Below are 168,292 nucleotides of genomic sequence, written 5' to 3' on the forward strand. Positions count from 1 at the left end.
TGAAATAGCGAATATTCAACATCACAAAAATTACGAGGCTTTCTTAGAAGTTGTAAAAGGTAAACGTATTTTTGCCTGTACTACTAAAACAACTACTTTTCATAGTAATGCTAATTTTGAAAGTAACGATGTTTTATTATTTGGACCTGAAACGCGCGGATTACCGAGTGAAATTTTAGAGGCACTGCCTTTAGAACAAAAATTACGTATTCCAATGCAACCTGAAAGTCGCTCTATGAACCTTTCTAATGCAGTATCAGTATTCGTGTATGAAGCATGGCGTCAACTTGACTACAGCGGTGCAGTATAATACCAAAGGAACTAATAAAGTGGTCATTCTTGCTGGTTAAAATTATCCCTAACTGCGTTGTGAGTTTTGAAGTGAGAACAACTATCTCCTGCAACTCACGCCTTATTAGTAATAATTTTTCCTACGAAAACTCTGATCACCTATTAAATTCCATTGGTATAAACGTTCATTGTTAAGCTCAATAAAGAGTTCATCTACTCTTTATTGAGCTCAGATAGCCTAATTATTTAGGGCACTGCAATGATGCCTCTAAGCGCCCTAGACAGCTATCCCAAGACTCAATCGCCTTATATTCAACAACACCTAGACACGCCGTTTTTTTACCAACATTTAGAAAGATCGCCTGAGATATTTCCTGCCTTAAGTTTTCTGCTAAACGATGTGCTTTTGTTAAATCTGCATCGGGACAAATAACAATAAACACCCTATCGCCCCATCGACCAAGCATATCTTGGTGACGAATATTATCTTTAATTAAGAGAGAAAAGTGTTGCAGCAGTTTATCGCCTATCTGATAACCATACTTATTGTTAATCTTCTTAAAGGCATCAATATCAACCATAATTAAACTAAAGGTACTATTCTCATGCTGGCTTTTTACAACCTGCTCTGAAAGTAGTTGGCCCAAGTAAAGGCGATTATAAGTATTGGTTAACTTATCTCTTTGAGAAAGCTTGGTTAATAACTTAGTTTGTTTTTTTAACAAATAATTACGATATAAAATAAAAGCGATTAAAAACAGTGTCGCCATTATAAATAGGCGTACCATCTCCGATGAGTAACGATCAACATATTTATATTTAACCCAGCGAGAAAGGATCTCATGACGTTCTTGCTTACTCTCATGACGTTTTATTTTATCAATAATACTCCACAATACCGGCTCATTACGATTTACAAATAGAGTTAACTCCATATCTAACTCGGTGATACCGGCAATGCGTAACTCATATAATCCAAGCTCAGCCATTTGATAACTTGCCACCGTCATACTCATTAGCGCCACATCAAACTGTGCTTCAGCAACACCAACTAGCGCTTCGCTAATCTCTTCAATTTCAATAAAATCAACCTCTGGAAAAGCTTGCTTAATTTTATTGCTATAACCCGCAGTACCGATAAGCGCAACGCGTAGATCCTTGACCGTTGTGAGATCGGGTATATATTGCATCGTTTCACGTGCAATGATCACGATAGGGCTTTTTATGGTGCTATAGGTTTCTCGGTAATTTTTTTCAAGAATCGGATTAGACGCACTGGCAGAGATAATATCAACTTGCTGATCCTCTGAAAATTGTACTGAATGCAACCATGAAGCTGTTTTACTCACCTCAAAATTCAGCCCAGATTTTTCTGTTATGAGATTTAAAATTTCAGCAACAATACCTAGGTATTTACCATTTTCATCAAAGCCTTCAAAGGGAAACCAAGACGCATCACCAATCATAGTGACAGATCTGTTTTCCTGTATCCAAGCAAGTTCTTGCTCGGTTAGCTGCAACGCACTTTGCTCACTATTTATTTCTAGTGTCGCAGGTGATTGTTCAGCGAAAAGCGAGGATGTAAATAATAAAAAAAACACCATAATGGTAGTGTAAACGTAATGCATCAAAAATCCTTGTTTGGCACCTGTAATAACTCAATTAATAGCTGTACTGTTCGATTACCTCGAAACTCATTAACATCCAGACGATACGCACAAAACACCTCTTTTACCATAGGGTTAGGCCATGTTTTTAGGTCGATATTAAAGGCAATGGCATCGATTGCTTTTCCTTCAACTTCTAATACCATTTTAAGGTGTTTTTCACCGACTAATCGTTGTTGTAGTAGTTTGAAGTTACCATCAAATAACGGCGCAGGGAATGCTTGCCCCCAAGGGCCAGCTTCACGTAGCTCTTGCGCTTGCTCGATATTGATTTGCGCCCCATTTAACTGCCCATCGGAAAGTAATACATTGGTTAAAATGGCTTCATCAACTTGCTCATCTAGGGTTTCATTAAGTGTATCAGTGAAGCACCTAAAATCACTCTCTTTGATAGATAAACCAGCCGCCATTGCATGACCACCAAATTTTAAAATAACACCGGGGATTTTCTTATCAACAAGATCCAACATATCACGGATATGGATCCCTGGAATTGACCTTGCTGAAGCTTTAATTTCGCCTTCATTTCCTTTTGCAAAGACAAATGTCGGACGGTAATAGCGTTCCTTAATACGTGAAGCTACCAGACCAATTACGCCTTGATGCCATTCAGGATCAAACAGGCAGATCGCGTGTGGCATATTACTTTCATCAAGCTTAAGCGTTGTTAGCGTTTTTAACGCTTCTTCTTGCATCCCTTGCTCAATTTCTCGGCGAGACTGGTTCAACGCATCCAACTCATTAGCCATAATATTAGCTTGCATCGGATCATCACATAATAACAAGTCAACGCCATAGCTCATCTCATCAAGGCGCCCTGCTGCATTTAACCTTGGCCCTAATGAAAAACCTAAATCACTGGCAACTAGCTGTGCTTGATTACGTTTAGCCACGCTGATTAGCGCACTAATGCCTGGGCGACAAATACCAGCACGAATACGTGCAAGCCCCTGCTGTACGAGGGTGCGATTATTGGCATCTAATTGCACTACATCTGCAACAGTCCCCAATGCAACAATATCTAATAAGCTTGCAAGATTTGGTGCAGTACGTTGTGCGAAATAACCTTTCTCAGCAAGGAAAGCCCGCAATGCAAGCATCAGGTAGAAAGCGACGCCAACACCAGCCAAGTTTTTACTTGGGAAATCACAGCCAACTTGATTGGGATTCACAATAGCGTCAGCATCAGGTAACAGCTCAGCTGGAAGATGATGATCAGTCACGAGAACTTGTAAGCCTAATTTTTTAGCATGAGCGACACCACTCAAGCTAGAGATACCATTATCAACGGTCATGATTATCTCAGCCCCCTTCGCGATCGCTAAATCAACGGTTTCAGGCGTTAGTCCATAACCATAATCAAAACGATTCGGTACAAGGTAATCTATCTGTGTAAAACCAAGACTTCGAAAGGCGAGCATACTCAGCGCAGTACTCGTTGCACCATCAGCATCAAAATCACCGACTACAACAACTTTTTTAGCTGATAAAAGCGCTTGATATAGCAACTCACAGGCGCTATCAATGCCCTTTAATTGTTTGGCATGCAATAAGGTTTTAGTGCTGTTATCAAGTTCATGTTCACTAACCACACCACGATTTGCGTAAAGCTGCTTAAGTAAAGGAGAGCAAGGAAGGTTTAAAAAACTCGCATCGCTATGCGGTCTATTTTTTACTTGAATAGAGGCCATAAAAAACTGCACTGATAATTAAAATATGCGTGCAGTTTATATGAAAAAAAATTAAATTTCTTTAACCTTTAGAGCGTTCTAGCAGATCGAATAAACGCGGAGCAGGTAAGTAACCAGGTTGTAAAGTCCCATCTTCTAATACTAATGCAGGTGTGCCAGTAACACCAAAGAACTGACCTAATTCATACTGTGCTTGTATACTGTGATCACAGCTTTTTGGTTCAATCTGTTTACGCGCTTTAGCATTGTCCATTGCAAGTTTTGGATCATCAGAACACCAGATAGAAGCCATGGTGTTATATGCATTTGAGTTTATGCCGCCGCGTGGAAATGCTAGATAACGCACAGTAATACCTAATTGATTATAATCCGCCATCTCTGCATGTAACTTCTGGCAATAACCACAGCTAGTATCAGTAAACACAGTAACGACATGCTTCTCGTTTTGCGCTTTATATACAATCATCTCTTTTTCAAATGCTTTTAGTTTTTCTAAACGCAGCGTGGTTAGGCTTTTTTCAGTAATATTTTCCATTTTATTATCAAGGTCATAAATATTACCGTGTACTAAAAACTGCCCGTTTTGACTAACATAAAATACACCTCGGTTGGTCAATACTTCATATAAACTATCTACAGCTGAAGGCGTAATGGTGGTCACAGACATGTCTAGCATTGTCATTTTATTAGTAATTTTTTCAACAACGGCTTTATCGACGCTAGCTGCCATAGAAAAAGAGCTAAAAACAACCAGAGATAAGGCACCAATAAGGCGTTTTTTAAGAGGAGACAAGTGCATTTAAAAACCTATTTTCAAAGAGTAAAGTACCTTGATTATGCCTTATCTTTCAATAGATACAAAATTTTGCTGTGATTAATTCAATGACAACGAATAGAGCCAACAGCAAAAAGGTATTACTGTTAGTGTTCTAGTTCTTGGCTTCTGTATTAGCGATACCAAAATGTTCTAGTACCTTTAACATCACAACAATATAGGCGATTGCACCAGAAATAAGGAAAATGCGATTAAACAGAATTGCATTAAAGTCAGCCCCCGCAGAGACACTACTATTAAAGACCACTAACATCGCGATTAATGCCGAGCTGTAATACTTAGCTGTACTTTTTGTTGAAAAAATATTACGCGCAAAAAATAGCGTCGTCATCAGCAACAGTATCAAGTAAAAGTGATACTCAGGAACTGCAACCATCAACCAATAAAAGATCCACGCATAAGCCCCTCCCAGTAAGGTTGAAATCATCGAGTTCTTACCCGCATCAATCCCTGCGCTTAACTCTGGTTTCAAGATAAACATCGCTGCAAATACCATCACCAATAAATAATCGGTTAATACAAAGCTAATGCAGAGTGCGGCGATTGGAAATGTCACTAGCGCACTTTTCAACGCAAATTGAGCCGCAACCTTAGAGTATTTTTTTTGAAAGCCAGGTGGAGTAGGAAAAGCAGTAAACTGAGGATCAGGAAAAATAAAGTGCATCAACCAAATGATGGCAATCGTTAACCAACTTGAGTACACAAACCCTGCAGAAAAACCGATCGCGAGGCCTTCATTAGAGTTCGCGATCATCGGTAAAATCAAAATCGCAATGAGGCTCATCAGCGTTAACCAAAACGAACCACCGCGATTAAGATAATAATAGATATGAAATAGGGCTAACCCAAGCATTAAAATATAAGCGATCGGATACTGCAAAAAGAACAGTGAAAAAAGCAGTCCTAGTGCAAAAGCCTTTAAGGTATTAAACATATTATTCAAACTAACTTGTAGGCTTGGTTTAGGCAGGGGTAACGCTAATAACATACAACTGAAAATGGGTAATAAAAATGCCAATGGCCAATTGATACCATAAGCAAGTCCTGATGCGAACGTCACGCCAAAGGCAAAACGCAACTGGCGCATCCATGTCACATCTTGCTTAATTGCTTGCCAAAAACCAATTTTTTTCACCTCAATAGACATAAGACAACCAACTGAGGGCCCTTATCCATAACCAGCACATACTATTCACAAACCAGTTTTTTCCTGTATACACCTGTACATCGGCCTGCCCCCCTAACCTTAATGAACCTTTGGGCATGCTACCGACATCATCAAAGGTAATCATAACAGGGAAACGTTGCGCATCACGTAACCACCCTGTTGTCCCTTCGACACTGCTTAATCCGCCAATGGCATCGGGTGTGGTGCTATTTACCGCAAAACCAATACTACTAATTTTCCCGCTATAAATAACGCCGGGCTGAACATCCAGCGAAACTTCAACGGGGTTGCCGATTTGTAAGTTTGCTAAGTTATTCTCACGTAGGTTTACCTGCAGCCAAATATTATTAAACTCGACAAAGGTCATCACCGCTTGCCCTGCATTAGCATAAAAACCACTATCAACCTGCAAGTTGGTGATTCCACCATATGAAGGAGCAAAAACCAACGTACGACTTAAATTTAGTTGTGCCTGTTTAAGGTTGGCTATTGCACTGCGAATCCGTGGATTTTTATCACCTTCTGCACCAAGTGCTTGCTTGGCTTTATCTAATCCAGCCTCTGCGCTGCGCACCTGCGCTTTACCCTGCTTAATCGCTGCACGTGCTTTATCCCCTTCTGAAACAGAAAATACTTTCTGCTTTTCAAGCTCAAAAACGCGCGCACTTTGTGCTTGAATATGCTCTAAGTTTGTCTCTGCAACAACAAGTTGTGCCTGAGCGGTAACGACTGTCGCAACACCTGCACCGATCTCTTGTCCTGCAAGCTCTAACGAAGACTCTGCCGTTTCCACAGCAAGCTCATAGTCCGTGGGGTCAATCTGAAATAATCTTTCTCCCGCTTCAACAACTTGATCTTTTTCAACATAAACATCAGTGATACGACCAGAAACCTGAGGAACAACTGGCGTGATGTACGTTTGTACTCGTCCTTGATCAGACCATGGAGCATGTCGGTCTGCAATCACATACCAAACAAACACAAAAGCCACAACAACGAGCACTATTTTAGTAATTTTTCGCACCGGATCTTTACTCGCAATAACAGCTTTTTCTTTTGTTGGCTCTGCGCTTTTTTGTTCCTCTACCTTAGTATCATCTTCAGCCATTATTTTTCTCTTCTGTTTGATCTTCTAAGGCTTGCGCTGAAACATCACTATTTAACCACTTCATAAACAACTCATAGCCAAGCGCTAATACAATCGCACCAACAAATAATCCAATAATACCAGACATCATCATGCCACCAATCGCCCCGAGTAAGATGACCAACATAGGTGTTTCCATTCCTCGCCCTAAAAACATAGGTTTAAGGAAACCATCGCTGGCACTAACAATAATCGCATAGATCATAAAAATAACAGCCGGTGTCGTTTCTGCAACGGAGAAAACATAGGAGATAACAAAACCTAAAACCAAAATAGGTGGAAGTTGGGCAATCGCAAATACCAAAATGACTAATGACCATAATCCCCACGCAGGCACATCCATCACATACATCCCAAGTGCAGCGAGTAATGCTTGGATGATCGCAACGCCTAATACCCCCTGTGCCACGCTTCTAATCGTATCGCGCGCAAGGTCGGTATACTCTTTCCCCGTTTTAGCATCCGTTAATCGAGAGAAAATATTAATGATCACTCGGTAAGCGCTCTCAGCACTGGCAACAAAAACAGCTGAAATAATAATAGAAAGGACAAATTGCAGCACCGTTCCGCCAATACCCGCTATAGCGGAAAAAGCACTGGTAGCAATACTTTTAAGCTGAGGCAGATGGGTATTTAATGTATTCTCTAAATTCTTTGAGGCTCCATTCCAAAATGTATAGGTTTTCTCGCCAATTAAAGGCCACTCAGCAACACTTTTACTGGGTGCAGGAATGGTTAGTGCACCACTTTGGTATTGCTCATTAATGGTAACAGAAGTATCAATCAGTGAGTTTGATATCATCACCGTAGGGGTTATCAGGGCGGAGATTGCAATGACCGCATAAAGTGATGCTGCTAATTTACTCTTCCCACCAAGCAAATTTTTAAAACGTGTAAATAGCGGGTAAATTGCAACGGCAATGATAGCCCCCCATAAAACAGCCATCGCAAAGGGTTGTAAGATTTTCGCGCAAAAGTAGATGACAACAGCAACTAAGCTAACGCGTATAGCCGCTTCAATTACATTTTTTGTAAATAGAGTGTGTTCCATAGTTATATCCGTATAAATATATGATTGCCCTAATATTAGTCGCTAACACTCTGAATTGAAAACGATGAATCCACTTTTATTGATGTTTTTATATCAACGATGAGAGGTAACGGTGACAATAATCAATACGCTAACTATGATTGAGTCGCTGCGTTATTAGTTTCTTTCTTGAATAGAGTTTATTTCATGAAACAAATAATTTTAACTACGTTAAATTAGGCGCTTCATTTACAATTTAAAAACAGCTACCTAAATAATGTAAAAACAGTAAACTATCGTTAATATCACTTAAGCGAGACAAAAGATGCACGCCTTACTTCCTAGGAAACATATTACTGAAAAAGACAATTTTTCTTACCTGCTATTTAGCCTGTTTTTTATGTTACTTTCGAGCGCAGTCGTGGATCAATTTTTTGAACGCTCACTCCTAGGACAATCATTAGTTATTGCATTCACCGTTATTAGCATGGCTATTGGTGTATGGAGCCTACGTTCAAGTCGTTACGCTTTCAATAAAGTGATTGGCCTTATTGCCACAGCCTCCATTATCAGTACACTTGTTATTGCATTAGATAAAGCAGAGTTATCCTTTATCCACCTTTTCATCATGCTCTATTTTTTCATTATCACCCTCAAGCTTGCAGCCCAACAGGTACTTTTTTCCGGTCAAATCACCACCAATAATATTGTCGGCTCGATCTGTATTTTTCTCCTATTAGGTCTCATTTGGGTAGTCTTATACCTTTTACTTGCCGAGTTTATTCCAGGTGCATTTAGCGGCCTTGAATCTAAAACCTGGCAAGAAAACTTTCCCGACTTTATCTATTTTAGCTTTGTCACTTTAACCACTCTCGGCTTTGGAGATCTACTCCCAATTAACCCAATTGCTCGCTTTCTTGTTTATACAGAAGCGATTGTCGGAGTTTTTTATATGGCAATTGTCGTGTCGAGCTTAGTGAGTGCAGGCATTTCTGATATTCAAGCAAGAAAGAAATAATTAGCCATGTTTTACGAAGGCAGCGAAAAACGGTTAGAGATAACCACGACAATAAATTTATTAGCACTCGAGAACCAATTTTGGCAGGAGATGGTGAAGCAGGCAGGCGCTTATATTATCTCCTCTATCGAAAGTCCTCAGCTGAAAGCATTTTTATTATCAGAATCGAGTCTATTTGTTTGGCAAGATCGCTTACTACTGATCACCTGTGGTGAAACACATCTCATAAAGGCGTCGCTATTTTTCCAACAGAAGGTCGCACGTAAAGAGATTAGTTCGTTGCTTTTTCAGCGCCATCAAGCGTACTTTCCCGAGCGCCAAAAAAGCAGCTTCCAGCAAGATAGCCTTTTACTACAAAAGAAACTCAAAGGTGATAGCCATCATTGGAATGAAGATTATTGTGGGGATATTTTTCTTTTTGGTAATAATCAACAGCCCAAAGCAACTAAAAACATATTGATGTTACATGGCCTTAGCGGCCCTTTTTTCGAACAACTACAACTAGGTCAGGTACAGGCAGGGCAAGTTGCCTTACAACTGCAACTTGCGAAACACTTTAATGATTTTCAAATTGATCATTATAGCTTTGAACCAAAAGGTTATTCAATGAACGCGATTAATGGTGAGTACTACTTTACCGTACACATCACTCCTGAAAAATTAACCAGTTACCTTAGTTTTGAATCTAACTTAGCCACCGCTGAGATTGAACCCTTCAAGCAAAAACTGCTCTCGTTACTGCAACCTCAGCGTAGTTATCTAATGACCTTTTCCCCCTCAAAAGAACGATTAGAGATAGGTACTGAAGTGTTAATACCAATTACAGTAAATAGCTGATCTATTTTGCTGGTTAAAACAACTTACTTCTGCGTTGTAAGTTTCGCAAAGGGAACAACCATTTGCGTCAACTTACGCCTTGAATTAAGCTGTTTTTCCTGCGCAAAATTTAGATCACATAATTAATGTAATCGGTATAATGAACAGCCCTCTCATTCAGTGATCTGTTGATGACATTAAGGCTTAAGTAAAAACACACTTTCCACGCGATCATTTAAGGTGATATTTTTAGGTTTAATGGCGACCGCATCACTCTCCATCGCCATTGCACGCATTAATACTGGCTGAGGATGGTTACTCTGATAATTAACCGAATAAATCTTACCTAATTTAGCATCATATAATTGCGCTAAATCACCCGCTTTTTGCTTACTATCTAACACAGCAGCCTTACGCACTAATGCTTGCCATTGTTGCGTATCTTGTAAGCCATATCGCAATGGAGAGATAGCTTCAACCTGCGCATTCAGTAATGCATCTAAAAATTTATTGGTTTGATCAATTTCTGTTAAACGATAACGTAGCTGATGCGTCACTTTTACACCCAGTAATACGCGTTTATTTTTTTGATATTCATATTCAGGACGTGTGGATTGACTGATACTTTCGACTAAATTGATATCAAAACCTGCCTGCTTAAGATTAGTTAATGCGACGGCAATTTTTTGATCAACTTGCTGTTTGGCTAGTTCACCACTTTTATTAACAGCGCTCGGTTGGAACTCAATAATAACTTGATCCGCTTTAACCTCGAGTGATGCATTACCCGTCACAACGACATATGGGTCATCAGGAAAAGCATTAGCAAGTGTGGAAAATGAAAATAGTGACAGGGTAAATAATAATAGATAGCGCATAGGATTTCCTCAATAAGCATCTGTATCGACGCTTAACTCTGACACCTATATTAGGGATTAATTCAAAATTTAGGCAAAAAAAAGCCAGCAATTAAGCTGGCTTTATCTATTTATCTAACATCAACGCAATGCGTTAAATTATAGAACATCAACTGCGTTAAGGTCTGAGAATGCTTTCTCTAGACGTGTAACCATTGATGATTGACCTGCGCGTAACCAAACACGTGGATCGTAGTATTTCTTGTTAGGTGCATCTTCACCCGTTGGGTTACCGATTTGACCTTGTAAGAAATCACGGTTAGCAGCTTCGTAAACACGAACGCCATCCCAAGATGCCCACTGTGTATCAGTATCGATGTTCATTTTGATAACACCGTAACCAATAGACTCTTGAATTTCTGCTTCAGTAGAACCAGAACCGCCGTGGAATACGAAGTTTAATGCGTCAGCAGCAATACCGTGTTTTTCAGAAACGAATTTTTGAGAATCACGTAAAATTGTTGGAGTTAGTTTAACGTTACCTGGCTTGTATACACCGTGTACGTTACCAAAAGAAGCAGCGATAGTGAAACGTGGGCTGATTTTTGATAATTCAACGTATGCGTAATCAACTTCAGATGGTTGAGTGTAAAGTAAAGACTCATCCATATCAGAGTTATCAACACCGTCTTCTTCACCACCAGTACAACCTAGTTCGATTTCTAGCGTCATGCCCATTTTAGACATACGCTCTAAGTATTTAGCACAAGTTGCGATATTTTCTTCTAATGGCTCTTCAGAAAGATCGATCATGTGAGAAGAGAATAATGGAGCACCCGTTTCTTTAAAGTGTGCTTCAGACGCGTCTAGTAGTCCGTCAATCCAAGGAAGAAGTTTCTTAGCAGCGTGGTCAGTATGAAGAATTACTGGAACACCGTAAGCAGCAGCCATTGCGTGAACGTGCTTAGCACCAGAAACAGCACCTAGAATCGCAGCTTCATGACCTTCAAGTTTAAGACCTTTACCAGCGTTAAATACAGCACCGCCGTTAGAGAATTGAATTACAACTGGTGCTTTAACTTTAGCAGCAGCTTCAAGTACAGCATTGATTGAATCAGAACCAACAACGTTTACAGCAGGAAGTGCAAATTTGTTTTCTTTTGCAACAGCAAATACTTTTTGAAGATCATCACCAGTGATAACACCAGCTTTTACAACGTCTAAAATCTTAGTCATGAGATATATCCTATCTATTTATTTGAATTAAATTTGGTTTAATTTCGTGCGCTATTTTACACAAGTACAGTGTAAAAAAAACATTTAAAAAAAAGCGGGATTATATCCCGCTTTTTCTCAAATCATTTAGTCGTTTGCGCGTGCTTGAAGCATTGTTACAGCAGGTAACTCTTTACCTTCAACAAACTCAAGGAAAGCACCGCCACCTGTTGAGATGTAAGAAACATCTGCAGCAATATTGAACTTATCAATAGCAGCTAATGTATCACCACCGCCTGCAACAGAGAAGCCAGCTGATTCTGCAATCGCTTTAGAGATACCTTCAGTACCTGCTTCAAAGTTTTTGAATTCGAATACGCCAACAGGGCCATTCCAAAGAATTGTTTTTGCATCTTTAATGATGTCAGCAAGTACTTTAGTTGAATCAGGACCTAAATCGAAGATCATGTCGTCATCTTGAACGTCTGCAACGTTTTTGATTTCCGCTTCTGCATTTTCATCAAACGCTTTAGCACATGCAACATCAGTTGCTACTGGAATTGCACAATCTGTCATTAATTTCTGAGCAGTTTCAACTAAATCTGCTTCGTATAATGATTTACCAACGTTATGGCCTTGTGCCGCGATGAATGTGTTTGCAATACCACCACCAACAACAAGTTGGTCAGCAATTTTAGAAAGAGACTCAAGTACTGTTAATTTAGTAGAAACTTTAGAACCACCAACGATTGCCACTAATGGGCGAGCTGGGTTATCCATTGCTTTACCTAACGCTTCAAGTTCAGCAGCTAGTAAAGGACCAGCACATGCAACAGGAGCATAAACGCCAGCACCGTTAGTAGATGATTGCGCACGGTGAGCCGTACCAAATGCATCCATTACGTAAACATCACATAAAGCAGCTAGTTGCTTAGATAATGTTTCTTCATTTTTCTTTTCGCCTTTATTAAAACGAACGTTTTCAAGTACAACAACTTCACCTTCGTTAACTTCAAGACCGTTTAAGTAATCAGTCGCTAAACGAACAGGTACGTCTAATGCTTCATTTAAGTAATCAACAACAGGTTGTAGAGAGAATGCTGCATTTTCTTCAGCAGAAGCACCTTCAGTTGGACGACCTAAGTGAGAAGTGATCATTAATTTAGCGCCTTTTTCTAGGGCTAATTTAATTGTAGGAATAGAAGCACGGATACGCGCATCAGAAGTTACTTTACCATCTTTGATTGGCACGTTTAAATCTTGACGGATAAATACGCGTTTGCCTGCTAAATCTAGATCAACCATTTTCTTTACTGACATGATGTGTCCTTATTTAAATTTAAAACTATAAAATTCTGATTTACGCCCGGTCTATTTATAGGGCCTTAATGAACGCTTTTTATGTGCAATATTTGTGCATTGCATTATTGTTTCAGCGCGCATTATAAACGAAACTTTTTGTTACATCGATCACAATGGGCGTTAATTTACCTTTTTAATAGGGGGGAGCAGTTTGATTTACATCATTTTCTCTAACATTTTTTTAAAATAGGTTTATAAAATTAATTTTCACTGATCTTCACTTTAATCAAAGTGTGCTATAAATGTTTTATTTTTCAGATACATCGCACAATTGTATGATTTTTATTAACTTACTATTGTTAATTAACAGCAAACAATCACAATCAAACAAATCACATTAATTTTATATAAAAAACAACAACTATTTATTTATCTTTCTCTTAGCGAACGACTCGACTTAATGAATCAATTACTAAAAAAAACATGGCTGCTATTTTATACTATTGCTTTCGGCGGTCTCTTAATTCTCGCCATGTCGCTTTTTTCCAAGCAAGCAGAGCTTGAACACGATATAAAAGCGGAGCAGCGTTACGTCACAAAACTGTTTGATTCTCATGTTTCGTCTGCTTTCTCTCAGTTCGAATCTATGCTTGAATTGATTAGTTATGAGTCAATAGCACATCAAAATTTAAACCAGGAAATTATTAGTAATGTGCTATCAAAAAGCTCACTATTGATTGGATTTGCTTTATTTACCACCGATGGCAATGTTCAATCTGTGAGTGGTAATTTACAAACAGCTCATTTCTCTAATCTATTAACCAATGAAGAAACAAAGCAATCATTTAAACAAACGTTATCACAAGATGAAATGACGATTGGACGCCCCTATTACTTTAATGGCGTGAGAAAATGGATCATCCCGATTCGTAAGCGTATTGTAAATAATCAAGGTGAACTTATTGGCGTGATCGCATCTGCAATAGAGCTACAAACACTCGCTAAGCAATGGAATGATATCAGTACCGGAAAACGTATTATGCAAGCAACGCTCGATCATAGCTTTTATCGAATATTGCAGAGCAACCTCGCAGTTAATAAATACCGCCAAGTATTTGGCCTTCCCGTTCCAGAAAAGTATATTACCGCAGTAAAAGCGCAAATTGAACAACAAGGCCTGAGCCTTAATGATATCCGAAAATCTGGTGACGTTGTACAACTAAAGGTACAGTTTTCAGAAATGAGCAATGTAAACCTTTTGTATAATAAAGACTTAAATATTTGGTTCACCCTCATAGAGTCCAATAACTCATTACAGAAAATATTACTTCAACATCTCACTATTTATGGTGCGTTGTATCTATTTGTCATCGTTATTATCTTTTTTCTTTTTAAGTGGGTCAGTCGCATTGAAAGGCATAAGATAGCAGAACTGACTTACCGTGCAGAACATGACCTGCTAACGGGTTTATATAACCGTAGTATATTGGCCAATAGAGAAAGCAAATATCACCGAAAGAATCAGCCTTTCTCATTGCTCTATATCGACCTTGACCATTTCAAAAGTATTAATGATAGTTATGGTTATAGCTATGGTGATTTGATTTTAATAGAAGTAAGTAAACGGATAAGCAAAGCACTCAACAAGATCGATGATACCGCTATTCGCGTTAGTGCAGATGAATTTATACTCTTAATTGACTGTACTGATAAAGAAAAATTAAAGCAATACTGTCAAAACTTATTAGCAGAAATAAACCTTCCCTATATTGTTAATAATACTGATTTCAAAATTAGCGCATCAATAGGTATTGCACAAAGCCCCCTTAATGCGACATCGATTGAAACACTAATTAGCTATGCAAATAACAGTATGCTGATTGCCAAAAAATCGAAGAATTGTTATGTTTTCTTTTCTAAAAGAATTCACTTACAACTAATTAAAAAGATTGAAATAGAACAGGCATTACAAAATGCACTTGTTAAAAATGAGATCACACTGGTCTACCAACCACAGCTCAATGCTCAACATGAACTGTATGGTGTAGAAGCATTAGTGCGTTGGAATAATGAAAAACTAGGTATTATCTCACCAGAGATTTTCATCCCTATTGCTGAAAAAACAGGTCTCATGCCGGCGATTGGGGCTTATATTATGAACAAAGCAATGGCTGATATATCAACATTGCAATATAAGATGAAAAAGTCATTTAAACTATCAATTAATGTATCAGCTCGGCAATTTGTACAACTTAATTTTTTTGAAGCACTTTGTGATTGCTTGAATTGTTATAAATCGCCTTACATGGACATTACGATTGAAATAACAGAAAGTCTATTTATTGAAAATGTACAACGTTTACGCCCTATTTTTAAAAAAATGAAAGAGCAAAATGTTTCCCTTTCATTAGATGACTTTGGTACTGGCTACTCTTCTCTCAGCATGCTAAAAAATGTGCCGATTGATGAATTAAAAATAGACAAAAGCTTTATTGATTTCATCACTGATAATAAAAATGATCGTGCAATGGTTGAAAGCATTATAACCATGGGTAAAAATTTAGGGATGACGGTACTCGCAGAAGGCGTTGAAACAGAGAAACAAGTAACTATCCTAAAAAATAAAGGATGCGACCTTTATCAGGGCTATTATTTTTCAAAGCCACTAACACTAGATGCGTTAGAGGTTTTTATAGGCAACCCACGCTAGTATTGTCATCACTTTATTACGCCCTGTTGGCCTAGCGCGATAAAGTGACGTAGGTAATGAAGTGTCTTGTCTTGTTTTTTCACGGTGGCATAAAGTGTTTTAAATAGCCCTTTTTCACCTAAACGCAGTTTACTAACGCAATACTGTTGTGCATAACTATCAGCAAGCCACTCAGGTAAGACACAAACTCCTCGTTGATGTGAAACCATCTGCAATATAATTGCAACGGATTCGAGCTGTTTATGTGCCTTAGGCTCGATATTATTGGGCCATAAGAATTGATTAAAAATATCTAAACGTTGTTTTTCAATTGGGAAAGTAAACAAGGTTTGATCCTGAAGTTGCTGCGCAGATACATGCAGTTGATTTGCTAATGCATGATTGTTTGCCACCAGCAGTACTTGCTCATATTCAAATAAAGGAACATTCGATAGATTCTCATTTTCACTAATATCAGGTGTGATAAGAAGATCAACATGATGATGTAGTAACCCCTCTAACCCCGAAAACTGGAACTGCCTAATAATATCGACATCTATATTTGGCTTATCTGTTAAAAAATTTGCAACCACTTTAGTTAACCATTCATGGCAAGGAAAACACTCCACGCCAATTCTTAACACCCCCTGTTGCCCTTCCCCTATCGCTTTCAATGAACTTTCTGTTTGTAATAATGCAGGCATTACCTGATGTGCCGTCTTTAATAATAACTCTCCTGCCGGCGTTAACCGTAATCGCCGCCCACAACGCTGCCATAACTTTACATTCAATTTTTTTTCAAGATGCCTGATCTGATGCGATAGCGCAGATTGGGTTAAAAAAAGCGCATCAGCGGCTTGTGTCAGCGTGCCTTTTTCATCCAGTGCAATCATTATTCTTAAATGTAATGGCTCGATCATTATGAACATATCTCATGTGTTTAAGGTTATTTATCATTATTACTCATGTTTAATTGTTAATACAATCATTATTCACTTCAACTAACAGATGAGATAAACAGATGGCAAAATTACATCACCTAGGATTTCCCCGCATTGGTCATAAACGACAACTGAAGTTTTCTTTGGAAAAATTTTGGCGCGGAGAAATTTCAGAAACACAGTTGCAACAATCAGCTAGCGAATTACGCGCAGAGAACTGGCATTCACAACAAACATTAGCCTTTGATTTTCATACCGTCGGTGACTTTTCACTTTACGACCAAGTGCTTGATATGAGTTTATTACTGGGTAACTTGCCTAAACGGGCCATACAGGGTGAAAATCAACTTGATAATTATTTTCGTGTGGCACGTGGTAGATCACAACAAAAGCAATGTTGCTCTACACCCCATGCAGGTGAATCTGACGCAGGCGAGATGACAAAATGGTTTAATACTAATTATCATTACATCGTCCCAGAGTTCGATCAACAAACTAGTTTTGAACTTAATGCAGATAATTTGTTACTGCAAATTAAAGAGCTTCAGCGCATCAATAAAAATGCTAAACCCGTGATCATTGGTCCTGTCACTTACCTCTGGCTAGGTAAAGAAAAAGATCAAAGCAATAAGCTAACTCTTTTACCCGCGCTATTAAAAACCTACCAGCAATTACTGCAAAAACTACAAGAAAACAACATTCAGTGGCTACAAATAGATGAGCCAATTCTCGCTTTAGAGTTGAACAATGAGTGGCAAACTGCTTTACAAAGCGCTTATCACACGCTCAAGCAGTCACCTGTTAAATTATTACTAACAACCTATTTTGGTGAGTTAAAAGATAACCTTTTATTAGCATCTCAATTACCCGTTGCAGGCTTGCACATCGATGCGATCAATGGCCAACATGAAGTATCACAGGTCGCTGCATTATTAGCCCCTGAGCAAGTGTTATCGCTTGGTGTCATTAATGGCTGTAACATTTGGAAAACCGATCTTAATGACACATTAAGCTGGCTTGCACCTTTACATGAACAATTGCAAGATCGTTTATGGATAGCACCAAACAGCTCTCTTTTACATGTTCCTGTCGATTTAGAAAGTGAAATAAAACTAGATAGTGAAATAAAAAATTGGTTAGCTTTTGCAACGCAAAAACTGCAGGAACTCAGTTTATTAGGCAGTGCCTTAAACGAGGGGCTAGACACAGTTTTTGAGCAATTTTCAGAAAATAAATTAGCCATCACGTCACGTAAAAACAGTACTCGTATCCACAATCCCGATGTACAAAAATCAGTGGCAAGTATAAACGCTCAGTTAGGTGATCGTCAGCAAGGGTTTGCGCTACGTAGCGCCATTCAAAAAAAGAGCCTCAACCTACCTAAGTACCCAACAACAACAATTGGGTCTTTTCCGCAAACAAAAGAGATTCGCGCAACTCGAAAAGCAAAAAGATCGGGTGAAATCGATGCTGATGAGTACCAGCAACAGATACAGCAATCGATACAGTTTTGTATTGAGCAACAGCATAAAATTGGTTTAGACGTTTTAGTGCATGGTGAAGCTGAACGTAATGATATGGTGGAATATTTTGGAGAGTTATTAGCGGGTTTTGTATTTACTCAATTTGCATGGGTACAATCCTATGGATCGCGCTGTGTTAAACCACCTATTTTATTTGGTGATGTTTCACGTCCTCAACCAATGACTGTCAAGTGGACTAAATATGCACAATCATTAACCTCTAAAAAAGTGAAAGGGATGCTAACTGGACCCGTTACTATTCTAAATTGGTCCTTTGTGCGAGATGATCAACCCATCAAAATAACATGTCAGCAAATTGCGTTAGCAATCCGTGAAGAGGTGTTAGACCTTGAGAGAGCAGGCATTGAAATCATTCAAATTGATGAAGCCGCATTACGAGAGAAACTGCCTTTACAACGCTCTCAGTGGTCAAACTATTTAAATTGGGCAATTGAAGCCTTCCGCATTACTGCTAATGGTGTTGCTGATAAAACACAAATACATACACATATGTGTTATTCGGAGTTTAATGACATTATTCAACCGATCGCGGAAATGGATGCAGATGTTATCACCATTGAAACATCACGCTCTGATATGCAGTTATTAAATGTTTTCGAAGCCTTCAATTACCCCAATGCGATTGGCCCAGGCGTTTATGACATTCATTCTCCCAATACACCTAATGTTGAGAAGATGGTTTCATTAATGCAAAAAGCAGCACAACGTATTCCAGTGGAGCAGCTTTGGGTCAACCCTGATTGCGGCCTCAAAACAAGACAATGGCATGAAGTAGAGCCTGCTCTTATTAACATGGTTGAAGCCGCTAAAAAACTACGTGCAAGTTGCAAAAGCTAATTCAATAACGAATCAGTATGCACAACGTTTGAACTGTTAATATTAAGCACTTAGCGCAATACCAGCAGCATTAGGCTGCTGGTATTGCGCGCAATTCGCGGCATCTACTTGTGCATTAGCAATATACACCGAGTTACCCTTTTGTTTTTTAGCCATAGATTTCGCATCCGTAGCTAATACTGCAACATCATGATAACTTGTACAAAAAGGGCTAGGGAATTCCACACAACCAATAGATAAGGTCAACATTGGATAAAACTGATCTTTACCAAAACGATCTTTCGCCGAGATCCCCCCCATCACTTGATCTTCAGGCAAATAACGATGCCTTACCCATTCACTAAACTTAGTTAATATCGCCTCACATATACTTTTCATCAGTTCATTTGAAGTGATAATAATAAAGTCATCCCCCCCTATATGACCAATAAAATCGTGAGGTTCAGTGACGACTTCGCGCAAAATATTTGCAACACCTGTAATTATTTGATCTCCTTTTTCATAACCATAATAATCGTTATAGGGTTTAAAATTATCAAGGTCAATATAAGCGATAACAAAAGGATATTCAGCACATATATATTGCTCTAGCTTCTTATTAATGGGCACATTACCCGGCAATAAGGTTAGTGGATTTGCATAGCGAGCATTGGTTATTTGTAGATTAGAGATCATTTTTACCAACGCTATAATTGAACCAACTCCTTCATAATTTCCCTGCTTAGTAATGATAAACTCCAATGCTTTTTGCGCTTCTGATTGTTGATTGATAGCCTGGCTTACTTGCTCAATAGCGAGGTATTTTTCCAACATCATCACGTTTGTATCCACTAATGACTGAATACTCTTTTTACCCGACAACTCTCTTCCAAACTTTAAAAATAGCAATTTAGTTAAACAACTACGCCTGATTAAACCAAGCGGCTTTTGTTGGCCAGAAGCAGTCCAGCGAACAACAGGGATACTTTCCCAACTTCGGTTTAGTTTAAATAAATTAGCACACTGCTCGACGGTATCATGTTCACTAACAGCAGGGATATGTTGCAGTAATTCAGCAACAATAGGTGTACTTGGATCTAGCAGTGTAATACCTGCATTAGCGTCGGAGAAAAACAGTTTTTTAGGTATTTTTCTCACGGGTAAAGCGGCAGGCTTGGCAAAGTAATACCCCTGAGAAAAGGGTAATCCCATTTTTTCTATGAACCTAAATTCATCCTCAGTTTCAATGCCCTCTGCAATCACCTTACAATTCAGTTCATCGGCAATATTTTTTATAGAAAGAACAAATTGCTGCCTCACTTTATCAACACCAATATTCGACACAAAGTAACGATCTATTTTGACATAATCGGGTCTTAGTTCATCCCACATACGCAACCCTGAATAACCAGAGCCTAAATCATCCATCGCAATTTCAAAGCCCATGTTTTTATAATGCTTGATCGCTTCACGCACCATTTGATAGTTATCAAGTGGGCTATGCTCTGTTAATTCAATAACAACTCGACTGGCTGACAAGTTTGCTTTCTCAAGCATTCTTAACGTTTCCCCACCACGAAAACCTGGCTGAAAAAGCGTATCAGGACTGGCATTTAAGAACAGTTTACCGTCAAGTTTAAGGCTTTGAAATTGCTGAATAGATAACGAGCGGCACAATAGTTCTAACTCAACTAAACGGCCCTGCTTGGTTGCTTCTTCAAAAAGAGCAAGAGGCGAATGAAATGGTGTATCGATTGGCCCTCGAATCAGAGCTTCATACGCAAAAATATCGGTGGACTTATTAGCAACAATAGGTTGAAAATAAACCGTTAATTTTTTTTCTTTAATAATGGTATCAAGACTGATTCGAGTCGATGTCGTCATAGTAATTTCTTATTGTTATTTATAATTAAATAACAATAAGAAAATTAGATGACCGTTTTATGACAAGTAGAGGAAGTTAACTATTAGATTTGCGCGTATCGACATGCACCAGTAATTTTTGTCCTGGCTGAATATACTTCTTATTTTGCAGTTGATTCCAGCGAACTAAATCAGCTGTTTTAACATTAAATTTTTGAGCTATGACACCAAGAGAATCACCAGAGCGTACTTGATAAGTCACTTTTTGTATTGCCGGTTGTTTTGCTGCCTTCCAAATCGTTAGTTGCTGCCCTAAGCGTAACGTATTCTTAGTGCTCATTTTATTCCACTTCGCGATATCTTTTGAGGTCACTTTATACAAACGACTAATATCCCAGAGCGTATCCCCTTCAACGATGGTATGAGTTACTTTACGTTTGTTAGTACTTTGTTGAGACTCAAAGCTTTTAGCTTGTGCATAGAGTTTCTCTTGTTGTGACTTACTTGCAACAGGAATCAATAGAGGTTGTCCAATCTTAATAAAAGAACCATTGATATCATTTATCTGCTTCAGCACGTTTGTTGTGGTGCCATTTTTTTGCGCAATCACGCTCAGGCTATCACCAGATCGTACTTTGTAGCGCGCCCAACGGACACGATCACCTTTATCTGTTTCAGCTAATTTTCGGGTAAATTTTTCAGCAACCAGTGTAGGTATAAGTAGTTTATGCGGGCCTTCTGGAGATGTTGCCCAATGATTGAATGCGGGGTTCAATAATTGAATTTCTGCCACGGTTAAGTCTGCAAGTTGTGCAGCATAAGCTAGATCAAGTTGTGAGCCAGTGTCAACATAAGTCAACACTTGTTCGTTAGCGATATGAGGTAATTCAACACCATATTTTTCATGATTTCGTAAAATATCAACTAATGCTAATAACTTAGGCACATAATCTTGCGTTTCTCTTGGTAGAGAGAGGCTCCAGTAATCTACCGCTTTGTTTTCTCTTTCATTTTTTTGGACCGCACGTTGCACACGCCCTTCACCAGAGTTGTACGCTGCAAAAGCATATAACCAGTCATCTCCTAAATAACCATGTAAAACTTCCATATAACGCAATGCAGCCGTTGTTGATGCGTAAACATCACGGCGTCCGTCATACCACCAGTCTTGCTTTAGACCAAAACGTTCACCACTCGGACGCATAAACTGCCACAGTCCTGAAGCGCCCGCATGAGAGTAAGCAAAGGGATTGAAGGTGCTTTCGACAACGGGTAATAAAGCTAATTCGAGAGGTAATTGTTTAGCCTCTATCTGCTCAACAATAAGGAATAAAAAAGGTTCGGCGCGCTTAGACACCTGTTTTAAGTAGGTCGGATGACTGAGATAATAATCACGCTGCTTAGCAATACGGCTATTTTCAGGCACTTCAAATTCAAAACCATCCGCTAATTTTAGCCAAATGTTTTCATAGTTAATTTCAGCATCTACCTGAGTTTCTTCCTCGCTAGGCGATTTCTCTTTTACAAGGTGGGATAAGCCCTCTTCATCAGCTTCTATGACCGATGGCGTCATTACCTCTACGCTTACTTCCTCCTCCTGGATTGGGGCAAGAGGCGCTGTTGTTTGACATGCAGCAACAAAAAACAGCAATAAAAATGAGAATAATAACTTCATGAAATCCACTCTAGAGAAAATAAGTGGCGTATTCTATCAAAAATAAAAAATAATTTCTGTTTAAAAATTGTCTTTATAGGTTCGTAACGCGCTGAATGTCTCTATACCCGCCAAAAGAGGCCTAGCAAGTTGATTTTGAAGATGATTAACCAAATCCTGTTGTTCACAACGTAAAAAAGGATTAATACTTTTTTCAATACCTATACAAGTTGGGATTGTAGAAAGTCCCTGTTGGCGCTTTTTAGCAACCGTTTGCATATAGGTAAGTAGCGCACTATTTTTAGGCTCAATAGCATAAGCAAAAGTTAAATTGCTGGTTGTATATTCATGTGCACAATAAATTTTAGTATCATCGGGTAACATCGCTAAACGAGAAAGTGCATTAAACATCTGTTCATGGCTACCTTCGAAGACTCTTCCGCAGCCACCGGAGAAAAGTGTATCACCAGAAAACAACAGTTGTTGGTTATAAAAGACGATGTGATCCAATGTATGCCCAGGCACTTCCATGACTTCCAGCACTAAACGACTTTCAAAACAGTGGATGCTTTGTCCCTCAACAACTAATGTTGATTCAGGAAATAACTTATCTTTACTAAAGACATTAATATCGTCCCCTAATACCGATAATAGTTGCCTAACACCGCCAATATGGTCATCGTGTTTGTGAGTCAGCAAAATGGCATCTAAAATTAAGGCTTGTGATTCAATCATCTCAAGTACAGGTGTTGCATCGCCCGGATCGACAACTACACAATGCTGGCTTTGACTATCTTTAATAAGCCAAATATAGTTGTCATTAAAAGCTAGGATCGTTAATACATTAACCATAATAATTCTCTCATTAAATAAGTTACCGATGATACCTCGAAGACAAGGTAAGCAAAAATATGAAGATAGCTAAAACATCGCGAATATTAACGTCCATTGAATCATGGTCGCAACTTCCAGATGGCGAGTGTTTACTAAAACAGACGCAATATCGACTAGATCATACCCTGCCGCGCTGTTTTGGCTACCATCTGTTAAAACTTGGACAACTAAGTAGCCAGCTAAGCACTGCTAAGTCACCAATTATCCACCAGATAAACTGCGCGCCAAGTGGAGAAGATATTGGCCTATTTGCAGATTTGCACCTATTACCAGTGCAAGACTCTTCTATCGACCTTTGTCTTTTGGCCCATGAATTAGATTTCTCTAGCGACCCTCATCAACTGCTGCGTGAAATAGATCGTGTTTTAACACTCGATGGTACGCTAATTATTAGCGGTTACAATCCTATTAGCCTATTTGGGTTACGCTCTGTATTAACACCCAAACGCCCACATACCGCACGTTTATTTTTACTCAATCGTATTTTAGATTGGCTACACCTGCTTGGGTTTGAAGTGCAGCAAAAGCAACAGTTTGATTTTCTTTCCTGCAATACAAGTAACCGACTTGTAAATTGTATTGAAAATATTGGTGAACGCCTATTCCCCTTCTTTTGTAGCAACTATTTTATTGTCGCTAAAAAGCAGAGCATTCCGATGACACGCATCAAATCACCTTTTAAATTTGCGAAACCGATTATGAGTAAACAACCGATTGCGACACGCAACAATCGTGATTTACGTTAATCGGCGTTACTAATCGTTAACCATCATAACCTGTATCTTCTTGGGTAGGTTTAGACTCCGCAGCTTCTCTAGCAAGATCATCACAACGTTCATTTTCTGGATGGCCAGAATGACCTTTTACCCAATGCCAAGTAACTTCGTGTTTCTCTTGAGCGGCATCTAACGCTTTCCACAAATCCACATTTTTGACTGGAGCTTTAGCAGCCGTTTTCCAACCTCGCTTCTTCCAATTATGGATCCACTGGGTAATACCTTGACGCACATATTGACTATCGGTCGTTAAATCCACTGTGCAAGGTTCACTTAATTGTTGCAGACCTTTAATACAAGCGAGCATCTCCATACGATTATTGGTTGTGCGCTTATAACCTTCAGCTAACTCTTTACGGTGTTTATTGAAAATCAGTACAGCGCCGTAACCACCTGGCCCAGGATTACCTAAACATGAACCATCTGTATAAATTTCTATTTTTTTCATTGTAGCCTCATAACCTTGCGCACATTTTGCTAAACTTAGCTTTCGTAAACTATAAATAGAGAAACTCATGAACACAAGCAAAGAGATAAGACAGGTCGTTTTAGATACTGAAACAACAGGTATGAATAAAGATGGCACTGTTTACCTTGGCCACCGTATTATCGAAATCGGTTGTGTTGAAGTGATTAATCGCCGTTTGACCGGTCGCCATTTCCACGTTTATATCAATCCAGGTCAACTAGTCGACCCAGAAGCCGTAACTGTCCATGGTATTACTGATGAGTTTCTTCAGGATAAACCAGCTTTTGACCAAGTAGCCGATGAGTTTATCGAGTTTATCCGCGGTGCAGATCTAGTTATTCATAATGCGCCCTTCGATGTCGGGTTTATGGACCAAGAGTTCCGTTTTTTAAATAAAAAGACCCAACCGACTGAAGATATCTCGACAGTGACCGATACCTTAGTGATGGCTAAAAAGATGTTTCCAGGAAAAAGAAACAATCTTGATGCTTTGTCGGATCGTTTTGGCATCAATACTAAACACCGTGTATTACATGGCGCACTACTCGATGCAGAGATTTTAGCCGATGTTTACCTGCTAATGAGTGGTGGGCAAGCAAAGCTTAATTTATCAAATAATGAAAGTGGTGAAGTACCAACGTGCAGACAACCAAGAACATCTTCTGCAGCACTCACCATTATTCGAGCAACAGAAGCAGAAGAAGCAGCGCATACTGAGCGCTTAAAAATAATAAAGGACAACCTGTGGCAATCTTCATAAGATATCTATTCATTTCATTTTTTTTGTTCTTTTCGGTCTCATCAATAGGTCATGCCATTTTTGCTCCCAATGATATTCCTTTATTAGACAACCGCTTTCGAATCGATCCTGAAACGGAGCAAATCACCTTTATTTTTAATCACAGTAAAGGACATCAACGGGTAGTCCTCGTACAACCTGATGGCAGTAAGTTATATCAAAAAAGGCACCCTGAAAATATTGCTTGGGTAAGTAGTAAGGTACAGGACATTGTAACAGTACAGAATCCGATGGCAGGTCCTTGGCAAGCAATCGCAGAGTTAGATGGTGACAATCGAATAAAGCTAATCAGTAAAGTTCAGCTTAAAGTTAACCGTTTACCTTTAAAGCTATACACAAAAGAATATATTACTACCGAAGCAAGCCTCTTTGATGGCAATAAAGTAATTAGCAACCCCGCTTACCTAGCTGATGCGATGTTATCGATATCATTAACCGGCTCAGCGAACAAAAAAATGGCGCTATACCTCGATGATGGTAAACATTACGATCAACTTGCATTCGATGGCAACTTAACTGCTCATCTTTATGTCGATCTACAACCGGGGCGCTACCTGATGAGTATCAGCACCCAAAATGATGTTTTTATTCGTAATGTAAATAAAGATATCGTCGTGTTTCCTTCCCCCATTAACTATGAAATAGAATTTCAAGAAGCACAGAGCGATATAGCAACGCTCTCCTTCAGTATTGATAGCGATGAAATTATCCCCGAATCAGTGACTATTAACGGGGCGTTTAAAGATGCAAATAATAAAATTACCAGTCAAGTGATGATACACAATATCGATAACCCTGAAGGTTCAGTACAGTTCTCCTCGCAATACAAGCTTCCCTACAAAATGTATACTTTTTCAGGTAAAGCTTATGCTACAACGCATGATGGTCGAGAAATAGAGTTACAACTACCGGATCGGATATTTAAGTTAACCCCTCCCTTTAAACTTGCTGAAAATATTGCAAGTGATGGGGTAGCTACGCAATTGCATTCCACAAAAGCACAATCGTTAAGTAATCCCCCCCCTTCACTATTAAGTCAGTGGTGGTTAATTATCACAATTTCGTTAACACTCCTCTTTATGATTGCAGTAATCGCATTTTTCTTATGGAAACAGAAAAACAAAAAACTAAAAAAGGAAGGGATAGTACTTGATGAGCTGAACTTAGATGAGTTGCAACCGATGCCAATCGATGTATCGGATGGTAAATAAACAGGAGTTGCGTGCAAAACAAGCAAGCGATAGAAATAAACGAAAATAATGCATTTTTTTTGTTTATGAGTGTTGACTCCATAGGGGCAACTCCGTATTATCAGCGCCACAACGAAGACACGCAGTCAGTGACTTGTTGATTTAACTGAACACTGTTAATTTAAACCTCGGTTTAAGATAATTGGAGTGGTAGTTCAGTTGGTTAGAATACCGGCCTGTCACGCCGGGGGTCGCGGGTTCGAGTCCCGTCCACTCCGCCACTATCTTTTAAAGATATTTGGCGAGTAGATTCTGTTAAATCAATTGTTGTAATATTTATATACCCAAGCTGGAGTGGTAGTTCAGTTGGTTAGAATACCGGCCTGTCACGCCGGGGGTCGCGGGTTCGAGTCCCGTCCACTCCGCCAACGTATATAAATAAATTTCTGAATACAGTACTTCGTTATGGAGTGGTAGTTCAGTTGGTTAGAATACCGGCCTGTCACGCCGGGGGTCGCGGGTTCGAGTCCCGTCCACTCCGCCAACGTACTGTGGATGAAAATATGGCTTATCACACCATTTAAAGTGATTAAACTGTTACACACTCGGAGGAGTGGTAGTTCAGTTGGTTAGAATACCGGCCTGTCACGCCGGGGGTCGCGGGTTCGAGTCCCGTCCACTCCGCCAACAGTGTGCTTAATAGTTACATAAAGAAAATAACCACTTAATTGTGGTTTTTCTGTTTTTATACCCCAGTAAATTTTATTTGTCGTAAACCTACCTTCAGTAATTCAAACTCATAAACTTAAACTACATATTTAAAATCCAGCCTACTCCATTAAAATAAAAGACTTCCAGTTCCTAAAAAATAAAACTATCAAAAAGCACGAAGCTATTACACCTCGTGGCTTAATTATTATTAATGTCAGTTTTTAACTAATCACCGAATTATCTAATGTGAATAATAGTTATTAAGAAAAATCTAAATCATCAAAGTTCATTTTGGGCTCAAGAGTTAACCCTCCCCCCTCTTTTTTATCCCTTGCTTCAACTTGCTCTGCAATCCCACCTTTGTGCAATTTGAATTTTAAAGCGATATTCGTCGGAGAGTCTGAGTTTTTAGTCGCCTCTTCCTCACTAATTCGCCCCTCTACAGCTAAATCAAACAGTGCTGCATCAAAGGTTTGCATACCCAAAGATTTCGATTTTTCCATCACGTCCTTAAGTAGGTCAAACTCCCCTTTTTTGATCATGTCGCGTATCGTTAATGTTCCCATCATCACCTCTATTGCTGCGCACCTTTTGCCATCAACAGTGGGGACTAGACGCTGTGAAATAAATGATTTAAGGTTATTACCAAGATCATTTAGCAATTGAGGACGACGCTCTTCTGGGAAAAAATTAATGATACGATCCAGTGCTTGGTTAGCATTATTAGCATGTAGTGTAGAAATAGCCAGATGGCCGGTTTCTGCAAAGGCAAGCGCATGCTCCATAGTTTCACGATCACGGATTTCACCAATTAAAATAACATCAGGGGCTTGGCGTAATGTATTTTTTAATGCTGCGTGAAAGCTGCGAGTATCAACACCCACTTCACGTTGGTTGATAATACTTTTTTTATGCTTATGAACAAACTCGACAGGATCTTCAATAGTGATGATATGCCCCGATGAATTTTCATTGCGGTGATCAATTAAAGCCGCTAACGACGTTGATTTCCCCGAACCAGTCGCACCAATAAAAAGAACTAATCCACGCTTAGTCATGATCACTTCTTTTAAAATTTCAGGTAAGCGCAAGTCTGCAAACTTAGGGATATCGACCTTAATATTACGTGCAACGATAGAGACTTCATTACGCTGTTTAAAAATATTGACACGAAAGCGACCAACAGTAGAAATAGAGATAGCAAGGTTCATCTCTAACTCTTGTTCAAAGGTCGCTTTTTGCTCACTGTCCATGATTGAATCTGCAATAAGTGCAACTTGACCGGGTTTAAATGTCTCGTTATTTAAGACACGTAAACTACCTTGAAACTTGGCTGAAGGGGGCGCACCCGTAGCTAAATAAAGATCCGATCCATCTTCACTAGATAGTATGTTCAGCATCTGTTCAAATTCCATGACTCATTCCTTAAATTAAAATTCCATTAAATCATGACATTAACGACTTCCAGTAACATCATGATTTTTAATACTTAACAACAGATGATAGCACTGTTTTGTAGGCTTAAATATGAGAATTATGAAGTCTTGCATAACTATCAGTTCCCTTTAATTAAAGTATAAATATTCGCACAAAAAGCATATTTAGACGATCAAATAGCTCGATTTTAATACTGTATTTTTACCTTTTTTTACAAGTACAGTTTTCAAAATTAAAATAAAAGTAAAGGTTACCCCCATCACAAAACGCGTTAACAGGTAAATATTCTCGACATTCATCACAAAAAATTATCACCAAAACATGATCAAAGCCTCGCTAAGCGACTAACAATTAATCAATATTAACATATCCTTAACAAGTCTTTCAGGTGTGGACAAAATATAGACAATTCACACGACACATAACTGAGTAAGAGGGAGCTAAAATGAGTTTTGAAGATAAAGGTAAGGCTAAAGAATATTGGGACGAGAATATAAAGCTCGTCTTAACATTATTGAGTGTTTGGGCATTCGTTTCATTTGGGTGTGGCATCTTATTCGTCCCATTTTTAAACGAAATAACGTTTATGGGTTTTAAACTAGGATTCTGGTTTGCTCAACAAGGTGCGATGTACGTATTTTTAATACTTATTGCAGTATACGTAAAAAAAGCAAATACGCTTGATAAAAAATACGGTGTTGACGAATAACAGGGAGTAATAAAAGATGGATGTTCAAACTTTAACTTATGTAATTGTTGGTATTACCTTTGCCCTCTACATAGGCATTGCAATCAAATCTCGAGCAGGATCAACGAAAGAGTTTTACGTAGCAGGCGGTGGTGTTCCACCAGTATTGAATGGCATGGCAACAGCCGCTGACTGGATGTCGGCAGCTTCATTTATTTCACTTGCAGGTATCGTTTCGTTTGTGGGTTATGACGGAAGCGTGTACCTCATGGGCTGGACGGGTGGGTACGTACTGCTTGCGCTACTGATGGTTCCTTACTTACGTAAATTTGGTAAATTCACCGTACCCGATTTCATTGGTGATCGTTATTACTCACAGGGTGCGCGAACAGTAGCGGTAATTTGTGCCATCTTTATCTGTTTTACTTATATCGCAGGTCAAATGCGTGGTGTAGGTGTTGTATTTTCTCGCTTCCTTGAAGTTGAAGTAGATACGGGTGTTTATATTGGTATGTGTGTTGTATTTTTCTACGCTGTTTTAGGTGGTATGAAAGGGATTACTTATACACAAGTAGCACAATACTGCGTCATGATTTTTGCTTTCATGGTACCCGCGATATTCCTTTCAGTGATGATGACAGGCCATATCTTTCCTCAACTTGGTTTTGGTGCTGAATTATTAGATGCAAGTGGCAACGCTTCTGGTGTTTACTTACTCGATAAGCTTGACGGACTCTCAGCAGAACTTGGCTTTGCACAATATACCGAAGGTTCAAAGAGCATGATTGATGTGTTCTTTATCTGTGGCGCATTAATGTTTGGTACTGCCGGTTTACCGCATGTAATTGTACGTTTCTTTACTGTACCAACGGTTAAAGCTTCACGTAGCTCTGCAGGTTGGACATTACTATTTATCGCAATTATGTATACAACAATTCCAGCGCTTGCTGCTTTCTCTCGTGTAAATATGATTGAATCAGTGAATGGACCTGACGGTAAAGGTATCCCTCATGAACAAGCACCTAGTTGGGTAAATAGCTGGGAAAAAACAGGCTTAATCAAGTGGACGGATAAAAATAATGATGGCCTAATGCAATACTCTAAAGGCGATGCAAATGAGATGAAAATTGACCGCGATATCATCGTATTAGCAACACCAGAGATGGCAAACTTGCCAGCATGGGTTATTGCATTAATTGCTGCCGGTGGTTTAGCTGCTGCATTGTCAACATCAGCAGGTTTGTTATTAGTTATCTCAACCTCGATTTCTCATGACTTATTGAAAAAGAACTTAATGCCCAATATCTCCGATAAAAAGGAGCTTATATTTGCACGTTTAGCCGCTGCTGCCGGTATTGTCATGGCAGGTTACTTTGGTATCAATCCACCTGGTTTTGTGGCCGCCGTTGTTGCAATCGCCTTTGGTTTAGCTGCATCGTCACTGTTCCCTGCAATAACAATGGGTATCTTTTCAACAAGAATGAACAAAGAAGGTGCAATCGCAGGTATGTTAGCAGGCTTAGGTTTTACCACTGTTTACATTATCTACTTCAAGTTTGTTAACCCTGCTGGCAATATACCTGACAATTGGTTATTTGGTATTTCGCCTGAAGGTATTGGTATGCTTGGTATGATAATTAACTTTGTCGTTGCCGCACTTGTTTGTAAAGTGACCGCAGCAACACCGCAGTCTGTCGTAGACATGGTTGAATCTATCCGCTTCCCTAAAGGAGCAGGAGAAGCACAAGACCACTAAGATAAAATAACTATCATAACGACTAAAACTAAAGCTAACACTTGCCTCGACTCTGTCGAAAAAAGTGTTAGCTTTTAACCTTTAAGGGAACCCCTCTCATGGATAGTACTGAACTCCAACCGATCAGCAACTTCATCAAAACCCTTCCTCCATTCGATCAATTATCGGAGCAACTTATTGAACAATGTTGCCAAGCATTGACTGTTGTCTATTACAGCAAAGAGGAGCGTTTAGTGCATGTTGATACAAATGAACCACAACTATACATCGTACGTAGTGGTGCATTTGAAGTAACAACGGAAAAAGGAGAGCTCATTGATCGAATTGGTGATGGCCAATACTTTGGTTTCAGTGGCATGTTATCGGGTGAAAAAATAGTTAACAAAGTACACATATTAGATGATGGGTTAATTTATCAACTGCCATTAGAGAGTTTTAATAAATTACGCGCAGCAAGCCGCACTTTTGATCGTTTTTTTAATCAAGCCTTTGCAAAACGCTTGCGCCATCAAGGAGAGCTTAAAAGCAACAACATAAGTACGAGTCGGATTAGCTCCTTGATTAGTGAAAATATGATCAGTTTAAGTCGCGATGCAACCATCCAACAAGCAGCAATATTGATGTCTGAAAAGCGTGTGTCCTCTTTAATCATTATCGATAATGAACAACTCGCCGGCATTTTAACCGATAGAGATCTACGCAATCGCGTACTTGCAAAAGGATTAGATGGAAAAACACTCATCGAAGAAGTGATGACTAAGTCTCCTACAACAGCCCCTAAAGATGCCCTTATCTTTGAAGCGATGTTGTTAATGAGTGAAAAAAATATTCATCATCTGCCGATTATTGAGAATAATAAGCCCGTTTCAATGCTCACTAGCACCGATATAATGCGCAGTCAAAGCTCGCAGCCTCTATTATTAATCGGTCAAATAGACAGACAAACGAGTGTCGAAGACCTCATCAAGGTTAGTAACCAACTGCCCTCTTTATTACAAAACCTCATCAGTAGCGAAGCAAAAGCGCAGGAAATAGGTAGGATATTAACCCTAGTAACCGATGCCTTAACCAGACGCTTAATTTTTATTGCGCAGCAACAACTCGGTGAAGCACCGATGAAATTTTGTTGGCTCGCTTTTGGCTCACAAGCACGACAAGATCAAGCAGCAGGCGCGGACCAAGATAATGCACTACTTCTTGAAAAAGAGGGGGATAGCGAAAGTGAACATTATTTTAAACAGCTCGCAGAGCTAGTTTGTTCAGGGCTAGACCAATGTGGCTTCCCCTATTGCCCTGGCAATATTATGGCGCAAAACCCTAAGTTGTGTTGCTCGCTCAAACAATGGCAACAACAATTCACTGATTGGATAAATGCCCCTCAGCCAGCAGCGCTACTCAATGCAACCATCTTCTTTGATATGCGATCTATTTATGGTGAAAATAACCTTTTCGAAAAGCTCCAAAACAGCGTATTAAAGCAAACCAAAAACAACGATATATTTCTTGCTGCATTAACTCAAAATGCAACGCAACAAGTTGCACCGTTAGGTTTCTTTAAAAACTTTGTAGTTGAACGCGATGGCAGTGAAGTAAAAGGGATAGATCTAAAACATAAAGGATTAGCATTGATCAACGATATAGCCCGTATTTACGCGTTAGCTAATGGCATTAAAACAGTGAATACTCGGCAGCGCTTAAGTGCGCTTATCGGTCATCAAGGTATCAACCCTGAAGATATTAATAACCTGCTCGATGCAGCTGAATTTATCGCTCATAAACGTTTGGTTAATCAAGGAGAGCAATATGAACAAGGTATCCCATTATCTAATTACCTGAAACCCAGTAACCTCACCTCCTTAGCACAGCATCACCTTAAAGATGCCTTTAAAGTGCTGCACGATAGCCAAACAGGTATCAAACTTAAATTCTTAAGGCACTTTTAATGTTGTCACGTTGGTTTATTAAAACGCACCTGCAATACCAGTCTCGGCAGTGTAAAGATGAACAGATACGCAAGTATCAGCAAGCCCAGCTTCCGTTACTTAATCTACCGATTAAAGAGGCACCACTGCTTGCTTTAGATTTAGAGATGACGGGACTTGACCCTAAATCAGATCAAATAATTAGTATCGGTTTAATACCTATTATTAATGGCCAAATAAAACTTAACCAAGGCAGGCACAAACTGATAAAAATTGCAGGTAGTGTCGGCCAAAGCGCAACGATACACGGCCTAGTAGATGCTGATTTGCAGCTGGCATTGTCACTTGATGAAGCGTTACAGTGGTTATTGAAAGAGGCAACAGGTCGTGTATTAGTAGCACATCATGCCCCGCTAGATATGAGCTTTATAGAACAAGCACTATTACAACAAAGTGAGCATGCTAATAGTAAGAAGTGCCGTTTATATGCGATTGATACACTTAAGATTGAACACCAACGCTTGTTACGTAAACAGCCAATGATAAAAGAGGGGGAGCTCAGGTTAAACAGCTGTAGATCTAGATATAACCTACCCAGTTACGATGCACATAACGCATTAGTAGACGCACTATCCTGCGCAGAGCTATTAATGGCACAAGTGAGTAAGATGGGCGGAGGAGATAAAATAAAGGTGTCAGAGTTGCTCAGTTAAAGAGATAAGGATGCCTAGCGATCAGTATTTAAGCTCGGCATCATTCACCTCTTTTGCAACTAATTATTACGCTTCTTTGCTTTCCATACAAGATCACCAATGTCATCGGTTGGATTAAACCCTGCAGGTACTGATAAGAGAATTTCTCGAATCAACTCATGATCAAAGTTTTCACAAGCATGATCTAAGCGCTCTAATGTTTGTTTGTACTCTGAATAAGGAACAAAGCTTTCATTGGCACGCATAATTCGCTCATGCTCGCTGCCCATTACATTGTCACCAATTAACAACTCTTCGAACAGCTTTTCACCAGGTCGTAATCCGGTGTACTTTATTTCAATGTCACCGAAAGGGTTTTCAGCAGACTTAACCTCTAACCCCGATAACTTAATAAGGTTAGTTGCAAGGTCAACAATGCGAACGGGTTCGCCCATATCCAGTACAAATACATCCCCCCCTTTCCCCATTGCACCAGCTTGAATCACTAAACCAGCGGCTTCAGGAATAGTCATAAAATAACGAATAATATCAGGGTGGGTAATCGTAACATGATCCCCCTCTGCTATTTGACGCTTAAACAGCGGAATCACAGAGCCTGATGAGCCTAATACGTTACCAAAGCGCACCATACAAAAACGCGTATCATGCTGCTCAGCCGCTAAGGATTGCAAAGAAAGCTCAGCCATACGTTTAGTCGTGCCCATCACATTAGTCGGTCGTACCGCTTTATCGGTAGAGATCAAGACAAATGACTCTACTTTTGCCTCAATCGCAGCTAACGCAGTAAAATAAGTACCAAAGACGTTGTTACGTACTCCTTCAACGACATTATATTCAACTAGCGGCACATGCTTATAAGCAGCGGCATGATATAGAGTTTGTACTTTGAAACTTTTTAAAATAGTCAAAAGACGATTTTGTCGCTGAACAGAACCCAATAAAGGAATAATCTCTACCTTCAATTGTTGGGCTGCAGCCATCTCAGTTAGCTCTTTATCTATCTGGTACAAAGCAAACTCTGAAAGCTCAAACAAAATAAGTGACTTAGGTTGTTGGAATAAAATTTGGCGACAAAGCTCAGATCCGATTGATCCACCCGCACCAGTAACCATAACAATCTTATCTTTGATGTTTGCGCCTAATAATTCCGGTTTGGCAGGAACACAGTCTCGCCCCAATAGGTCTTCAATAGGCACATCACGTAATTGATCAACCGTTGCAGAGCCATTCAATAGTTCTTCAAAATGAGGTATCGACAAGACTTCAACCGGAAGCTCAACCAGTGAGTCGATAATTTTCTTGCGCTCATGCCGATGTGCACTTGGCATAGCCAGTAATATTTTTTCAACGCCTTTACGTTTAATCAAGAAACCTAGGTTATTACTGCCATAAACAGTTAACCCATTAACAACCGTCTTTAAAAGTTTTTTTTCATCGTCAACAAAGGCGACAGGGTGAAACTCATCGCCTTGACGAAGTAAGTTAAGTAGTTGTCGCCCCGACTCTCCTGCACCATAAATAATTACATTTTCTTTGTTCCAACTTTTTTGTTTAGAAACAGAAACTCTCACCAATAAGCGACTCCCGCCACATAGTAATAATAGAAAAGCACCGTAAATAATAGGGATAGAACGCGGGATAAAGAGGTCTGTAAAATAACCCAATATGACTAAGAAAACAGAAGAAGCAAGGCAAGTTAATACTATTATAAGTAGCGCATGTACACTGAGATAGCGCAATACAGCTCGGTATAAACCAGTACGTATAAAGAGAATTACCGTGCTCACTGACAACAACAGCAAGACATATACATACTCTGTATCTTTGAAAAGAGTTAAGTTACCTAATCTAACATGAAACGCCCCAACAAAAGCGATAGCAATAAATAAAAAGTCGGCAACAATACTAATTAGTCGTTTATAAAAACGAGGGATAGAAAAAAAAGATTTCATTTAATATAGAGTCCGTAAAGCGTAAAAATATAAGTCTTGTATGTTAGCAAGCCTTTAAATAATATCAGAAAAAATCAGTAAAATCTGTGAATTAACTAATACGATCGCGAGAGCCACTGCCTATTGCAGTTTGAATAATATAATTAAAATAGTGTTTAATACCAATTTCGATAAATATGTCTGAGAGACGATAAATTAGAGCAAAACTATGTGGGTATCGTTGCCCTCGCATTCACGACTATGAGCTACCAATACATTGTTGAATGATTATTAAGTACCAAAGATCAACACGACATAGCAATAAATTTTACCTAAAGATCATTTGATGATTTTGTATATTGTTTGAAATATTATAATGATATCACCCCAAAAACTTTGATTATCGACATATTCCACATAAAACTTAGCCTTTTCAGGCATCACTTCATTAATATATGCACTTCTAGGGTCCATGGCTTTCGCTAATATTTCAGCTTCATTTGTATACTCGATTGATGCCTTATCTGTGATACCAGGAGTTACTGAAAGAATTTTAGCTCGTATATCAACAGGGTATTCATTCATATACTCTGGCACTTCAGGCCTAGGGCCAACAACGCTCATTTGCCCTAAAAATACGTTTAACAGTTGAGGTAGTTCATCAAGCTTAGAGCTCCTAAGAAAACGGCCACTTGCGGTAATTCGAGGATCTGCTCCGACTGTCACACTTAGACCTTTTGCCTCTGCGTCAACAATCATTGTTCTAAACTTCAATATATTGAAATTCTTACCATTAAGACCAACACGAACCTGCTTAAAAAAAACAGGACCAGATCCATCGAATTTTATCCAAGTTGCAATTAAGATAAATATGGGGCTGAGTATGATCAGCCCTATCCCCGAGCTGAATATATCAAAGATTCGTTTCATGCTTTTTGGTACTTATTCAAAATGATTGAAACGACCTCAATAACACGCTCAACTTCTTCATCTGTCATAGAAGCAAAATTTGGCAAGCTTACTATTCGATCTGAAATAAAAGATGATTTTGGAAACATTTCATTGTTTAAATGATAGTTATCACGCCAGTAAGGCATGCGATGCAATGGAATATAATGTACGGATGTACCAACCCCAAAATCAGACATTTTTTCAATAAATTCATCTCTTGAAATGCTAATTTCATCTAACTTCAATTGAATAACATATATATGCCATGCATGCGTATCAGATGGGTTTGAGATCTGAGGAGTTGTAACTGGTAAAGTAACAAATGCGTCACTGTATCTGGTTGCAATCGATTCTCGTATTTCTTGGAATCGGTTCGCTTTTCTTAATTGATGTATACCTAATGCACCACACATGTCCATCATGTTATATTTAAAACCAGGAGCCACTACTTCATAGTACCAATTTGGCTTTTTACTCGTAAAACGGTCAAATACATCGCGATTAATACCATGCAGACGCATAACTTTAACTCGCTCAGCAAGCTCTTTATTATTCGTAACAACCATACCACCTTCACCAGTGGTAATGGTTTTATTTGCATAGAAACTATATACAGTAATATCTCCGATAGTACCAACCATCTGCCCATTATGCGTAGATGGTAAAGCATGTGCAGCATCTTCAACTATTTTTACGTCATATTGCTTTGCTAACTCAATCAAGCGTGTCATGTTTGCTGCTTGCCCTGCATAATGCACTGGCATAATAGCCTTTACATTTGCGTTATTTTTCAATAACTCGGCGACTATCTCAGGGTCGATGTTGTAACTATCCCCCTCAATATCTGCAAATAACGGCTCAGCCCCTAAATAACGGATTACTTCGGCAGTCGCAGTAAAGGTGTGTACCGTGGTGATTACTTTATCACCTTGCCCGACTCCTAATGCTTCTAGAGCTAAATGCAGACCAGATGTTGCAGAGTTGACCGCTAAAGCATAGTCGGAACCAACAAAGCTTTTAAAATCAGCTTCAAATTGCGCAACCTTAGGTCCCGTTGTTAACCAACCTGACTTAAGTGTTTCAACAACTTCTTGTATCTCTTCGTCTTCTAATACAGGTTTGGAATATGGGATAAAATTCATAATAATTATTCGACCTTAGATAAATTGACTCTTTCCATATAATACAGGCCACTTGTATATGCCTGTATTTTATACTCATTTTTTAAATAAAAATTCACAGCATAAGCGCTGTCAGCTCTAACATACAAGCCGACTTCATTGAGGTTTTTTTTTGTATTATATTCACTTACAAAAGATAATAACTTAGAGCCAGTTCCTTTTCCTTTACCATTCACTGCAATTGATAGAATCAGAGACTTTGTTTCATCAAATGAATCATTTTTTGATAAAAAGCGATAATACACATTCGACAGCACTTTAGAAATTGATGCTGCGGGATTTAATACTGCAGTCTTAATAATTTCAGTTTTGTACTGCGATTTGAATTCCTTGATGGTATTCCCTAAGTTCTCACCAAATACTACAAACCCCAGAATCTCACCTTCATCATTTTTTTGTAACCAAGTTTCCGAATCGCCTTCTAAAAAAAACTCATAATATTTCTCTAATAATGAGAGAGAGAAAAATGATGTGAAGTGTGATTTCGAAAATGCATTTTTATGGATAGTTGCAATCTCATCAATATTATCAATAGTTGCTTTTATAAATTCAGGCAAAATATTTTTCCATAATATATTCTATTTAACAGGGCTACTGACGCTTTAAGATAATGTCATAAGCATAATGGATTAATATCGAAGACAACCAGATATATGGTGGTACTAAATTAAAATTCTTAGATAATATTAATGCTTTTTGCCTAAATATTTCTTTACGCCCTCTTGTTTTCATTATGTTGGTAGCATGAGAACGATAGTAAAAAAGGGGTTCTTTGACAGATGAAAATGATGTTTTGGCTGCACAACGAATGACAAAATCCCAATCTTCCTCTTTTAAGGTCTCATCAAAGCCACCAAGCTCATCATATAAAGGCCTAGAAAACATCATTGAACCAGCAGGCACATGCTGTCGAATAAAGACTTTATTTATCACATTACCTGACAATGTTTTTTTAGGAAAAATATTGCTGTAATCTGGCTTATCATCATCGAACTCTTTGGCCTGAGTAAAACAAAATTCAGAGCCTGCACTTTCGTTTAGCAATTTAACTTGCTTCTCAATTTTATCAAGAGCCCAATAGTCATCGGATGCTAGAAGTGCAATGTATTCACCTTTACTAAGAGAAATTGCTTTATTGAGAGTACGACAAACACCCATGTTACTTTGTGTCTGATATTCAAAATCATACTTTTGTTTGAATTGCTTAATAACATCGAGTGTATTATCTGCCGAGCCATCATCAATAACAATAACTTCTATATTTTTATATGTCTGATTAAAAACACTTTCTAAGCTCTTAGCTATATAATCCTGGTGGTTGTAACTGGGTATTACAACACTCACTAAAGGTTCTTTATTAATCATTTAACATCTCATTATAAAAACTGACTAACTTAGCTTCCTCTACAGACCAATTATAAATATCATTAATTGCTTTTATACCATTTTCGCCCATTTTCTTAGCTTCATCAGGGTTATCAAATATGAATTTAATAGCCTTTGCAATTTCATCAGGGTTAGCTGGATCAACACATATACCACAATAATTATCTTCCACTATTTGTTTCCATAATGGGAAATGAGAAGCAACAACAGGCAAACCAACCGACATATATTCAAATAACTTATTAGGCTGTGCATCGATATGATTAGGAGCGGGTAAATAAGTCACTAGACCAACTTTACACTTACCTAAAATTTCAGCCACTTCATTTCTTGGTATTATTCCAAGATCAGTAACTCTATTCCAACCTTCTGCATTAGATAATTCTGTTTTAAAGCTCTCATTAACAACGGGACCTGCTAAATATAACTTCCCATCTAACTTATCAATAGCATTGACTAGCTCTTTTACACCCCTTATAGGTGTTTGTGCACCAACAAAACACGCACTATTTTCTTTTTCTGTCGGAGGGATAGATAATTCATCAATAATAGGATAGTTATTAATAACGACTGTCTTACAGCCTCTGGCATTATAAAGTTCTGCAATTGCTGGAGTAGCAGTAATAATACTGTCAAATTTTTTACATGCATATGAATCAAAAACCTTAAAACTAGTCGACATAGCCATTCGTAAAAATCGAGGGATATATGTTTTAGTTAACAGGTCACTTGCGAAATCTTCATGCGAATCAAAAACAACTTTTTTGCCTGCTTTTTTTAACTTCAAGCCTGTACTAATTAACTCAGGATCATGAAAGTGATAGATGTCGGCATCTAAAGACATTGCTTTACTAAAAACCTTTTTTGTAGTGTTCAATATTCTATCAAAACGATGCTTAGCAGTTCCAATATCAATTATTTTTACATTATTTACAATATCATCACCAAAACCATCGGCAACTATTAAACTGACATCAAAACCAGCTTTTGCTAATGAACTTGTCTCTTTCAATAAAATACGAATATCTTTTCTTGCATGAACTGACGTTAAATGGACTACTTTTTTCATTATTATCACTCTAAATGCTGATTAATTTATCTACGATTCTTTTACTCGCACTGCCTGCGCCATACAAATCACGATCATAATCTTGATTAAAATCGAAACGGGTAAACACATCTAAAATTTTATTTTTATCCGCACCAACTAAGACATTATATTGATTTTCGATGAGTTCAACCCATTCTGTTTCGTCTCTTAGCGTTATGCATGGCTTTTTAAAGAAAAATGCTTCTTTTTGTAATCCGCCACTATCTGTCATAATTAAATCAGAGTTCATTATTAGATAGACCATTTCTAGATAACCAACAGGCGTTATCATTGTAATATTTGGACTAACGTCATAATTTTTTTCAAGAATAGCTTTTGTCCTTGGGTGCAGAGGAAGGACAACTTGCTTGGTCTTAGCAATTTCGTTTAACGCATCAAATATCCCACTGAGTCGTTCCTTATTATCGGTATTCTCGGCACGATGTACTGTCGCTAATATATAATTATTTGCAAGTTCAACATCAGGTTTAGTCGCAAAATCCTTATAATAGATAGCGCTATCTTGCATAACATCTCCAACATTTACGATGGATTGATTACAGCCACGCGAGCTAATATTTGGATACCCTTCTTGTTTTAAATTATTTAATGCTGAAGATGTTGGACAAAATAATACATCACTTACTCTATCTGTTAAAATTCGATTAATTTCTTCAGGCATTTTCATATTAAATGATCTTAATCCAGCTTCAACATGGGCAACTTTAATATGTAATTTTGACGCAGCAATGGAGCCTGCCAGTGTAGAATTTGTATCACCATAAACCAGAACCCAATCAGGCTTTTCTAATTGTAAAATCTCTTCTATCTTTTCTATCATTTGACCGGTCATTGCACCATGAGACAAGCCATTAATATTAAGATTATATTTAGGAACGGGAATATGCATCTCATCAAAAAATATTTTTGACATATTTGAGTCGAAGTGTTGACCCGTGTGTACAATAACCTCAGAAATGTTCTCTGCATTATTGATAGCTCGACTTACTGAACTCGCTTTTACAAATTGTGGTCGAGCTCCAAGGATAGTTAAAATTTTCATATTAAACCTATATAAAATATATGGACTAGTTTGCTTTGTATTTGAATCTAAGTTCAATTAGATCCGAGTAGAAAAGACTAATACAAGGGTAGAACATCTAAAAAATGCAATAATAATCAATCTATTATCATATTTAAAACCAAGTCACATTACCCTTTTCATGACCCCATATTTAAACATCGAGCTTACTATATCTTATATAAAATATATGGACATAATAGACATAGTGCAACAAATACGAGATCTAAGCAGTATGAGGCTGTGTATCCCCTAAAACTATGTTCAATCAGTAATGGGAAATTTAAATACTAAATTTGTTAATTACTTTTATGATATTCGATACATCATTATCACTAAGAGTAGGGTCAACGGGTAAAGATAATACCTGTGAATGCATTTTTTCAGTGATAGGTAAGTTCAAGTTGCTCATCTCACTATATGCTAATTGCTGATGTGGTGGTATTGGATAATGTATAAGGGATTGAATCCCTGCTTTTGTTAAGTACTCCTGCAATTTTTCACGATTGCCAGATTGAATCACAAATAAGTGCCAAACATGCGATTCTTGACTTTGAATAGTAGGTAAAATAATATCAGAATTGTTTATTTCAGATAAGTAACGATTAGTAATACGTCGACGATGAGTAATTTCCTCATTTAAATATTTTAACTTAACACTCAACATAGCCGCTTGAATTTCATCTAAGCGACTATTAATACCCTGATATATATTTTCATATCGCTTATGAGAACCGTAGTTACTAAGTGCTCTTATGGTTTTAGCCAATTCTTGATCGTTAGTTGTCACGGCACCAGCATCACCTAAAGCACCTAAATTTTTGCCAGGATAAAAACTAAAGCCTGCAGCATCGCCTAATGATCCTACTTTTTTGCATTTATTCTCTTTATCTCTATATATCGCACCATGTGCTTGAGCACAGTCTTCAATCACTTTTAAATTATATTTATTAGCTACGAAATTAATTTCATCCATGGCAGTAACCTGACCATAGAGATGAACAGTTAAAATCGCTTTGGTCTTTTCGTTAACAGCTTTTTCTATTAACTTAGGGTCTAAATTAAAGGTATTAACATCTGGCTCGACTAATACTGGCACTAACCCATTTTCAGAAATGGCCAAAATTGATGCTATATAAGTATTTGATGGAACAATTACCTCATCACCTTTTTGCATCACTCCTAGTTCAATATAAGCACGTAATATTAGAATTAATGCATCTAAGCCATTAGCTACACCTAAGCAATGTTCAGTTTCACAATAGGTAGCGAATTCTTTTTCAAATTCAGCGACTTCATTACCTAAAACATACCAGCCAGAATCAATCACGCGTGCACATGCTTCTTTTAATTCAGCTTGATATTGTGCATTAATTTTTTTTAAATCTAGGAATGGGATCATTTAATTATCTCTCTAGCAGGGTTACCAAGAACAGTGGAATGGGCCTTAACATCTTTTGTAACAACAGCACCCGCACCAATCATTGCAAATTCGCCAATGGTTATCCCAGGCAGAATAGTTGCATTACCTCCAATCGAAGCATTGTTTTTAATGATTGTTTTTGGGAATTCGTCTGGGTATTGTTTCGAACGGGGTGATTTATCATTCGTAAAAGTCACATTCGGTCCAATAAACACATTGTCTTCAATGGTTATACCATCCCAAATTTGCACTCCGCTTTTAATCGTCACGTTGTCACCAATCAACACATCATTTTCTATGAAACAATGAGAACAAATATTGCAGTTATTACCAATAATTGCATTAGCCAACACCACACAAAATTGCCAAATATTTGTACTTTCGCCAATATTTTGTGACTGTATATCTGCTAAATTATGAATCATGGCTAACCATTTCAGTAAACTCTTGATAATCGCGAATATAATCGCCTTCATCATAAAATGAATCAGCGAGTACCAACAAAACGCAATCATCTGAAAAGTCGAACATTTCTCGCCATACAAATGATTCGATAAACAAACCCTGCTCAGGGTTATCCAATAAAAGCTCTATTTTTTCTTTACCATCATCTAACATAAACCGGCATGAGCCTTTTAATACCACAGCTAGCTGTTTCAGTTTTTTATGTGCATGAAAGCCACGGCGCACTTTATCTGCAGTGTTAAACATGTAATAAACACGTTTGATCGTAAACGGGATATTTTTATGATCCTCCAATGCCACCAAAGAACCACGATCATCACCATGACTTTGAAACTGTATGAATTTAATATCCATTATTTTTCTCTTCTACTAAATCAGATAAATACTTGCCATAGCTATTTTTCATTAACGGTTTAGCAATCACTTTAATCTGTTCAGTGGTTAACCACCCCTGATTAAATGCAATTTCTTCAAGACAAGCTATTTTAAAGCCCTGGCGTTTTTCGATAGTCTGCACGTATTGTCCCGCATCCATCAAGCTATCGTAAGTTCCGGTATCTAACCAAGCAAAGCCACGACCTAGCAATTCTACATTTAACTTACCGCGCTTTAGGTACTCATTATTAACACAGGTAATTTCTAATTCACCACGCGCTGAGGGTTTAATGTTTTTGGCGATTTCCACAACATCGTTATCGTAAAAATACAGCCCAGTAACAGCAAAGTTAGATTTCGCCTTTTCAGGTTTTTCTTCAATCGAAATCGCTTTATAGTTTTCATTAAACTCGACCACACCAAAACGTTCCGGATCTTTGACCTGATAACCAAATACGGTAGCACCGGTTTCCTGCTTTGCAACGTTTAATAGCTTTGGGGTAAAGCCTTGACCAAAATAGATATTATCACCTAATACCAAGCATACATTATCTTCGCCAATAAAACTTTCGCCAATAATAAATGCTTGTGCTAAGCCATCAGGACTTGGTTGTACTTCATAACAGATTTCAATACCAAAATGACTACCATCCCCCAACAAACGAATAAAGCCAGCCTGGTCATCAGGAGTTGTAATTATTAACACCTCACGGATACCAGCTAGCATTAGCACCGATAATGGATAATAAATCATCGGTTTATCATATACTGGCAATAATTGCTTAGATACACCTTTCGTAATCGGGTATAAACGAGAGCCTGAGCCCCCTGCTAAAATAATACCTTTCATATTAAACCCCTAGACGTTCACGTTGATAAGAGCCATCTTGAACTCGTTTACACCATTCTTTATTGGATAAATACCATTCGACTGTTTTTCTTAAGCCAGTTTCAAATGTTTCAGAGGGTGTCCAATCAAGCTCTTTTTCTATTTTACTTGCATCAATTGCGTAACGCAGATCATGTCCAGGTCTATCTGTAACAAAGGTAATTTGTTCTTTGTAATCAGATTGCTTAGGAACTAATTCATTTAAAATATTACAAAGTGTTTCCACAACTTCAATATTTTGTTTCTCATTATGCCCACCAATATTGTAGGTTTCACCGACCACACCTTCAGTAACTACTTTATATAGAGCACGAGCATGATCTTCAACGTATAACCAATCACGAATTTGATCTCCCTTACCATATATTGGCAAAGGCTTTCCTTCTAAAGCGTTTAAAATAACCAGTGGAATCAACTTTTCAGGAAAATGATATGGTCCATAATTATTTGAACAGTTAGTTACGATTGTCGGGAACCCGTAAGTGCGCAACCATGCACGAACTAAGTGATCACTTGAAGCTTTTGAAGCTGAATATGGGCTGCTAGGATCATACGATGTACTTTCGGTGAATAGATCCGTTGTGCCTTCTAAATCGCCATACACCTCATCAGTAGATATATGATGAAAACGAAAGGCTGATTTTTTATCTGTTTCTAATCCAAGCCAATACTTGCGAGATGCCTCTAGTAAGGTATAAGTCCCGACGATATTGGTTTCAATGAATACGGCAGGACCATCAATAGACCGATCAACATGAGACTCAGCCGCTAGATGCATTATTACATCTGGTTGGTGAATCAATAATAAGCGATCTAATTCTATTTTGTCGCAGATATCTACTTGCTCAAAAATATAACGCTCTGATTCTGATACCAAGGATAATGACTCTAGATTACCAGCATATGTCAGTTTATCTACATTGATAACACTATCTTCAGTTTCTTGGATGATATAACGAATTACTGCTGATCCTATAAAGCCAGCCCCACCAGTTATTAAAACTTTCATAATTTTTTCACGACCTAAATTTTTTTAACCTAAAAATCCCTGATATAAAGACTAACAAGGCGTAAGTAATTAACACAGGAATAAAGAACCAAACACTCAAGTTATCAAATTCCCCTTTTGAATATATCATAATGAAACCAAGTGAAACATTTGTGTATACAAGTAAAAACCAATAATTATTATATTTTTTCAATAGGTTATGCATGAAAGCAACTATACTCCCAAAAAAGAACATACCAGTCACTCCCCCGATAAAGCCAAAACTAGCATACATTTCTCCCATACCCGTAGGAGGCAAAGAACCTCCAGGGATATATTCATACCAGTTATTTTTAATCAAAAAACTTATTTGGTATTCGTTCGGTCGTATTGATGAGGGTAATAATGAATATAATGGGGAAAAAAATGAAGAACCGTAGGTATAGCCGAACAGAGTCTGCCAACCATCTATAATTTTCATTAATACTGATACGTTAGGCAAATTTCCTTTTTCTGAAATATAATAATTAAACATTTCAAAATTAAAAAAACTAAGTAACGTTGAAGTAGCATCCCCAACGATCATATTATTAATGGATAGGCTAGATAGTAAGCGAATAAAATATAATACAATAGCGCTAAGTAAAAACATCGAACTTATCAAAATGTATCTTAAGTGTTTTTGAGATGACAATTTATAAGTAGAAAAATAATAAACTGAAAAATATGACAAAATATACACAACTGTTCCAATAATTCTCCCTGTAGAAGCCTTCATAACAATCGTTAAAAAAATAAAAAGCATAAATGCCAGTGACATTTTTTTGTTCAGTTTTAATATTTTATAAAGCCAAAGGTAACCAGCCATGTAACCAAACATATAAAAAATTGTTGAACCTTTTTCCGAAAACTCTAATTGACGGCTTGCTATATTCGCCATGTATAGGAAAAAATCACCACCCGCAAAAATCCAAATATTCCATAGAAAATTTATTATGGCAAAAAAAGAAAAGGAAATGATCAAGATGTTTACAGCTTTAATTGAGATATTGTCGTTAAACTCTATCTTAGGCTCATAATTTTTTCTAAAAAAAGAATAACCAGCATAAGATGAAACATAACATAGTATTAAATATATTACCGTCACATCAAAAAGATCATTTATATCACGTTCAAAGCTTTGTCCCTGTATATAAAAGGATGTCTCCACACCGGTAATAAACATCAAAAAACAAGATAGAAAAGCCAAATAAAAGTAAGCTGTATAAAGAGTAAACGAGCTAAATAAAATTAATTTTGAATTTCCCATAAAATAAAGAGATATACATGCAAAAAAAATAGCCAGTAGCCCTGATGTATATCCAAAACCAATTGAAATCAACAGTGAGGTTATAGTCATAAAAATAAAAGCAGCTATAAACCTTAACTTATTGAAGAAATATTTATTCATTTAACCAACTTTTTTCAAGAGCTTTTTTGATATAATCAGCTCCAAAATCAACGCCAGATTTATATATAATTTCACTGCTAAATAGACATTTATAACAAACCTGCACACCTTTATCCATATAGTGAGCTTTATAATTCAATCCTAAAAAATCGGATATTGTATTGACTATCTCATCAACTGAATAATATTCCGAATTGACAATATTTATTGTCTTACTAGATACCTCCATATTATTTATTGCATAGTCAACCATAAGAAAAACATCATCTATATGAACGAGATTTTTTGTAGCATTACACCATATATTAAATTGTTTTTTATTTAGGATTGAATCCTTAAAATAGTTCACTAATAAATGTGGGTTGTTAGATTTAGAAATTATTTGTGGTAAGCGAAAGATTGTAAAATTTCTGCAATTATCAGCAATTATTTTCTCCATTCTTTTCTTGTGGAAATAGTAAGGCTTTTTCATTTGCTCGCAATAAATCACATCACAACTGCTAAAGTATATAAAGTGCTTGTCTGACTCTGAATTTATAGTCTCGCGGAGAAGAGTTTCTTCTCGAAAAAAACATTTAGTATTTAATTCATTCGAATTAGAAACACCTGAAGCAAAAACTAAATAATTATCATTGTTGCTATATTTATTAAAATAGGAAGCCAAAAGCCCATTTCCAACAATCATTTACGCACCTCTGTATTAAAGGAGTTAGTCCACTCATTATTAAATACTACCTCCCAAGCTTTTTGTATTGTAACATTAGATATATCATTAAGAATATTAACTCGATTATTCAATAGATATTTATTATCAGTACGAATAAATTCTTCATAACTCATATCGACTATTTTTTCTGTCGCATCAATATTTATATCTATTGATTTAAAATAGTCAAATGGGGTTGTTACATTTGAAATATATAACTTCTTCATTAGCATAAGAAAAACTTTTTGATTCCCTAAACCTTGCTGTCTTTTATGATTCAAAACGCAAATATCAGATGCATTTATCATTTCCAAATATTCATCAAATGATTGATATTCTAAGATTGGTAAAAATTTTTCTTCGAACTTTTCCTTACCGTATTTAATCACTTGATTTTTATACTCGTCATTACCACCATATGACAATATGCATTTAATTAATATGCTTTCATTTTTATACTTGCTTAATATATCTATGCTTTCAAAATGTTCATTAGAAGGATCTGCAGAGTTACCAAGAACTATTATTTTTGTTTTTTTAAGGTCATCAACATCTTTAATACATGTTTTCTCTATCGCCGAAATATCTATTGGGCTTGGGTAGTCAGCTTTTAGATATTTAGCTCCGCTATTATACTGTTTTTGTATAACGTCGAAATCCCCTTTAACATAAGATATTATAAGTGGAATTCTTTTAATTACTTTTTCTCGTAAGAACTCTATTATTTTTGATTTAATTGTTTTGTTGTATTGAGCATAATAAACGTCTCCGCCCCATAAAACCCACGCAGTCTTTTTTAAAATCTTAGGGGCAAAAAACAAAAGTTCAAGCATAAATACAGGATGATTCAATTGATGAATAATTAGCATTTTTGATGCGTTTATTATCCCTCTGAATTGCCGAAATAGCATTTTGTTTTTTGTAAAAATAACATTCTTATATGGATAATCCTTATTGTTATTTCCCTCTTCCTTCTCACAATACACAATGAACTTGTGATCATTCTGACAAAAATATTTATTTACAAAAGATATATACCTTATTGTGTACGGGGAGTGGGTCATAATGTGTAAAGTTTGTCTCATCTGGCTATCCTTCGATATGCATTTTTAAAGATAATAACAAGCTGACAACGACAAATTTATTTCGTTTATAGCGCTCTAACTCATTGTGAAAATACTTTTTAACATCTTTATTTAAATCGGGGTATTCGTTTAATACATACAAGTTATCTTCAAACTGACGATCTAGATTTATTTCTATTGTTGGATTTTTCCTGAACCAAATATCAAATGGATTCATACCTGTATATTTTAATCCCAATCGCTTCCTAATCCCAACATTCACTCTATTTAGATATTTAAAAACTTTTATTTTTAGCAGATTCGATGGTCTGCAGTTGCATTTGTCCCATTTAAAATCCAATGTTTGCGGAACTGAATATTTTAACCATTTGAGATATATGTGTTCTTGTTGCCTTAATTCCCTAGGCACAGAAAGTGTAAACTCCAATAGTTTTTTACTAAAAAAAGGAGTTATAGTATCAAAGCGATACCTATTTACTATATCTCCATAAAGAGTTCCATTTGATTGTCTTCCATCATATACAAACCCCTCACAATTTTCTTTTGTATATGAAGCAATAACACTGTCTATAAAGCCAATTTTATTGTATATATATTCAGGAACCTCACCAACTAATGATTTACTGCATACATACTCTTTTAATTTCTTAGAGCCAATATCATGGGAGCCAAATATCACATCTCCAATCTGCCCAGTTAACAACAATCCATAATTATTTGGAGCAATTTTTTTTGTGGAATTTAAAGTGTGTAATAGAGAGTGAATCGATACTTGTCCGTTTGTTCTTCTAATGGCTTCTTCAAAATTATTTACTAAGCAATAACCATTGTCGAGAGAAATAAAGATGTGTTCCATTTTTAATGCTGAAGACACTTCCTCAGCTATTTTATGATCTAGGGATCCACTTTCTGAAAAAGTAAAAGTGGTCATGATTTTATTTGTCATTTGATGCATTAGTATGGCCATTGACTTAGAGTCTAAACCACCAGAAAGCCCAGCTAAAGGCCTATAGTCATAGAAATCGTTTAGTGCAATTATACGGCTCATCGCCTGTTTTATAATGTCATCATATTCCTTAACCACTTCCTCCTCTGTGAGGTTTTCATTAATATCGAATTTATGCTCGCGATATTTGACTTTATTCACGCTTCCTTGACCAATGTTATACGTAAGGTAATTACCGCTTTCAAGTTGATAGATATCATTAAAAAAGGTTCTCTCGTTAATCATTGAACCAAAGCCAAGGAAATAATATATATTATCGATATTTAATGTGAGCTTATTTTCTAATTTTACACCCCTTGTTACGTCAAATAAATCTGATGAGAATACAAAACCAAACTCTTCAGAGTTATGATAAAATATTTTTTGTGATGCTAAATGGTCCACTCCTAAGTGTATCTTATTTTGAATTCGATCAAACACGCATATTGAAAATGATCCATCACAGGACTTAATAAAATCATGAAAACCACACAAGGTAATCTCTGAAAGTACAAACTCCTTTTGTGTAGAATAATTCTTTATATCAAATAAGAAGCCTTCAAACACGACAACAACTTTCTCATCTTCATAAATAAACCTTTCATTAAAGAATTTATAATTATAGTCCCTACCAAGGGTCATCGCATCAGTCTTAAACACCTCAGTCATATTTCCTTTTGCACTCCAAAGTTCATGACTTTTTTTATGCACACTTCCAAATATAGAACTCATATATCACCAGTATTGTTTATTAATTGCTTATCATGAATTGACACTAGTAAATAGTACCAAACTAGACTAAAGAGGTTTGTAAGCGCTCCAATTGTCGCTAGCATATTAAGTGTTGTATATATTGAATAACCATTTCCAAAATAAACAAGAGCAGCTAACTTAAGAATAAATGATATGACTTCAATATATAAAGCAAATTTTTGTTTTCCAAAAACCTGCGGTATTGAAGAATAAGGAGAGCTTATGAACATCATCAGTATCCAAGGTATTAAATGCTGTATATAAAGCCCAGCTTCCAACCAAGCCAGACCAAATACTATAGAGAAAATAACATCAATATAAAGCCAAATAGGTGTCGTTATAATGCAACATACAATTAAAGTTTTTAAGCTCTTATTAAATATTTTTTTAAGTGATTTTTTTTGTGAATAGTTATCAGCAAAACTCTTGTTTAATACATTATATATAGATGCAGAAAACAACCCTAAGGGAGCCTGCACCATCCTTAATCCGAAAGCATATACACCAAGCACAGGAGAGCCGTAATATATAGGAATCAAGTAAACAGGCAAGTTGGATGATAAGGTATTTAGCAACCCATGTGGCAAAGAATAATATGGAAAATCGGAATATTTTTTAGCAACCGCAAAACATTTTAATGGATGGGCTTTTTCTTTAAGAAAGTCTTTACGTATATAATAAGCAAGTAAGACCGAAACTAAAAAAAGTGAAAAAGTGAATGAATAAATAAGGCCATTATTAAAGTCGAAAATGATAGCGATGCATATAGCTAAAGCCGATTCTATTCCTGCTTTAGCGACCCGTTGTGAGATCATTAACTTGTAGTTGCCATTTCTATTGTTATATTTATCTATTATATTTATCAACCCAATTGCAAAAACCGCCACAGGTAAAGAAAAAAATATAGAAGCAAGTTCTACGAACTGATTTAAAAAATATAAACCTACTGATATAAGAAAAACAGAAGAAAACAGCGTGATTATTGATAAAAATACGACCTGTTTTGCATGAAGCGCCTGCCTTGGTAATACGATGGCTAGCTCATACCTCCCACTAGATATAACTGAAAATAAGGCAGCAACGCTGACAAATGTTGCAAATACACCAAAATCTTCTGGACTATAGAGCCTTGATAAAATAGGGCTTACAACAAAGGGTATTAATTGTGCGAGGCCTGTACCACTAACCAATAAAATTATGCTTTTAAGTATTGGTACATCGTTTAATTTATATCGACTCATATGATTAGGTAAGGGTGCATTGGCAAACTAAACACTTGTTTAGCTAGTTTTTCTGCAACAGGAAAATCACCTTCACAATAACCTAAATATTTAAATGCCGTTTGCTGATGCATACAGGTTGCATAATAAACGACTGTTGGAATGCCTTGTTCTTTATATTCAGCCATTGCCGCATCGCGGTTTTCATCAACAAGTGTATATTGGGCCCAAGAGCTGACATACCCTTCAGGTACTTGAGGTGTTTTAAAATGAGTAGATAGTTCTTTTTCATAGTTCGTAGCAGCTTTGTTACGACTAATAAGCTCTTGAGGAAACTCTGCCAATTTTTCTAATAAAATAGCAGCCTGAATAGTATCTAACCGACTATTCATACCTATACGAATATTGTCATACTTATCATTGCCTTTACCGTGTACTCGAAAAGAACGCAGTAGTTCAGCATACCCATCATTATTAGTGAATACAGCACCACCATCACCATAACAACCGAGTGGTTTCGCCGGGAAGAAACTAGTAGTTGCAATATCACCAAAACTTCCTGTTTTTTTAGCATTAATAGAACCACCAAATCCTTGTGCGGCATCCTCTATAATTTTTAAATCATATTTTTTAGCAATACGCTCTAATTCGGGGTAATTAGCCGGCAATCCGAAAAGGTCAACGGCAATAATAGCCTTAGGCTTGAGTTTGCCTTCAGCAATTACATTTTTGATTCTTTTCTCTAAGTCAACTGGGCAAATATTAAATGTCTGTTCGTCTGAGTCGACAAAAACAGGCGTCGCTTTTGCAAAAGCAACCGCTTCTGCAGTAGCAAAAAAAGTAAAAGTTGGGCAAAAAACAGCATCCCCCTCTTTAATATCTAAGGCCATCATACAAAGCGTTAGCGCATCTGTGCCATTGGCACAGGTAACGGCATGCTTTACGCCGACGTACTCAGCAAGTTTATCTTCTAGCTCAGATACTTCTGGACCCATGATATATTTACCATGGTCTAGTACGGTTTGGATGCGCTTGTCTATTTTTTCTTTTAAATGCTGATATTGAGCGGCTAAATCTATAAATTGCATAATTAAATATTCACTGTTTAGTTACTAGACGAGTAAGGTTTTCACCTTCGAGAATATACGTTTCATTCGTGTAAGGGCATACTGTTGAAGCATTACCCGATAGAGGTAAATCTAAAGCTTCGCCATAAGCACTCATCCAACCAATTTGCTTAGCAGGAACGCCAACCATTAAGGCAAAAGCTTTCACATCTTTATTAACGACGGTGCCTGCGCCTATAAATGCATATTCTTCGATAGTGATACCGCAAACGACTGTGCAATTAGCGCCTAAGGTAGTGCCCTTTTTAACAAGCGTGTCACGGTATTCATCTTTACGCTCGATTAGAGAGCGGGGATTATAGACATTAGTAAACACCATGCTTGGACCACAAAATACACCTTCTTCAAGGTGTACATTATCGTAAACAGAAACATTGTTCTGAATTTTACACTTATCACCAATGGTGACTTTATTGCCGACAAATACATTTTGTCCTAATGAAACTTTCTTTCCAATAACAGCCCCACCACATACATGCGCCCAGTGCCATACTCTTGATTCATCACCAATAACTGCACCATCATCAACAATCGCTGTTTCATGCTTCATAAAATTCATAACTGTTTCCGCTTAAGCTAGGATTACAATAATTTTGACATTAACGGGTGGTAATGTTCAGGGTTAGCAACAATTTTTTGGTCTCGAATTTTTTCAACCGTCTCAATTGCAGTTCTATTCTCTTCTAGGCCATAACCATTACCAGCAAGTACATTTTCATAACTTTGAGTATGTAGGTCAGTGAAGCCACCAGAAAACTCTAGCTCTTCGTCACCAATCATTATGCTACGGTATGTTTTCTTTTCACCTTGCACTGCATTATCTGGCAAGTTATTGGCATCTATTGATAAGAACCATTTCACACGTGCACGCTCATACTCGAGGTAACCTGAAACAGTTTGCTCATCTTTATAATGAACTTCGTTTTCTTTGATATCACCAAAAATGAAATGTAACATATCGAAAAAATGTACACCGACATTAGTTGCCACACCACCTGATTTTTCATCGACGCCCTTCCACGACTTCAGGTACCATTTACCACGTGATGTCATATAAGTTAGCTCTACATCAAATACTTCATCTTTAGGTGCATTTTGGACTTTATCACGCAAAGCAATAATTGAAGGATGCAGACGAAGCTGTAATATACTGTTTACCTTCGCACCATATTTTTCTTCGTATAATTTAAGTGTGTCAATTTCAGGTGAGCTCAACACCAATGGTTTTTCACAAATAACATCAATGCCATTTTTAAGCGCAAACTTCATTTGTGGTGCATGTAGGTAATTTGGAGAGCAAATAGATATATAGTCTAATTTATTGCCTTTTAATGCGCCATCTTCAACATATGCAGCAAACTCTTCAAATTCTGTAAAAAATTCAGCGTCAGGGAAATGGCTGTCCATAATACCAACCGAATCATTTATATCCATTGCGACAATAAGCTCATTACCCGTATATTTAATCGCGTTCAAATGACGAGGTGCGATATAACCACCTGTTCCAATTAATGCAAATTTTTTCATTTTAATAATCCTTTACAGTCTAATATCTGATTCATTAGGTGCTAATACATGTTTTACATCGTATAAAATGTGTTCTTTTTTGCCAAGCAAGCGAAGCTTCGACTCACCCATTTTTTTAAATTCACTATGATCCACAGCTAATACAATGGCATCATATTTGCCTTCTTCTAAAGTATCAATTAAGTCAATGCCATATTCATGCTTAACTGCTTCACTTGAAGCCCAATCATCATGAATATCAACCGTCATATTAAAATCTTTAAGCTCTTTCACTATATCTATAATTTTAGTATTGCGCACATCAGGGCAATCGCCTTTAAAGGTAAAGCCTAGGATTAATACTTTCGCTTCATCAATGTGAATTTTTTGGCTTGCCAGTTTTTTAACTAGTTGAGTTGCAACATACTCGCCCATTCCGTCATTAATACGACGACCAGCTAGAATTACCTCTGGACGATATCCGACTTCTTGAGCCTTGTGAGTTAAGTAATAAGGGTCGACACTGATACAATGCCCACCAACCAAACCAGGCTTAAACGGTAAAAAATTCCATTTGGTACCCGCTGCTTTTAATACTTCTTCTGTATCAATATCAAGTTTATTAAAAATCTTCGCAAATTCATTAATGATAGCAATATTTAAATCTCGCTGAGTATTTTCAATGACCTTTGCAGCTTCAGCCACTTTAATTGAAGAAGCTTTATGGGTGCCCGCGGTGATAATTGATGAGTACAAGTCATTAACAAAATCCGCTATCTCGGGCGTTGAGCCTGAGGTGATTTTCATGATAGTAGGTAAGCGATTCACTTTATCGCCAGGATTAATTCGTTCAGGGCTATAACCTGCAAAAAAATCTTGGTTAAATTTTAACCCCGATATTTTTTCAATAATTGGTAAACAAACTTCTTCAGTTGCACCTGGGTAAACTGTTGACTCAAAAATAACGACATCATTTTTTTTAATGATCGTCCCTATAGTTGCAGATGCTTTTTCTAGAGGCGTTAAGTCGGGAGTATTATCATCTGTAATTGGTGTAGGCACTGTGACGATATAGATATTGCAATCAGCAATTTCTGATAATTGGCTGGAATAAGTTAAATTAGTTGCTTCCGCTAATTCTTCGGGAGAGCACTCAAGAGTGAAATCAGTACCAGATGAAAGCTCTTCAATACGTGACTTATTAATATCGAAACCAATTGTTTGATATTTTTTACCAAATTCAACAGCTAGGGGTAGACCTACATACCCTTGACCTATAATTGCAATCTTGCTACTCATTAAATTCATATTCAAAACCTTTCAAACTACCATAAATTATCGAAAAAACTTATCTAAAGGAGTAGCTATATTACGATAGTCCAGAGGAAGTTACTTAATAATATTAAAACGCGTAATGTAACGTATAATTCATCAATTTACTATCATCACTGTCAATATTTACTTACTCTTTCTTAGACTCGCCTTTGCTTTACAATTACTTAAAAAAGAAACTGTCCATAATTAAAATTTACGCGAAAACGCCTAGAGAGTTATTGATGTATACCGTAAAATGTAATACTTGATGAAGATAACAGTGAAGTGAGTTTATGAACAAACAATGGTTTATTGTGTATTGTAAAAGTCGTGAGGAAAATCGTGCTTCTCTGCATTTACAAAATCAAGAGATAACTTCTTTTTTTCCTAAGATCAAAAAAGAGAAAGTGATGCGCGGGAAGAAAACGATTGTTGAAGATCCTTTGTTTCCAAGTTACCTATTTATCAATATAGATCAGATGGATGGTAATTTTAGTCGGATTCGCTCAACACGTGGAATTAATGATTTTATTCGTTTTGGCGGACAGATAGCGACAGTGCCAGATAAGCTTATCGAACAACTTAAATCACTATGCCATGTATTGAATGATCTTGATGTCGATACCCAATCTCTTTTTAAAAATGGTGATGAGATTGAAATTACCAAGGGTGCATTTAAAGGTGCAACCGCTATCTTTGCATGTGAAGATGGATTAGAGCGTTCAATGTTACTGTTAAAAGTACTCAACCAAGAGAAAAGTATCTCTTTTCCTAATAAAGATATTAAACGAGCTTAGGAGGCACCATGATACTTCATCAGTTTAATAGTTTGCGCGCTGCACAGGCTTTCTCTGACTACTTAACACAATTAAAAATAAGTAACCGTATTGAACATGATAGTTTTTCATATCAGTTAATGCTTAATGACTTAGCTCAGCAGGAAAAAGCACAGGCAGAATTACTGCTTTTCCTAGAAAATCCTAATCAAGAAAAATACTTCTCTGCGAGTTGGTCATCAGGTAATACCGATACTCCACGCTCTGAATTAGCCTATGAAAAATCTCACTTGGTTGGCAACTTTATTCAGCACGCGGGTTGGTTGACCCATGCAGTGTTTGGCTTTTGTGTGCTGATTTATGCACTAAGTAGCTTAGGTTTATTTCAACCAATGCAATCTGCTCTGGCTTTTTTTACCCACCAGCCCTTTGATTTCACTCAAAGCTGGCGATTCATCACCCCAGCCTTCTTGCATTTCAGCGCATTGCATATCGTATTTAATCTGCTGTGGTGGTGGCAACTTGCAGGCATTGTTGAAAAACAACAGGGTAAACAACGTTTATTAGTCATTTTCCTATTTACAGCAATAGCTTCTAACTTAGCGCAATACTTTTTAGTCAGTCCTTACTTTGGTGGTTTGAGCGGTGTTGTCTATGGTTTAGTTGGCTATTGCTGGCTATTTGGAAAATTAAATAAAAGTAGTACGGTTAATTTACCTAATGCCTACTTTGGTTTTTTATTGGGTTGGTTAGTATTAGGCTTTATCGATGTTTTACCGATGAATGTTGCCAATTATGCACACTTGGTAGGATTATTAGCGGGTATGTTAGTTGCCGTTATCGTGACAAAATTAAAAATAACTCGTTGATATTAATGCCACGACCTAGGTCTTGCCTAGGTCGATATTAGAAACGGCATATAGGGCTAAACACTTACTGATATAGATATTTAGTAAACAGCAGATCTTCTAATGGTTTTTTACCCGTTTCTACGTAGAGTAGTTCATTTACTTCATCTAAACAGCGCTGACGAATCCCATCACGCTCTGTAACTGACTTGACAATTGCTTCTGTTTGTTGACCAAGAATGCTAATTATTTTGTCTCTGATAAGAGGTTCATGCTCATTAATGACTGCATAGTTACTTTTTGACTTTACCATTAACTCTACCGTTATTCTGACAAAGCCGATCCGCTTCCCAGGTTTTATATAGTTGGTGATAATGTCGGGTTCTAATTGAAAATACTGATAATCATTCTTTATTTTCTCCGTTCCCTGCCCCGATTCCTCTTCAGCCAGTAAAGGTGATGAAGCAAACGATAAATAAAGCACGCATAAAAGCGCTCTTTTCCACATAGTCTTTTCCTTTAACTAAATTTTTTAAAATTTGAATGATATAATCAGTTATTAATTACCTTTTCCTGTTTTCCAAGGGCACTTATGCACAACAACATCCTTCCTTTAGGTGCTTTAACAAGCTGGATTTCAGAAACTGAATCATTGCACTGCACGGAAAAAATCACCTCTTGGTTATGTGATCATAACTCACTTACTCAAAAGCTGGAATTACAATTCAACCACTTTTTTGTTGAAGTAAAACAACAAGTTTATATTAAACCAAATTGTACTCTTTCACCTATGTTTAAAAATGAAGATAAAATCTTAGTCAGAGAGGTGTTTTTGCATTGTGAAAATAAACCCGTTGTTTTTGCACAGACTGAAATTCCCTTTTCAACCCTGACAGAGCAACAAGCCGAACTCGCAGAAATCGGTAAGCAATCGCTGGGTAAAATTTTGTTTCAAGACCCCACCATGTTGCGTGGACAGATTGAAGTTACCGAATTTAAACAAGGTTCTCTATTCCACCAGCTTGCTACGGATTTCCAACAACCCGCTAATCACTCTTTATGGGCAAGGCGTTCTCTTTTTTACCTTAATAATAAACCACTATTAGTCAGTGAACTGTTTTTACCCGCCTCTGGAATTTATGACCAATGAGCCAACCTTTGATGAATAAACAGAAATTACAAGCCTATGCGCAACTGATGCGCATTGATAAACCAATTGGTTCGTTATTATTATTATGGCCAACACTCTGGGCACTTTGGATCGCTGCGCAAGGGTTTCCACAAATAAGTGTGTTAATGGTTTTTATCGCAGGTGTCTTTATCATGCGCAGCGCAGGCTGTGTCATAAATGACTTTGCTGATAGAAAAGTCGATGGTTTTGTCGAGCGTACCAAAAATCGTCCATTACCTTCTGGGCGCGTAACCAGTCGCGAAGCGATTATTCTATTTGTCGCCCTCTCTCTTTGTGCTTTTTTATTAGTGCTCAGCCAAAATCTACTAACAATACAACTCTCTTTTGTGGGCCTGCTATTAGCTTTTTCATACCCATTTATGAAACGCTTTACTAACTTACCACAACTCGTATTGGGGGTTGCATTTAGCTGGGCAATCCCGATGGCTTATGCTGCACAAAGTAACCAATTAAATCATGTTGTTTGGTTATTGTTTAGCGTCAATGTTCTATGGACGATTGCCTATGACACTATGTATGCGATGGTTGACCGAGATGATGATTTGAAAATTGGTATTAAATCTACCGCTATTTTATTTGGGAATTATGACAAATTAATCGTGGGTTTATTGCAGTTCACTAGTTTGTTATTACTACTTTGGTTAGGTTTTTCAGAACAATTAGGTGCGGTATATTACCTTGCACTACTGATCGTATTAATCCTGTTTATCAGGCAGCAGATAGCGATAAAATCGCGTGATAAAAAAGCCTGCTTTAAGGCTTTTTTAGATAATAACTGGGTAGGAATGGTTATCTTTGTAGCACTGTTTTTAAGTTATTTGTAAAAATAAATCATAGCTAAAACCTAGATTACTGTTCGATATAAATTCGGGCTCTATTATTTAATAATAGAACCCGAATTATATAGTTCAGGTATTTATGCGGATTAGTATCATTGCTTTACCGATAACATAATTAGCAACCAGGACCACACTCCATACATTCACTTATCATTGCACTACCCAATCTCAGCTTGGCATTTAGATCACGTAAAGCGGTACGTACCCCCTCTTCAATCACGGGATGATAAAATGGCATATCTAACATTTGTGAGATAGTCATTCTATTCTGATGTGCCCATGCTAATAGGTGTGCTAAATGTTCCGCTTGCGGGCCAATCATCTCAGCACCTAATAAACGTCCTGTACCTTGTTCTGCGTAAATATGTAAAAGGCCTTTATTTTTAAGCATCACACGACTTCGACCTTGGTCTTCAAATGAAACCGCCCCCGTTTCAAAACAACCACAACTACCTAACTTTTCCATTACCTGTTTACGGCTCAAACCAACCATTGCGATTTGTGGATCAGTAAATACAGCAGCAATTGAGCTACGACGTAGACCAACACGAATATTAGGATAGACACCAGCATTACTACCTGCGATTTTTCCTTGGTCTGCCGCTTCATGCAATAATGGTATTTGATTACTTGCATCACCGGCAATAAAGATTGTTGGTACTGAAGTTTGCATCGTAAACGGGTCTGCAATCGGCACACCACGAGAATCGTTTTCAATCGTAATATTATCCAGACCAAGATTATCAATATTCGGTCTTCTACCCGTCGCAGCTAACACATACTCCACGATTTTTACCTGTTCAATACCCTGTTTATCAATATAGGTGATCTGAACGTTACCCTCTTTTTGGATCATCTCTTTAACCGTGGAGTCTGCATCGAGATAAAACTCTTCTGAGAATATTTTCTGTGCATAAGCCATGACTTCAGGATCAGTAAAGGGACCAACTTGCCCGCCCATACCAAACATTAACACTTCCACACCTAAACGATGCAGTGATTGGCCCAATTCTAAACCAATCACACCAGGGCCAAATACTGCAATCGACTTTGGTAAATCAGTCCAATTAAAAACATCATCATTAATAATTAGATTGTCACCAAGATCATTCCACACAGCAGGATAAGCAGGACGAGAGCCCGTCGCAATGACAATACGTTTTGCGGTCAACAAAGTATGATCATCTATTTGTAACTCTGTTTCACTAATGAAAGTCGCTTTACCGATAAGTTTATCCTGATCAGGAATACCATCTACTGCATCAACAACAAAACCAACAAAACGATCACGTTCATCACGGATACGTTGCATCACTTTTTGACCATCAATACGGACATCACCGTCAACAAATACACCAAATGGTGCGGTATGCTGCGCATTATGGGCACTTTCAGCCGCTGCAATTAATAACTTGCTTGGCATACAACCGACGCGTGCACAGGTTGTTCCAAATTTTCCACCTTCAATCAACACCACTGAATCAGTATGCTCTTTAGCTGCTCGATATGATGCCAAACCAGCGGTTCCACCACCAATAACGGCTACATCTACATTTAATTTTTTCATGATAACTCTCCAATTAAGGTCAATTTTGATGCATATTTGTTCAAAAAGTTAACTAAATAGGCATCAATACTGATTTTCAGGTAAAAAAAAGCACAGCTTAAAACTGTGCTTCTATAAAACCAAATTAAGGTTTATTTATTTGCGTAAGCAATGGCAGCTTCGCTATCGCCAACGTGTTTACCATCAACAAATAGTTGAGGCACCGTTGTTTGACCAGAAATAGCACGTAAGCTAACAGTCGTCGCATCTGTTCCTAATACAATTTCTTCAAAAATGATGTTGCTTTCTTTTAGTGCTTTTTTCGCTTTTGCACAGAATGGGCAACCTGGTTTAGTAAACAATGCAACCGCTGCTGGTGCTTTAGCAGTTGGGTTAAGATAATTAAGCATTGTATCTGCATCAGATACTTCAAACGGGTCGCCAGGCTGGTTTGGCTCGATGAACATTTTTTCAATCACACCATCTTTAACAAGCATGCTGTAACGCCATGTACGCTTACCAAAACCAAGATCTGCTTTGTCGACTAACATACCCATGCCATCTGTAAATTCACCGTTACCATCTGGTACTACAGTAATATTTTCAGCTTCTTGATCCGCAAGCCATGCATTCATTACAAAAGTATCGTTCACAGCTAAACAAACAATTTCATCAACGCCATTCTCTTTTAATACACCAGCTAACTCGTTGTAGCGTGGTAAGTGAGTTGATGAACAAGTTGGTGTGAATGCACCTGGTAATGCAAATACAACAACCGTTTTTCCTTTGAATAATTCATCTGTTGTTACATTAACCCACTCATCACCTTGGCGAGTTGGAAAAGTAACCGTTGGTACATTTTGACCTTCAATATTATTTAACATGTAATGCTCCAGTATTTAAAAATAAAATAAGTTTAGTTAATTTTTGTAAAACAATCTCTGTTTCGATGAAGTAAGTATCAATCATTTAGTTTAATAGGTAAAGACGTTAATAACTAACAGTGCAATAGGTGGTAGCTATCATGATAATTTAGTCGAATAATGCTTTTAAGCTTGCCATTCCTTTATCAGCAACCGCCTTTTTTTGTTCTGCACTTTTTTTACGCGGGCCACTTTCCCAATCAAGGTCGTCCTGTGGTAATTCTAATAAGAAACGACTCGGTGTCGGATTAATGGTTTCACCATACTGATTGCGCTCTTTAGCAAGGATAAAGGTCAGCTCTTTTTGGGCACGTGTGATCCCCACATAAGCTAAACGTCGCTCCTCCTCTACATTGTCTTCATCAAGACTTACCTGATGCGGTAAAATCCCCTCCTCCATGCCCACTAAATAGACATAAGGAAATTCAAGCCCTTTCGATGCATGCAGTGTCATTAACTGTACTTGGTCTAACTCTTCATCTTCCTCATTACGCGACAACATATCACGCAAGGTTAAACGTGCGACGACTTGCTCAAGGGTCATCGGTTCATCTAATGAATCCCCTTTAAGCATCTCTGTTACCCATTTAAATAACATCGATACATTTTTCATCTGCATTTCAGCAGCTTTAGGGCTAGGACTATTCTCATATAACCAATCTTCATAACCGATATCACGAATCAGATCACGTACAACATCAATTGGCTCTTCGCGTTTTAAGCGATCATTAAGCTCCACTAACCAACGCGTAAAGGCTTGTAATGACAATAAACCTTTGCCATTTAGGGTCTGTTCTAACCCTAATTCAAAACTTGCTGAAAACATACTGATATGACGTAAATTTGCGTAGCTGCCCAACTTTTCACGGCTCACGGCACCAATGCCACGTGGTGGTTTATTTACCACACGAATAAAGGCATTTTCATCATCATGATTCACCAATAATTTTAGATAAGCCATGATATCTTTTACTTCTGCACGAGCAAAGAATGACGTTCCACCACTTATTTTATAAGGGATGCGGTTTTCCATCATCACTTTTTCAAGTAAACGGCTTTGATGATTACCACGATATAACACCGCATAATCCTTAAAGCTACTTCCATTCATAAACTTATGCCCAGAGATCTCCATCACGACACGTTCCGCTTCATGTTTCTCATTTTTAGCGGTTAAGACTTTAAGGGGCTCGCCATAGGCAAGTTCACTAAACAGGCGTTTTTCAAATTCATGAGGATTATTGGCAATCAATACATTGGCAGATTTTAAAATACGCTGACTAGAGCGGTAATTTTGCTCAAGCTTGATCACTTTTAATTGCGGGAAATCACTTTGCAACATGGTGAGATTTTCAGGACGCGCACCACGCCAAGAATAGATCGACTGATCATCATCTCCTACCACGGTAAAACGAGCACGTTCACCCACTAATGCTTTGATTAACTCATATTGACTGGTATTGGTATCTTGGTATTCATCCACCAAAAGGTAACGAATCTTCTTTTGCCAACGCAGACGAACTTCTTCTTTGTGAGAGAGTAACAAAGTAGGTAAAACAATAAGATCATCAAAATCGAGTGCGTTATAGGCTTTTAATTGGCGCTGATACAGATCATAACTTTGCGCAAAAATAATATCACGCTCACCCTTAGCCTGTTTTATTGCTTGAGGGGGTAAAATAAGTGCGTTTTTCCAGTTCGATATTTGCGTAACCAGTGCTTTAAGAAGATCGGTATCCTCCTTAAGCTGTTTTTCAGTTAGCTCTTTTAATAGCGCCATACTGTCTTGATCATCAAATAACGTAAACCCTGCTTTCATACCTAATGTTTTTACTTCACGCTTAATAATATCTAACCCTAAAGAGTGAAAGGTAGACACCATCAAACCGCGTGCTTCTTTTCGCCCTAGAGTTTGGCTAACACGCTCTTTCATTTCTCGTGCAGCTTTATTGGTAAAGGTAACTGCGGCTATATTTTTAGCTAAGTAATCACAATTTTGCACTAAGTGCGCGATTTTATTTGTAATTACACGTGTTTTACCACTGCCCGCGCCCGCTAAAACCAAGCAGGGACCCGATATCATTTTTACCGCAGCGTCTTGTCCAGGATTGAGTTTCATCGTTTATCCAATAGAGAAATATAAGAGGCTATTAAAACAAAAACGCGAGATAGACAAAAGCCATATCTCGCGTTTTTTATTTATTCACAAGATGTATAAATAACACCTTACGTTTATTAAGCCGTTTAACCAGTAAATAGGTCAGCATTAAGCCATAGGTGAGTCATAATACTCGCCGCATAACCGAGTGCAATCACCGGCATCCATTTAATATGTGCACCAAAAGTATAGATACCACGAGCTTGTCCCATTAATGCAACACCAGCAGCAGAACCGATAGAAAGCATACTACCACCCACACCTGCAGTTAATGTCACTAATAACCATTGACCTTGGCTCATCGTTGGTTCCATACTTAATACAGCGAACATCACCGGAATGTTATCGACAATCGCAGATAAGATACCGACTAATACATTTGCCCAAGTGATAAATGATGGGTCAGCATACATTGCGTGTGAAACCATGCCTAAATAACCAATAAATCCTAGACCACCTACACATACAACAACGCCGTAGAAGAATAACAAGGTATCCCACTCTGCTTTAGCAACTTTACCAAAGATATCAAATGGCGCGCCGTCACCTAGGGTACGTAAACGTTCATGTTCTTTTACATCTTTCGCTTTAGCAATCTCTTTATCGTAATGCTTTTTATGTGTTTTACGTAAGTAGAACGCAAAGAACTGCAATAAACCAAGACCTGTCATCATGCCTAGTACTGGCGGCATGCCTAAGAAAGAGTGGCCCATTACCGCAAAGGCGATAGTCACTAAAAATAGACCAACAATGCGCATTGCACCGGGTTTCATATAGACCACTTCGCCATCACCTTTAGCAACCTCATTAGAGATAGCAAAGCTCATAATAACCGCGGGTACTAGGAAATTAACTGCTGATGGGATAAATAACTGGAAGAAATCAGTAAAAGGTACCATGCCTTTCTGCCAAACCATTAGCGTTGTAATGTCGCCAAACGGGCTGAACGCGCCACCTGCATTTGCTGCAACGACGATGTTAATACAGGCAACAGCGATAAATTTATGGTTTGAACCACCCACTTTCATCACAATCGCACACATCAATAGTGCTGTTGTTAAGTTATCAGCAATGGGTGAGATAAAGAATGCTAAGACACCTGTTAACCAAAATATATTACGTAACGTAAAACCTTTATTAACCATCCAAGCACGCAATGCATCAAAAAGCTTACGCTCTTCCATGGCATTAATATACGTCATGGCAACTAGTAGGAAGAAGAACAGCTCTGCATACTCTAATAGATTATGACGAAAAGCCGCTTCTGCATCATGGCTCATACCATGCTGTGAATAATAGAAGCCGATCATCGCCCAGATAATACCGGCAGCCACTAATACAGGCTTAGACTTACGCAAATGGATCACATCTTCCAGCATCACTAAGCAATATGCGATACCAAATATAAGTAATGCCGCGTAACCGATACCATGAGAGGTCAAGTCTATTGCCTCACCACCACTTGCAAATAAAGCAGGCGGAAAGAGAACTGCAATAAGCGTTAATAAAACCCCTAACGTTTTATGTTTCTGTAACATTTCATTCTTCCTTAAAGAAATAAGTAAAATTAATAAAATTGACAACTGAATTTGCGCGATTTTAACACACAGATTTTATGAAAAACAGCAGTAAAAATAGGGGAATAGTGAAAATCAGAAAGCAAATAGAAGAGATATATCAGGGTGGCTTATTATGCCCAAATAACGGGTATAAAAAGGGACGAAAAACCGACAATTTAAAGCAGTTTAAAAATGAGTATATTGATCTTTATCGGTTTTAAACAGGAGAGATAAAGCCACTCTTTATATATAAAGGTGGCCATCTGTTTTAATCTTATAATCTAGTCTAACGGGGAAAATTAGTGAGCTAAAATCCAAGTTAATAGCTCGGCTCTTTGATCAAGATTTGCTTTTTCATACCAGTATTCAAGCATCGGTAAAATTTTACCTTCACCATTTAGTTCAGATTTAATCGATTTACGATTTTCAAATGCCCAATCAGTAAATTGCTCTTTTTCAGATTCAGAGGCTTTAATGAAAAGATCTTGGCTCATTTTAATCGGGGAGGCAGTTGTTACTTTAGCAACACTGACAGCGGCAGTATTAGCTGCTAGTTGTGAAATGTTATCAGCACCATTTTGTGCTTTTAATTCTGCAGCGTAATCACGAGAAATACCAACACCGCGTTCTAAAAGTTGTTGTTCAACATCTAAAGGTTGACCCTCTTGAGTGACAATGACCACTGGGTTTTTATCAAAGCCCTGTATCTCTTCAACTCGCATAAATGTTCTCGAAGGAGAGATCATTAAATTGGCATCATTAATATCAAAGTTAATAACAATCGGCTCTGATTTAAACTTTTCTTTTTCACCCTGTTTAATAACTAACTTTGAAACTCGTACAACAATCTGGTTTTTACCATTTTCGAGGGTGAACTTATTATTACCAAAGATGGTAAAACCAACATTTTTATTGTTTAAGACTAATACCTCTAAATCTTGGTGCATAGAAACGTTAATGGTTGCCTGTGCAGAAAACGCGCAAACAGCGAATAATGAAATAACTAATTTTTTAAACCAGGCCATAATTTCCTCTCAAAAAAAAAAGCACCTAAAATAGGTGCTTAATAAGTGTACCTACTCTACTTTGGGTTTAGAAGTAGTATTCAGCACCTAATAGGAAGTTAGTTGCTTTAGTTTCACCATCGTTCATGTTGTAGTTACGAACATCAAAGTATAGGTATGTGCTTGGTAGTAAGTAACCTAAACGACCCGTGATCGCTACGTCGCTGTTATCTTCAGTTGCATTGTCTGATTCAAATGCTTCAGCATAGCCAAGTTTAACTACGTAAGTGCTATCAAATACATATTGTGCCGTTGCCGATAGCGCGCCCTGTGAATCATCGCCTTTATCCATTTGCTTGTAAGCAAGAGTGGCAGTGAATGCATCGATGTATAAACCAGCACCAACGATTGCGTAGTTATTACCATCCATTTTTTCAACCGGTTGGTTAGCACCACCAAGGGCATTCCATGCTGTCCATAGAGGGTTTAGCTTGATTAAGCCAGTGTCTGCATCAATAACATACTTTTCTGGTTCTGCAACGGCTGTACCATCGTAGTCAGCTTGACCGTAATAACCTGCGTGTAGGTTTAACATTGGAATTGGCGTGTAAGAGATCGCTGCACTGTAAACCGTTTGGTCGAAGCTTTTTTCCATGTTACTAACAGTAGCAGAGAAGTTAAAGCCAGCCCAAGTCGCTGAATCGAAACGTAATGTATTATCAGCACGATCTTGGTAAGCAGCATCGATATCGTTATTCCAATCGAATACGTTACCTAGGCCAGGATTTGAATGTGGCCAATCCACTAGATTGTAAGCCGCAACTAATTGACGACCAAATTTAAGCGAACCAGCACCTTCAAAATCAAGACCAATGTAGGTATCACGTGCACCTAGTTGACCAGATTTAGCACCATTATCAGCGTTTCCGCCTTCAATTTGCCATACGAAATTTGGAGAAAAATTTTCAAACTCAACAACACCACGGAAACCGATACGAGATTCTAATACGAATGATAGATTGCTTTCGTCACCGTCAAAGTTTGTTTGATGTGCAAAACCAGCAGCTTGACCATAGATTTGAAATGCATCGCCTGCTAATTGAACTGCTGCACTTGCACTGAAAGTTGTTGCCGCTAACGCTGCTGCTACAAGAGTTTTCTTAAACATAATAATATTCCTTAGATAAACATAATTGTTTATTGGCTTCCGCAATCCATAAATCCATGTCCATGAAGCCAAACTTATTGTTATAACGTTTTTTTAACACTTAAAATCATCATTTATACATCAGATACAAATAACGACCGTTGATTAAAAAGCGAACCATTTCTTTTTAATTTGCACCGGACGAAGCATCTACATCGTCCGTTTGCTTGAACCAATACTACATTCGCAGTGCAAATTATCAACGACATTTAACTGATTAAACTTTAAACAAAGAGATTTATCACAATATTTTAACAATTAAAATCAGACTAAAATTATATGCAGGCAGTGCATAAAAAACACGATTAGCAACACTTTTCAAGACGCTCAAGATCAAATAAACAGGCTTTTTTGTGATGACGATCCACACAAGAAGAACATACTTAATTTGCGTCGCAAAATATATAAAAAGGGAGAAGTATGAAATGATCAGTTATAGATTTTAATTAATTTAAACAATGGGTTGAATGATATTTAAACATTTAAAATGTAGCAGCATATTCAACAATATATGAATTAAAAGCAGTCATTTACATGAAAACATAAAAACAAGAAAAAAATAAAATTAACCCATTTAATCAGTAAGTTAAATGGTTATACAAACAAATAACGCCGCTATATCTTAAAGTAAAGAACAACAGCATCTCAAATAGTCATCGACATGACATAATTTAACGACAATTTTAAGCTTATGTTCGGCTACATTTTGTTCCACTTTTTAAGCGCATAGCACCGTATTCCCTACAGTTGTACTCTTTCACAAGAGGTGAAACAGCCTCTAGTGAAAAAATTTCTTAGAATGCAATCAGATTTGAGTAAATAAAAATCAATTACGCCCTCACCTCCGTTGGATTGTTATACAAAATAGGAAAAAGCCGTGATATTCGTTTGCTCAGAGGAATTTTGAAGAGACTTTCCCACACTACTTTTAGCTCAGTCATCTTATCAATAGCAATATTACGTGACGAAAAAGCAGGTTAATGCCCGTGTAGAGCATATAAAGGGATCTAGATAATAAAGCAGTGGGTTAAATTAATGAATGCTGTATGGGAGAGTAAAGTATAACTTAACAAGAAAAGCCTAAAAAACCTTTCCTAGCAGTAGGTAACATATCTTTTCAGTCCAATATTCAGTTAAAGGTTGGAGCATGACCAAAACAACAACCTTTAACCACAGAGTAAAATATGTGTAAACCGGTATAACGACAATCCTATTTCATATTGCCTACAGCCCAAATACGTAATTTTTTTTGTTCTTCTGCTGTCGCTTTCTGATACCAATAACGCACCATTTGCAACGCTTTGCTACCGTCAGCAATACTAGACTGCTGCTTACTGTTTGTAATAGACCAAGTCGAAAAAGTAATTTGCTCTTCACTATCCAACTCATTAAACCAGTATTGGCTCATTTCAATTGCTTTGCTTTTCTGCGCACTGGTTTCAATGACTACAGGTGTAATATTTGCTGAGATCGATTTTTCTTTTTCATATCTTTTAAATAAACCATCGATATAGTTGCTCGGTAGCTTAAAGGTAAAATCGGTACTAGTAGCGGTATTATTAATAGAGAAAATCAAACCACTCTCTCGTGCCAGTTTAAGTTCATCCGTTTTAATATTTAAAATCATGTACTGAGTAACAGAGCACTGTTCATCACATTGCCTAACCGTTTCTTGTCTTTTAACCGCTTTCTGGCTGATATTATTGATCGATGCAAAAGCATAACGCTGCTGATTTTCAAGAAATTGCAGATTAAAGATCAGTGTTGACGTTTCCTGATCACCAATTTTTAATCGCAATGTCGCATCAGAGCTCAAAACCTGTAATCGGCTACGATGAGTTAAGTTAATCAGACGAATTTTTTCACCTATAACTTCTGTAACGTTATAACCCGTCGTCAACTTAGCGTTATTTGCAAACTGCTCACTGCTCATACCTTCTGGATTTGTTGCACAAGCTGACAAAAATAGCACTGAACTTAAAAAAAATATTTTTTTGAGCATTTTTATAACTTCCTTTTTAAACGAAAAACGCTAGCATAAGCTAGCGTTATATGGAGACTATTTTAATCACTTTACTTTTTAAAGTAACTTTAAATATTAATTAACTAATATTTAAAAACCGTATTCAAGACCAACACGTAACACAACATCAGTGTCCGCATTTGTTCCATTAACTGAAGTCAACGTACGACCAGCAACACGTGCATAAGGTACGAAACCGTTAATATTACCCATTACTTGCAATGATACGATGTTATCAGCATCATCTTGCGTTTCACCATTAATTTCAGAATCTAGCGTTGCTGCATAACCCGCTCGAAGTCCAAAAGGTCCATTCCAGTATTGTGCGATTAAAGAATAAGAGCCTTGGCTTGCGTCACCATCTTGGAACTCCCAATCTCCGTTTATGAAACGGTCTTTAGCATCTGCTTGCTTGAATGCACCAGCGATGCTGAAACCACCAGGAAGACCCGCTTCAAAACCCACGAAGTAAGTATTAACATCGCCGCCCTCTTTGTAGGTCGTTGTATCATCACTATTTTCTATGGTTTCTCCACCTTTGAAGTTTTTATTACTTTCAAAAGCAGCCATTAATGTCACCGTGCTTACAGTATACTTTATATTGGCGCCAACGAAGTTTGAACCTTCTTTGCTTGAATCACCACGACCAACAGATGCCGCAAAATTAAAACCAGACCATGTTGGCGAGTCGTAACGAACTTGGTCAGAATGGCGATCGTTATAACCTTTTACCGTACCACCCCAGTCAAATACAGCACCTAGACCAGGATTAGAAAATGGCCAATCGATTAGTTCATACATTGGTGTTAATACACGACCAAAACGCACTTTACCCCAATCGCCACCTAAGCCGATAAAGGTATCACGTACACCTAAAGATCCTGAAGCACCTGCACCACCATTACCAAAATTCCCCACATAGCCAGATTCAATTTGCAAAAAAACATGCAAATCATCGGTCATATTTTTACCTGCGCGAAAGCCTACACGAGACTCATTTTCAAGTTCATAACCAGTCTGAGCATTACGATTATCACTAATATTGTAATCCACTGCAGAGATAGCAGCGACACCATAAACAGTAACTGGAATTTCTTCATTTACGCCAATTTCATAAGCTGAAGCTGAAAATGCAAGCGTTGTTAACGCTGCTGCAACAAGTGTTTTTTTAAACATATTATATTCCTTAATAATTCGTTCGGAGGTCTTTGTCCTTCTACAATTCCCACGTAGAAACTCGTTTATTTCCATATAAAGCAAATGACTTAAAACCTAAATATTGATCATATTTGCTAACTTATGAGTATCACTCAAATCGTTATTTATAGAAGGTAATGCCCCTTCTTCGAGAAGGGATAATACGGATCAATGCAAGCAACTCAATAGCTTGCAAGCAGCAAAGTTTTGGTTTAGTGATAACTATCACAACGGGGATTTACAAACGGGATCCAGAACACTAAAAACCAGAAGAAATAAAAAATAATAATATAAATATCAACAAGTTAACCACCAACCTAGATTGATTTTTGATTGACAAAAACCTGCTTTAACTTGTTATTTTTCAAGGTGATTTGGGAGATACTGGCATAATCAACCGTAAGTTCGGTCACATTTTCCAGTGAAAGTTCGAGGTACCTAGACAGAGTGCTACAAATAACACCAGAATGTGCTACGAGTAATATATTGATGGGATTTTGGGTAAGGAAATTTGTTGTAATAAGTTCCGACCAGGCCTGTAAAACACGATCATGAAAGTGAGCTGGAGTTTCACCATTGGGGAATTCAAAATATAAGCGGTTTTCATTCCACTCATCTATTTTAATACGCGCGATATCATTCCATTTTTCCCCTTCCCAGTCGCCAAAATTAATCTCTTTAAAGCGTTTATCATAAATGACGGACTGTTTATGCGTTGATTGAACATAACTTGCTTGAGCGTGATTAGATTGTAGAAGAGTTGCCCCCTTATTAAGGTGCACTTTAGCAAGATCTTCAGCTAGTAGCGAACAGCGTTGCAACGGACTGCTATAAATAGCAGTTATCTTTTTATCCTTAAAACAACCACTAATTTTAGCTAATTGTTGTTCATAATCATCAGATACAGGACAATCAAGTTGCCCATAACAGGTACCTGTCGCTATCAACGGTTTAGTGTGACGAATTAGGTAGATATTTAATTGCGTATTCATGCCTGAAGTACCACGGTTAGAAGCAATAGAATAATCAATTCAATACACTGCTGAGCAAAACCTAAACAGTCTCCTGTGTAACCTTGTAGGCTTTTCAAAAATAATTGACGCAATATAAAAGTAGCTATTACGCTAATAGCTACAATACTTACTGCATTCGCGGGCGATAGCAGCAATAAGCTAGAAAGTGCGCACAGTGAAGCGAATATAAAGTAACCTTGAGGTAATTTAGTTGCTAACGACTGTACCTTACTCTGCTTGTCTAAGCGCACGTAAGGTAATGTTTGCATAATAAATAAGGCTGCATAACGACTTAACGTATGGGCAAGCAACAAAGCAATAAACAAAGATGAATAACTAATTGCAGTTAATTCGATTAGTACATTAAGTTTTAATATAAATAGAACAACTAAACCAATACCTGCATAACTGCCGATTTGGCTATCTTTCATTATCTTTAATCGCTGAGCCGCATTATAACCGCCACCAAAGCCATCACAGCAATCGGCAAAGCCATCTTCATGCAATGCGCCAGTTAATAATAGCCCTCCTATAAGCATTAGAATGAGACTAATAGGAATCGAAAAAATTAATTGGCTAACATAAAATATCCCGCCCATCACAAGTGCAACACCCAGTCCAATAAGAGGTAAATAAACATTGGCTTTATGAAATTGCTCATCATCAAAGTCAATGCAGCGAGGGATAGGTACACGTGTAAAATAAGAGAGCGCATAAAAGAACAAGATCAACTGCTGCCTTAAGTTTTGTAACACGATATTCATTACTGCATTTCCCCTTTATTCACAGGTTTAACCTTCACTATTTGAAACACCAGCATCTGCAAAGGAAGCCATTTCATTAAAGAAGCTAACCGCAGAGACAACTAGCGGATAAGCCACTGCAACCCCAGAGCCCTCGCCCAGTCGCATCCCTAAATTTAATAACGGCTGTACGTCCATCGCTGCTAATAATCGCTGATGCGCTTGTTCATTAGATTGATGACAAAATTGCGTATATTCAATGAAGTTTGCTTCCATTTTACTCGCAGCCAATGCTGCAACAGAGCAAATAAAACCATCTACTAGCACCAACATTGAAAGCTCAGCAGCCTTTAGCATCGCCCCCACCATCATCACAATTTCAAAACCACCAACTTTTTGTAATACCTGTGCGGGTGAAGCAGCTTTTAATTGATGTAATTCAATCGCTTGATCGATAACGTTAGCCTTATGTAATACCCCAGCCTCATCAACACCAGTTCCTTTACCAGCACAATTCGCCCCTGATAAATTTAATAGCGCAGACATAATCGCGGCTGCAGATGTCGTATTAGCGATACCCATTTCACCAAAGCCGATCACATTACAGCCTGCATTGTATTTACTTGATACGATATCTGCGCCTTGCTGTAATGCCTGCAAGTACTGTTTTTCGCTCATCGCTTCTGTGACTGAAAAGTTATTGGTGCCTTTAGCAATCGGCTTATTGATAAATCCAGAATGCTCAACACCAACAAAATCACAACTAACACCGGCATTAACAATCGTCAAATCAAGCCCATTCTGACGTGAAAAACAATTAATCGCAGCTCCACCAGATAAAAAATTCAATACCATCTGTTCCGTCACCGCTTTAGGAAACAAACTAACGCCTTCATCGGCAATACCATGATCTGCTGCAAAAATAAGTACACAAGGCGCATTCAATGAAGGTGATAAGCTATGTTGTATCTTGGCTATTTTGGCAGCAAGGGGCTCTAACAAACCAAGGCTACCCTGCGGCTTGGTTTTTAAGTCGATAGTTTGCTGCACTGCACTGATAAATGAGCTTGGAAGTTGCTGAACGAGAGAATTAATATTAAACACAATAGATCCTTTAAAATAATATACTGGCGAGGACAAGAAAAACGACTAAAATTCAACCTACTGTTAAACTAAGATGAAAGTAAGACGTGAAACTAGTCACAAACTACAATAAATTTACGTAAATATCACTATAACAAACTGAAAATACAATCATAATGATTTTCCAATTGCTAAAATGCAATGATATATTTTAGGCGGCTTTTTTAATCTACGCCTGCTTATATAGCCTTATACAACGTTTTTGAGATATATTTATGAATGATAGTGATCTTCTTTTTATAGAGGATGATATAACCGACGTTGACGACCCTATTTCATTACATCTCTCTCCTTGGAAGGTTTTGATTGTTGATGATGATAAAGAGGTACATGCAGTCACTAAACTCGTACTCTCAAATTTTGAGTGGGACGATACACCTTTACACTTCCTGAGTGCTTACTCCGCATATGAAGCTGAGCAGCTATTTTTAGAACATGATGACATTGCCGTTGCGTTAATAGACGTTGTCATGGAAACCGATGATGCCGGGCTAAAATTAATAGAAACTGTTCGTAATGAATTTCAGAATAAAAATACCCGTATTGTGCTCCGTACCGGACAACCTGGGCAAGCGCCAGAACGAACCATTATTCGTGAATACGATATTTCTGACTATAAAAATAAAACCGAATTAAGTGGTGTTAAGCTCGATACATTAATGTGTACCACATTACGCTCTTACCAAAATATTGTTAATTTAAACAAAAATAAAGAGGGCTTAGAGCTAGTTGTTGAATCTTCAAGTGTTTTATTTGATGCAACCACCTATGAATCCTTAGTTGATGAAACGATCAATTATTTAACCAAACTTCTGACAAAGTGCACTAATACTCCTGCACATAATTTGTCAGCTGTTGGCTTTTATTGCGATCTTGATGTGTTTCTTTTATTAGAAGCGCGTGGGGAATACTCACACTTCACTAGCCCTGATGATATCGAAAAACTGCCTAATCATATTTCCCTGCTTATTTCAGAAAGCATGGCAGAGCAAAAAAACATTTATAATCCGGACTGTTTTGTATTAAGTATGCAAAGTAGCTCTGAAAAAAATGTCATGTTTTATGTTGATGGATTTTCCCCTCTTTCAAAGCAAGATATTGCTCTGATCGAACTTTTTGCCAGCAACACCAAGATCTCCTTTGATAACGAGGAACTTCGTCATGAGATTGATGAAGGGCAGCGTGAGATTGTTTACCTACTGGGTGAGGCGATTGAGCATAAATCTAAAGAGACCGGAAATCATATTCGACGCGTTGCTGAGATCACCCGTATTTTAGCGCTTGAGTTAGGCTTTAGCGTCGCTGAATCAGAAAAGATAAAATCTGCTTCACCACTGCATGACTTAGGTAAAATCGGCATTCCTGATCATATTTTGCACAAACCGGGCTCATTTACGCCAGAAGAGTGGAAAATAATGCAGTCTCATGTAGAAATTGGCTATGAGTTAGTACGTTACTCTAACCAAGACATCTTAAAATATGCAGCATTAATCAGTTATCAACATCATGAGAAGTGGGATGGCAGCGGTTATCCTAATGGCCTTAAAGGCGAAGAGATCAGCTTAGTGGGACGAATAGCTTCATTAGCAGATGTATTTGATGCCCTTGCTCATGACCGTTGTTATAAAAAAGCATGGCCAATGAATGAAGTATTACAATTTATTGATGATCAAGAAGGATTGCACTTCGACCCACTGGTAGTCGAGGCCTTTAGGAAACATAAAAATCAAATAATAGAGGTCAATGAACGTTATAGCGATGTTTTTAAGTAACTTCACATTAAAAATCCCGATTCTATCGGGATTTGTTTTATAATAGCTCCTATTATTACTGAAACCCCCTTTATTATTGGAAAAACCCATGTCTTTTGATGCGCTTGAACTCGACCAACACCTTTTAAATGCTCTAGAAAAAATGGGCCATACACGCCCGACAAGCATTCAAACGCTCGCTATTCCCGTTGCTATGGATGAGCAAGATATTATGGCAAGTGCGCCTACAGGTACCGGCAAAACGTTAGCTTTTTTATTACCTGCTGTACAACGCTTAATTGACTTTCCTCGTCGTAAAGGTGGTTCAGCTCGTATTTTAATATTAACGCCAACTCGCGAACTTGCAGTGCAAATAAGCGAAGTAGCACAAAACTTAACTGAAGATACCGACTTGGTTGTTGGTAATATCATTGGTGGCATCTCTTACGAAGCACAAGAAGATGTGATCATGGAAAACGTTGATATCGTGATCGCAACACCAGGTCGCTTGATGGAATATATCGAAGCAGAAGCATTCGATTGCCGTGAAGTAGAAACATTAGTGCTTGATGAAGCAGACCGTATGTTAGATATGGGCTTTATCGATACTATGGACAGAATCGCAGGTGAAACACGCTGGCGCAAACATACCTCTCTATTTTCAGCGACATTAGAAGGTAAAGGCTTACGTGAGTTCTCTCGTGATATTTTGACTAACCCAGCGCAATTAACAGCTGAAGTTTCTCGTCGCGAAAGTGGCAAAATTAACCAGTGGATTCATCTTGCCGATAATGCTGAACATAAATTACAACTGTTAGCATTTATTCTTCAACAAGAGCCATTGCATGATCAACCACAAAAGATGATTGTGTTTGTTAAAACACGTGATCGCCTAACAGAATTGGTTGCTCAATTAGCTGAACTACAAATCCCATGTAACTACCTACGTGGTGAAATGGATCAAGAGAAACGTAACGAATCATTACGCCAATTTAAAGAAGGCAACGTTAATATCCTGATTGCAACAGATGTCGCTGCACGTGGTATCGATGTACCTGATATTACGCACGTCATTAACTACGATATGCCACGCAGTGCAGATATTTATGTTCACCGTATTGGGCGTACAGCACGTGGTGGTAAAAAAGGTAATGCAATTTCACTGATTGAAGCACATGACGTAGATATTTTAAGCAAGGTTGAACGTTACACCGACCAAGTGTTAAAACGTCGCGTAATCAAATCACTACGCCCAGTGAACAAAGAAGCGAAGGTAAGCTTACGTAAGTCTAAGAAACCAGTGACGAAAAAAGGTAAAGCACGCGAAAAAGAAGTGAAAGAGCTTCAAAAAGCAAAACGTCAGAAGAAAAAAGAGGAGATGGGTAAGCAACGTCACCGTACTAAAAAATCTAAAGGTAAACCTGATTTCGCCGCTAAAGCCGCTAAGAAAGCAGCAACTAGCGAAGAGTAAAGAACTGATAGCTTCGAGTTTCGAGAAACGACTCTCGAAGCTCGTCACTCGACGCTTTATTTACCTTTCATCACGATAAAAAACCAGATCCGTTGCCGTTGAATCAGCAGGTACGAAATAATACCCATCGACATCAAAGCCTTTTAGTTGCTCGACCTCAGTTAACTCATTCTCTAATATATAACGCGCCATTAATCCGCGTGCTTTCTTGGCATAAAAACTAATTACTTTGTATTGGCCATTTTTCTGATCTTTAAAGATTGGGGTAATAATATCGCCTTTTAGCTCTTTTTTCTTTACCGCTTTAAAGTATTCATTCGATGCAAGGTTAACTAATAATTTATCCCCTTGTGCTTGCAAAGCATCATTAACCGCTTCCGTTACAATAGAACCCCAGAATTGATATAAATTAGTACCACGTAAATTGTCTAACTTAGTACCCATCTCTAAACGGTATGCCATCATCAAATCTAACGGTTTTAATAAACCATACAAACCAGAAAGAATACGCAAATGTTGTTGTGCATAGGTAAGTACTTTAGGCGCTAAGGTTTCAGCTTGTAAACCAGTGTAAACATCACCTTTAAACGCAAACAGCGCTTGTTTGGCATTGTCTACTGTCAGTGGTTGTTGCCACTCAGCAAAACGAGCAACGTTAAGTCCTGCAATTTTATCACTCACTTTCATCAGTGAGGCAATGTCTTGCATCGACAGTTGCTGACAACGCGCAATAAGCAGTTCACTCTCCGATAATAATGTTCCGTTTGAGTATTCATCGGTTGGTGCGGGGGTTTCAAAATCAAGAGTCTTCGCAGGAGAAAGTACAATAATCATGTTTATTCCTAAAACAAAACGCCTCTCAGGGCGTTTAATAAGTGATGAGCTATTAAAGCGTATTTGTCGCTTATTGATCAAGCACTAATACATTTAGGTCATGTCTTTAGCGTGACAATCGCAAAACAGCAACCGCGAAACTAGTTGTAGTTGCTGTTATTAATAGCTAAAAGCTGACGGCTGATTAAACTAATAATCAAGCGTTATATCATCAAGCATACCTCGTGAACCAAATGACTTACGCCCTTCTGTAGAGTTAAGCTTAATCAATAAGCGTACATCATTGGTTGAATCCGCATGCGCTAACGCTTCTGTATAACCAATTACCCCTTCCTCATAAAGATTGAAAAGTGCTTGGTCAAAGGTCTGCATGCCATGCTCAGTCGAACTTTTCATTATCTCTTTTAAGGTATGTAACTCTCCCTTGCGGATCGCTTCCGCCATGGTCGGCGTATTATATAAAATTTCAAATGCAGCACGACGTGATTTCCCGTCAGTTGTTGGGATGAGTTGTTGTGCAACAATCGCACGTAGGTTAACCGAGAGGTCAAATAGGAACTGACGATGTCTATCCTTAGGGACTAAATGTAAAATACGCTCTAAGGCTTGGTTGGCGTTATTTGAGTGTAACGTGGCCATACACAGGTGCCCAGTCTCAGCAAAGGTGATTGCAAACTCCATGGTTTCACGGGTACGAATCTCACCAATCAAGATAATATCAGGCGCTTGACGTAATGAGTTTTTAAGTGCCTCTTCAAAAGAGTCAGTATCAATACCCACTTCACGCTGTGTCACCACTGATTTTCCATGCTCATGCACAAATTCGATCGGGTCTTCAATCGTGAGTATATGACCCGATGCATTTTGATTACGATAACCAATCATCGCGGCTTGTGTGGTTGATTTACCAGAGCCTGTCGCTCCTACAAACAGCACTAAACCTCGATTTGCCATGCACGTTTCTTTAAGCTGTACAGGTAAAAATAGCTCTTCAAAAGTTGGAATGATCCCTTCTATGCGGCGAATAACCATACCTGGTTGTTCTTTTTGCATAAACGCACTGACACGAAAACGCCCAGCATATTCAGTGCTTACTGCGTAGTTTGCTTCCTTTGTGAGTTCAAAATCAGCAAAGCGCTTTTCGCCCATCATCTCTTTTAATAATGAAAAAACATCATCCTCAGTTAAATTCGTCTTAGTCAACGACTCTAAACGTCCATTTAGCTTCATCGTCGCGGGTAAACCGACCGAAATGTAGAGATCTGACGCTTTAAATTCAGATGTTTTTATCAGTAACTTTTGTAACATGCTCCTGTACCTCCCTGGTTATCTAGCTGATATTAAAATGTTTTTGGATCGGCCGCCTTCTGAGCTGCGTCTGCATGTGAGACTTCGCCTCGACTCACAAGATTACGTAGACATTGATCCAATGTTTGCATCCCATGCACCATTCCCGTTTGAATAACCGAGTACATTTGTGCCACTTTATCTTCGCGTACCAAGTTACGAATTGCAGGAATGCCAATCATAATTTCATGTGCGGCAACACGCCCACCACCGTTTTTCTTCAGTAACGTTTGTGAAATAACAGCACGTAATGATTCCGATAACATCGACCGTACCATGCTCTTCTCTTCAGCAGGAAATACATCGATCACACGGTCAATAGTTTTAGCGGCAGAAGTCGTATGTAACGTACCAAATACTAAGTGACCTGTTTCAGCGGCAGTTAGCGCTAAACGAATCGTTTCTAAATCACGTAACTCACCGACCAGAATAACATCCGGATCCTCACGCAATGCACTACGTAGTGCGGCGTCAAAGCTCAAGGTATCTTTAAAAACTTCACGTTGGTTAATCAGCGACTTTTTGGTTTCGTGTACAAACTCGATCGGGTCTTCAATGGTTAATATATGTTCGTGGCGACTGTCATTAATATAATCTATCATTGCAGCAAGCGTTGTTGATTTACCTGAACCGGTAGGCCCAGTGACCAATACGAGTCCACGTGGGAAATCTGATATTTTTTTGAAAATATCAGGTGCATTTAAATCATCAAGGGTTAATACTTTGCTAGGAATGGTACGAAAAACAGCACCAGCACCACGTTTTTGATTGAAAGCATTAACACGAAAACGTGCTAAATCAGGAATCTCGAAAGAAAAATCGGTTTCTAATTTTTCTTCGAAATCTTTACGTTGTTTATCATTCATGATGTCATAAATTAGGCTATGCACCTCTTTATGCTCTAATGCAGGCACATTTACCTTACGCACTTCACCATCTACTCGAATCATTGGTGGTACACCTGCAGAAAGGTGTAGATCTGACGCATTATGCTTTACACTAAATGCTAATAATTCCGTGATATCCATAAATTTAAAATCCTATTAAAAATGACTCATATGCAAAAAAAAATAAATAGTGTTACACAAAAAATAGCCTATGCTGCCGCGCAAGTACAACGCAATGCAGATCAAATTCAACTATTAGCTGTGAGTAAAACTAAACCAGTTAATCTAATTAAACAGGCTTACCACGAAGGGCTACGCCATTTTGGTGAAAATTATGTACAAGAAAGCGTTGAAAAAATAAAAAAAATTAACGACGACAGTGACTTTAAAGAGCCAATCTACTGGTATTTTATTGGCCCATTACAATCAAATAAAACGCGCCCAGTTGCAGAGCATTTTGATTGGGTACAAAGTGTTGAGCGTTTGAAGATAGCACAACGACTTAATCAACAACGTCCACCGGAACTACCTCAGCTTAATATCTGTTTACAGGTCAATATTAGCGGAGAAGCAAGCAAGTCAGGTACTACTTTATCGCAAGTTATTGAACTTGCATCACAAGTTAGTGATCTACCACGCTTAAAGCTACGTGGTATTATGGCAATCCCAGAAAAAACAGAAAATATTCAACGTCTTGAAAAACAGTTTGATGAACTCCATAACATCTATCAAGAACTAAAAAATATATACCCAGAGGTCGACACACTGTCCATGGGCATGAGTGGCGACTTAGAAAGCGCAATTAAATGTGGCAGTACCATGGTGCGAATCGGCACTGATATTTTTGGTTCAAGAGATTAAAATTATAATTAGGGAATTAAACAATGTTACATAAAAAAATTACCTTTATTGGTGCTGGCAACATGGCATCAAGTATTATTAGTGGTTTAATAAAAGATGGTTACCCAAGCGATTTTATCTGTGCAAGTGAACCAAGTGCAGAAACAACCAATAAATTAGTACAGCAGTTAGGCATTAACGGCAGCCAAGATAATAATGCATCGGCAACCTGGGCTGAAGTGATTGTACTCGCCGTCAAACCGCAAATTATGGCGGTGGTTTGCCAAGCACTTGTTGATGCTGGTGTTGATTTTAGTAACAAGCTGGTTATTTCAATTGCAGCGGGAATTTCTGTTAATCGCTTACAAACAATACTCGGAGAAAATACCGCTGTTATCCGTGCAATGCCAAATACACCAGCATTATTACAAAAAGGGATGACCGGACTGTTTGCTTCAGCACAGGTTAATACTGAAAATAAAACCTTTGCCGAACAACTCATGCAAGCAGTAGGAGAGATGATCTGGGTTGATAAAGAGTCAATGATCGATGCCGTTATCGCTGCCTCTGGCTCTGCACCTGCTTATTTTTTCCTATTTATGGAAGCGATGCATGCAAAAGCGACACAAATGGGCTTTACTGATGAACAAGCAAAACAACTTGTTTTACAAACCGCATTAGGCAGTGCACAAATGGTCGAACAAAACCCAGATATTAGCCTGACAACATTACGTGAGAATGTCACCTCAAAAGGCGGTTCAACTGCAGAAGCGATTAAAACATTTAATGAGCACGGACTTTCAGAAACAGTAGCTAAAGCAATGCAAGCTGCCGCTGATCGTGGTGCAGAGATGGAATCTTTATTTTAATTTTTTATTTCCCTAAATAGGTAAAACGAACATATGAACTCAGTTAATTTTTTAGTTAATACCGTATTTGATCTCTACATTATGGTCATTCTGCTACGTGTTTGGTTACAAGTTGCACGCGCTGACTTTTATAACCCATTCAGCCAATTTATCGTCAAAGCAACCCAGCCAATTGTTGCCCCATTGCGCCGTGTTATACCAAGCTTAGGTGGTTGGGACTGCGCAACGATTGTGTTTGGTTTTATCGTCGCATGCTTAAAGGTGATATCACTCAGCCTAATCATGAATATGGCGCTTGATCCTACGATTATTGCTGTATCTGGATTAGTGATTTTGTTAACCGCCGTTTTCAAAATTATCTTCTGGGTACTCGTATTACGTGCAATTTTAAGTTGGGTAAGCCAAGGGCGTAACCCAATTGAAGCGGTAATGCATCAACTCAGTGAGCCATTACTTGCGCCAGTACGCCGTTTTATTCCCCCGATTGGTGGTTTAGACCTGTCGATGGTTGTGGTGCTGTTAGGCTTACAGTTTGTAGAAATTCTGGTCAATGATCTATTAAGTAAGTTATTTTAGCTATAAATGGATAAACCTTACCTCAAACAAGACGCCGACGATCTTTTGTTGCGTCTTGTTTTACAACCCAAAGCAAGCCGTGATGCTTTTGTAGGATTACATGGCGATGAGCTAAAAATTGCCATTACAGCGCCACCTGTTGATGGCCAAGCCAACAAGCACCTGATCAAGTTTCTTAGCAAGCAATTTAAAGTCCCTAAAAGTGCAGTCATTGTTGAGAAAGGAGCGCTTAATCGTCATAAACTAGTACGCATTAAAAACCCTAAAAAGATCCCAGACACTATTTAAGGAAAAATATGTTAAAACTACTCTTTGCAGCGCTCTTTACCCTTGTTAGTTTACCGAGCATTGCAGAACAAAAACAAGATTTTGCTAATCTTGAAGTTCACTATATCGCACTGCCCTCGATGTTCATTGAACCTGCTATCGCAGCACAATATGGGCTAAAACGCAGTAAGCACACAGGGCTAGTCAATATTTCTGTATTAGATAAAAATCAGCAGTCAATGCCAATTGAAGCTCAGCTAATCGGCATTGGTCGCAACTTAATTGGTCAAAAACAGCAACTCGCATTTAAAAAAATCAAAGAAGGAAAGTCGATCTATTACATCGCAACCTACCCCTTCACCAATGAAGAGATTGTAAAATTTGATGTGCAGATAAAAGCGCAGGACAAAACCAACCGTCTTAAATTCGAACATAAGTTTTATGTGGAATAAAAAACAATAAGGCTGAAAGGCTATAATGCGAGAACGCTGAAGGTATTTTACTTTCTAGCCTTCCTGCATTTAGCATTTTGGTCTGTATTTGGAGTAAAAAATGAATAAACAATGGGTACTGGCAACCGGCAACAAAGGTAAAGTCAAAGAGATGAGTGAGCTATTAAATAGTTTCTCGATCGATGTTTTACCACAAAGTCATTTTGATGTGAGTGAAGTCGCTGAAACAGGCACTACATTTGTTGAGAACGCAATTATTAAAGCGCGTCATGCAGCAAAAGTGACAGGGTTACCTGCTATCGCTGATGATTCAGGATTAGAAGTTGATTTTTTAAGTGGCCAACCTGGCATCTACTCTTCACGTTTCGCTGGTGAAAATGCCACAGATCAAGACAACATTGATCTACTATTAAGTCGATTAAAGGGTGTCGGTGAAGCACAACGCAACGCACGTTTTCAGTGTGTTTTGGTGTATATGCGTCACGAACTCGACCCAACACCGATCATCTGCCAAGGCACATGGGAAGGTACAATTACTGATAAAGAAAATGGCGAAAATGGTTTTGGTTATGATCCTATCTTTTGGGTTGAGTCTGACCAGTGTTCCTCAGCACAACTCACCAAACAACGTAAAAGTGAGTTAAGCCATCGCGGCAAAGCACTCACATTGTTAGTCGAAAAATTAAAAGTACAATTAGGCCAATAAATGCAATTACCACCACTGAGTCTTTATATCCATATACCATGGTGCATTGAAAAATGCCCATACTGCGACTTTAACTCGCACAAATTGCGTGGCGATATTCCAGAGCAAGCGTACCTACAAGCGCTGATTGACGATTTCAAAATCGATCTGGTTTATGCACAAGGGCGCATTATCGACACCATTTTTATCGGTGGTGGGACTCCTAGCCTTATTTCTGCAGCGGGTATTAAGTGGTTATTAACCGAAATCGAAAAAAACATTCCCTTTAAAAAAGAGATTGAGATAACCCTAGAAGCCAACCCCGGTGCCATTGAAAACAGTAAAATAGCGGAGTTTAAAGCAGCAGGTATTAGTCGCTTCTCCTTCGGAGTACAAAGTTTCCAGCAGGAAAAATTAACTAAGCTAGGGCGTATCCACGGCGTTGAAGAAGCGAAGTCAGCAGCGCTTCAAGCGAAGCACAGTGGCGTGAGTACATTCAACCTAGACCTGATGCATGGCTTACCAGATCAAAGCCTTGAGGATGCGTTATTTGACCTGCAAACGGCGATAGACTTACAACCAACGCACCTTTCTTGGTACCAACTAACCATTGAGCCAAATACGCAGTACTTTTCACACCCACCAACGCTGCCAGAAGATGAATTACTTTGGGAGATTCAACAAGCGGGAGTTAAGTTATTAGCCGATAATGGTTATCAACAATATGAGATTTCAGGATACTGTAAAGTAGGATTTGAGTGTCAGCATAACCTTAACTACTGGTCTTTTTCTGATTATATCGGCATTGGTTGTGGCGCCCATGGCAAGCTAACATTACCTCTTGAGAACAAAATAATACGCACCACTAAGATTAAGCATCCCAAAGGTTATTTAGATCAGAGTCGCCCATTTTTAGATAGCAGTGAAACGGTTGCAAAGGAAGATTTAGCGTTTGAATATATGATGAACCGTTTGCGTTTATTTGCACCGATTCCTTTTGCGGAGTTTGAACAATATACCGGGCTGAGTGTTGATACTATTTCAGATCCAATACAGCAAGCCATTAATAAGCAGCTATTAATAAAAAACAGCGACCATTGGTTAATGACAGACCTTGGTCACCGCTACCTTAATGAGTTACTACAATTATTTATGGACTAGATCGTTAAATAATAAACGCGCTCGTAAGCCTGGGGAGTTATCACTCAGGCTTATCTGACCATTGTGGATTTTCATCACTGTATTAACCAGTGCGAGACCTAAGCCAAAGCCATGTACTGAGCGACTTGGGTCTAAACGTACTAATTGATCTAATGCACGTTCGCGATCTTCTCTTTTAATCCCTTTACCGTTATCCGCAATAACCACACCGAAATAATCGATAATAATTTCTATCACCCCATTTTCTGGTGTGTATTTAATGGCATTATCCACTAAGTTAAATACCGCTCTAAACAATAGGCTTGGATTGCCCTGTAAAGCACATGACATATCAATAGTCAGGTAAATGGCCTGATTTTTTTCAGCAGCTAAAGGCTCAGTAAAATCTAATACGTCATTCACTATTTTCCCCAAATCACAACGTACTTTTTCAACCGGAACACGCCCTGTTTCTAAGTTATACAGTTCCATCATGCCACTAAATGTATCAATAAGTAGTGAGAAATCTTGCTGTATAGCGACTAATTGCTGCTCATTATTAACGGAAAACTGCCCACTGCTGAGTAGGTCTTCGATACGTAATTTAATACGCCCCATCGGCGTGCGTAAATCATGCGCAATATCCACCGTGAGCGATTTTAATTTTGATTCACTGCTCTCAAGTTGGTCCAACATACGGTTTAGGTGGCTAGCTAAGGTATCAAACTCATCCTGTTGCTCGCTCACTTTCAAACGGACACCGCGCTCTCCATGCATCACTCTATTCATTGTTTCATTAACCAAATTGAGCCGATTTAAAATACGCATCGCAATCCATGCAGCCATAATAAATAGAGTAAAAAAAGGAAAGAAAATTCCGCCTAAAAAAGAAGTATCCAATTTTTTCTTAAATTGCTGATAATGCTCTCTATCCATTCCAACAACCAACTCTCGACCATCCGCAAGTATAACTTTAGTCGCACGCATTGTAGGGTAATCGTTTATTGTAGGTTCCTGCTTAGTAGATTGTCGCTCTATTTGTGCGATAACGGGATAGTTACGATTTACTTCTGCATGATTTGACTCATTAAAGTGATAATAATATCGTTCCTCTTTTTTGAGCTTGGATAATGTCAGTGTTTCTTTCTTGGAGGCTTGTGCAAGTTTTTCAGATTCACTGATCAACCACTGGTCAAGGTTGTCGTTATACAACTCGACAGAGCGGTGATAAAGCTGGAACATCAATAATCCCATCATAAAAATAATAACGATAGAAAATGAAACCAACCACTTTAAAATCGATGAACTCGAAAGCGCTTTATGGTTGGCGAATAACATAACCCGCTCCACGTACTGTTTCTATTGGAGAGGAGAAACCTTTAATTTCTAATTTTTTACGTAATTTAGCAATGTGCACATCAATCACGTTAGTTTTAGGATCAAAGTGATAGTCCCAAACCGCTTCAAATAAACGCATACGTGAAACAACTTCATCCGGGTGCTGCATTAGATAGCTGAGTAAAACGAACTCTTTATTTTGTAATAAAATAGATTGTTCATGGTAGGTCACTTTTTGTGAAAGCAGGTTAAGTGTAAGTGGACCTATTTTTATTTGATTGTTATGAGTTATCGGGCGATGTCGGCGTAAAATAATATTAACCCTTGCTAATAATTCCACCAGCGCAAAAGGTTTGGTTAAGTAATCATCACTGCCTGCGGTTAGCCCTTCAACGCGTTGCTCAACACTATCAAGCGCACTTAAAATTAACACCGGTGTATTTATCTCGGTAGCGCGCATCGCAGCAAGTAATTTTAAACCATCTAAACTAGGTAGCATCCGATCAAGAATAACCAATTGATATTCACAACTAATAACCATCATTAGTCCTTCTTTACCATCACCGGCACTATCAACAACAAAGCCTTCTTGCATTAATGCTTTAACCACAAATTCACGCGTGGTTTGATCATCCTCTACAACTAATATTTTCATCTGCATGCCTACTGGAGTTCATACAATAATTTATACTGTACTTTATACCGGATATAGTAACAAAAAAGGCGACCCGAAGGTCACCTTTAATAACATGCTAAATAATCTAATAAAATTATTTAACTTAGGAGAGTCTTTACTGATAACTTATTAATAAGCTATCTTTTAACACTATTTTTTTAAAGCAATTTTCATTGCGTCAGCAACTTTATCTACCTTGCCTAATCCGATGATAACTTGAAGTCCCTCTTTACCCATTGGAACAACAGCGACAGCACCAAGTGCTTTTAGCGCATCTTGATTAGCTAATGCAGAGTCTTTTACTGTTAAACGTAAACGTGTAATACAGTTATCAACTTCAACGATGTTATCGTCTCCGCCAAGCTCTTTAATATATGCTAGCGCGAGTGTCGGCATATCAGTTTCAGTTTCACCTTCAGCAGCATTCATATCTTCACCACGTCCCGGCGTGTTTAGATTGAATTTTTGAATAATGAAACGGAATAGGAAGTAATAAACAGTAAAGAAAACCAGACCTTGCGCGATTAACATATACCATTTAGTCGCTAACGGGTTTTGACTTGATAATACAAAATCAACGAAACCAGCAGAGAAACCAAATCCAGCCATCCACTCCATGCTTGCTGCAATATAAAGCGAAATACCTGTTAATACTGCATGTACAAGGTAAAGCGCAGGCGCTAAGAACATAAAGCTAAATTCAAGTGGTTCTGTGATACCTGTAAAGAAAGAGGCCATCGCTGCGGCAATCATAATAGAGAAAACTTTATCTTTATTACGCGCTTCTGCACAGTGGTACATAGCAAGTGCCGCACCCGGTAAACCAAACATCATGATAGGGAAGAAACCTGCTTGGTACATACCTGTTTTACCAACAATACCCGTACCATTAGCAATAGAGGCTGCGCCACCTAAGAAGTTTGGAATATCATTAATACCAACAACATCAAACCAAAAGATTGGGTATAGAGCATGATGCATACCAACCATTAACATAAGGCGGTTAAAGAAACCAAATAGACCTGCACCAACAGCATCAAGTGACTGTAAGTATTGACCAAAAGTACTTAACCCTTCAAAGATAATTGGCCAAACATAAAGGAATACAAATGCTAATAACATACCAGCAATAGAAGTTAGGATAGGAACTAAACGCTTACCACTAAAGAAAGCTAACGCTTTTGGTAACTCTACCGTTGAAAATTTATTATAAATTTCAGCAGAAATAATACCGATTAAGATGCCGATAAATTGATTGTTAATACTACCAAAAGCAGCTGGTACTTCGCTAATATCAACCCCTTCTAATTGTGCAACAGCAGCAGGAGAAAGTAGCGTTGTTAGTACCATGAAAGCAACAAAACCAGAAAGTGCGGCATTACCGCTTTTATCTCGACTTAAACCAAATGCAACACCAATAGCAAACAACAATGCCATATTGTCGATAATCGCACTACCTGATTTAATTAGGAAAGCAGCGACAATACTTTCACTACCCCAACCAACAGGATCGATCCAATAACCAATCCCCATTAAAATAGCGGCTGCTGGTAATGTTGCCACTGGCACCATCAAAGCTTTACCCACTTTTTGCATATAACCGAGTACGTTCATAACTTCCCCTTTTGAATTAAAATAATAGGGTAAGTATAAGAAGAGAAAGATTAAGCCAAACTGTTGCCAACATTAACGATTGTTAATGTTCGTAGATAAAGTGTGATGTCAGTCGAGGGGATTGAAAAAACAAAGAAAAGGAAAAAAATAGGCGCTCAATCATTGCTGTTGAACGCCAGTAAAAGGCAAAATTAATTTACCTTTAACGACGATAACAGGATGACTGAGCGCCTATCAAAACAATAATTGAGAGAGGTTTACAGCTCTTTAAACGTTACTTTATATTCACCAAGATCTGCATAGCTAATTGCCGTTTCTTGGTTAAAGTCAACTTCAACGATACCTTTGTAAGAACCGGTAATAAATGCTTGCCCAGCTTTAAAGTTAACGCCACGTTGGCTCATAAAGTTAATCATCCATTGCACAGGCTTGTATGGTAATTCATTTGGATGTGAACCTTCCATCTCTTGCTTGCCAGACTGTTGATCAAAAGTAATATTAATTTTACTTGCAGCATATGCTTTACTTTTTTCGATCTCAGGACCTAAGAAAAGACCTTGGTTAACCATACCATCTGCTAGTTTTTCAAAAAATGTTGCATCTGGATATTCACGGTAACGTGCTTGCATAAGCTCTAACGCCATATGACAACCTTTAATCGCAGCATCTACTTCATCCGCTGTGTAGCCTTCTGCACGGGCAGGAAGATCCGTACCAAGTACAAATGCAATCTCTGGCTCAACACGTGCTTTACCACCATCCATAAACAGTGCACAGTTATCACCCGATTGCAGTGTATCTGCGAAGATAGGCGCGGCGATAATATTGCCGTTCTCTAACGGTAATAAACATTTCCAGCCAGCAACAGCATCACTACGCAATGCAATCATCTCAGCTTGAATTTGAAATGCATGTTCGCAATCTTTAGGGCTTAGTTCTGCGGCTAAAGGCGTAACGGTAACACCCGCTTTACGATTATTAAGTAAGTGCTGTGCTGCTTGTTGATTATTATTCATTTTTTTCTCATTATAAAAGGGGACTAAATAGGTAAGCAGAGCTCTCTAAGAGTTTCTTAAAATAGCTGCGCTTATTCCACTCACTCAAAACTAATTGTTGTGACGCTAACAGATAATGCATCTGTGTAGTTAATAGCTCGCCGGCAAACTCACTGTTATCAATTAACATGGTCATTTCAAAATTTAACCAAAAACTACGTCTATCTAGATTAACCGTGCCGACTAACGCAATCTCTTCATCTACCACGATACTCTTGGTATGCAGTAGACCGCCATGGAATTTATAAATTTTTACCCCTGAGGTCAATAGCTCTTCAAAAAAAGCACGCGAGGCATACTTAACCATCACCGAGTCATTTTTAGCAGGTAAAATAACTTTTACATCCACACCTCGCATTGCAGCAACCTGCAATGCAGCCAGTAAACTATCATCAGGCACAAAATAGGGGGTAGTTAATACCAGACTATATTTGGCTTCATAAATTGCAGTTAATAATACTTGATGGATGCTAGCAATACCAAATCCGGGACCAGAGGGGATAAGTTGAGCATACTGTTCGCCTACAATCGGAAAACGATTTTTATCCGCACTTGGTAGAGGAATATTTTGCTGAGTTTCAAGGTACCAATCCCAAATAAACAGTCCTTGCATCTGCTGAATAATAGGTCCTTTGCAACGTACCATAATATCGACCCACTGCCCTACGCCTTGATCTGTTTTAAAATAAGCAGGGTCCACCAAGTTCATACTGCCCGTATAGGCAACATCATCATCAATACAGACTAACTTACGATGCATACGCAGATCTTGGCGTTGAAACAATAATCGAAATGCACCAACCGGTAGCGCCTCAACAACCTCAATACCCGCCTCTCTTAACTGCTTAGGTTTCTTACCTTTAAAGAACGCATTACTGCCCACAGAATCAAGCAATAATTTACACTCTACACCACGCTGTGCAGCGGCCATCAACGCATCTAGTAGCGGATCAACCAATCCACCCTCATTACAGATATAAAACATCAGATAACAACGTGTTTTAGCACCTTTAATTTTATCGGTCAGCTCCATCAAAATTTGATCCGTTGAATCAAGTAAATGATGGTCATTACCGAGCATCATCGGTACACCCGTGTAGGATTGGATAAAACGCTGCATAGATGCAACTGAAGGAGAGATTACATTTTCTGGTAAACGATTTTCTTGTACTTCATCATCGAGCCATTGTTTAAAGCTACCCGCCATCGTTTCACTGCGCTTATGGCGTTTTTTACCAAGGTGAAGCTCACCAAAAATAAAATAACCAATAATACCCAGTAACGGCACAGCATAAATCAGGAATAACCAAGCAAGTGAGACACCAATCGGCTTGCGCTTAATAATAACGCGAAGTGAAGTCCCTAATAATAGTGAAAAATAGATCGTTGCAGAGAGTGCAACATAAGCAGCACTCTCAAACCATTCATGCTCTAAAGAGAAAAAATCCATCTATTTATTTACCTTAAAAAACGCAAAAGCAGTCACTACTTTTTCTTATGACAGCGTAAATAAAAAGTCGCTTCACTCACTTTCATAGGTTGTGGATGATACGGCTTAGCAGGGGAAATTTCATGCTCTTGAATAAACGCGTCCTGCTCATCGCTATTAATCACCTCACCAACAACATCAACCCCTAATTCACGGGCTAAGGACATCACTGATTTAATCATTGCTTGACCCACTAAACGTCCCGGCACATGCTGAATATAATCTTCGGCAATTTTGAACTTTTCAATGCCTAAGGGTTCAATATAATGAAATACTGGAATATCAGCCCCAAAGCCTGAAATGGTAATCGCAATGCCTAGTTTATGGATATTAAACAGGTTTTCATGCACGGTATAATTATGCGAGTCAAAGGTTGCCTCTTCTACTTCAAACTCAATATCTTTTACACTACAACCACTCTCTTTTACGATCGTTTGAATATCTGCGATCAAGCTAATTTGCTCAAGTTGACTTGCTGAAAAATGGATCGCAATACGCCCAAAGAAGATATTCGCTTTTTTCCAACGCACAGTCTGTAACGCTACTTTTTCTAACATGTGCAAGCCAAGTTGAACCAGCAAGCCACTCTCTTCAGCTAAACTTAAAAATTGATCCGGTAATAATACCCCATGCTTAGGATGGTTCCAGCGCCATAGGCTTTCCATCGCAACAATCAGCTTTTTATTAAGATCATATTGAGGCTGGTAATAAAGCTCAAACTGATCTTCTTGTATGCCAATATTTAACTCTTCTTCTAACTGTAATTGCTCTGAAGATTGTTGTGTTAATTGGTCGGTATAAAAGTGGTATGAGCTACGCTGATCACCTTTGGCACGCTGCATCGCCTTTTCTGCATTCAATAACAGCGTATCGGCATCAATACCATCATCTGGATATAAACCAATCCCCATCGTTGCGCTCAGTGACGCACCAATATCAGCAATCGTAAATTGATGATCAAATTCTTGTGTGACCTTTTGTGCAACCAATGCGGCATCATGTTCATTTTTAAGGTTATCAATAACAATAACAAACTCATCATCACCAAAACGCGCGACAGTATCTTTTTCAGAGATACAGTTTTTTAACCGAGAGGCGATCTGTTGCAGTGCTTTATCTCCCTCATTATGTCCATACTGGTCATTAACGAGCTTAAAGCGATTAATGTCTATTAATATTACCGCCACAGCTGTTTCATTAAAGCGCGCACGATTAATCGCATCTTCAAGTTTAGTGAAGAGTGCAATACGGTTTGCTAACCCCGTTAAAGGATCATGTTTAGATAAGAACTGAATTTTACTTTCGATGTTCTTGTTTTGGCTTAAATCAGTAAAAGAGTAAATATGATTACTCGCTCCTTCCTCTAATTTAACAACATAGGCATCGAGCCACGCAAAGCGTATTTCCCCTAGTTTATTGTGATAGGTAATATCACCTTTCCACTCTCCTTCAGCTTCCAACTTTTTAAAGAGTTTTGAATTGAGTTCTTGAGGCAAGACTTCTTTTACTGTTTGACCGAGTAATTCTGATTTACGCACACCGAATAATTGACAAGCAGAGCGGTTGATAGAAACAATATCGCCCATTTGATCGGCAACAATAATATTTTCTTGGCTATTTTCAAAAACAGCATTAGCTACTTTTAAACGTTTTTGTAAGCGATGGTGTGCAGTAATATCACGGCCGATACCAATTAACCCTTGTACTGCACCTTTATTATCTAATAAGGGTACTTTTTTCATATCAATGAAGTGGCGCTCTCCATCAACGTAGGTGAGATACTCCTCTCCTGAGTACGTCTCAATTTTAGCCATCACATCTTGATCTTGCTGCTGACACATAATGGCTTGATCAATGGCAAAGAATTGTTCGTCAGTTTTACCCAATATTTTATGTTCAGGCTGACCGATAAATTTTTCAAACTGTTTATTACAACCAAGAAAACGACTTTTTAAATCTTTAAAGAAGATAAGATCGGAAGAGATATCAGCCGTTGCACGTAACATCATGCGCTCTTTCTCGATATTGCGTCGAGCATCATTAAGCGCGGTAACATCAAATACAAGACCAATTTGAATATCCGTTGAATCGATAAACTGCTTACGGAATACAACCTCTCTACGTACTCCGTTTAGATCATGTAATTCGCATTCATAAAGATGTGTCTTGCGATCTTCACGCATCTTTTCATCAATCAATGCCAAGCCCGCTTTCACATCACAAGGTAAAAAATGCGAAATGTTTTTACCAATTATATCGTCAACGATTACACCCATATGTGCTGCAAATGACTGGTTGCAAACGATAACTTCGTTATTTTTATTTTTATAGTAGATGGGAATAGAAATACAGTTGAGTGCTTTTTTTACATCATCACTAATTAACTGTTGTTCTGAAGGCGTAATCAAATCTTCTGGAGTAACAGGAGTATCATTTAAATAAAGGGTTTTGAGCTGTGGGAATTGCTGTTTAATACGCTTTTTAGCGAGCATCGAAACAGTTTGTTCTGAAATTAAATAGTGATAATTATCTTCACCTAATAGCGCAACAACTTCATTACCACTCAGAATATGTTTTATAGAATAAGGTATTTTTTCATTGTCACCATTAAGCGTGACTAATAACGCTTCAACTAACCCTATATTATTACCAACATATAAAACTTTTTTTATACCCATAGATAAATATACTACCTTGCTGTTATATTTCATTAACTTATTGCTTTTAATCAATAAGTTATAAGCTGTTACAGAATGTTACATTATAGAGCACCCTTAAAAAAAGGGATCATTAGATCCCTTTTTTTACACTTTATTATGCCTTTTTATGACTAACCTAACTGTTTACGCACGTTTCTAAACATACGCATCCATGGGCTATCTTCTTTCCACTCATCAGGGTGCCATGAGTTAGCTACCGTTCTAAATACACGCTCAGGATGAGGCATCATAATAGTAACGCGACCATCTTGCGATGTTAAACCTGTAATACCATTTGGTGAACCATTCGGGTTAGCAGGATAAGCTTGTGTATTATTACCGTAGTTATCGATGAAACGTAGCGCAATGTTACCACTTGCTTCAATCGCCGCTAGATGCTGCGCATCTTTCACTTCCACGCGACCTTCGCCGTGAGAAACTGCGATAGGCATATGTGAACCTGCCATATCGTTTAAGAATAACGAGTTATTCTTTTGTACTTCAACTAAGCTGAAACGTGCTTCAAAACGCTCAGAGTTATTGCGTACAAAACGTGGCCATAAATCCGTACCCGGAATTAGTTCGTGTAGGTTAGATAACATCTGACAACCGTTACACACACCTAATGCAAATGAGTTTTCACGCTCAAAGAATGTTTGGAACTGGTTACGCGCCTGTTCATTAAACAGAATCGATTTAGCCCAACCTTCACCCGCGCCTAATACGTCACCGTAAGAGAAACCACCACAAGCGACTAAGCCTGCAAAGTCTTCTAATTGCACGTTGCCCGCTAATACGTCACTCATGTGAACGTCAATCGCAGAGAAACCAGCACGATTAAAGGCTGCAGCCATCTCTTGTTGAGAGTTAACGCCCTGCTCACGTAAGATTGCCATGCGTGGTAATACACCCGTTGCAATATAAGGCGCTGCAACATCTTCATTGATATCAAAACTAAGCTTAGTGTTTAAGCCAGGATCTTTATCATCTAATTTCAGGTCAAACTCTTGTTGTGCACATTCAGAGTTATCGCGTAACGATTGCATTTTCAGTGTTGTTTCAGCCCAAATACCACGGTATTCACTGCGTGGTGCAACTAATACATCTTTGCTATCACGGGTAAATTCGATTTGGTCTTTATCATTTAAAGAACCAATCACTAACGCGTTAGTTGTTAAACCATGACCCGCTAAGGTATTTAATACTGCTTCTTTATCTTCACGTTTAACTTGGATAACCGCGCCTAACTCTTCCGAGTAAAGAGCAGCAAAATCATCGTGACCTAATTGATCAAGTTTAACCGTTACACCACAGTGACCAGCAAACGCCATCTCTGTAATAGTTGAGAATAAACCGCCGTCACTTCTATCGTGGTATGCCAGTAGTTTTTGCTCGCTAACTAGTTTCTGCATCGCATTGAAGAAACCTTTTAATAACTCAGGGTTATCAAGGTCTGGCGTAGCATCACCTAACTGTTTGTAAACTTGAGCAAGTGATGAACCACCTAAACGGTTTTGGCCATTACCTAGGTCAACTAAAATTAGGTCTGTTTCACCTTGGTCTGTGCGTAGTTGCGGCGTTACCGTATTACGGATATCGCGAACCGCACCAAAGGCAGTGATGATTAATGATAACGGAGAGATAACTTCTTTATCGTCGCCCGCTTCATCTTGCCAGCGTGTCTTCATCGACATTGAATCTTTACCCACTGGGATAGTTAATTCAAGTTCAGGACAAAGCTCTTCGCCAACCGCTTTAACCGCTTCATATAAACCCGCATCTTCACCTGGGTGACCTGTTGCAGACATCCAGTTAGCAGACAGTTTAATACGTTTGAAATCACCGATATCAGAACAAGCAATATTAGTAATTGATTCCGCCACTGCCAAACGAGCAGATGCGCCAAAGTTAAGTAGTGCCACTGGCGTACGTTCACCTAATGCCATCGACTCACCAAAGTAACTGTCGTAGCTTGCTGCAGTTACCGCACAATCGGCAACAGGTACCTGCCAAGGACCAACCATTTGGTCACGCGCAACTAAACCTGTAACACTTCGGTCACCAATAGTGATTAAGAATGTTTTTTCAGCAATTGATGGCAAACGTAATAAACGTTCAGCAGCATCTTTAATGCTTGCACCTGAAAGATCTAACGCTTTGCCCTGTGCATTTTGTGATTTAACTTCACGATGCATTTTAGGTGCTTTACCTAATAAGACTTCTAGCGGCATATCGATTGGTTTGTTATCAAACTCAGGATCGTTAAGTGTTAAATGCATCTCTTCAGTTGCTTCACCGATCACAGCATATAATGCACGTTCACGTTTACAGATAGCTTCAAAAGTCGCTAGATTTTCAGGCTTAACCGCCATTACATAACGTTCTTGAGATTCATTACACCAAATTTCATGGGGTGCCATGCTTTTCTCATCGTTCGGAATCGCACGTAAATCAAAAATACCACCACGGCCGCCATCATTTACAAGTTCAGGCATTGCGTTTGATAGACCACCCGCACCCACATCGTGGATAAATTGGATAGGGTTATCTTCACCCATCTGCCAACAACGGTCGATCACTTCCTGACAACGACGTTCCATCTCTGGGTTTTCACGTTGTACTGAAGCAAAATCTAAATCTTCTGTTGATGCGCCAGAATCCATTGAAGAGGCTGCACCACCGCCTAAACCGATGTTCATTGCTGGACCACCTAATACAATTAGCTTCGCGCCAACAGGGATCTCTTTTTTCTGAACATGTTCACGGCGAATATTACCTAAACCACCTGCCAACATAATTGGTTTGTGGTAACCACGAATTTCAGAGCCATTATGGCTTTCTACTTGTTCTTCGTAAGTACGGAAGTAACCTAGAATATTTGGACGGCCAAATTCATTATTAAATGCAGCGCCACCTAGTGGGGCTTCTAGCATAATATCTAATGCAGAAACGATACGGCTTGGCTTACCAAAATCAGTTTCCCATGGTTGCTCGAAGCTTGGAATACGTAGATTAGAAACAGAGAAACCCACTAAACCTGCTTTTGGTTTAGAACCAATACCGGTTGCGCCTTCATCGCGGATCTCACCACCAGAACCAGTAGCCGCACCAGGGAACGGAGAGATAGCCGTTGGATGGTTATGCGTTTCAACTTTCATCAAGATATCGATATCTTCGTGATGGTAACCAAATTCACGGTCATCAACGCTTGGGAAGAAACGACCAGCTTTGTAACCTTCCATTACAGCGGCATTATCGCTGTAAGCAGATAAAACATGTTCAGGGTGTAATTCATGGGTATTACGAATCATTTTGAACAATGATTTAGGCTGTTTTTGGCCATCAATTGTCCAATCAGCATTGAAGATTTTATGACGACAATGCTCTGAGTTTGCCTGTGCAAACATCATTAATTCGATATCGTTAGGGTTACGGCCTAACTTAATAAAGTTTTCAACCAAATAATCAATTTCATCATCAGCAAGTGCAAGCCCTAAACTAACGTTAGCAGCTACCAGTGCAGAACGACCAGCACCAATCACATCAACACTGCTCATTTTGCCAGGTGTACCTTGTACAAACAGTTGTTGTGCATCTTCTAATGAAGTAAATACAACTTCCATCATGCGATCATGCAATAAAGCAGCAAGTTGAGTGCTTTGTTCGCCGATAAGTTCTGAAGATGTTTCGATGTAATAAGCGATACCGCGTTCTAGACGTTTAACCTTTGTTAAACCACAGTTGTTTGCGATGTCGGTTGCTTTTGAAGACCAAGGAGAGATAGTGCCGGGGCGAGGTGTAACGAATAATAATGTACCAGTGGGTTCGTGCTCTGCTATTTTGGGACCGTATGTAAGCAGTTTTTCTAGTACGACTCGCTCTTTTTCATCAAGGTAGTCCGTTAAATCAGCAGCATGCATATACTCTGCATAAATTTGCGTAACAGGTAGATTCAGTGCCTCACAGTTTTTTAGTAGCTGGTTAACACGAAATGTAGATAGGGCTGGTGCCCCACGCAAAATGTCCATAGGTTATTTCTCTCGTTAGATAAATAAAAATGATCTCGGGTAAGTTCGCTATTATAAGCAAAAAGCGTTTTGTATTAAATAGAAACCATCTATAGTCAGCCTTTATTTCTTCAATCTCTATAATTTTTGCAAAAAGTTACCCAAAACAGTCCTGGTAATGGAAGCTGGATCCCTTAATGACAATGAAATTATTTACGCGAATAACCCAATTTATCTCTATCAGCCTAACTATTTTACTACTGAGCGCCTGCAACCCGTTCATACAGACTAGTAACTTAGAAAAAATTCAAAAACGTGGTGACATCATCATGGGGACCATCAATAGCTCTTTAACCTATGGCTACGATGGCACCAATTACACGGGATTAGATTACGAACTAGCAAAGCAGTTTGCTAGCTACCTTAATGTCAAATTAACCATCAAAGAATACGCCTCTCTGGATGAGCTATTTCTTGCACTTGATGAGGAACAGGTCGACTTTTTAGGCTCAGGTCTGACATTAACGCCCAACCGTGCTGAAAAGTATCGCAGTTCTCCGCCCTATTATTATGTTTCTCAGAAATTGGTTTATCACAAAGGTACTTATCGCCCCCGTGAAATAGCAGATATTAACGCCCCCGTTAGCGTTTTGAAAAATAGCAGCCATGAAGAAACTCTAAATACATTCGCGAAAGACAATGCAAATATTGAAATAGTTGTCTCTAACGATCAAGATCAAGAAGCATTGCTGCTAAAAGTCGCTGAAAAAGAGATTAAATTTGCCATTGTTGACAGCTCAACGCTGGCACAAAAACAACGCTATTACCCCGTTTTAGCAGAAGCATTTACAATTTTAGAAAAACAACCCGTCGCTTGGTTAATCAAAAAAGAGCAAGACGATACTTTGTATGCCGGCATGATTGAGTTTATCGGCAACAAATATAATGACCAGACCATTGCCAAACTTGAAGAAAAATATTTTGGTCATGTTGGTCATTTTGACTATGTTGATACACGCATTTTTTTAAGGCGCATTGAAAAAACACTGCCTAAATATGAAGCCTTGTTTAAGAAATATGAAACACCTGAGGTGAGCTGGCAACTATTAGCAGCAGTGAGTTATCAAGAGTCACATTGGAATCCTCTCGCAAGATCACCAACAGGCGTTAGGGGCATGATGATGTTAACGCTTGATACAGCTAATTATGTCGGCATTAAAAATCGTCTTGATGTTGAACAAAGCATCCAAGGTGGGGCAAAATATCTGACACAACAGATAAAACGCCTGCCTAACAGTATTATTGAAGATGAAAAAGTATGGTTTGCTTTGGCCAGTTATAACATTGGGTTTGGTCATTTAATGGATGCTCGCCGCATCACCACCATGAAGAAACAAAACCCTAACTCATGGACCAATGTGAAAGATAATTTACCACTATTACATCAGCGTGAGTGGTTTCAAAAAACCCGTTACGGTTATGCTCGAGGACGCGAAGCACAGCACTATGTAAATAATATTCGCCAGTATTTAATTACCATCAACTGGTATGTCTATGAACGGGAAAAAGCACTAGCACTAAAAATAGAGCAAGAGAAACAAGCGGAACAGGAACGGTTAGCGCAGCTTAAAGCGGCAAGTGAGGCGCTTGCAACACAAACAAGTGCGGCATTGGAAACAAGTAATAATGCAGATAAATTAGAAACGATCCAACAAGATAATAAGTGATTATTATAACGTACTAATCTACAGGTGAACTTTCACCTGTAGATTGCAACAATTTCAGATTACAACTTCATACCATAAGTAATCGAGTGCTTAAACTCACCAATCGCCTGAAAGCCAAGTTTTTCATAAAAGGAAACAGCCCCTGTGTTTGCTCGTGAAACTTCAAGGTGCACGCCGGGTATTTTCAGCTCCTTTAACTTATTAATAAAAGCCACGATCAATTTACGCCCTAACCCAGCTCTTTGGATATTCGGCAATAAACTAATATGCAGGTGAGCGGGGTAATCTGCAAACTCAGGACGAGCATGATAACCATGATGAATCATTAACAGCATATTATCGGTTAATGAGTCCTCTCGCTCAACCTCTAGCGGGTACTGCTCACGTAATTTAGGAAACCAATCCTGAGCTGTCTGTTGAGCAAACAATGATGATGACTTACAACCGACAATATACCCACAGGCTTCATTATTATGAGACGCAACAAAGCAAACCTCAGGGTCTAGCACTGCATAAGGGGCGGCATAATAATGCCCCATCAATTTTTTATCGGTCAATAAATGACTCGCATCACGCCCACCATCACCGGTTTGTAAACAGATCTGATAGAGAGAAGATAAATCTTCTGGATGGTAGGGACGAATTTGAAATGGCATATATTTCCGTACTTAATGAACAAATCATTAAAACATAATATGTCATGAAAACTTATTCGCCTAAGCAGAAATAAGTAAACAATATAACTAGAAAATAGACTTCTTGACTACTTTTATTGCCTTATTGTAAGGAAATTGATAATAAAATCCTATCAGATCAATAACTACAATCACTTTTACCTATCCATCATTTTGAAATAATATCGCTTTTAGCCACTAAAAATAATAAGGAAATAATGATGAGTACACTACAAGTTCAGCAGATAATGGATAAACAACCGATTACAGTGCAATGTCAGACACCATTAACCTCTATTATTGATACATTAATAAGCAGTCAACAAACACAATTACCAGTGGTAAATAGCCACCATCAATTATTAGGCATGGTTTCGCTTATTGATGTGCAGAAAGCGTTATTAGTGGGTGCTTATCATTGCGATCAACCGGTCAAAGTAAATGAGATAATGGCAAAAGAGTTTATCTGCTTGAGCGCAGACGAAGATTTGTCAGAAGTTGCAATAAAAACCCAACGACAAGCAGATAATGTATTCCCTGTATTAAAAGAAGATAAACTCATTGGGATGATGAAACGTGCCGATCTACTTATATATTTACAAAATAACCTGACCCATTGCTCACAAATAAAACAAATAAAATACAGTACTAGCAGGCGTTTTTTAACACCACATCGAGAGGGTCACGACTAAGCTTGACGCTTTCACTGGCCTAATAGGGTTAACTTACCCGCCCCCCTTTATTCCCCTATGATCCATTAAACTTTTTAACTCGTACAGATCCCTTTAATTCAGCAATTTAAACTATTTCAGGAATTATTTTAGTAACCTACTATTAAGGGATTGTTATATCCTATTCATCATTTGATGAATTACAAACAGTGTTGTTATGGGGTGAATTAAGCGATGAGTACGATAAAAAAGTCAGGGCGTCCTAGTATCAATAATAATAAACGTGGCAAGCTAATCATCGCAGCCAAAAAACTATTCGTTATCTACGATTATGACAAAGTATCAATAAGAGCAATCGCAACAGAGGCGGGAGTTGATAGCGCTTTAATTCGTTATTATTTTCAATCTAAATTAGGCCTGTTTACAGCCATGGTGCAACAAACAGCAGAGCCCGTGGTTGCGCAATTTGATAAACAACTCAACGCACTTAGTCCCGACAGTGCGCACGAGTTAATGACCACCTATTATCAGGTCATGAGCCAAAACCCTGACTTTCCTAAGTTGATATTTAAAATTGCATCGATGCAGGAAAATGAGCACAGCCAAGTATTAAAGAAAATTTTAAGCGATGTCCTTAACCCTAAAAATGTAAAACTATTTAGCCTCATGAAACAACAGGGTTTACTGCAGGATCATGTTGACCCGCTGTGCATGCAAATTAGTTTTTTTAGCATGATGGTCTTTCCATTTTTAATGCCTGAGTTTTTCAAACAGGTTTTACAACTAGATATTACCCCTGAATTTATGACCCACCTTGCTTTGCAAAATCAGCAACTATTACAGCATGGCTGCATTAAGCCAGCTACAACAGAGACAAAGGACATTTCATGATCATCCCTAAAAAACGCTTTTTAATCCTAGGTATCATTGCAGGCATTGCTGTTTTAGTTTTCTCTGTACTATCAAAATCATCTCCTGAAGTACTGCCTAATTTTGATAAAGCACGCCTTGTTGATGTTATACCATTAACAGCCAGTAATAGTGCGCCAGAAATAATTGCCTACGGACGCGTTGAGCCAAAGCATAGCTGGCAAGCAATTGCAGAGGTCAGCGGTAAGGTTACCTATCGTCATCCAGAGCTAGAAAGCGGACGCCTATTAAAAGCGGGTACCTTAGTGTTAAAAATTGATCCGTTAGAGTATCAACTTAAGCAATCGCAAGCTCAAGCAAACCTAAACATGGCCAATGCACAACTTAAACGCCTCGACCAAGAACAGAGCAACCTCATCACCAGTCTTGATATCGAAAAGCAAAAACTCACATTAGAAGAACAAGAGTATCAGCGTAAGTTAGAGTTAAAGAAAAAAAGCCTTATCTCAAACTCTGAAGTAGAAGCACAAAATCAGTCCCTCTTGATTCAAACTAAATTGGTACAGGATTTAAGTAGTTCTTTAAAGTTATTACCCGATGATAAAAAAGTCGCACAAGCACAGGTTAATATCAATCAAGCCCTACTTGATGATGCGCAACGCCAACTTGATAATACCCAAATCGTATTGCCCTTTGATGCACGTATCGCCGCCGTCAGTATCGAGCAAGCGCAAGCAGTGAGCATGGGCAGCACGATGTTTGAAGCGCAGCAACTAGGTACTGTTGTAATTAAAGCAGAACTATCACTCAAAGATGCAGAGTCATTAATGCTTAGCGTGCAAAGTAAAAAATCACATGATGGTAACTTGCCCGATATTGAGAAATTAGGGTTAGTTGCCAATATCGAATTACAGATGGGTTCAAAGCTACATCAATGGCCTGCAACGCTAACGCGGATTGCGGACAACATTAACCCAGACCAAGCGACGATTGGTTTTTATTTAGAAGTACAACAAGATATTAAAGGCCATGATTTAACAGACAAGCCACCATTAACAAAAGGTATGTTCGTGAGTGCTCGCCTGCAAGGGTTTAACTCACAACAGTTTGTTATTTCAGAACAAGCCCTGCATGGCGAACATATTTATATCATGGATAGTGAGAACAAACTGAGCATTCGTAAGGTAGCAGTAAATTTTCGTAATAATCTCGGTGTTGCGATCACCGGAGATTTTAAACAACAAGAACGATTAATTGTAAATGATCTCATTCCAGCGATTCCAGGCATGTCTTTAAAGCTAACACAAGATACACCTGTTAATGCCAATGAGGAGGCGAAATAGTGATTAAGTTATTCACCCGCCACCCGACCGTCGCAAACCTGTTAATGCTGACCTTTTTTGTATTAGGTCTCAGCAGCATAGGTAACATTAAACGCGAGACATTCCCTGAATTTTCGCCACCCTACATCATTGCAAACGTAGTTTATCCGGGCGCTTCTCCCGCTGAAGTAGAGGAAAGCTTATGTCTGCGTATGGAAGATGCAGTAGACGGATTAAGTAATATTGAAGAGACCAAGTGTGATGCACAGGAAGGCTTTGCATCACTGACCGTAAAAATGGATGAAAAGGCAGACATCGGCCGTGCATTGGTGGATATTCAAACCGAAATCAATGCCATTAAGGACTTTCCTAGCCAAATAGATCCACCCACAGTAAAAGAGCTAGATTGGGCTGAACCAGTCGTTGATATCGCTATTTCAGCACAAGCAAGTTGGCCACACTTAAAAGCCTACGCTGAACAGCTAAAGCGCACCCTAAAAATTGATTATGATGTCAGTTTGGTAACCGTATCGGGTTTCTCCGACCATCAACTACGCGTTGAATTAAATGAACAAGATATCCGTCATTTAGGATTAACTGTTGCACAAGTTGCCGATAAAATTGGCCGCCAAAATGTAAAAATGCCCGCCGGCAATATCGAACTGAGTGATAAAAATCTATTGATTCGTTTCGATGAACGCAAGGTTACCCCGCAGGATTTAGGTACCACGATTGTCGCGTCACTGCCCGATGGTGGTGTGGTCCGCTTAAGTGATGTCGCAACGATTACCGACCGATTTGAATTAGAGGAATCAAAGATCCTGTTTAATGGCAAGCCTACTGCGATGTTAAAGATCCAAAAAAACAAAGCAGATGACGCACTACGCATTAAAGAGCGCGTTAATGAGTTTGTTGCATATCAGCAAAACATAGCCCCTGATGGTGTCACACTAACCATGACTAACGATATGTCATCCTTGTTACAAGACCGCTTAAGTATGCTGCTTAAAAATGGCTGGCAGGGGATCATTCTGGTATTTCTGTCGATGTGGCTATTTTTCTCACTGCGTTACTCATTTTGGGTTTCAGCCGGACTTCCTGTTGCCTTTTTAGGTGGGTTGTTCTTGATGAGCTTATTTGGGGTTTCTATTAATATCATGACCCTCGTGGGTTTATTGATGGCGATAGGCATCATGATGGATGATGCGATTGTAATTGCAGAATCCGTCGCGGCGCATATTGAGAAAAAAATCCCCGTTCATGATGCCGTTATACAAGGTGTAAAAAAAGTCGCACCGGGAGTTATCTCCTCTTTCTTAACCACTATTTTCATCTTTGGTAGCTTGTTATGGCTAGATGGTCAGATGGGCAAAGTTTTATCAGTGGTGCCATTGGTACTGATTTTAGTTTTAAGCATTAGCTTAATCGAAGCTTTCCTGATTTTACCGAGCCACTTATATCACTCACTCTCTAAGCCAGAGAAAAAGGATACTACCCTTAAATTTAAACGCGTGTTTTTAGAGAAGTTCGAAGGCTTTAGAAATGTAACCTTAGTAAAATGGGTCACCTTTGTTGTTAAATGTCGTTACGCCAGTATCGGCCTAACAATTGGTGCACTATTTGTCTCCTTTGCATTGGTCGCAGGTGGCGGTTTAAAATTTTTACCCTTCCCCGATTTAGATGGTGATATTGCTGAAGCGCGAATTATTTTACCGCCCGGTTCAACACTTAAACAAACCGAAGCAGTTGCCAACCACATCATCGCTAGCGCAAAGGTGATCGGTAAAGAACTGACTGCTGATAATGGTGAACCGGCTGAATTGATTCGAGATATCACCGCGCACTATAACTTTAATGCCGATGCTGGGGAAAGTGGTCCACATGTCGCGACAGTTCGCCTCGACCTATTATCTGCAGAAATACGCAAAAGCTTAATGGCAGACATTCTTGATGCGTGGCGCTTACAAACAGGAGATTTAGCCGCGCCAATCTCATTGGTATTTAAGCAACCTTCGATGGGACCTGCAGGACGTGATATAGAAGTACGTTTAAAACATGAAGATTTAACCCAATTAAAACAAGCCTCGGTAGAATTACAAAGCTACTTAAGCCAGTTTCAGGGAGTTAATGGTATTTTAGATGATATGCGTCCGGGTAAAGAGGAGGTGATCATTAAACTTAAAGCGGGAGCTGAAAATTATGGTGTCGATGGGCAAACAATTGCATCGCAACTTCGCTCAGCCTACTTTGGTCAAACCGCTGATGAAATTCAAGTCGGTCCTGAAAATATAGAGATCCAAGTTCAACTCAATAAGCAGCAGGCAGGTAATCTGCAAGCATTAGCTAATTTCCCGATCATTTTGGATCAAAATACGCAAATTCCGTTAAGCGCGGTGGCGACGTTAAGCAGTGATCGTTCATTTGTACGCATTCAGCGTATCGATGCACAACGCACGGTGACGGTAATGGCAGATGTTGATAGCCATAAAGCCAATGGTTCAGAAATTGTTAGCAATATGCGCGCAAGTTTTATTCCACAGCTATTACAACAATACCCTGGCTTAAAAGTAGATTTTGAAGGATCTACCAAAGAATCGGCAAAAACAGCGAGCTCTTTAATAACCGGATTTAGTATTGGCCTATTTGGACTATTTGCGATTTTAAGCTTCCAATTCAGAAGTTATTTAGAACCGTTTGTGGTGATGTTAGCGATTCCTCTCGCCTTGATAGGCGTATTATGGGGACATTGGTTAACGGGTCATAACCTGTCGATGCCATCGATATTAGGCTTTGTTTCACTCGCGGGGATTGTGGTGAATGACTCTATCTTGCTAGTGCAATATATTCGTCATCATGTTGATGATGGTGATAGCGTCCATGAATCAGTGATTAAAGCGAGCCGCGATCGATTCAGAGCAGTATTCTTAACCTCGCTAACAACTGCCGCAGGTTTATTACCATTGCTGTTGGAAACTAGCTTACAAGCACAGGTAGTACAACCGATCGTGATCTCAATTGTATTTGGTATTTTCAGCTCAACGCTATTGGTGCTGTTTATCATCCCCAGCGCCTATGCCATTTTAGCGGACTTTAACTTGGTGCATAAGCATAAAGCGTTGGATGAGCATTAACGAAAATCTAGCTTTCAGTTTTTAGCTGTCAGCGATCAGCCAAAATAAAAAAGCCCCATTTTCGCCTTTGAAAATGGGGCTTTTTATTACAACAGTTAAAAATGAATTACTGCGCTTCTAGCTCAGCATGTGCTTCAGCCTCACGCTGTTCCTTTTCTAACAGTCCACTGGTGGCTTTAGGAGCTGTAAGTTGAATATCTCGACTACCAGGCGCTAAACGCTCTGCAGCAGTATCAGACTTCATTTTGAGGTTGTTATTATTGTACTCTTCAATAATTTTGCGTTGCTTATCATTGGTTTCTGCAACACCCGCTCGATCTGTAATGCTTTCCATCAATTCGTTATCTAACTCCTGTGCAAGCGCATCATCACTGTACATCGTCATAATGTGACGCGGGAACTGTAAATTTGTACTACCGATTCCCGCAAAAGTTGAACTGATCACGCGAGCAATAAAATATCGAGGTTGAATAGTCGAAGTAAAAACACTGGTTTCTAACTGAGTACTATCGTCATAGCCTTTACCAAATGTGCGCTTATCCTCTTTCACTGAGCCTTTACATTTAAAGTAAACTAAGCTTGACTCAAACTGAATTTCACTCCAAAAAGGATGACTCAAATTACTTAATAAACGACCAAAAATGGCAAAGATAGCAGCAGCTATTAACAGACTTAATACAGAGAAAAAGCTTTCAATGGTGCGAAGTGAAAAATTAAATACCTCCGAATCTCCCAGCGCTTGAATATCTAATGGTGCGAAATAAGCACCGTAGTTTCCTACCGAGGTTAAACTAAAGAACACCAGAAGTGTTGCAATTAACAAAAATGACTGCCCTAAGCTAGTTGCTGTAATACGTAACTTTTTACTTAATGGGTGATCATTTTTCTCTACAACTTTAGGTTGTGTTTCTTGAATCACTTCACCATCAAATTCGCCCGTGTGGGGATTTTGACGCGCAGTTAACGCTTTATAGATACGATTTGGAACACGTTTATAACGGCGACGCTCCATCACTTGATGGTTGAACTCATTAAAGATGTCCATCGGTTTAGCACTAACTTCATTGGTACGTGGCAAATTATCACTCACCTCTGTTGTTGGGTCAGCCTTCATTGCACGTAGTGCGGTTAAGCCTAAAATCAGACCGCAACTCATTAACGTGAAGACAAAAATCATCATGATCCACACTGCATTACTAAAGCCATCATTGATCGCCGCAACTAAAGGCTGAATATAATTCAAACCATCTGCTGATAACTGCCCAACAAACTCTGTGCCTGATAACTCAGCTAACACAATTCCTTTTATCTCTTCATCATAAAATAGATAAGAATCTACCCAGCTACCAACAAAAACAGGCACTAAGGTACATAACATAACCATTTTAACAAAAGCGAGTGGGCTAATTGTTTCTATGCCACGACCTAAGTTACGTGCTAAGGGACGTCCCGCACGAAACCATACCAAGGCCATGTAACATAGCAGGGTAAAAGTAAAAATAGGCATCAAAATATAAGCTTGCTGCCCCGCTAGCCCGACTTGAGTAATAAAACTTAAAATTGCAAAGGCAATTAATGCAATAACAGTTTGCATAAACGCCCCCGTGATCCTTTGTGCCACATTTTGTATCGGATAAGGTACAAAGGTTATTTTAGGGAACAAGGTATGTAAAAGACGTGCAATTAAACCCACCGGTTCTTTAAAGGTATAGTTTTTACTGCCCACTAGCATTGATTCAATCTGTTGCTCATCATAAGCAACATCTTGCCTTTCACTTGCCGCACTATCTTTCTCAGAGGTTGCTTGGTTAAACGCTAAGGAAGTGGGTGCAGAGCGCCCCACATAGAAGCGCATAACCTGCATTAATCCGCGACCTAGCGTCCATAAACCACTAGACATTAAGCAAAACCCGGTAAGCGCATAAATCCAGCCTAGGGTGGCGTTGCTGCTCATTACAGAGGTCACATTTAATAACGCAAGTAATCCAATTAGTGTTGCAAGCGTGCCTCGAATAGCACGTAACGTCCCCTCAAATCGAAAGGGATTACGAATCCCTAAATTAAGAGAACCATGATCAAATGACATTGTATTTCCTTAAAAAAATTATAGGTTAAACCAACGGTTGAAAACCATCGCTATCGGTTTGAGTTTGCTCTGCCGCTGTAGGTGAAGCGGAAAGTGGCGAACTCGCAGCAGGGGCGTCAAAAATTTGCGGCAATCTCTCTTCTAAATCACGACCAAAAGCGTAATACATTTTTTTGCGCAGATGTTTTACAGGTAGATTAATCAAGAATTTACTAACAACAAAGCCAACTACAAAAGCAACAAAAGCGCTACCATAGCTTTTATGCATATAATCAAATTCAGCAATATACTGAGGTGTATCGATGATGATGTAAGGCATGTTAGTAAAAAAAACACTGTATCCATAAGAGTCGAAATACACGCCTGAAAATAAGGCATTCCAAGCACAAAAAAGCGCAATAAAGAGTGCCATTACCCATTGCCACTTTTCAACTGTTGCCTTCCAGCCGTTCACTGGAATCATACGCTTAACAGTATTCGCCTTGGCATCTTCGCTTGTGTAACCAACATAGTCATTGGAGTGCACATAATAACCAAAGCGATACATCAGCTCTTTTTTCTTATCTTCGCGATATAACAAGCTAATATGATGGGTTGATGGGGGGATCTCAATATCAAAATCACTTCTTACCGTCTCAACTTTGCCTTTCTCGTCCTCTAAATAGAGCGTTGATCCTTCACTATCTTTTTTGCCACCCGCATAGGTTTTAGTGACAGTTATAAATTGATAGTCGTAATTATTATTGCCTACGTTAATTGTAGCATTGTGTGTTGCTTGCATGATTCCCTCGTTAATGACCTTAAAGTTATAGTAATTAGACATATTATCTACCATAAGAACACCCAATTAATACCCTTAGTTTTCATATGGTTGAGATGTTATTTCAAATATAACTTGTATTTTATTTTTATTTAATGACGCACACACAGAAAGATAAAAAAAAGACAAATACTTACAAAGTAATGAATATTAAGATTTAAAGCATATAAAAAAAGCCCCATTTTCATCAATTGAAAATGGGGCTTTTTATTAATACTTATACTATTCAAGAGCAGACGAATTAGGACTTACTGATAGGTGATAGCTAAAAGCTGACCGCTTATTGTTAATCTTTCTTTTCAATAGTCACTTGAATATTTTTACTGTTACCTGCAAACCACTTCTGTACGTATAAACTACCAACGATTGGGGCTTGCCCCTCTTCTGGTACCTCTTTGTAACGTACGCTATTTTTAGTCTCTTTTTCTATCTCAAAATTAACGACTTTACTGGTCATTTTTATTCCTTACTATTTAGCTCATCTTTTAATACTTGTGCTTTTAACGCTTGTTTTTCTGCTTTTTTCTCTTTACGGCGACGTTGAAAAAAATCACTCACTTTAGTGGCACACTGCTCGGCATAAATGCCAGCGGTGACTTCAATCTGATGATTTAATTTTTCACTACGCACCAAATCAAATACACTGCCTGCCGCACCGGTTTTATAATCACCAGCACCATAAACAAGACGTTTAATGCGAGCATGTACTAACGCGCCGGCACACATCGGGCAAGGCTCTAAGGTAACGTAGAGGGTACAATCAACTAAGCGATAATTTTCTAGTGCCTTACCGCCATTGCGAATCGCCATGATCTCTGCATGTGCACAGGCATCATGGTTTAAAATAGACAGATTCCAGCCTTCAGCGATCACTTGATCATCTTTGACCAATACCGCCCCCACTGGAATCTCATTTTCTCGCTCTGCGTTATCAGCAATTGATAGCGCATAAGCCATCCATTTTTCATCTATTTTTTGTTGCTCTAAAAGTTGTTCTTCTGTTTCTACTAATTTCTGTTCTGACACTACAGTACCAACGAATAATAAAGTGCATTAAGCTCAGTACCATAAACCAGATATAACCAACCCGCAATGGCAAGATAAGGGCCAAATGGCATAGGACGGCTCTGCTTATCTTTAGAAGCGGCTATCACTGCAATACCGATAATTGCACCTGCAAAAGAGGAAAGCAAAATAATCAATGGTAATGCTTGCCAACCAAACCAAGCACCTAGAGCGGCGAGTAATTTAAAGTCACCATAACCCATGCCCTCTTTGCCAGTAATTAGTTTAAAGCCCCAGTAGATAGACCATAGACTCAGATAACCAAACGCGGCACCTAAAACTGCATCAGTTAAACCAACAAATGTGCCCGAAATATTGATAATTAAACCTAACCAAAGTAATGGTAAGGTCAATTGATCTGGCAGAAGCATGGTATCAAAGTCAATAAAGGTGAGGCTGATTAACACCCATGTAAATATCAGAGCAAACAGTAAAGGCCAACCAAATGGGACAACCATTGCAACCGCTAACGACATAAACCCGGTTAACAGTTCAATGCTTGGGTAACGTTTACTAATTTTACAGCCACAATGTTTGCAACAGCCCTTTTGCACTAACCAACTAATTAAGGGAATATTCTCATTAGAGCCAATCAGATGATTACATTGCGGACAACGCGAACGAGGAACAACAAGATTAAAGCGCTCATCCTCTGTTTTAATATTTGCTTCAGGGAAACACTCTGCACACTCAGCCTTCCATGAACGTTCCATCATCACGGGTAAACGATAGATAACCACATTTAAAAATGAGCCTACTAATACGCCAAGGATGATCACTGTTGCATAGAGCAGTTCAGGCACTTGCTCCATCAACATAATAAAATCATTCATTAATTGTTATTACCTTACACTTCAACAGGTGGACAGATTTCATCATCTGTAAAGAAAAAGGCAATTTCACGAGAGGCAGACGCAGGGCTATCAGAACCATGCACCGCATTAAAACGCATCGACTCTGCAAAATCAGCTCTAACTGTCCCCGCATCGGCTTGCGTAGGATCTGTTTTACCAATCACTTCTCGATAATGAGTAATCGCATTCTCACCCTGTAAAACCTGTACTGTAATTGGACCAGAGGTCATGAATTCCACTAACCCATCAAAAAAAGGCTTACCTTTGTGCTCTGCATAAAAACCTTCTGCTTGTGCTTGTGTTAAGTGCAGCATTTTAATCGCAACGGGGGTTAATTGTGCTGCTTCGAAACGGCTTAAAATTGGCCCGATAAGTTGTCTACGTACAGCATCTGGTTTAATAATTGAAAGTGTTCTTTCTAATGACATAATAATTACTTTTAAAAGATGGATTGTAAGCGCAATATAACCAGTAAACACTTCATCAGCAACAGGAATATAGCGTTATGAGATGGCAGTTCACACTTCCTTTGATAAGAATGATACTCAAACCTGTATGGCTACTTAGCGCCCTGCTTTTGATAGGTACGAGCACAGCAATCGCTTTTTTCCCAGAGTCTCCTTCAGAATTAACACTACTGAGTCAAGGTAAGCAGCGCTATCAAGCAACCTGTCCGATACTTTCCAAGGTTATCTTAAGTGAAGAGTCACAAACGTTACCCATGCCATTTAAGTTATTAAACTGGAATATATATAAGCAACAAGAGAAAAGCTGGCAACAAAGTTTACAAGAGTGGGCAACCAGCGCAGACATACTTACCCTGCAGGAAGCAAAGCTATCACCTGAATTAATAAATTTCAGTAAACAAAACAAACTATTTTATCTGCAAAATTATGCATTCAAACACAGCGGTTTTGTATATGGTGTTAACACCTTAAGTAAAGTAGAAGCGATTTCTACCTGTGGAACAGCACATAGAGAACCGTGGATATGGGTTCCAAAAACCGGTATCGCAAGCACCTACCCAATTCAAGGAAGTGAATACCCACTACTGGTTATAAACCTGCATGGCATTAATTTCACTTTGACAGAAAAGCCATTAAAAAAACAAATAGAACCCTATCTTGCATTGATCAAAACACATCATGGACCGATTATATTTAGTGGTGACTTTAATACTTGGAGTGAAGCAAGATTAGAAGGAGTAGAGCAGTCATTAATCGCATCTGGTTTTTCAGAAGCACTGTTTGATGAAGATAAACGCTTAACCATCTTTGGTTTACCCTTAGATCATATCTTTTTCCGTGGGTTAAAAGTGCTTGAAGCACAAAGCTTAGTAACAGATTCTTCTGATCATAGCCCACAGCTCGTTACTTTTGATTTAGATTGATATGGTTCAAATTATTCGATTAGAGACGAGTAATCAAAAAAATAAAAATTAGAAATCCAGAAAATTTGTATTTTTGTAATTGGTTGTTTGGAATTTTTTTTTGATGGAGTGTTTTGTAAAAATGGAGCGGCACAAGAGGTTCGAACTCTTGACCCCAACCTTGGCAAGGTTGTGCTCTACCACTGAGCTAGTGCCGCATAATTTTTGCATCAAGAGGATACTCTTGACTCCAACTATTCTTGTCAATGTTGCTAACAAACGAAGCTAGTAAACGTATACTTTTAAAGTTCTTAAAAAATGGAGCGGCACAAGAGGTTCGAACTCTTGACCCCAACCTTGGCAAGGTTGTGCTCTACCACTGAGCTAGTGCCGCATCTTTTTTTTAACAACTGAATAAAATGGAGCGGCACAAGAGGTTCGAACTCTTGACCCCAACCTTGGCAAGGTTGTGCTCTACCACTGAGCTAGTGCCGCATATTCTGCATTTCATTCATACTTAGCGTTGGTCTCTAGCGAGGCCTGCTGCGTATGGGGTGCGATTATAGAGAGGAGGCGAATGAATGCAAGCTTTTTTTACTGTTTTTAGTGAATACAAAGCTTGCTTGCTGAGTTTTTGCGCAAATGAAAATTTTACGTTTAAAAATCAAACTAAAATTTAAAAAAGTGCTCACGGTAGTACTGCAACTCTGAGATAGATTCGAGAATATCCATCATCGCCAAGTGTGAACCTTGCTTTTTATGACCCTTGGTCATTTCGGGTGCCCAACGACGCCCAAGCTCTTTAATTGTACTCACATCGATATTGCGATAATGGAAATGCGCTTCAAGATCTTTCATATAACGCACTAAGAAGCGACGATCTTGGCCGATACTATTACCACATAAAGGTGCAGCACCTGCTTCCGTCCATTTTTTCACAAAAGCGAGTGTCTCTTGCTCTGCTTGTGCACAGCTTATTTTGCTATTAAGCACACGCTCCGTCAGACCAGATTCGCCGTGATGTGTTACACACCACTCATCCATTGCATCCATTTTCTGTTTAGATTCATGGATCACTAATTCAGGTCCTTTAGCGATGATATTTAAGTCGCCATCAGTCACTACTGTTGCGATTTCAATGATGCTATCGGTCTCAGGATCAAGCCCTGTCATCTCTAAATCGATCCATATTAAGTTATTCTTCATGCTTATTGTGATCCTTTTTTCAACGAGAGAGCGCTCTTTTGCTTAATCATCAGCAAAATATAGTATGATACTTTATTAATAGATATTGTGATAGTTAAGTAATCGTTAAGGAAGCCTGTGGCTAAGAAGAAAAAACTCAGCAAAAATCAAGTCCGTCGTGTTCAAACCAATCAAAATAATCGATTGAAAAAAGATAAAAACAAACAATGGGACGAATCTGAACTTGGTGCACAACTTGAAGGCGTGGTCATCAGCCGCTTTGGGCAACATGCTGATATAGAAGATGAAAACGGTAACGTCGAACGCTGTAATCTGCGTCGTGCGGTAAAATCATTAGTGACAGGCGATAAAGTTGTCTGGCGAGCCGGTAATGAATCGCATCAAGGTATCAGTGGTGTAGTCGAAGCTGTTCATCCTCGTACAACGGTACTTACACGTCCCGACTATTACGATGGCATCAAGCCGATTGCGGCAAATATCGACCACATCATTATTGTGAGTTCAATTGCGCCTGATTTTTCACGCAATATTATTGACCGTTATTTAGTGGCCTGTGAAGATATCGGCATCACCCCTATCATCGTGCTTAATAAAAGTGATCTGCTCGATGATGAATCACGCAAAATGGTTGATAATGAACTACAAAGTTACCGAAATATCGGTTATAACGTACTTTACAGTTCAATGCATGGCGATGGTCTCGATAGCTTAAAATCGGTAATGAAAGATAAGATCAATATTTTTGTTGGTCAATCAGGTGTGGGTAAAACCTCGTTGCTGAATATGCTATTACCAGAAGTAGAAGCGGTAACCGGTGAAATATCTGAAGGCTCTGGTCTAGGTAAACATACCACGACTACTGCACGTTTATACCACTTCCCTGATGGAGGCGATCTCATTGATAGCCCTGGTATTCGCGAATTTTCTTTATGGCATCTTGCACCAGAACGCATTGCTAGCGGATTTATTGAATTTAGAGAACATCTAGGTGGCTGTCGTTTCCGTGATTGTAAACATAAGATCGATCCAGGCTGTGCATTAGTAGAAGCCGTTGATGCGGGTAAAATTGATAGAGCGCGTTATAAAAGCTTTTTACGTATTTTAGAAACCATGGATGATGCCAAAAATGCACGCCATCGTGATCCTAATACGCATTAACAATGTAAATACTCGATTTTTTATTGAGTATTTAACCACTATTTATAAACGCACCTCACTTATTAAAAGGTGCAGAGTAATTAATTAAGATAGAGAGCAATATGATCGATAAATTAAAAATTGTTGGCCAATACATTTTACCGAAACACCTTTTATCACGTTTAACCGGTAAATTAGCAGCAGCAAAAGCGGGTAAGTTAACAACTTTTTTGATTAAGCAGTTTATCGCAAAATTCAAAATTGATATGAGTGAAGCGAAACACTCAGATCCTGAGTATTTTGACACCTTTAATGACTTCTTTACACGTGAACTTAAAGCTGACGCTCGTAGCGTCGTTGAGGGTGATAACAATCTAGCTACGCCTGTCGATGGTAAAGTTAGCCAACAGGGTGATATCAAAGAAGGACGCATCTTCCAAGCTAAAGGCCATGATTTTAGTTTACGTGAACTTGTCGGTGGACGTGACGATGTGGCTGCGCCCTTTGATGAAGGTATTTTCTCAACGGTTTATTTAGCACCAAAAGATTACCACCGTATTCATATGCCAATCACAGGGAAATTAGAGCAGTTAATATTCATCCCTGGTGATCTGTTCTCTGTTAACCCATTAACCGCTGAAAACGTGCCGAACCTATTTGCGCGCAATGAACGTGCCGTTGCTATTTTCTCAACGGCTATCGGCCCAATGGCGGTGGTATTAGTCGGTGCAACCATCGTAGCGAGTATCGAAACAGTTTGGGAAGGCACACTAAAAGGTAAAGAGATTAAATACTGGGATTACAGCGAGCAAGATATTACCCTTGAAAAGGGTGATGAGATGGGCCGCTTTAAACTGGGCAGTACGATTGTTGCACTATTTCCAAAGGGCAGCATCGACTTCTCTGAAGAGCTTGAAGCAGGTTCAGTAACACGTTTAGGCGAGTTATTTGCGACCGTAAAACAAGCCCCTGCAGAGTCAGTAATAGAAGATACAGAAGAATCTGAAAAATAAGCCGAAAATAGAAACGCTTTCTGGGGCTAAACAAAAATTAGCCCCTTTTAATCCTCTATAGCCATTATCAAGAGTATTAACCAACCTATGACACAACCATTATCTGCAGCACAATACTTAAAAAAAATCCTACTCGCGCCAGTCTATGAAGCCGCGATTGAAACGCCGTTACAACCCATGACTAAGCTTTCGAAGCGCCTCAATAACCAAATATTTTTAAAGCGTGAAGATAGACAACCCGTGCATTCATTCAAGTTACGTGGTGCTTACAACAAATTATCTAACCTTTCCACAGCACAAAAACAGTGTGGCGTAATAGCAGCTTCTGCGGGAAACCATGCTCAAGGTGTGGCGATGTCAGCACAAAAGATGGGCATTAAAGCAACCATCGTGATGCCTAAAACTACCCCTGATATTAAAGTCAGCTCAGTACGTGCATTCGGCGCAGATGTAATATTACACGGTGATAGCTTTGATGCAGCGAGTGAGCACAGTAAGCACCTTGCTGAGTTACACAATTACACACCGATGCACCCTTTTGATGACAGTGATGTAATTGCCGGACAAGGCACCATTGGCAAAGAGCTAATTCAGCAAAACGTCCATCTCGATAAAATTTTTGTGCCCGTTGGTGGCGGCGGTTTAGCGGCAGGTATTGCGGTTTATATCAAACAACTTTTACCACATATTAAAATCATTGCCGTTGAGCCTGAAGACGCGGCTTGTTTAAAGGCAGCCCTCGCGCACGGATCTCCTATTACACTCGATAGAGTGGGTCTTTTTGCGGACGGTGTTGCGGTTAAAACCATCGGCAGCGAAACATTTCGCTTATGCCAACAATATATCGATGAAGTGATCACCGTAAATAGTGATGAGATTTGTGCTGCAGTAAAAGATATTTTTGAAGATAGCCGTGCGATTGCAGAGCCAGCTGGTGCACTTTCTTTGGCAGGACTTAAAAAATATAGCCACCAGCATCAACTTGAAAACGAGCAACTAAGCGCGATTTTAAGCGGCGCAAATGTTAACTTTCATGGTTTACGTTATGTCTCTGAACGTTGTGAATTAGGCGAGCAAAAAGAGAGTATTCTTGCGGTAACTATTCCTGAGAAACAAGGTGCTTTCTTAGACTTTTGTAATGAGCTTGATAGCCGTGCCATCACTGAATTTAATTATCGTTTTAATTCACGTAAAAAAGCCAATATTTTTGTTGGTATTCGCACACCAGAAGGTGCAGAGGAGCTGCTAGAAATCACCGACAACCTAACCAAGAAAGGTTATGCCGTCGCTGATTTAAGCCATGACGAAGTCGCAAAGTTGCACTTACGTTACATGGTCGGTGGCGCACCAGTTGAAAAATTAAAAGAGCGACTCTATAGTTTTGAGTTCCCAGAGCACCCAAATGCATTAGTTAAGTTCTTAAATATGCTAGGGACGCATGCCAGCATCACCCTATTCCATTACCGTAATCACGGGGCGGCTTACGGGCAAGTACTCGCAGGTTTTGAAATAGCAGATGGTGAAATAGAAGCGTTCAGCGAGCACTTAAATGCATTAGGTTATAACTATAAAGATGAAACCGATAACCAAGCGTATCGTTTCTTCTTAGCTAATAATTAATGGTTTAGTGATTAGTTAGAGACTCGTAAACTTACGGCTAGTCCTAGTGTCCATTTTATTGGGGCCATATCAGGCTAATAACTGATAACTAACTACTAATAATTATAATAACAACCGATAAGGATCATCGATGTTACCCAATAAACGCATAAAGCGCTTATTTAAGCGTTTAGCACGCCGTATAAGCTGGCCTGCCATGTTATTTCTAATAGCAGGGCAAGCTTTTCTCACCTATATTTTATTTTTTTTAGCGGGTGAGAAGGCGCTTATTAACCATCCTTTAGAGTTCATTTATTACAATATGGTCGTCGTTTCTACCGTCGGCTTTGGTGACCTCAGCCCTGTCACCCATGCAGGAAAAGTGATTGTCGCTTTTTGGCAAATCCCATCAGGTTTAATTGTCTTTGCCTCTTTCATCGGTAAAGTGACACAACTATTTATTAACATAGCGAGAAGAAACATGGACGGCAGTAACGATTTTTACCACTACAATGACCACATCCTTTTGTTATGCTGGGATGACCACTCAACAAGACAGATAGTAAAGTTAATCCTAGGTGATAAAAAACGCCAAGATCGTCAGATTCTACTCTGTGTAACCGATGATATTAAAAACCCATTCCCAGATAATATGGCTGTTTCCTTTGCTAAACTGCGTACTTTCTCCGATAAAAAAGAGCTTGATAGAGTCGGCATTAGTAAAGCCAAACGTATTATTGTAGATGGAAAGTCTGATGATGAAACATTATCTATCGCATTAAGTATTGCTACATTTGCCTCTAAAGATGCCAATATTTCAGCACATTTCTTTGATCAAACTAAAGCACAGTTGCTGAAAATGCATTGTCCACATATTGAGTGCAGCATCGATAACAGCGCTAAAATGATGGTGCGTAGCATGCAAGATCCTGGTTCTAGCCAAGTCACAGAGCAACTACTCTCGACACTTACTGGTGCAACATTATATTGCTTTCAAACACCAAAAACGCAAAAAGAGGTTGAATTCGGTGTCTTGTTTAACAACTTGAAGAGTCAACATGAAATGATATTAATTGGATTAAGTCACTTTAAAAATGGTGATGATATGCAGTTAAACCCACCGCTAGACAAAGTCATCAAAGGGGGGGATTATTTACATTATATCGCCAATGAACGTATCAATACGGATGATATTAATTGGCAAGACATTTAAGTAATTGATGCCGTCATAGACATAATCAGACGAAATTTACTTCGTCTGATTAACTGCTTTTAAACGCAATCGCAGGCGGTAATATCTGATGCTTTCTAAATTCACTCATCACCCGTAATGTAATATCGGTTTCAAATAATTTTTCAAACTTAGTATCCACCACATACACCTTACAAGTTAATTTTATCGCCAAATAGTTATCGGTAATCGTTTGCTGTACCAATACCACTACTGGTTTAGGTAGATGAATATAACGGCTTGATGATGCACACTCCTGAATCAATTCGCGCGCGAGGGTAATATCCTGATCTAACCCCACATGAAACGGGATCACCACCTGCATATCTAATGCGCCATAATTACCACTACTGACCACCTCATTAAGAAACTTATTATTAGGAATGGTAATAATGTCGTCATTAAGCGTATTCATGCGCACAGAGCGTAACCCAATAGTGACAATATCCCCATAATGACCTTCAAAGGTTACTCTATCCCCCACTTGAAACGGGCGATCAATCATAATAGTCAACCCCGCAACAAAAGAGGCAGTCAGATCTTTCAACGCAAAACCAACCGATACCGCAATGGTGCCGCCAATCAATGCGAGTATGCGCTCATCAACTCGAAAACTCAGCATGAACACACTTACCGCAGTCGACATATAAACAAAGAATTGAAAAAATGATTGCAGCTTTTGCAGTAACATCCGACGCTGTACAAATTGATCACCTATATTAGCCACCAGCGATTCAATAAAGCGTAATAATATCCATGCACAAGCAATAATAATCAGTGAGGCAAACACTCCCCCCCAGCGGATTAAGCTAGCAAAATCTTGTAAATTATCCAAGGGAGCGGTATCTAGTTCAACCGCAAAAGCAGGACTTATCAACGTTATCAATAGTATTAAAAACAGATTACGAATCATATTATTTCACCAGTAGATGTTGACGATGCAGGATATTAGTAATGTTGCGGAACCACAGATCCGATACCCGTGACTTATCGCCAGACCACTCAATGTAACCACGACTTTGAAAGTATCGCAGCGTGCTGATCACCTCATTAATACTTAAACGCGTACAGTCGGTTAACTCTTCAGGGGAGGCAATTTCAAGCTGTACAATCGAACGGAGAACAGCAAGCATCGGTTTGGGCATTTTTTCCAATCCTTCCGAGGAAGGTATTTTAAACAATCGTACCTGTACCGTATTAGTTTCACTGTTTCTAAACAGAGAACGTCTGAAAAAACGCAACGCCACCGTCGGGTTACCATCTGAGTAATCCCAGAGAATACGATAAAAACCATGACGCGCACGCTGCTCTTCTGTCTGCTCATCTTTTTCCCATTGACGAGGCAATGCTAAACCATCAAAAGAGAGCGCATATTGTGCATCATCAGAGAGACGACTGGTGAGTAACTCGCTAATTTCCGTTTCACTCCAGCGAGGCAAAAATTCCACTAAATCAAATAAAAGCCGCTCCCCTCTTGCTCTGTCGACAAAGCGCCAGCTAGATTTTTCAATCGCTAGCACTGCGCGATGATTGTTTTTAGATTGACGTAATAAATTAGTTAAACGCATTAAAGGAGCGAGCCCTCCCACCTGAGGTTTTACTAGGCGCTGAACGTTATCAAAGGCAAATAGATAACATTTAGCCGTGCTACGTAGATGCGTCAATAACAGAGCTTCATTCCCTGTTTCTGGTAAGTCGAGCATTTCGCAAAGCTTGGTGACCAAAGCGTCAAAGCCCTCATGTGGACAGCTAACATAGATAGATTGTGCATCATCGACATCATGCAAAAAACGCCGTAAAAGCGTTGTTGTGCCCACTCCCCGTTCGCCAGAGAGAATACATACCGTCGGTTTATCACTGAGTAAGTAGGTCGCTAATGATTCATAGGTTTGCTGTGCATACCCAGGTAACAATAAACTATTTTCACTACCCGGTAGGACGTAGGAAAAGGTCTCATCACCCCGTATTTTATGCAGGTGGGCTTGGTCGCTTTCAATTTCTGTCTGTTTAGCCACCTCAATACGAAACAGGTAAGCCAACGCATGGCTAAATATTTGATAATGGGAAAGTAGCTCAATCAGATAATGTTGTAATGCACGCAATATTAACCAGACAGCAGCAATAGCAGTACAGAGAGTGGCAAACAACCAACGCTGTTTGTTAGCTTCAGCCCACTGAACCACTGCAGGTTGCTCATTTCTGGCAGCTAAACACTCAAAAATATAGGCTTTCCACTTATGCAAAGAATACACGGTGAGTAAAAAATAGAAGAAAAAGATAAGCGATGAAATCCACGCATAAATGGTTCCCTTACCAAGAGTTATCTCTGATATTTGTGCAATAAGCCCAGTAGTTATAAACCCCCAAACGTATAAACGTATTGTCGACAAACGCAGTGTAATCATCGCCTTGCTTAACTTGCGGCTGTGCTGATAAGCAAACTCAAGAATAAAACTAACCGCAATTGCTCCACCTAAAATCCACCACGTAAATATCTCTAGGAACACCAGATGTTGCAAGCTAGGTAGCTGCGCAATAATACGTAATGATAACGTGATCATAATTAGCCATGCGATAGCACGATGGGCACGGCTGACATACCAAACCAAGCGTAATAAAAGATTATTAGCCATGCTGTTTTGATTCATCTTGTCGCCTAATGCTTCGATGAAACGTACACTATTACGTAACCACCACGACAAAATAAGTGCCAGAAAAAAAACTTTAAAAATAACCACTAACACCGGTACGGGCGAGATAAAAATATCGTTCACAAAATCTCTAAAAGCACGGATTTCTTGATGCAGATAAAACTCTATATTTAACCCTGTCAAATAAAACTCAGTTCTAAACTGCGTCACCCCTTCCGGACCAAACCCCGTCACGAGCTCGTTAATATGAGGGCTGCTCAAGGCTAATAACTGCTGTTTATCATGGCTTAAACTGAGTGCAGAATAATAATTAACTTGCGTATTCTTCCAGACTTGTGGAGATTCAGGGGATTTTTTATAGTCACTTAATGCCCCCCTGAAGGCTTTATTTTGTTCTAACTGCATCTCTAACACATTGATTAGAAGCCGATCGACCTGTTGCTGCTGTTGTACACTTAAAAAATGTACTTCTGGTAATTGCATCACCTGTTGATGCAATGAAGCCGCTCCCGGTGTTAACACTTCCCCCCTATTTTCAGGGAAATTTAATAATGAAAATGCGGACGATGAAAACATTAGCAACAGTAAAAAATAAAGTTTATTGGTCATAACCACCACGCAATATGCAATTTAATTAAACTTTAATTCTAATCAAAAAAGAGAATAATGATATTTAAGCACCCTTTAAATTCTATATAACACTTGATAGAGAGAGCTTGCTTACACTTTATAGATGAAAAATGTTCATCGAGCAGACAAAAGATGTTCATCGACATATATTGACAGACAGCGTTAAATTCCTATAATCGCCTTCTTTATGTTTATTGCTTTAGAGCAATGATTAAATGGGAAGCATGATAAAGCATGCACTGCCCCCGCAACTGTGAGTCTTTTTAGTTAGAAAAGGCAAGTCAGATACCAGCATAAAAACGTCACTTTCTAATTAGCGGGTTGGTTTTTTAGAGCGTATCTACATGTTTGTGGCGAATCGGAGGAGGTTTTCTCTATTTGCAACGACATGCCAGGCCAACTTCTGCGCATCTGCGAAAAAGAAAACTTCCGAATTAAATTTATTAAAAGGAAGTTTCATGTTTACTCATCGCCACACACCTATCGCCCTTGCTCTATTGAGCTTATACAGTGCCACCACATTTGCTAACGATACTGTTGAAAGCAACGAGCGTATGGATGTGTTGATCGTCAAAGGCTATAGCGCACCAAGCGCGACTACGCAGAGCTATAGTGGTGATACCGTGATTAATATCGTACCAACAAACAACGATATTAATAAATCATTGGATCAATTGATTGCTGAAAATTCACCAGGGTTTGTACACACAAATTCTGGTACATCAAAACATAACTCAAGTAACTATCATCGTGGCCTGTCTGATGAATATACGCTTTACCTCTTAAATGGCGTCGCTTTTCCAAGCTCAACGCTTGGCAGTCAAAATATTCCTGATATTCCAATGGAGTCGATTGCTTTAATTGAAGTGATTCGTGGTGCTCAAGCTTCATTATATGGTTCTAACTCATTAACAGGCGTTATTAACATCGTCACAAAGACCGGTGAAACAACCGATGCAAAGTTTAATATAAGTGCAGGGTCAAACGATACGGGTCGTATTGGCGGTATGTATGCGGATAATTTTTCGGTAGGAAAAGGTAAAATCCAATTTATGACCTCATTAGATGTAGAAAAATCTGATGGGTACGATTTTATTGAAGCTTCAGATGATGATTTTGGTTATAACACTTACTCGATGAATAGTTACGCTGCTTATGTGACAGAGAGTAATCGCTTCTCTTTAGCTATTAATAATGCTCGTTCTAACGTGGATATTTATAGTACTTATTATTTTCCTGATTACACTTCAGTGTCAGGGCAAGTTGAGAACACACAAGAAACTTACCAAGTTACCGGGAAATATATACAACAATTAACTAAAAATATCACCTCTGAGCTTACTCTGTCACATGCAAATTTAGATTTGGAAGCGGAGAATTTTAACTCTGCCGATATTAATAACTACAGTACAAACAGTGATTTAGCGCAGCTTCATATTAATACTGAATGGGAACGTTTAGCTGTTAATTTTGGCGGTGAATATACGCATTCAAAATATCAATCTAACGCAAATAGTGAAGATCGTGATCAAACGGCTTTCTACCTTGCTTTTAGTGGTGATGTAACTGACTACCTAAATATTTCGGGTGGTTTACGTAATGATAATTACTCTGACTTTGGTAATGCACTGACTTATTCTGCTGGAATTTCACTTTTTGATACTGCAACCTTAAGTTACAAAACATCATTCTCAGCACCCTCTTATAACGATCTTTACTGGCCTGATGTAGGTAATCCAGATTTAGAATCAGAAGAAGGAGAGATGTTAGAGCTATCATTGACTCATAATATTGAGACTAACAACGCTTATATTCCTTTAAAACTAAACCTATACACAGGCTCATTAGATAATAAAATAAATTGGGCACCTATTTCAGAAGGCTCTCCAATTTGGTCTCCATCTAATATTGATACTGTAGATATCAAAGGTATTGAAGCATACATGCAATATAATGCCTCAAAATTTGTCTTTGATATTGCAGCATCATATTCACAAAGTATCGATAAAAGTACTGATGAACAGCTAGCTAACGTACCAGAGTGGTCTGGTTCATCAAGTATTCAATACAATGTGACTAACAGCGTTCAACCTAAACTTACTTACTCATACATTGGCGACCGTAGTTCTGGTTCAACTGATTTAGATGCAGTTCATCTACTAGGCTTTGCAATCAGTTATCAAGCCTTTGAACATGTTAACATTGGTTTCAATGTTGATAATATTACCGATAATGACAACCAGCTACACAAAGGTTATAACGCAGCGGGCAGAACTTACCTGTTCACCATTGGCGCGAACCTGTAAAAAATATTCCAGTGAATGATCAATTATTCACTCACTGGAAATGACTTATAAGCACTCTTAAAGGGCAAAATGAACAATTTTAAACTAATCTTTTTTGCCCTTTTCTTATTACTGTTAGTTATTGTTATACAGTTTAAAAAAGATCTATTTGTTCTTTTTCAGGAAGGACAAGGTAATTTTACTACCCAAGTGACTGGCGAACAGTTTCCTAAAACACTCACCGATGTAACGGGTATTACCTATCAACTGCAGCAACCACCGCAGCAGATTCTTTCGGCAACCCTCGCTACGGATCATATTTTATCTGACCTAATAAGCCCAGACCGCCTAGTCGCGGTAAGTAGCTACGCAGACTATCCAAGCCTGTCTAATATCGTTGGTTTTTACGATGACAGTATTAGCCGTACTCAAGGTGAAATTGAATCGATGCTCGCGCTACAGCCGGATTTGGTATTTGTTGCCTCTTACAGTAATCCTGAAACTGTACGTTATCTATTACGCAGTGGTATCGCCATTGTTCGCCTTAGCGAGTTCAAAAGCTTTAATGACATTTTCAATAATATCAACATTGTTGCGGCGGTCACCGATACTCAAAAACAAGCAGATAAGATAATAAAACAGGTTAAAACTCAAATAGCAGAGATCACCCTACAAGTTAAAGACAAACCTAAACCACGGGTTTTATATTACGATATGAACGGTTATAGCGTAGGCGGTGATTCCTTGATGGATGAAGCGATCACCCTTTCAGGGGGGATTAATGTCGCAGATGGCGTTTTACCCGATGGTGAAAACAAAATCAGTGAAGAGGTGGCTATCTCACTGCAACCCGATGTGATTGTGATGAACCAGTGGGTGTTTAATCAAAATCAGGGCGAAGCTTCACCTGCGCAGATTTTAAAAGACAAAAAAGCATGGCAGAACGTGCCTGCGATTAAAAATAACCGTGTTTATGCCGTGCCGGGAACCTATCTGCGTAGTATTTCACAACACCGTATTAAGGGGGTTCAAGCGATTGCTAAACTATTACACCCCGATATTATTATTACAAAAAGCGTAATTTCGCAAGACTCAGCTTATAAAGAGAGCACCAATGTTCAATAACAGCCGTTTTATTCCTCTTATTTTTATCGCATTAATGACACTATTTTTTGCATTGGCGATTAGTGCCCTCTTAAAGGGCCCAACAGAAATCGCAGGTGCTCAAATTTGGGATATTCTAAAACAGGCTGTTTTTAATACCGATAATGCCAGTATTATCGACTGGCAAAGTAATATCATTTTAGATATCCGCTTACCACGCATTATTATCGCGCTGTTTGCAGGTGCTAGTTTAGCGTTATGTGGCTTAGTCATGCAGGGTATGTTTCGTAATCCGCTTGCCTCCCCTTCTGTATTAGGGGTGTCATCTGGTGCTTCATTAGGCGCAGTAATCGCAATTTACTTAGGCGCGTCACTCATCTCTGCATGGGCAATTCCATTGTTTGCTTTCATCGGCGCAGGCATATCACTGAGTATTGTTTATCGTATCGCTTCATCAAGGGGGCAAACCAGTGTCGCGACACTGCTACTCTCCGGTGTTGCCGTTAGCGCGTTAAACGTAGCTGCCGTTTCCCTATTATTGGCTATCTCATTAAGTAATTGGGATGTGGCACGCATGATTATCTATTGGACCATGGGCGGCTTAGATGGCCGTACATGGGATCATGTTTATATTATTTTGCCGATTGTAGTGACGGGATTTATCGCCCTACTCTTTTATAGCAAACAACTCGACCTATTATTATTAGGTGAGCAACATGCATTATCCGTCGGTGTTGATGTACGCAGAACCAGACGCAATTTATTAGTTATCAGTACCGCAATGGTTGGCGCTTCGGTATCTGTAGTTGGTGGTATTGGTTTTATCGGCTTAGTGGTCCCACATATTTTACGTTTAATTTTAGGCCCATCACATCGCTATCTACTGCCCGCCAGTTTACTTGGAGGGGGCATTGCACTATTGAGTGCCGATCTTTTTTTAACCACTTTCTTTAGCGATCAAGCTATTCCACTTGGCGTGGTCACAGCGGCACTTGGCGCACCTTTCTTTCTATTTTTATTAGTTAAACAACGCTTTGCTTCGGGGAATTTATAATGTCGGCACCACTCAGCTGTGAAAACTTAACTTTCTCTTTTGATAAAAAACCGATGTTTAACAACATTAATCTCACTTTCAAAGAGGGTGAATTTGTTGGCTTGATTGGCGCCAATGGTGCAGGTAAAAGCACCCTGTTACAGCTATTATTAGGGCTGCTTAAAGCCAAATCGGGTGAAGTATTACTGCACGGAGACAGCATAAGTAAACTCAAACGTCGAGAGATTGCCAAGCAACTCGCCTTTGTGCCGCAATCAATAGAGCTTCCCTATGCATTTACTGCGCAGCAGTTAGTTGCGATGGGTAGAAATCCCTACTTAGGTGCCTTTGAATTAGAAGGTGAAGCAGATAAAAAACTGATTGATAAAGCGATGCGACAAACTGATATTAGCCACTTACAACATCGCTTGGTCAATACGCTTTCAGGCGGCGAAAAACAGCGTGTGATTATCGCGCGCGCACTAGCACAACAATCCCCGACTATCTTACTTGATGAGCCAATAGCGAGTTTAGATATCTGCCACCAGCTAGAAACGATGCAATTGATTCAAACGTTAACAGAAGCGGGGAAAACAGCAATTACAGCCCTGCACGATCTTAATTTAGCAGCGCGCTACTGTGACCGGTTAATATTAATCGGCAAGCAAGAAAACGGTATGACGGGCATCATTAGCGATGGCACACCAGAACAAGTATTAACGGATGAAAATTTAAAAAAACAGTTTTCCATTCAAGCTAAAATTGATCTGCAAAATGAAAAAGTAGTGCTATCTAACATTCTCCCAATAAGCAGTTAAGCAATAGGTCTATCTCTCTCTTTATCAAAAAGACTACCGTCTTAAAAATAGCTAACAAGCTGATTTATTATGAAAAATGGTAAAACCTGTATTTTCTTCTATCATCAAACTCATCATTAATAAAATTGTAAAGGTAGTTTAAATGGGACACAAAATAGCGATACTGATCCTCACTCTCTTTGCTGGTTCAGTCTTTGCTAGCATGGCACCAGAGAGCACACCTGAAAAACAGCCTTTAGTAGATATTAACGTAGGTATTGAACTTGGGAAACTTGAGCAATCCGCCCTTAATATTGAGGAGTCTATCCAACTTGCTTCACAAGCACTCCAAGAGATGGCGAAAGATCCTAATATCAGCGCAGAGCAGCAGGAAAAGATTATTGCCACCTTTGAGCGTATCGACCAATTATCAGAAAGCTTACAAACAACCATCAAACAGATTCCTGAGGTGATCAATCAATCAGCGCCCCCCATTACTATCGCCATTGACAACCTATTTTCTAATATTCAATTAACCGTAATTATGGTGTTATTAAGCCTTCTGCTGATCATCATCGTTGCCTTAGTAGCTGTTTATTATTGGCTATTAAAACCAACAAGCTTAATGCTATTAAAAACCACCGCTAAGGTCGATAATATGGCGACGGCCTTACAAACCACCGCCAATATCGTAGAAAAAAGTACCGAACAACAACTACTTATTTTAAATGCCCTCCCAAAAAAGGAATAAATGAGCGAGGTTGTTAGCTAACAAGCAGTTCTAACATCCTTTTTTGCTTGGCTGTGCATTAAACGTTAAAATAACTATCACATTAATATTAAGGGATTTAATAAAATGGCAGTGGAAGTCACCGTAATTAAAAGTACCGCTGTTGAGCTCGGTTTCTTTCAGCAATTTGCTGCTACCATGCCGGAGTGGTTTCAACAGGGGGGGATGGTGATGTGGCTATTACTCTTTACCTCTTTTTTAGTCACAATCGTTAGTCTCGAGCGTACCTTCTCATGGATTAGCTACCACCTAAAAAAAGAACATTTCGCCATCAATGACTGCTTTGCATCACTTAATAAAAATGACAAACAACAAGCGCTTATTTGTTGCCAAAGCCTCGATACGCCTGCACTTAATATGTTGCAACAGGGTATTAACTCTCTACCTTTCTCACCACAACAAAGAATACAATCCTATGCAAAACATCAAGTAAGCTTAATGTTGCAAGGGCAGGCACTATTACGAAGCGCTGTTTTTATTGCACTCTTACTGGGCTTTTTAGGCACCGTGTTAGGTTTAATTGATACATTGAACACACTAAACCAACAAGGTAACAATGACTTAAGTACATTATTGGGGGCTATTGCTAATGCACTTATTGCTAGTGCATTAGGATTGAGTGTGGCTCTGTTCGCTTTTATCCCCTATAAAATATTCCAAACTCAAGCAAATAAACTGAAGGATCACCTACAAAATATAAGTAGCGAATTTAGCTATATTTGCCAACAAAAATCCCTAATCACTAATCAAATAAGTGAGATTATGGCGCTGCAAGAACAACGTTTCTCAGCTAAAACGCAGACAACAGAAACCGTCGCAGAACAAAGTGAAATGCCTTATCACTATGAATTTAAAGAAGGTTCAGATGAAGTTAATGTTAGCTTACACAAAGATATGAAGGACCTGCATAAGACCTCTCAATCCTCTCTCATTGATATGTACAAAGATCAATTGCAGCAACCCAATAGAAAGAAGAAGAAGAAGAAAAAAAATGATGATGCTCCTTCCTCACTGTTTGAGACCCATCAAAATGCGGTAGATGAGGAGCAAGAGCTGTATGGTGTTGATGAGGTAAAGTTGCAAGAGCAGCAGGAAACCGCTCACCTAAAGAAAACTAAAAATCTGTAATGGAATTACACATAAGTACACAAGGTAAATAGACAAATGATGCGTTATCTTCCCTTTATTATTATAAGTTTAATTTTATACACGCTGTTTTTTTATTATAACCAAGAGCCTGAATTGCTTTCTGTGAAAGAAGATCTCAGTGCACAAACAATCAAGCAAAAAGTGATTCCACTAGATTTAACAATAGCGGCTGAACTAGAGCAACAAGCGGTATTAGAAAAACAACAATTAGCATCGATGCCAACAATTGCTTCGGTTGCAAAAGAGGTGCCAGTAATACCTAAGGTCATAACTGCTATTAGCTCAACGGCAGCACCAACAATTGAGAAAAGCAGCATAACAAGCACAGAAAAGAGCTTACCCGTTGTCGAAAGTCCAAAGAAAAACAGTGAAAAAACCAAGCACTTTCAAGCGTCCATTAAATCGACTGCCGCAAGTGATGTCGCGCTAATTAAAGGGGAATTTTTTGAGCGTGATTTTCACTTAGATCTCCCGCCTCCGCCCACCAAGAAAAAAACCACAGCAGTCAAAAGTAGTGCAATTCAAAAGCCAGCGACCGCTAAAAAAACACAAGCAAAAAACACACCTGTTAGCAGTGTTTCACAGCAAAAGAGCAAAGCGAAAACTAAGCAGGTTGCTAACGTGGAAACAGGGACAGAAAGTGAAAAACAAAAACGTGTTTTTAAGAAGCAGATAAAAGCTCAACAACCCTCCGCTTTGCCTGGCCTACAAGTGGCTATTGCGGTATCAGGTAATAAACCAACTTACCCTCAAGCTGCGAAGGCGAGTAATTTACAAGGAACGGTAAGCGCAAAATTTATCGTTAATATGCAGGGAAAAACCAAAAACATGCAAATTGTTAATTCAAGTGGACATAAAATACTTGATGATGCTTTACTGGAATTTATTGCTAAAGAGCGGTTTATGCCCGCTTTAAAAGGCATTGAAAAGGTGACTAGTGAGCAACAGTTCACCTTTAAATACCAATAACTCCTCTCAACGTTATCACATAGAGAGGAGGTATTAAAAAGGCTAACCTAGCCCATTACCTGCATCTTTTTTATCAATCAGTTCAATCATATAACCATCAGGATCTTTAACAAAAGCGATCACTGTTGTGCCACCTTTAACAGGACCTGGTTCTCTGGTGATAACGCCACCCATCGCCTTTATCTTCTCGCAAGTTGCGTAGATATCATCGGTTTCAATGGCAATGTGTCCATAGCTATTGCCCATCTCATATTCAGAAGCCCCCCAATTATAGGTTAACTCTAAAACAGTCGTATCTACTTCATCACCATAACCCAAGAAAGCTAATGTATATTTGTATTCCTCATTCTCTGACTGGCGCAGTAATTTCATCTCTAAGATAGCAGTATAGAAATGGATCGATTTATCTAAATCACCAACACGTAACATCGTATGTAATAAGCGCATAAAAACCTCATTTGATTGTATTAAGAGTTATAATTGAATGGGTATAAAAAAAGGGCCATAGCCCTTTCATTGTAAATTTAAAATGCGTAACGAATACCGACCGCAAAATCCAACTTAAATTTCAGATCATTTTTATCGAGGTCAAAATCCAATACTGGAGCAACTTGACCATATATATCCCACCTTTTTGCAAAGGGAAACGTTAAGCCCAATGGCAGACGAGCACCAATATTGTCTCGCCCACTCCAGTTATAATAACCACCAGCCCCTACATACCAATTAACCGGGATATCCTCTCTAAAACTCCCCTGATTAAAAATGTAATCAGCACTTAAACCATCATTGCCGATAAAAGCATTGATGTTATCGAATTGCCCTGTAATACCAAAACCTTGATCCACCGCCAAGCCAATTTTGTTAGCGGCTGCCGCTGATGTTGTCATACAAAAAAATACCACACACATCGAACTCGTTAATATTTTATTCATCTCATTCCTTGGTTGTTTGTCCGTTATTCACTCAACAAAGTCTATCTTCTTAACATTTAAGACTCAACTCATTTCCCCTATTAATGCGCTAGTATATACTTAAAATACGTTAACTCATTCAGCTAATAACCCTATGAATTTACAGTCTTTGAAAAAAAGCATTTACGCATTCTGCCTTATCTTAAGTTTGCCTATTACCAGTTATGCGAGTGAATTTTTAATCGATGATCTTAATCGAGATAAAAGCAAGCAGCAAACATGGTTGGTGCTACCTTATGTTTTTAGCTCTGACAGTATGGGCTTTACAACGGGAGCAGTGGGTATCTTTTCAGGTTATATTCAACCACAAATGACCATTGTGGCAACTACTTTTATTGGTGAAGAATTAGCATTACGTAATGAAGATTTAACAGACCCGGGTAGCGCAAGAACAACCGGTGCTATGCTCGCCATTTCAGGTTACCAACCTAGCTTTTCAGACCGTCTATTTATTAGCGGTATTGGTGCCTATGGCTATTACCCTAATCAACGCCTCTATCTCGAAGGGGGCAATGATTCTGTAAAAGATCTTGAAAACACCGATAATGATGCGATCAGCCCACTGCAAACTCAGGGCTACAATAACTGGTTTAATATTTACTTCCGCCATGTTTTACCCTGGGGAGAAAGTAAAAAAACGGTTATGCCTAAAATCAAATTACAACGTGGCATTGCTGTAAATCGTGACCATATTGGCGGAGGAAAACCCTTTGTAACCGGGCAAACAATCTTCGGAACTGAGCTTTTTTACTCTAAGTGGAGCGCAGAAAAACTGCTCGAATCACCAGAAATAAATACTAATGGTATCCGTTTATATTTAGAACATGATAATACCGATTATCCGGATAATCCCTCCCGTGGTTACTCCTTTGGCGCAAAACTTTCTAGTGATTTTGGCATAGGCAATTCAACCCAAAGTTGGAATGCCTTAGAAGTAGATTATTCACATTATATTGAACTGGATAATTTTTCATGGAGCAGACAAAACGTCATCGCAATGAGTTTCTGGAGTGCCTACAGCCCTTCCTGGGATGACTCAGAAGATTTCGTCGAAAGTGGTGTAATAAAAAAACATCAGACTCCAATGTGGGAAGGAGCGCGTCTCGGAGGTTGGACCCGTATGCGTGCCTACGATACCAATCGTTTCAATGATAAAGCCGCTATTTATGGCACAATAGAATATCGATTTATTCCACAGTTAAACCCAATGGCCAATCAAAAGTGGAACCCTTTTCCAATTGATTGGTTCCAAATCGTACTCTTTGCAGAGGCAGGCCGTGTTGCTGAAAAATATGACTTAGGGGAACTGCTTACTGATATGAAATACGACGTCGGGTTTAGTATTCGTACCCTTGCAGCTAAAGTCCCAGTTCGTTTTGAAATGGCCTTTGGTGAAGAAGGCAGTGCAATGTGGTTTATGCTACAGCAACCTTTTTAATGGTTTAATGCTTAGAATCCACCAGACCATCGTTCAAACTCATCAATAACATCAAGCTCTTGCTGTGTTCTTGGTTTAGGGTAATAGGGTAATGCGAGCAACTTATCTGAGGGCAGTAATACCCAATCTGGGGTGATCTTCATGCGTGAGAGCTGATCCGTATTAGCACGGCGAATATACATATAATAACCATCGGCATGGGTATTCGCATAACTTGCGGTCAATACTACCTCTCCCGAAGGTAATCGAACCTTTCGGCCCATCGGGTATAGTTGGTGTAATGCAAAACTTACCCGCGCGTCTTCAAGGCCGCCATCCTTAAAACTATTCAAACCAATCGCGGTAGAAGTACCACGATGAGTCCAGCCAACAACCATTAAGTCACTCAGAGAGTCTCTAAAAGGTTTTCCTTTCAGCTCGCCCTGATTAGAGATAAATTGAACTACAACCGAATCTCCCTCTTCCTCAATAATATTAAGGAACTGCTCACCATTTTTATCCGCTAATAATTTCATTGATAGTTATCACTGTTGTTGTCATGTTTACTAAGCACCAACTTAGCATGACAACCACTAAAATAGGTCAAGGAATCGATTACAATTTATAGTAAAGATGATTTGAGATAATTATTAAGGCGATATTAAGATGAGTCTGACTCAAACCAGTTAGGAACTTACTATTAAAATTAATAAACACTTAAATGCAAAAATCCCGCTTAGTAATTAAACTAAGCGGGCTTTTCAAATGTGGTCGGTGATAGAAGATTCGAGCCAGTGAAGAACCCAGAGGTCGCTTAACTTACTATTAAGATTCATAACCCCTAAAATGCAAAAAGCCCGCTTAGTAATTAAACTAAGCGGGCTTTTCAAATGTGGTCGGTGATAAAGGATTCGAGCCAGTGAAGAACCCAGAGGTCGCTTAACTTACTATTAAGATTCATAACCCCTAAAATGCAAAAAGCCCGCTTAGTAATTAAACTAAGCGGGCTTTTCAAATGTGGTCGATGATAAAGGATTCGAACCAGTGAAGAACCCAGAGGTCGCTTAACTTGCTATTAAGATTCATCCCCCTCAAAAATGCAAAAAGCCCGCTTAACTTGTTCAGTTAAGCGGGCTTTTCTATGTGTGGTCGGTGATAGAGGATTCGAACCTCTGACCCCCTGGTCCCAAACCAGGTGCGCTACCAAGCTGCGCTAATCACCGAGAATCTGTTTTACATCTAGAAAAGATGGGGCGAATGACGGGGATTGAACCCGCGACAACCGGAATCACAATCCGGGGCTCTACCAACTGAGCTACATCCGCCACTAAACTAGTTACCAAAGAACTGAATCATTGTCTTCCGAAGTTATGGCGCACCCGACAGGAGTCGAACCTGTGGCCTTTGCCTCCGGAGGGCAACGCTCTATCCAGCTGAGCTACGGGTGCTCACGTCTTTGGCGTGGCGCGGATATTACTCAAGCTTGCTGTTTATGTCTACCCTTTTTTAAACATTTTTTGAAATTACTGTTTAATTGCTTATTGTTCAAACAATTCTAAGAAATAGGCATAAAAAACATACTGAGCTTGCCTATCATGACTCAAGCAGGCATTTTTTAAAATAGATCGATCTCATTATAAATAAGATGCTTTTCACATTTTCAGATATACTTTATTTAATTACTTTATTAAGAGCCTTCATTATGACACAAGACCCGCATCTCGAACGAGAATCACAAACATACGAACATCCGGTACCTAGCCGTGAGTTCATTTTAGAATTCCTAGAAAAACAAGCGAAGCCTATTACGCGTGACGCTATTTTTAATGCTTTTTCACTCAGTAGTGAAGAGGAAGCGGAAGGACTTCGCCGCCGTTTAAAAGCGATGGAACGTGATGGTCAATTAGTATGGTGCCGTAATGCAACTTACGCCTTACCTGATAAACTGGACTTAGTGAAAGGCAAGGTTATTGGTCATAAAGATGGTTTTGGCTTTTTAAAGAGCCCAGATCAAGAAAAAGACCTCTTTTTACCAGCACATCAAATGCGCTTCCTATTTCACGGAGATGAGATTTTAGCGCAGCCTGTAAAAGTAGACTCTCGCGGCCGAACTGAAGCACGCTTCGTTCGTTTATTGGAAGCACGTACTGGCACTATTGTGGGCCGTTATTTTGTTGAAGATGGTTTAGCGATGGTGATCCCTGATGACTCACGCATCAACCAACAGATTTTAATCAACAAGGAAAACAACTGTGGCGCACGTCATGGTCAAATCGTTGTGGTTGAAATCATCCATCGTCCAAAAGCACGTTTCAGCGCATTAGGTAAAATCACTGAAGTACTTGGCCAAGATATGCAACCTGGTATGGAGGTAGAAATCGCACTACGTACTCATGACATTCCACATGAATGGCCTGAGGGGTTAGAAAAAGAGTTAAAAGTGTTTGGCGAATTTGTGCCAGATCACGCGATTGAAGGCCGTGTTGATCTACGCGAATTACCGCTAGTTACGATTGATGGCGAAGATGCTCGTGATTTCGATGATGCCGTTTTCTGTCAGAAAGAGCCTGATGGCGGCTGGCGTTTATGGGTTGCGATTGCAGATGTAAGTTATTACGTACGCAACAATACTATTTTAGATAAAGAAGCGATCAACCGTGGTAACTCTGTTTACTTCCCAGACCAAGTTATCCCGATGCTACCAGAAGTACTGTCTAATGGCCTATGTTCACTTAATCCACAAGTAAATCGCCTGTGTATGGTAAGTGAAATGGTGATTGGTAAAGATGGTCATTTAAAAGATTACAAATTCTACGAAGCGGTGATGAACTCACACGCACGCTTTACTTACACTAAGGTTGCTAAAATCTTAGCGGGTGATACTGAATTACGTGAGCAATACAATCCACTTGTACCTCACTTAGAAGAACTTGAAAACCTTTATAAAGCATTCAAAAAAGCACGTAAGATTCGTGGTGGCATGGAATTTGAAACATTAGAAACGCGTTTCATCTTTGATGAAAACCGTAAAATTTCATCGATTGAACCACTTGTACGTAACGATGCACACAAGATCATCGAAGAATGTATGATTCAAGCAAACGTTGCATCAGCGCGTTTAATTGAAAGCGCACAAGCTGCCGCTTTATTCCGCGTTCATGAAACACCAAGTGAAGAGAAGCTGGTTAACTTCCGTTCATTCCTGGGTGAACTAGGCTTAAGCCTTGGTGGTGGCGATAAACCTGCCCCACGTGATTACGCTGATTTAGCAGAAGTATTTGCCGGTCGTGAAGACAGTGAGTTATTACAAACGATGCTGCTACGCTCAATGAAACAAGCTGTTTATCAAGATGAAAATCTTGGTCACTTTGGCTTAGCATTAGGTGAATACTCGCACTTCACCTCGCCTATTCGTCGTTACCCTGACTTGATTTTACATCGTGCTATTAAGTACCTTGTGCAACACCAAGAGAAAGGTCAGTTAAAATCGAAATGGACTGAAACCGGTGGTTTCCATTACCAACACAGTGAAATGGGCGTATTAGGCGAGCATTGTTCAATGACAGAACGTCGTGCTGATGATGCAACACGTGATGTTGCTGATGCACTTAAATGTGAATATATGCAAGATCACATTGGTGATGTAATGGTCGGTACCATTGCGGCGGTAACGAACTTTGGTTTCTTTGTACGTTTGAATGATATCCATATTGATGGTTTGGTTCATGTAACCGGATTAATCAGTGATTATTATATCTTTGATGCGGGTAAACAAACCCTCAAAGGCGAACGTACAGGTCGTACTTACCGTATTGGTGATGTACTGGAAGTTAAAGTGCTATCGATTAACTTAGACGATAAAAAAATCGACTTCGAACTAAATGATGAAGCAGTGGCAGGCCAACGTAAACGTGGTTTAAAAACAGGTGATAAATCTAAAGATCACGCTAAATCGGCACCTAAAAAAGATCGTCCGATTGATAAACGCAAGCGCAATAAAAAAGAGCGTCAGGAAAATGAACAATCTACAGCCAAAACTGATGATGAATCTGCTAACAAGCCTTCTGATAAGCCTAAAAAACCGTTTGTAAAGAAAAGTAATAAGCTAACAGAAGAAGAGCTTGCTAAAAGAAAAGCGGCTAACAAACAGAAAAAAAAGCCTAAAAGAAAAGTAGCACAAGGCGAAAAGAACACCTCTTCTTCGAAAAAGAAGAAAACCACGGCAACGCAGAAAAAAGCAAGTCGTGCAGCACGTTCAAGTGCTAAGCCAAATAACAATAGATAATATATAGATAATAATATTTATAGGTGAAACTAACGTTTCACCTCTTTACAAAGAGATAAGTAAGATGAGCAAAAGTGAACTAATTTACGGCATGCACGCCGTTGATGCGATATTAGAAACACAACCTGAGCGTGTCATTGAAATATACACATTAAAAGGTCGTGATGATCAACGTCTAACTGATATCACTCAAAAAGCACAAGAATGGGGGATTTCAGTACAACAGATGCTACGTAAATCACTCGATGAAAAATCTAATGATGAACAACATCAAGGTGTGATTGCCCGTATTAAAATTGCAAAAGTGTTAACAGATAATGATTTAGAACCTATTCTGAATGAGTTAAATGAACCACCATTTTTACTTATTTTAGATGGGGTAACTGACCCGCATAACTTAGGTGCTTGTTTACGTAGCGCAGATGCAGCAGGTGTGCATGCGGTGATTATCCCTAAAGATAATTCAGCAAGTTTCACACCCGTTGTGCGTAAAGTTGCTTGTGGTGCGGCTGAGTCGGTTCCATTAATTCACGTAACTAACCTTGCGCGCTGTATGCGCGACCTGCAAGAAAAAGGCATTTGGTTATACGGTACAGCAGGTGAAGCAGAGCAAGAAGTTTACGACTGTAAATTTGCTGGCGGCATTGCGATTGCGATGGGTGCGGAAGGTAAAGGTTTACGTCGCTTAACACGTGAACACTGTGATGAGCTTATTAAACTGCCTATGGCAGGCGCTGTATCGAGCTTAAACGTTTCTGTAGCAACGGGCGTGTGTTTGTTTGAAGTAGTACGTCAAAGACGCTAAAAAGCGCTACAAACGTAATAAGGCTGGAAAGCAGGAAGGCTAACCCCCTCTAACTTTCAAGCCTTTAAGCCATCTTACTTTCCAGCTTTCTAACCTTCTGACTTTCAGGCATTCAAGCTTTCAAGTCTTCAAGTATTCAACCTCTAGCTTTCCAGCCTTAAAGCGTTGCTACCCTAAAACGCATACAATAAACTTAACCCACTGCTTATCTCTTGATTAACCGTATCGACTGGTACATTTTGGGTAAATTTATAATCAAAGTTAAAAATCAGGTATAACTCTTGGTAGATACGATTTTGTGCTTTGAAGTTAACGCTATGGACACTGTTACCCCGCCCCGTTTCTAATACCGTATCGATCGCAACTTGCAAACTATCAGTAACAACACGCTCATAGTTTAGCCTTGTTCGAACAATAAATTCATCAATAGAAACTGCATCTTCACCCGCATTGGGGACAGCAAAACGATAACCAGGCCCAATCTCAATATTAAACTTGTGGCGCTCTGTATTAAAAAATATTCGTCCATAACCTATGGTAAAAATATCTTCCTGCTCATAACTTGAGAATTTACTACGATTAATATCACTGCGCGCATAAACAAGATTAGCGGGATCTAAATTATAATCAGACTGTAATTGCCAACGATATTTTTGAGTAGAGCTTTCATCATCTTCATTTTCAAATTCAAATTCTAAGTCACTATTAAAATTGTATTTATCAACCTCATCATAATCGAGAATCAAACGTCCATTTAAGGATCTTGTTACCTGATTATCTTGCTCATATGAAAAGCCAAACTCCATTGAACCCGAAAATTTCTTTATCTCTATTTCATCGGTTGATGACTCATTTCCAGGTTTACTCGTAGTCACCTTTGATTTAATAAGGTCGGGTTTACTGTCGATGGCATTTTTGACGCGCGTTATTTGCGTTTCAAAGACAGGCACCTCTTTTTCAACTTTTCCTAGACGTGCAACCTTCGATTTTTCATCGGATAATAACGCTTGTTGTTTTTTCAGTTCTTCTTCTAACGCCAGCAGCTGTTGCTGTAACACTGCATTTTCTTTGCTTAATAAAGAGAATCTCTGAGAAGTTTGAGTACGTTTTTGCTGCTCTTTCTTGATCGTATTATCTTTTTGGATAACAGTGGATTGAGTTTGAATAAGCAGCGTTTGCAATTGTTCCTCTTTCGAGGGTAACGGATCCATTAATGGAAAATGAAAACTCTGAACCGATGAAATACCAAAATCTTTTAATGGACCCACCTTAAATACAGGTAACTCGACGTCGGAGTCTTTATCTTGCACGACGTCTGGCGAGGATTTATCTACAAACAGCCAAATATTTGCACTAAGCAGCGCAATATTTGCTAAAAGAATATAAAACCAACGGTAATTCACTAAATAACTCTCAAATATTAAAGGATTAACGAAGCGTATTTTAGAGCGTTAAAATACAGATGCAACGCTAGAAATTGAGATGCGAACTTAACTTGCGTTGCGTCACAGTAAACTGTATGATTTGTCGCCTTAATTCAGCCACTCTTTTTGTTCCTTGCTTCTATTTGGTCCGGCTGAGCCAAGTCAAGAAGCTACTAACCCGTAAGGAGCGATTTTTATATGCGTCATTATGAAATCGTAGTTATGGTTCACCCTGATCAGAGTGAACAAGTAAATGGTATGGTTGAGCGTTACACAGCATCTATTACAGAAGCTGGCGGTACGATCCACCGTCTTGAAGATTGGGGCCGTCGTCAACTGGCTTACCCAATTAACAAACTTCACAAAGCACACTATGTTCTTATGAACATTGAAGCAGAGCAAAACGTAATCGATGACTTGGAAACTGCTTTCCGTTTCAACGATGCAGTGATCCGTAATATGATCATGCGTACTAAAACTGCTGTTACTGAAGCATCTGTTGTGGCTAAAGCAAAAGAAGAGCGTGCTCCTCGTGCTCCACGCCCAGACGCTGCTCCAGAAGCAACTGCTGAAGCATAAGAAACTTAGTGACTGAGAACTTTTTGCGCCTATCGGGTGTTGTAACTGAAAAGCCAACATTCAAAGTTAGTCCAAGTGGTGTTGAGCATTGTAATTTTACAATCGAACATCGCTCCGTGCAAAAAGAGGTTGAACTACCACGTAATGCGTTTTGTTATATGCCCATTGCAATTAGTGGAACACTCGCCACTCAGTTAAAAAACACATTATCGAAAGGTATGCAACTTAGGGTAAGTGGTTTTATCACTTATCAACAAAGCGCCAATAATATTGGCAAATTAGTGTTGCACGCTCAGTACATAGAACATATTTGAGGAAATACCATGGCTCGTTACTTCCGCCGTCGTAAATTCTGTCGCTTCACTGCTGAAGGTGTTAGCGAAATTGATTACAAAGACGTAGCTACGTTAAAAAATTACATTACAGAAAGTGGTAAAATTGTACCAAGCCGTATTACTGGCACAAGTGCAAAATACCAACGTCAACTAGCGCGCGCTATCAAACGTGCACGTTACTTGTCGCTTATCCCATACACAGATTTACACAAGTAAATAGGAGCTATATATTATGGAAGTTATTCTACAAGATACAGTTGCTAACCTTGGTAAACTTGGCGATAAAGTGAACGTTAAAGCAGGTTACGCACGTAACTTTCTTTTCCCACAGCAAAAAGCTGTACCAGCAAACAAAGCAAATTTAGAAGCTTTTGAAGCACGTCGTGCTGAATTAGAAGCTAAACAAGCTGCGAACCTTGCTGCTGCACAAACGCGTGGCGCTACACTTGAAGCTTTAGAAGCGGTAACAATCGCATCTAAATGTGGTGATGAAGGTAAACTATTCGGTTCAATCGGTACGCGTGATATTGCTGATGCAATCTCTGCTGCTGGTGTAGCTGTAGTTAAAAGTGAAGTTCGTCTTCCTGAAGGCGCTTTACGCAATACTGGTACTTACGAGATTGCAGTTTCTGTACACTCTGACGTTTCAGTAATTGTTAACCTTGAAGTTGTTGCTGCTGAGTAATCTGCAAAAACAATTTTAATGTTTAAAAAATACCTGCTTTCGAGCGGGTATTTTTTTGTCTGAAACTCAAGAAACTACGATTGCAGTTTCACTTTCTGTAAACACGGGCTCTGACGTTTCAATCATTGTTAACCTTGAAGTTGTTGCTGCTGAGTAATCTACAAAAACAATTTTTTTGTCTGAGTTTCAACAAAAAATCCGTTAGTGTTAAGCTGTCAGTCACCACCTTATAATTTCACTAAAAACGAGTGACTAACCACTCATTACCTATTTATCTGAAGCACCCTCTCAAAACGTTTACTAAGTAACACACCAAACACCTAAAAATAATAACAAAAAGGTATCAGAATGGTAATAAAAACAATGAATACTACACTTCACTGCCCTCTTTACATTGCCCATATAAATAAAAACTATTCAATCTGTCAGTGTTTTTAGAAAACTTCCCCTTTTATTCAGTGACATAAATGAATGAATTTTCCTACAGCTCAGATACAACTCCCCATCAACGCCACAACCACAAAAAAGACCAAAACTTGATAAAAACAGACTGTACTTTAACAACAAGCTGCCGATAAAACATATATAACTGTAAAACCATAAAATAATCACCATCATAAAAATACCGGGGTAAAAAACAATGCTGTTTTCCCTCTTGTAGTAAATGGAACAAACTATATTTTCCAAAAATCTAGGAGCAACAATGAGTAAATTCAATCTGCTTGGCAAGCTGTTAACACTGACACTTATCCCATTAATAGGGACTTTAGTGCTGATTACATCAATCTCTTACAACATTGAAATGGATGAACTTGAGCATGGGGTTGCAGAATTTCGCAGCGCATTAATTAAGGAGAGAAAGCAGCAACTTAAAGAGGTAACAGAAGTTGCTTCCGGGATTGTTTCATATCAAAAAACGCTACCTAATCAAGGAGATATTAAAGGGGCTTTGCGTGGAATCACTTTTGGAAAGGCAGGATATTTTTACATTTATGATACCGATGGAAAAAACATATTTCACGGTTTAAAACCAGAAATAGAGGGCAAAAACTTAATCAACTTAGCCGATAGTAAGGGAAATAAGATAATTGTTGGGCTACTCGATGCAGCTAAAAATGGAGATGGTATTTTTTCTTATTTTTATCAAAAACCAGGTGAAACGGCACAAATTGAAAAACTAGGCTATGCCGTTATTATCCCTGGCACTAACTGGATGCTAGGGACAGGTGCTTACCTTGATGACATTGAAGAAGTAATTGAAAATTATGCACTAAATGCAACAACCTCTTTTCATGAAAAAATGCTTTTCATGCTACTCATCGCAGGTGGGTTAATTATTATTACTAGTATCATCATATATATTTCAGCAGCAAAAATGGTTAAACCAATTCAAGGGATGGCCGATAATCTCAACGATATCGCACAAGGTGAAGGCGATTTAACTCAACGTCTTACGATACAAGGTGACGATGAAATAGCGCAACTTGGTCGATCATTCAACCTATTTGTTGAGAGGTTACAAAATACTATTTCAGATATAAACTCCGCAACAGTAGGTATTACCAAAGCAGGGAGTGATATGAATCAACAGAGTAGTGCGATAGCAACCCAGCTACAACATCATAATAATGAGACAGATCAGGTTGTTTCTGCAATTACTGAGATGTCTTCAACCGCCAATGAAGTGGCCAATAATACCAATCAAGTAGCAGAGGCAACACAAGCCGTTACTGATGATGTCTTACATGCACAAGAGTGTGTTGAAGTTTCTTTATCTGAAGTCACTGCATTAGTCGATGAGATTGATGGTGCAGCAAGTAGTATGAATTCATTAAGCGAACAATCTCAAAAAATAAATAATGTACTTACTGTTATCGGCTCTATTGCAGAACAAACTAACCTGTTGGCACTTAATGCAGCTATTGAAGCAGCACGAGCAGGCGAACAGGGGCGTGGTTTTGCTGTTGTTGCAGATGAAGTTAGAAGCTTAGCAAGTCGTACCCAGACGAGTACATTAGAGATTAACGAGATGCTTAACGAGCTCCATCGATTAGTCGCACAATCTGTTAATGCGATGTCCTTAAGCCAAGAGCGCAGTGTACGCTCTGTTGATTCGTCTCGTGCAATATCAGAGAGCTTAACTTCTGTTACCACTGCTATCACATCTATCAATGATATGAGTACGCAGATTGCAACAGCTACAACCGAGCAGAGCTCAGTAACCGAAGAGGTAAACCGTAATATTTGTGCTATTCAAAAAATTGTTAATTCACTGACAGAAAATAGTACAGAGGCAGAAAAAATTGCAGCGAATGTATTAACTGAAGGTGACAAACTCGGCGAGCTAGTGGGTCAATTCAAAACATAACCCCCACCTTTTGCCAATATAACGTTAAAATACTCACCGCTACGTGGGTATTTTTTTGTTCAAAATATGAAAATTTAGCACTCCGCTTTACCCTACTAGCTATGAGTTAGGCCAAAACACAGGTGGAAGCTAGCGCATTGCTTTCCTAATAGCGAATAACTATCCACAGGTAGCTAATAGCAATACGTAACTCATTCCTCTTGTTTTAACTAAAAAAATCTTTATTGTTTGTAACCTTAACTCTTTTTAAAAGTAAGTGATAAAGATGAAAACATTAAGCGATTACCAACTATTAACACAACAAGCACTCGCCCTTATCTCGGGAGAGAAAGATCTCACTGCTAACTTAGCAAATATCAGCGCTCTGCTTAATATGAATTTAGACAATATTAACTGGGTCGGTTTTTATCTATTAAACAATGACCAGTTGGTTTTAGGACCATTTCAAGGCAACGTCGCTTGTGTACGCATTGAATTAGATAAAGGAGTTTGTGGCAAAGCATTCAGCACCAATACAATTCAGCGTATTGCTGACGTACATGAATTCCCCGGTCATATTGCTTGTGATGCCGCGAGTCAGTCTGAAATTGTCGTGCCAATCAATTGTAATGGCAGGACTGTCGCTGTTTTAGATATCGATAGCCCAATCACTGATCGCTTCAATGAAATCGACCAGCAAGGCCTTTCCCACTTTGTTGAACATATACAAGCTGAACTGCTTTTTTAATGTTTTAAACAGGCACAAAAAAGCCCCGTAAAACGAGGCTTGATTTTGACTCAGCTAAAAGTTGACAGCTGACAGCTAAAAACTGACAGCTAAAAACTGACAGCTAAAAACTGACAGCTAAAAACTGACAGCTAAAAGCTGACAGCTAAAAACTGACCGCTAACTATTTAGCTTGTGGACGCATGTGTGGGAACAGTAATACGTCACGAATTGTATGGCTATCAGTAAATAGCATTACTAGACGGTCGATACCAATACCTTCACCCGCTGTTGGTGGCAAACCGTGCTCTAATGCAGTCACGTAATCTGCATCGTAGAACATCGCTTCATCATCACCCGCGTCTTTCTGTGCAACTTGATCCATAAAGCGTTGTGCTTGGTCTTGTGCATCGTTTAGCTCAGAGAAACCATTGGCTAGTTCACGACCACCAACGAAGAATTCAAAGCGATCTGTTAGATCAGGGTCTTCATCACTACGGCGTGCTAGTGGTGAAACTTCAGCAGGGTATGCTGTAATAAACGTAGGTTGAATCAGTTTATGCTCTGCAGTTTCTTCAAAGATCTCAGTTAACACTTTACCAGTGCCCCAACCATCTTTCAGGTTAACATTGAAACGTGCAGCAACCGCTTTTAGACCTTCCATTGTATCAAGCTCACTCGCTTCGATACCTTCGTTATATTCAACAACAGACTCTTTCATTGTCATACGAATGAATGGTTTACCAAAATCAAACTGCTCTTCACCGTAATTCACAACACTTGAACCTAATACATTTTCAGTGATGCTACGTAGCATATCTTCTGTTAGGTTCATTAGGTCAATGTAATCAGCATATGCTTGGTAGAACTCAATCATTGTGAATTCAGGGTTGTGACGCGTTGAAACACCTTCGTTACGGAAGCTACGGTTAATTTCGTATACACGCTCAAATCCACCAACAACTAAACGTTTAAGGTTTAACTCTGGTGAAATACGTAGGAACATTGGTAAGTCTAACGCATTATGAAATGTTTCAAACGGTTTAGCTGATGCGCCACCAGGAATCGCTTGTAACATCGGCGTTTCAACTTCCATGAAGTTACGTTCGTCTAAGTAGTTACGAATTGCTGAAACGATTTTGTTACGTAAAATAAATGTTTTACGTGATGCTTCATTCGCAATAAGATCAAGATAACGTTGACGGTAACAAGATTCTGTATCAGATAGACCGTGGAATTTATCAGGTAGTGGACGAAGTGCTTTAGTTAAAATACGAATTTCACTTACTTTTACACTTAGTTCATCGGTTTTAGTTTTAAATAAAACACCCTGTACGCCGACGATATCTCCTAAATCCCATTTTTTAAATTCAGTGTTATAGAAGCCTTCTGCTAAATTATCACGTGCAACGTAAACCTGAACTTGACCACCCATATCTTGGATTGTTGCAAAACTCGCTTTACCCATCACACGGCGAGTCATCATACGACCAGCAATCGTTACCTCAACCGCTAATTCTTCTAACTCTTCTTTACTTTTTTCAGCATACTTTGCACGCAGTTCATCAGAGATATGTTTACGACGAAAATCATTTGGGAATGCCTGCCCTTTAGCACGCATTGCATCTAGTTTTTCTAAGCGTGCGCTAAGAATATCATTTAGGTCTTCTTTTGGTGCTTCTGTTTGATTTTGTTCTGACATGGTAATTTCCTATCTCTTTAGTTATTTCTTTAATGAGTACGACTATAGCGCAACTTAATTTTTATAAGCCTGATTTTAAGCTGGCTTCGATAAATTGATTAAGCTCACCGTCAAGCACTCGTTGTGGATTGCGGCTTTCAATACCGGTTCTTAAATCTTTAATACGCGCATCATCTAATACATATGAACGTATCTGGCTTCCCCAGCCAATATCTGATTTATTATCTTCACTGATCTGTTTCTCTGCGTTTTGAAGCTGTAGCTCATGCTCGTACAGTTTTGCCTTCAACTGCTTCATCGCTTGATCTTTATTTTTATGTTGCGAGCGATCATTTTGACACTGTACAACAATGTTGGTTGGCACGTGAGTAATACGTACCGCAGATTCGGTTGTATTTACATGCTGACCACCTGCACCAGACGCACGATAAACATCGATACGTAGATCTGCAGGATTAATTTGAATATCGATATCATCTTCTATTTCTGGATAAATAAACGCAGAAGCAAAAGAGGTATGGCGCTTGCCTGATGAGTCAAATGGAGATTTACGTACTAAACGGTGTACACCTGTTTCGGTACGTAACCAACCATAGGCATATTCACCGCTAAAGCGGATTGTTGCACCTTTAATACCAGCAACATCACCCGCTGAAACTTCCATCAATTCGGTTTTATAACCGTTTGCTTCACCCCAACGCAAATACATACGCAGTAGCATATTAGCCCAATCTTGTGCTTCTGTGCCACCACTACCTGATTGAATATCAAGGTAACAAGAGCAAACATCATTTTGCCCAGAGAACATACGACGAAACTCTAGCACTTCGAGCTTCTTTTCTAACTCATCAGCTTCACTAACCGCTTCATCAAAACTATCTTGGTCTTTTTCTTCAACAGCCATATCCACCAGCATCTGAATCTCTTCACAACCGGCATCTAATGCATCAATCGTTTCAACAACGAGTTCTAATGCACTGCGCTCTTTACCTAATGCTTGTGCTCGTGCAGGTTCATTCCAAACCTCTGGTGATTCAAGTTCTCGGCTAACTTCTTCTAGACGCTCAGATTTGGCATCATAGTCAAAGATACCCCCTAAGCAGCTCAGCGCGCTCAGTAAGGTCTTTTACTTTATTTAAAACGGGGTTGATTTCAAACATTCGTTATCTCTACAGCTTCGATATGGAAGAGACGAATTTTAACCAATCTAGCTGCAAATATATAGTACTGAGGTAAAATAAAAATCCGCTGAGATTAATTAAACAGAGGAATGATGATGTGGTTGTTTTTTTCTTTTAACACGCAGGTAACGCTCTAGCCAGGCATGCAGTTCACGTTCTCCAATCCCCCCTTGCACTCGATGGTATTCAACGCCAGATTTAAATAGAATAAACGTTGGAATATCAACAAGCTTATAGGTATTGGCAAGTACTTGTTCCTGTTTACTATTGATTCTTAAAAAAACAGCATCCTGTTGGAATAGTACGGCGAATGAAGAGACTGCTTCTGCCATTTCATGACTTCTACCAGACCAAGATGCCCAGAAGGTGACCATAACAGGCAGGGTTGAGTGATTGATAACATGATGAAATAATTTTTCATCTGCTTCGATAGGGAGAGCAGATAAGAGCTTTGTATCGCAAGCACTGCATAGCGGGGCATTTAGAAACGAGTTTTCTAAGACCTTATTTACTACATGGCAAGATGGACAAACCAAAACATATATAGCCATATCAATACTCCTTTTTATATAAAATAGCCTACTAACATCAATTTTTCGAATTCATCATAATGCTTTTCATTTGAGGTCAATAAATAAGCGTGAATAAGTCACTTTATTAGGTGCAATTTTTTATTAATACAGTACAGTTAACGTCCACTTGTTATTCAATGCTATTTATAGCCATAAATAACAAAGAAAGTTTGCCTCTACCCGATACAGGTAGTGAGCAACGCAATTGATCAATTGTAAATAAAGGAAATATATATGGAAATGTTATCTGGCGCCGAAATGGTTGTGCGCTCTCTACAAGACGAAGGTATTGAACATATTTTCGGTTACCCCGGTGGTTCAGTTTTAGATATCTACGATGCAATTTTTCAATCGGATAAAATTGAACATTATTTAGTACGTCATGAGCAAGCTGCTGTACATATGGCTGATGCTTACTCTCGTGCAACCGGTAAAGTCGGTACTGTATTAGTGACGGCGGGCCCTGGTGCTACGAACTGTATAACCGGTATTGCTACTGCTTATATGGACTCCATCCCACTGGTTGTTTTATCTGGTCAGGTTCCAACCAATTGGATTGGCGATGATGCTTTCCAAGAAACAGATATGATCGGTGTTTCTCGCCCTGTCGTAAAGCACAGTTTTTCATGTCGTACCGCTGAAGAGATCCCTATTGCAATAAAAAAAGCATTTTACATTGCATCAACAGGTCGACCAGGTCCAGTAGTCATTGATCTGCCAAAAGACGTGCAAAGCCCGCTGAATAAATTCCCTTATGAATATCCTGAAAGTGTTAGCTTACGTTCATATCACCCAACACTGAGTGGTCATAAAGGGCAAATCAAACGCGCGGTAGCCGCTTTATTAAGTGCTAAAAAACCTGTTTTATATGTTGGTGGAGGCTCAATTATTGCCAATGCTTCAAAACAAGTGTTAGCACTAGCAGAGAAGTTAAATCTACCAGTAACCAATACCCTAATGGGTCTTGGTGCATTTCCAGGCCAACACAAGCAATTTATAGGTATGTTGGGCATGCATGGAACTTATGAAGCCAACTTATCAATGCACAATGCCGATCTTATCTTTTCTGCGGGTGCCCGTTTTGACGACCGTGTAACCAACAATGTAGATAAATTCTGCCCGAATGCAAAAATCATGCAGATAGACATCGACCCAACCTCGATCTCTAAGAACATTCATGCCGATTTACCGATCGTAGGTTCAATTGAAGTTGTACTACAACAAATGTTAGATCTTCTTGAAGAAACTCAAGCAACCAATGACAGTGAAAGTATTAATGCTTGGTGGGATCAAATTAATGAATGGCGTGCTAAAGATTGCCTTGCGTACCAAACATCTGAAACACATATCAAACCACAACAAGTGATTCAAGCTTTGTACAAAGTGACTAAGGGTGATGCAATCGTCACTTCTGATGTTGGTCAGCATCAAATGGTGGCTGCACAATATTACCCATTTAAAGAACCTCGCCAATGGATCAACTCTGGTGGAGCGGGCACAATGGGCTTTGGCTTACCAGCTGCAATGGGCTGTAAAATTGCATTTCCAGATCGTCCCGTAGTTTGTGTAACGGGTGACGGCTCTATTCAAATGAATATTCAAGAGCTATCGACTTGTATGCAATACAACATCCCTGTTGTTATTTTGCTATTAAACAACCGCTCATTAGGGATGGTTAAACAGTGGCAAAAAATGTTTTACGGTGGCCGTCAATCTCACTCTTATATGGATAGTGTGCCAGATTTTGTTAAATTATCTGAAGCGTATAACCACATTGGCATCAAAGTAGATAAGATTGAAGAGCTTGAACCTGCATTAGAACGTGCATTTGAATTAAAAGATCGCGTGGTATTTATTGATGTGGCGATAGACCCAGAAGAACATGTTTACCCAATGCAAGTTAAGTTCGGCAGTATGGAAGATATGTACCTGAGTAAAACGGAGAGAACCGATGCGTAGTATTATTTCAGTATTATTAGAAAATGAATCAGGGGCACTTGCCCGTGTTGTTGGCTTATTTGCACAACGCGCATATAACATCGAGTCATTAACCGTTTCACCAACTAACGATTTAACATTATCAAGAATGACGATTACAACGGAAGTTGATTGTAGAGCAACACTTGAACAGATGATGAAACAGCTACATAAGCTCGTTGATGTATTACGCGTTTCTGAATTGACTGAAGGTTCACACGTTGAACGTGAATTAATGTTGGTTAAAATACGCACACCAAATGCAGAATTACGCCAAGAAGTAAAACGTACTGCTGACATTTATCGTGGTCAAATTGTTGATATCACACCTAATTTGTATACTATTCAATTAACAGGTGCTTGCAGTAAATTAGATGCTTTTTTAGCAACGATTGAAGATACAAGTGAAATTGTTGAAGTAGTACGCTCAGGTGTATGTGGTATTGCTCGTGGTGAAAAAGCATTACGTAGCTAATCTTACTCAACTTTCAACTTGGTATAATGCAAAGTCATAATCTTTAGGCTTTGCATTTTTTATTTTAAGGAACAGCATGTTTGAGTTAGCGGCACTATTATTATCAGGATTTGTGCTTTTTATGTTTGGTATCTCAGCGATTAGCTTAAGTGTAATCGCCCTAATATTGGTACTTAGCTTTATTTTACTCAGCACAGTTTCATTTGTTTTTAAATTTGGCTTTTGGATTTTACTTGCCATTGGTCTGTATTATTACTTTTTCAAAAAAGATGATCATAAATGATGAAATTAATCAGCTCACTATTATTCTCGTTAATATTGCTCAACACTAATTTCGCCAATGCAGCAGTCTTTAGCATTGAAGACGCGCATGTTCGCGCTACACCTCCCCATTCTCAAAATAGTGCTGCTTTTATGAAAATTCATAATAGCAGTGATATTTCACGTAAACTGATAACAGTAAGCAGCGATATCGCTGAACGTGTTGAATTACATAGTCATATCATGAGCGATGGTATGATGAAAATGCGTCAAGTAGAAGCAATTGAGGTTGATGCGAACGGCACTGCAATACTTCGACCAGGCAGCTTTCATGTGATGTTTTTAGGCTTAAAATCCCCCCTCGTTGAGGGTGAAAATGTGAGGCTAAGACTTTATTTTGATAATGGAGATGAAATCACGATTGACGCTCCAATTAAAAAAATTACCACCAAAAAGAAAATGAAACACAACCAATAATAAACGGAATAAATTATGAAAAAACAAATTTGTGCAGCAGCCATTGCAACAGCTTTCAGCATGCCAACAATGGCAGACTTTGTAGGTATCTATGCAGGTGTAGATTACCGCACAACAAAAACAAGCTACACCGACAGCACTGATGGCCTTGAAGATACCAACAATATCTCTGGTTTCGTTGCCTTTGAGCACTTTATTCCATTAATACCCAATGTAAAATTAAAATACTCAGATCTAAGCTCTGAATATAAAAACACATCAGGTGAGCTTTCAAGTTCAGCGCTAAATGGTATTTTATACTACGAACTGTTTGACAATGGTTTGTTTGAATTTGACTTAGGTTTAGCTTATACAGACCTTGAGGGTATTGAAAATCAAAGTGCTAGCTTAGGTCAGGCTTACGCTGCTGCAAAAGTACATATTCCGGGTACCGGCATGCATGCATTTGCAGAAATTGTGGGTGGTTCATTAACTGATGACAGCGCAACTGATACTGAATTCGGTTTAGCTTACACATTTAACCCAGATTCTTTATTGTTGAATTTCTCTGTACGTGCAGGTTACCGTATGCAAGAGTTCGAAATCAATAAACGCACACAAGAGAATAAAGGCTTATTTGCAGGCTTAGCAGTACACTTCTAACCTTCTCAATTAAAATCCCTGCATAATACAAGCAGGGATTTTAATGACTGACGCGATAAATATTCTTCTTTCAATAAATAAATCCATCATAAACAGTAAAGTACACTTCCTGCTTACTTCTCCATTTCATTTTATAATACATAAGACTTGATTCAATAATCTTCTTTTAGAATACAGAAGCTCAATAATAATGTTAAATATCTTTACATAGAGCTCAAATCTTTATAAGAATAATCGTAATGAACTTTGTTTTATCCGCTTTTCTTCGTTAGTATCGGTTAACTTACATTCGCTAACTAAAAGAGAATATTTTGAACGACATACCCACTAGTGCATTATTAATAACATTGGTCATTTTGATTGTTATTTCTGCTTACTTTTCTAGCTCAGAAACAAGCATGATGTCACTAAACCGCTATCGATTACGCCACCTTGTTAATGACAAAGATAAAAATGCAATGCGTGTCGAAGCACTATTGAATAAACCCGACAAACTGATAGGGTTAATCTTAATTGGCAACAATTTAGTTAATATTTTAGCTTCAGCACTGGCAACTATTTTAGGACAAAGATTATTTGGCGATGCCGGAATAGCGATCGCGACAGGTGTATTAACCCTAGTTATTCTTATCTTTGCAGAAGTCACACCAAAAACATTAGCGGTGCTCTACCCGGAGAAGATAGCCTTTCCAAGCTCTTACATATTAAGACCGCTACAAAAGCTGTTGAGCCCATTAGTTTGGATGATCAATGGTATCTCCAACGGTTTATTACGTATTTTTGGTATCAACGTAAACCAGCAAAATGATAACGCACTTTCCAGTGACGAATTACGCTCAGTGGTTAATGAAGCTGGTTCGATGATTCCAGCGCACCATCAACAGATGTTACTCAGTATATTAGAACTAGAAAAAGTAACCGTTGATGAAATTATGATCCCACGTAATGAAATTGCAGCGATTGATATCAACCAAGATTGGGAAGTAATTTTAAAACAGTTAAAGCATCGTACCCATACTATGACACTCTTGTACCGAGATACCATTGATGATGCGATTGGGTTTGTACATGCACGAGACTCTTTACTGATTCTATTAAAAGAAGACTTTACGAAAACGACATTACTTCGTAGCGTACGCGAGCTGTATTTCATACCAGAAGGAACACCGCTTAATACTCAATTGATTAAGTTCCAATACAATAAAGAGCGTATCGGGCTCGTAGTCGATGAATATGGCGATATCCAAGGGTTAGTAACACTGGCTGATATTCTCGAAGAGATTGTAGGTGACTTCACGACAACTCATGAACCAACAAGCTCACAAGAGATCCACAAGCAATTGGATGACTCATATATTATTGAAGGTAGCTTAGGTATTCGTGATATTAATAAAGAGATGGGTTGGACACTACCTACTGATGGCCCACGGACGTTAAATGGTTTGATTGTTGAACATTTAGAAACGATTCCAACAGGAAAGATAAGTACACGTATTTGTGGTTATCCAATGGAGATTTTAGAGGTGGAAAACAATATGGTTAAACTAGTTAAAGTATTGCCACACTTCTACATTGACGCAGATAAAGAGAAGTAAATACTTATAGCTTGAAGGCTAAGCGCCTTCAAGCTTTGATGCTTATAGCTGGTTCAACTGCTCATCACTCAATGCAATATCATCATTTTTATTCACACCGATACCCGCGTCAATAATTGCTTGTGCAATCGCTTTTGCTTCATCTAATGAATGCATTAAATAAGTACCACACTGGTATTCATTTAATTCAGGAATTTCATTTTGCTGCTTTACATTTAAAACATCTTGCATTGACGCTAACCATGCAGCGCCAACTTGTGCTTCTGTAGGAGATCCAATTAAGCTCATGTAAAAACCAGTACGGCAACCCATTGGTGAGATATCAATAATCTCAACAGTGTCACCATTTAAATGATCACGCATAAAACCAGCATAAAGATGCTCAAGTGTATGGATACCCTTCTCTGACAAGATATCTTTATTTGGTGCAGTGAAACGTAAATCAAATACAGTGATCGTATCTTTACCTGGTGTTTGCATGGTTTTAGCAATACGCACTGCAGGTGCATTCATGATTGTATGATCAACGGTAAAACTATCTAATAGTGGCATTATTTTCTCTCTTTTTAATCGTTAGGCGAAGAACAGTCTCCACAGCCAACTTGAATCTAAATTATCTTGGCAACCACGCAGTTGCGCTGCATATTGTTTAGAGCGGTCATCTACTCGACGTGATACTTTAATTAACCAAGGTTTTTTATTATAACTCTTTCTGCTGTAGCCGCCCCATCCTTCATGGTAATTTAGGTACTGCCCGTAAGCATCCCACTTAGAAATACCATTCACTTTATTTGTTTTACTGGTAAACCATCCCATAAAATCAATCGCATCAGCAAAATCATCACGGCTTGACCAGCGATTACCTGTTTCTCGCTGATAATCATCCCAGGTCATGGTTTTAGCTTGTGCGTAACCATAGGCATCACTTGCACGACCAATTGGAATAAACCAAAAATATTGCATTGGTGGCGCAGCATTATGTTTAAAACTACTCTCCTGATACATCATCGCTATTGGTACATGGATCGGGGTGCCCCATTTATCAGTCATATTTTTAGAGGCTTTGTACCAATCTCGATGCTCAAAAAATATTTCACAGATATTATCTGGATTTTTGGGTGGAGGAGTTGCACAGCCAGCTAATATTAAAAGGGAAAAAATAATAATTAACTTTTTTTCTATTGTCATTAAGCTAAATTCCAAAGGGGTCGTACTTACTTGCAAAAAAGATAATATTTACTGGAATATCTTGTATAAAATGAGTTAAATATCTGTCAATGTAACACCTCTCAACGAGAGGCGTTGATTATGCTTGTTCTGCGTTTATAAAGTAATTTTCTAAATAATCATCAAAGCTTAACTTATCAGTTTGCTCAATCACTTTCTGTTTCTCTAAAGAAAGCTGTTTTTGTTCCTCAAAGTATTGGTCTGACCATATCTGGTAAGGTTGCTCAATAAGCTCTTTTTTATATTTTTGCGAAAGGCTGAGTGCAAGAGGGCCATTATCTGAATTTTGTGCAATGATTTTACCAAGAATACGCGCTGAACTGGTTAACTCTGGTGCACTAAAACGAGGAGCAATATGAGCAATTGCAGCTTTATAGCGTTCTTCATTACCACTTTTGTCTAATACTACCGCTAACGCTTTAAGCTCATTAGTAAGCCATTCACCCCACTGTGCAACAGAGCTAGTTTGACCATCAATCTCCAACTGTAAATCAGGGTTTCGTCCTTCAGTCACGATCGTGCTTAAATTTTCAGAAAAGTGTTTCGATTGTGCTGCAGAAATATCAGCGGAAGGTTTGATCGCACACCAGGTTAAAAATAGATCTAAGAAGTTTACTTGCTCTTCCGTAATTCCAACTTTGGAGAAAGGATTTACGTCTAATGAACGAATTTCAATATATTCTATGCCTCGTGAACTCAGCGCTTGAGAAGGTGTTTCACCTGATTTTTGCACGCGCTTAGGACGAATAGAAGCATAAAGCTCATTTTCAATTTGTAATACATTGTCGTTAAGCTGAACATAATGTCCACCTTCTTTAACACCAAGCTCTTTAAATTCAGGTGCTTTTTTATGCAATGCCTGACGAACTGAAGCAACATAATTATCGACACTGTTGTAGCAGATATTTAACGAGGATTGAGAGCTATTGGTATAACCAAGATCGCTTAAACGCAATGAGGTTGCATAAGGCAAATAAATAGTCCCTTGCCCTACCTTTTGAAAGTCTAATTTAGTCTCTTTACCCTGTAGAAAAGATTGACAAAGTGCAGGCGAAGCACCAAAAAGATAAGGAATAACCCAGCCATAGCGGAAATAATTACGCACCAATCCTAAGTAACCAGCAGACTGTGCATCGCTACCTGTGAGTTCTGAACCGTGAATTTGGCGCCATGTTTCCCAGAAAGAAGCGGGTAACGAAAAATTATAGTGCACGCCAGATATAATCTGCATCATACTGCCATAGCGATTTTTTAATCCTTGGCGGTAAGTTGTTTTCATGGTGCCTGTGTTTGACGTTCCATACTGGGCAAGCTCAATGGCTTCTTCACTATTTACATAACAAGGCATGCTAATCGGCCACAGGCTCTCATCGTTCTCTAGATGCTTAGCGGCGTAATGATGAATATCATTCAGATAATCAAATAATTGATTTACATCTTTGGCAACGGGAGTAATGAATTCAAGTAAGCTTTCAGCATAGTCAGTGGTAATAGACGTATGGCAAAGCGCACTACCAAAAGCATAAGGGTGACCAGCTTCAGAAAGCTTACCATCTGGTTTTACACGCAGTGCTTCACGCTCAATGCCACGGCCAAAACCGACCAATGCTTGAGATTGCTGTTCAATTATATCTAAACGTTGCTTAAAATTGAGAGACAAGAGTACACCTTTGAGTGATAAAAAGAGCAAGCAGAGTACCTTAAAAAAGCGTCTGTTTACAAGTTACTTATAGTAAATATAGTGTTGATATAAGGATCAGGCTGTAGCGTAGCGCTTTACCTGCTGTGATATAGATAACCGACTTGATTATAGATAGTTTTAACCACCCTGCCACTAAAGGAAGTAGATCGCCAACAATGGGCAACCAACTTAACAATAAACTGTAAACACCATATTTTTGACAGAAACGTGTCGCCTTTTGATGTTTTTTTTGCGCTTTTTCTCTGCCCCAATGAAAATAATAGCCCATAAAATAGGTAAACAGCGCACCTAAGCTATTACCAATAGTAACGACAATGAGATAAGCCCAACCACTCTCTGGATTATTTTTAATATAATAGATAAGTAGCACTTCAGAGCCGCCCGGCAAAAGTGTCGAGGAGATAAAGCCGCTAAAAAATAGGGTGAATAACTCACTTACTGCAACATCAGAAAACAAAAACAACTCCAATAAAAAAGGCCACTTAAATAAGCGACCTTTTTAACATAAATGATGGGCAGTTTAAAGCTAACCAACAAGTGCGAGTAACACACCTGCTGCAACGGCACTACCTAATACACCAGCAACATTTGGTCCCATTGCATGCATCAGTAAGAAGTTATGAGGATTCGCCTCTAAGCCTACTTTATTAGCAACACGAGCGGCCATCGGCACAGCAGAAACACCTGCAGCACCAATTAATGGATTAATAGGATCATCTGAAAATTTATTCATTAACTTAGCCATAATAACACCAGCAGCTGTACCAATTGAAAATGCCACCGCGCCTAATGCTAAAATACCTAATGTTTCTAAATTTAAAAAAGATTCAGCAGACAGTTTTGAACCAACACCTAAACCTAAGAAAATAGTAACAATATTAATTAATTCATTTTGTGCAGTAGAGCTTAAACGATCCACTACGCCAGATTCCCGCATTAAGTTACCTAAACAGAACATGCCGACTAACGGCGTTGCTGCAGGTAAAAATAAGATAGTCATCATTAGCACGGCCAGCGGAAAGATGATTTTCTCTTTCTTGCTCACTGGGCGTAATTGTTTCATTTTGATTTCACGCTCAGCAGGCGTTGTTAATGCACGCATAATAGGAGGCTGAATCAAAGGTACAAGTGCCATATATGAATAGGCCGCAACAGCAATTGCCCCTAACAATTCAGGAGCAAGCTTAGACGCTAAGAAGATAGCTGTCGGACCATCTGCCCCACCAATAATTGCGATAGCAGCAGCATCGGTCATGCTGAATTCCATGCCTGGTATAAAGTTAAGTAAAATTGCACCAAACAGCGTTGCAAAAATACCAAACTGCGCGGCAGCACCTAAAAATAGTGTTTTAGGGTTCGCTATCAAGGCACCAAAGTCAGTTAATGCACCAACGCCCATAAAGATGATCAGAGGAAAAACCCCTGTTTCGATCCCAATATGGTAGATGTAATAGAGCATCCCTCCTTCATCAGTAAAACCTGCATTGGGGATATTTGCTAAAATAGCACCAAAACCAATGGGTAATAATAATAAAGGTTCAAATTTTTTCGCAATCGCAAGGTACAACAGCACACAACCTACAGCGATCATCACAAGATCCGGGAGCTCAAAATGTGCGATCCCCGTATCATTCCAAAGTTTTAACAATCCATCCACTTGATATCTTCCTTAACCAATAACCGTTTTAACACCCTAAAAGTTAGGGTGTATTATACAAACTAGGCTGTAACGACTTAGTAAACCTAAGTAATCATTATTAACCAATAGTAAATAGGGCTTCACCCACAGCTACTGCATCGCCTTCTCTAACCAAAACAGATTGAACCACACCCGATTGAGGTGCACGGATCTCTGTTTCCATTTTCATCGCTTCCATTACAAGTAGCACATCACCCTCGCCTACTTGATCCCCTTCATTAACTAATACTTTAAAAATATTACCCGCTAATGGAGCAGGAACATCTTCCCCCTCTCCAGCAGCAACAACAGGTGCAGCAGTTGTATTTAACGGCACTGATGCGCTGTTCGCAGGGCTAATGCCATCGATGCTACCTTCTGGACCAACTTGTACACTGAAGAGTTGACCATCAACTGCAACAGAATACGTTTTTGGCTCTGATTTTTTAGGTGCACTTGCAACAACGAGGTCTTCAGCCGTTGGTACTGGCTCAAAAGCATCAGGATTATTACGGTTTTCTAGAAATTTAAGGCCAATTTCAGGGAATAGTGCATAGATAAGTGCGTCATCAATTTCGTTATCCGCAACTTTAATGCCTTTTTCAGTAGCTAGTTTTTTAAAGTCAGCTTGAATAGCTTGCATTTCAGCTGGAATATTATCAGCAGGACGGCACGTAATCGCTTGTGCACCATCGAGTACTTGCGCTTGTAATTCAGCGTTAACTGGAGCAGGTGCGACACCGTACTCACCTTTCAATACACCCGCTGTTTCTTTAGTGATGGTTTTGTAACGTTCACCCATCAACACATTAATAACAGCCTGTGTACCTACGATTTGCGAAGTTGGTGTAACCAGTGGAATAAAACCAAGATCTTCACGTACACGTGGAATCTCTTGTAATACTTCATCCATCTTGTCTGCTGCACCCTGCTGTTTAAGCTGGCTTTCCATGTTAGTTAACATGCCGCCTGGTACTTGTGCGATAAGAATACGTGGGTCTACACCTTTCAACTCACCTTCAAATTTAACGTATTTTTTACGTACTTCACGGAAGTATGCTGAAATATCAGCAAGTTGCGGTAAATCTAAACCAGTATCACGCTCAGTACCTTCAACAATAGAGACCAGTGTTTCTGTTGGTGAATGACCATAAGTCATACTCATCGAAGAGATTGCGGTATCAATGATATCAATACCCGCATCAATCGCTTTTTGTTGTGTAGCAAGGCTTAAGCCCGTTGTTGCATGACAATGTAATGCCAATGGGATATCCGTTGCAGCCTTAATCTTAGTAATTAGTTCATGTGCTTCATAAGGTTTTAATAAGCCAGCCATATCTTTGATACAGATAGAATGTGATCCCATATCCTCAAGACGTTTAGCCATATCAACCCAACCGTCAATATTATGAACAGGACTGGTCGTATAAGAGATGGTTCCCTGAGCATGGGCGCCGATTTTCACTGCTGATTGAATAGCAGTTTCAAAGTTGCGAACATCATTCATCGCATCGAAGATACGGAATACATCCACACCATTAGTGTGTGCACGTTCAACAAACTTTTCAACAACATCATCTGCATAGTGACGGTAACCAAGTAGGTTCTGACCACGTAAAAGCATCTGTTGTGGGGTATTTGGCATCGCAGCTTTCAATGCTCGAATACGATCCCATGGATCTTCGCCTAAATAGCGAATACATGAGTCAAAGGTAGCTCCGCCCCAGGTTTCTAAAGACCAGTAGCCGATTTTATCTAACTTCTCTGCAATCGGTAACATATCGTCGATACGCATACGCGTAGCAAAAAGTGATTGGTGTGCGTCACGTAGTACAACTTCGGTGATCGCTAATGGCTTAGACATATTCACTTGCTCCTTGATTGGTTCGTTTCCCATTATACAGTTTCAGCTTTACGGTATTGTTGCACTGCACTGGTGATAGCGGCGATTAATTGTGGATTAATTTCAGAATTTGAAGGGGTAGCATCAACTACTTTTTTATTAGGTCTACGACGATTAGCAACAGGTGCATCCGCAGGAATATATTTTGCCATTAATTTAACGGCAATCATTAATAATCCCAAGAATGAAAAAACAAATGTCATCCCTAATCCAAAAAGTGTCATTGCTTGAAATAACGACTCAGTGATATCCATACTTACTATCCTTTTTTGCACTTACTTAAGTGCCTCTTTTAGAAACACTCTCCAGAAGTGAATAACTATTCACAATGAAGATATATTTAGCGCCTAATTAAACGATGATTAACCATCAAAAAGAAACTGCGCTAAAAGCATAACAATGCGTCTATATTACCGACAAACTTATAAAATAAATCTGCAAGAAAATTAAACTACATATCCAAAAGGTCACATTATACTGGTTTAGATAGAAAATTGGAAGCAAAGGCGTTTTATGGGCAATACTTTAGGCAGTCTTAATAACCGCTAAGGGTGGTGTACATCGAGAAAGGAAATAGGCATAAACAGAGGTGGAATAGGTGCCAACGTCTCTATTTTTTAAACGATCTAGTTCGCAAAAACGCCAAGAAAAAAAATGAAAACTTATGCATGAAAATTAAATATTTATGCATATAACATTATAATTAAATATTATTTAATAAAAATAGTAATAAGGAGATTTTTTAAAACTTAGGGGGATACAGTTGGAATGTAATGAAATATATAAAAAAGATGGTGCGGGTGAAGGGATTCGAACCCCTGACCGCCTGGTTCGTAGCCAGGTACTCTATCCAGCTGAGCTACACCCGCATAGATGTAAAATATTGAGAAACAATATTTTAAAGCTCTAAAAACAAAAAAACTTACTAATGTAAGCTTTTAAAAGAATGGTGCGGGTGAAGGGATTCGAACCCCTGACCGCCTGGTTCGTAGCCAGGTACTCTATCCAGCTGAGCTACACCCGCCGCGATATTCTTTTGTTTTTATTTTCGATTCAAAAATCACCATTCCGTGCAAATAGGAAGATGGTGCGGGTGAAGGGATTCGAACCCCTGACCGCCTGGTTCGTAGCCAGGTACTCTATCCAGCTGAGCTACACCCGCTTTAAGAATCTATTATAACAAAATGGCGGAGAAGGAGGGATTCGAACCCTCGAACAAGCTATAAACTCGTTACTCCCTTAGCAGGGGAGCGCCTTCGGCCACTCGGCCACCTCTCCGTCGTCTTGTTGGGGCTGATAATACTAGCTTCTGAAAACAAGTCAAACATTTTTTGACAAGTTATTTTCATTAGCTTACTTAATAAACAAAGGTTCTATTTTATGACCAATATCACCTTTTATTTCCCCAAAAAAGGACTATGTTAACTACTTTTATTAATCGATATTAGTGAGCAATTATCTTTGCTACTAAAATAACAAATCAATTTACCTGTTAAACTCAGAGCATTTGCACATTAACGGCTATTCTCACTTTATTTAGTGAATTAGAACGTTAATATTTGGGGTGTTAACGACAACAAACTTATACTCTTCTAAAGAAAAAACCAATCTCTCAGGTTTCAGCTTAATAAATAGCAATCCAAAACACTTTTACTACTTACATAATAAGATTTTTTGCTACGTTATTGCCTCACCGACTTTCAGTAGAGCAAAAAAAAGAGCCTTGAGGCTCTTTATTTAGTAGGTAACAATTACTTGTTATCTTTTTCTGCTTGGATACGCATGTAAATTTCTTCACGGTGTACAGATACTTCTTTAGGTGCATTAACACCAACGCGTACCTGATTACCTTTTACGCCCAAAACGGTAACGGTAACGTTATCGCCAATCATCAGAGTTTCACCAACTCGACGAGTTAAAATCAGCATGTTATGCTCCTATTATTTTAGTTTTTCCTGTTGCTCTTTTATTATGAACTAACACTGGAAAAAATTCACATCTTTTTCACAGTTAAAGAGCTAAAGCATTATTTTTCTTCTTTGGGCTCTGTCGCTAGCTCAAATGCTTTGTGTAACGCACGAACAGCGAGTTCCAAATACTTACTATCTACTAACACTGATATTTTAATTTCAGAGGTCGCTATTTGGTGGATATTAATCCCTTCTTCACCTAATGTTTCAAACATTGTTTTTGCAACACCAGGATGATTCCACATACCTACGCCAACGATAGATACTTTAGCAATTTCGTTATTTCCTTGTACGGCTTCAGCTTTTAACTCCTGACATACCGTTTCAAGTAATACTTTTGCTTCTAGATAATCGTCACGATGTACAGTGAAAGTGAAGTCTGTTTTACCATTACCCACGGTGTTTTGCACAATCATGTCTACGTCTATATTCGCATCACCAATTGGCGAAAGAATTTGTGCAGCAACCGTTGGTTGATCAGGTACACCCGATAAGGTTAGGCGCGCTTCATCACGGTTAAATGCGATACCAGAGATAACAGGAGATTCCATTTTATTTTCCTCATAACTTATTAACGTACCACCACCATCTTTAAAACTAGACAGTACACGAAGCGGTACATTGTACTTCCCTGCAAATTCTACAGAGCGAATTTGTAAGACTTTAGTGCCTAAGCTTGCCATCTCTAACATCTCTTCGAAAGTGATGCTATCTAAACGGCGAGCGTTGGGCTCAACACGTGGATCAGTCGTATAAACACCATCTACATCAGTGTAGATTTGGCACTCATCCGCTTTAAGGGCAGCAGCAATAGCAACCGCAGAGGTATCACTACCACCACGGCCTAAGGTCGTAATATTGTTGTTTTCACAACGACCTTGGAAGCCAGCGACAACAACAACACGCCCCGCTTTAATATGTGCTTGTAAATTTTCTGTTTCCACATCTAAAATACGTGCTTTAGAGTGGCTAGCATCGGTTTTCATGCGGATTTGGTCACCCGTCATAGATACCGCATCAACACCTAAATGATGAAGCGCCATTGATAACAATGCGATAGTTGTTTGCTCACCAGTGGTCAGCAACACATCCATTTCACGCGCACTCGGTGTTGCATTAAGCTCTTTTGCAAGCGCGATCATGCGATTGGTCTCACCAGACATCGCTGAAAGCACAACAACAACATCATTACCCGCATCACGCGTTGCTTTCACTTTATCTGCAACCACTTTGATTCGCTCGACATTTGCGACCGAAGTACCACCATATTTTTGAACTATTAATGCCATCTTCTTTGCTTCTCATTTAAGGCGCACTATTAATGCGCCAATCCATTTATAATTTAGTAGCAAGCCAAGGCTCAACAAGTGCTAATGCCTCATCAAGCGCGCTTGGATTATTCCCTCCAGCCATCGCCATATCAGGACGACCGCCGCCTTTACCACCAACAGGCCCAGCAACTAAGTTAACTAACTCACCCGCTTTTACTTTCTTAGTTAGGTCTTTAGTTACACCGGCAATTAAACTTACCTTATCGTCACCCACTGCTGTTGCTAATACAACAATGCCTGATTGCAATTTATTCTTCATCTCATCAACGCTATCACGTAATGACTTAGGGTCAACGCCTTCGATATTAGCAATAACCACTTTAATACCATTAATTTCAATCGCATTACCGGTTAAGTTAGAACCTTTCTCACTCGCAATTTTTGCTTTGATTGTCGCTAACTCTTTTTCTAACGCTTTGTTGCGATCAAGTGTGTGGATAATCTTTTCACCAATGTTAAAAGAGTCTCCTTTTACCAAATCACACGCTTTACTGAATTGCTCGCGTAACGCATATAATGCATCCTCAGCAGCTGCACCAACAGATGCCTCAATACGACGAACACCTGCAGCAATACCGGCTTCAGAAATAATGATTAATAGTCCCATATCTCCTGTACGCTTAGTATGAGTACCACCACATAGTTCAACAGAGAAGTCACCCATTTGAACAACACGTACCATCTCATCGTATTTCTCACCAAACAGTGCCATCGCGCCTGTTGTTTTCGCTTCTTCGATATCCATCAGCTTAGTAACCACTTCAAAGTTGTCACGAATTGCTTTGTTTACCAAATGAGTCACTTGGTTTAGCGTACCGATTGATAGTGCTTCAAAATGAGAGAAATCAAAACGTAGTTTTTCAGCATCACATAATGACCCTTTCTGGGTAACATGTTCACCTAATGTTTTACGTAAAGCAGCGTGTAATAGATGTGTCGCTGAATGGTGTAAAGCGATCGCCTTACGACGGTCTGCTTCTACTTGTGCTTGTACTTTGTCATTAATGGTTAATGAACCGCTACTTAGGTAACCGATATGTAGGAAAGCATCACCCGATTTCTTAGTATCAGTAACCGTAAAGATACCGTTACTTAACTTTAAGATACCTGCATCACCGGTTTGACCACCAGATTCAGCATAAAAAGGCGTTTGCGATAGCACAACTTGTGCAGTATCACCTTCAACTAAAGTATCAACAAAGGCGCCTTCTTTAATTAAATTCGTCACTGTTGCACTAGCTTCTAATGTTTCGTAACCGATAAACTCAGTTTTACCATCGATTTTTAATACATCGTTGTAATCTTTACCAAAGTTATTGGCTTGTTGAGCACGCGCACGTTGCTCAGCCATTGCGCTATCAAACCCGTCTTGGTCAATTGTTAATTCACGTTCACGTGCGATATCAGCCGTTAAATCAGCAGGGAAACCGTAAGTGTCGTAAAGTTTAAAAACAACATCACCAGGGACAACCGAACCTTCTAAGTCATCAAGTGCAATATCTAAAATCTGTAAACCACGCTCTAACGTTTTACCAAATTGCTCCTCTTCTAAACGCAGGATTTTTTCAACAAATAAACGTTGTTGTAATAACTCAGGGTAAGCTTCACCCATCTGTTTGATAAGCTCTTCATAAATTTTGTAGAAAAAGACCTCTTTAGCACCTAATTTATGTCCGTGACGTACTGCACGACGAATAATACGACGTAATACGTAACCACGACCTTCATTTGAAGGCATTACACCATCAGCAATTAAGAAACCACATGAACGGATATGATCTGCCACTACGCGTAATGACTTATCTTCTAAATCAGTTGCGCCAGTGACTTCTGCCACTTTTTTGATAAGACCTTGGAAAATATCAATATCGTAGTTTGAGTGACCGTTTTGCATAATTGCAGAGATACGTTCAAGACCCATACCTGTGTCAACAGAAGGTTTCGGTAAATTTTCCATCGTACCGTCAGCATGACGGTTGAATTGCATGAATACTAGATTCCAGATTTCGATAAAACGATCACCATCTTCTTCAGGTGTTCCTGGAGGCCCACCCCAGATGTGTTCACCGTGATCGTAAAAAATCTCAGAACAGGGACCACAAGGACCCGTATCACCCATCGACCAAAAGTTATCTGACTCAAATTTTTTCTCAGGTGATTTATCACCAATACGAATAATTCTGTCTTCTGGTACGCCTATTTTATTTGCCCATAATGAAAATGCTTCATCATCACTTTCATAAACGGTAACAAGTAGCTTTTCTTTTGGGATTTTCAGAACGTCAGTTAAATATTCCCATGCAAATGAAATAGCTTCTTCTTTGAAGTAATCGCCAAAACTGAAGTTACCTAACATTTCGAAAAATGTATGGTGACGAGCAGTATAACCAACATTATCAAGGTCGTTATGTTTGCCGCCTGCACGTACACAACGTTGACTAGAAGTAGCACGTGTATAAGCTCGTTGCTCAGTACCAAGGAAAGTATCCTTAAACTGATTCATACCTGCATTAGTAAATAGCAAAGTAGGATCGTTATCAGGCACAAGAGAACCACTACTAACTGTTTGGTGGCCTTTCTTCGTAAAAAATTCAAGAAATCCTTGGCGAATTTCAGACGTCGACTTAATCGTGGTCATGAGTTATTCCAAATAAAAAGAGGTTTAATTAATTAGCGCTAATATAGCACGGTGCAACATACGGGGAAAGTAGACAACGAGTCACATTTTGCTCAATTTTCACACTAATATTGACATACAACTGAAGCGACACGATACTAACTACGTAACTGGTTACGTACTTTATAGGGAATTGTAAATGGATTATATGGAAAGCTTAGCGAGCCTTAGCTTAGGCAGTCGCTTGAAACGGCTTAGTGAGCAGTTATTTGCAGAAGTTGCGGTGATTTATGAAAGCGTTGGTTTGAAGTTAAACCCTAACTACTTTTTACTGATTAATTTAATCAACCAAAAGGGGCCGATGGGGATCATCCAAATTGCTGAATCACTATCTATTAGTCACCCAGCAGTCAGCAAGCTTGCCAGTAAAATGGTGGCAGAGGGATATTTAATTAAACAAGCACATCCCTCGGATAAGCGTGCGAGTAACCTGAGTTTAACCCTACAATCATTACAAATCATTGAACAAGCAACCCCCATCTGGAAAATACTCAAGAAGCATTTAGATCTAATTGAAAGTGAACAAAACATGCCTCTACTCAGCTCGTTAAACCAATTTGAAAAATCTTTAACTAGCTACAAACTAAATGAAAAAGTATTAAAAGAAGCACTTCAAGAGATCCATGAAATAAAGATAGTGAACTGGAATAATGAATACAAAAATGACTTTAAAGCACTTAATATGGTCTGGCTAAATAGTGAGTTTAACGGAGAGTTAACCAAAGCAGATCAGCAAGCACTGAACCAGCCAGAAAGTTATTATTTAGCGCAGGGGGGATACTTATTCTTTGCAAAACAAGGCAATGAAATCATTGGCTGTATTGCTATCAAACCAGCCAACTTAAACTCATTTGAAATATCAAAGATGGCTGTAGCAAGTGGTTATCAAGGACAAGGAATAGGCAGGAAGTTACTATTAAAGTCTCTTAATAAAGCTCGTGATTTACAAGTAAAAACAGTGTTTTTAGAAACTAACAGTAATTTAACGCGGGCAATAAGCCTATATCAACATGTTGGTTTTATGACAAAAAAACATCCAAATGGGAAAAGTGATTACCACCGAGCAGATATCTATATGGAGCTACAATTACATGCTTAACGTACAGCAGAAAAGAGAATTTGTAGATGGCTCAAAAGCCGCTCTTCCCCTGATCGTAGGTGCAATTCCCTTCGCTATATTGTTTGGCACATTAGCCCCTACTAGTGGATTATCAGCGCTTGCAACAATCATGATGTCGGTATTAGTTTTTGCAGGCTCAGCTCAGTTTATTGTACTAGCCCTTATTGCTGCGCAAGCACCGATAGAGATGATTCTATTGACAACATTTGTAGTTAACCTTCGTCATCTTTTATATGCCACAGCATTAGTCGAACATGTTAAACACCTGCCACTTCATTGGCGCGCTATTCTCGCTTTTGGTTTAACAGATGAAAGTTTTGCCAATATGAGTCAGCGATATATGCAGCAAGATAAAAGCAACGCACATTATTTCTATTTAGGATCAATATGTTGTTTTTATTGCACTTGGGTGAGCTTTACTATTTTAGGGGTTACACTTGGTAGTTTGATTCCTGATATGAGTAATTGGGGCTTAGAGTTTGCCATGTCAGTCACCTTTATTGGAATGGTAGTTCCCTACATGAATAGCAAGGCAATGATCAGTGCCATTATAGCAGCGGGAATAAGCTCACTTACTTTTGCACATTTACCTAATAAACTCGGGCTGATTATAAGTGCATTAATAGGCGTAGCTGTGGGTTTAACAGTGACAAAATTTAAAAATAAACAGCTGTCTTATGAATAACTACTAAAGCAAAAGAGAATAATATGAATGAAGCCGTATTAATAATAGGTATGACAGTAATAACCTTTACCATTCGATTTGTGATGTTTGCATTTGCAGGGAAAATGACTTTTCCAAACTGGCTAGCACTTGCCTTAAAATTTGTCCCACCCGCAGTGTTAACTGCGATTATCGTACCTTCAGTCGTTATGCCACAAGGCTATACAGATTTAAGTATCGATAATAGCTACCTGATCGCCGCTATTTTTGCCGTTACAGTAGCTATTTATAGCAAGAGCTTATTAAAAACTATTGGGTTAGGCATGATGCTCTTTTTAATATTGCGTTACTTGGCGATGTAAATTGGCAAACTCCTAAAACGGAAGAATAGTATACAACTGTGGGTCGGTCTTTAGGCCGACAATTGGGTGAAGCCCGATATGAACTTTCTCTTTAAGATATTTATTGATGCGAAGAGGCGCTTGTCGATGGGTAACATTGCTCGTTACCCTTGCCTATCGGCAAACTCACCCTACTCTCACTATATGTATTGGCCAGTCGAAACGTTGAAGTATCTCAGAAATGATAATTAATCATTTCTTTCTGTCCCATATAGTGGGCCACCGTCGTCCAAGCGGCTAAAACCAAAAAATAAGGTACAGCTGTAGGTCGGTCTTTAGGCCGACAATTGGGCGAAGCCCTATATGAACTTTCTTTTTTAGGATATATATTGATACGAAGAGGCGCTTGGCGATGGGTGAACACTGTTCGTAACCCTTGCCTGTCGGCAAACTCCCCCTACTATCACTATACGCATTGGCCACTCGTTATTTTGAAGTATCTCAGAAATGATTATTAATCATTTCTTTCTGTCCAATGTAATGGACCACCGTCGTCTAAGCGGCTAAAACGAAAAAATAAGGTACTGCTGTAGGTCGGTCTTTAGGCCGACAATTGGGCGAAGCCCGATATGAATTTTCTTTGTAGGATATATATTGATACGCAGAGGCGATGGGTGATGGGTGAACATTGCTCATAAACCTGTGCTGTCGCACAATTCGCCTACTATCACATGGTTTGATACTGCCTATGGCAGGCTATTAATACCAATTCCATTAATTTTGTGATCTAATAAGGTACAATTTAAAGGTGCTGAATATGACTCAAGAATTATCTAAAATCATTAGCTCAACATCAGATGCGAGACTAAAGCTTCGCTTATTAGCGGTTTCTCACTTCCTCGATGGTAAAAATAGAACTCAAATATCTGAATACTTAAAAGTAAGCCGAACGAGTGTTAATAGCTGGATACAAACCTATTTAATACAGGGGATTTCAGGGCTAAAAGAGAAAAAGCATACAGGTCGTCCAAAGGGGTTAAGCGTAGAACAGCTCTCTCAACTA

At 38.8% G+C, this 168,292-nt stretch carries 146 protein-coding genes, 14 tRNA genes and 1 riboswitch (1 of these 161 running past the window's edge); of the genes, 65 read left to right on the top strand and 95 right to left on the bottom strand.

Going from position 1 to position 168,292, the window contains the following annotated elements; all coding sequences use genetic code 11:
- Nucleotides 1–310: the 3' portion of a tRNA (uridine(34)/cytosine(34)/5-carboxymethylaminomethyluridine(34)-2'-O)-methyltransferase TrmL gene (trmL, locus tag QQK09_RS03300; protein WP_284202692.1), read on the top strand. 155 nt of this gene lie to the left of the window's left edge; the window shows 310 of its 465 coding nt (coding positions 156–465); its start codon lies off the left edge, out of view; it ends in the stop codon at nucleotides 308–310.
- Between the two features lie 223 nt (nucleotides 311–533).
- Here trmL and QQK09_RS03305 read toward each other — a convergent pair whose 3' ends face one another.
- The 6 genes from QQK09_RS03305 to QQK09_RS03330 all read right to left on the bottom strand — a co-directional run bounded on the left by QQK09_RS03305 (nucleotide 534) and on the right by QQK09_RS03330 (nucleotide 7,850).
- Nucleotides 534–1,919, bottom strand: a complete 1,386-nt coding sequence (locus QQK09_RS03305) for a transporter substrate-binding domain-containing diguanylate cyclase (RefSeq protein ID WP_284202693.1) — start codon at nucleotides 1,917–1,919, stop codon at nucleotides 534–536.
- Entirely contained in the window at nucleotides 1,919–3,649 is a 1,731-nt protein-coding gene (gene recJ, locus QQK09_RS03310) for a single-stranded-DNA-specific exonuclease RecJ (RefSeq protein ID WP_284202694.1), read from the bottom strand. The genes QQK09_RS03305 and recJ overlap by 1 nt, the downstream gene beginning before the upstream one ends.
- Nucleotides 3,650–3,710: 61 nt before the next feature.
- Nucleotides 3,711–4,448, bottom strand: a complete 738-nt coding sequence (gene dsbC, locus QQK09_RS03315) for a bifunctional protein-disulfide isomerase/oxidoreductase DsbC (protein ID WP_284202695.1) — start codon at nucleotides 4,446–4,448, stop codon at nucleotides 3,711–3,713.
- Between the two features lie 130 nt (nucleotides 4,449–4,578).
- Nucleotides 4,579–5,631 carry a DUF2955 domain-containing protein gene (locus QQK09_RS03320; protein WP_284202696.1) on the bottom strand — a complete coding sequence of 351 codons (1,053 nt, stop codon included), beginning with the start codon at nucleotides 5,629–5,631 and terminating at the stop codon, nucleotides 4,579–4,581.
- Nucleotides 5,621–6,760 (bottom strand): HlyD family secretion protein, encoded by a 1,140-nt coding sequence (locus tag QQK09_RS03325; protein ID WP_284202697.1) that lies wholly within the window; start codon nucleotides 6,758–6,760, stop codon nucleotides 5,621–5,623. Before QQK09_RS03325 ends, QQK09_RS03320 begins: the two co-directional genes overlap by 11 nt.
- Nucleotides 6,753–7,850: an AI-2E family transporter gene (locus QQK09_RS03330; RefSeq protein WP_284202698.1), complete on the bottom strand. Its 1,098-nt coding sequence runs from the start codon at nucleotides 7,848–7,850 to the stop codon at nucleotides 6,753–6,755. The genes QQK09_RS03325 and QQK09_RS03330 overlap by 8 nt, the downstream gene beginning before the upstream one ends.
- A 304-nt stretch (nucleotides 7,851–8,154) precedes the next feature.
- Here QQK09_RS03330 and QQK09_RS03335 point away from each other — a divergent pair, with 304 nt between their 5' ends.
- Nucleotides 8,155–8,847 carry a potassium channel family protein gene (locus QQK09_RS03335; protein WP_284202700.1) on the top strand — a complete coding sequence of 231 codons (693 nt, stop codon included), beginning with the start codon at nucleotides 8,155–8,157 and terminating at the stop codon, nucleotides 8,845–8,847.
- 6 nt (nucleotides 8,848–8,853) lie between these two features.
- Entirely contained in the window at nucleotides 8,854–9,684 is an 831-nt protein-coding gene (locus QQK09_RS03340) for an S-adenosylmethionine decarboxylase (RefSeq protein WP_284202701.1), read from the top strand.
- A 176-nt stretch (nucleotides 9,685–9,860) separates the two neighbouring features.
- Here QQK09_RS03340 and QQK09_RS03345 read toward each other — a convergent pair whose 3' ends face one another.
- The 3 genes from QQK09_RS03345 to QQK09_RS03355 all read right to left on the bottom strand — a co-directional run bounded on the left by QQK09_RS03345 (nucleotide 9,861) and on the right by QQK09_RS03355 (nucleotide 13,055).
- Entirely contained in the window at nucleotides 9,861–10,541 is a 681-nt protein-coding gene (locus QQK09_RS03345) for an SIMPL domain-containing protein (protein WP_284202702.1), read from the bottom strand.
- Nucleotides 10,542–10,679: 138 nt separating this feature from the next.
- Entirely contained in the window at nucleotides 10,680–11,756 is a 1,077-nt protein-coding gene (gene fbaA, locus QQK09_RS03350) for a class II fructose-bisphosphate aldolase (protein WP_284202704.1), read from the bottom strand.
- Between the two features lie 126 nt (nucleotides 11,757–11,882).
- The gene (locus QQK09_RS03355) at nucleotides 11,883–13,055 is read right to left on the bottom strand and encodes a phosphoglycerate kinase (RefSeq protein ID WP_284202705.1); all 1,173 of its coding nucleotides are present in this window, start codon (nucleotides 13,053–13,055) and stop codon (nucleotides 11,883–11,885) included.
- A 442-nt stretch (nucleotides 13,056–13,497) separates the two neighbouring features.
- Here QQK09_RS03355 and QQK09_RS03360 point away from each other — a divergent pair, with 442 nt between their 5' ends.
- Nucleotides 13,498–15,747, top strand: a complete 2,250-nt coding sequence (locus QQK09_RS03360; RefSeq protein ID WP_284202706.1) for a bifunctional diguanylate cyclase/phosphodiesterase — start codon at nucleotides 13,498–13,500, stop codon at nucleotides 15,745–15,747.
- Between the two features lie 8 nt (nucleotides 15,748–15,755).
- Here the strand turns inward: QQK09_RS03360 and QQK09_RS03365 are convergent, their stop codons facing one another.
- Complete coding sequence (locus QQK09_RS03365; protein ID WP_284202707.1) at nucleotides 15,756–16,646, bottom strand: LysR family transcriptional regulator; 891 nt, start codon at nucleotides 16,644–16,646, stop codon at nucleotides 15,756–15,758.
- Nucleotides 16,647–16,747: 101 nt separating this feature from the next.
- Between QQK09_RS03365 and metE the strand changes: the two genes are divergently transcribed.
- On the top strand, nucleotides 16,748–19,048 hold the full coding sequence (metE, locus tag QQK09_RS03370) for a 5-methyltetrahydropteroyltriglutamate--homocysteine S-methyltransferase (RefSeq protein ID WP_284202708.1): 2,301 nt from the start codon (nucleotides 16,748–16,750) through the stop codon (nucleotides 19,046–19,048).
- A gap of 42 nt (nucleotides 19,049–19,090) precedes the next feature.
- Here the strand turns inward: metE and QQK09_RS03375 are convergent, their stop codons facing one another.
- The 3 genes from QQK09_RS03375 to gloB all read right to left on the bottom strand — a co-directional run bounded on the left by QQK09_RS03375 (nucleotide 19,091) and on the right by gloB (nucleotide 23,396).
- On the bottom strand, nucleotides 19,091–20,911 hold the full coding sequence (locus QQK09_RS03375; protein WP_284202709.1) for a GGDEF domain-containing protein: 1,821 nt from the start codon (nucleotides 20,909–20,911) through the stop codon (nucleotides 19,091–19,093).
- Nucleotides 20,912–20,987: 76 nt separating this feature from the next.
- On the bottom strand, nucleotides 20,988–22,565 hold the full coding sequence (locus tag QQK09_RS03380; RefSeq protein WP_284202710.1) for a lytic transglycosylase: 1,578 nt from the start codon (nucleotides 22,563–22,565) through the stop codon (nucleotides 20,988–20,990).
- Nucleotides 22,566–22,625: 60 nt separating this feature from the next.
- On the bottom strand, nucleotides 22,626–23,396 hold the full coding sequence (gene gloB, locus QQK09_RS03385) for a hydroxyacylglutathione hydrolase (RefSeq protein WP_284202711.1): 771 nt from the start codon (nucleotides 23,394–23,396) through the stop codon (nucleotides 22,626–22,628).
- A 59-nt stretch (nucleotides 23,397–23,455) separates the two neighbouring features.
- Here gloB and QQK09_RS03390 point away from each other — a divergent pair, with 59 nt between their 5' ends.
- Complete coding sequence (locus tag QQK09_RS03390; RefSeq protein WP_284202712.1) at nucleotides 23,456–24,184, top strand: class I SAM-dependent methyltransferase; 729 nt, start codon at nucleotides 23,456–23,458, stop codon at nucleotides 24,182–24,184.
- Nucleotides 24,185–24,200: 16 nt separating this feature from the next.
- On the opposite strand, the gene rnhA is transcribed toward QQK09_RS03390, so the two are convergent.
- Nucleotides 24,201–24,662 (bottom strand): ribonuclease HI, encoded by a 462-nt coding sequence (gene rnhA, locus QQK09_RS03395; protein ID WP_284202713.1) that lies wholly within the window; start codon nucleotides 24,660–24,662, stop codon nucleotides 24,201–24,203.
- A gap of 67 nt (nucleotides 24,663–24,729) precedes the next feature.
- Between rnhA and dnaQ the strand changes: the two genes are divergently transcribed.
- The 6 genes from dnaQ (at nucleotide 24,730) to QQK09_RS03425 (ending at nucleotide 27,359) form a co-directional block, all read left to right on the top strand.
- Nucleotides 24,730–25,443 carry a DNA polymerase III subunit epsilon gene (dnaQ, locus tag QQK09_RS03400; protein ID WP_284202714.1) on the top strand — a complete coding sequence of 238 codons (714 nt, stop codon included), beginning with the start codon at nucleotides 24,730–24,732 and terminating at the stop codon, nucleotides 25,441–25,443.
- Nucleotides 25,428–26,693 (top strand): hypothetical protein, encoded by a 1,266-nt coding sequence (locus tag QQK09_RS03405; RefSeq protein ID WP_284202715.1) that lies wholly within the window; start codon nucleotides 25,428–25,430, stop codon nucleotides 26,691–26,693. Before dnaQ ends, QQK09_RS03405 begins: the two co-directional genes overlap by 16 nt.
- Before the next feature lie 183 nt (nucleotides 26,694–26,876).
- Nucleotides 26,877–26,953: transfer RNA gene (locus QQK09_RS03410), tRNA-Asp, on the top strand.
- 70 nt (nucleotides 26,954–27,023) lie between these two features.
- Nucleotides 27,024–27,100 (top strand) — tRNA-Asp (locus QQK09_RS03415).
- 39 nt (nucleotides 27,101–27,139) lie between these two features.
- A tRNA-Asp gene (locus tag QQK09_RS03420) sits at nucleotides 27,140–27,216 on the top strand.
- Between the two features lie 66 nt (nucleotides 27,217–27,282).
- A tRNA-Asp gene (locus QQK09_RS03425) sits at nucleotides 27,283–27,359 on the top strand.
- A gap of 284 nt (nucleotides 27,360–27,643) precedes the next feature.
- On the opposite strand, the gene QQK09_RS03430 is transcribed toward QQK09_RS03425, so the two are convergent.
- Nucleotides 27,644–28,798, bottom strand: coding sequence for a PilT/PilU family type 4a pilus ATPase (locus tag QQK09_RS03430; RefSeq protein WP_284202716.1), 1,155 nt, complete (start codon nucleotides 28,796–28,798; stop codon nucleotides 27,644–27,646).
- Between the two features lie 467 nt (nucleotides 28,799–29,265).
- On the opposite strand from QQK09_RS03430, the gene QQK09_RS03435 reads away from it, so the two are divergent.
- The 4 genes from QQK09_RS03435 to QQK09_RS03450 all read left to right on the top strand — a co-directional run bounded on the left by QQK09_RS03435 (nucleotide 29,266) and on the right by QQK09_RS03450 (nucleotide 33,899).
- Complete coding sequence (locus tag QQK09_RS03435; RefSeq protein WP_284202717.1) at nucleotides 29,266–29,529, top strand: DUF4212 domain-containing protein; 264 nt, start codon at nucleotides 29,266–29,268, stop codon at nucleotides 29,527–29,529.
- 16 nt (nucleotides 29,530–29,545) lie between these two features.
- Nucleotides 29,546–31,264 carry a sodium:solute symporter family protein gene (locus QQK09_RS03440; protein WP_284202718.1) on the top strand — a complete coding sequence of 573 codons (1,719 nt, stop codon included), beginning with the start codon at nucleotides 29,546–29,548 and terminating at the stop codon, nucleotides 31,262–31,264.
- A 98-nt stretch (nucleotides 31,265–31,362) separates the two neighbouring features.
- Nucleotides 31,363–33,207, top strand: coding sequence for a DUF294 nucleotidyltransferase-like domain-containing protein (locus tag QQK09_RS03445; protein WP_284202719.1), 1,845 nt, complete (start codon nucleotides 31,363–31,365; stop codon nucleotides 33,205–33,207).
- Nucleotides 33,208–33,209: 2 nt separating this feature from the next.
- Nucleotides 33,210–33,899 (top strand): exonuclease domain-containing protein, encoded by a 690-nt coding sequence (locus QQK09_RS03450; RefSeq protein WP_284202850.1) that lies wholly within the window; start codon nucleotides 33,210–33,212, stop codon nucleotides 33,897–33,899.
- A gap of 59 nt (nucleotides 33,900–33,958) precedes the next feature.
- Here QQK09_RS03450 and QQK09_RS03455 read toward each other — a convergent pair whose 3' ends face one another.
- The 21 genes from QQK09_RS03455 to tviB all read right to left on the bottom strand — a co-directional run bounded on the left by QQK09_RS03455 (nucleotide 33,959) and on the right by tviB (nucleotide 55,799).
- Nucleotides 33,959–35,851, bottom strand: coding sequence for a polysaccharide biosynthesis protein (locus QQK09_RS03455; protein ID WP_284202720.1), 1,893 nt, complete (start codon nucleotides 35,849–35,851; stop codon nucleotides 33,959–33,961).
- A 318-nt stretch (nucleotides 35,852–36,169) separates the two neighbouring features.
- Nucleotides 36,170–36,760: a sugar transferase gene (locus QQK09_RS03460; RefSeq protein ID WP_284202721.1), complete on the bottom strand. Its 591-nt coding sequence runs from the start codon at nucleotides 36,758–36,760 to the stop codon at nucleotides 36,170–36,172.
- Nucleotides 36,757–37,923 carry a DegT/DnrJ/EryC1/StrS family aminotransferase gene (locus QQK09_RS03465; protein ID WP_284202722.1) on the bottom strand — a complete coding sequence of 389 codons (1,167 nt, stop codon included), beginning with the start codon at nucleotides 37,921–37,923 and terminating at the stop codon, nucleotides 36,757–36,759. The genes QQK09_RS03460 and QQK09_RS03465 overlap by 4 nt, the downstream gene beginning before the upstream one ends.
- Before the next feature lie 5 nt (nucleotides 37,924–37,928).
- Entirely contained in the window at nucleotides 37,929–38,519 is a 591-nt protein-coding gene (locus QQK09_RS03470) for a GNAT family N-acetyltransferase (RefSeq protein WP_284202723.1), read from the bottom strand.
- A 34-nt stretch (nucleotides 38,520–38,553) separates the two neighbouring features.
- Nucleotides 38,554–39,327 carry a glycosyltransferase family 2 protein gene (locus tag QQK09_RS03475; protein ID WP_284202724.1) on the bottom strand — a complete coding sequence of 258 codons (774 nt, stop codon included), beginning with the start codon at nucleotides 39,325–39,327 and terminating at the stop codon, nucleotides 38,554–38,556.
- Nucleotides 39,320–40,417, bottom strand: coding sequence for a glycosyltransferase (locus tag QQK09_RS03480; protein ID WP_284202725.1), 1,098 nt, complete (start codon nucleotides 40,415–40,417; stop codon nucleotides 39,320–39,322). The genes QQK09_RS03475 and QQK09_RS03480 overlap by 8 nt, the downstream gene beginning before the upstream one ends.
- A 10-nt stretch (nucleotides 40,418–40,427) precedes the next feature.
- Nucleotides 40,428–41,501, bottom strand: coding sequence for a non-hydrolyzing UDP-N-acetylglucosamine 2-epimerase (wecB, locus tag QQK09_RS03485; protein ID WP_284202726.1), 1,074 nt, complete (start codon nucleotides 41,499–41,501; stop codon nucleotides 40,428–40,430).
- Nucleotides 41,502–41,802: 301 nt separating this feature from the next.
- Nucleotides 41,803–42,921 (bottom strand): DegT/DnrJ/EryC1/StrS family aminotransferase, encoded by a 1,119-nt coding sequence (locus tag QQK09_RS03490; RefSeq protein WP_284202727.1) that lies wholly within the window; start codon nucleotides 42,919–42,921, stop codon nucleotides 41,803–41,805.
- Nucleotides 42,918–43,367, bottom strand: a complete 450-nt coding sequence (locus QQK09_RS03495) for an acyltransferase (protein WP_284202728.1) — start codon at nucleotides 43,365–43,367, stop codon at nucleotides 42,918–42,920. Before QQK09_RS03495 ends, QQK09_RS03490 begins: the two co-directional genes overlap by 4 nt.
- A complete protein-coding gene (locus QQK09_RS03500) occupies nucleotides 43,357–43,761 on the bottom strand; it encodes a sugar 3,4-ketoisomerase (protein ID WP_348532697.1) in 405 nt (134 codons plus the stop codon). Before QQK09_RS03500 ends, QQK09_RS03495 begins: the two co-directional genes overlap by 11 nt.
- Nucleotides 43,751–44,632 carry a glucose-1-phosphate thymidylyltransferase RfbA gene (gene rfbA / locus QQK09_RS03505; RefSeq protein ID WP_284202729.1) on the bottom strand — a complete coding sequence of 294 codons (882 nt, stop codon included), beginning with the start codon at nucleotides 44,630–44,632 and terminating at the stop codon, nucleotides 43,751–43,753. The genes QQK09_RS03500 and rfbA overlap by 11 nt, the downstream gene beginning before the upstream one ends.
- Before the next feature lies 1 nt (nucleotide 44,633).
- Nucleotides 44,634–45,680, bottom strand: a complete 1,047-nt coding sequence (gene rfbB, locus QQK09_RS03510) for a dTDP-glucose 4,6-dehydratase (protein WP_284202730.1) — start codon at nucleotides 45,678–45,680, stop codon at nucleotides 44,634–44,636.
- Between the two features lie 7 nt (nucleotides 45,681–45,687).
- Nucleotides 45,688–47,109, bottom strand: a complete 1,422-nt coding sequence (locus tag QQK09_RS03515; RefSeq protein ID WP_284202731.1) for an O-antigen polymerase — start codon at nucleotides 47,107–47,109, stop codon at nucleotides 45,688–45,690.
- Nucleotides 47,102–47,794 (bottom strand): Rossmann-fold NAD(P)-binding domain-containing protein, encoded by a 693-nt coding sequence (locus QQK09_RS03520; protein ID WP_284202732.1) that lies wholly within the window; start codon nucleotides 47,792–47,794, stop codon nucleotides 47,102–47,104. The genes QQK09_RS03515 and QQK09_RS03520 overlap by 8 nt, the downstream gene beginning before the upstream one ends.
- Nucleotides 47,791–48,900, bottom strand: a complete 1,110-nt coding sequence (locus tag QQK09_RS03525; protein WP_284202733.1) for a TDP-N-acetylfucosamine:lipid II N-acetylfucosaminyltransferase family protein — start codon at nucleotides 48,898–48,900, stop codon at nucleotides 47,791–47,793. The genes QQK09_RS03520 and QQK09_RS03525 overlap by 4 nt, the downstream gene beginning before the upstream one ends.
- Nucleotides 48,901–48,904: 4 nt before the next feature.
- A complete protein-coding gene (locus tag QQK09_RS03530; RefSeq protein WP_284202734.1) occupies nucleotides 48,905–50,617 on the bottom strand; it encodes an asparagine synthase-related protein in 1,713 nt (570 codons plus the stop codon).
- Nucleotides 50,614–51,879 carry an oligosaccharide flippase family protein gene (locus tag QQK09_RS03535; RefSeq protein ID WP_284202735.1) on the bottom strand — a complete coding sequence of 422 codons (1,266 nt, stop codon included), beginning with the start codon at nucleotides 51,877–51,879 and terminating at the stop codon, nucleotides 50,614–50,616. Before QQK09_RS03535 ends, QQK09_RS03530 begins: the two co-directional genes overlap by 4 nt.
- A complete protein-coding gene (locus QQK09_RS03540; protein WP_284202736.1) occupies nucleotides 51,876–52,946 on the bottom strand; it encodes a DegT/DnrJ/EryC1/StrS family aminotransferase in 1,071 nt (356 codons plus the stop codon). The genes QQK09_RS03535 and QQK09_RS03540 overlap by 4 nt, the downstream gene beginning before the upstream one ends.
- 10 nt (nucleotides 52,947–52,956) lie before the next feature.
- Nucleotides 52,957–53,544 carry an N-acetyltransferase gene (locus tag QQK09_RS03545; protein ID WP_284202737.1) on the bottom strand — a complete coding sequence of 196 codons (588 nt, stop codon included), beginning with the start codon at nucleotides 53,542–53,544 and terminating at the stop codon, nucleotides 52,957–52,959.
- Between the two features lie 23 nt (nucleotides 53,545–53,567).
- Entirely contained in the window at nucleotides 53,568–54,512 is a 945-nt protein-coding gene (locus tag QQK09_RS03550; RefSeq protein ID WP_284202738.1) for a Gfo/Idh/MocA family oxidoreductase, read from the bottom strand.
- A gap of 12 nt (nucleotides 54,513–54,524) precedes the next feature.
- Complete coding sequence (gene tviB / locus QQK09_RS03555) at nucleotides 54,525–55,799, bottom strand: Vi polysaccharide biosynthesis UDP-N-acetylglucosamine C-6 dehydrogenase TviB (RefSeq protein ID WP_284202739.1); 1,275 nt, start codon at nucleotides 55,797–55,799, stop codon at nucleotides 54,525–54,527.
- A 299-nt stretch (nucleotides 55,800–56,098) separates the two neighbouring features.
- Here tviB and rfaH point away from each other — a divergent pair, with 299 nt between their 5' ends.
- Entirely contained in the window at nucleotides 56,099–56,602 is a 504-nt protein-coding gene (gene rfaH / locus QQK09_RS03560; RefSeq protein WP_284202740.1) for a transcription/translation regulatory transformer protein RfaH, read from the top strand.
- Between the two features lie 8 nt (nucleotides 56,603–56,610).
- Complete coding sequence (gene glpG / locus QQK09_RS03565; protein WP_284202741.1) at nucleotides 56,611–57,450, top strand: rhomboid family intramembrane serine protease GlpG; 840 nt, start codon at nucleotides 56,611–56,613, stop codon at nucleotides 57,448–57,450.
- Between the two features lie 64 nt (nucleotides 57,451–57,514).
- On the opposite strand, the gene QQK09_RS03570 is transcribed toward glpG, so the two are convergent.
- Complete coding sequence (locus QQK09_RS03570) at nucleotides 57,515–57,937, bottom strand: flagellar basal body-associated protein FliL (RefSeq protein WP_284202742.1); 423 nt, start codon at nucleotides 57,935–57,937, stop codon at nucleotides 57,515–57,517.
- 84 nt (nucleotides 57,938–58,021) lie between these two features.
- On the opposite strand from QQK09_RS03570, the gene QQK09_RS03575 reads away from it, so the two are divergent.
- Together QQK09_RS03575 and ubiA are read left to right on the top strand one after the other, a co-directional pair.
- Nucleotides 58,022–58,579, top strand: a complete 558-nt coding sequence (locus QQK09_RS03575; RefSeq protein WP_284202743.1) for a chorismate--pyruvate lyase family protein — start codon at nucleotides 58,022–58,024, stop codon at nucleotides 58,577–58,579.
- An 11-nt stretch (nucleotides 58,580–58,590) separates the two neighbouring features.
- Nucleotides 58,591–59,445 (top strand): 4-hydroxybenzoate octaprenyltransferase, encoded by an 855-nt coding sequence (ubiA, locus tag QQK09_RS03580; protein WP_284202744.1) that lies wholly within the window; start codon nucleotides 58,591–58,593, stop codon nucleotides 59,443–59,445.
- 130 nt (nucleotides 59,446–59,575) lie between these two features.
- Here the strand turns inward: ubiA and QQK09_RS03585 are convergent, their stop codons facing one another.
- From QQK09_RS03585 to cobT, 11 genes are all read right to left on the bottom strand, one after another.
- Nucleotides 59,576–61,027 (bottom strand): dihydrolipoyl dehydrogenase, encoded by a 1,452-nt coding sequence (locus tag QQK09_RS03585; RefSeq protein WP_284202745.1) that lies wholly within the window; start codon nucleotides 61,025–61,027, stop codon nucleotides 59,576–59,578.
- Nucleotides 61,028–61,158: 131 nt separating this feature from the next.
- Nucleotides 61,159–61,890: a glutathione peroxidase gene (locus tag QQK09_RS03590; protein WP_284202746.1), complete on the bottom strand. Its 732-nt coding sequence runs from the start codon at nucleotides 61,888–61,890 to the stop codon at nucleotides 61,159–61,161.
- 148 nt (nucleotides 61,891–62,038) lie between these two features.
- On the bottom strand, nucleotides 62,039–64,048 hold the full coding sequence (gene rep / locus QQK09_RS03595) for a DNA helicase Rep (RefSeq protein ID WP_284202747.1): 2,010 nt from the start codon (nucleotides 64,046–64,048) through the stop codon (nucleotides 62,039–62,041).
- 125 nt (nucleotides 64,049–64,173) lie between these two features.
- Nucleotides 64,174–65,625: a sodium:proton antiporter NhaD gene (nhaD, locus tag QQK09_RS03600; protein WP_284202748.1), complete on the bottom strand. Its 1,452-nt coding sequence runs from the start codon at nucleotides 65,623–65,625 to the stop codon at nucleotides 64,174–64,176.
- 320 nt (nucleotides 65,626–65,945) lie between these two features.
- On the bottom strand, nucleotides 65,946–66,671 hold the full coding sequence (locus QQK09_RS03605) for a DUF2057 family protein (protein WP_284202749.1): 726 nt from the start codon (nucleotides 66,669–66,671) through the stop codon (nucleotides 65,946–65,948).
- Nucleotides 66,672–66,738: 67 nt separating this feature from the next.
- Nucleotides 66,739–67,818, bottom strand: a complete 1,080-nt coding sequence (locus QQK09_RS03610; RefSeq protein ID WP_284202750.1) for a porin — start codon at nucleotides 67,816–67,818, stop codon at nucleotides 66,739–66,741.
- Between the two features lie 1,249 nt (nucleotides 67,819–69,067).
- Nucleotides 69,068–69,859 carry a hypothetical protein gene (locus QQK09_RS03615; RefSeq protein ID WP_284202751.1) on the bottom strand — a complete coding sequence of 264 codons (792 nt, stop codon included), beginning with the start codon at nucleotides 69,857–69,859 and terminating at the stop codon, nucleotides 69,068–69,070.
- Between the two features lie 111 nt (nucleotides 69,860–69,970).
- Nucleotides 69,971–71,056 (bottom strand): porin, encoded by a 1,086-nt coding sequence (locus QQK09_RS03620; protein ID WP_284202752.1) that lies wholly within the window; start codon nucleotides 71,054–71,056, stop codon nucleotides 69,971–69,973.
- 338 nt (nucleotides 71,057–71,394) lie between these two features.
- Nucleotides 71,395–72,069: an alpha-ribazole phosphatase family protein gene (gene cobC / locus QQK09_RS03625; protein WP_284202753.1), complete on the bottom strand. Its 675-nt coding sequence runs from the start codon at nucleotides 72,067–72,069 to the stop codon at nucleotides 71,395–71,397.
- On the bottom strand, nucleotides 72,066–72,854 hold the full coding sequence (locus tag QQK09_RS03630) for an adenosylcobinamide-GDP ribazoletransferase (protein WP_284202754.1): 789 nt from the start codon (nucleotides 72,852–72,854) through the stop codon (nucleotides 72,066–72,068). The genes cobC and QQK09_RS03630 overlap by 4 nt, the downstream gene beginning before the upstream one ends.
- A gap of 27 nt (nucleotides 72,855–72,881) precedes the next feature.
- The gene (cobT, locus tag QQK09_RS03635; protein WP_284202755.1) at nucleotides 72,882–73,937 is read right to left on the bottom strand and encodes a nicotinate-nucleotide--dimethylbenzimidazole phosphoribosyltransferase; all 1,056 of its coding nucleotides are present in this window, start codon (nucleotides 73,935–73,937) and stop codon (nucleotides 72,882–72,884) included.
- A 254-nt stretch (nucleotides 73,938–74,191) separates the two neighbouring features.
- Between cobT and QQK09_RS03640 the strand changes: the two genes are divergently transcribed.
- Both QQK09_RS03640 and srmB read left to right on the top strand, forming a co-directional pair.
- Nucleotides 74,192–75,748, top strand: coding sequence for an HD domain-containing phosphohydrolase (locus QQK09_RS03640; protein ID WP_284202756.1), 1,557 nt, complete (start codon nucleotides 74,192–74,194; stop codon nucleotides 75,746–75,748).
- 88 nt (nucleotides 75,749–75,836) lie between these two features.
- Nucleotides 75,837–77,198, top strand: a complete 1,362-nt coding sequence (gene srmB, locus QQK09_RS03645) for an ATP-dependent RNA helicase SrmB (RefSeq protein ID WP_284202757.1) — start codon at nucleotides 75,837–75,839, stop codon at nucleotides 77,196–77,198.
- Nucleotides 77,199–77,258: 60 nt separating this feature from the next.
- Here srmB and yaaA read toward each other — a convergent pair whose 3' ends face one another.
- From yaaA to QQK09_RS03660, 3 genes are all read right to left on the bottom strand, one after another.
- On the bottom strand, nucleotides 77,259–78,032 hold the full coding sequence (gene yaaA, locus QQK09_RS03650; protein WP_284202758.1) for a peroxide stress protein YaaA: 774 nt from the start codon (nucleotides 78,030–78,032) through the stop codon (nucleotides 77,259–77,261).
- A 189-nt stretch (nucleotides 78,033–78,221) separates the two neighbouring features.
- Nucleotides 78,222–79,340 carry a PilT/PilU family type 4a pilus ATPase gene (locus QQK09_RS03655; protein ID WP_284202759.1) on the bottom strand — a complete coding sequence of 373 codons (1,119 nt, stop codon included), beginning with the start codon at nucleotides 79,338–79,340 and terminating at the stop codon, nucleotides 78,222–78,224.
- A 32-nt stretch (nucleotides 79,341–79,372) separates the two neighbouring features.
- On the bottom strand, nucleotides 79,373–80,407 hold the full coding sequence (locus tag QQK09_RS03660) for a type IV pilus twitching motility protein PilT (RefSeq protein WP_284202760.1): 1,035 nt from the start codon (nucleotides 80,405–80,407) through the stop codon (nucleotides 79,373–79,375).
- Nucleotides 80,408–80,428: 21 nt separating this feature from the next.
- Here QQK09_RS03660 and QQK09_RS03665 point away from each other — a divergent pair, with 21 nt between their 5' ends.
- From QQK09_RS03665 to hemW, 7 genes are all read left to right on the top strand, one after another.
- Nucleotides 80,429–81,127: a YggS family pyridoxal phosphate-dependent enzyme gene (locus tag QQK09_RS03665; protein WP_284202761.1), complete on the top strand. Its 699-nt coding sequence runs from the start codon at nucleotides 80,429–80,431 to the stop codon at nucleotides 81,125–81,127.
- A 23-nt stretch (nucleotides 81,128–81,150) separates the two neighbouring features.
- Nucleotides 81,151–81,975 carry a pyrroline-5-carboxylate reductase gene (gene proC, locus QQK09_RS03670; RefSeq protein ID WP_284202762.1) on the top strand — a complete coding sequence of 275 codons (825 nt, stop codon included), beginning with the start codon at nucleotides 81,151–81,153 and terminating at the stop codon, nucleotides 81,973–81,975.
- Nucleotides 81,976–82,008: 33 nt separating this feature from the next.
- Nucleotides 82,009–82,551, top strand: a complete 543-nt coding sequence (locus tag QQK09_RS03675; RefSeq protein WP_284202763.1) for a YggT family protein — start codon at nucleotides 82,009–82,011, stop codon at nucleotides 82,549–82,551.
- Nucleotides 82,552–82,557: 6 nt separating this feature from the next.
- Nucleotides 82,558–82,839 (top strand): DUF167 family protein YggU, encoded by a 282-nt coding sequence (gene yggU, locus QQK09_RS03680; protein WP_284202764.1) that lies wholly within the window; start codon nucleotides 82,558–82,560, stop codon nucleotides 82,837–82,839.
- An 8-nt stretch (nucleotides 82,840–82,847) separates the two neighbouring features.
- Nucleotides 82,848–83,270, top strand: coding sequence for a DUF4426 domain-containing protein (locus QQK09_RS03685; protein ID WP_284202765.1), 423 nt, complete (start codon nucleotides 82,848–82,850; stop codon nucleotides 83,268–83,270).
- 100 nt (nucleotides 83,271–83,370) lie between these two features.
- Nucleotides 83,371–83,976 carry an RdgB/HAM1 family non-canonical purine NTP pyrophosphatase gene (rdgB, locus tag QQK09_RS03690; RefSeq protein ID WP_284202766.1) on the top strand — a complete coding sequence of 202 codons (606 nt, stop codon included), beginning with the start codon at nucleotides 83,371–83,373 and terminating at the stop codon, nucleotides 83,974–83,976.
- The gene (gene hemW / locus QQK09_RS03695; protein ID WP_284202767.1) at nucleotides 83,977–85,116 is read left to right on the top strand and encodes a radical SAM family heme chaperone HemW; all 1,140 of its coding nucleotides are present in this window, start codon (nucleotides 83,977–83,979) and stop codon (nucleotides 85,114–85,116) included. It abuts the gene before it with no gap.
- Here hemW and QQK09_RS03700 read toward each other — a convergent pair.
- The 7 genes from QQK09_RS03700 to purL all read right to left on the bottom strand — a co-directional run bounded on the left by QQK09_RS03700 (nucleotide 85,102) and on the right by purL (nucleotide 97,994).
- Nucleotides 85,102–86,433, bottom strand: a complete 1,332-nt coding sequence (locus QQK09_RS03700; protein ID WP_284202768.1) for a HAMP domain-containing sensor histidine kinase — start codon at nucleotides 86,431–86,433, stop codon at nucleotides 85,102–85,104. The genes hemW and QQK09_RS03700 overlap by 15 nt on opposite strands.
- Nucleotides 86,414–87,088, bottom strand: a complete 675-nt coding sequence (locus QQK09_RS03705; RefSeq protein ID WP_284202769.1) for a response regulator transcription factor — start codon at nucleotides 87,086–87,088, stop codon at nucleotides 86,414–86,416. The genes QQK09_RS03700 and QQK09_RS03705 overlap by 20 nt, the downstream gene beginning before the upstream one ends.
- Nucleotides 87,089–87,259: 171 nt before the next feature.
- Nucleotides 87,260–88,723 (bottom strand): N-acetylglucosamine-specific PTS transporter subunit IIBC, encoded by a 1,464-nt coding sequence (gene nagE / locus QQK09_RS03710; RefSeq protein WP_284202770.1) that lies wholly within the window; start codon nucleotides 88,721–88,723, stop codon nucleotides 87,260–87,262.
- 257 nt (nucleotides 88,724–88,980) lie between these two features.
- Entirely contained in the window at nucleotides 88,981–89,739 is a 759-nt protein-coding gene (locus tag QQK09_RS03715; RefSeq protein ID WP_284202771.1) for a fumarylacetoacetate hydrolase family protein, read from the bottom strand.
- A 10-nt stretch (nucleotides 89,740–89,749) separates the two neighbouring features.
- Nucleotides 89,750–91,228 carry a cardiolipin synthase gene (gene cls / locus QQK09_RS03720; protein WP_284202772.1) on the bottom strand — a complete coding sequence of 493 codons (1,479 nt, stop codon included), beginning with the start codon at nucleotides 91,226–91,228 and terminating at the stop codon, nucleotides 89,750–89,752.
- Nucleotides 91,229–91,263: 35 nt separating this feature from the next.
- On the bottom strand, nucleotides 91,264–93,945 hold the full coding sequence (locus QQK09_RS03725; RefSeq protein ID WP_284202773.1) for a sensor domain-containing protein: 2,682 nt from the start codon (nucleotides 93,943–93,945) through the stop codon (nucleotides 91,264–91,266).
- A 152-nt stretch (nucleotides 93,946–94,097) separates the two neighbouring features.
- Nucleotides 94,098–97,994: a phosphoribosylformylglycinamidine synthase gene (gene purL, locus QQK09_RS03730; protein WP_284202774.1), complete on the bottom strand. Its 3,897-nt coding sequence runs from the start codon at nucleotides 97,992–97,994 to the stop codon at nucleotides 94,098–94,100.
- Between the two features lie 176 nt (nucleotides 97,995–98,170).
- Here purL and mltF point away from each other — a divergent pair, with 176 nt between their 5' ends.
- Nucleotides 98,171–99,700: a membrane-bound lytic murein transglycosylase MltF gene (gene mltF / locus QQK09_RS03735; protein ID WP_284202775.1), complete on the top strand. Its 1,530-nt coding sequence runs from the start codon at nucleotides 98,171–98,173 to the stop codon at nucleotides 99,698–99,700.
- 59 nt (nucleotides 99,701–99,759) lie between these two features.
- Here mltF and QQK09_RS03740 read toward each other — a convergent pair whose 3' ends face one another.
- Complete coding sequence (locus tag QQK09_RS03740; RefSeq protein WP_284202776.1) at nucleotides 99,760–100,356, bottom strand: GNAT family N-acetyltransferase; 597 nt, start codon at nucleotides 100,354–100,356, stop codon at nucleotides 99,760–99,762.
- 239 nt (nucleotides 100,357–100,595) lie between these two features.
- On the opposite strand from QQK09_RS03740, the gene QQK09_RS03745 reads away from it, so the two are divergent.
- The 4 genes from QQK09_RS03745 (at nucleotide 100,596) to QQK09_RS03760 (ending at nucleotide 106,368) form a co-directional block, all read left to right on the top strand.
- The gene (locus tag QQK09_RS03745) at nucleotides 100,596–101,066 is read left to right on the top strand and encodes a CBS domain-containing protein (RefSeq protein WP_284202777.1); all 471 of its coding nucleotides are present in this window, start codon (nucleotides 100,596–100,598) and stop codon (nucleotides 101,064–101,066) included.
- Nucleotides 101,067–101,279: 213 nt separating this feature from the next.
- Complete coding sequence (locus QQK09_RS03750; protein WP_284202778.1) at nucleotides 101,280–101,936, top strand: TetR/AcrR family transcriptional regulator; 657 nt, start codon at nucleotides 101,280–101,282, stop codon at nucleotides 101,934–101,936.
- Nucleotides 101,933–103,258, top strand: a complete 1,326-nt coding sequence (locus QQK09_RS03755; RefSeq protein WP_284202779.1) for an efflux RND transporter periplasmic adaptor subunit — start codon at nucleotides 101,933–101,935, stop codon at nucleotides 103,256–103,258. The genes QQK09_RS03750 and QQK09_RS03755 overlap by 4 nt, the downstream gene beginning before the upstream one ends.
- On the top strand, nucleotides 103,258–106,368 hold the full coding sequence (locus QQK09_RS03760; protein ID WP_284202780.1) for an efflux RND transporter permease subunit: 3,111 nt from the start codon (nucleotides 103,258–103,260) through the stop codon (nucleotides 106,366–106,368). Before QQK09_RS03755 ends, QQK09_RS03760 begins: the two co-directional genes overlap by 1 nt.
- 106 nt (nucleotides 106,369–106,474) lie before the next feature.
- Here QQK09_RS03760 and QQK09_RS03765 read toward each other — a convergent pair whose 3' ends face one another.
- The 6 genes from QQK09_RS03765 to ndk form a co-directional block, all read right to left on the bottom strand.
- Nucleotides 106,475–108,454, bottom strand: a complete 1,980-nt coding sequence (locus tag QQK09_RS03765) for a hypothetical protein (RefSeq protein WP_284202781.1) — start codon at nucleotides 108,452–108,454, stop codon at nucleotides 106,475–106,477.
- Between the two features lie 25 nt (nucleotides 108,455–108,479).
- The gene (locus tag QQK09_RS03770; RefSeq protein ID WP_284202782.1) at nucleotides 108,480–109,277 is read right to left on the bottom strand and encodes a hypothetical protein; all 798 of its coding nucleotides are present in this window, start codon (nucleotides 109,275–109,277) and stop codon (nucleotides 108,480–108,482) included.
- Nucleotides 109,278–109,560: 283 nt separating this feature from the next.
- A complete protein-coding gene (locus QQK09_RS03775) occupies nucleotides 109,561–109,731 on the bottom strand; it encodes a hypothetical protein (RefSeq protein WP_284202783.1) in 171 nt (56 codons plus the stop codon).
- Nucleotides 109,732–109,733: 2 nt separating this feature from the next.
- Nucleotides 109,734–110,300 (bottom strand): tRNA adenosine(34) deaminase TadA, encoded by a 567-nt coding sequence (gene tadA / locus QQK09_RS03780; protein WP_284202784.1) that lies wholly within the window; start codon nucleotides 110,298–110,300, stop codon nucleotides 109,734–109,736.
- Nucleotides 110,300–111,172, bottom strand: coding sequence for a prepilin peptidase (locus tag QQK09_RS03785; RefSeq protein WP_284202785.1), 873 nt, complete (start codon nucleotides 111,170–111,172; stop codon nucleotides 110,300–110,302). The genes tadA and QQK09_RS03785 overlap by 1 nt, the downstream gene beginning before the upstream one ends.
- A gap of 14 nt (nucleotides 111,173–111,186) precedes the next feature.
- A complete protein-coding gene (gene ndk, locus QQK09_RS03790) occupies nucleotides 111,187–111,621 on the bottom strand; it encodes a nucleoside-diphosphate kinase (protein WP_284202786.1) in 435 nt (144 codons plus the stop codon).
- A gap of 77 nt (nucleotides 111,622–111,698) precedes the next feature.
- Here ndk and QQK09_RS03795 point away from each other — a divergent pair, with 77 nt between their 5' ends.
- Nucleotides 111,699–112,583, top strand: coding sequence for an endonuclease/exonuclease/phosphatase family protein (locus QQK09_RS03795; RefSeq protein ID WP_284202787.1), 885 nt, complete (start codon nucleotides 111,699–111,701; stop codon nucleotides 112,581–112,583).
- Nucleotides 112,584–112,705: 122 nt separating this feature from the next.
- Here the strand turns inward: QQK09_RS03795 and QQK09_RS03800 are convergent.
- From QQK09_RS03800 to orn, 4 genes are all read right to left on the bottom strand, one after another.
- Nucleotides 112,706–112,780, bottom strand: a tRNA-Gly gene (locus QQK09_RS03800).
- Between the two features lie 101 nt (nucleotides 112,781–112,881).
- Nucleotides 112,882–112,956 (bottom strand) — tRNA-Gly (locus tag QQK09_RS03805).
- A 26-nt stretch (nucleotides 112,957–112,982) separates the two neighbouring features.
- Nucleotides 112,983–113,057: transfer RNA gene (locus tag QQK09_RS03810), tRNA-Gly, on the bottom strand.
- 174 nt (nucleotides 113,058–113,231) lie between these two features.
- On the bottom strand, nucleotides 113,232–113,768 hold the full coding sequence (gene orn, locus QQK09_RS03815; protein ID WP_284202788.1) for an oligoribonuclease: 537 nt from the start codon (nucleotides 113,766–113,768) through the stop codon (nucleotides 113,232–113,234).
- Nucleotides 113,769–113,885: 117 nt separating this feature from the next.
- Between orn and rsgA the strand changes: the two genes are divergently transcribed.
- From rsgA to QQK09_RS03835, 4 genes are all read left to right on the top strand, one after another.
- The gene (gene rsgA / locus QQK09_RS03820) at nucleotides 113,886–114,926 is read left to right on the top strand and encodes a small ribosomal subunit biogenesis GTPase RsgA (protein WP_284202789.1); all 1,041 of its coding nucleotides are present in this window, start codon (nucleotides 113,886–113,888) and stop codon (nucleotides 114,924–114,926) included.
- Nucleotides 114,927–115,027: 101 nt separating this feature from the next.
- Nucleotides 115,028–115,918: an archaetidylserine decarboxylase gene (gene asd / locus QQK09_RS03825; RefSeq protein ID WP_284202790.1), complete on the top strand. Its 891-nt coding sequence runs from the start codon at nucleotides 115,028–115,030 to the stop codon at nucleotides 115,916–115,918.
- Nucleotides 115,919–116,005: 87 nt separating this feature from the next.
- The gene (ilvA, locus tag QQK09_RS03830) at nucleotides 116,006–117,538 is read left to right on the top strand and encodes a threonine ammonia-lyase, biosynthetic (RefSeq protein ID WP_284202791.1); all 1,533 of its coding nucleotides are present in this window, start codon (nucleotides 116,006–116,008) and stop codon (nucleotides 117,536–117,538) included.
- A 130-nt stretch (nucleotides 117,539–117,668) separates the two neighbouring features.
- Nucleotides 117,669–118,730, top strand: coding sequence for a potassium channel family protein (locus QQK09_RS03835; protein WP_284202792.1), 1,062 nt, complete (start codon nucleotides 117,669–117,671; stop codon nucleotides 118,728–118,730).
- Between the two features lie 49 nt (nucleotides 118,731–118,779).
- Here the strand turns inward: QQK09_RS03835 and QQK09_RS03840 are convergent, their stop codons facing one another.
- Together QQK09_RS03840 and QQK09_RS03845 are read right to left on the bottom strand one after the other, a co-directional pair.
- Nucleotides 118,780–119,661 (bottom strand): mechanosensitive ion channel family protein, encoded by an 882-nt coding sequence (locus QQK09_RS03840; protein ID WP_284202793.1) that lies wholly within the window; start codon nucleotides 119,659–119,661, stop codon nucleotides 118,780–118,782.
- A 1-nt stretch (nucleotide 119,662) separates the two neighbouring features.
- Entirely contained in the window at nucleotides 119,663–122,008 is a 2,346-nt protein-coding gene (locus QQK09_RS03845; protein WP_284202794.1) for an ATP-binding protein, read from the bottom strand.
- A 191-nt stretch (nucleotides 122,009–122,199) separates the two neighbouring features.
- A riboswitch (cobalamin riboswitch) is annotated at nucleotides 122,200–122,340 on the top strand.
- A 147-nt stretch (nucleotides 122,341–122,487) separates the two neighbouring features.
- Between QQK09_RS03845 and QQK09_RS03850 the strand changes: the two genes are divergently transcribed.
- The 7 genes from QQK09_RS03850 to QQK09_RS03880 all read left to right on the top strand — a co-directional run bounded on the left by QQK09_RS03850 (nucleotide 122,488) and on the right by QQK09_RS03880 (nucleotide 130,156).
- On the top strand, nucleotides 122,488–124,335 hold the full coding sequence (locus QQK09_RS03850; protein WP_284202795.1) for a TonB-dependent receptor plug domain-containing protein: 1,848 nt from the start codon (nucleotides 122,488–122,490) through the stop codon (nucleotides 124,333–124,335).
- Between the two features lie 69 nt (nucleotides 124,336–124,404).
- Complete coding sequence (locus QQK09_RS03855; RefSeq protein ID WP_284202796.1) at nucleotides 124,405–125,439, top strand: ABC transporter substrate-binding protein; 1,035 nt, start codon at nucleotides 124,405–124,407, stop codon at nucleotides 125,437–125,439.
- Nucleotides 125,429–126,472, top strand: a complete 1,044-nt coding sequence (locus QQK09_RS03860; RefSeq protein WP_284202797.1) for a FecCD family ABC transporter permease — start codon at nucleotides 125,429–125,431, stop codon at nucleotides 126,470–126,472. The genes QQK09_RS03855 and QQK09_RS03860 overlap by 11 nt, the downstream gene beginning before the upstream one ends.
- A complete protein-coding gene (locus QQK09_RS03865) occupies nucleotides 126,472–127,269 on the top strand; it encodes an ABC transporter ATP-binding protein (protein ID WP_284202798.1) in 798 nt (265 codons plus the stop codon). The genes QQK09_RS03860 and QQK09_RS03865 overlap by 1 nt, the downstream gene beginning before the upstream one ends.
- A gap of 142 nt (nucleotides 127,270–127,411) precedes the next feature.
- A complete protein-coding gene (locus QQK09_RS03870) occupies nucleotides 127,412–127,999 on the top strand; it encodes a hypothetical protein (RefSeq protein WP_284202799.1) in 588 nt (195 codons plus the stop codon).
- Between the two features lie 105 nt (nucleotides 128,000–128,104).
- Entirely contained in the window at nucleotides 128,105–129,166 is a 1,062-nt protein-coding gene (locus QQK09_RS03875; RefSeq protein ID WP_284202800.1) for a MotA/TolQ/ExbB proton channel family protein, read from the top strand.
- 36 nt (nucleotides 129,167–129,202) lie between these two features.
- Nucleotides 129,203–130,156, top strand: a complete 954-nt coding sequence (locus QQK09_RS03880) for an energy transducer TonB (RefSeq protein ID WP_284202801.1) — start codon at nucleotides 129,203–129,205, stop codon at nucleotides 130,154–130,156.
- A 42-nt stretch (nucleotides 130,157–130,198) separates the two neighbouring features.
- Here QQK09_RS03880 and gloA read toward each other — a convergent pair whose 3' ends face one another.
- Together gloA and QQK09_RS03890 are read right to left on the bottom strand one after the other, a co-directional pair.
- Complete coding sequence (gene gloA / locus QQK09_RS03885) at nucleotides 130,199–130,603, bottom strand: lactoylglutathione lyase (protein ID WP_284202802.1); 405 nt, start codon at nucleotides 130,601–130,603, stop codon at nucleotides 130,199–130,201.
- Nucleotides 130,604–130,680: 77 nt separating this feature from the next.
- Nucleotides 130,681–131,091, bottom strand: coding sequence for a hypothetical protein (locus QQK09_RS03890; protein ID WP_284202803.1), 411 nt, complete (start codon nucleotides 131,089–131,091; stop codon nucleotides 130,681–130,683).
- A gap of 133 nt (nucleotides 131,092–131,224) precedes the next feature.
- Between QQK09_RS03890 and QQK09_RS03895 the strand changes: the two genes are divergently transcribed.
- A complete protein-coding gene (locus QQK09_RS03895; protein WP_284202804.1) occupies nucleotides 131,225–132,568 on the top strand; it encodes a BamA/TamA family outer membrane protein in 1,344 nt (447 codons plus the stop codon).
- An 11-nt stretch (nucleotides 132,569–132,579) separates the two neighbouring features.
- On the opposite strand, the gene QQK09_RS03900 is transcribed toward QQK09_RS03895, so the two are convergent.
- From QQK09_RS03900 to QQK09_RS03915, 4 genes are all read right to left on the bottom strand, one after another.
- Complete coding sequence (locus QQK09_RS03900; RefSeq protein WP_284202805.1) at nucleotides 132,580–133,083, bottom strand: hypothetical protein; 504 nt, start codon at nucleotides 133,081–133,083, stop codon at nucleotides 132,580–132,582.
- Nucleotides 133,084–133,693: 610 nt separating this feature from the next.
- Nucleotides 133,694–133,770: transfer RNA gene (locus tag QQK09_RS03905), tRNA-Pro, on the bottom strand.
- A 26-nt stretch (nucleotides 133,771–133,796) separates the two neighbouring features.
- Nucleotides 133,797–133,872, bottom strand: a tRNA-His gene (locus QQK09_RS03910).
- A gap of 46 nt (nucleotides 133,873–133,918) precedes the next feature.
- Nucleotides 133,919–133,995 (bottom strand) — tRNA-Arg (locus QQK09_RS03915).
- Nucleotides 133,996–134,249: 254 nt separating this feature from the next.
- Here QQK09_RS03915 and rnr point away from each other — a divergent pair.
- Together rnr and rlmB are read left to right on the top strand one after the other, a co-directional pair.
- Nucleotides 134,250–136,832 (top strand): ribonuclease R, encoded by a 2,583-nt coding sequence (rnr, locus tag QQK09_RS03920; RefSeq protein ID WP_284202806.1) that lies wholly within the window; start codon nucleotides 134,250–134,252, stop codon nucleotides 136,830–136,832.
- Between the two features lie 64 nt (nucleotides 136,833–136,896).
- Entirely contained in the window at nucleotides 136,897–137,637 is a 741-nt protein-coding gene (gene rlmB / locus QQK09_RS03925) for a 23S rRNA (guanosine(2251)-2'-O)-methyltransferase RlmB (RefSeq protein WP_284202807.1), read from the top strand.
- 173 nt (nucleotides 137,638–137,810) lie between these two features.
- On the opposite strand, the gene QQK09_RS03930 is transcribed toward rlmB, so the two are convergent.
- Nucleotides 137,811–139,040 (bottom strand): DUF481 domain-containing protein, encoded by a 1,230-nt coding sequence (locus QQK09_RS03930; protein ID WP_284202808.1) that lies wholly within the window; start codon nucleotides 139,038–139,040, stop codon nucleotides 137,811–137,813.
- A 219-nt stretch (nucleotides 139,041–139,259) separates the two neighbouring features.
- Between QQK09_RS03930 and rpsF the strand changes: the two genes are divergently transcribed.
- From rpsF to QQK09_RS03960, 6 genes are all read left to right on the top strand, one after another.
- A complete protein-coding gene (rpsF, locus tag QQK09_RS03935; protein ID WP_284202809.1) occupies nucleotides 139,260–139,640 on the top strand; it encodes a 30S ribosomal protein S6 in 381 nt (126 codons plus the stop codon).
- An 8-nt stretch (nucleotides 139,641–139,648) separates the two neighbouring features.
- A complete protein-coding gene (gene priB / locus QQK09_RS03940) occupies nucleotides 139,649–139,954 on the top strand; it encodes a primosomal replication protein N (protein ID WP_284202810.1) in 306 nt (101 codons plus the stop codon).
- Between the two features lie 9 nt (nucleotides 139,955–139,963).
- Nucleotides 139,964–140,191, top strand: coding sequence for a 30S ribosomal protein S18 (gene rpsR, locus QQK09_RS03945; protein ID WP_101107902.1), 228 nt, complete (start codon nucleotides 139,964–139,966; stop codon nucleotides 140,189–140,191).
- 16 nt (nucleotides 140,192–140,207) lie between these two features.
- Complete coding sequence (gene rplI / locus QQK09_RS03950; protein WP_284202811.1) at nucleotides 140,208–140,660, top strand: 50S ribosomal protein L9; 453 nt, start codon at nucleotides 140,208–140,210, stop codon at nucleotides 140,658–140,660.
- Nucleotides 140,661–141,363: 703 nt separating this feature from the next.
- Nucleotides 141,364–143,028 (top strand): methyl-accepting chemotaxis protein, encoded by a 1,665-nt coding sequence (locus QQK09_RS03955; RefSeq protein WP_284202812.1) that lies wholly within the window; start codon nucleotides 141,364–141,366, stop codon nucleotides 143,026–143,028.
- A 265-nt stretch (nucleotides 143,029–143,293) separates the two neighbouring features.
- On the top strand, nucleotides 143,294–143,755 hold the full coding sequence (locus tag QQK09_RS03960) for a GAF domain-containing protein (RefSeq protein ID WP_284202813.1): 462 nt from the start codon (nucleotides 143,294–143,296) through the stop codon (nucleotides 143,753–143,755).
- Between the two features lie 163 nt (nucleotides 143,756–143,918).
- Here the strand turns inward: QQK09_RS03960 and lysS are convergent, their stop codons facing one another.
- From lysS to QQK09_RS03975, 3 genes are all read right to left on the bottom strand, one after another.
- Nucleotides 143,919–145,436, bottom strand: a complete 1,518-nt coding sequence (gene lysS, locus QQK09_RS03965; protein WP_284202814.1) for a lysine--tRNA ligase — start codon at nucleotides 145,434–145,436, stop codon at nucleotides 143,919–143,921.
- A 61-nt stretch (nucleotides 145,437–145,497) separates the two neighbouring features.
- Nucleotides 145,498–146,596, bottom strand: a protein-coding gene (gene prfB, locus QQK09_RS03970) for a peptide chain release factor 2 (RefSeq protein WP_284202815.1) whose coding sequence is annotated in 2 segments (ribosomal slippage) — nucleotides 145,498–146,520 and nucleotides 146,522–146,596 — 1,098 coding nt in all. Because the reading frame shifts where the segments join, the coding sequence is not laid out codon by codon here.
- Between the two features lie 98 nt (nucleotides 146,597–146,694).
- Complete coding sequence (locus tag QQK09_RS03975) at nucleotides 146,695–147,168, bottom strand: thioredoxin family protein (RefSeq protein WP_284202816.1); 474 nt, start codon at nucleotides 147,166–147,168, stop codon at nucleotides 146,695–146,697.
- A gap of 255 nt (nucleotides 147,169–147,423) precedes the next feature.
- Between QQK09_RS03975 and QQK09_RS03980 the strand changes: the two genes are divergently transcribed.
- The 6 genes from QQK09_RS03980 (at nucleotide 147,424) to QQK09_RS04005 (ending at nucleotide 152,616) form a co-directional block, all read left to right on the top strand.
- Complete coding sequence (locus QQK09_RS03980) at nucleotides 147,424–149,148, top strand: acetolactate synthase 3 large subunit (protein ID WP_284202817.1); 1,725 nt, start codon at nucleotides 147,424–147,426, stop codon at nucleotides 149,146–149,148.
- Complete coding sequence (gene ilvN, locus QQK09_RS03985; protein WP_284202818.1) at nucleotides 149,141–149,641, top strand: acetolactate synthase small subunit; 501 nt, start codon at nucleotides 149,141–149,143, stop codon at nucleotides 149,639–149,641. Before QQK09_RS03980 ends, ilvN begins: the two co-directional genes overlap by 8 nt.
- Nucleotides 149,642–149,717: 76 nt before the next feature.
- Nucleotides 149,718–149,924 carry a hypothetical protein gene (locus tag QQK09_RS03990; RefSeq protein WP_284202819.1) on the top strand — a complete coding sequence of 69 codons (207 nt, stop codon included), beginning with the start codon at nucleotides 149,718–149,720 and terminating at the stop codon, nucleotides 149,922–149,924.
- Nucleotides 149,921–150,379 (top strand): copper chaperone PCu(A)C, encoded by a 459-nt coding sequence (locus tag QQK09_RS03995; RefSeq protein ID WP_284202820.1) that lies wholly within the window; start codon nucleotides 149,921–149,923, stop codon nucleotides 150,377–150,379. The genes QQK09_RS03990 and QQK09_RS03995 overlap by 4 nt, the downstream gene beginning before the upstream one ends.
- Before the next feature lie 15 nt (nucleotides 150,380–150,394).
- Complete coding sequence (locus QQK09_RS04000; protein WP_284202821.1) at nucleotides 150,395–151,021, top strand: TIGR04219 family outer membrane beta-barrel protein; 627 nt, start codon at nucleotides 150,395–150,397, stop codon at nucleotides 151,019–151,021.
- 311 nt (nucleotides 151,022–151,332) lie between these two features.
- Nucleotides 151,333–152,616 carry an HlyC/CorC family transporter gene (locus QQK09_RS04005; RefSeq protein ID WP_284202822.1) on the top strand — a complete coding sequence of 428 codons (1,284 nt, stop codon included), beginning with the start codon at nucleotides 151,333–151,335 and terminating at the stop codon, nucleotides 152,614–152,616.
- A 42-nt stretch (nucleotides 152,617–152,658) separates the two neighbouring features.
- Here the strand turns inward: QQK09_RS04005 and luxS are convergent, their stop codons facing one another.
- From luxS to alaS, 14 genes are all read right to left on the bottom strand, one after another.
- Nucleotides 152,659–153,168, bottom strand: a complete 510-nt coding sequence (luxS, locus tag QQK09_RS04010) for an S-ribosylhomocysteine lyase (protein ID WP_284202823.1) — start codon at nucleotides 153,166–153,168, stop codon at nucleotides 152,659–152,661.
- A 21-nt stretch (nucleotides 153,169–153,189) separates the two neighbouring features.
- A complete protein-coding gene (locus QQK09_RS04015; protein ID WP_284202824.1) occupies nucleotides 153,190–153,804 on the bottom strand; it encodes a transglycosylase SLT domain-containing protein in 615 nt (204 codons plus the stop codon).
- A gap of 118 nt (nucleotides 153,805–153,922) precedes the next feature.
- Nucleotides 153,923–155,503 (bottom strand): glutamate--cysteine ligase, encoded by a 1,581-nt coding sequence (gene gshA, locus QQK09_RS04020; RefSeq protein WP_284202825.1) that lies wholly within the window; start codon nucleotides 155,501–155,503, stop codon nucleotides 153,923–153,925.
- Between the two features lie 67 nt (nucleotides 155,504–155,570).
- Nucleotides 155,571–156,002, bottom strand: a complete 432-nt coding sequence (locus QQK09_RS04025) for a YqaA family protein (protein WP_284202826.1) — start codon at nucleotides 156,000–156,002, stop codon at nucleotides 155,571–155,573.
- Between the two features lie 69 nt (nucleotides 156,003–156,071).
- The gene (locus tag QQK09_RS04030) at nucleotides 156,072–157,202 is read right to left on the bottom strand and encodes a sodium ion-translocating decarboxylase subunit beta (RefSeq protein WP_284202827.1); all 1,131 of its coding nucleotides are present in this window, start codon (nucleotides 157,200–157,202) and stop codon (nucleotides 156,072–156,074) included.
- A 100-nt stretch (nucleotides 157,203–157,302) separates the two neighbouring features.
- Nucleotides 157,303–159,087, bottom strand: coding sequence for a sodium-extruding oxaloacetate decarboxylase subunit alpha (gene oadA / locus QQK09_RS04035; protein WP_284202828.1), 1,785 nt, complete (start codon nucleotides 159,085–159,087; stop codon nucleotides 157,303–157,305).
- 32 nt (nucleotides 159,088–159,119) lie between these two features.
- The gene (locus QQK09_RS04040; RefSeq protein ID WP_284202829.1) at nucleotides 159,120–159,380 is read right to left on the bottom strand and encodes an oxaloacetate decarboxylase subunit gamma; all 261 of its coding nucleotides are present in this window, start codon (nucleotides 159,378–159,380) and stop codon (nucleotides 159,120–159,122) included.
- Nucleotides 159,381–159,918: 538 nt separating this feature from the next.
- Nucleotides 159,919–159,995: transfer RNA gene (locus tag QQK09_RS04045), tRNA-Arg, on the bottom strand.
- A gap of 78 nt (nucleotides 159,996–160,073) precedes the next feature.
- Nucleotides 160,074–160,150 (bottom strand) — tRNA-Arg (locus QQK09_RS04050).
- 61 nt (nucleotides 160,151–160,211) lie between these two features.
- A tRNA-Arg gene (locus QQK09_RS04055) sits at nucleotides 160,212–160,288 on the bottom strand.
- A 23-nt stretch (nucleotides 160,289–160,311) separates the two neighbouring features.
- Nucleotides 160,312–160,404 (bottom strand) — tRNA-Ser (locus tag QQK09_RS04060).
- Nucleotides 160,405–160,877: 473 nt separating this feature from the next.
- Nucleotides 160,878–161,054 (bottom strand): carbon storage regulator CsrA, encoded by a 177-nt coding sequence (csrA, locus tag QQK09_RS04065; RefSeq protein ID WP_101109755.1) that lies wholly within the window; start codon nucleotides 161,052–161,054, stop codon nucleotides 160,878–160,880.
- A gap of 98 nt (nucleotides 161,055–161,152) precedes the next feature.
- A complete protein-coding gene (locus QQK09_RS04070) occupies nucleotides 161,153–162,385 on the bottom strand; it encodes an aspartate kinase (RefSeq protein ID WP_284202830.1) in 1,233 nt (410 codons plus the stop codon).
- 46 nt (nucleotides 162,386–162,431) lie between these two features.
- Nucleotides 162,432–165,065: an alanine--tRNA ligase gene (gene alaS, locus QQK09_RS04075; RefSeq protein WP_284202831.1), complete on the bottom strand. Its 2,634-nt coding sequence runs from the start codon at nucleotides 165,063–165,065 to the stop codon at nucleotides 162,432–162,434.
- 178 nt (nucleotides 165,066–165,243) lie between these two features.
- On the opposite strand from alaS, the gene QQK09_RS04080 reads away from it, so the two are divergent.
- The 4 genes from QQK09_RS04080 to QQK09_RS04095 form a co-directional block, all read left to right on the top strand.
- Complete coding sequence (locus QQK09_RS04080) at nucleotides 165,244–166,203, top strand: bifunctional helix-turn-helix transcriptional regulator/GNAT family N-acetyltransferase (RefSeq protein ID WP_284202832.1); 960 nt, start codon at nucleotides 165,244–165,246, stop codon at nucleotides 166,201–166,203.
- Nucleotides 166,196–166,909: an AzlC family ABC transporter permease gene (locus QQK09_RS04085; RefSeq protein WP_284202833.1), complete on the top strand. Its 714-nt coding sequence runs from the start codon at nucleotides 166,196–166,198 to the stop codon at nucleotides 166,907–166,909. The genes QQK09_RS04080 and QQK09_RS04085 overlap by 8 nt, the downstream gene beginning before the upstream one ends.
- Before the next feature lie 23 nt (nucleotides 166,910–166,932).
- Nucleotides 166,933–167,250, top strand: coding sequence for an AzlD domain-containing protein (locus QQK09_RS04090; RefSeq protein ID WP_284202834.1), 318 nt, complete (start codon nucleotides 166,933–166,935; stop codon nucleotides 167,248–167,250).
- A 796-nt stretch (nucleotides 167,251–168,046) separates the two neighbouring features.
- On the top strand, nucleotides 168,047–168,292 hold a 246-nt coding region (locus QQK09_RS04095), incomplete at its 3' end, for a helix-turn-helix domain-containing protein (RefSeq protein WP_284202835.1).

The organism is Psychromonas marina (assembly GCF_030161115.1).
GTDB lineage: Bacteria > Pseudomonadota > Gammaproteobacteria > Enterobacterales > Psychromonadaceae > Psychromonas > Psychromonas marina.

Excerpts from the sequence above, each read along its gene's own strand:
- QQK09_RS03305 (WP_284202693.1), bottom strand. The coding sequence starts at position 1,919 with ATGCATTACGTTTACACTACCATTATGGTGTTTTTTTTATTATTTACA.
- recJ (WP_284202694.1), bottom strand. The coding sequence starts at position 3,649 with ATGGCCTCTATTCAAGTAAAAAATAGACCGCATAGCGATGCGAGTTTT.
- dsbC (WP_284202695.1), bottom strand. The coding sequence starts at position 4,448 with ATGCACTTGTCTCCTCTTAAAAAACGCCTTATTGGTGCCTTATCTCTG.
- QQK09_RS03320 (WP_284202696.1), bottom strand. The coding sequence starts at position 5,631 with ATGTCTATTGAGGTGAAAAAAATTGGTTTTTGGCAAGCAATTAAGCAA.
- QQK09_RS03325 (WP_284202697.1), bottom strand. The coding sequence starts at position 6,760 with ATGGCTGAAGATGATACTAAGGTAGAGGAACAAAAAAGCGCAGAGCCA.
- QQK09_RS03330 (WP_284202698.1), bottom strand. The coding sequence starts at position 7,850 with ATGGAACACACTCTATTTACAAAAAATGTAATTGAAGCGGCTATACGC.
- QQK09_RS03335 (WP_284202700.1), top strand. The coding sequence starts at position 8,155 with ATGCACGCCTTACTTCCTAGGAAACATATTACTGAAAAAGACAATTTT.
- QQK09_RS03340 (WP_284202701.1), top strand. The coding sequence starts at position 8,854 with ATGTTTTACGAAGGCAGCGAAAAACGGTTAGAGATAACCACGACAATA.
- QQK09_RS03345 (WP_284202702.1), bottom strand. The coding sequence starts at position 10,541 with ATGCGCTATCTATTATTATTTACCCTGTCACTATTTTCATTTTCCACA.
- fbaA (WP_284202704.1), bottom strand. The coding sequence starts at position 11,756 with ATGACTAAGATTTTAGACGTTGTAAAAGCTGGTGTTATCACTGGTGAT.
- QQK09_RS03355 (WP_284202705.1), bottom strand. The coding sequence starts at position 13,055 with ATGTCAGTAAAGAAAATGGTTGATCTAGATTTAGCAGGCAAACGCGTA.
- QQK09_RS03360 (WP_284202706.1), top strand. The coding sequence starts at position 13,498 with ATGAATCAATTACTAAAAAAAACATGGCTGCTATTTTATACTATTGCT.
- QQK09_RS03365 (WP_284202707.1), bottom strand. The coding sequence starts at position 16,646 with ATGATCGAGCCATTACATTTAAGAATAATGATTGCACTGGATGAAAAA.
- metE (WP_284202708.1), top strand. The coding sequence starts at position 16,748 with ATGGCAAAATTACATCACCTAGGATTTCCCCGCATTGGTCATAAACGA.
- QQK09_RS03375 (WP_284202709.1), bottom strand. The coding sequence starts at position 20,911 with ATGACGACATCGACTCGAATCAGTCTTGATACCATTATTAAAGAAAAA.
- QQK09_RS03380 (WP_284202710.1), bottom strand. The coding sequence starts at position 22,565 with ATGAAGTTATTATTCTCATTTTTATTGCTGTTTTTTGTTGCTGCATGT.
- gloB (WP_284202711.1), bottom strand. The coding sequence starts at position 23,396 with ATGGTTAATGTATTAACGATCCTAGCTTTTAATGACAACTATATTTGG.
- QQK09_RS03390 (WP_284202712.1), top strand. The coding sequence starts at position 23,456 with ATGAAGATAGCTAAAACATCGCGAATATTAACGTCCATTGAATCATGG.
- rnhA (WP_284202713.1), bottom strand. The coding sequence starts at position 24,662 with ATGAAAAAAATAGAAATTTATACAGATGGTTCATGTTTAGGTAATCCT.
- dnaQ (WP_284202714.1), top strand. The coding sequence starts at position 24,730 with ATGAACACAAGCAAAGAGATAAGACAGGTCGTTTTAGATACTGAAACA.
- QQK09_RS03430 (WP_284202716.1), bottom strand. The coding sequence starts at position 28,798 with ATGGAATTTGAACAGATGCTGAACATACTATCTAGTGAAGATGGATCG.
- QQK09_RS03435 (WP_284202717.1), top strand. The coding sequence starts at position 29,266 with ATGAGTTTTGAAGATAAAGGTAAGGCTAAAGAATATTGGGACGAGAAT.
- QQK09_RS03440 (WP_284202718.1), top strand. The coding sequence starts at position 29,546 with ATGGATGTTCAAACTTTAACTTATGTAATTGTTGGTATTACCTTTGCC.
- QQK09_RS03445 (WP_284202719.1), top strand. The coding sequence starts at position 31,363 with ATGGATAGTACTGAACTCCAACCGATCAGCAACTTCATCAAAACCCTT.
- QQK09_RS03455 (WP_284202720.1), bottom strand. The coding sequence starts at position 35,851 with ATGAAATCTTTTTTTTCTATCCCTCGTTTTTATAAACGACTAATTAGT.
- QQK09_RS03460 (WP_284202721.1), bottom strand. The coding sequence starts at position 36,760 with ATGAAACGAATCTTTGATATATTCAGCTCGGGGATAGGGCTGATCATA.
- QQK09_RS03465 (WP_284202722.1), bottom strand. The coding sequence starts at position 37,923 with ATGAATTTTATCCCATATTCCAAACCTGTATTAGAAGACGAAGAGATA.
- QQK09_RS03475 (WP_284202724.1), bottom strand. The coding sequence starts at position 39,327 with ATGATTAATAAAGAACCTTTAGTGAGTGTTGTAATACCCAGTTACAAC.
- QQK09_RS03480 (WP_284202725.1), bottom strand. The coding sequence starts at position 40,417 with ATGAAAAAAGTAGTCCATTTAACGTCAGTTCATGCAAGAAAAGATATT.
- wecB (WP_284202726.1), bottom strand. The coding sequence starts at position 41,501 with ATGAAAATTTTAACTATCCTTGGAGCTCGACCACAATTTGTAAAAGCG.
- QQK09_RS03490 (WP_284202727.1), bottom strand. The coding sequence starts at position 42,921 with ATGATCCCATTCCTAGATTTAAAAAAAATTAATGCACAATATCAAGCT.
- QQK09_RS03495 (WP_284202728.1), bottom strand. The coding sequence starts at position 43,367 with ATGATTCATAATTTAGCAGATATACAGTCACAAAATATTGGCGAAAGT.
- QQK09_RS03500 (WP_348532697.1), bottom strand. The coding sequence starts at position 43,761 with ATGGATATTAAATTCATACAGTTTCAAAGTCATGGTGATGATCGTGGT.
- rfbA (WP_284202729.1), bottom strand. The coding sequence starts at position 44,632 with ATGAAAGGTATTATTTTAGCAGGGGGCTCAGGCTCTCGTTTATACCCG.
- rfbB (WP_284202730.1), bottom strand. The coding sequence starts at position 45,680 with ATGAAAGTTTTAATAACTGGTGGGGCTGGCTTTATAGGATCAGCAGTA.
- QQK09_RS03515 (WP_284202731.1), bottom strand. The coding sequence starts at position 47,109 with ATGAATAAATATTTCTTCAATAAGTTAAGGTTTATAGCTGCTTTTATT.
- QQK09_RS03520 (WP_284202732.1), bottom strand. The coding sequence starts at position 47,794 with ATGATTGTTGGAAATGGGCTTTTGGCTTCCTATTTTAATAAATATAGC.
- QQK09_RS03525 (WP_284202733.1), bottom strand. The coding sequence starts at position 48,900 with ATGAGACAAACTTTACACATTATGACCCACTCCCCGTACACAATAAGG.
- QQK09_RS03530 (WP_284202734.1), bottom strand. The coding sequence starts at position 50,617 with ATGAGTTCTATATTTGGAAGTGTGCATAAAAAAAGTCATGAACTTTGG.
- QQK09_RS03535 (WP_284202735.1), bottom strand. The coding sequence starts at position 51,879 with ATGAGTCGATATAAATTAAACGATGTACCAATACTTAAAAGCATAATT.
- QQK09_RS03540 (WP_284202736.1), bottom strand. The coding sequence starts at position 52,946 with ATGCAATTTATAGATTTAGCCGCTCAATATCAGCATTTAAAAGAAAAA.
- QQK09_RS03545 (WP_284202737.1), bottom strand. The coding sequence starts at position 53,544 with ATGAATTTTATGAAGCATGAAACAGCGATTGTTGATGATGGTGCAGTT.
- QQK09_RS03550 (WP_284202738.1), bottom strand. The coding sequence starts at position 54,512 with ATGAAAAAATTTGCATTAATTGGAACAGGTGGTTATATCGCACCTCGT.
- tviB (WP_284202739.1), bottom strand. The coding sequence starts at position 55,799 with ATGAATTTAATGAGTAGCAAGATTGCAATTATAGGTCAAGGGTATGTA.
- rfaH (WP_284202740.1), top strand. The coding sequence starts at position 56,099 with ATGAACAAACAATGGTTTATTGTGTATTGTAAAAGTCGTGAGGAAAAT.
- glpG (WP_284202741.1), top strand. The coding sequence starts at position 56,611 with ATGATACTTCATCAGTTTAATAGTTTGCGCGCTGCACAGGCTTTCTCT.
- QQK09_RS03570 (WP_284202742.1), bottom strand. The coding sequence starts at position 57,937 with ATGTGGAAAAGAGCGCTTTTATGCGTGCTTTATTTATCGTTTGCTTCA.
- QQK09_RS03575 (WP_284202743.1), top strand. The coding sequence starts at position 58,022 with ATGCACAACAACATCCTTCCTTTAGGTGCTTTAACAAGCTGGATTTCA.
- ubiA (WP_284202744.1), top strand. The coding sequence starts at position 58,591 with ATGAATAAACAGAAATTACAAGCCTATGCGCAACTGATGCGCATTGAT.
- QQK09_RS03585 (WP_284202745.1), bottom strand. The coding sequence starts at position 61,027 with ATGAAAAAATTAAATGTAGATGTAGCCGTTATTGGTGGTGGAACCGCT.
- QQK09_RS03590 (WP_284202746.1), bottom strand. The coding sequence starts at position 61,890 with ATGTTAAATAATATTGAAGGTCAAAATGTACCAACGGTTACTTTTCCA.
- rep (WP_284202747.1), bottom strand. The coding sequence starts at position 64,048 with ATGAAACTCAATCCTGGACAAGACGCTGCGGTAAAAATGATATCGGGT.
- nhaD (WP_284202748.1), bottom strand. The coding sequence starts at position 65,625 with ATGTTACAGAAACATAAAACGTTAGGGGTTTTATTAACGCTTATTGCA.
- QQK09_RS03605 (WP_284202749.1), bottom strand. The coding sequence starts at position 66,671 with ATGGCCTGGTTTAAAAAATTAGTTATTTCATTATTCGCTGTTTGCGCG.
- QQK09_RS03610 (WP_284202750.1), bottom strand. The coding sequence starts at position 67,818 with ATGTTTAAGAAAACTCTTGTAGCAGCAGCGTTAGCGGCAACAACTTTC.
- QQK09_RS03615 (WP_284202751.1), bottom strand. The coding sequence starts at position 69,859 with ATGCTCAAAAAAATATTTTTTTTAAGTTCAGTGCTATTTTTGTCAGCT.
- QQK09_RS03620 (WP_284202752.1), bottom strand. The coding sequence starts at position 71,056 with ATGTTTAAAAAAACACTTGTTGCAGCAGCGTTAACAACGCTTGCATTT.
- cobC (WP_284202753.1), bottom strand. The coding sequence starts at position 72,069 with ATGAATACGCAATTAAATATCTACCTAATTCGTCACACTAAACCGTTG.
- QQK09_RS03630 (WP_284202754.1), bottom strand. The coding sequence starts at position 72,854 with ATGAATATCGTGTTACAAAACTTAAGGCAGCAGTTGATCTTGTTCTTT.
- QQK09_RS03640 (WP_284202756.1), top strand. The coding sequence starts at position 74,192 with ATGAATGATAGTGATCTTCTTTTTATAGAGGATGATATAACCGACGTT.
- srmB (WP_284202757.1), top strand. The coding sequence starts at position 75,837 with ATGTCTTTTGATGCGCTTGAACTCGACCAACACCTTTTAAATGCTCTA.
- yaaA (WP_284202758.1), bottom strand. The coding sequence starts at position 78,032 with ATGATTATTGTACTTTCTCCTGCGAAGACTCTTGATTTTGAAACCCCC.
- QQK09_RS03655 (WP_284202759.1), bottom strand. The coding sequence starts at position 79,340 with ATGTTACAAAAGTTACTGATAAAAACATCTGAATTTAAAGCGTCAGAT.
- QQK09_RS03660 (WP_284202760.1), bottom strand. The coding sequence starts at position 80,407 with ATGGATATCACGGAATTATTAGCATTTAGTGTAAAGCATAATGCGTCA.
- QQK09_RS03665 (WP_284202761.1), top strand. The coding sequence starts at position 80,429 with ATGACTCATATGCAAAAAAAAATAAATAGTGTTACACAAAAAATAGCC.
- proC (WP_284202762.1), top strand. The coding sequence starts at position 81,151 with ATGTTACATAAAAAAATTACCTTTATTGGTGCTGGCAACATGGCATCA.
- QQK09_RS03675 (WP_284202763.1), top strand. The coding sequence starts at position 82,009 with ATGAACTCAGTTAATTTTTTAGTTAATACCGTATTTGATCTCTACATT.
- yggU (WP_284202764.1), top strand. The coding sequence starts at position 82,558 with ATGGATAAACCTTACCTCAAACAAGACGCCGACGATCTTTTGTTGCGT.
- QQK09_RS03685 (WP_284202765.1), top strand. The coding sequence starts at position 82,848 with ATGTTAAAACTACTCTTTGCAGCGCTCTTTACCCTTGTTAGTTTACCG.
- rdgB (WP_284202766.1), top strand. The coding sequence starts at position 83,371 with ATGAATAAACAATGGGTACTGGCAACCGGCAACAAAGGTAAAGTCAAA.
- hemW (WP_284202767.1), top strand. The coding sequence starts at position 83,977 with ATGCAATTACCACCACTGAGTCTTTATATCCATATACCATGGTGCATT.
- QQK09_RS03700 (WP_284202768.1), bottom strand. The coding sequence starts at position 86,433 with ATGTTATTCGCCAACCATAAAGCGCTTTCGAGTTCATCGATTTTAAAG.
- QQK09_RS03705 (WP_284202769.1), bottom strand. The coding sequence starts at position 87,088 with ATGAAAATATTAGTTGTAGAGGATGATCAAACCACGCGTGAATTTGTG.
- nagE (WP_284202770.1), bottom strand. The coding sequence starts at position 88,723 with ATGAACGTACTCGGTTATATGCAAAAAGTGGGTAAAGCTTTGATGGTG.
- QQK09_RS03715 (WP_284202771.1), bottom strand. The coding sequence starts at position 89,739 with ATGAATAATAATCAACAAGCAGCACAGCACTTACTTAATAATCGTAAA.
- cls (WP_284202772.1), bottom strand. The coding sequence starts at position 91,228 with ATGGATTTTTTCTCTTTAGAGCATGAATGGTTTGAGAGTGCTGCTTAT.
- QQK09_RS03725 (WP_284202773.1), bottom strand. The coding sequence starts at position 93,945 with ATGGGTATAAAAAAAGTTTTATATGTTGGTAATAATATAGGGTTAGTT.
- purL (WP_284202774.1), bottom strand. The coding sequence starts at position 97,994 with ATGGACATTTTGCGTGGGGCACCAGCCCTATCTACATTTCGTGTTAAC.
- mltF (WP_284202775.1), top strand. The coding sequence starts at position 98,171 with ATGACAATGAAATTATTTACGCGAATAACCCAATTTATCTCTATCAGC.
- QQK09_RS03740 (WP_284202776.1), bottom strand. The coding sequence starts at position 100,356 with ATGCCATTTCAAATTCGTCCCTACCATCCAGAAGATTTATCTTCTCTC.
- QQK09_RS03745 (WP_284202777.1), top strand. The coding sequence starts at position 100,596 with ATGAGTACACTACAAGTTCAGCAGATAATGGATAAACAACCGATTACA.
- QQK09_RS03750 (WP_284202778.1), top strand. The coding sequence starts at position 101,280 with ATGAGTACGATAAAAAAGTCAGGGCGTCCTAGTATCAATAATAATAAA.
- QQK09_RS03755 (WP_284202779.1), top strand. The coding sequence starts at position 101,933 with ATGATCATCCCTAAAAAACGCTTTTTAATCCTAGGTATCATTGCAGGC.
- QQK09_RS03765 (WP_284202781.1), bottom strand. The coding sequence starts at position 108,454 with ATGTCATTTGATCATGGTTCTCTTAATTTAGGGATTCGTAATCCCTTT.
- QQK09_RS03770 (WP_284202782.1), bottom strand. The coding sequence starts at position 109,277 with ATGTCTAATTACTATAACTTTAAGGTCATTAACGAGGGAATCATGCAA.
- QQK09_RS03775 (WP_284202783.1), bottom strand. The coding sequence starts at position 109,731 with ATGACCAGTAAAGTCGTTAATTTTGAGATAGAAAAAGAGACTAAAAAT.
- QQK09_RS03785 (WP_284202785.1), bottom strand. The coding sequence starts at position 111,172 with ATGAATGATTTTATTATGTTGATGGAGCAAGTGCCTGAACTGCTCTAT.
- ndk (WP_284202786.1), bottom strand. The coding sequence starts at position 111,621 with ATGTCATTAGAAAGAACACTTTCAATTATTAAACCAGATGCTGTACGT.
- QQK09_RS03795 (WP_284202787.1), top strand. The coding sequence starts at position 111,699 with ATGAGATGGCAGTTCACACTTCCTTTGATAAGAATGATACTCAAACCT.
- orn (WP_284202788.1), bottom strand. The coding sequence starts at position 113,768 with ATGAAGAATAACTTAATATGGATCGATTTAGAGATGACAGGGCTTGAT.
- asd (WP_284202790.1), top strand. The coding sequence starts at position 115,028 with ATGATCGATAAATTAAAAATTGTTGGCCAATACATTTTACCGAAACAC.
- ilvA (WP_284202791.1), top strand. The coding sequence starts at position 116,006 with ATGACACAACCATTATCTGCAGCACAATACTTAAAAAAAATCCTACTC.
- QQK09_RS03835 (WP_284202792.1), top strand. The coding sequence starts at position 117,669 with ATGTTACCCAATAAACGCATAAAGCGCTTATTTAAGCGTTTAGCACGC.
- QQK09_RS03840 (WP_284202793.1), bottom strand. The coding sequence starts at position 119,661 with ATGATTCGTAATCTGTTTTTAATACTATTGATAACGTTGATAAGTCCT.
- QQK09_RS03845 (WP_284202794.1), bottom strand. The coding sequence starts at position 122,008 with ATGACCAATAAACTTTATTTTTTACTGTTGCTAATGTTTTCATCGTCC.
- QQK09_RS03850 (WP_284202795.1), top strand. The coding sequence starts at position 122,488 with ATGTTTACTCATCGCCACACACCTATCGCCCTTGCTCTATTGAGCTTA.
- QQK09_RS03855 (WP_284202796.1), top strand. The coding sequence starts at position 124,405 with ATGAACAATTTTAAACTAATCTTTTTTGCCCTTTTCTTATTACTGTTA.
- QQK09_RS03860 (WP_284202797.1), top strand. The coding sequence starts at position 125,429 with ATGTTCAATAACAGCCGTTTTATTCCTCTTATTTTTATCGCATTAATG.
- QQK09_RS03865 (WP_284202798.1), top strand. The coding sequence starts at position 126,472 with ATGTCGGCACCACTCAGCTGTGAAAACTTAACTTTCTCTTTTGATAAA.
- QQK09_RS03870 (WP_284202799.1), top strand. The coding sequence starts at position 127,412 with ATGGGACACAAAATAGCGATACTGATCCTCACTCTCTTTGCTGGTTCA.
- QQK09_RS03875 (WP_284202800.1), top strand. The coding sequence starts at position 128,105 with ATGGCAGTGGAAGTCACCGTAATTAAAAGTACCGCTGTTGAGCTCGGT.
- QQK09_RS03880 (WP_284202801.1), top strand. The coding sequence starts at position 129,203 with ATGATGCGTTATCTTCCCTTTATTATTATAAGTTTAATTTTATACACG.
- gloA (WP_284202802.1), bottom strand. The coding sequence starts at position 130,603 with ATGCGCTTATTACATACGATGTTACGTGTTGGTGATTTAGATAAATCG.
- QQK09_RS03890 (WP_284202803.1), bottom strand. The coding sequence starts at position 131,091 with ATGAATAAAATATTAACGAGTTCGATGTGTGTGGTATTTTTTTGTATG.
- QQK09_RS03895 (WP_284202804.1), top strand. The coding sequence starts at position 131,225 with ATGAATTTACAGTCTTTGAAAAAAAGCATTTACGCATTCTGCCTTATC.
- QQK09_RS03900 (WP_284202805.1), bottom strand. The coding sequence starts at position 133,083 with ATGAAATTATTAGCGGATAAAAATGGTGAGCAGTTCCTTAATATTATT.
- rnr (WP_284202806.1), top strand. The coding sequence starts at position 134,250 with ATGACACAAGACCCGCATCTCGAACGAGAATCACAAACATACGAACAT.
- rlmB (WP_284202807.1), top strand. The coding sequence starts at position 136,897 with ATGAGCAAAAGTGAACTAATTTACGGCATGCACGCCGTTGATGCGATA.
- rpsF (WP_284202809.1), top strand. The coding sequence starts at position 139,260 with ATGCGTCATTATGAAATCGTAGTTATGGTTCACCCTGATCAGAGTGAA.
- rpsR (WP_101107902.1), top strand. The coding sequence starts at position 139,964 with ATGGCTCGTTACTTCCGCCGTCGTAAATTCTGTCGCTTCACTGCTGAA.
- rplI (WP_284202811.1), top strand. The coding sequence starts at position 140,208 with ATGGAAGTTATTCTACAAGATACAGTTGCTAACCTTGGTAAACTTGGC.
- QQK09_RS03955 (WP_284202812.1), top strand. The coding sequence starts at position 141,364 with ATGAGTAAATTCAATCTGCTTGGCAAGCTGTTAACACTGACACTTATC.
- QQK09_RS03960 (WP_284202813.1), top strand. The coding sequence starts at position 143,294 with ATGAAAACATTAAGCGATTACCAACTATTAACACAACAAGCACTCGCC.
- lysS (WP_284202814.1), bottom strand. The coding sequence starts at position 145,436 with ATGTCAGAACAAAATCAAACAGAAGCACCAAAAGAAGACCTAAATGAT.
- QQK09_RS03975 (WP_284202816.1), bottom strand. The coding sequence starts at position 147,168 with ATGGCTATATATGTTTTGGTTTGTCCATCTTGCCATGTAGTAAATAAG.
- QQK09_RS03980 (WP_284202817.1), top strand. The coding sequence starts at position 147,424 with ATGGAAATGTTATCTGGCGCCGAAATGGTTGTGCGCTCTCTACAAGAC.
- ilvN (WP_284202818.1), top strand. The coding sequence starts at position 149,141 with ATGCGTAGTATTATTTCAGTATTATTAGAAAATGAATCAGGGGCACTT.
- QQK09_RS03990 (WP_284202819.1), top strand. The coding sequence starts at position 149,718 with ATGTTTGAGTTAGCGGCACTATTATTATCAGGATTTGTGCTTTTTATG.
- QQK09_RS03995 (WP_284202820.1), top strand. The coding sequence starts at position 149,921 with ATGATGAAATTAATCAGCTCACTATTATTCTCGTTAATATTGCTCAAC.
- QQK09_RS04000 (WP_284202821.1), top strand. The coding sequence starts at position 150,395 with ATGAAAAAACAAATTTGTGCAGCAGCCATTGCAACAGCTTTCAGCATG.
- luxS (WP_284202823.1), bottom strand. The coding sequence starts at position 153,168 with ATGCCACTATTAGATAGTTTTACCGTTGATCATACAATCATGAATGCA.
- QQK09_RS04015 (WP_284202824.1), bottom strand. The coding sequence starts at position 153,804 with ATGACAATAGAAAAAAAGTTAATTATTATTTTTTCCCTTTTAATATTA.
- oadA (WP_284202828.1), bottom strand. The coding sequence starts at position 159,087 with ATGTCTAAGCCATTAGCGATCACCGAAGTTGTACTACGTGACGCACAC.
- QQK09_RS04040 (WP_284202829.1), bottom strand. The coding sequence starts at position 159,380 with ATGGATATCACTGAGTCGTTATTTCAAGCAATGACACTTTTTGGATTA.
- csrA (WP_101109755.1), bottom strand. The coding sequence starts at position 161,054 with ATGCTGATTTTAACTCGTCGAGTTGGTGAAACTCTGATGATTGGCGAT.
- QQK09_RS04070 (WP_284202830.1), bottom strand. The coding sequence starts at position 162,385 with ATGGCATTAATAGTTCAAAAATATGGTGGTACTTCGGTCGCAAATGTC.
- alaS (WP_284202831.1), bottom strand. The coding sequence starts at position 165,065 with ATGACCACGATTAAGTCGACGTCTGAAATTCGCCAAGGATTTCTTGAA.
- QQK09_RS04080 (WP_284202832.1), top strand. The coding sequence starts at position 165,244 with ATGGATTATATGGAAAGCTTAGCGAGCCTTAGCTTAGGCAGTCGCTTG.
- QQK09_RS04085 (WP_284202833.1), top strand. The coding sequence starts at position 166,196 with ATGCTTAACGTACAGCAGAAAAGAGAATTTGTAGATGGCTCAAAAGCC.
- QQK09_RS04090 (WP_284202834.1), top strand. The coding sequence starts at position 166,933 with ATGAATGAAGCCGTATTAATAATAGGTATGACAGTAATAACCTTTACC.